Origin of the sequence: Rhodoferax sp. (assembly GCF_023700745.1) — a bacterium.
In the GTDB taxonomy this organism is placed as follows: Bacteria; Pseudomonadota; Gammaproteobacteria; order Burkholderiales; family Burkholderiaceae_C; genus Rhodoferax.
Window position 1 is genome coordinate 224,626 of the sequence record NZ_JAMPYG010000001.1, and the last position, 194,263, is coordinate 418,888.

The window sequence follows — 194,263 nt, forward strand, 5'->3', positions numbered from 1 at the left end:
CCTCAAGTTTTCCCGCGAGTTCAATCGCCAGTGCCCGGGCTTCGAAACCGACATCCACGGTCTGGTGGAAGAGCAGGGCGCCGACGGCCAGGTGCATTACTATGCGGATTGTGTGAAAACCTGAGGGGCATTCGCGGCGAGGGCGCCGCTCCCATAGAGTGCATATCCCACAGAGTGCAGATCTCGCAGGGTGCGGGTATCTTGTAGGAGGCCCGCCCTCGGGCCGAAGGCTGTCCAGGGTCCAATGTGCAACCCAAGGGTTATCCCTGATTTTAATGGGTTGTACCTTTAATAGAATTGGTGCAACCAATCCTAAAATGAGTTGCACCCATGGCTACAGTCACACTTGGCATCAAGGTCGATGAATCTCTCCGAACACGCATCAAGGAAGCCGCCAGCGTGCAGGGAAAAACTCCGCACTGGCTCATCAAGCAGGCGGTCATGCAGTACGTGGAGAGCGTCGAGCGGGGCCCGTTGCCAGCGCTTGCAGGTTTAGGTGCAACCCACCCTGCTGATGCCCCTGAGCCGGATGAAACCGACGAGCCGACCACACCCGTCGCAACCCCATTTTCTGCGCCGCAACCCTTTCTGGACTGGGCACAAAACGTGCTGCCGCAGACCGACATGCGCGCCGCCATCACCGCTGCCTGGCACCGCCCCGAACCCGAGTGTTTGCCGATGCTGGTGCAACTGGCCCATGTGTCCGACCCGGTCCAGCGCAAAGCCATAGAAACCGTGGCGGCCCGGCTGGTGGAAGGCCTGCGCAGCAACAAGGACAGCGGCGGGGTGGAGGCGCTGGTGCAGGAGTTTTCACTCTCCAGCCAGGAAGGCGTGGCGCTGATGTGCATGGCCGAAGCGCTGTTGCGCATCCCGGACAACGCCACCCGCGACGCGCTGATTCGCGACAAGATCAGCCATGGCGACTGGCATTCGCATCTGGGCAACTCACCCTCGATGTTCGTCAATGCTGCCGTCTGGGGCCTGATGTTGACTGGCAAACTCACCGCCACCGCCAGCGAAAAAAGCATGGCCAGCGCACTGACGCGTCTGATCGGCAAGGGTGGCGAGCCGTTGATCCGCCAGGGTGTGCACCGTGCCATGAAGCTCATGGGCGAGCAATTTGTCACCGGACAAACCATCTCCGAAGCGCTGGCCAACAGCCGACCGCTGGAGAAAAAGGGCTTTCGCTACTCCTACGACATGTTGGGCGAAGCGGCCACCACCGAGCTGGACGCCGAGCGCTATGTGGCGTCCTACGAGCAGTCGATTCGCGCCATTGGCATGGCCTCGAACGGCCGCGGTATTTTTGAAGGGCCGGGTATTTCGGTCAAACTCTCCGCCTTGCATACACGCTACAGCCGCGCCCAGCGCGACCGCGTCATGGGCGAATTGCTGCCGCGCCTGACCAAACTGGCCCTGCTGGCGCGCCAGTACGACATTGCCATCAACATCGACGCTGAAGAATCCGACCGGCTGGAGCTGTCGCTGGACCTGCTGGAAAGCCTGTGTTTTGACCCCCGGCTCAAAGGCTGGAACGGCATTGGCTTTGTGGTGCAGGCTTACCTCAAGCGTTGCCCCTTCGTGATCGACCATGTGATCGATCTGGCCCGGCGTAGCGGCCATCGGCTGATGATCCGGCTGGTCAAGGGTGCGTATTGGGATGCCGAAATCAAACGTGCGCAACTCGATGGCCTGGACGGCTATCCGGTGTACACGCGCAAGGCCCATACCGACGTGGCTTACCTGGCCTGCGCGCGTAAATTGCTGGCCGTTCCGGATGCGGTGTACCCGCAATTTGCCACCCACAATGCGCAGACCGTGGCCTCCATCTACCAAATGGCAGGTCAAAACTATTACGCCGGTCAGTACGAGTTCCAGTGCCTGCACGGCATGGGCGAGCCGCTCTACGAACAGGTGACAGGTACCGTGGCAAACGGCAAACTGGGCCGCCCGTGCCGCATTTATGCGCCGGTGGGAACGCATGAGACGCTGCTTGCCTACCTGGTGCGCCGATTGCTGGAAAACGGTTCCAACTCTTCCTTTGTCAACCGCATTGGCGACCCCAAGATCAAAGTCGATGAACTGGTGGCCGACCCGGTGGGTGAAGCGCAGGCCATCGAGGCGCAGACCGGCCAGCTTGGCGCACCGCATCCCAAAATTGCCCTGCCACGGCAGATGTTTGCCGAGTTGGGTGCCCAGTCACGGCTGAACTCTTCCGGTCTGAACCTGGCCAATGAACAGCAACTGGCCTCACTGGCTGCTGGCTTGCTGCGCAGCACGCAAACCAGCTACGCCGCTGCGGCCACCGTGGCTGAGGTGGCGCCCGTGAATCCGCAAACGGCTGAGACTGACGGCTGGCAAGCCGTGCTCAACCCGGCAGACACGCGCGATGTGGTGGGCTGGGTGCGCCCGGCCAGCGCCAGCGAGGTGAACCTGGCAGCGAGCCGGGCAGACCATGCCACGCAAATCTGGCAGGTCACACCGCCGCAGGAGCGCGCCGCCTGTCTGAAGCGTGCGGCTGACTTGCTTGCGCAACGCATGCAAAGCATTCTGGGCCTGATCGTGCGCGAGGCGGGCAAATCTTTGCCCAACGCGGTGTCCGAAGTGCGCGAGGCAGTGGACTTCCTGCGTTATTACGCGGCCCAGGCTGAAGCCACATTTGACAACCAGACGCATCGGCCCCTGGGCGTGGTACTGTGCATCAGTCCGTGGAATTTTCCGCTGGCCATTTTTGCCGGTCAGGTGGCGGCAGCGCTGGCCAGCGGCAACTGCGTGCTGGCCAAACCGGCCGAACAAACGCCGCTGGTGGCTGATGTGATGGTCAAGCTGCTGCACGAAGCCGGCGTGCCACAGGATGCGGTGCAACTGGTGCCCGGCACCGGCGATGTGGTGGGCGCCGCGCTGGTGGCGCACCCGCTGGTGGCGGGTGTGATGTTTACCGGCTCGACCGAGGTGGCGCGCCTGATTGCGCAAACTCTGTCACAGCGTCTGAGCCTGCAGGGCCGCAACATTCCGCTGATTGCCGAGACCGGTGGCCAGAATGCCATGGTGGTCGATTCATCGGCGCTGGCCGAGCAGGTGGTGGGCGACGTGTTGTCGTCGGCCTTTGATTCGGCCGGCCAGCGCTGCTCGGCCTTGCGCCTGTTGTGCGTTCAGGAAGACGTGGCCGAGCGGGTGCTGGACATGATCAAACAGGCCATGCGCGAGTGGGTGATGGGTAACCCGGACCGCATGCACACCGACATCGGACCAGTGATCAACGAAGACGCACGGGTACAAATTGAACGGCATATTGCCCGCATGCAGGCCGACGGCCAGGTCGTGACACGCATGGCGCGCGACGAAAGCGCCGGTCAAGGCCATTTTGTGATGCCCACGTTGATTGAAATTGACGGTATTGAACGCCTGCAGCGCGAGGTGTTCGGCCCGGTACTGCATGTGCTGCGCTACCAGCGTGACGAGCTTGACAAGGTGCTCGATGCCATCAACGCCACCGGCTACGGCCTGACCTTTGGCGTGCACAGCCGCATTGATGAAACCATTGCCCAGGTGACCAAAAAGGTGCTGGCTGGCAATATTTACGTGAACCGCAACGTCATCGGGGCCGTGGTGGGCGTGCAGCCGTTTGGCGGCATGGGCCTGTCTGGCACCGGACCCAAGGCGGGTGGACCGCTGTATTTGTACCGTTTGTTGCAGGCCGACGAGGCGCAGAACAACCCGGCGCTCACCGCACTGGCAGACTCGCCCGCTTGCCGCCTGCTGGTCCCCGCAAGCACCGAGCGCCAACAAGCCGAGCCCGCCAGCCTGCAAGCCCTGGCGTTTTTATTGGAAAGCCTGCAGGGACTGGCCCTGGTGGCGCCTTTGGGCGAGTTAGGCCATTTTGAAGCGGTGCAAGCTACCGCCGCCTGTGAAGCCTACCTGGCCTGCACCGTGCTGGGTCAATCTTTCCGGCTGCCAGGTCCGACGGGTGAATCAAACCGTTACCAACTGCAGCCGCGCGGCGCGGTCTGGGTCGTCCCGCGCACCGCGCTTGGATTTGTCAATCAATTGGCGGCGACCCTGGCCAGCGGCAACACCTGCTGGCTTGAGACCCCGGCCGCGGACAGCGCTGTGGCGCGTTTGCTCAACACACTGCCTGCTGAGGTCAAATCGTTTGTGCGGTTATGCAGCGCCGGGCAATTGCACGGTGAAGTCCATTTGAGTGCCTTGTTGTTCGAAGGTGATGGCGATGCCTTGCAGGCCCTGTCGCTTCAGGTGGCGCAACGGGTAGGCGCCATCGTGCGCATTGAAAGCCTGTCATCCGCGCAATTGGCTGCGGGTGCAAACTATGATCTGAGTGCCTTGATGCACGAACAAAGCATCAGTACCAACACGGCGGCGGCCGGCGGTAATGCGCAGCTGATGACCATGGGCTGATTTTTATAAAAAAGGAGACATTGATGACTTTCAAGACACCGCCATGAGGCATGGGTTTAACCGCAAGCTGGCTCACAAACATTCACCTTTTCAGGAAACCCCTATGAAACTTACCTCCACCCTTTTGCCCTTGATGGGCGCGCTGACCCTGGCCTTTGCCAGCCAGGCTTATGCCCAGGAACAAACCGTCGTGATCGGCCTGACCGGTCCCTTGTCGGGCTCCAACGCCTTTGCCGGCAAGGACAACGAGAACGGCGTGCGCCTGGCCGTTGATGACCTCAACAGCAAGAAGATCACGGTCGGCGGCAAAACGCTTAAATTTGTACTGCAATCCGAAGATGACCAATGCGACCCCAAAGCCGGTGTGCAGGTTGCGCAAAAATTTGTCGATGGCGGCGTCAAGTTCGTCATGGGCCCCTATTGCTCGGGTGTGGCGGTTCCGGCCTCGCGGATTTATAACGAGGGTGGCGCCATGATGTCCACCGTTGGCACCAACCCCAAAGTCACCCTGGGTGGCTACAAAAATCTGTTTCGAATCATTGCCAGCGACAACCAGATTGGCACCGGCATGGCCAGCTATGCAGCCAATGTGCTGAAGGTCAAATCAGTGGCGGTGATTGACGACCGCACCGCTTTTGGCCAGGGCGTGGCTCAGGAGTTCACCAAGGAAGCCAAGCGCTTGGGACTCAATGTCGTCGGACAGGAGTTCACCACGGACAAGGCGACGGACTTCACCTCCATCCTGACCACCCTCAAGGCCAAAAATCCGGACGCCATTTTCTTTGGCGGCTACGCCCCTCAAGCTGCACCCATGACACGGCAGATGAAGCAACTCGCTGTCAAAGCCAAGTTGCTCGGCGGTGACACCCTGTGCAGCCCCGAAATGGGCAAGCTCGCGGGCGATGCAGTCAATGACGTGGTGTTCTGTGCGCAGGGCGGCTCCATCCTGGAAAAGACGGCCGCTGGCCCGGCTTTCAAAGCCAAGTACAAGCAACGTTACAACCAGGATGCCGACGTGTATGCCGCGCCGTTTTATGACCAGACCATGTTCATCGGGGAGTCGATCCAGAAAGCCGGCTCACTGGACCCGGACAAAGTGGGCGCCGTCATCTACAAAGGCAGTTACAAGGGCATCATGGGCACCTATGCCTATGACGACAAAGGCAATATGAAGCAGGCCCCGATCACGGTCTACACCTTCAAAAACGCAACTTTGGTGCCGCTGGCAAGTTATTGAACGGGCTCCTCTGTAGGAGTCGCGCCCTCGCGAAGATGGCTGTTTGAATTCATTCGCGGCGAAGGCCCCGCTCCCACAGGGAGGGCTGATCAGATGACACGGTCAACTCATCAGCCCAGCATGACCGGTATGCGGTGGCGGCCAAAATGGCCGCCTTTCGCATCAAAACGGCCGGCCACTGCGCTACCGCAGTCCGGGCAGTGGCCTGAGACGGTGAGCCGGTAGTCATTGATCTGGTACCAGTCGCGCACGATCAGCGGCGCCTTGCAGTTGGGGCAGAAGGTGGTGTCGCCCTCAATGTTGTGCACGTTGCCGGTATAGACGTAATGCAAGCCCTGCTTGAGTGCAATGTTGCGGGCACGCACCAGCGTGGCCACAGGCGTGGCTGGCACGTCCGCCATTTTGTAGTCGGGGTGGAACGCCAAAAAATGCAGCGGTACGTCGGCTCCGAGTTCCTTTTTGATCCAGGCGCACATGGCCGTCAATTCTTCGTCAGAGTCGTTGCGTCCCGGAATCAGCAAGGTGGTGAGCTCTAGCCAGACCCTGGTTTCGTGCTTGAGGTAGCGCAGGGTGTCAAGCACCGGCTGCAGGTGCGCACTGGTGAGCTTGAAGTAAAAATCTTCGGTGAACGCCTTCAGGTCCACATTGGCGGCGTCCATCCTGGCGAAAAACTCACGCCGCGGCTGCTCGTGGATGTAGCCCGCCGTCACCGCCACGGTATGGATGCCGAGCGCGTGGCAGGCGTCGGCCGTGTCCATCGCGTACTCGGCAAAAATGACCGGGTCGTTGTAGGTGAAGGCCACGCTCTTGCAGCCATGATCGCGCGCGGCCTTGGCGATGGCCTCGGGTGAGGCCTGGTCCATCAGGCTGTCCATGTCGTGCGACTTGCTGATGTCCCAATTCTGGCAGAACTTGCAGGCCAGGTTGCAGCCCGCCGTGCCAAACGAAAACACGCTGCTGCCCGGGTAGAAGTTGTTGAGCGGCTTCTTCTCGATCGGGTCAATACAAAAGCCCGACGAGCGCCCGTAAGTGGTCAAAATCATCTGCTCGCCCTGGCGCATGCGCACAAAACAGGCGCCGCGCTGGCCCTCGTGCAGTTTGCAGTCGCGCGGACACAGGTCGCATTGCAGGCGACCGTCGTCAATCCGGTGCCAATAGCGGGCAGGGTAGTCGGAGGCACGCACTTTCATGATGTTGGCTCGCTTTCCTTGAACTTGCTTACCGTGTAGCGCTGCAGCCGGACCTCGGCTGCCCAGAAATCGGGCGCCAGCCCGGCCTTGTGTTTGAGGTGGGCCATGAATTGGCGGGTGTCGGGCAATTGCTTCCAGACCTGTGGCAAAAACGTGCTGCGGTAACGTCCGAACTCAAACACCAAGCCATCCACGCCCGGTCGCAGCTGCGCCAGCGCATCGGATTCGGAGGCAAACGGCAGGGGCTGCATCTCAGACAGCACCGAGACATCCACAGTGGTGATCTCAAGCTCCATCCGGGTCAGCGGGGCAAAGCGCGGATCATGCAGGGCGGCGGCAATGGCGTTGGCCTGGATGTCGGCCATGAGCGGCCGGTGCGCCTGCAGCGAGCCGATACAGCCGCGCAGTTGCCCCTGCTGGTTCAGGGTGACAAAACTGGCCCCTGGGGCTTGCAGCACATCGGTCGCCTGGCCGGCTGGCTCAGGCTGTGCCACCGCTTGCCCCAGCTCGTTTGCGATGGCCGCGCGGGCGATCTGCAGCAGCAATTGGCCGGGCAGACTTGCTAACGCGGGTTCAGTGCGCATGTCGTTCTGCCGGAGTGAAGGCCAGCGCCGCATAACCCACCACGCGCCCCTTGTCACCCGCGGTGTCACCCGAATTGCACAGCCCCAGCAGATGCGGCTGCAAGTGATGGTGTCGGGCTGCCAGCAGCAGGCCATTGACCGGAGTGGCGCCACAAGCCTGCTGGTGGTTCAGTGTGGGCACCAGCTGCAGCACGGCCTGCACCGTCGAGCTATCCATCGCCTGCGCTGTGGCGTAAGGCAAGAAGTGCGACAGGTCGGAGCTGATCACGATCACTGTCTCGTCGCCGCCCCAGAGCGCCTCCAGCACCTGGGCCACCTCTGCTGGCGTGGCGTCGCCCACCGCCAGCGGCAGCAGTTTGAAGTCATCCAGCGCCAATTGCAAAAAAGGCAATTGCACCTCCAGCGAGTGTTCCTGCGCGTGGGCAGCCGGGCTCACCACCACCTGGGACAGCGGGCGGATGGCCGCTACCGCGTCCTGGTCGATTTCTATCTCACCCAAAGGCGTGGCAAAAAAATCGGCGCCAGGCAAAGCCAGACCGCGTACCGGCACCCGGTGTACCGGCCCCAGCAAGACCACACGCCGGATTTTCTGACGCATGCTGGCAAGTTGGGCATAGGCCTGCGCCGCGGTGGCACCGGAGTAGATGTAGCCCGCGTGGGGCACGATCAGGGCTTTGGGGGCGGACGCGGCAGCGTCAGCACTTGCAGCGCCCGGTTTGGCAGCAGCCAGCATGGCCAGCACGTCGTGCAACAGGGTCTGGCTGCGGCCCGGGTAAAAGGCCACGGCGACGGCGGGGGGACGGACTTGGTGCATTTGAATTTCCTTTGGCCAAAGATGACTTTCTTGCTTCGTCATATTGGGTTGGCTGAGCACAAAACAATACAAATTCTGTGGTAAAGAACTCGTCACTTGCCTGATTATTCGCAGCGCCTTGCTCAAATGCCCTGAACGACCCTCGTCCAAAGCGAGGGGCATTCAGAGAGGGGCTGTCTCAGAAAACGGAAAATAAAGCACGCCAAGCCCAAAAAACCGTTGCTCTTGAACAGCGTCAGACCAGGCCGGCCATCAAACCAACACCGATCAGCAGCATTGCCACAGCCACCACGATCTGCACCGTGCGCAGGGTCACTTTTTGAAGCATGCGCTTGCCCATGAAGGAACCAATGAAAGCGCAGATTGTGCCCACCGCAACTGGCACAAGTAGTTCCTGTGACTGGGCCAAGTTGCTCGCCATGAAACTAGCGCTATAAACCACCAGTCGCGCAGCATCAACGATGACAGCTGAAACCACGCCTGTAGCGACGAACGCCTCTTTCGATAGGCCACTTTTCAACAGGAAGGCTGAGCGCAGTGCACCTTGGTTCCCTGACAGGCCGCCGAAGAAACCGGACAGCGCGCCTCCCAGCGGCAGCCAACTCGGCGGGAACGCCAGCGCTTGAAAGCGGGGTGACAACTCCAGGAGGGCGAATGCCACGATCAGGGCGCCTATGACGGCCTTGATCATGGTGATCTCGAACGTCGATCCGTCAACGGTGTAACTCGCAATGACCGGCATCTTGTCAAACAGAGGAATGAGACTTGCCCCCGCCAAGGCGGCGATAGCGGCAGGCCCACTGAAGCGGGCTACGACCCGCCAGTCAGCCTGCTTGGCCATCAAGCCGAACTTGAAAATGTTGTTGGCGAAATGCACGACAGCGGTGGCTGCGATAGCCAGTGACAAGGGGAAGAACAGCGCGAAAACCGGCATCAGAACTGTCCCAAGGCCAAAGCCTGAAAAAAGTGTCAGGCCAGAGACCAATAGGGCCGAGACGCCAATCAAGACAAGTTCCATTTGTGATCCTTCATCAAATAATCGAATTTCAGTATCGACATTCGATTATTATCAACCGATCCCAATTGAAATCAAAAAAAACCATGACCAACCCGCACACTGGCAACTGCAGCCCCTGGTCTGTTTTTTTCATCTTTCTGCGCCTCGGGCTGACCTCTTTCGGCGGCCCCATCGCGCACTTGGGCTACTTTCGCGATGAGTTCGTCACCCGGCGGCGCTGGTTGTCCGAGCGCAGCTATGCGGATTTGGTCGCGCTGTGCCAATTCCTGCCGGGGCCTGCAAGCAGCCAGGTCGGCATCGCCTTGGGTCTGTCCCGGTCGGGCTACGCCGGGGCACTGGCTGCCTGGGCAGGCTTCACACTGCCTTCAGCGGTTGTCCTGATCCTGTTCGCGCTGGGCATTTCCAATTTCGGCGATGCCATATCGCCCGGAGCGCTGTACGGTCTGAAAGTGGTGGCCGTCGCAGTCGTCGTCCAAGCGGTATGGGGCATGGCACGCAACCTCTGTACTGACGTGCCGCGTGTCACCATCATGGCGATTACGGCCTGTGTCGTTCTGCTTGTGCCATCTGCATGGGGGCAGGTCGGCATCATTGCTGCCGCTGGGATCGCTGGACTGCTGTTGTTCAAGCCGATTCAGAACGGCGCACACGATCAACTGCCGCTGACGGTGAGTCATCGTGCCGGTGTGATCTGGTTGACACTGTTTTTTGCTCTGCTGATCGGTCTGCCGGTTTGGGTGCAACTGATGCCGAGTCAAACCATGGCCATGGTGGACGCCTTCTTCCGTGCCGGGTCACTGGTTTTTGGCGGGGGCCACGTCGTGCTGCCCTTGCTGCAAGCTGAGGTCGTGCCCTCTGGTTGGGTCAGCAATGAAGCCTTCCTTACCGGGTACGGTGCTGTGCAGGCGGTGCCCGGCCCTTTGTTCACTTTCGCCTCGTTCCTCGGTGCTTCCATGAGCACCACGCCTTCGGGCTGGCTCGGCGGACTGATCTGCCTTTTGGCGATCTTTGCGCCGTCATTTCTGCTGGTCGTCGGTGCCTTGCCGTTTTGGGAGCGGCTGCGCCATAGCATGCGCACGCAAGCGGCGCTAGCCGGGGTCAATGCTGCCGTGGTCGGTCTTCTGCTGGCTGCGCTCTATCAGCCAGTATGGACGAGCGCCATTCACCAGCCGCAAGACTTCGGGCTGGCTCTGGTGGCCCTTGTCGCACTGATGTTCTGGAAACTCCCGCCCTGGTTGGTCGTCATCGGTAGCGGCGTGGTGGGCTGGCTGTTGAGTGCCGTTCTGTGAGGCTGTAGCAATGACCGATAAAGACCTCTATGGTGGCCTGATCCGCCTGCACATCCTGCACCATGCCGCCGAGGAACCGATCTTCGGACTTGGCATCATTGAAGAGCTACGGCATCACGGATACGAGATAAGCGCCGGAACCCTGTATCCGATGCTGCATGGGCTCGAAAAAAAAGGCTATCTGACTTCGCGTCACGAGCGTACTGGACGGCGGGCGCGGCGCGTCTACGAGATCACCGAGCAAGGCCGGGTTGCGCTTGCACAGGCGCGGACGAAGGTCAAAGAATTGTTCGGGGAACTGATTGAGGGTCACTGAGCTTGGCGCATGAGCGTCAGTTTGAGCTATTTCAACTCGGGGGTGAACAATTCAGGGCCGGTATTCGAATTGCGGTGAAAAGGTGGGGGGTGAAATGGATTCTTCGAGGTCCAGGGTTTGAAGCGTTTCATGGTCAACGACCTGGATGACGGGGCCCACGTGGCGCGCGTAGTTCCGGCCTTCCAGCATGTCGACCGCCTGTGCAATGGACAGACGGCCTTGCAGCACGGGTAAATCGGTGGGAGCGGCCAGAATTTTGCGTCGCACAATGCCGCGGTACACCCCTGGCGTGAAATAGGTCGAGAGAATGCCTTTTTTCTGTTCAAGCCCTTTTTCACGCAGGATACTGACCGCCGCTTCGGCCATCATGGCATTACCTACCAGGTAACGAATATGGGGGTAGTCGCCCAGGGCCACCTGAACCAGATTGCGCTGCACAGACTTGTCGGTGTCGCCCCATCCGGTGGTGACGATGCGTATGGGTGTGTTACGGATGGCATCGCGAAAGCCACGGTCGACAAAGGGTACCCAGCCGGCGGCGTGGGGTCCGGGAAACCAGGCAATCGGGACCGGCGTGTCCGAGTTTTGGTGCAACTTGACCAGGTGGCGACCAATCAGATTCCCCATGTCATACCAAGGCACGCCCACCTTGCCGCTCAGGCCGTCATTGGCGATGTCGTTGACGGTGGCAAAGACCGGCTTTTTCCGGCTGACAGACTTGATGGTCTCGGTAAGTCCGGCAAAGGAAACACTGCCAAGAATGATGGCGTCCACATCCGCCATGGCGGCACAGTCCTGCAACAGGCTGCGCTGGCGTTGCAGGTTGGCATAGCCCCAGGCTTCGAGAATGCGCAGTTTGACACCGAGTCGGCGGGCTTCGTCAACCATTCCATAATCCACCGCCAGCCAATAGGCGTCCTTGACATGGGGGAAGACGATACACAAACTCCATGGCTTGCTGGCCAAGGCCGCGGGCTGATAGGGCAGCGGTATGGCACGGCCGGTGTAGGCGTAGGGTGGTTCCCATCGGTACAGCTCGGTGGCTGTCAGATGAGCGCTGGCACACAAAAACACCAGGCTGGCAACCAACTGCGCAAAGCAACTCGGGAAAGGCTTGCAGTATGCTTTCGGCATCATCATTTTTCATCAGGCAGTGAGGACAGTCTTGCACATCTTACGTCGTTACGACGGTTTTTTCCGCTGGTGGTCGCAGGTCAAAGCGAACGATCCGGGCCTGCGCACGGGATTGGTTGGCAAGCTGATGGCAGTGTTTGGCGTGGCGGCTGTGCTGGTGCTGGTGCTGGCCACGCTGGCCTGGCTCAGTTTCCAGCAGGTCATCTCCAGTCACGAAAGAATTGTCAATGAAGCCATTCCGGCCATGGAGGCGGTGCAGGGTCTGGTCAACAGCAATTCCCGCATTTCCGCCTGGGTTGAACAATTACCGCGGGTGCAAAGTTCGCCAGAGACCCAACGGATTGCGGCCGGCATCGATGTGCAACTCCAGGACATGGGGCAGATTTTGGACCGCTTGAAGCAGCAAAATTTCGCCCACACCCAAAGTACCGAGGTGCGTCTGACCGTGGCGGCAATGGCAGAAAATTTCAGACGCCAGATTGAGCAGACCCAGGCGCGGGTCGAGACCGAACAGGCCGAACACGCGGCCTTGTCCCGTCAGCACCTGGCGCTGGACGCCTTGCTGGGCCTGTCCGAGTTTTTGGTTGCCAACGCATCGACCACCACCACGGCCAATATTGCCAACCTTTACCGACTGGTGGACGGTAACAGCCAGCGCGAGCAACTGTTTCGCACGCTCGACCGATTGATTGAGGTCGACGTGGACGCCATAGAGCGCATGTCCGAGCTCCAGCTTTTGTGCGCCAACCTGAAAACCTTGCTCGACCAACTGCAAAATGCGCAACAAGTCGATCAGATTACGCAGCTTCAAGCAGGCTTTGTGGCGGGCTTGGCGACCTTGAAGCGGCGCATTGACGACTTGCGAGACCCGAGCCTGCAGCAAAATAGCCTGACGCATTACAAGGTGCTGGCCGGGCCTGAAACCATGGGACCTTTTGCCATTCGCCGCCAGCGCCTGGCGCAGGTCCTTGAGATGCAGCAGCTGGGCAGTCAGGGCAGTGCGCTGATTTCCCAACTCAACGAACAAGCCAGCGCCCTGGCCACTTCGGGCGGCAAGGCAATTGACAGCGCCCGCATACAAAACAAGAGCGCAGTCGACCGTGTGCTGGTGGGCTTTTTGCTGGTCGCCGCTTTGTTCGGTATCGCCTTCTTCGCAAGCCTGTGGGCCGTCTTCAGACACCATGTTCTGACGCGTCTCAAGGGCATGGAAACCGCCGTGCGCGCGCTCAGCACCGGCAATTACGACGTCAACTTGACCACTTCTGATCAGGATCCACTGGCGCCACTGGGACGCGCGCTGGAGCAGGTCCGGGACAACGTACGCGCGCGCGAAAACCTGGAGCGCCAACTGCGCCTGCATCAGGAAGCCCTGGAGAGCCAGGTGGCCGAACGCACGGCGGAGCTGAAAGAGACCAATACCTTGCTGGAGCGTGAGGTGGCCGAGCATGCCGTGGCACGCCAGGCGGCGGAAGATGCCAACAAGGCCAAGAACGTTTTTCTGGGCAGCTTGAGTCATGAACTGCGCACACCCCTGAGCGGTGTGAGCGGTGCCGTGCGCCTGCTGGAGGAAACTGCGCCCGACGCACGGCAACTTGAATACATCCACATGATTGGCTACGCCAACCGGACCTTGCTGGAAATTCTGGAGGACATGCTTAGTTTTTCCCGCATCGAGGCGGGCAAGCTTGACCTTCAGCTGGAGCCTTTCAGCTTACGCAAAAGCGTCGAAGCCATGTTGTCCCTGCAATCGGTTCCGGCGCAGCACAAGGGGATTGCCCTGCGTCTGGAGGTGGGACCCGAGGTGCCAGAGGTGGTGTTTGGTGACCGACCAAAAATCAACCAGTTGCTGCTCAACATCATCGGCAACGCCATTAAATTCACCGATCTGGGCAGCGTGACGGTGTCGATCCGGGCGCAGGCTGCGGCGCAAGCAAACCGTCAACGAATCCGTTTCGCCATTACCGACACCGGTATCGGCATACCACCATCCAAATGCACCGAGGTTTTCAAGCCTTTCGTTCAGGTGGAAGACACGGCGCACCGGCGCCACGGCGGAACCGGTCTGGGCCTGGCAATTTGCCAGCGCCTGGTGCTGGCCATGGGTGGCGAGATTGGCCTGGAATCCGAGGAGAACCGCGGCACCTGTGTCCACTTCAGTCTCGAACTTGAGACGGCCGATGCGCTGGCTGCCGATCTCGGGCCTCAGCCGCCGCGTACGCTTGCGGCCCCGCGGCCATTGACCGTGCTCGTCGTTGAGGACGATGACATCAACCGGCTGGTTTGTGTCCGGTACCTTGAACTGCTGGGGCACCACGCCCTGGTGGCCGCACACGGCGCAGCGGCCATGGCCCTGCTGGCGCAACATCAGGGGCTGATTGATGCCATCCTGATGGACATCAGTCTGCCGGGCAAGTCGGGCCTCGAGGTGGTCAAGGACATTCGTGTCCTGGCGCAGGGGCGCTGGGCCAAGGTGCCGGTCATCGTGATGTCCGCCCATCTGGCCGCCCAGACCCAGGACGCGCAAGCGGCGGCTGGTTTGGCGGGTTTTTTGAGCAAGCCGTTCAGCCTGGACGCCCTGGCCGGCGCCTTAGGTGTGGCCGTTCCCTCGGGGGCGGTGGTCGATGAGGGCTGGCTCGATGAGGTCTTTCTGGCCAAAGAAACCGAGACACTGGGCGTCACCATGCTGACCGAGCTGTTGGAGCTTTTCAGTGCCAGCTTGCCCGACGTTTTTGCGCCGATGGAAACCGCCTTGCAAGATTGTCAATGGCAGCAGCTCGGCAAACTGGCGCACCGCTTGCGCGGCTCGGCCGCCAATTTGGGCTTGCGCCAGCTGATGGCCGGGACGCGCGAACTTGAATTGGCTGCTGCCAGCGAGACACCAGATCACGGGAAACTACAAGAGCAGTTGACCCGACTCAAGGCGCATGCCCTGCACAGTTGCCAACGCCTGCGCCAGCACTTGCAGCCCGGGCCGACTTAAGTTGCGCTGACCTCGTTCATCAGAACATAACCTTCGCTGCGCACGGTCACGATCAGTCGGGGTTTTTTGGGATCTTCTTCGAGCTTGTCGCGTAGCCTCGAAATCAGCACATCGATGGTGCGGTCGCTCGGGTCCCAACTGCGGTGACTGACATTCTGCATCAGCCTTTCCCGGCTGAGTACCTCGCCCGCATGGGTGGCCAGGGCAGCGAGGACTTCAAGTTCGCCGCGCGTCAGCACCTCCTGCTGGCCCTGCTGGTCCGACAAGCGGCGGTGGTTGATGTCAAACTTCCAGCGGCCAAAACTCACGCCTTGGTGCACGTGCCTGTGCGCTTGTCGGCGCGCGCCACGCAGCACGATTTTGACCCGGGCCAGCAATTCGCGTGCGTTGAACGGTTTTGTGACGTAATCATCGGCGCCCGACTCCAGGCCGACGATCTTGTCGACATCGTCGTCGCGTCCGCTGACCAAAATAATGCCCAGCACATCGTCCCGGGCGCGCAGCTCGCGCGCGAGTTCCAGACCATCCTTACCAGGCAGGCCGACGTCGAGCAACAGCACCGCAATGTCTTGCTGGTTCAGCACCTTCCACATCTCCTGCCCGTTGTGAGCTAGGAACACGACGTAGCCTTCGGCCATGAAATAGGCTTCCAGGCGCTTGCAGGTGATGGGGTCGTCGTCGACGACCAGAAGTTTGATCGGGCTATTTTCCACGGGCTTGACCGAGGTGAGGGCGTTGGAGCGTTGGGGTGGGCGTCATCAGGGGGAGATTTTGCCGGATAAAGCGCGCGTTTCAGCGCGCGGGGTCCAGCACGTGCGAAGGTGTCGGACGGCTGCACTTCCTGCGCCATGAGGGCGTTCTGTGTGTTAACGCGGTTAACACAAAAGCACGGACTGTTGACAATTTTCTGCACCCAGTTAATTCCCGCTTATCAAAATCAGTCATGGCAGGAAGATGCTTTTGCTGGTCAGGCAACACCAGAACTTGACGTGATCGCATCCCTTGAATTCAACTTTTTAGCCAAGGTATCAGCATGAACAACAAGCCGGATGATTTTTCAGGCACCACTGCAAGCACGCTTGCTTCGCAATCCGAATGGAGAAAGTTTTTACTGCTCGCGTGCGTCGGACTGCCCGCCACGATGGGCGCCTTGATGGTTGTTTACGGATTTCTTGTTTGGTTCTCGCAGTTGCTGTTTTTTGGACCACCGGCCTGAAGCGATCGAAGCCGCACCAACCTGTGTTTTTGATTCGAAAGCAAAAGACCATGAAAAAAATATTTGGATTTATCGCCCAGCTGTTCCTGCGACCTTCGGTGCGGATCGGTCTGGGTGCGCTCGTCACCGGCGGCTTTATCGCCGGTGCTCTGGCTTGGCAGGGTTTCAATACCGCCATGGACTTGACCAACAAGGAAGAGTTCTGTCTGAACTGCCACACCATGCATGACAACTTGTTGCCGGAGCTGCAGAAAACCGTGCACTGGAGCAACCGATCTGGTGTGCGGGCAACCTGCCCGGACTGCCATGTACCGCACAATTTCACCGACAAGCTGGCGCGCAAAATGCAGGCCAGCCGTGAAGTGCTGGCGCAGTTCACAGGTCAGATCGGCACCCGCGAAAAGTTCAAGGAACACCGCATTGTGCTGGCCCAGCGTGAGTGGGCGCGCTTTGCCGCCAATGGGTCGCGCGAATGCCGCAGCTGCCATGATTACAAGGACATGGATTTCAACAAGATGCGCCCGACCTCGCAAGTGGCCATGCGCAATGCCGCCGCACGCGACCAGAGCTGCATGGATTGCCACAAGGGCATTGCCCACCAGCTGCCCGACATGAAAGGCGCGCGCAATCCGGCCTTTGATACCTTGGTATCCAGCGCTTCCGGCCAAAGCGTGTCGGGTGGCAAGGACTATTTCACGGTCCTGCCGCAGGACATGTTCACCGATGCCGGCTTGAAAAACAAGATCGGCAAGCTGGAAGTGGCCACCAAGGTCAAGGTGCTTGAGGTCAAGGGTGATGCGCAACGGGTCGAGTTGGCGCTGTGGCGCAAAAACAAAGGCTACGGCCGGGTTTGGTACAGCCAGTTTGGCCTGAACATCACCAACGCCGTGTTCAGCAAGGAAGTGGCGCAAGACAAGGCGCTGGTGCAGGTGCTCGCGGCCAAGGAAGATCCCGTCACGGGTCTGGAGTGGCAGCAGGTTCAAGCCAAGGTCTGGATCAAGAAGGGCGGCCTGATCGACAGCGTCGAACCGATCTGGACGGTGGCACGCGCCTCTTACACCCAGAGCTGCAGCGTCTGCCATCGTCAGCCACAAGAGTCGCACTTTGACGCCAACGCCTGGCCCGGCTTGTTTGGCGGCATGGTGGGCTTCACCAGCATGGACACCGACACCGCCCAGGTGGTGCTGAAATACCTGCAGTCCAATTCGTCCGATTTCAGCAAGACGCCGCATGGTGCAGATGCTGCCGACACTTCGTTGCAAACGGCCCGGCCTTAAATCCAGGTTTAACAGGATGATTAACATGACTTATTCACGTCGCAATTTTTTAAAAGGGCTGGCGGCCTTCTCCGGCACCACGCTGGTGGCCCCCACCTTATTGACCGCACGCCCAGCCGAAGCGGCCGTTGCCGAGGGCGGCGCGGCTTCAGTTACAGGCTTGGCCGGTGCAGCCGGTAACGCGTTGACAGGCTGGAAGATCACGGGTTCCCATTTCGGGGCCATCCGCGCCAAGGTGGTCAATGACCGGGTGATGGAAGTGCGTCCGTTCGAGTACGACAAACACCCGACCGAGATGATCAAAGGCATTCCCGGCCTGATCTACAGCTCATCGCGGATCCGTTACCCCATGGTTCGGCTGGACTGGTACAAAAAACGGCACAACAGCGACACCACACAACGCGGTGACAACCGTTTTGTGCGCGTCAGCTGGGACGAAGCCATCGACTTGTTCTACGAAGAACTCGAGCGTGTCCAGAAGACCTACGGCCCCTGGGCCTTGCACACGGCCGGCGTCGGTTGGCGCACGGTGGGCCAGATGCACAGTTGCGGTAACCACATGATCCGCGCCATCGGCATGCATGGCCGCAGCGTCGGCACGGTGGGCGATTACTCCACCGGCGCCGGTCAGACTATCCTGCCCTATGTGCTGGGTTCGACCGAGGTCTACTCGCAAGGCACCTCCTGGGAGCTGATCCTGAAGGAAAGCAAAACCATCATCTTCTGGGCCAACGACCCGATCAAAAACCTGCAGGTCGGCTGGAACACCGAGACCCACGAGTCTTATGCCTACTTTGAGCAACTGAAAAAAAAGGTCGCCGCCAAGGAAATCGAGGTCATTTGCCTGGACCCGGTCAAGAGCAAAACGCAAAATTACCTGGGCTGCGCGCACCAGTACATCAACCCGATGACTGACGTGGCCATGATGCTGGCCATGGCTCATGTGCTGGTCAAGGAAGACCTCTACGACAAGGCCTTCCTCAAGACCCATACCCTGGGCTTCGATCGTTTCCTGCCCTACCTGCAAGGCAAGACCGAAGACAAGATTGAGAAAACCCCGGAATGGGCAGCGGCCATTTGCGGCGTGCCGGCACAGCGCATTCGCCAGTTGGCGCGCCTGATGGCCAAAAACCGCACCCAGCTGATCTTTGGCTGGTCTATCCAGCGCCAGCAGCACGGTGAACAGCCCTACTGGATGGGTGCCGTGCTGGCGGCCATGTTGGGCCAGATCGGCCTGCCGGGTGGCGGCATCAGCTACGCGCACCATTACAGCTCGGTCGGCGTGTCGTCGTCGGGGGCGGCCATGCCAGGCGCTTTCCCGCTCAACCTCGACCCAGGGCGCAAACCAAAATACGACAACACCGATTTCAAGGGCTACAGCCCGACCATGCCGATTGCCCGTGTCATTGACGCACTGCTGGAGCCTGGCAAGGAGATCGACTTCAATGGCAGCAAGGTCAAGCTGGCCCCCTACAAGATGGCGATCTTCAGCGGCTGCAACCAATGGCACCGCCAACCACAGCGCAACCGCATGAAGCTGGCCTACCGCAAGCTGGAAACCGTGGTGGCGATCGACTACAACTGGACGGCCACCTGCCGTTTCGCCGACATCGTGCTGCCCGCCTGCACGCATTTCGAGCGCAATGACATCGACGCCTACGGCTCCTACAGCAACCGCGGTGTGCTGGCGATGCACAAGCTGGTGGATCCGCTGTTCCATTCACGGCCAGACTTTGAGATTTTCAAGGGCCTGTGCCGTCGCTTTGACCGTGAGGAGGAGTACACCCGCGGCATGAACGAAATGCAATGGGTTGAAAAGCTCTACGAAGACTGCCGCAAGGAAAACGGCCTGAAAGAATTCCCGATGCCGCCGTTTGCCGAATTCTGGAAAAAAGGTTACGTGCTGTTCCCCGAAGGCAAACCCTGGGTGCGCCACGCCGACTTCCGCGACGATGCTGAAGTCAACGCGCTGGGCACACCGTCGGGCTTCATCGAGATCTTCAGTCGCAAGATCGAACGTTTTGGCTACAAGGACTGCAAGGGCCATCCGGTGTGGATGGAAAAAACCGAGCGTTCGCACGGCGGCCCCAACTCCAAGCGCTTTCCGCTGTGGCTGCAGTCGGTACACCCGGACAAGCGCCTGCACTCGCAGCTGTGCGAATCGGAACCGCTGCGCTCCAGCTACGCCATCAAGGGCCGCGAGCCGGTGTTCCTGAGCCCCGCCGATGCCCAGGCACGCGGTATTGCCCATGGTGACCTGGTGCGCGTCTTCAATGACCGCGGCCAGTTGCTGGCGGGCGCCCATGTGTCGGACAATTTCCCCAGCGGCGTGGTGCGTATTCAAGAAGGTGCGTGGTACGGCCCTACCGGCCCCGAAATTGGTGCGATCGACACCTACGGTGACCCGAACACCCTGACGCTGGACATCGGCACATCCAGCCTGGCCCAGGCCACCAGTGCCAACACCTGTCTGGTGCAGATGGAAAAATACACTGGTACGGTGCCCGCGGTGACGGCCTTTGGCGGTCCGACCGAAGTCGACAGCAGCGGCAAACTGGTGCGCCAGTCATGATGGCCGCTGACCGAGGCGAGCTCACGGCCGCCGAGTGGCAGCAGGCCTGCCAGCAGCGCGCCGCGGTGTACGGCTGGTTCTCAAGCCTTTACGCCAAAGAGTTACCAGCCGCTACGCTGGCCGCCTATGAAGCCGGCGAGTTGGTGACCTTGCTGGAGGGCCTGTGCAGTATTGGCCTGGAGAGCCCGAGCCAGCGCCTGCAACAGGCCTTTGACAGTTTACGCGAGGTGCCGCATGCCCACCTGGAACTGGCCGCCGACTTTGCCCACGTCTTTCTGCTCGACGCCAAGGCCGGCGCCTTGCCTTACGCGTCCTGCTACACCGGCAAAACGCAGGAGTTCTTTGGTGAAGCGGAACAACGCATGCGCTCGTTTTTGGAACAGTCCGCCCTGGCGCTGCAAGAGGAGTTCAAGGAGCCCGCCGACCATTTGGCGATCTACCTGGCCGTGATGGTCAAGCTGATCGAACAAGCCGACACCAGCGGCATGCCCACCCCGGTCCAGGCCCTCGACCAGGCCGCGTTTTTGCAGGATGGTTTGATGAGCTGGCTGGCGCTATTTGTTGACAAATGTCAGCAGGTCGAAACCCGTTTCGACGTCTATCCCGCCCTGGCCACCTTGCTGTTGGCTTTTGTGCAACAGGACCAGTCGTTCCTGCAGGACATGGCACAAGGTGATGCGGTGGCGTGAGAATCTAGCGCGGCAAACCGCGCGGTTGCAGCGCCAGCAAAACCAGCGCCACGGCGGCAAAGCCTATGCCTGCCATGAAGGTGAACGAGGCGCCAAAAAATTGCCATAGGCCGCCGGCCAAACCGCTGGCCAGCAAGAGCGCCACGCCGCTGAGCAGGTTGAAAAAACCATAGGCGGTGCCGCGCAAGTCAGCCGGCGCGGTGTCGGCCACCATGGCCGCCAGCAGGCCCTGCGTCATGGCCATGTGCAGACCCCACAGCGCCACACCGGCCCAAAAAAACAAACCACTGTTACTGTAGGCCAGCAGGGCATCGGCACCGATCAACAGCAACAAGCCCCAAGCAAGTAATTTGGTATGGCTCAATGTGTCGGCGAGTTTGCCAAATGGATAGGCGCAAGCAGCATAAATGATGTTCATGCCGATCAGCACCACCGGCGTCCAGGCCAGCGCCAGGCCGCCTTGCTGTGCCCGCAGCACCAGAAAGGCTTCGCTGAACCGTGCCAGCGTGAAAACCGCACCGACACTCACCACCCACCAATAGGCAGGACTCAATCGCGCCAGGTTGGCGCGGCTGATCGGGTTGACACGCTTGTGGGCGTGGGGCCGATCGGGTTCCTGCACGCCCCACACCAGCAGCGCCACACACAGGACAGCCGGCACCGTGGCCACCCAGAACACGGCGCGAAAGTCGTTTTGCCACAGCAGCATGAAACCAATGGCCAGCAGCGGCCCCAAAAAGGCGCCCACGGTGTCGAGCGACTGGCGCAGGCCAAAGGCGGCGCCGCGCAGTTCGGGCGGCGCGATGTCAGCCACCAGCGCATCACGCGGTGCGCCACGGATGCCTTTGCCAACCCGGTCCGCCATCCGGGCGGTGATGATCCAGCCGCTGGACGTAGCCAGTGCAAACAGCGGTTTGGAAAGAGCGCCCAGGCCGTAGCCCAGCACGGCGAGTGGTTTGCGCTTGCCCCAGTAGTCGCTCAAGGCGCCGGAGAACACCTTGACGATGAGCGCCGTGGCCTCGGCCGCGCCTTCGATCAGTCCGACCACAAAAACGCTGATGCCCAAGGTGGTCACCATGAACACCGGCAACAGGCTGTGAATCAGCTCGCTCGACACATCCATCAGCAGGCTGACGAAGCCCAGCGCCCAGATGCTTGCGGGCAGTTTGCGCAAGGGCTGGGTCGGTGGGGGCATGGTTAATCAGCGCACCAGCACGGCGGCGCTGTCGCCGCGTGGGGCAATCGTGCCAATCTCAAACACCGTTTCACCCGCAGCACGCAGCGTGGCGGCACAAGCGGTGGCGTTGGCGGCGTCGATGACCACCACCATGCCAATGCCGTTGTTGAAAGTGCGGTTCATCTCGATGTCGTCAATGCCGGCGGTGGCCTGCAGCCAGGCAAAGAGTTCGGTCTGCGGCCAGCTGCCCTTGGTCAGATGGGCGGCTGTACCTTCGGGCAGCACGCGCGGGATGTTTTCCAGCAAGCCACCACCGGTGATGTGGGCCAGCGCCTTGATGGGGTGGGCCGCCAGCGCCGCCAGCACATTCTTGACATAAAGGCGGGTGGGCTCCATCAACGCTTGCCTGAAGGGCTTGCCATCCAGTGTGGCAGGTACGGTGCCAGCGCCCTCAGAACGTTCGATGCACTTGCGCACCAAGCTGAAACCGTTGGAATGGACGCCGCTGGAGGCCAGGCCCAGCACCACGTCGCCGGGCTGGACCGTTGCACCCGTCAAAATTTTGGACTTTTCAACCGCGCCCACGGCAAAACCGGCCAGGTCGTATTCACCGGCCGGGTACATGCCGGGCATTTCAGCGGTTTCGCCGCCGATCAACGCGCAGCCGGACAACTCGCAACCCCTGGCAATGCCACCGACCACGGCGGCGGCGGTATCGACGTCGAGCTTGCCGCAGGCAAAGTAGTCCAGGAAGAACAGCGGCTCGGCGCCCTGCACCAGCACGTCGTTGACGCTCATGGCCACCAGATCAATGCCCACAGTGTCGTGCATGTTCCACTCGAACGCCAGTTTCAGCTTGGTGCCGACGCCGTCGGTGCCGCTCACCAGTACCGGTTCCTGGTAGCGCTTGGGCACTTCAAACAGTGCGCCAAAGCCGCCAATACCGGCCAGCACGCCTTCGCGCATGGTTTTCTTGGCCAGTGGCTTGATGCGTTCCACCAGCGCGTCACCCGCGTCAATATCAACGCCGGCGGCTTTGTAGGAAAGAGGGGTGGAGGATTGGGTCATGGCAGTGTGCAGGTAAGGCAAAGGGGTGGCTCAGGCGGCAAGCCGTAAGCCGATAGAATTTGGCCTGATTTTAAGGGGTTGGCCCGTTGGCCATTTCAATGCAATTTACTTCCACACAAAAAAGAGCTTCTGCCTGGTTTGCGCTGCTGCTGGGCACGCTGGCCGTGCTTTGGCTGCTGGCACCGGTGTTGACACCGTTTGTGGTGGCGGCCATTCTGGCCTACGCGCTGACGCCCGTGGTGGATTGGCTGGACCGGCTGGGCCGCGGCCGCATGCCCCGTTTGCTGGCGGTGGTGGCGGTGGAAATTGTTTTCCTGCTGTTGCTGTTGGCGTTGATGCTGCTGGTGGTGCCCATCCTGATCAAGCAGCTGCCGCTGTTGCGCGAGCAGGTGCCGCCGATGCTGGACCGTTTCAATACGTTTCTGCAACCTTTTTTGTCGCAATTTGGTCTGCATGTGTCGTTTGACGTGGCCGGGCTCAAGGCTTTTGCCATGGAGCACCTGAACGCCAATTTTGAAGACTTGCTGGGTCGCTTGCTGGCTTCAGCCAAACTGGGCGGCAGCGTCGCCTTGTCACTGGTGGGCAATGCGGTGCTGATTCCGGTGGTGCTGTTTTACCTGCTGATGGAGTGGCGTCGTTTTGTCGATCTGCTGCTGGTGTTGGTACCACCCCGGCTGCGCACTGCGGTCGACAGTTTCACGGGTGAGGCGGATGCCGTGCTGGGCCAGTACCTGCGCGGCCAGATGCTGGTGATGGTGGTGCTGGCGGTGTATTACAGCGCCGGGCTGGCGTTGTTTGGCCTGGATCTGGCGCTGCCCATTGGCGTTTTTACCGGCCTGGCGGTGGCGATTCCTTACCTGGGTTTCGGGCTGGGACTAATTCTGGCCACACTGGCGAGTTTTCTGGAATTCTCGGCACAGGCAGGTCACGTCAGCGCCCTAGTGATGGTGGCCGTGGTGTATGGTCTGGGCCAGTTGGTGGAGAGTTTCTTTTTGACACCGCGCCTGGTGGGGGAGCGCGTCGGGCTGCATCCGCTGGCAGTTATCTTTGCCTTGTTGGCGTTTGGCCATTTGCTGGGTTTTGTCGGCGTGTTGATCGCCCTGCCGCTGAGCGCGGTGATGCTGGTCGCGATCCGCCGGCTGCGCATGGCTTATCTGGACAGCGCGCTTTACCAGGACCGTCACGACGCATGATGCAACAACTGGTGCTGGACATGGGCTTGCCTACGGGGCCGAGCCTGAAGAATTTTTGCGTTGGCTCGAATCAAGCCGTCGTGGCGCATCTCAAACTTTGGTTGGGTCAAGACGGTACCACCCGGCGTTCACCCGTTCCCACTTACCTTTGGGGCGGTAACGCCTGTGGCAAAACCCATTTGCTGCAAGCCATGCGGGTGGCGCTGCATGCGCAGGGCGCCAGCGTTGGCTGGCTTGATGCCGGCAGCCAGATGGCCCCGGAATTTGACGAGTCCTGGGCCTGCGTGCTGATGGATGACGTGCATGCCTTCAGCACGGCACAACAGCAACTGGCCTTCAACTGGTTTGTCCACGCCCAGACCCTGCAAATTGCGGTGCTGGCCAGCGGCAGCCTGCCGCCCGCTGATCTGAAGTTGCGCGATGACCTGCGTACCCGACTGGGGGGCGGCCATGTTTTTGCGCTGCACGCCTTGAGCGAGCCAGAGCGGCGCGCCGTGTTGCGTCTGGCCGCCGATGAACGCGGTATCGTGCTGAGCAACGAGGTCATGGATTTCATGCTGACGCGGTTTTCCCGCGATCTGGGGTCACTGATGGAGTTGCTCGACCTGATGGACGGCTACGCCTTGCAAACCCAGCGCGCCATCACGATTCCCCTGATCAAAGCCATGATGGACAACACATGACCCAAAAATTGACCCTGTTTGACCTGGATCACACCCTGATCCCGATGGATTCCGACTACGAGTGGAATGCCTTTACCACCACGCTGGGCTGGCACGACCCGGTTGAATTCAACCGGCGCAACGACGCTTTTTACGAACAGTACAAGGCGGGCACACTCGATATTTCTGAGTATGTGCACTTTGCCACGCAAGCCCTGCGCGCACAAGGTGCGGTAAAAGCAGAAGCTGCGCATGCCAAGTTCATGGCGTCGGTGGTGCAACAAGCCATTCAGCCCCAGGCTCTGGCGTTGGTGCAACAGCACCAGGCCGCCGGCGATGCGGTGCTGATCGTGACCGCCACCAATGAATTTGTCACGCGCCCCATTGCGCAGGCCTTTGGCGTGCCCGAGCTGATTGCCATTGAGCTGGCACGCGACCCGCAAAGTGGCTGGTTCAATGGCGAGATTGCCGGCATACCGTCGTTTCGCGAAGGCAAGGTGACGCGGGTGGAACAGTGGCTGACGGAACGCGGCTTGCGCTGGGACCAGGTGGAAAGCACCTTTTACAGCGACTCCATAAACGACTTGCCATTGCTGGAGAAAGTGACCCATCCGGTAGCCACCAACCCCGAAGACCGGCTGCGTGCGATTGCCCAGGAACGTGGCTGGCGCATACTTGAGCTTTTTTAAAAACTCCAATAACAATGATCAAAAAATTAATCAACAGGCTTTTGGGCAAATCCGCCCCAGACAACAAACACCCATTTGGCAAGCGTGCAGAAATTGGCCCGCAAGCGCACGGTATCAATCCCAAACTGGTGGATGAGCGCGCGCTCAACGTGGTGCGCACCCTGAAACAGGCCGGTTTTGAGGCTTACATCGTCGGTGGCGCCGTGCGCGACCTGATGCTGGGCCTGGCGCCGAAAGACTTCGACGTAGCCACCAACGCCACGCCAGAGCAGGTCAAGGGCCTGTTCCGGCGCGCTTTCATCATTGGCCGGCGCTTTCGCATTGTGCATGTGGTGTATGGCCGGGGCCGCGAGCATGAAGTGATCGAGGTCTCCACCTTCCGGGCCTACCTTGACAATGTGGCCGCCGAGCAGGTGGCAGGTAACGAAAAAACCAGCAAGAGTGAGCTGGCGGGCATGACCCATGCCGTGGACAGCTCCGGCCGGGTGTTGCGCGACAACGTCTGGGGTCCGCAGGAAGAAGACGCGGTGCGCCGCGACTTCACCATCAACGCCATGTACTACGATCCCGAGACGCAGATCGTGGTCGACTACCACCACGGCATCAAAGATTCCAAAAACCGCGTCATCCGCATGATTGGCGACCCAGTGGCACGCTACCGGGAGGACCCGGTGCGCATCATCCGCGCCATCCGCTTTGCCGCCAAGCTCAATGGGCTGGGCTTCAAGCTGGAGCCCAAAACGGCGTCACCGCTGGTCAAGTCGAAGACGCTGTTGGCCGAGGTGCCGCAAAGCCGTCTGTTCGACGAAATGCTCAAATTGCTGCAAACTGGTCACGCGTTGGCTTCCATTGAGCAGCTCAAGGCGTTGGGCATGGCGCACGGCATTTACCCGCTGCTCGACGTGGTGGTGGAGCGTGCCGAGTCACCCTTTGTCAAGTCCGCACTGCAGGACACCGATCGCCGGGTCGGCGAGGGCAAACCCGTGGCCCCCAGCTTTTTGCTGGCCTGCGTGTTGTGGGCCGATGTGCGCGATGGCTGGGCGGCACGCATCAGAAATCAGCAGCATTCCCACCCGGCTTTGCAGGATGCCATCGAAGACGTGTTCAGTGCCCGCATTGGCGATGTTTCAGGGCGCGGCAAGCTGGCCGGTGACATGCGTGAAATCTGGCTGATGCAACCGCGTTTCGAGAAGCGCGTGGGCAGCGCCCCCTTTGGTCTGGTCGAGCAGCCGCGCTTTCGGGCAGCCTTTGACTTCATGCGCCTGCGCGCTGAAATCGGCGAACTCGACATGGTGCTGTCCGATTGGTGGGAAGCCTTCAGCATGGCCAATGACGACTTGCGCAACGACATGGTCGATGAAGTCAAGCTGGAACAGCAACAACAGCGCGCTAAAACCGCCCGTGCACCCCGCGCACCCCGGGTGCATTCGGTGCCCGGTCGCGCCAACCCGGATGCAGCATTGCCAACCGCCTCCGCACCTGCGCGGTCAGACTTGCCGCCTGACGCGGTACCGGGTGATGGTTCCGAGGCCCCCAAAAAACGCCGCCGTCGCCGGCGCCCATCGGGTCGCGGCGCAGGCGATGCACCGGCGCAAGAGCCGCAGGCCTGAGCACTGTTGTGAGTCAATCGGGACGGCCTGAGGTCTTGGCCTACATCGCCCTGGGCGCCAATCTGGGCAATGCGCAGGCAAGTGTGCTGGTGGCGATACAACGCGTTGCCAGTCTGCCTGGCACCCGACTCATCCGTTCTTCGAGCCTGTACCGCACGGCGCCGGTTGCGGCCACCGGGCCAGACTTCATCAATGCCGTGGTCGCTGTGGCAACCCGGCTCAGTGCGCCTGAATTGCTGCAAGGCCTGCAGAACATTGAAAACCAGGCAGGGCGCTTGCGTCCCTACCGCAACGCACCGCGCACGCTGGATCTGGATATCTTGCTGTATGGCGATGCCAGCATGAACAGCCCCGCGCTACGGCTACCACATCCGCGCATGCATGAGCGGGCCTTTGTGCTGGTGCCGCTGGCCGAAATTGCTCCGGACAAAGTACGTCCGGAGCAGCTCGGCGCGCTGGCCTTCCAGGCGATTGAACGCCTGGCTGCAACAGCGCCCTGAACCGGCTCAAGCCAGTTCGGCAACCAGCTCGATTTCGACGCAGGCACCCAGCGGGATTTGTGCTACGCCAAATGCGCTGCGGGCGTGGGCGCCTTGGGCACCAAAGACTTCGCCCAACAATTCGCTGGCGCCGTTGGTGACCAGATGCTGCTCGGTGAAGTCACCGGTGGAGTTGACGAGGGACATCAGCTTGACGATGCGTTTGATGCGGTTCAGGTCGCCCACTGCAGCGTGCAGCGTACCCATCAGGTCAATGGCTACCGCGCGGGCCGCGGCCTTGCCTTCTTCGACACTCATGTTCTTGCCGAATTGACCGACCCAAACCTTGCCGTCTTTCTTGGCCAGGTGACCGCTTAAAAAGACCAGGTTGCCGGTCTGGACAAAGGGCACGTAGGCGGCCGCTGGGGCTGCCACCGGGGGCAGGGTGATGCTGAGTTCAGAGAGTTTGGTGTAAATGTCCATGGTTTTTCCTGTGTTTTTAGGGGTTGTCATAACTTGAATTTTGACTTTGTCCAAAGCCCTGGCCTTGGTTCTGTGTCTGACGCGCTTGAACCTGGGACTCCGTCACCGGCTCGACGGTGACGCCGACCTGCAGCGTGTGGCTGGTACCGCCGTGGATGACGCCGCGTATCGGCGACACGTCGGAAAAGTCACGGCCAATGGCCAGCGTCACATAGTCTTCACCTGGCGATGGCCAGCCGGCGCGGTCATTGGTGGGGTCCAGATCGACCCAACGCGCACCGTCGGGTAAATCGGGCAGGTACACCGCGGCCCAGGCGTGCGAGGCATCGCTGCCTTTGAGCTTGACGCTACCCGATGCCGGCTCGGTGAGCAAATAACCGCTGACATAACGCGCGGGCAGCCCCATGCTGCGCAGGCAGGCAATCAGAATATGGGCAAAGTCCTGGCACACACCCTTGCGCTGCGCCAGCGCTTCGAGCGCCGGTGTATTGACATGGGTGCTTTGGCTCTCGTAGGTGAAGTCGTTGTGAATCCGGTACATCAGGTCGATGGCAGCCGCCAGCAGTCCTGTCCCGGCACTGAAGCTGGGGCGTGCATAGGCGGTAAATTCAGCATGGCGCGGCACCATGGGCGAAACAAAAATGAATTCGTTGGCCGCATCAAAGGGAACGCCGGCCTGGTACCGAAAGCGTTCGCGCACGGCCTCCCAGGCCAGCTCACTGCGAGGCAGGCGCACCGCCTGCGTGATCACCTGGCTGGTCGCCAGCACCTGCAACTCGGTATGCGCCATCTGCAACGAGAAAAAACTGCGGCTGTTGCCAAACACGTCCAGGGTGCTGTCGATTTGCGCCGGCCTGGGGTTTACCTGCAGGCTGTGCTCCAGCAAGGTCTGGTTGGCGTTGTCCCGCGGTGTCAGGTAAGCCATGTGTTGCGCCGTTTCAACCGCTGGCACGTAGTGGTAAACCGTCTCGTGGGTAATCTGCAGCCTCATGCAGCCCCCAGGCTTTGGTTGGCCAGGCCACTGTGGGTGAAATAAGTGGCACTGATTTCATCCGACACCTGAAAACTGGCGTTGCTGCACTGGATCAGAACGTCCTTGAGCAGCGCATACCGTGCTGTAGGTGCGATAGGGTCAGCGACGCTGTTAGAGCCGTGCGCCGGTGTCACCAGATCGGGGGCCTCATCACACAATTGGGCCAGTCCCCAAGTCCTCGGGTTGGGTACCTTGAGCGACAGGGGACAGAGCTGGTTGGGCTCGCTGCCAGCGAGTCGGGCCAGGCGACCCCGCAGTGTGTGGGCGATCCAGGAAATGGAACGCGGGTTGTCCCGGTCAATCACGAGCAGGTCCACCAGCGCGGCCATGTCACGGCTTTGCTGAAACTGGGCGTGAAAGGTGAGGGCGCTGTCAAACAGTTCAATCATGGCATCAAAACCGCCATCGGTGTGCAGGCTGCCGGTGTTGATGCCACGCATCAGGGCCGACGACAAAAAGGCCAGCCGCTCAATATGACGGCCAATGCTGAGCAGGCGCCAACCGTCATCACGCGTCATGCGGTCGGTTTGGGCACCGGTGATGGCGGCCATCTGGTCGCTGCTGTCCTTGAGGATCTGCAGGGCTTGCAGGGCAGAAAAATCGGCACGTTGGCGCTGCGCCGCGCAGCGCTCAAACAACTCTTCTTCGCAGCGGATGATGATGCGCCAGTGCTCCGGAGAGAGCCGCTCACGCACACTGGATCCTGCCATTTTGATGGCGCGCAGGTAGTAGCCCACGCTGGTGGCGCCGCTGCTGCTGCCCAGGCTGTCGATCAGGCTGCGCTCAAACACACGCGGTGCCTGTAGTGCTGACGGCACGCCGGGAAGCACCAGGGTGTTGGCCACCGCCATCTGGCTGAGCCAGGTCAGCAGAGGCACAGACGATTGCTCTTCGCCATGCAGGCACTCCAGCGTCAGGCGCGCCAGCCGGATGGCATTTTCAGCGCGCTCGGTGTAGCGGCCCAGCCAGAACAGGTTTTCGGCTGCGCGGCTGGTGATGAGCCGCTTGCGTTGCATCAACGATTCGGGCGTCATGTGCGGCGCCAGCAGGGTGGCGTGATCGACCTCGCCACCGGTCAGCGCCCACACGTCAGCGCTGCTGCCGCCGCGCTGCATCGAGGTGATCTCCTGACCGGCACCGGCCACCCGTGCGAGGCCGCCGGGCAACACACGCCAACCCTGGGCGCCGTCAGATACCACAAACACCCGCAGCATCACCGAACGCGCCAACAACTTGCCGGATTCGCCCGGGGCCATTGCTCCCGAAGCTTGCCAAGTGGGCATTTGCGACAGCGGGGTGTAGCCTTGCACGGTGTGCTCTTCGGCTTGCCGCACAATGCGCCCGGCCCATTCATCGAGCGCCCGGGCATCCAACTTGCCACCCAGCACTGGATCGAAACTGCCATGGTCAAGGGAGCCGGGGGCGGTGGGTTTGATGGCACAGTCTGCCAGGCGCGGCAGAGCTTCTTCCATGGCACTGCGCTCGCCACACCACCAGGTGGGCAGGGCTGGCAGGCTGAGTTCTTCACCCAACAACTGACGCGACAGGGCCGGCAAAAAGCCCAGCAGGGCCGGCGATTCCAGAAACGCCGAACCCGGTGCATTGGCCACCAGCACGTTGCCGGCACGAATGGCTTGCAAGAGCCCGGGCACCCCCAGCGTGGAGTCGGCGCGCAGCTCCAGCGGGTCAAGGTACTGGTCATCCACGCGCTTGAGCAGTCCGTGCACCGGTACCAGGCCCTTGAGCGTTTTCAGGAACAGACACTCGTCGCGCACCAGCAGGTCACTGCCTTCGACCAGGGTGAGCCCCAAGTAACGCGCCAGATAGGCATGCTCAAAGTAGGTTTCGTTGTAGGGCCCAGGGGTGAGCAGTGCCAGGTGCGCATCGGGTCCGGCCGGACTCATGGCCTTGAGGCTATCCATCAGGGCGCGGTAGGTACTGGCCAGGCGCTGCACGCCAAGGGTTTGGAAGGCTTTCGGGAATTGCGCCGAGATGGCCAGGCGGTTTTCCAGCAGGTAACCCAGTCCCGAGGGGGCCTGACTGCGCTGCGCCTCCAGCCACCAGTTACCGTTCGGTCCGCGCGCCAAGTCAAAAGCGGCAATGTGCAGGTAGCGCCCGCCTACCGGCTCCACGCCGTGCATGGCGCGCAGGTAGCCGGGGTGGGCATGCACCAGGGCCGATGGCAACAAACCGTCATGCAATAAGGTTTGAGGCCCATACACATCGGCCATCACCCGCTCCAGCAGGCGCATGCGTTGCAGCACGCCGGCTTCGATATGTTGCCAATTTTGCGGGTCGACAATTAGCGGAAACAGGTCGAGCGACCAGGGACGTTGCGGCCCGTTTTCATCGGCATAGACGTTGTAGGTGATGCCGTTGTCGCGGACCTGACGCGCCAGATTGGCAGCACGTTGGTCCATGTCGGCTGCGGAATCGTTCTCCAACATGGCAAAGAATTGACGCCAGATGTCGGTCATCTCGGCCTGGTTCGCTGTCGATTCAGGTGCATTGGAGGGCCGTAAGTGGGTGTTTCCCGATACTGCCGCACGCAATTCATCAAAGTGCCCTACCGATGCCTGGGCTGCCCGAGCCAGTGCCGCCACACTGAGTGACTCTGATTTGGTGGAATGGGGCTGCGCTGGCATGGCTTCGTTCATTTATCAGAGTATGCCAGTGAAGCGGCGCTTTGGTTGACAATCACGGGTTGTTCAATTTGATTCATGCCATGACCGATATCCTTCAAGAGCCAGCCGAGCCTGCCAACCAATTGCCGCAGGATGCGCATGTGCCTGTCACACCTGAAAGTACGCAGGCACCCGCTGCCGTTGATGCTTCCACCAAATCCAAAAACCGGTTTGCCTCGGTGCAGCCGGTGCTGGAAAAACTGTTTGAGTTGTACCCGCAGCTCTTTGGCGAGCGTTTTCTGCCGCTCAAGCTGGGTATTTTCCAGGAGCTGCTGGCGGCCCATCCTGATGTCTTCAAGCGCGAGTCGCTGAAGGCAGCTTTGGGTGTGCACACCCGGTCCACGCGCTATCTGCAAAGCGTGGCCACCGGCCAAAAGCGCCATGACCTGCAGGGCAAGCCCGTTGATGAGGTGGCGCCAGAGCACATTTTCCTGTCCATCGTTGAGCTGTTTCAGCGCCGCCAGGCGCGCAGCAGCGAGGACCTGCGTCCCAAGTTGCGCAAGCAGTTACTGACGGCGTTTGAAAAGTCGGGGCTGACCCGACAGGACTATCTGGCCCGCATCGGTACGCCGACCGAGGCCATTCAGGCCTTGCTTGACGAGGTACTGACCGAGGTTGAACAGCAACGCGCCCGCCAGGCAGCCTTGAAAAAAGCCTTTGACGCCAGCGGCCAAACGGTGGAAGCCTTTGCCGACGCGCTGGGCATGCGCGTGGGCGAGGTGCAGGCCGCGCTCAAATAAGGCGACCCGCACCGACGCCCGGGGATTCGTCCGGGAAGCGTGTGCGTTAGGATGCCTTGATCAAGCCCGCCGCAGATCCAGGGTGAACGGAAACTCGCGGCTGGCAGGCACGTTGATGGTGGCAGGCGGTACCTGCATCACACCCGGAGTGTGACCCATGGCGGCAAAGCGTGACAGGCGTCGGCTCTCGGCCTCAAAGGCGTTGACCGGCAGCGACTCATAACTCAGGCCGCCTGGGTGCGATACGTGGTACTGGCACCCCCCCAGCGAGCGCTTCATCCAGGTGTCAACGATGTCAAAGGTCAAGGGCGCATGCACGCCAATGCTGGGGTGCAGGCTGCTTGGCGGGTTCCAGGCCTTGTAGCGCACACCGGCGACAAACTCGCCCACCACGCCGGTGGGTTGCAAGGACAGGGCGCGGCCGTTGCAGGTGACCACGTAACGGCTCTCGTTGAGGCCGGTCACGCGCACCTCGATGCGCTCCAGCGATGAATCGACATAACGTGCCGTGCCACCCGGCGCGCCTTCTTCTCCCATCACATGCCAGGGCTCCAGGGCATTGCGCAGCGTGAGTTCAACGCCGGCCGAGCAGACCGAGCCGATCCGCGGGAAGCGGAACTCGATGTGTGGCGCAAACCAGCTCTCGTCAAAGGCATAACCAGCCTGGCGCATTTCAGCCATGACATCGTCAAAGTCGAGCTGGATGAATTTGGGCAGCATGAAACGGTCGTGCAGCTCAGTACCCCAGCGTGTAGCGGGTGCGCGGTAGGGCGTTTTCCAGAAGCGGGCAATCAGCGCACGCAGCAGCAGCTGCTGCACGCTGCTCATGTGCGGGTGCGGCGGCATCTCGAAGGCGCGCAGCTCCAGCAAACCCAGCCGACCGGTGGCCGAGTCAGGCGAGTACATCTTGTCGATCGAGATTTCGCTGCGGTGGGTGTTGCCGGTGGCGTCGATCAGGATGTTGCGCAGCGTGCGGTCCACCAGCCACGGCGGCATGGACTGGCCATGGATTTCGCGATTTTTGTAAATTTGCTCAATGGCAATTTCAAGCTCGTAGAGCTGGTCGTTGCGCGCTTCGTCAACCCGCGGTGCCTGGCTGGTGGGGCCGACAAACATGCCGCTGAACAAATAGCTCAAAGACGGGTGGTTGTGCCAGTACAGCAGCAGGCTGGCCAGTAACTCAGGTCTACGCAAAAACGGGCTATCGGCCGGTGTGGCGCCGCCCATCACAAAGTGGTTGCCACCGCCGGTGCCGGTGTGGCGGCCGTCAGTCATGAATTTTTCAGCGCTCAGGCGCGACTCGAAGGCGGCGTTGTACAGGAACTCGGTATTGGCAACGAGCTCTTTCCAATGGCTCGCCGGGTGGATGTTGACCTCGATCACACCCGGGTCGGGCGTGACGCTGAGCAGCTTCAGACGCGGGTCGCGTGGCGGTGGGTAGCCCTCCAGCACCAGTTGCATGCCGAGTTCTTCGGCGCTGGCCTCGATGGCAGCCAGCAAGTCGAGGTAGTGCTCGAGTTTTTCCAATGGCGGCATGAAAACATACAGCACCCCCGATTTTTCACCCACCGCCTCGGCCCTGGGTCCGCTGGCGCGACGCGGGTCACGCACCTCGACGCACAGCGCGGTGCGGGTGATCCAGTGGGCAGACTCCTGCGCGTGTGGTGCCCGGGCAAAGTCGGCGGGCTCGGTTTGTGCCGCACTTTGGGCACTGGCAGACGACGTTGATTGCGGACCCGTGGTGGATTGCCATTTACGCGCCGCTTCGGGTTGCGGGTTGCCGCCTGCCAGGTAGCTGTTGCCTGCAGATGCCTTGCCCGTGGCGACAACGGCTGCTGCGCGTGCCGCAGCACCCGGGGCCAGACCCGTCGTGCCCGGCGCATATTTGGTAGCCACCGTGCCATAACCGGGCAGGGCGGCCACCAGAATCGACGGGTCCTGTTCGATCAGGTAAGGAAAATCGGCCTCGCTGACCCAGGGGAGCGAGTCCAGCGGCAGGCGCAAGCCCATGGGCGAGTCACCGGGCATCAGGTACATGCGTTCGTCGCGCAGAAACCAGGGGCCGGTGGTCCAGGCGGCGCCAAACTGTGCGTCGTAACCCGCGACCCTGACCGGCAGCACATAACCGACCGGTGTGTCGAGCTTTTGTTCGAAAACTCGGCGCAGGCGAGCGCGCTCCATTTCGTCGTCAAGTCTGGAGTTGAAGGGGTCGACATTGACCGGCAGGCGGCGTTCACGCCACAGGTAATACCAACTGTCTTCATAGGCAGTCTGAATGTATTTCCCGGTGACACCCAGCTTGCTGGCGAGCAGCGCAGTGAAGCGTTGGGCATCGGCGCTGGTGTAGTGCGTGGGCGTGCGTTCGTCGGTGAACAGGGCCGGGTTGCACCAGACGGGCTCGTGGTCGGTACGCCAGTAAATGTTGAGCGCCCAGCGCGGCAGTTGCTCACCCGGGTACCACTTGCCCTGGCCATAATGCAAAAAGCCGCCCTGGCCGTATTCATGGCGCAGTTTGTGCACCAATTCGGTGGCAAACCCACGCTTGGTCGGGCCCAGTGCATCGGTGTTCCACTCTGGTGCATCGCGGTCACTGTTGGCTACAAAGGTGGGTTCTCCGCCCATGGTCAGGCGCACATCACCTGCCACCAGTTCGGCGTCCACGGCATCGCCCAGCGCCATGATGGCTGCCCACTGGTCTTCCGTGTAGGGCTTGGTGACGCGAGGCGACTCGTAAATGCGGGTCACCTGCATGTGGTGGGCAAAGGTAACTTCAGACTCGTCAACACCCCCCTCGATCGGCGCGGCCCCGGAGGGTTGGGGCGTGCAGGCCAGCGGAATATGGCCCTCGCCGGCGAGCAGGCCCGAGGTGGCATCGAGTCCGACCCAACCGGCACCAGGCAAATAGACCTCGCACCAGGCGTGCAGGTCGGTAAAGTCGACTTCGGTACCGCTGGGGCCGTCAAGTGCTTTCACGTCGGGCTTGAGCTGAATCAGATAGCCCGACACAAAACGTGCCGCCAGACCGCAGTGGCGCAGCAGGTTGACCATCAGCCATGCGGAGTCGCGGCACGAACCGGAGCCCAGCGTGAGCGTTTCTTCGGGGGTTTGCACCCCCGGCTCCATACGGATGGTGTAGCTGACGGCGTGGTGCACCATCTGGTTGACATCGACCAAAAAATCGATGGTGCGGCGTTTTTTGCGATCAATGCTATCCAGGCAGGCTTTGAACTTTTCGGTCAAAGGCTCGGTGATCAGGTAGGGCGCAAGCTCTTGTTTGAGCAGGTCTGCGTAGTCAAAGGGAAACTCTTCCGCCGTGGGCTCCAGGAAAAAATCAAACGGGTTGTAGACCGCCATGTCCATCACCAGATCGACGGTGACCTTGAATTCCCTGGTTTTTCCGGGGAACACCAGGCGTGCCTGGTAATTGGCAAACGGGTCCTGCTGCCAATTGATGAAATGGCCCTCGGGTTCGATCCTGAGCGAATACGAAATGATTTTGCTGCGGCAATGCGGGGCTGGTCGCAGGCGAACCACTTGCGGCCCCAGGGCAACCAACCGATCATAGGTGTAGTGGGTAACGTGGTTCAGTGCAGCGTGGATGGACATGCGGGGACTCTGAAATTTAAAAGTGGGGCGTCGTGTGAACGGACAGGAGCAAGCAATGTTGGTGCCAGTTGCATCCGGAAAAAGGGGTGGGTTGAGGTGCCATGGCTGACTCCTGCTTGTTAGCATCAGCGCCTGCACTGTAACAAGATCACATCGCACTATGAGTCACCGCAACCCGCGCGCCATGCTAACCCCTGCCATGCATGGCGTGCTCGAACGCATGGCACGTGCCGGCCAGGTTCCCTTGCACGCCCTGACGCCACTGCAGGCGCGTGCCGCCTATGAGGTCAACGCCGGCGTGCTCGACCTGGCGCCGGTGAAACTGCATCGGGTAGAAAACTTCACGTTGCCCACGCGCGACGGCTTTGATTTGCCGGTGCGCCTGGTGGCACCTAGTGACGAACCGCTGCCGGTGCTGGTGTACTTTCACGGCGGCGGCTTTACCATTGGCAGTATTGCCACCCACGATGTACTGTGCCGCCATTTAAGCCACCTGGCCCACTGTGCGGTGCTGTCGGTGGCTTACCGCCTGGCCCCCGAACATCGTTTTCCGGTGGCGTTTGAAGATACCTGGGATGCCTTGACCTGGGTGGCAGAACACGGGCGGAACAAGGGTCTGGACACCACGCGCATGGCGGTGGGTGGTGACAGCGCTGGCGGCACACTGGCTGCCGCCTGTGCCCTGCAGGCGCGAGACGCCGGGCTCGCCCTGAAACTGCAACTGCTGATTTATCCGGGTTGCTGCGCGCACCAGGACACGCCGTCGCACAAGACTTTCGCCCATGGCTTTGTGCTGGAGAATGCGCACATTGATTATTTTTTCGACCACTACATTCCCAACCGGAAAGACCGCGAAGACTGGCGTTTTGCCCCGTTGCTTGCCGACGACGTGGAAGGCGCGGCACCGGCCTGGCTGGGTCTGGCCGAATGTGACCCGCTGGTCGATGAAGGTCTTCAGTACGCCGACAAGCTGCGTGCGGCCGGAGTACCGGTCGACCTCGACATTTACCGCGGTGTGACCCATGAATTCATCAAGATGGGTCGCGCCATTCCCGAGGCTCGCCGGGCCCACATGGACGCAGCACGGGCTTTGAAACACGCGTTTAGCTGAACAGTATGACGCCACCGATCCCGTTTGAAACCAACCACCTTCACTGATGCGGAAGGCAACTGCCTCAATCACTCAATCAATCCCACATCCAAATCAATACTAGGGTAAACCCTTATAATTTGCTGACGTTAACTTTACAAGGACGCTACATGTCCAGATTGATTGAGATTTTCAAATCTTTTTTCCCGGACTTCAAAAGTCAACACGACATTGAGGAAGCATTTTTATCAGAATCAACCGATGTATACGACCTTGAGCGTCGCATGCGCTTGATTGACAACGCCGCACGCGATGGCGCACGTGGCTTGGTTTATGGCACCATGATGCATTAAGGTAGGGCTTGAAATGCACAACTCTCAAAACCTGAGTGCGACCACCGACAGTTTCAAGCGCACTCTGGCTCTGTGGCAAGGCTTGCCTTTTGACATGGCACGTGAGCAATATGCCAAAGCCGTGCAGGTGGGACTGATCGAACGCTCCATGCTGCGCTGGGCCAGATTTGAGCGTCAGCTTGACCTGTTGGAAAAACTGACCCTGGGCCCTTGGGCGCGCCGGGTCTGAAGATTAAATATCCGCCAGCAAAGGGTAGGGTGCCGGCTGCAGGCTTAACAATGGGCCATCGGCACCCAGCGCACGCACACCTCCCGCCTCAAAGGCGCTGATCTGCATCGACACGATGGCATCGAAACCACCCTCTGGCGCCGCTGCCGCCTGCACCACCAGGCCACAGGGCTGGCTGGCATCTTCCGGAGCAAACAATTCATCCCCCGCTTTCAGTGCAGCATCTGCATGCGCCAGGTAGGCTCGCCGTTTGAGCGTGCCGCGGAACTGGCTGCGTGCCACCACTTCCTGACCCGGGTAGCAGCCTTTTTTGAAATTGACACCACCTACTGACTCGTAATTGAGCATTTGCGGCACAAAAGCTTCAAAAATGGGCTGCGTGACGGTGGCAATGCCACTGCGCACCTCGCCCCAGGCCCAAAGTTCGGGCGTCAAGACTGGACCGGCAGGAGCAGGGGTGCCAGCCGGGGCCACCCACAGCGCACGGGGTACGCCATCGGCGGGGTAGAGATGGATCACAGAAATAGCATCGAGATCGGTTTTGTGCCAGACCTTACCTTGGTCATCAGCAATGCTTTTGGTCGCCTCTGAAACGGCTGAACCAGCCAGCCCGTAAATAACAAAGTCAGCACTGGCATCGACCAACTTCACTTGGGAACGCAGCACAAACATGGCCAGACGTTTCATGGTCGTGGCGAGCAGATCCGGGCTGCATAACAACAAAATATCAGTATGGCTGCGTTTGAAGCCAATGAAACTGGCCTGCAGGCGCCCTTTGGCATTGCAAAAACCAGCCAGCCGGGCCTCCGACAGACCCAGCAGCGAAAAATCGCTGGTCAGTTGGTTGTGCAGAAATTTGGCGGCATCGGTGCCTTGTGCGCGGATCAGCCCTGTATGTGTCAGCGGGGCGACGCCTTGGAATGGTGTGTGCATGGGTGAATTATCATGCGCACTCAATTTTGTAGAAGGTAATAGGGTTGTGCGCGTAATCATTAAATTTTTGCTGGTGTTCGCGCTGGCCCTGGGCGGCTGGGCCTTGTGGTGGGTCAGCCACAGCTTGCCGCTGACGGCGCCAACGCTGGACCTCTCGGTTGAGCCGGGCATGACGCCGCGGGGCGTGGCGCAGGCTGCCGTAGACAGCGGGGTGCAAACCTCCGCTGATATGCTTTACTGGTGGTTTCGCCTGTCGGGTCAGGCTCGCGTGATCAAGGCCGGAAGTTACGAGCTTGAAACAGGCCTGACGCCCTACAGCCTGCTGGCCAAGCTGACACGCGGTGAAGAAGCGTTGCGTTCGGTCACCTTGGTGGAAGGCTGGACATTCAAACAGTTTCGAGCTGCTCTGCTCAAGGAAGAGCATTTGAAGCCGGATTCAAAAGGCCTCGAAGACACCGTGATCATGGAAAAGCTGGGGCAGCCCGGGCGCCAGCCCGAAGGCCGTTTTTACCCGGATACTTACACCTATGCCAAAGGCAGCAGCGATCTCAAGCTGCTGTTGCGTGCCATGCACGCCATGGACAAGCATCTCTTGGTGGCATGGCAAGCACGGGCCACTGATACCCCCCTTAAAAGCGCTGATGAATTGCTGATTCTGGCCAGCATTGTCGAAAAGGAAACCGGCCAGGCCAGTGACAGGTCGATGGTGGCCTCTGTTTTCAGCAACCGTTTGCGCCTGGGCATGTTGCTGCAAACCGACCCCACGGTGATTTATGGCCTGGGCGAGCGTTTTGACGGCAATTTGCGGCGGCGAGATTTGCTCGCCGATACGCCCTGGAATACCTACACCCGAGCCGGCCTGCCACCAACGCCCATTGCTATGCCCGGCAAAGCCTCGCTCATGGCCGCGGCGCAACCTGCAAACAGCCGGGCGTTGTACTTTGTGGCGCGGGGTGATGGCAGCAGCCAGTTCAGTGACAGCCTGGACGCGCACAATCGTGCGGTAAACAAATTCCAACGTGGACAATAACAAACATGGCAAGCGGACTTTTCATCAGTTTTGAAGGCATTGATGGCGCCGGAAAATCGACCCATATCGACGGTCTGGCGCAAGCTTTCAAGGCGCAGGGCAGGGCGGTCACGTTGACCCGTGAACCGGGCGGCACGCCATTGGCGGAAAAGCTGCGCACACTGGTACTCAATGAGGCAATGGACGCCATGACCGAAGCCTTGCTGGTTTTTGCGGCCCGGCGTGATCACTTGCAGCAGGTTATCGAGCCGGCGCTGGCGCGCGGTGAGGTGGTGCTGTGTGACCGCTTTACCGATGCCACCTTTGCTTACCAGGGCGGTGGACGTGGTTTTGACCTGACCATACTCACATTTTTAGAGCAGTTGGTGCAGACTGTTAAGCTGCAGGAGGCCGATTTTTTGCGTCAACCGGATCTGACGGTATGGTTTGATCTGGGTCCCGAGATTGCCGCCGCGCGGCTGGCGGGTGTGCGCGTGCCCGACAAGTTTGAAGCGCAGCCTGTGGCGTTTTTTGCGCGTGTCCGGGCTGGTTACCAGGCACGTTTTGATGCTGCCCCGCAACGTTTTGTCCGCGTTGCCGCAGAACAAAGCCGTGACACCGTGTGGCAAGACGTGCTCGCCAGCGTCACGCAACGGGGTTGGCTGATATGAGCGATCTATCGGTCACGGTGGCTCCAGCGGCGCCCTGGATTGCCGCTCAAACGCAAGCACTGCTGGCACAACGCGGTCACGCCTGGTTGCTGTCCGGGCCATCTGGTCTGGGTCAGTACGAGCTGGCGCTGGCGCTGGTGCGTGCCTGGCTGTGTGAACGTCCCGCAGCGCAGGGGGCCTGTGGTACCTGTGGCAGTTGTCATGCGATTGGCGTGCGCGCTCATGCAGACCTGTGTGTGCTCATGCCCGAGACGGTGATGCTGGCCCTGAGCTGGCCACTCAGTGAAAAGGCACAAGACGAGATTGACAGCAAGAAACGCAAGCCCAGCAAGGAAATCCGGGTCGATGCGATGCGCGACGCGGTGGAGTTTGCCCAGCGCACCAGCGCCCGCGACCGCGGCAAGGCGGTACTGGTATTTCCGGCCGAACGCATGAATGTCTACACCGCGAACGCCTTGCTCAAAACCCTGGAAGAGCCCGCCGGCGACGTCAAATTCGTACTGGCTTCTGATGCCGCCCACCAGTTGCTGCCCACCATCCGTAGCCGATGCTTGGGTCACGCCATGACCTGGCCCGATCAGGCAAGCGCCATGGCCTGGTTGCAAGGGCAGGGCGTGCCAGCAACTCAGGCCAACGTCATGCTGCGCGCCGCAGGGGGGCGACCGCAGGACGCGCTGCAATATGCCCCGATTGCGACATTGTGGCCGCGCTTGCCGCGCGCAGTGCAGGCGGGTGATGTCAGTGTCTTCAAGGACTGGACACCGGCACAAACCGTGGACGCCTTGCACAAGTTGTGTCACGATTTGCTGGCAGTTCACAGTGGCGCAGTGCCCCGATTTTTTGAACAGGCCGATTTGCCAAAAGCAGGAAGCTGGCAAAGCCTGAGTCATTGGGCCAAAAGTTTGTCTGACACCATGCGCGCTGTGGAACATCCGTTCAATCCAGGCTTGATGCAGGAGGCCTTGATCAGCGAGGCCCAGTTGGCCCTTAACGCCCATACATGATGTTCACAGATTCCCATTGCCATTTGAATTTTCCCGAATTGATCTCCGAATTGCCGGCGATACGCCAGGCGATGGCCGATGCGCAGGTCGATCGTGCCTTGTGCATCAGCACCACACTGGAAGAATTTGGCCTTGTGCACCAGCTTGCGCTGGAGTTCGATAATTTTTGGGCCACGGTGGGCGTCCATCCTGATAACGAAGGAGTCAGGGAACCCACGCTGGATGATTTACTGACCCTGGGCATGTTGCCGCGGGTGGTCGGCATTGGCGAGACCGGGCTGGACTACTATCGGCTCAATGGCCGCTCAGTGGCTGACATGGCCTGGCAACGCTCGCGTTTTCGCACCCACATCCGGGCTGCGCGGCAGTTGCAAAAACCGCTGGTGATTCACACCCGGCAGGCCTCGGAAGACACCTTGGCGATTTTGCGCGATGAGGGTGAGGATGGGTCTTCGGGCAGTGCCGGAGGCGTATTTCACTGCTTTACCGAAGACGAAAGTACGGCCCGCCAGGCGCTCGACCTCGGGTTCTATATTTCTTTTTCCGGCATCCTGACGTTCAAAAGTGCCAAAAGTCTGCGCGAGGTGGCGGCCATGGTGCCGCTGGAGCGGCTCCTGATCGAAACCGACAGCCCCTATCTGGCCCCGATGCCGCACCGGGGGAAAACCAACAACCCATCCTATGTGCCCTGGGTAGCCAGGCAGCTGGCAGAGATCAAGCAATTGCCCATGGAAGAGATCGGCAGGATCACCAGTGACAACTTTGACGCCCTTTTCAAAGGAGTAAGGGCATGAAATATCCATTTTTAAGTTTAATAAATTACTTTAAAAAGTTTGTTTATCTATTTGTTTTAATTGGTTTAAATGTTGTTAATGCAGGTTCTTATGACGATTTTTTCAAAGCCATCAAACAAGACAATCCGGATGCTCTCAGCGCGCTCCTGAATCGCGGTTTTGACCCCAACACCCTGGACGCCACAGGTCTCCCGGGCTTGATACTGGCTTTGAAAAATGACGCTTTAAAAGTAGCGAGTGTCCTGGTCAGTCACCCCCGGATCAAGGTTGAGGTTCGCAATACGGCCGACGAAAGTCCATTGATGTTGGCTGCGCTCAAAGGCGAACTCCAATTGTGTCGGTTGATGATCCAAAAAGGTGGCGATATCAACAAACCCGGTTGGACACCTTTGCATTACGCCGCGACCCATGGGCACCTGGAGGTGCTGAGCCTGCTCCTGGAAGAACACGCTTACATTGACGCCGCATCACCCAACAACACAACGCCATTGATGATGGCCGCTCATTACGGCACACCGGCAGCTGTCCAACTGCTGCTGGAAGCTGGGGCAGACCCCATGCTTAGAAACGATTTGGGGTTAAGTGCCTTCGATTTTGCAGTTCGTGCGCAACGTATGGATTCCGCTGAAATCATCTCTGCGTTTGTACGCGGAAAGCAAACCAAGGGACATTGATGAGATCGAATCGTACTTTATACGATGTATATTATGTTAAATTTATATGTTGTATAGCAACAAATTAGCGAACTACAAAGGAAATGACAGGTGCACTCGGATCGATAAAAGATGTACCCAAAGCAATTTGGCCATGACCATGCAAAACGCATTCATCGCGTCTGAGCATCAGATCCGTACCGCTGCCAGCAAAACGGACCCAGCTCCCATAAGAGCTTTCATCGACCATCATGAAACTTCCGTTACGCCATTCGATTTTTGCATGCGTGCGCGAGACACGCGGGTCATTGACAATAAAGTCGACTTTGCGAAAGCGTCCGATGTGAATCGGTAATTCAAATGCCTGGAAGGTCTGTTGGCTTTCGTGGTGGGTCAATTCAATCTGGCCGCCCAATGCATCAACAAAGGGGGTTGTGGAGATCACATTGACAGGTGCTTGAACCGTAAAGTATTCTGAATTCTGGTCTTCTTGCCATTCAATCTGATAGACGTTACAAGGTTCCGTGCGACCACGTATGGCAATCGGGCCCAAAAATCGGAAATGGACATCATTTAACTTCGGACTGTTTTCAATGGTCTTGTCATTGACCCATATCTGATGCGGGCCTGCTAGCTCGCTTAAACGGGAAGCCGTGTTGACAGCATCGCCATAACAATCATCGTCCACCACGACCACGCTGCCCCGGACCACACCGATTCGTAAGGGCATGTAAAGTTGTGGAGACAAGCTTGCCAGACGGTGCTGGTAACTGCGCTGTATCTCGACCACCGCTGCGATTGCATCCGGGCTTTTTTTGAAGGTAGCCAAAACGCCGTCACCCAATAACTTGACGACCTTCCCACCCTTGGCGGCAAATTTTTCAGCAACCCAATTGGTCGCCTGTGTCACAGCATCTGTGGCTTTAGCATTGCCAAGCGTTTCAAACACTCCTGTGCTTCCAAACAGATCGGCAAAAACAACAGTTGTGTGAACACCCATTAATGGTCAATCCTTCGTCCTATGGCTTGAGTTTAGGTGAATCTGCACGCGTTGCCATCATTGATGACCCCAAAACAACAGGGCATCACGCCCTTCGATTGTCAGGTTAGTACTGGCACCAACAGGGAGCAGTACCTTGGTGGCAACATGCCCATACGGCATATTGGTCAAAACCGGGACCTTGATTTGTGTTCGCAACCAATCCACGACGCTTTGCAACTTGAATCCCCGGTCATGGGACACCAGTTTGAATTCAGTGAATTGTCCCAAGACAATGGCTTTTTGACGTGCCAAAACCCCAGAATACAAGAGTTGTGTGAGCATGCGCTCGATGCGGTACGGATGTTCCGCCACATCTTCCAAGAACAGAATGCCACCCTTGATGTCCGGAAAATAAGGGGTACCCAAAAGGGAACTCAGGACCGTCAGATTGCCGCCCCATAATTTGGCATTTGTCACATTCTTCAGGGCTTTGACTCGAACATCTGCCGTTTTAGCGGCCAGAGAATCCGTGTGCAAAGCGTTCTCACGGTGCTGGCGCCAGCCTGCACCCTCCCCTTGCCCCAGTAGCAAATCATCAAAACAGGCTGTCATGATGTCATCGGGTTCGTCAGCAACACCAAAACCTTCACACAGCGCCGGGCCAGCCCAGGTGATGGCCCCGGTGCGCGCCAGCACCGCACTTTGAAAGGCGGTGAAGTCGCTGATACCGACAAACAGCATGCCCTGGTCAATGGCCTTGGCAATTTTTTTGTACTGAATGCCGGGCAGGATCCGCGTCAAACCATAGCCGCCACGAGAGATCAACGCGACATCCGCCTTGCTGGCGGCAGCACGGTGGATGGCGGCAAGGCGGGTCTCATCATCGCCAGCAAAGCGCTGGTGACTGGTCAGCGCCGTCGGGTCAAGCTCGACGTCGTGCCCCATGGCTTGTAGTCGGGCAACACCGCGTTTGAAGGCTGCCTTGTCACGCACTGCTCCGGAAGGAGAATAAATATAAATGTGCTTTGTCATGACAACTGGAAAGTGGTTTTTTGCGTGCGCCGCTGTTTGAAGAAATCCTGCAGAACAGCAGCGCATGATTGCGCCAGAACACCGCCCTGCACTGCTGTTTGGTGGTTAAGTCTGGCTTGTGCAAATAGATCGACCACAGAGCCAGCAGCACCTGTTTTGGGGTCGGAGGCACCAAAAACCACCCGCTTGAGACGCGCATGCAGCATGGCGCCCGCGCACATGGCGCAGGGCTCCAGGGTTACAAAGAGCTCACATTCAGGCAGTCGATAGTTGCCCAGAATCCGGGCTGCGGCGCGCAGCGCCTGCATTTCTGCATGGGCACTGGGGTCATGATTGGCGATAGGGGCGTTGTGGCCACAAGCAATGACCACGCCGTCCCTGATCACCACGGCACCCACGGGCACCTCACCTGCAGCCCCGGCCAGGGCGGCTTGTGCCAATGCCAGTTGCATGGCTTGCTCGTCAGTCATTGGAATCGGCAGTTATTCCCACTCAATGGTGGCGGGTGGCTTGGAGCTCACATCATAGGTGACCCGGTTGATGCCGCGGACTTCATTGATGATCCGGCTCGACACCTTTTTCAACAAGGCATAGGGCAGCTCAGCCCAGTCGGCGGTCATGAAGTCGCTGGTTTGCACTGCGCGTAGTGCCACCACGTAGTCGTAGGTACGCCCGTCGCCCATCACGCCCACACTTTTCACCGGCAAAAATACGGTGAAGGCCTGACTGGTCAATTCGTACCAGCTCTTGCCAGTGGCTTCATCGATAAAGTTGTTCAGCTCTTCAATAAAGATCGCATCGGCGCGGCGCAGCAGATCGGCGTAGTCTTTTTTGACCTCACCGAGGATCCGCACGCCCAGCCCCGGTCCAGGGAACGGGTGGCGATAGACCATGTGGTAGGGCAAACCCAGCGCCACGCCGAGTTCGCGCACCTCGTCCTTGAACAATTCACGCAGAGGCTCCAGCAATTTCAGACCCAATTGCTCAGGCAGGCCACCCACGTTGTGGTGGCTCTTGATGACCACTGCTTTTTTGTTTTTGGCACCGCCGGACTCGATCACATCGGGATAAATGGTGCCTTGCGCCAGCCACTTGGCTCCATTTTTGCTTGCATCAGAGGCTGTCAGTGCGGCAGCTTGCGCCTTAAAGACTTCAACAAATTCACGGCCAATGATTTTGCGTTTGGCTTCCGGATCGCTCACGCCCGCCAGATGCCCCAAGAATTGGTCGGCTGCATCGACGCGAATGACCTTGGCGTGCAGCTTGCCAACAAACATGTCCATCACCATGTCGCCTTCGTGCAGGCGCAACAAGCCATGGTCGACAAAAACACAGGTGAGCTGGTCACCGATGGCGCGGTGAATCAGGGCAGCGGCTACCGATGAATCGACGCCACCGGACAACCCCAGGATGACTTCATCATCGCCCACTTGTGCGCGAATGGCTTCAACAGCCTCACTGATGTAGTCGCCCATGATCCAGTCGGCTCGGGCGCCACAAATATCGAGCACAAAGCGCTCCAGAATGGCTGCACCACGCTTGGTATGGGTCACCTCCGGATGAAACTGCACGGCATAAAAGCGGCGCGCTTCATCAGCCATGCCGGCAATGGGGCAACTGTCGGTACTTGCCATGAGCTTGAAGCCGGGCGGCAGCTCGGTGACCTTGTCGCCATGGCTCATCCACACCTGCAACATGCCATGGCCTTCGGGCGTGGTGAAGTCCTGTATACCATTGAGCAATGCAGTATGGCCGTGTGCGCGCACGTTGGCATGACCAAACTCGCGCTGGTGACCACTGGTAACGATACCGCCCAACTGATGCGCCATGGTCTGCATGCCATAGCAGATCCCCAGCACCGGGATGCCCAGTTCAAATACCACTTGCGGCGCCTTGTCGGTGCTGTCTTCGTACACACTGGCGTGGCTGCCTGACAGGATGATGCCCTTGAGCTTGCCGTCGCGCGCGTAGGCACGAATCCACTCGTCGGACACATCACAGGGATGGACTTCACAAAAGACATGCGCCTCACGGATGCGCCGGGCAATGAGTTGGGTGACTTGTGAACCAAAGTCAAGAATGAGGATTTTTTGATGCATGAAAATCCTTATTCCGCCCGGTAATTCGGCGCTTCTTTGGTGATTTGCACATCGTGCACATGGCTTTCGCGGATGCCGGCGGTGGTAATTTCGACAAACTCCGCTTTATCCTGCATTTCTTCAATGGTGGCGCAGCCGCAATAGCCCATGCTGGCGCGCAAGCCGCCCGACATTTGATAGATGATGGCAACCATCGATCCCTTGTAGGGTACGCGGCCTTCAATGCCTTCGGGCACCAGTTTGTCGGCATTCGGATTGCCGGTGCTGGACTCCTGAAAATAACGGTCCGCACTGCCCTGCTGCATGGCACCAATGCTGCCCATGCCACGGTAACTCTTGTAGCTGCGGCCCTGGAAAAGGATCACTTCACCCGGTGCTTCTTCGGTGCCGGCAAACATGCCGCCCATCATGACCGTACTGGCGCCAGCGGCAATCGCCTTGGAGATGTCGCCGCTAAACCGGATGCCGCCATCGGCGATCAAGGGTACACCGGTTCCCTTGAGTGCAGTGGCCACGCTGTCAATGGCCATGATCTGAGGCACGCCGACTCCGGCGACGATGCGGGTGGTACAAATGGAGCCAGGACCAATACCCACTTTCACAGCATCAGCGCCGGCTTCTACCAAAGCCAGTGCAGCCGCCCCCGTGGCAATGTTGCCGCCAATCACCTCGACATTCGGAAAATTCTGCTTGACCCAGCGTACCCGCTCCAGTACGCCCTTGCTATGACCGTGCGCGGTATCAACCACGATGGCATCGACCCCTGCACGGGCCAGCAACTCCACACGTTCTTCAGTGCCCTCACCCACGCCCACCGCCGCACCCACGCGCAATTTACCCTGGGCGTCGCGCGCCGCATTGGGAAAGCTGGTCTGCTTGGTGATGTCCTTGACGGTGATCAACCCCTTGAGCTCAAAAGCGTCATTGACCACCAGTAAACGTTCGATCTTGTACTGGTTCAACAACACTTTGGCCTGGGTGATGGTGGTGCCATCGGGCACGGTAACCAGCTTGTCACGCGGTGTCATGATGTGACTCACGGGTAGGTCCAGACGGGTTTCGAAGCGCAAATCGCGCCCTGTCACCAGGCCAACCACCTTGCCACCATCGCATACCGGAAAACCAGACACGCCCAATTGCGCAGACAAATCCATCACCTGGCGCACGGTGTGTTGCGGCGTGATCACCACCGGATCGCGCAACACGCCGGACTCGTAGCGTTTGACTTTGGCGACCTTGGCTGCCTGCTGCTGTGCCGTCATGTTTTTGTGCACAATACCAATGCCGCCTTCCTGGGCGATGGCGATGGCCAGACGGGATTCTGTCACTGTGTCCATGGCCGCTGAGACCAGGGGCAGATTGAGTGCAATGTTGCGGGTGAAACGGGTGGCGAGGGAGGTGTCCTTGGGCAGGACTTGGGAATAGGCTGGCACCAATAAGACATCGTCAAAGGTGAGTGCTTTACCGATCAGGCGCATGTTCAAAGCTCCAAATCGTCAATTGTATCTGGCGATGAATATGTCAGCTGGCATAAACTCACGCGTTATGAAACAAAGCCAACGTGTCTTTTTAGTTGTTTTCAGTTTGCTGTCTTGCAGTGCGATAGCGCAGTGGGCCTGGACGGACGAGGAGGGCCGCGCAATTTTCAGTGACCTCCCCCCATCCACCAACGTGCCGGACAAGCGTATTTTCAAGCGCCCCAGCCCTGCCAGGTTGACTCCGAACCAGGAACAGACGCCAAACACGGGCGCTGACGCGGCAAACGCCAGAACGGCGAATTCTGCCCAAGCGGCGGCAAGCACGCCTCAATCCACAGGACTGGACAAAGAGTTGGCAGAACGCAAGAAAAAAACCGAGCAAGCACAGGCGGAACAACGCAAGTTTGAAGAAGAGCGCATCAGCAAACTGAAGGCTGACAACTGCGAACGTGCCAGATTAGCTCAAAAAACGCTGGATTCAGGGGTTCGCATTGCGCACACCAATGCCCAGGGAGAGCGGGAAATATTGGATGACGCAGCCCGGGCTGCCGAAGCCAAACGCCTTCAGTCCATCATGGCCAGTGACTGCAATCAATAACCAGCTTTTGCGCCTGCCCGTTTCTTGACAAACAAGCCAGCACCCCGACTTCCCTGTCGGGCAAAACGTTCACGACGCGCTACCTTTGGATCAACTCGCAAAGGCCGATAAATTTCTACACGATCAAGTTCTCGCAGGCGCTGGTCGAGTTTGACCCGCCGACCCCACACCCCGACGAGCACGTGCTGGAGATCGATGTCGGTGAATTGCAGCAACAATCCGCTTTGTTGCAAAGCCTGCAAGACCGTACAAGGCTGCGCCAGCAGCAGCTTGACTTCGACAAGCTCGCGCGCTTTCGCCGCGTAAACGACAGTCAGGTGCAGCAGGGACTCACTCACCATAAGTCTGTTTGGCACGATTGACAAAAGCATCGACCATACTGGTCGCAATCTTGTCAAACACCGGGCTGACCAATCTTCCGATGGCACTCTCGAAACTGTAGGTCAGGATCAATTCGACTTTACAGGCGCGCTCGCTGGCATCGCCAAGAGGCAAAAAATTCCATTCGCCCTCAAGCTTGGAAAATGGCCCGTTCACCAGATTAATGGTGACCTGGCGATCAACAACGTGCACATTGCGGGTGCTGAAGCTTTGATGGATTCCAGAAAAGGCGATCCCAATTTCAGCCAGCATGCCGTTTTCCTCATGCGCCACGACACGCGCTTTGTCGCACCAGGGTAAAAACTGTGGGTACTGGTCCACATCGGTAACAAGCCGGTACATCTCGGCCGGGCTGTACCAAATTAAAACGGATTTTTTGACAGTTTTCATAGAATGCGATTATGAACAGGATTTCAGTCAAGCCTGACTGGCCTCTTTCAATCTTCAAACTCAGCTCATGGCCAAAAAACCCGACACTTCTTCACGCATCGCAGACAACAAAAAAGCGGCATTCAACTATTTTTTCGAGGATCGCTTCGAGGCCGGCATCGTATTGGAGGGCTGGGAGGTCAAGTCGCTGCGTGAAGGCAAAGTCCAACTCACTGACGGCTATGTGGTGGTGCGCAACGGTGAACTGTTCATCATTGGCCTACAGATCAACCCACTGGGCACAGCGTCCACCCATATCAGTCCGGACAAACAGCGCACCAAAAAACTGCTGATGCACAAGGAAGAAATCAAACGACTCATCGGCAAGGTGGAGCAAAAGGGCTACACCCTGGTGCCCATCAATCTGCACTGGAAAAATGGCAAGGTCAAGTGTGAAATTGCCCTGGCCAAGGGAAAGGCCGAACACGACAAGCGGGACACCATCAAGGACCGTGAAGGTAAACGCGAGGTGGAACGGGCCATGAAAGACCGGCATCGGTGATATGACGACACGGCACAGCGCTGTTACAATCTGCGGTTTGCTGACAACATCCACAGACTCAAGGAACACATATCATGGCATCTGGAAAACCAAAGAAAAAGAACCCGCGCCTGGCGTCGGGCCGTAAACGCGTCCGCCAGGACGTCAAAATCAACGCAGCCAATACCTCGCTGCGTTCCAAATACCGCACTGCGGTGAAAAACGTGGAAAAAGCTGTTCTGGGTGGTGACAAAGCCAAAGCCACAGAACTATTTGCCAAAATGCAAGCTGTGGTTGATACCGTGGCCGACAAGGGCATCTTCCACAAGAACAAGGCCGCTCGTGACAAGAGCCGTCTGTCTGCCAAGGTGAAAGCCCTAGCAATCGCCGCCTAAACTTTAGGCAATTCGCACGAGTTTGCCAAACCTGTAAGGAAAGCAAACTCGCCGTTTGTAACGGGTGCGCTGTCAGCAAAAGCAAAAAAGCCGTCTTCGTGACGGCTTTTTTGCTTTTGTCCTATTTGCGCCAGGAACTGGGCCCGCGTCCACGCTAATTTTCAGTGTTTTGGGTGATGATCGTGATGCGACTGGTGCGCGCTGTGGGGTGGTGCACCATGGTGCACCTGCAGTTCATTGTCCTTGGCAAAACCCATCACGAAGTCCCAGGCCATGACATTGTGCGCACGCAAGTCCTCGTGCACCACAACACAGCGCACATTGTTGACGCTGCTGGGAACACACCAGGGCGAATAGGCCAGATGGCGACCGGTTGGCACACCGCCCGGGCGAAATTGACTCATCACGCCAGCCAGACGTTCAGCCCAGTCACTGGGACGAAAAGCGCGTCCAGTACCTGTGATGCCCAAAATATAGACTTTTTTTGAACTGTGAGAAACCATCGGGTAGAGGTCTTAATGAGGTTGTGTGCGGTTTGCTACAACGCTTGTCGATTCTAGCTGAATCTTATGTCTTATACAAGACTTGAATGTCGACGTCGGTTGACACAACACAAGCTTCAGAAAGATTGGACAGTCGGACTTGGTCGCCTGTTTGATCGGTCTAAAATCACTTTCCAATGGCCCAATCTGCATTGGGCCGTTTTGTTTATTGCCATACCCTGGAGACCTGCCTCATGACCGATGCCAGCCCAAAAATAGAAGCCAGCTCACCACATGTGATGAATACCTATGGTCGTCTACCCATTGCGCTCAGTCACGGACAGGGTTGCCATGTTTGGGATGTGAATGGCAAGCGTTATCTGGATGCATTGGGTGGCATTGCCGTGAATACGCTGGGTCATAACCACGCCAAACTGGTGCCGGCGCTGCAAGACCAGATCAGCAAAATCATCCACAGCTGCAACTACTACCATGTCCTGAACCAGGAAATTCTGGCAAAAAAACTGGTGGAACTGTCGGGTATGAGCAATGTGTTTTTCTGCTCCACAGGGCTCGAAGCAAATGAAGCGGCACTCAAGCTGGCGCGCAAGTTTGGTCATGACAAGGGCATTGAACGCCCGGAAATCGTGGTTTATGAAAAGGCCTTTCACGGGCGCTCCATTGCGACGCTGAGTGCCACCGGGAATCCCAAGGTGCAAGTGGGTTTTGGCCCGCTGGTGGAAGGATTCATCCGAGTGCCGATCAATGACATCGACAGCCTGAAACAAGCCACTGCAGGCAATTCCAATGTGGTGGCAGTCTTTCTTGAGGCCATACAGGGTGAAGGCGGTGTGAATCCCATGCACCTGGATTATTTGCGTGAGGTGCGCGCCCTGTGTGACGCCAATGACTGGTTGATGATGGTCGATGAGGTCCAATGCGGCATGGGCCGCACCGGCAAGTGGTTTGCCCACCAATGGGCCGGCATTGTGCCGGACGTGATGCCGCTGGCCAAGGGTTTGGGCTCGGGTGTACCAGTGGGGGCCGTGGTGGCTGGCCCTAAAGCCGCGCATATCTTTCAACCCGGCAACCATGGTACGACCTTTGGTGGCAACCCGCTGGCCATGCGCGCGGGGGTTGAAACCATCCGCATCATGGAACAGGATGGCTTGTTGGAAAACGCTTCACGGGTCGGCACCCACCTGAGTCAGGGCCTGGCGAACGCGCTCTCGGCCGAATTGACCAGCGGCGCGGTACGCCAGATCCGTGGGCAGGGATTGATGATTGGGGTGGAATTGGCAAAGCCCTGTGGCGCACTGGTACAGCAGTGTGCCGATCACGGGTTACTGATCAGCGTGACCGCCGACACCGTGATCAGATTGGTGCCGCCCTTGATCATGACGGAAGTCGAAGCCGATGATGTGGTCCGCATCTTGTGTCCGCTGATCAAACAACTGTTGCAAGCGCATTGAGCCGCCCCACCCTACTCTTGAATGCTGACAAAATGACTGCAATCAACCACTACCTGCAATTCACCGACCTCAACGCCAGCCAGTATGCCTACCTGTTTGACCGCGCCTCGCTGATCAAAAAGAAGTTCAAGGCTTACGAAAAACACCAACCGCTGGTGGACCGCACCCTGGCCATGATTTTCGAGAAGGCATCCACCCGCACGCGCGTCAGTTTTGAAGCCGGCATGTACCAATTGGGCGGCAGCGTGGTGCATTTGACCACTGGCGACAGCCAGTTGGGTCGTGCCGAGCCAATTGAAGACAGCGCCAGAGTCATCAGCCGCATGGTGGATCTGGTGATGATCCGCACCTTTGAACAAGCCAAGATTGCGCGTTTTGCCAAGTATTCACGTGTGCCGGTGATCAACGGCTTGACCAATGAATTTCACCCCTGCCAGATCCTGGCAGATATTTTCACATTCATTGAACACCGTGGCTTGATCCAGGGCAAAACCGTGGCCTGGGTCGGTGACGGCAACAACATGGCCAACACCTGGCTGCAGGCAGCGGAGGTGCTGGACTTCAAGGTCAACGTGAGCACCCCAAGCGGTTATGAAGTCGATGAAAAAATAGCATCCATCACGGGCAAGATCAGTCCGAGACACTACCAGACTTACAACAACCCAATGGATGCTTGCCGGGGCGCAGACCTGGTCACCACCGATGTCTGGACCAGCATGGGCTACGAGGCTGAAAACGAAATCCGCAAAGAAGCCTTTGCAGCCTGGCGGGTCAGCGCCGACATGATGGCAGTGGCGCAAGCCAACGCCCTGTTCATGCATTGCCTGCCTGCCCACCGCGGCGAGGAAGTTGATGCAGACGTGATCGATGGCGGGCAGAGCGTGGTCTGGGACGAGGCCGAAAACCGCATGCACGTACAAAAAGCGCTGATGGAATTCCTGTTGCTGGGTCGTTTGTCCTGAAGGTTTGACTCCCGCCCTGCGTTCAAGGTGTTGTCGTACACCAGGGCGCAGTGTTGTGCGCCAAGGCCATCCAGAGCGCCCAGGAAGAGCTCAACGCCAACGCCAGCCCGGCCAGACGAACCCCCCAGTCGCCATTGCGGTTGCCACGCAAGCGCAGCAAGAGCCAGGGCCCGAGCATCATCGAAACACTGGTGCCCAAGGCAAACAAGGCCATCACCAAAGCCCCGTCGAGCACACTGCCTGCCAGTGCGGCCACCAGCAAAGCTGAATACAACAAACCACATGGCAGAAACGTCCAGACAGCGCCAATCAGCAAGGGGGCACTGGCACCTTTTCTGGACACCAAGCCTCTGACGTTCCCCCATATTTTTCTGCCCGCCTGCTCCATCCAGACCGGTTGCCGTGCTTGCCAAAGTAGCAACAGGCCCAGCACGATCATTGCAACATGAAACATCGACCAGACCGGTCGCAGCGCGCTGGACTGGACCGTTAGCCAACCCAGTCCCTGCATGGAGGCCGCCCCAAGGGCTCCCAGGCTGGCGTAACCAAGTACCCTGCCAAACTGAAAGGTCCACATGGCTGATGTGGATCGTGCGCCTGCCGCACTGCCAATGCCCGCACAAGCTGCGCCGCACATGGCAATGCAATGCGGCCCACCGGCCAAACCCATGAGTAGCGCTGTTGTCGCGAGCGTGGTTTGCATCCCGCCAATTTAGAGGATTTTGGAAAACTTGGCGCGGGTACGGTCAGTTTGAAGGTAACGATCAAAAACCATGGCGACAGCCCGGACAAAAAACCACCCCTTCGCTGTCACTTGAATGCCGGTATCGTCCAGGGTCACCAAGCCCTGCTCTACTTGGGTTTGGAGCGTTTCAAGTTCCTTGTGGAAGTATTGCCTGAAATCAATCAGGTGCCCCAGTTCTATCGATTCGAAAGACAGGCGACCCTGGCACATCAGGGCCATGATCACGGCGCGGCGGACCAAATCATCGCGCGTCAAGGCCAAACCACGTACGACCGGAAATTGACCTTGATCGAGGAAGTCGTAATACTCCTCCAGCGTTTTGGCATTCTGGCTGTAAGTTGCACCCACGCGTCCAATGGACGATACGCCCAGGCCAACCATATCGCAGTCGGGTTGCGTGCTGTAACCCTGGAAATTTCGGTGCAAACGCCCCTGCCGTTTGGCCACAGCGAGCGAATCTTCAGGCAAAGCGAAATGATCCATGCCAATGTAGACATAGCCAGCCGCCAAAAATGCGGCCATGGATTGCGCCAGCATGGATACTTTGGCAGCGCCTGTTGGAATTTCAACCGAAGAGATTCGCCTTTGGGGCTTGAAGCGTTCTGGCAAATGCGCATAGGCATACAAGGCAATACGATCAGGCCTGAGTTCAATGATTTGACGGATCGTTCGCTCAAACGACTCAGGCGTTTGCTCCGGCAGTCCATAGATCAGATCGGCATTGACAGACTCGAAACCCTTTTGGCGGGCAGCCGCCACCAGCGCAAAAACCTGCTCAGCGGGTTGAATACGGTGGACCGCTTTTTGCACTGCCGGATCAAAGTCCTGAACACCAAAACTCAAACGGTTGAAACCGAGTTCGGCCAGGGTGTCGAGCCGCTTTTCGTCGATGGTCCGAGGGTCGATCTCGATGGAATATTCACCCCCAGGTACCAGTGAAAAATTGCGCCCAAGCATATGCATCAGTTCGCGCAACTCGTTGTCTGAGAGGAAAGTTGGCGAGCCGCCGCCCAGGTGCAATTGGGAAACAGCCTGTCCCTGGCCCATGTGCTTGACGTGCAGATCGACCTCGCGATTCAGGTACCTCAGATAGGCCGTTGCCCGATCATGGTGTTTTGTAATGATCTTGTTGCAGGCGCAGTAATAGCAGAGCGACTCACAGAATGGAATATGCACGTAAAGCGACAATGGCAACACCAGTGCAGCCGCACCGGAGCGCCTTTGCTCCAGAGCCTGGATGTAGTCCTGCGATGTAAAGGCCTCTACAAAGCGATCAGCCGTTGGATAGGACGTGTACCGTGGACCAGACACATCATATTGGCGAATCAGGCTTTCAGAGATTGGCTCAGCGACACTTTCACTCATTCTTTATCCTTATGGGGTTGTTTAGAATATGCCTGCAAAAATTGGTTTTTTTCTTGATCTTGGTCAAATAATTTAAAAATAACTGGAACTCGCGCCAGCTGCTTAAAATTGATGTACATCACAGATCAAAGCGAAAGAGTGTCAAAATCAGTCCAATGAATCATCAGACCATCAAAATCGCCTGTTCCAATTGCAACATGCGTGAATTGTGCATGCCCATCAGCTTGAGTGATGGAGACCTTGATCGCATTGATGCCATTATTGGTGTCCGGAAAAAAATCAAGCGTGGTGAATCGCTGTACCACAACGGCGATAGATTCAATAACCTCTACGCCATTCGAACCGGTTTTTTCAAAACCTGCATTACCTCCGAAGATGGCCGCGATCAGGTAACCGGATTTCAAATGGCGGGGGAAGTCATCGGCCTGGATGGCATCGTCAATGACCACCACACCTGTGATGCAGTGGCGCTGGAAGACGCTGAAATCTGTGCCATGCCTTTTGCACAAATTGAAGACCTGTCGCGTGAAGTGAACGCTTTGCAGCACCATGTCCACAAAATCATGAGCCGTGAGATCGTACGAGAGCATGGTGTCATGCTGTTGCTCGGTAGCATGCGCGCCGAAGAACGTCTTGCAGCCTTTTTACTGAATTTGGCGCAACGTCTGCACGCGCGCGGCTTCTCGAAGTCTGAATTGATCCTGCGGATGACCAGGGAAGAAATCGGCAGTTATCTGGGGCTGAAACTGGAAACGATCAGCCGTACTTTCTCAAGATTCGCTGAAGATGGCATCGTCGACGTCAAACAACGTCACGTTCACATTCTCGATACGCAAGCACTCCAGGACATCGTGAATCCCAAATAGCCTGGTCTTTCGCGCCATTACTTGGCAGGTGGCACGATCCCCGTTGCCGCATGGTTGCGTCCCAGCATAGCCGGGGCCTGACTGCTTTCCTTGCGGCGTGCCTCTATCGACTGATCTGACTGCCGGGATGGCTGGTAACTGTCATCACTGACAATTTCATTGGGGCGACTCATCGCCAGATAGAGTGTGACAAATCCGGCGACCACCACGATGGCTGGGCCGGCGATGATCATCCAGACAAAACCATGTTTCCACCAAGGTGCACTTGAAATTTCGGCTGGTTCATTCATGAGTGAAATCAGTATCCCGGGAATAAAAATATTTGACAGACCAAAAACAAAAGACCCGGTCACCTCTATGCGGATGACCAGGTCTTGAAACGTTCGTTCAGCGCTTACTTGTTCGACAAGCCCCAAATGTAAGAAGTCAGGACATGAATCTGTGCTTCAGTCAACTTTTCCTTTTGGGCTGGCATCACGTTAACCTTGCCATTGTTGATCATCTCGACAATGGCTTTTTCACCAAAACCGTGCAACCAGATGTTGTCAGTGAGGTTGGCCGAGCCAAGGGCCTGCATACCCTTGCCGTCAGGGCCATGACAGGCTGCACAGACACCAAACTTGTCTTTGCCCAAAGCGGCGCGGGCCGAGTCATGCGGGCTGCCTGACAAGCTCAGAACGTATTGGGCCAGGTTCTTGATATCGTCGGAAGAACCCACGGCAGCAGCCATGGGTGGCATGTTGCCGTTTCGGCCACCGGTCAGGGTTTCCTTGATTTTTTCTGGTGTACCACCATGCAACCAGTCACCATCTGTCAAATTGGGGAAACCCTTGTTGCCACGGGCATCCGACGCGTGACATTGGGCGCAATTATTGCCGTACAGACGTTCGCCAATGGCCATGGCTTGTGCGTCCTTGGCTACCTCTTCAGGGGGCATTGACATAAACTTCGCGTAGATCGGTGCGGTTTCGGCATTGCCCTTGGCCACCTCATCGGCGTGCAACTTGGCAGAGGTCCAGCCCAGGGTCCCCGGATAGCTTCCCAGCCCCGGATAAAGGACCAGGTAAGCCAGTGAAAACACGACAGTGATCACAAACATGTAACTCCACCAGCGCGGCAGCGGATTGTTCATCTCCCGCAAATCGCCGTCCCAGACATGGCCGGTGGTGTTGTCACTGGCCGTAGATGCTTTCATTTTTCCAGTGATGATCAACAAAACCAGGCAGGCAATGATGCCGACCAAGGTAATGCCAGCAATATATATTTCCCAAAAATTACTTGTGAAATCGCTCATTTTTTTTCCAATCAGGTGAACGGGTCAGTCCTGCTCAAAAGGCAGGTTGGCAGCTTTGTCAAAGTCAGCAGAATTTTTGCGTGAGTAAGCCCAGACAATGATCCCGATGAAAGTCAAAAAACTGACCACGGTGATCAATGAGCGCAGTGTGTTGACATCAAGCTCCATGCAGTGCTCCTCTTTACTTCGAAGTCGTGCCAAGAATCTGGAGGTAGGCCACGATGGCATCCATCTCGGTCTTGCCCTTGAGTTCTTCGACTGAAGCAGCGATTTCGGCATCGGTGTAGGGCACGCCCAATTTACGCAGCGCCGTCATATGCGATGGCATGCTGGCCGCATCGACCGGTGTGTTCATCAACCAGGGATAAGCGGGCATGATGGACTCCGGAACCAGGTCACGCGGATTGTTCAGGTGAGTAATCTGCCATTGGTCGCTGTACTTGCCGCCCACCCGATGCAGGTCTGGACCGGTGCGTTTGCTGCCCCACTGGAACGGATGGTCATAGACAAACTCATTCGCCTTGGAATAAGGACCATAGCGCAGTGTCTCGGCGCGGAACGGCCTGATCATCTGTGAATGGCAGTTGTAGCAGCCCTCACGGGTATAGATATCACGACCGGCCAACTGAAGCGCGTTGTAAGGCTTGAGACCCGGCGCGGCAACGGTGGTTGATTTCTGGAAGAACAGGGGCACAATTTCAACCAGACCGCCAAACAACAACACGATCAGGATCAAAACGATCATCAATCCGTTGTTGGTTTCAATCGTTGAGTGCGACAGGCCGCCGCTTTGATTTGAATTAGACATAGTTTTTATACCTCAAGCGTGTGCAGCAGCAGCCGGAATGTTGACCGTGACAGAACGGCCTGCAGTGGCTGTCTTGATCGTGTTCCACAACATGATGACCATACCCGTCAGGTAGAGCAGGCCACCTGCCAAACGAAGCACATAGAACGGATAACTGGCCTTGACTGATTCCACGAAGGTGTAAGTCAGGGTGCCGTCCGGATTGATGGAGCGCCACATCAGGCCTTGCATCACGCCGGCAATCCAGAGCGCCGCAATGTAAAGCACAATGCCGATGGTGGCCATGTAGAAGTGCACCTCAATGGCCTTCGCACTGAACATCTGTTTTTGGCCAAACAGGCGCGGAATCAGGTAGTACATGGAACCCATGGTGACCAGACCCACCCAGCCCAGAGCGCCAGAGTGCACATGGCCCACGGTCCAGTCGGTGTAATGCGACAAGGCATTCACGGTCTTGATCGCCATCATCGGGCCTTCGAACGTGGACATGCCGTAAAACGACAGTGACACGATCAGGAAACGCAGGATCGGGTCATCGCGCAGCTTGTGCCAGGCACCGGACAGGGTCATGATCCCGTTGATCATGCCACCCCAGCTCGGCGCCAGCAAAATCAGGGAAAACACCATGCCGACAGACTGCGTCCAGTCAGGCAGGGCGGTGTAATGCAGATGGTGCGGACCCGCCCACATGTAAGTAAAAATCAGTGCCCAGAAGTGAACGATCGAAAGGCGATAAGAATAAACCGGGCGACCGGCCTGCTTGGGAATAAAGTAGTACATCATCCCCAGGAAGCCCGCGGTCAGGAAGAAGCCCACCGCGTTGTGGCCGTACCACCATTGCACCATGGCATCCTGCACACCCGCATAGGCCGAGTAAGACTTCATGCCCAGGAACGCTACCGGAATCGCCGCGCTGTTGACCAGGTGCAGAAGCGCAACGGCCAGAATAAATGCACCAAAGAACCAGTTGGCCACATAAATGTGTTTGACCTTACGGGTTCCCACCGTGCCGAAGAAAACCAGGGCATAGGTCACCCATACCAGCGTGATCAGAATGTCAATGGGCCATTCCAGCTCTGCATACTCCTTACCCGAGGTGTAACCCAGAGGCAGCGAAATCGCGGCGAGCAAAATGACCAGCTGCCAGCCCCAAAAGGTAAAAGCTGCCAATTTGTCACTGAAGAGGCGCACCTGGCAGGTCCGCTGTACCACATAGTAGGATGTAGCAAAGAGGCCACAACCGCCAAATGCAAAAATGACCGCATTGGTGTGCAAAGGACGCAATCGTCCAAATGACAAGAACGAAATACCCATGTTGAGCTCGGGCCAAGCCAGTTGGGCGGCAATGATCACGCCAACCAGCATACCCACCACCCCCCACACCACCGTCATGATGGCAAACTGCCTTACAACTTTGTCGTTGTATGTTGTTGCCTGCGAATTTGCATATTCCATGTTCACCTCTTTTCAATTTTAGCGATTGCAGTATGCATGAAGCATGACTGGCACTATTTGACTCATATCAAGTTGTTACAGAAATTCTTAACCATCCTTAAGAATCCGTTCACCTTCTTTCTCCATATCATCAAATTGTCCACTGTAGATGGCCCACCAGATGCCGCCGATGATAAAAAACACCAAGACAACCGACAGAGGCACCAAAAAATAGAGAATATCCATCAAAATCCCCGTCCAAACTGTGCGTCTTTGGACAAACGCAAGGCATTGATAACCACCAACAGGGAACTGCTGGCCATACCCAGGCCAGCCAGCCATGCCGGAAGCAGACCCAAAACAGCCAGTGGCACGCAAACCGCGTTATAGAGGGCTGCCCAGCTTAAATTTTGCCTCACAATGGCCAGCGTACGCCGAGACAGTAAAAGTGCATCGGCCACATTCGTCAGGCGGCCGCCTGAAACCAAAAAATCTGCCTGGGCTTGTGCCAGAGGTACGGCCTGACCAAAGGCAAAAGAAACATGCGCACCCGCCAGCACCGGACCGTCGTTTAAACCATCGCCGACGACAGCGACTTTATGGCCCTGCACTTGGGATTCACGTAAGAAATCAAGCTTGTCCTGTGGCGAACAGTTCCCCCGAACTTCACTGATGCCTACTTTTTCAGCCACCCGCAGGGCTGCGTCACTGGCATCGCCAGACAACAAATACACGCTGATACCCGCGCGCTGCAAGGCCGCCACGGTTGCCTGGGCATCTTGACGGATATCCTCCTGAAACTCAAAGCTGGCCAGCCAGCCCGCATCGTCACTCAGGTGAACCTGCAAGGCCTTGGTATTGACCGGTACGACATCACAAAAAGTGGCGGACCCAAGGCGCAGGACAACCGGCGCCCCAGCCCCATGCGCCGCACACACCTCGGCGCGCACCCCCTGTCCCGCCTGTTCTGTCACCTGGGTCGCGAGCCAGTGTTCTGTGGCATCAGCCTGGCTGGCAGCGGCAACCAAAGCCCTGGAGAGCGGATGCAATGAATGCTGCGCCAGCACAGCCGCCTGAGCCAGCGCTTGTTGCTGCGTCATTCCTTGACGCACATGGATTTGATTCACCACCATCGCATCGCGCGTCAGGGTGCCGGTTTTGTCAAACATCACGGTATCCACTGCCGCCAAAGACTCGAAGGCATCCAAGCGTCGCACCAACACGCCACGCCTGGCCAGAGCCCCTGCAGCTGAGAGCATGGCGGCGGGCGTTGCCAAAGACAGCGCACAAGGGCAAGTGACAATCAGCACGGAGACGGCCACCATCAACGCACGCTCGGGATCAGACTGCCACCAGTAGGCGCAGGCCAGGCCGGCAGCCACCAACACTCCGATCAAAAAAGGCTTGGCGATGGTATCGGCCAGCCGTGCCAAAGCGGGTTTGCTGGTAGAGGCACTTTCCATCAAATTGACGATTTGGGCAAAACGCGTTTGCTCACCCACCCGATCAACCCGCATCTGCACCATGGCAGACAGGTTATGACTGCCTGAGATGACCTCATCGCCGACCTGGCGTGTCAACGGTCGCGATTCACCGGTCAACAAGGCCTCATCGACCGAGGTATGTCCTTGCAACAACACGCCATCAGCAGGAAAAGCTTCACCAGGCAAGACACGCACCACATCACCGGCTTGCAGCCGTCTCACAGGCACGCGTTCATACTGCCCATCGGACTTGAACCGCAGCACACTGTCCGGCAAACGGTTCATCAGGGTTTCAAGTGCGCCTGCCGTCCTGTCACGCAGGCGCAATTCAAGCCAGCGCCCCGCCAGCAGGAAAAACACAAACATGGTCAGCGAATCAAAGAACACCTCGTGGCCAAAAATGCCGGCGGGGTCAAAGGTCCCGGCACTGCTGACCAAAAAAGTAATCAACATGCCCAGCGCCACTGGCAGGTCCATGCTGACGCGTCGATGCAGCACATCCTGCCAGGCATTGCTGAAAAAAGGCCCGCATGAGAAAAGAATCACCGGCAAGGTCAGCACCCAGGAGGCCCAGCGCAACAATTGCTCCATTTCCGGGGTCAAATCACCGGGCTGGGCCACATAGGCCGGATAGGCATACATCATGACCTGCATCATGCACAAGCCGGCGACCATCATGCGCCACAGTGCTTTGCGCGACCCGGCCAGTCGGCGCTCGCGGGCAAAGGCATCATTGGCAGGCAGCGCACGGTAACCAGCTTGGTGCACCGCCTGCATCCAGCCTGAGGGAGACACTGCCTGCGACTCCCAGACCACCTTGGCGCGGTGACTGCCTGCGCTGACCTCGACATTGCGCACGCCCGGCACTTTCTGCAGGGCATCTTCTATGGTCAGGGCACAGGCAGCGCAGTGCATGCCTTCAATCATGACATTGGACTCCCAGCAGCCGGGCTGCTGCGCCACAGGTCGACTAAAGGCAGTCCATTCCTGTTCGTCATCAAGCAGCGCCAGCGCGGCATCTGCTTTTGTTATTTCCAACTTGGGTTGATCAAAAGCAGGGAGACTGGACATCAAAAGAGGCATGAGAGTGAGGGTAACTGACGAAGCTGTAATTTACCTGACATTTATCAATTTCAAGGGATCGTGAGAGGGTGTATGCTGGCGCTTTCAACTTGCTGGAGAGACCATCATGTACGACAAAATTCTTCTGGCCACCGACGGCTCGACCTTGTCCAAGAAAGCTGTCACCAGTGCCATATCGCTCGCGGCCCTCACTGGCGCGAGCCTGGTTGCGTTGAAAGTGGTTCCCCGTTATCCCCAGAGTTATTTTGAAGGGGGACTGGCATTGCAGGCAGCAGAAGTTGGTCGCATTGAAAAACAGTGGTCTGAAGAGGGCCAGGCCGTGGTGGACGAGGTCAAGAAAATTGCAGAATCACAAGGCGTCAAAACACGCGCCCTGACTATCAAGTCCGATGTGGTGTCAGATGCCATCATTGCCACGGCACGCAAGCACAAATGCGACCTGATCGTGATGGCGTCACATGGCCGCAAAGGCGTCAAGCGCCTGCTGCTGGGCAGCGAGACCCAACAGGTACTGACCCATTCGCACATCCCTGTACTGGTATTGCGATAAGCGCCGGCCCGATCCATGCCATCGAGCTGGCCGGATGGCATGGCGGCTTCAGCTGTATTGCGCGCGTAACAGATTCTTCTGCACCTTGCCCATGGCATTGCGCGGCAAATCCGCCACCACATGGCACTGCTTGGGAACTTTGTAATTGGCCAGACGTGCTTTGAGCGTGGCCAGAATCTGTCCTGCATCCAGCTGTGCCCCGGGTTCTGGCACCACCACGGCGACACCCACCTCACCAAAATCAGCATGCGGCACGCCCACCACCGCACTCTCGGAGACACCGGGCAAGTCGTTGATGAAACCTTCCAGCTCTGCCGGATAAACGTTGTAGCCGCCGCTGATGATCAGGTCCTTGCTGCGACCCACAATGGTCACATAACCCGCCGCATCCATTTGACCCACATCCCCGGTTTTAAAAAATCCGTCGGCCGTGAACTCTTCTGCCGTTTTCTCCGGCATGCGCCAATAACCGGCAAACACATTGAGCCCCTTCACCTGGATATCGCCGATCTCACCGGCGCCCAGCGCGGCACCCTGCCCGTCCACCACCCGCAAACTCACTCCCGGCAGCGCTAAGCCAACCGTACCACCACGGCGCTCGCCCAGGTAGGGATTGGAGGTCAGCATGATGGTCTCACTTATGCCGTAGCGCTCCAGGATGGTGTGGCCGGTACGTTCCTGCCAGGCCTTGAAAGTGTCCAGCAGCAAAGGTGCCGAGCCCGAAATGAACAGCCGCATGTGCCGCGCTGCACTAGGGTTCAACTTCGGTTCAGCCAGCAGGCGCACATACAAAGTAGGCACACCCATGAACACCGTGGCGTGCGGCAGATGCTGCAACACCACTTTGGGGTCGAATTTGGCCAGCCAGATCATCTTGCTGCCGTTGATGAGCGCACCATGAATCGCCACAAACAAGCCATGTACATGAAAAATGGGCAGGGCGTGGATCAGCACATCGCCGCCTTGCTGCGGACTACGCCAGCCCCAGAAATCCTTCAACACCAGGGCATTGCTGAGCATATTGCCGTGCGTCAGCATGGCGCCTTTGGAGCGACCCGTGGTGCCACTGGTGTAAATGATGACGGCCAAGTCATCGGATTTTCTGGCTACCACGGCATGCTGCTCCGAGGCATGGGCAGCGCGCTCCAGCAGGGAGCCCGAGCGGTCGTCGTTCAGGGTGAAAACCCAAGGCGTGCCGGTCTTGAACGCCAAGGTACTGACCCAGCCGAAATTGCGGGCATCACATACCACCACGGCAGGTTCGGCGTTGCCAAGAAAATAGTCAATTTCAGCGCTCTGGTAAGCGGTATTGAGCGGCAAAAAAACATAACCGGCGCGCAGCGTGGCCAGGTAGAGCATCAGCGCCTCCACCGACTTTTCAACCTGCACCGCAATGCGGGAACCCGCTGGCAAATCCAGCGACTGCAGAAAATTGGCCAGCATGGCGGTGCTGCGGTCCAGATCACGCCAGCTGTAGCACTGACCCGCATCGGTTTCAATGGCGGTTGCGTCAAGGTCAGCAGGAAAGGCCTGGCGCAAATGCGCATAAAGATTGGCAGAAGCTTCAGACACGTTGATTTCTTCCTGGGTAGCGGTCAATCGGGATGGGTTGCACAAGGGCGTCAAAACATCGGCGGTCTTTTTTCCAGAAAAGCGCTGATCCCCTCGCGCTGCTCGGCACTGTCAGCATAGTCATAGGCCGTGGCCAGCAAGCTTGATGGCGGCTCCGGAACAAGGGCACGAAGGGTCTGCTTGTTCAGGCGTGCGGCCTGCGGCGCCAACTCGCAAATACGCCCCACTGTCGCTTGCGCGACTGCGCTGACATCCGCATCAGCGACGACACCACTCAAAAAACCGCGCTGCAGCATGTCTGTTGCACTGAAAACCGATGCTTCGAGCAGCATCTGACGGGCCGTTGCCAGACCCGTTTCACGGGCGACCAGAGCCGCTTCACGCGGTGCCATTGGAAACCCCAACCTGGCAATGGGCGCCCCAAAACGGGCTGATTGTGCCGCCAGACGGATATCACAACAACTGGCAATCTCGACCCCGGCACCCATGCAGTTGCCTTCGATTTGCGCCACCATCGGCACATCACAAGCCAGCATCGCACCCAATGCGCCCCACACTTCGACCTCATGGAACTCACGCAAAGAGGTTTCCTGGAACCTGAAGCTGGCGTATTCCGAAATATCGCCGCCCGCACAAAAATGGGCACCCGCCCCTGTAACCAGCACACAGCGTACGCTGGCCATGCCCTGGATACGCTCAAACACGACTTTTAAATCGCGCCACATGGCGCGTGACATGGCATTGAAACGCTTCGGATTGCAGAGTGTGACGTGCACCACGCCATCACATTGTTCAAGCCTGATTTTTGCCGGCATGCTGGTTGTTGCGTGAATCGCTACGCGTTGTTCAGCGTAAAACGCTGCTTTTGCCTTATTCACGAGACCGCGCGCCAGCCCACCACCACAGGCCCAGACCGCCGACGATCATCGGCACGCACAGCCACTGTCCCATACTCATCCCGAGTGACAACAAGCCCAGATGGGCGTCTGGTTCGCGGAAAAATTCGGCAATAAACCTGAACACGCCATACCCCAACAGGAACATGGCGGCCACCTGCCCCTGGACACGCTCTTTACGGGCATACAACCAAAGCAAAACAAACAGCAGCAGGCCTTCCAGCAAAAACTGGTACACCTGCGACGGATGGCGCGGCAGATCACCAGCGCCCCTGAACACCATGCCCCAAGGCAAATCCGGGCTGGCCACCCTGCCCCATAATTCACCATTGATGAAATTGCCCACGCGCCCTGCTGCCAGTCCCGTGGGAACACAGGGGGCCACAAAATCAGCCACCTGCAACCAGGGCCGGCTACGTGAACGCGCAAACCAGAGCATGGCCACAACCACACCCAGCATGCCGCCATGAAAACTCATACCTCCTTGCCACACCGCAAAAATTTCCAGCGGATGGGCGGCGTAATACAGCGGCTTGTAAAAAAGGCAATAACCGAGGCGACCGCCCAGAACGACGCCAACCACGCCAAGAAACAGTATGTCTTCCACATCCTGAGTTTTCCAGGCATGTGCGCCCCTGATGGAAGCAAAGGGCGGATGGTGCAACCGCAACCGACCCAGCCACACGAACAAGCCAAAGGCGGCCAGGTAGGTCAGGCCATACCAGTGAACGGCCAGCGGGCCGAGTTGCAGGGCAACAGGATTTATTTCAGGATGAATCAGCATGGGTTGCAGTGGCGCAAGCTGTCGCGACTGAATCAGTCTTCGAGCAGCGACAGATCGCGCACGGCACCCTTGTCAGCCGACATCACCAGCTTGGCGTAGGCCTTGAGAGCGGCCGACACCTTGCGCTTGCGGGGCAATGCGGGTTTCCATCCCTTGGCATCCTGTTCCGCACGGCGTTTTGCCAATTCCTCGTCGGAGAGCAGCACATTGATGCTGCGCTTGGGAATGTCAATGTGGATGCGGTCGCCATTGCGCACCAGTCCGATGGCGCCACCCGCCGCCGCTTCGGGCGAGGCGTGGCCAATGGACAGACCTGACGTGCCGCCCGAAAAACGGCCATCGGTGAGCAAGGCACAGGCTTTGCCGAGCCCCTTGGACTTGATGTAAGAGGTGGGATACAGCATCTCCTGCATGCCCGGACCACCCTTGGGACCTTCGTAGCGGATGATGACCACATCACCAGCATGGACCTGATCGCCCAGGATCTGTTCCACCGCTTCGTCCTGCGACTCAAACACCCGTGCCGGTCCTTCGAATACCAGCAGGCTGTCGTCCACACCGGCCGTTTTGACCACGCAGCCATCCAGCGCAATATTGCCCACCAGCACCGCCAGCCCGCCTTCTTGCGAGAACGCGTGCGCACTGGAGCGGATGCAGCCTTCGGCCCGGTCGGTATCCAGGCTCGGCCAGCGTGTCGCCTGGCTGAAAGCGACCTGGCTCGGCTTGCCGGCAGGGCCCGCCATGTAAAACTTGTGCACCTCGGGCGACTGGGTACGCATGATGTCCCACTGGTCCAGCGCATCCCTCAGGGTCGGGGTGTGGATGGTCGGAACATCAGTGTGCAGTTTTCCGGCGCGGTCCAGTTCGCCCAGAATGGCCATGATGCCACCGGCGCGATGCACGTCTTCAATATGGTATTTGGGCGTGTTGGGCGCCACTTTGCACAACTGCGGCACCAGCCGAGAGAGACGGTCAATATCCTTCATGGTGAAGTCGATCCCGGCCTCTTGGGCAATCGCCAGCAGATGCAGGATGGTGTTGGTCGAACCACCCATGGCAATGTCCAGCGTGATGGCGTTCTCAAAGGCCTTCAGGCCAATCGCGCGCGGCAATACCGAAGCATCGTCCTGTTCATAGTAGCGTTTGGCAAGGTTCACGATCACATGGCCGGCGCGTTTGAAAAGTTGTTCACGGTCGGCATGGGTCGCAACCACAGTGCCATTGCCTGGGAGCGACAGGCCAAGCGCCTCGGTCAAACAATTCATGGAGTTGGCCGTGAACATGCCCGAGCAGGAACCACAGGTCGGGCAGGCGGAGCGCTCCACTTCGGCCACTTCTTCGTCTGACACATTGGGGTCGGCCGCCATCACCATGGCATCAATCAGGTCGAGCTTGATCACACCAAGCTTGGTTTTCCCCGCCTCCATCGGGCCGCCAGAAACAAATACCACCGGAATGTTCAGCCGCATGGCAGCCATCAGCATGCCGGGAGTGATCTTGTCGCAATTGGAGATGCACACCATGGCGTCGGCACAATGCGCGTTCACCATGTACTCGACCGAGTCGGCAATGATCTCCCGGCTCGGCAACGAATACAGCATGCCGTCGTGGCCCATGGCAATACCATCATCAACGGCGATGGTATTGAACTCCTTGGCGACGCCGCCAGCAGCCTCGATCTCGCGCGCCACCAGCTGCCCCAAATCTTTCAGGTGCACATGGCCCGGTACAAATTGCGTGAACGAGTTGACCACGGCGATGATGGGCTTGCTGAAATCATCGTCCTTCATGCCGGTGGCACGCCAGAGCGAGCGCGCTCCAGCCATGTTGCGACCAGCGGTGGATGTTTTGGAAAGGTATGCAGGCATGGTGTTCGGTGTCGGTGAATGAATGGAGGCAATGCAATAACAGGCTGGGAATTATCTACCACCGTTACGCCAGGCATCAAGGAGGGGGTGTATACCCGCAATAGCCGAAATGTTGCGATCAACTCGCGATGTCACAAGATTTCAACGGTGTCTTTTTTGCGAGTGTGAGTTCAGCGCGTCCTTGGTACGCTGACGGCGCTCGGCGACTCTTTTGTCTTCTATCTCCATCGCCTTGCGTTTGGTGTAGCCTGTGGCATCGGCCCAGGCCCACCAGGCAACAGCCAAGGCAAACGGCGACAGCACCCACCACCAGGACCAATCGGCAACCGGCCCGATGGCCAGATACTTCAGCAGCATTAAAACGATACCCAAACCCAGCAAATACATAGTCGCCTTTCGTACCGAGAGATTAAACCCATTGCAGCACGGTCTAACCATGCTAACTACAATGGCACGCATCAGACTCTAACCCATCTTTTCAAAGGACTTCTGCATGAAGCGCACTCTTTTTGCCTTACTTGCCACCGCCGTTGTAGCGCTACCCGCTTTGGCAGATCAGGCCCTGGCACAAAAGAAAAACTGCATGGCTTGCCACGCGATTGAAAAAAAGGTCGTCGGCCCCGCTTACAAGGATGTCGCCAAAAAATATTCCGGCCAGGACGTGTCAGCCAAACTGGCAACCAAGATCAAACAGGGCGGCTCAGGTGTCTGGGGCGCCATTCCCATGCCAGCCAATCCTCAGGTCAGCGACGCCGAGGCAAAACAATTGGCATCCTGGGTCTTGTCGCTCAAATAAACCCCATCTTCCATCATTGAAAAAGCCCGCCATGGCGGGCTTTTTTCATGCAAGCCTGGCTGGCTCAGTAAGCTTGACCCAACTGACCCAGGATGGCCGGATTTTCCAGGGTCGACGTATCCTGGGTGATGTCTTCCCCCTTGGCCAGTGAGCGCAGCAGACGGCGCATGATCTTGCCAGAACGGGTCTTGGGCAGGTTCTCGCCAAAACGGATGTCCTTGGGCTTGGCAATCGGGCCAATTTCCTTGGCAACCCAGTCACGCAGTTCCTTGGCGATTTGCTTGGCTTCATCTCCCGTCGGCACACCGCGCTTGAGCACCACAAAGGCACAGATGGCTTCGCCCGTCAGGTCGTCGGGGCGTCCCACCACGGCGGCTTCAGCCACCAGGTCGGTCTTGGCCACCAGTGCCGATTCGATTTCCATCGTGCCCATGCGGTGGCCCGAGACGTTGAGCACGTCGTCGATCCGGCCGGTGATTCGGAAGTAGCCACGGTCGGCGCTGCGCACGGCCCCGTCGCCGGCCAGGTAATAACCTTTGAGCTCATCGGGGAAGTAGCTCTTCTTGAAACGCTCGGGGTCGTTCCAGATGGTGCGGATCATGCTCGGCCACGGGCGCTTGACCACCAGGATGCCGCCCGAACCGTTGGGCATGTCGTTGCCGGCTTCGTCCACGATGGCGGCCATGATGCCGGGCAGTGGCAGCGTGCAGCTGCCGGGCACCAGCGGTGTCGCGCCAGGCAGCGGGGTGATCATGTGGCCACCGGTTTCGGTCTGCCAGAAGGTGTCGACAATCGGGCAACGCTCCTTGCCGACGTTCTTGTAGTACCACATCCAGGCTTCCGGGTTGATCGGCTCACCCACGGTGCCAAGAATCCGCAGGCTTGACAGATCCGAGCGGTCAGGATGCACTTTTTCATCACTCTCGGCCGACTTGATCAGTGATCGGATGGCCGTGGGTGCGGTGTAGAAAATGCTGCACTTGTGGCGCTCGATCATTTGCCAGAAACGGCCGGCATTCGGGTAGGTCGGGATGCCTTCAAAGATGATCTGGGTGGCACCTGCCGCCAGCGGGCCGTAAGCCACATAGGCGTGGCCGGTGATCCAGCCAATGTCGGCGGTGCACCAGAAAATGTCGTCGGCGCGCAAGTCAAAGGTCCAGTCCATGGTGAGCTTGGACCACAGCACAAAGCCACCGGTGGCGTGCTGCACGCCCTTGGGTTTGCCAGTGGAACCCGAAGTAAACAAGATGAACAAGGGGTGCTCGGCACCCACCATGACCGGTGCGCACTCGGTGCTTTGCCCTGCCAGCGCCTCAGTGAAGGTGATGTCACGGCCAGCCACCATGTTGCAGGGGCTGGTGGTGCGCTCGAACACCAGCACGGTCTTGATCGACTCGCAGCCACCCAGGGCCAGACCCTCGTCCACAATGCCCTTGAGCGGCAACTGCTTGCCACCACGCATCTGGAAATTGGCGGTCACCACGGCCACTGCGCCGGCATCCATGATGCGCTCCTGCAGGGCCTTGGCGGAAAAACCGCCGAACACCACGCTGTGGGTTGCGCCAATACGGGCGCAGGCCTGCATGGCAATCACGCCTTCCAGGGTCATGGGCATGTAGATCAGGACACGGTCACCCTTCTGGATGCCACGGGCCTTGAGCGCATTGGCGAACTGGGAGACTTTGGCCAGCAGTTCCTTGTAGGTGGTCTTGGTGACTGTGCCATCATCTGCCTCAAAAATCACGGCAACCTTGTTTTCGTTGGGCGTCCCCATGTGCTTGTCAAGGCAATTGGCCGAGGCATTGAGCTCACCATCTTCAAACCACTTGTAGAAAGGCGCATTGGATTCATCCAGCGTTTTTGTAAAAGGCTTGTTCCAGACCACGTTTTCACGTGCCAAACGGGCCCAAAAGCCCTCAAAGTCTTTTTCAGCTTCAGCGCACAAGGCGTTGTACCCTTCCATGCCCGAAATACGGGCCGCCTTGACGGTGGCCTCGCTGGGCGGGAAAACACGGTTTTCAACCAACATGGATTCAACAGCAGTTGCGGGTGTAGTCACGGATAAGTCTCCTCTAGTTAAACAAAGTTCGCCCGATAATGTCATGGCTGGCACTTACAGGCCACTGACTTACGCGACCTTGACATATTGCCCTCCTAAAATCAAGCCGATCAAACTTTAATTCAATCAAAATGTCCCTGCCCGAGATTCGGCCCTTGCGCCCCATTCCCCGCCTCATTTTTGCCAGTCGCTGGCTGCAGTTGCCACTTTACCTGGGGCTGATCGCCGCGCAGGGCGTCTACGTGTTCCACTTCTGGGTGGAACTGGTGCACCTGCTTGAAGCCGCTTTCGGTAGCGAGACGGCATTGCAGGCACTCATCAGCGGCATTGGTTACAAATCCGACGCGCCCATCACCCAGCTCAATGAAACCGTCATCATGCTGGTGGTGCTGGCGCTGATCGATGTGGTCATGATCTCCAACCTGCTGATCATGGTGATCGTGGGCGGTTATGAGACCTTTGTGAGCCGATTGAACCTCGAAGGCCATCAGGACCAGCCCGAGTGGCTCGACCATGTGAATGCTTCGGTGCTCAAGGTCAAGCTGGCCACCGCCATCATCGGCATCAGCTCGATCCACCTGCTCAAGACCTTCATCAACGCCGCCAATTACGACGACAAGGTGCTGATCGCCCAGACCGTCATTCACATCACGTTTTTACTGTCGGCCATTGCCATCGCCTTCACTGACCGGCTGATGTCGCACGCGCCCGCCTCCTCTTCCCACTGAGCCAGGTCCTCAGGCACGGGCTTCCTGCTGGTGTGCCAGAGCCATCACCTGCTCAGGCGGCAGTGCCTTGAGCTTGTGGTCGCTCCAGACCTGACGCCAACGCCGGGCACCGGGCAACCCATGACGCAAGCCCAGCATGTGCCGGGCAATGGCTTGCCAAGGCGTGCCGAAGCGGGCCGCCTGCTGGTTCATGTAGGCCACCATCCGCAGTTCGATGGCTTCGCGCGTCTGGCCGACCTGACCGGCATCGGCAAAAAACAGCTGGTCCCACTCGGCGAGCCACCACGGGTTGTGGTAGGCCTCCCGGCCCAGCATGACGCCATCCACCTGCTGCAGGTGCTCCTCGATCTGGGCAGTCCGGGTGATACCGCCATTGATGACAAATTCAAGCGCCGGAAAGTCCTGTTTGAGCCGGTACACCGCTGCATAGCGCAGCGGCGGTATCTCGCGGTTGTCTTTCGGACTCAAGCCCTGCAGCCAGGCGTTGCGCGCATGGACGATGAAGGTGCGGCATCCAGCCAGGCTGAGCATTCCGACAAAGTCGCGCACAAACTCATAACTTTCCGTTTTGTCAATGCCAATGCGGTGCTTCACCGTGACCGGAATCGACACCGCGTCCAGCATGGCCTTCACGCCGTCAGCCACCAAAGCCGGCTCGCGCATCAGACAGGCACCGAAGGCGCCGCGCTGCACCCGCTCGCTGGGACAACCGCAATTCAGGTTCACCTCGCTGTAGCCCCATTCCTGGGCCATTCGTGCGCACTGCGCCAGGTCGGCAGGCTCACTGCCGCCCAGCTGCAGCGCCAGCGGCAACTCAGCCGCGTTGAAATCCAGGTGGCGCGCCCGGTCGCCGTGAATCAGGGCGCCGGTGGTCACCATCTCGCTGTACAGCAGGGCATGACGCGACAGCAGGCGATGCAGGTAACGACAATGCCTGTCGGTCCAGTCGAGCATGGGGGCAACGCAGATTTTGTGGCTGATCACAGAAGTTTCAATGGTTGGGTTCAGGGGGCACGATTTTCCCCTGCTTGCGGCCAGCAAAGCACGGCATCGGCCTGAAACACTTATAAAAAACGGTTCTTGTTCGCAATGGGATAATTTGCACCATGACGATCACCATCAAAGACCCCGAAGGCATTGCCGGCATGCGCGTCGCCGGCCGCCTGGCCGCCGAACTGCTGGACTATCTGGCCTCATTTGTGAAACCCGGTGTCACCACCAACGAACTCGACCGTCTGGCCGAAGACTACACCACGCAAGTGCTGGGGGCCATTTCAGCACCCCTGAACTATGCGCCAGGCGGCCACAACCCCTACCCCAAATCCATCTGTACCTCGATCAATCACCAGGTCTGCCACGGCATTCCCAACGACAAGCCGCTCAAAAAAGGCGACATCATCAACATCGATGTCACCGTCATCAAGAACGGCTGGCACGGCGACTCCAGCCGCATGTACATGGTGGGTGAGGTGTCGGTGGCAGCCCGGCGACTCTGCAAACTGACCTATGAAGCCATGTGGAAGGGCATCATGAAAGTGCGCGATGGCGCCTACCTGGGCGACATCGGCCATGCCATCCAGAGTTTTGCCGAGGGGCAAGGCCTGAGTGTCGTGCGCGAATATTGCGGCCACGGCATTGGCCAGAACTTTCACGAAGATCCGCAGATCCTGCACTACGGCAAGCCAGGTACCCTGGAGCAACTCAAGGCCGGCATGACCATCACCATCGAGCCCATGCTCAATGTCGGTCGCAAGGAGATCAAGGCACTCGGTGACGGCTGGACCATCGTCACCAAAGACCACTCGCTGTCGGCACAATGGGAGCACACGGTGCTGGTCACCGCCACGGGTTATGAGGTCCTGACCCTGTCTGCCAACAGCCCGGCGATTCCGGAATTTGTCAAACCCACAGTACCCGCGGTCATATTATCCGCCGCCTGATTGGCGCGCTCCAGGGCCTACCCATGACGGACTTCAAAGCGCTGCGTGAAGAATTCCGTGCCAAAAAAGCGGCGCTGTTGCAACCGTTGGCAGAAGGCAGTCGCAGCGCGCGCGGGGTCGGCAGCACACTGGGCAAGCTGACAAAACTGGCCGATCAGACCCTGGTCAGCCTTTGGCAGCGCGCGGCATTTCCGCCGTCGCTGACCCTGGCCGCCGTGGGCGGCTACGGTCGCGGCGAATTGTTCCCGCATTCGGATGTGGATGTGCTGGTCCTGCTGCCTGATGCCATCGTGCTGGAGCATGACGCTGACCTCAAGACCCGCCTTGAGGGTTTCATTGGCAGTTGCTGGGACACCGGCCTTGAGATCGGCTCCAGTGTGCGCTCGGTGGCCGACTGCCTGCGTGAGGCGCGTCAGGATGTCACCGTCCAAACGTCCTTGCTGGAGTCGCGCCTGATCACCGGCAATGGAAGCGTCTATGAGCAGTTCAGACAGCAATTTGTCGCAGCCATCGACCCGCAGGCTTTTTTTGTCGCCAAAACCCTGGAACTGCACCAGCGCCACAGCAAGTTTGACAACACCCCTTACGCGCTGGAACCCAACTGCAAGGAGTCGCCCGGCGGCCTGCGTGATCTGCAAGTAATTCTGTGGGTGGCCAAAGCGGCGGGTTTTGGCAACAACTGGAACGAACTCGCCCAAAATGGCCTGGCCACGGCCTTTGAAGTCCAGCAGATCAAACGCAATGAAGCCCTGCTCTGGCTCATTCGTACCCGTTTGCACCTGATCGCCAAACGGCGCGAAGACCGGCTGATTTTCGACATGCAAAACGCCGTGGCGCAAGCCTTTGGCTTTCAAGCGCCGCCTATGACAACTGACAAGCGTTCATTTGTTCGCCCCAGCGAGGCGCTCATGAAACGCTACTACTGGGCTGCCAAGGCCGTGACCCAGCTCAACCAGATCTTGTTGCTCAACATTGAAGAGCGCCTGAGCCCCAGCACCCATGCGCCGCGCCCCATCAATGCCCGTTTTTCCGACAAGGCGGGCATGGTCGAAGTGGTCAGCGACGACCTTTACCGGCGTGAACCACAGGCCATTCTCGAAACGTTCCTGGTGTTCCAGACCGCCGGCATGAATGGTTTGTCGGCGCGGACGCTGCGGGCGCTGTACAACGCCCGCGACCTGATGAATGGCCAGTTCCGCAATGACCCGGTCAACCACGCCACCTTCATGCAGATTCTGCAGCAGCGCAGCGGCATTACCCACGCCATGCGGCTGATGAACCAGACCTCGGTCCTGGGGCGCTATTTATGGGCCTTCCGCAAAATCGTCGGGCAGATGCAGCACGACCTGTTCCATGTCTACACGGTAGACCAGCATGTGCTGATGGTGCTGCGCAACGTTCGGCGTTTTTTCATTGTCGAACACGCCCACGAGTACCCGTTTTGCTCGCAACTGGCCAGCGGCTGGGACCGACCCTGGGTGCTGTATGTGGCGGCCCTGTTCCACGATATTGCCAAAGGCCGCGGCGGTGACCACTCCCAACTGGGCGAAATTGAGGCACGGCGCTTTTGCAAACAGCACAACGTGAACCGGGAAAGCACCGACCTGATCGCGTTTATCGTGCGTGAACACCTGACCATGAGCCGCGTGGCCCAGAAAACCGACCTCAGCGACCCCGATGTGATTGCAACCTTTGCGCAACGGGTTGGCAACGAGCGCCACCTGACTGCGCTTTACCTGTTCACCGTGGCCGACATTCGTGGTACCTCGCCCAAGGTCTGGAACGCCTGGAAAGGCAAGTTGCTTGAAGACCTCTACCGTCTGACGTTGCGCGTGCTCGGCGGGCACACGGCCGACCCGCATGTCGAAGTCGAAACCCGCAAGCGCGAGGCCCTGATCCAGCTGGCCTTGCACGCCCAACCCTTCGAGGGGCACAAGGCCTTGTGGGACACCATGGATGTGGGCTATTTCATGCGCCACGACGCCTCCGACATTGCCTGGCACACGCGCCAACTCTCGCGCCATGTCAATTCCGGCAAGTCGATTGTGCGGGCCCGCCTGTCGCCGCTGGGCGAAGGCCTGCAAGTGCTGGTCTACACCCCCGACCAGGCCGATCTGTTTGCCCGCATCTGCGGCTACTTCGAACACCGGGGCTTCAGCATTCTGGACGCGCGCGTGCATACCGCCAACAACCGCTACGCGCTCGACACCTTTCAGGTTACTGCCCAGACCATGCCCGAGCTCTACCATGAGCTTGCCAGCATGATGGAGGCCGAACTGGCCCGTGCCATCATGCAAACCGGGCCGCTGCCTGCGCCTGGCAAGGGACGGGTTTCGCGACGTGTCAAGAGTTTTCCGATTGCACCCCGTGTGAGTTTGCAACCCGATGAAAAAGGCCAGCGCTGGCTGCTCAACATCTCGGCCAGCGACCGCGTCGGCCTGCTGTACAGCGTGGCCCGGGTGCTGGCCGGGCACAAGGTCAACGTGCAGCTGGCCAAGATCAACACCCTGGGTGAGCGCGTTGACGACACCTTTTTGATCGATGGGCCGGAGTTGCAGGAAAACAAGGCCCAGATCGCCATCGAAACCGAGCTGCTCGAAGCCCTGGCCTAATCGTCTGCGATGCTGTCCAGCCCCGGGAACAGCACCGACGTAAAACCGAACTGTGTGAAGTCACGCATCCGCATCGGGTACAGCTTGCCGATCAGGTGGTCGCATTCGTGCTGTACCACGCGGGCATGAAAACCTTCCACGGTGCGCTCGATGGGGTCACCGTACGGGTCAAAACCGGCGTAGCGAATCCGCTCAAACCGCGGCACCATGCCGCGCAATCCGGGCACCGACAGGCAACCTTCCCAGTCTGCCACTTCGTTGGCCGCCAGCGGCGTGATGACCGGGTTGATCAGCACCGTGCGGGGCACCACAGGGGCCTGCGGGTAGCGCGGATTGGCGCGGTCGGTGCCAAAAATCACCACTTGCAAGTCCACCCCAATCTGCGGTGCGGCCAGCCCGGCGCCCTCAAAGGCGCGCATGGTGTCGAGCAGGTCGGTGATCAGCAAGTGGAGTTCATCGGTATCAAATGCCGTCACGGCCTGCGCCACGCGCAGCAGGCGCGTGTCGCCCATTTTCAGGATCTCACGCACCGCCATCGAGCAACTCCTTCAACTGGGTTTCATCGAGCACGGCCACACCCAGTTCGCGTGCCTTGTCGAGCTTGCTGCCGGCCTCGGCGCCGGCCACGACAAAACTGGTTTTCTTGCTGACCGAGCCCGCTACCTTGCCGCCGGCAGCCTCGATCAGGGCTTTCGCCTCTTCCCGGCCCAGCGTCGGCAGGGTGCCTGTCAGCACAAAGATCTGGCCGCTCAGGGGCTGTGCCGCCACCGGCGCGGGTTCACCTTCCGGCCAGGTGACGCCACAGGCGCGCAGTTGCTCGACCACCTCGCGGTTGTGCGCCTGGTCAAAAAAGGTGCGAATGCTTTTGGCCACGATCGGGCCGACGTCAGCCACCGCCAGCAAGGCTTCTTCGCTGGCGTCCATGATGGCGTCGAGCTTGCCGAAGTGTCTTGCCAGTGCCTTGGCCGTGGCCTCGCCCACATGGCGGATGCCCAGGCCGAACAAAAACCGCGGCAGCGTGGTCTGTTTGGATTTTTCCAGCGCGTCCAGAATGTTCTGTGCCGACTTGTCGGCCATGCGCGCCAGATTGGCCAGCGCCGTGAAGCCCAGCCGGTACAGGTCTGCCAGGGTGTTGATAATGCCCGCGTCCACTAGCTGGTCCACCAGCTTGTCGCCCAGACCCTCGACCTCCACCGCACGGCGCTGGGCAAAGTGCAATATGGCCTGCTTGCGCTGGGCGCTGCAAAACAGGCCGCCGGTGCAGCGGTAGTCGGCCTCGCCCTCCTCGCGCACCGCGGCACTGCCGCATACCGGGCACTGGCGCGGCATGGTAAACATGGCCGGGTCGCCGACACGCTTGTCCAGCAGCACACTCACCACTTCGGGAATCACGTCACCGGCGCGGCGCACGACCACCGTGTCGCCGACCCGCACGTCCTTGCGGCGGGCCTCGTCCTCGTTGTGCAGGGTGGCGTTGGTCACGGTGACGCCGCCGACAAACACTGGCGCCAGCTTGGCCACCGGCGTCAACTTGCCGGTGCGCCCCACCTGCACATCAATGGCCAGCACGGTGGTCAGCATCTCCTGCGCCGGAAACTTGTGCGCCACCGCCCAGCGCGGCTCGCGCGTGACAAAGCCCAGTTGGCGCTGCAGCGCCAGACTGTTGACCTTGTAAACCACGCCATCGATATCGAAGCCCAGGGCATCACGCTGCCGGCCAATGGTGTCGTAATAGGCCACCAGTTCGGCCGCCCCCTGGGCGCGTCCGGCCAGTTCAGACACCGGGAAACCCCAGCTTTTCAGGGTCTGCATCATCTCGAAATGGGTTTGCCAGACCGGCCCGCCAGCGTCTGGCGGCGTCACCGCACCGAGACCATAGGCGTAAAAGCTCAAGGGCCGTTGCGCCGCAATGGCCGAGTCCAGCTGACGCACCGCGCCAGCCGCCGCATTGCGCGGGTTGACAAAGGTTTTTTGCCCGGCGGCGCGCTGCTTGTCATTGAGCACCTCGAAGTCGTCGCGGCGCATGTAGACCTCGCCGCGCACCTCCAGCACCGCAGGGGCCGCAGCGGGCAGGCGTAATGGAATCTGGCCGATGGTGCGGATATTTTGCGTCACGTCCTCACCCACCTCGCCATCACCGCGGGTCGCGGCCTGCACCAGCACCCCCTGCTCATAGCGCAGGTTCATGGCCAGACCGTCAAACTTGGGCTCGGCCACATAGTCGATGGCCGGGTCGTCCGGACCCAGCCCCAGTTCACGGCGGATGCGCGCATCAAACAGTTCGGCGCCACTGGACTGGGTGTCGGTTTCGGTGCGAATGCTGAGCATCGGCACCGCATGGCGCACGGCGGCAAACTGCTCCAGCGGCTTGCCGCCCACACGCCGGGTGGGCGAATCTGGCGTGATCAGCTCGGGGTGGCGCGCCTCCAGTGCCTGCAATTCGCGGAACAAGCGGTCGTATTCGGCATCCGGCAGGGTGGGCGCATCCAGCACGTAATAGCGGTGCCCATGTTCATGCAGGGTCTGGCGCAGTTGCGCCATCAGCGCGGCGTCGTCGGGCCCGGAGGCAAATAAATCAGCGGTGGTCATGCACGACCAGGGTCAGGAAAAAAGCCGGCGCGCCAGCGGCGAACCCGCCGCCAGCTCACGCTGGGCCAGCATGTCATAGAGCTGTTCCAGCTCAGATGCGATCACAGCCATGCCCTCGGGCGACAAGGCGGCGCCCTGGTCGTCGGTGACCATGCCGTCCATCTCTTGCGCCAGCGCATCGGCCACTTCACGCATGCGCTCAAACGGGTTTTCAGTGCGGTCCACCTGCGCCACATCCAGCCCCAGCGTGATCTGGCGCAAGGCCGACTGGGTGGGGTCGTCAGCCAGGGCGGTGAGCGTGTCAAAGTTCAGGCTCACCACCGGCGGCAGGCCGCTCGTTCTGGCCGGAATCACCATCCGGCCAGCGATGGAACCCATGACAAAACCGAATTTTGCCGCTGTTTGCTGGATATAGCTGGGGCTCCAGGCCGCCCGGCGCGCCTGCACCACCAGCACCAGCTGGGCATCGTGGCCGCTGGCGAACTGGTCCAGCTCGCGCGCCCGGTTGACCTCATTGCGCATCACGGGCAAATCGGGCGTGCCATTGATGGCATCGCAGAAATCCTGGGTTTTCATGACAAATTCGGAAAACTCGATGTCGTTGAGCGGGCCGGAGCGGTTGGCCAGTTGCACACCGGCTTGCAACTGGACGTATGTTTGGCCTGCCATCGGTGGCTCCCAGCGCTGGCTCAGGGCATTCAGGCCCTCGATGGCAAAAGGTTTGCTGCCCACCCGTCGCGTCAATGGCAATGCTGCCAGCACGGCTTCGCCAGACACTGGCGCCTCCAGTGCAATCGGCGCCACGGCATCAATCAGCAAATCGAGCGCCGGCTTTTTTTCCGGGGCTGGCGCGGCAAACGTGTCGCCGTCAAGCGGGTGGTCGCTCAAATGGGGCTCAATGCGCCCTTCCAGGGATTCCGGCAACCGCGACGCTACCGGTTCCGCCTGGCGCGGTTTGTTTTTTCTGGCCAGCCAGGCGTAATAAGCCGCCATGGCCAGCAACACCAGTACCCCCAATACCAGCAAACCCAATTGCAAAGACATCATTCACTCCATTCTGTCATCGACAGCGCCACGTCCATGTCCACCGCCACAATGCGTGACACGCCTTGTTCCTGCATGGTGACACCGATCAGCTGTCTGGCCATTTCCATGGCGATCTTGTTGTGGCTGATGAACAAAAACTGGGTGTCTTTGCTCATGCTGGTCACGAGTTTGGCATAACGCTCTGTGTTGGCATCGTCCAGCGGCGCATCGACTTCGTCAAGCAGGCAGAAAGGCGCCGGATTGAGCTGGAAAATGGCAAACACCAGCGCAATCGCGGTCAGTGCCTTTTCCCCCCCCGAAAGCAGGGCAATGCTCTGGTTTTTCTTGCCCGGCGGTTGTGCCACCACCTGCACCCCCGAGTCCAGGATTTCGTCGCCGGTGATCACCAGGCGCGCATTGCCCCCGCCAAACAGCTCCGGAAACATCTTGCCAAAGTGTTCATTGACCTTGTTGAAGGTACCCGACAACAGCTCACGGGTTTCGCCATCGATTTTCCTGATGGCGTCTTCGAGCGTGGTCATGGCCGCCATCAGGTCAGCCATCTGGGCATCCAGAAACTGCTTGCGTTCGCGCGCAGCGACCAGCTCATCCAGGGCCGCCAGATTGACCGCGCCAAGGGTGGCAATGTCGCGGTTGATGCGGTCTATCTCGCCCTGCAAACCAGCCAGGCGCACGTTGTCCTGAGCAATCGACAGTGCCACCGCCTGCAGGTCGGCCTGGGCGTCGCTCAGGAGCTGGCTGTATTGCTCAAAACCCAGCCGGGCCGCTTGTTCCTTGAGCTGGAATTCGGTGATGCGGGCGCGCAAAGGGTCCAGGTCACGCTCAAATTGCAGCCTGCGCTCGTCGCTGGCGCGCAGTTTGGCCGTCAGGTCGTCGTACTGGCTGCGCTGGGCGCCCAGCGCTTGTTCACGTTCCAGCTTGACGGCCAGGGCCTGCTGCAGTCCGCCCTGCGCGGCGGCGTCGTTGAGGCGCGCCAGTTCATCCTGTGCCCGTTGCGTTTCCGACGCCACCGCTGCCGCTTGCGCCACCGCGGTCTCGATGCCGCGCGACAACTCGGCCTTGCGCGCGTCCAGGCTGCGCAAGCTGAAAGTGGCCTCCTGTTTTTCACGCTCCAGGCTGCGCAACTGCTCGCGGCTGGCGCCCAGTTTGCGCTCGGCCGCCATCACCTGGTCATCAAGCTCAGCATGGCGCTGCTGGGCGTCGGCAAGCTGCATGTCGAGTTCCTCGAAGCGCGCCTCGGCGGTAACACGGCGCTCCTGCAATTCGTCAAGCTGGCCCTCCACCTCCGCCAGGTCACTGGCAAGCTGGGCACTGCGACTGCGGGCCTGCTCGGCCTGCTGGCTCAACTGCAACGTCTGCACCTGCAGCGTGTGGGTGTTCTGCTGTGTCTCGGCCGCTTCCTTTCGGGTCATGGCCAGGCGCTGTGCGACATCGGCATAGGCGGCCTCGGCACGCACCAGCAAGGCACGCGCCTCGTCGCTGATCAGCACCTGGGCGCGCAGCTCCTTTTCCAGGTTTTCAATTTCCTGGGCGCGCGCCAGCAGGCCCGCCTGCTCGGAGTCGGGCGCGTAAAAGCCGACGCTGTGGCGGCCGACCGCATGGCCGGTCCTGACGTAAATGAACTCACCCGCTTGCAACTTGTCGCGGCTGCCCAAGGCGTCTTCAAGACTGTTCGCGGTAAAGCAGCCCTGCAACCAGTCGTCCAGTACCGCTTTTTGACCGGCATCGTGCAGCCGCAGCAAGTCAGACAGCCTGGGCATCGCGCCGTGGGCCGGCGCCGGGGCAGCGGGCGGCGGGCTGTAAAACGCCAGCTTGGCCGGTGGCGCGTCCTGCGCAAAGGCGCGCACCAGTTCCAGCCGGCTCACCTCCAGGGCACCCAGGCGTTCACGCAAAGCGCCTTCCAGGGCGTTCTCCCAACCTTGCTCAATATGCAAGCGACTCCACAGGCCCTGCAAGTGGTCAAGGCCGTGTTTTTGCAGCCAGGGCTGCAACTTGCCGTCGGTCCTGACCTTTTCCTGCAGCGCCTTGAGCGCTTCGAGCCGGGCTGACAGCTCGGCCAGCTGCGCCGACTCGCGGTTCACGCTCTGCTGCTGGTTGCGGCGCCGCTCGTCCAGCTCCGGGGCGCTGTCGCTCAACGTCTCGAGCCGGGCCTGCGCCACACTGGAGGCCTCCTGCGCCAGATCCAGCTGGCGCTGCAGTTCGGTTAATTTAAGCTCATCCGGCGCCACCAGGCTGTTGCGGTCGGCCAGCAGGCGCTCACGGCGTGAGCCCAGCTGGCGCGACTGTTCTTCAATGCTGCGCTGCTCGGCGGCCAGCACGCCAATCTGTTGCTGCACCTGACCCACGCTGGCACGCTGGTCGCCGGCAGCGCGCTGGGCCTGGCGCAGCGCCTCTTCCAGCGTCGGCAGGTGTTGCGCTTGCTCCTCCAATTGGGCGGCCAGCACCTCGTTTTTGTCCTCGCCCAGCAGTTCGAGTTCTGCCAAATCTTCCAGGGCAGCCTCGGCGTCCTGGCGGCGTGTGGCCCATTCGGTGCCCTGCTCAGCCAGGGTGCGCATCCGCAGTTCAACGCGCTGGCGCCCTTCCACCACAAAACGGATTTCAGCTTCCAGTCGCCCCACTTCGGCACTGGCTTCATACAAGCGGCCCTGCGCCTGGTTGACCTGGTCGCCAGCGGCGTAATGGGCCTGGCGCACGGTTTCCAGCTCGGCCTCGACGTGACGCAGGTCCGCCATGCGAGCCTCCAGCGCATTCACCGCAGCCAGGCCTTCTGTCTGGATCCGGTCCTGCTCGGCCTGTGATTCGCCGCGCTTCAAATACCAGAGCTGGTGCTGTTTGAGCGTGCCGGCAGCCGTCAGGGCGTTGAATTTTTGCGCTACCTCGGCCTGTTTTTCCAGCTTGTCGAGGTTGGCGTTGAGTTCGCGCAGGATATCTTCAACGCGGGTCAGGTTTTCCCGCGTATCGCCCAGGCGGTTTTCGGTCTCACGGCGGCGTTCCTTGTACTTCGATACGCCCGCCGCCTCTTCCAGGAACAGCCGAAGCTCCTCGGGCTTGCTCTCGATGATGCGGCTGATGGTGCCCTGGCCAATGATGGCGTAGGCGCGCGGCCCCAGCCCGGTGCCCAGAAACACATCCTGCACATCGCGCCGGCGCACCACCTGGTTGTTGATCAGGTAGCTGCTGTTGCCGTCGCGCGTCAGCACCCGCTTGACGGCGATCTCGCCAAACTGGTTCCACTGACCGCCGGCGCGGTGGTCGTCGTTGTCAAACACCAGCTCCACGCTGGCGCGGCTGGCCGGCTTGCGTGTGGTGGTGCCGTTGAAAATCACGTCCTGCATCGACTCGCCACGCAACTCCGAGGCCTTGCTCTCGCCCAGCACCCAGCGCACCGCGTCCATGATGTTCGATTTGCCGCAGCCATTGGGCCCGACCACCCCCACCAGTTGCCCTGGAAGCAAAAAATTGGTCGGCTCGGCGAATGACTTGAAGCCTGATAACTTGATGGAATTGAGGCGCACAGGAATCGGTAAAAACGGCAAATGGGAGGAAGCAACCCGGCCCACAGCCGGGTCAAAGAAAACGAGGTGCCATGATAACTTGCTGCCAGCCTGCCCAATCACTCGCAAAATCAGCCGGGCAATGCGCTTTGCGAAGGTAAAGAAGGAGCCCGCGCAGCGGGCGGGTGACACGCAGCAAGGCGCATTGCCCGGCTGATTCGCCCCAGACGGTAGTTGTCAAGACAGATGTCCCGGTTTGCGCCGTGCTTCATCCGGGCCAGCACGGATAATTGCCTCATGCCCAAAACAAGCCAACTCCACCCCAGGCAAGAACCTTTGCCTCCCGCTTCACCGTCCCCCGGCCCCAACTCATTGGGCGCGCTCTTCTGGGCCTTCACGGGTTTGGCACTGCAAGGCTTTGGCGGCGTGGTCGCCATTGCCCAACGCGAACTGGTGGACAAGAAGCAATGGCTCACCCAGGCCCAGTTTGTCGAAGACTGGGCGGTGGCCCAGGTGCTGCCCGGTCCCAATGTGGTGAACCTGTCGCTGATGATTGGCGACCGCTACTTTGGCGTGCGCGGCGGCATGGTGGCGCTGGCGGGCATGTTGAGCTTTCCGCTGGTCATTGTGTTGATCCTGGCGGCCTTGTTCTCGGGTGTCTCCGATTCGCCTATGGTGCAGGGCGCGTTGCGCGGCATGGGTGCGGTGGCGGCCGGCATGATCGTGGCCACCGGCCTGCGGCTGTTGTCTGCCCTGAAAGACAACGTGCTCGGAACCACCATCAGCTGGACGCTGGCGGCGGCCACTTTTGTCGCCATTGCCCTGCTCAAGCTGCCGCTGATCTGGGTGTTGCTGGGCTTGGGCGGCCTGGCCGCGCTGTGGGCTTACCACCAGTTGGGGCGGCTCGGGAAAGGCGCGCCATGAACCACACCCTGATCACCCTGGGCGCGGCCGACTGGCTGGCACTGCTGACGCATTTTTTGTCGCTGTCGCTGCTGGCGGTGGGGGGGGCCATCACCACCGTACCCGACATGCACCGCACCCTGGTGTACCAGAACCATTGGCTCACCGACGGGCAATTCAACGCCTCGATTGCCATCGCCCAGGCGGCGCCCGGCCCCAACGTGCTGTTTGTTGCCCTGATGGGCTGGCATGTGGGCCTGAACGCGGGCGGCGGTCTGACGGCAGGCTGGATCGGCTGGGGCAGCGCCTTGCTGGGCATGCTGCTGGCCATGCTGGGTATTTTGCTGCCCAGCACCACGCTCACTTTTGTGGCTTCGCGCTGGGGCCATCAAAACCGCGAACTGCGTGCCGTGCGGGCCTTCAAACAGGGCATGGCGCCGGTGGTGGTCGCCCTGTTGATCGCCACTGGCTGGATTCTCACTGCCGCCCACGGCGCCGACCTGGCACATTGGCCGTTGTGGCTGCTGACCGCCGTGGTGGCGGTGCTGGTGTGGCGCACCCGGCTGCATTTGTTGTGGTTGCTCGGCGCCGGCGCATTGCTCGGGGCTATGGGCTGGGTTTGAACAAATCCATCATATTCTTTCTACATATATGGTAATCATCAAAATGTAGTTTGAAATATATGGGTTGGCCCGTACAGTCCACCCCCATGCATGACATTGCTTTCATTTTTGCCGGGTTTTTTGTCGGGATCGTGGTCGGTTTGACCGGCGTCGGCGGCGGCTCGCTGATGACGCCCATCCTGATCTTTGTCTTCGGCGTCAAACCCTATATGGCGGTCGGCACCGACCTGCTGTTTGCCGCCTTCACCAAAATGGGCGGCACGGTCAAGATGGCGCGCTCCGGCCTGGTGCCCTGGCGCGTGGTGCTGCACCTGAGCGCGGGCAGCATTCCGGCGGCCCTCATCACACTGTGGATGCTGAAAACCGTGGGTCCGGCTGATGCGGCCATTCAACACCTGATGACCTCGACACTGGGCGTAGCCCTGCTGCTCACGGCAGCCGCCACCCTGTACAAGGCACTGCGCGGCAAGGCCGCCCCGACACGCATCGCCGCTGGCCAGGAGGCACAAGCCACCACGCCGCGCCACTGGAGCCTGCCCCTGCTGCTGGGCGCCCTGATCGGTACCCTGGTGTCGCTGACTTCGGTGGGCGCCGGTGCCATTGGCGTCACCGCGCTGATGTTGCTCTACCCCATGCTGCCGCTGCCACGCATCGTGGCCGCCGACATCGCCTACGCCGTGCCACTCACCCTGGTGGCGGGTGCCGGCCACGCCACGCTGGGCTCGGTCGACTGGTCCATGCTGAGCCTGCTGCTGGCAGGCTCGCTGCCTGGCATCTGGCTCGGTTCGCACTTCATGACCCGTGTGTCCGAGCGCGTGATCCGCTCGCTGTTGTCGGTGCTGCTGGCCTATGCCGGCACCAAACTGATCGCGCTCTGATTCCTTCGTATTCCAAACCCATCGGCTTCGCTTTAGTATCCAAGAAACATGTACCAATACACAGATTTTGACCGTCAATTCATCCGTCAACGTGCGGCCCAGCATCGTGACCAGCTGGAGCGCAACCTGAAGGGTGAACTCAGCGACGACGAATTTCGTCCGTTGCGATTGCAAAACGGCTGGTACATCCAGCGCTACGCGCCCATGCTGCGTGTGGCCGTGCCTTACGGCGAACTGGCCAGCCGGCAATTGCGGGTACTGGCACAAATTGCCCGCCAATACGACCAACCCAGCGCAGCCGTCTACCAACACGCCAGCAAAATCCAGGCCGAACTGGGTACGCCGCACCTGCCGGTGGGTTATGGTCACTTCACCACCCGCCAAAACGTGCAGTTCAACTGGATCCCGCTGGACAAGAGCGCCGATGTCATGGACCTGCTGGCCACGGTCGACATGCACGGCATCCAGACCAGCGGCAACTGCATCCGCAACATCACCAGCGACGCTCTGGCCGGCATCGCCCCCGACGAGCTTATTGATCCCCGGCCCTATGCCGAAATCATGCGCCAGTGGAGCACGCTGCACCCTGAATTTGCCTTCCTGCCGCGCAAATTCAAGATCGCCATCAACGGTGCACGCGAAGACCGCGCCGCCGTTTCCTGGCATGACGTGGGCCTGCACCTGGTGCGCAACGCCGCCGGCGAGATCGGCTTCAAGGTGCTGGTCGGTGGCGGCATGGGCCGCACCCCGATGATCGCCAGCACCCTGCGCGAGTTCCTGCCCTGGAACCAGATCCTGAACTACCTCGAAGCCGTGGTGCGCGTCTACAACCGTTTTGGCCGGCGCGACAACCTCTTCAAGGCCCGCATCAAGATCCTGGTGAAAGCCGAAGGCCAGCGCTTCATCGACGAAGTGGACGCCGAGTACGAGCAGATTTTGTCGCACGATGGCGCGGCACACGCCATACCCCAGGCCGAGCTGGACCGCGTGACCGCCTCGTTCGTGGCGCCCGCGCTGACAAAACCGGCCGCCCAGCCCGAGGCGATACAGTTCACTGACAAGGAAAGCGCCGAATACCAGCGCTGGCTTAACCAAAACGTGCGCGCGCACAAAAACCCGGCGCTGCGCGCGGTCACGCTGTCCTTCAAACGCCTCGGTTTTGCGCCCGGTGATGCCACGGCAGAACAGCTCGATGCCGCCGCCGATCTGGCAGACCGCTTCAGCGCCGGCGAAGTGCGCGTCACACACGAACAAAACCTGCTGCTGCCCTGGGTCGCTGCCGCCGAACTGCCCGCCCTGTGGCAAGCCGCCCGCGCTCTGGGCGTGGCCAAAGCCAACATTGGCCTGCTCACCGACATGATCACCTGCCCCGGCGGCGACCTGTGCGCGCTGGCCAATGCCCGCTCCATTCCACTGGCGCAAGCCATCACCGAGCGCTACCAGGACCTGGACGAACTGCTCGACCTGGGCGCCGTTGACCTGCACATCAGCGGCTGCATGAACTCCTGCGGCCACCACCACACCGGCCACATCGGCATCCTGGGCGTGGACAAGGATGGTCGCGAGTGGTACCAGATCTCGCTGGGCGGCTCCGACGGCAGCACGCTCAGCGGCCTGCCCGTGGCCGGCAAGGTCATCGGCCCATCCTTTGCCGCCTCGGAAGTGACCGACGTGGTGGAAGCGCTGCTCGACACCTACAGCGCCCAGCGCCTGACCGGTGAAACCTTCATTGCCTGCGTGCGCCGCCTCGGCCTGGAGCCGTTCAAGCTGGCAGCCAACGCCGTCCGCCACGAAACCCGCGACGGTGGCAAAGTGCTGCACATCCACCTCGCCACGGCCGATGCCGCAACCGACTGAAACCTGGAAGCTCCTGAACATGAACACGCTTGAACTGATTTCTTCAGCCGCCCATGCCGAGGCGCCGACTGACGGCCAGGTGATCGACCTGGCCAATGACGTCGATCCCCGCACCCTGACGCTCGATGGCGTCACACGCATCAACCTGCATTTCCCCAAGTTCACCGACGGGCGCGCCTTCAGCCAGGCCTACCTGCTGCGCCGACGCCTCGATTTCAAGGGCGACATCCGCGCCACCGGCGACGTCCTGGTGGACCAGGTGCTGCAAATGCAGCGCAGCGGTTTCAGCTCGGCCGTGTTGCGCGCCGACCAGAATCTGGCGCATGCCGAGCGTCAATTGCAGCGTTACCCGGAGTTTTACCAGGGTGATTCCGCCAGCCCGCAGGCCCTGTTCACCCGCCAGAAAGCCACCCCATGAGTGCGATCGACCTCAACGCCCGCGCCTCCAGCACCTTCGCGCAAAAGCTCGCCGACACCCAGGCACTGCTGCAGCAGGCCGCGCAAGATTACACCCCGCGACAGAGCGGCGACGCGCCGCGCATCACGCTGGCCTGCAGTCTGGGCGCCGAAGACATGGTGCTGGCGCACCTGATCAACAACCTGCAGCTCAACATCGGCATCTTTGTGCTGGAAACCGGCCAACTTCACGCCGAAACACTGGCGCTGCTGGAGCGGCTGCAGGCCAGCTCGCGGGCACCAGTGCAGGTGTTCAAGCCGGTCCAGGAAGTCGCCATCCAATTCGTGGAACGCGAAGGCAAAGACGCCATGTACAAGAGCATTGCCCTGCGCAAGGCCTGCTGCGGCATTCGCAAGATGGAGCCGCTGGGCCGCGCCCTGGCTGGCAAGGACGCCTGGATCACCGGCCTGCGCCGTGAGCAATCAGGTGCCCGCGCCGAAGTGCCCTCAATCGACCGCAGCGATGCAGCCAAAGTCAAATATAACCCGCTGGCCGACTGGACCTGGGGCGACGTGTGGTTTTACATCGCCCAAAACAAGGTCGACTACAACCCGCTGCACGACCAGTTCTACCCCAGCATCGGCTGTGCCCCCTGCACCCGTGCCATCAGCCTGGGCGAAGACTTCCGCGCCGGACGCTGGTGGTGGGAAGACGAAACTGCCAAGGAATGCGGCCTGCACGTCAAAGCCAGCCCGCTGCCGAACATAAAAAGCTGAAAAATGAACGCACCTACCCCATCAGAACTGCTGCAAACCATGACGCACCACCCTCGCCCCGACCATTTAAGCAACGCCCACCTTGACGCACTCGAAGAAGAAACCATCTTCATCCTGCGCGAAGTGGCCGCCGCCTTTGAGCGACCGACCCTGCTGTTTTCAGGCGGCAAAGACTCGCTGGTGATGCTCAAGTGCGCCGAGAAAGCCTTTGGCACGCCGGCCACCGGCGGCCGGATTCCCTACCCGCTGCTGATGATCGACACCGGCCACAACTTCCACGAGGTCACTGACTTCCGCGACGCCCGCGCCAAGGAACTGGGCGCCGAACTGATCGTGCGCAGCGTTGAAGACTCGATGGCGCGCGGCACCGTGCGCCTGGCGCATCCGGGTGAGTCACGCAACGTGCACCAATCGGTCACGCTGCTCGAAGCGATCGAAGAATTTCGTTTTGACGCACTCATTGGCGGCGCCCGCCGCGACGAAGAAAAAGCCCGCGCCAAGGAGCGCATCTTCAGCCACCGCGACAGCTTTGGCCAGTGGCAACCCAAAGACCAACGGCCCGAGCTGTGGACGCTGTTCAACACCAAACTGCAGCCCGGCGAGCACTTCCGCGTGTTCCCGATCAGCAACTGGACCGAGCTCGACGTCTGGCAATACATTGCGCGCGAAGCCATTGCCCTGCCCGCGCTCTACTACAGCCACCAGCGCGAAGTGGTCGAACGCAAGGGCCTGCTGGTGCCGGTGACCGAACTCACGCCCCTGAAACCCGGCGAAGTGGCAGAAATGCGCGACGTGCGTTTTCGCACCGTGGGCGACATCACCTGCACCTGCCCAGTCGAAAGCTTGGCCGCCACGCCGGAACAAATCGTCATGGAGACCCTGGCCGCCGACGTGAGCGAACGCGGCGCCACCCGCATGGACGACAAAACCTCGGAAGCTTCGATGGAGAAGCGCAAAAAAGATGGCTATTTCTAGCAGCCTTCGGCCCGAGGGCGGGCCTCCCACAAAGGCAGGGCCAGCACCCTGTGGGAGCGGCGCCCTCGCCGCGAATGCCCCCGAACAGCCATTGACCCGTTAACTCAATCACCCTCACCATGATGACCACGAATAATTCCGCTGCGCCAACTGCACAGACCGCGACGCCAGGCCAGTCCGACACCAGCACGGCCCTCAAATTCATCACTTGCGGCAGCGTGGATGACGGCAAAAGCACCTTGATCGGCCGCCTGCTCGTTGACAGCCGCTCGGTGCTGCAAGACCAGTTGGCCAACGTCTCCAAAAGCGGCGAAGCCGACCTGGCGCAATTCACCGACGGCCTCTCCGCCGAGCGCGAGCAAGGCATTACCATCGACGTCGCCTACCGCTACTTCAACACCGCCAACCGCAAGTTCATCATTGGCGACGCGCCCGGCCACGAGCAATACACCCGCAACATGGTCACCGCCGCCAGCAGCGCCGATGCCGCCGTGGTGCTGGTCGATGCCACCAAGCTGCAATGGCAGGACGCGGATTTGAATCTGCTGCCACAGACCCGCCGCCATTCGCTGCTGTGCCACTTGCTGCGCGTGCCCAGCATCGTCTTTGCCGTCAACAAGCTCGACGCTCTGGGTGCCGATGCCGAAAAGGCATTTGTCCATATCCGCGCAGCACTGGAAAAGTTCTCAGCCGAGGCTGGCATTGAAGTCACCGCCATCGTGCCGATCTCGGCGCTCAAGGGCCACAACGTGGTCGAATCGACCGACGACGGCTGGTGCGGCTACAACGGCCTGAGCCTGCTCGACATTCTGGAAGAACTGCCGGTGACCCCCGCCGATACGGCGTTGCCACTGGCATTTCCGGTGCAATGGGTCGAAAAATTTTCTGCCAGCGCCGACACCTCGCAAGGTCGCCGGGTGTTCTGGGGCCGGGTCGGTGCGGGCGTTGCCCAGGTCGGCCAGACCGTCAAGGTGCTGCCCAGCGGACAAACCGCCACCATCGCCCAGGTGCTGGGCCACACCCGCCAGCCGCGCACGGTACCAGCCGGTCACAGCGCCGGTATCGTGCTCGACCGCGAAGTGGACGTGTCGCGCGGCGACTGGCTGCTGGCCACTGATGCCGCGCCCGCCAGCCGTGAAATCACGGTCACGGTGGCCTGGATGGATGACGAACCGCTGGTCGCCGGGCGCACCTACTGGGCGCTGCACGGCCACCGCTGGGTGAAAGCGCGCGTCAAACGCGTGGTGCACCGGCTCGACATCAACACGCTGGCCGAGGAGGACGCAAGCGCGCTCCCAGCCAACAGCATCGGCCACGTCGAACTGCTGTTGCAGGAGCCCCTTGCCGTGCAGTCGTTCAACACCTCGCGCGTGCTGGGCGCTTTGGTGCTGGTCGATACCGCCAGCCACAGAACCGCAGGGGCGGCCCTGGTGAATTGACACGATACCGCAGCCCTTGAACCCGAGCCTTTAAAATCTCTCTTTTGCTTACAACCGAAGAAATACCAACATGACCCATACCGTCACCGAAGCCTGCATCAAGTGCAAGTACACCGATTGTGTCGATGTCTGCCCCGTGGACTGTTTTCGCGAAGGTCCCAACTTCTTGACCATCGACCCCGATGAATGTATTGACTGCGCAGTCTGCATCCCCGAATGCCCGGTCAACGCCATTTACGCCGAAGAAGATGTGCCCAAGGACCAGCGCCACATGACCAAGCTCAACGCCGAGCTGGCCAAGCTGCCCACCTGGAAAAGCATCACCAAGCGCAAACCAGCGCTGCCCGAAGCCGAAGAATGGAAAGACAAGACCGGCAAACTGTCCGAGTTGATCCGCTGAACCCGAAATCGATTCCCATGTCGGCACCCTGTGGGAGCAGCATCCTGTGGGAACACTGCTCTGTAGGAGCGGCGCCCTCGCCGCGAAGGTCTTTGACCCCCGCACCCCATGACTGACCCCACCCCCATCCCCACCGACGCCCTGGTCATCGGGGCCGGGCCGGTGGGCTTGTTCCAGGTGTTTCAACTGGGTCTGCAGGGCATCCACGCCCAGGTGGTCGATGTGCTGGAGCAGGCTGGCGGCCAGTGCATCGAACTCTACCCCGACAAGCCCCTCTACGACATTCCCGGCCTGCCTTACAGCACCGGCCGCGAGTTGACACAGCGGCTGCTGCAACAAGTGGCCCCCTTCAAACCCACGTTTCATTTCAACCAGCAGGTCAGCCAGCTCAAGCGTCAGGCCGATGGCCGCTGGCTTGTTGCCACGCCGGAACAGCAATTTCTGACCCGTACCGTGTTCATTGCCGCAGGTGTAGGCGCCTTTGTGCCCAAGGAACTCAAAATTGACGGGCTGGCAACTTTTGCCGGCAGCCAGTTGTTTTACCGCCTGCCCCGCCCTGAACAACGCAAGGGCCGGCATGTGGTGGTGGTCGGCGGCGAAGAAAACGCGGTGGACAACGCCATCGCCCTGGTCGCTGAAGGACCCCACCAGGCCGCCAGCGTGACCCTGATGCACCGGCGCGACGTGCTGCAAGCCAGCCCGCAGGCGCTGGAAAAGCTGGCCGAATTGCGTACCAATGGCCGCATCCAATTTATCACCGGGCAAATCACCAGCATCGCAACGCAGGGCGACCGGCTCACGTCGGTGGCGGTAAACACCCCCGAAGACCAGACCCTGAACCTGCCACTGGATGCGCTGCTGGTGTGCCAGGGCATCAGCCCCAAACTGGGGCCAATCTCCGAATGGGGCCTGACCATGGAGCGCAAACAACTCAGCGTGGACCCGGCCACGTTTGCCACCAGCGAAGCCGGGATTTATGCCGTGGGCGATGTCAACAGCTACCCCGGCAAAAAGAAACTGATCGTCTGCGGTTTTCACGAAGCCACGCTGGCCGCCTTTGCCGCGGCCAGTTACCTCAACCCGCAAGCCTCGGGCGTGCTGCAATACACCACCAGCAGTGCGCTGTTGCAGCAGCGGCTGGGCGTTGAAACCAACGCGGCTTCAGCCTGATTACTTCCCCACTAGCTGATTGAGCTTGTCGGCCTGGAAATGCTCCTGCATGGCAGCGTCGCCCGGCACCACGGTGCTTTCGTTGCGCTGGCAGCTCAGCTTTTCCAGGGCTTGCCACAGCATGGAAATCTGGTGCTCCTGCGTGGCCGCGTTGTCGATCAGGCCGCGCATGGCCTGGCTCAGGGGATCGTCGCTTTGCGTGACACCATAGGCTGAAAAGCCCATTTTGGAAGCCGCCTCCTCGCGCTTCGCATCCTGCTCGGCCTGGATGATGCGCGCCGGGTTGCCCACGGCGGTGGCGCCTGCGGGCACCGGCTTGGTGACCACCGCGTTCGAGCCTACCTTGGCGCCATCGCCCACGGTAAAGCCGCCCAGCACCTGCGCGCCTGCCCCCACCACCACGCCACGGCCCAGCGTGGGGTGACGCTTGGTGCCTTTGTAAAGCGAGGTGCCGCCCAGCGTCACACCTTGGTAAATGGTGCAGCCGTCGCCAATTTCAGCGGTCTCGCCCACCACCACGCCCATGGCATGGTCAAAAAACACGCGCTCGCCAATTTTGGCGCCGGGGTGAATCTCGATGCCGGTGAAAAAGCGCGCCAGATGCGAAATAAACCGCCCCAGCCATTTGAAGTCATGCGTCCAGCAGGCGTGCGCCAGCCGGTGCAGCAACACGGCGTGCACGCCGGGGTAACAGGTGAGCACTTCCCAGGCAGTGCGGGCCGCCGGGTCGCGCTCCAGAATGCATTGAACGTCGGATTTGAGTCTTGAATACATGGGGTGAGTTTATTCGCTCGCAAAGGCGTCTGCTAATGTGGCATCGGCGCCCTGCAGGAGCGGCGCCCTCGCCGCGAATGCCCCCAGAACAGCCTTCGGCCCGAGGGCGGGCCTCCTACAAAGGCAAGGCCTCCCACAAAGGCAGGGCCGCCCTCTTTATGGGTTGTCCGGCTTCACTGCTGCTTCAGCATCATCTTGGCAATGCCGCGCAGGATGTGGATTTCTTCCTGGGTCACCGCAGCGCGGTTGAACAACTGGTTCAGGCGCGGCATGAGTTTCTTGGGCGATTGCGGGTCCAGAAACCCGATGCTGGTGAGCCCCTGCTCCAGGTGCGCCAGCATGCCGGCCACCTGCGCCGCGTCCGCCAGCACCGGCTCTGTGGTGGCCGGCTGCACTGGGTAGCCGCCCAGCGCCTCACGCCAGTCATAAGCAATCACCTGCAGCGCCGCCGCCAGATTGAGCGAGCCAAACCTGGGGTTGCTCGGAATGCTCAGGCAGGCATGGCAGCGGTAAACGTCTTCGTTGGCCATGCCGAAACGCTCGGAACCAAACAAAAAAGCCACGCCGGTCTGGCTGACATCGGGGGCTTTCAGCAGCGCCTCAAAGTGCGCCCGCGGTGCCACCGTGGGCGGGCCGAAGTCGCGCGGTGTCATGGCGGTAGCACACAGGTGCGTCATGCCATCCAGCGCTTCATCGAGCGTGGCCACAATGCGGGCGTTCTTGAGCACGTCAAGGGCACCGCTGGCGCGCTGGATGGTTTCTTCGCGGTTGAGCACATTGGCCCAGCGCGGCGCCACCAGCACCAGATCGTCAAAACCCATGGTTTTCATGGCGCGTGCGGCAGCGCCGACATTGCCGGCATGACTGGTATGGATCAGAATAAAACGCGTCTGCATGGTGGCCCGTTAAAATAACGCTATTGTCGCTGTCCGCATCGCCGTTCAGCGCTCCGCTCTTTCATCATACAGACCCAGGCCCGATCCGTCCGTCTTACACAATTCATATGACAACTTCAAACTTGCACCCCATGGTCAACGTGGCCGTCAAAGCTGCCCGCGCTGCCGGCGCCATCATCAACCGCGCCGCGCTCGACGTCGAATCGGTCCGCGTGTCCCAAAAGCAGGTCAATGACTTTGTCACCGAGGTGGACCACGCATCCGAAGCCATCATCATCGAAACCCTGCTGGGCGCCTACCCCGGCCACGCCATCTGGGCCGAAGAATCAGGCCGCATGCATGGCGCGCAAGACTCCGAATTTGTCTGGATCATCGACCCGCTCGACGGCACCACCAACTTCATCCACGGCCTGCCGATTTATTGCGTCAGCATTGCGCTGGCAGTCAAGGGCAAGGTCGAGCAGGCGGTCATTTACGACCCCAGCCGCAACGACCTGTTTACCGCCACCAAAGGCCGCGGCGCCTACCTCAACAACCGCCGCATCCGCGTCGCCAAACGCACCCGCCTGCAGGAATGCCTGCTCTCCACCGGCTTCCCCTACCGCCCGGAAGACGACCTCAACACCTACCTGCGCCTGATGGGCGACATGATGCAACGCACCGCCGGCCTGCGCCGCCCCGGTGCCGCCGCGCTCGATCTGGCCTACGTGGCAGCCGGCTTTACCGACGGCTTTTTTGAACTCGGCCTGCAACCCTGGGACATGGCCGCTGGCTCGCTGCTGATCACCGAGGCCGGCGGCCTGGTCGGCAATTTCTCGGGCGACGCCAATTTTCTGGAACAAAAAGAATGCATGGCCGCCAACCCGCGCATCTACGGCCAGATGGTGGCCATTCTTGGCAAATACAGCAAATTTGCCGGCGCCGGCGACAAAGCCGCCGTGCGCGAAGCCGTGGCCGAGTTGGCCAAGACGCAATAACACCCCCCGCCCCCTGTAGGAGCGGCGCCCTCGCCGCGAATGCCCCCAGTTGAATTGACTTACCTTCGCCTGGCCGAGCGCACGCCGGAGAGTTCGGCGACCAGGCCGAGTACTTTGTGCAGGCGGCCAGTGTCGGCGACCTCGACCGTGAAGGTCATCCACGCGGTGCCTTTGATGGACTGGGTCTGCACGCCGATGACATTCATTTTTTCCTTGGTGAAGACCTCGGAAATGTCACGCAGCAGACCTTGCCGGTCTTGCGCTTGCACCGCCACGTCGACCGGGAACACCGAGCCGCCGCCGGCTTGGCTCAGACCCCATTCGACGTCGATCAGGCGTTCGCCATTTTTGGCGACCATTTCCTTCAGGTTGGGGCAGTCGGTGCGGTGCACGCTGACGCCCTTGCCGCGGGTGACAAAACCGCAGATGGCGTCGGGCGGCGCCGGTTTGCAGCATTTGGCCATTTGGGTCATGAGCGAGTCCACGCCAACCACCAGCAAGCCGCCTTTGCTCGGGTTGCTGTCGCTGCGGGGTTTGCGGATGAGCGGCGCCTCCAGGTCGTGCTGAGGGGGTTCGTCCGGGCGCAGCAGCTGCTCGATGGTGCGCAATGAAAACTCTTCCTTGCCGACCACTTCAAACAGGGCGTCGGCCGAGGTGAAGCCGAGCTGGGAGGCCAGGTCGTCGAGCTTGAGGGCGGTTTTGCCCTCGCGCTGCAGCAGTTTTTCGACGGCTTCGCGGCCTTTGGCGGTGGTTTCGGCCAAAGCCAGGGCGTTGAACCAGGCCCGTACCTTGGTGCGCGCGCGGTGGCTGACCAGGTAGCCCTGCTCGGGGTTGAGCCAGTCGCGCGAGGGGCCGCCCTCTTTGACCGTGATGATCTCGACGGTCTGGCCGTTCTTGAGCGGCGTGTTGAGCGGCACCATGGCGCCGTCAACGCGCGCGCCCCGGCAGCGGTGGCCCAGGCTGGTGTGCACGCTGTAGGCGAAGTCCACCGCGGTGGCGCCCTGCGGCAACTCGACGATGGCGGCCTCGGGGGTGAGCACGTAGATGAGGTCGTCAAAAGCGCCTTGCGTCTGGATGCCCGAGAGGTCGCGTTCCCATTCCAGCAGCTGGCGCAGCACGGCAATTTTGGCGTCGTAGGCGCCGCTGGCCGAGACGCCGGCATAGCCTTTGGCACCGGCTTCCTTGTAGGCCCAGTGGGCGGCAACGCCGTTTTCGGCGTGGTCGTGCATGGCCTGGGTGCGGATCTGGATCTCGCAGACCTGGCCGCCGCTGTCGCGCACCACGGTGTGCAGCGACTGGTAGCCGTTGACCTTGGGCTTGGCGATGTAGTCGTCGAATTCTTCGGCGATGGGTGTGAAGTGGCTGTGCACCCAGCTCAGGGCGGCGTAGCACTCGGGCACGCTGGCGACCACGATGCGCAGCGCGCGCACGTCGTACACATGCTCGAAGTCCAGCCCCTTGCCGCGCATTTTCTTGACGATGCTGTAGATGTGCTTGGGTCGGCCCGAAACGCTGGCATTGATGCCGTTGGCATTCAGGTCGGCCTCGAGCCGGGCGCGCAGGCGTTCGACGTAGGCCTCGCGCTCGGCGCGCTTTTCATCGAGCCATTTGGCCACCTGGCGGTAGGTGTCGGGCTCCTGGAAGCGAAACGCCAGGTCTTCCATTTCCCACTTGATTTCCCAGATGCCCAGGCGGTTGGCCAGCGGCGCAAAAACCTGCAGGGCCTCGGCGGCGATGCCTTCGGGGATAGGTAATTTGGAGGCGGCAAAAAAGCGCAGGGTTTGCAAACGCGACGCCAGGCGCAGCATGACCACGCGCAGGTCGCGCGAAAACGCCAGCAGCATCTTGCGCACGTTTTCGGTTTGCATGGCAGCGGGCTGCAGGCCGGCGCTGTGGCCGCGCGCGCGCACCAGCCGGGCCTGGCGCTGTACCCGAACCAGCTTGGTGGTTTCCATGGCGAGCGCGGCAAAATTGTCGCCAAAGGCCTTGGCGATCACCTCTTGCGGACGGTTCAGGTGGTCGCAGGTATAGACCAGGTAACTGGCGGCCTGCATGGCTTCGGAGCCGCCAATGCTGCGCAGGATGGCCGCCACGGCGTCGGCGTGGGCCAGAATGTTTTCACCGGTGTCGAGCAGTTCGGTGACCAGCAGGGGTTCGGCAAAAGCACGCGCGCGCGCCAACGCATGGGCCTGCTCCGGCAAGCTGTCAGCAGTGGCGGCCACCACCGGCAGGACCGGTTTGGCGGCGGGATCAGGGTTGGCTGTGGCTTGGCTTTTCATCAATATAGTTGGTGTTGATCGTCATGGCGAATTGTGTGGGAGGCCCTGCAGTTGTAGGAGGCCCGCCCTCGGGCCGAAGGCTGTCCTGGGGGCATTCGCGGCGAGGGCGCCGCTCCCACAAAGCCCTGCTCCCACAAGTGCAACTCCCACAGTGGCCACGGATTTCATGGGTGATCCAGCAAAAATGAGACCACGGCTTGTACCTGGTCGGCGGCGATAAACGTGGGCGCGTGGCCGACGCCGACAAATTCGAGCAATTGGGCCCTGGGGCCGCGCTGGGTCATGGCCTGCGCGGTCTGGCGCGACAGCAGATCGGAGTCGGCGCCACGAACCAGCAGCGTGGGGGCGCTGATGTGGTCATAGGCTTGCCACAACAAGGCCTCGCCCTGGGCCGCGGATTCGGGTGTGACGGCGGCAAAGGGCTGGGCCAGTGCCGGGTCGTAGTGCAGCGTGAGGCGGCCGCTGCCGTCGCCCAGCGGTTTGAGCATGGGCCGGCACAGCGCCAACCATTCGGCCGGTGTGTGCGGGCCGAAGGTGCTGGAAACGGTCCACATCGCGTCAGCGGCCTGCTGTTCGGTGGCAAAGGCGCCGGTGTTGCCCAGATACTGGCCAATGCGTTGCAAGGCCTGCCACTCGATGGCCGGACCGACATCGTTGAGCACCAAACGGCGCACTTTGGCAAAGGCCGGGGCATTGGGCAGGCCCGCCACCGCCATGCCGATCAGGCCGCCCATGCTGGTGCCGACCCAGTCGAGGGTGGCGGGTTGCAGTTGCTGCAACAGCGCCAGCATGTCGGCCGCGTAGCAGGGAATCTGGTAGCCGCTGGGGTCTTTGAGCCAGTCGCTTTTGCCACGCCCGACCACGTCCGGGCAGACCACACGCAGGCTGTGGCCGGTGCTGGCAGCATGCGCGCACAGGGCTTGCGCCAGCACGTCGAAATCGCGCCCCTGGCGTGTCAGACCATGCACACACAACACCACATGGCCGCTGTCGGGCTGGCCCCACTGCCAATAGGCCATGCGGTGGCCGCCCTGGGCATCGGGGCAGGTGACAAATTGGAGGGTGGGTTCCGGCATGGCGATGTCTGCAATCTAAAAGGAGGCTGGATAATGACCGTGTAGCATCCTAATTCAAACTCGGTGCCATCACGTTTGGTGCGGCACTATTCAATTATTTTTTTCGGAGAAATACACCATGCTCAAAGGTAAAACAGCGCTTGTCACCGGGTCCACCAGCGGCATCGGCCTGGGCATTGCCAAAGCACTGGCGGCCCAGGGTGCCAACATCGTCATGAACGGCTTTGGCGATGTGGCAGGCGCCCAGGCCGAGGTGGCTGCGCTGGGCGTGCAGGTGGCCTACCACGGCGCCGATATGAGCAAGCCGGATGAAATTGCCGCCATGATGACCTATGCCGCCGAACGGTTTGGCCGGGTTGACATTCTGGTGAACAACGCCGGCATCCAGCATGTGGCGCGGGTCGAAAACTTTCCGCCCGAGCGCTGGGACGCCATCATCGCCATCAATCTGAGCAGTGCGTTCCATGCCACGCGGCTGGCGCTGCCGGCCATGCAGGCGGCGGGCTGGGGCCGCATCATCAACGTGGCGTCGGTGCATGGCTTGGTGGCTTCAGCAGAAAAATCGGCCTATGTCACGGCCAAGCACGGCGTGGTCGGCCTGACCAAGGTGACCGCGCTGGAAAACGCCACCAGCGGCATCACCTGCAACGCGATTTGCCCCGGCTGGGTGCTGACGCCGCTGGTGCAGAAACAGGTGGATGCCAAGGCCGCCGCACTGGGCTTGTCAAATGATGACGCCAAAAAGCTGCTGCTGGGCGAAAAAGAGCCGTCCATGCAATTCACCACCCCCGAAGAACTGGGCGCGCTGGCCGTGTTTTTCTGCTCCCCCGCCGGCAACAACGTGCGCGGCGTAGCCTGGAACATGGACGGCGGCTGGGCCGCGCAGTAGCAGCAATAATTGGGGTCAGATTCCAATTAATTTCAATACCAATAGCCTTCGCGGCGAGGGCGCCGCTCCCACAGAGGCAGAGCTCCCACAGAGGCAGGATCACCACAGAGGCTGGGCTTCCTCAAAGTCAGGGCCACTGAATAGGGATGTGCTTTTGTAGGAGCGGCGCCCTCGCCGCGAATGACCCCTAGTGCAAAGGCTGCTTGCCAGCGCTTCCAAAGCTGATTAATGGCTTGACAAGCGTTTGCTTATTATCTAATATGACCCCATAAATAATTTAACGGGTCATATATGGCTCAAAAAAATACAGAACAACTTCCACGCGAAGTTCTCAGGCACCTTGAGGAGCTTGGGCAGCGCGTGCGCACTGCGCGCGTGCGCCGCCGCATGAGCACAGAGGACCTGGCACAGGCCTGCGGCATTGGGCGGCGCACCCTGTACCGCATCGAAAGCGGCGAGCCCGGCATCGCCCTGGGAACATTCATGAGCGTGCTCTGGAAACTCGGACTCCTGGACAGCATTGCCGGTATCGCCAACCCAGATACCGACGACCACGGCAAGATTCTCGAAGCAGCCTCCCGCCCGCAGCGTGTGCGCGCGCATGTTCCGGACAACGACTTTTAAAGTATCCCATGACCGGCAAAGAAAACCTCTGCTACGTTTACACCCAGTTGCCAGGCACCTTCGAATGGGTGCCCTGCGCGTCGCTGAAAGTCCGGCAAGTGGGTGCTGGCGCATTCCAGGGCACATTCACCTACGGCAAGCGCTATCTGGCGCGAACAAACGTCGTCGAGCTTGACCCGTACCATCTCAAGCTGACCGACAAACCCATACTGTTCACCAAGCTCAAGGGCATCCCCAGTGCCTTGCGCGACGCCAGCCCGGACGCATGGGGCCGCCGCGTCATCCAGGCTCGTCTTGCGCGCGAAGAGGCAGACCTGTCTGAAATGGACTACTTGCTCAACGGCCCTGATGACGGGGCAGGCAACTTGCGCTTTGGCCTCTCGGCACAGCCACCGGGCCCGAGCAAGCCATTCAACCGCACCCACCAGCTCCAGGCCTTGTCCAGGGCGGCTCAGCAGCTCGAAGAAACAGGCAAGCTGCCTTTCGAGGTGCTGGAAAGCTTGGAGCCCGGCACCAGCATGGGTGGCGCACGCCCCAAGGTCACGGTTGAAGACAACCACCGCATCTACCTCGCAAAGCTTCCCGAGAAGCAGGACAAGCACAACATGCAACGCATCGAGTACGCCACACTCGAACTCGCCCGCGCGGCAGGACTGCAGGTGTGCGGCACACGGCTGGAGTCGATTGGCCAGACAGACGTGTTGATGCTGCAGCGCTTTGACCGTGAATGGAATCCGGATGCCAACGCCTATGCACGCCATGCACTGGTGTCGGGGCTCACCGTGCTGGATGCCGAAGATGGCTACACCGGCCGTGGCCGTTGGTCGTACCTGCTGCTGGCCGACGAAATCCGTCGCTGGTCCATCAAGCCCGACGCTGACAGGATGGAGTTATTTCGCCGGATGGTCTTCAACGCCATGGTCACCAATAACGATGACCACCCACGCAACCACGCCATGCTCCGCACTCCAGGCGGCTGGCGCCTGTCACCTGCCTACGACATCGTGCCGGTTGCGCTCCTGTCCCAGGAGCGTCGGGACCTGGCGCTGGAGGCTGGGCGCTATGGCCGCGTGGCGAGCGTCTACAACCTCTTGTCGGGCTGCGCCAGCTTTGGCCTCAAGCTTGAGGAGGCTCAGGTAATCATCGACAAGATGGTGGAGGTGGTCAAAGACTGGCGCGAGTTGTTCGCAAGGCACCAAGTGGAGGAGCGCTCCATAGAACACGTCTCGGGTGCCATCCTGCCCGAATGCTTCTTCCGCAAGGACCCGACCCCGGCCCCCTGACAAGCATCAGCCCCACCGTCATTGCTTTGCTCGCAGTAACAAGCGACTCAAATCATTTCAACTGCACCGAGCCCGATACGTTGACGTTGACTTGGCTGACACCGGCTTCGAGCGGCACCGGTGATGCCTCGTCAGCCGTGGTCCGGATGCTGGCTGCCATCATGTAGGGTCGCACCGGGCCCGGCTGGTTGGCGTTGACCTGGATGTCACCGAGTGTGTAGCCGCCAAAGCCGAAGCTTTTGGCAATCTCCAAGGCGCTTTTTTGGAACTGCGCGATGGCCTGGCTCTGGGCTTGTGCCTGCGCGTCCTGGCGCTGCTGCGCACTCAGACCAAAGACGACGCTGGCCACGCTCAGGGTCTGGAGTTGCGCCGCGGTCTGACTGATGCGCACGAAATCGCTGCCCTGTAGCACCAGTTCGGCGGTGCCTTGCCAGCCGACCAGTTTGCCGTTGCGGTCGTGCCGCGGCGAGAGCCCGAAACGCCCGGTGCTGACGCTCATCTGGGGGCTTTGGGCCTGGCGCCGGGCCAGGCCCAGCGCGGTATCGAGTGCGGACTTGAGCTGGTTTTGCACTTCTGGCGCGTTGCTGCCTTCGCGCTGGGTGCTCAGGGTCAGGGTCAGCTCGTCCTGCGGCACCTGGACCGTGGCACTGGCCGATAGGCTGACGCGTTGTGTCGGCAGGGCTTGTGCCTGGTTTTGTGAAAAAACGGCTTGGGATGCGGCGAGCATGACGCCTGCAGCCAGCCATTGGCTATGAATTTTCATTTTTGACTCCTGGTGAATGGGTGCCCATGACAGGCAAGAATTTTGTAACATCATGTCAACGCGCTCAAAAAAATCACAAAACCTGCTTTCAAACACGCAAAATCGCGTTTGTTACAAATAGCCCTGGAACGAAGTATGTCCCCAAATTCTGACCGTGTTGACAAAATTTTGGTGGTTGACGACGACGCCCGTATTCGCGACCTGTTGCGCCGCTACCTGACACAAGAAGGCTTCGATGTGCTGCAGGCCGAAGACGGCAAGGCGCTGACGCGGGTGCTTTTGCGCGAGCCGGTCGATCTGATCGTGCTCGACCTGATGATGCCCGGCGAGGACGGTTTGTCGGTGTGCCGGCGCCTGCGCGCTGCCAATGACCGCACGCCCATCATCATGCTCACAGCCAAGGGCGAGGATATTGACCGCATCGTGGGGCTGGAAGTGGGTGCCGACGACTACCTTGGCAAGCCGTTCAATCCGCGCGAACTGCTGGCCCGCATTCATGCGGTCCTGCGCCGGCGACCGCAGGTTGAAGCGCCGGGTTCGCCGTCGGCGGACAATGAAACGGTGACTTTTGGCCCTTTCAGTTTCGACCTGGGGGTGCGCATTTTGCGCAAAGGGGATGAGGAAATCAACCTGACCACCGGCGAATTTGCCATGCTCAAGGCGCTGGTTCGGCACCCGCGACAACCCTTGTCGCGTGAAAAACTGGCGCATCTGGCCAGAGGCCGCGATTTTGAACCGTTCGACCGCAGTCTGGATGTGCAGGTGTCGCGCCTGCGCAAGCTGGTGGAGGTTGATGCCACCGTGCCGCGGTACATCCAGACCGTGTGGGGTGTCGGCTATGTTTTTGTCCCCGATGGCAACTAGACACGGCTTGAGCCTGTTCTGGCGAACTTTTGTACTGCTGGTGCTGCTGCTGCTGGGTAGCGTGTTCGCCTGGACCAGAACCCTGAACGAACTCGAATCGGAACCGCGTGCCATCCAGACCGCGCGGCAAATTGCTTCACTGGTCAACCTGAGCCGTGCCGCGGTGATGCACACCGACAGCATTACCCAGGTGTCGTTGTTCAAAACGATGAAAGACCAGGAGCATGTGGTGATCATGCCGCGCGAGCCCAATGACCAAGTTCAGGCGCTGAAAAATGATGAGCTGAACGGCTACATCGAAACAGAACTGAAGTTGCGGCTGGGTCCGAACACGCCGGTGGCGGAACGCGTCAACGGGGTGGACGGTTTGTGGATTGGTTTTGACATCAACAAGGACCATTTCTGGCTGCAAACGGATCTGTCCCGCTTTGACAAACCCGAAGCCAAGACCTGGCTGGTCTGGCTGACCACTGCGGCCGTACTGTCGCTGCTGGGCGCGGCCTGGATTGCCGGGCTGATCAACCGCCCGCTGAAAGACCTGTCGTTTGCCGCCAAACGGGTGCGCGATGGTGATTTTGAAGCCAGCCAGCTCGATGAGTCTGTGAGCACCAGCGAGATCCGGGCGGTCAATATCGGCTTTAACAGCATGACCCAGAAACTGGCCAAGATCGAAGAAGAACGCGCCGTGATGCTGGCCGGCATTTCGCACGACCTGCGCACACCACTGGCGCGCCTGCGGCTGGAAACCGAGCTCAGCGTGAATGATGGCACGGCCCGCGAGAACATGGTCAATGACATTGCACAGCTCGATGCCATCATCAACAAGTTTCTGGATTACGCCCGGCCAAGCCAGATCAAATTCAGCCCGGTGGCACTGAACCCGCTGATGGAGCAGTGCCTGAGCAACCTGCGCAGCCGCCCTGAGCTTGAGCTCAATGTGGCGCTGGAACCCAATCTGATGGTGCAGGCCGACGCGGTGGAGCTGCAGCGCGTGATCACCAACTTGATAGAAAACGCGGCGCGCTACGGCAAATCGGTGGATACCGGGATGGCGCAGGTGGAGGTGTCAGCCCGCAGGATGGACAGCACGGTGCTGCTGCGCATTCGCGATCATGGCCTGGGCGTGCCCGCTGACCAGCTCAAGCAATTGACGACACCATTTTTTCGGGGCGAGGCGGCACGTACTGCCGCCAACGGCACCGGACTGGGGCTGTCGATTGTGCAAAAAATCGTCTCGCACATGGGCGGCACGCTGGAACTCAGCAATGCCAGCAGCGGCGGCCTGTGCGTCAACATTCGCCTGCAGCGCGCTGACGCAGGTTAATAGCCAGCCTTCGGCCCGAGGCGGGCCTCCCACAAAGGCAGGCCTCCCTCAAAGTCAGCGATTGCCTTTGTCGCGCGGCGGCAGGCCGGTGTGCTGGGTCAGCAGCTGGCCTGGCTTGGGCGTTTTGCTTGCCACGGTGGTGGAGTTTTTGCGTCGGGCGCTGGTGTAGCTGCCGTCGGTCATGGGCTGGAACGTGGGAATCAGATGGTGCTTGCCGTTGCCGATCAGGTCGGCGCGGCCCATGGCCTTGAGCGCGTCGCGCAGCAAGGGCCAGTTGTTGGGGTCGTGGTAGCGCAAAAAGGCCTTGTGCAGGCGGCGGCGTTTTTCACCGCGCACCACGTCAACGCGCTCGCCCCGGTCATCGCGGTGAATGCCCTTGAGCGGGTTCAGGTCGGTGTGGTACATGGCGGTGGCGGTGGCCATGGGGCTGGGGTAGAAGGTTTGCACCTGGTCGGCGCGGAAGCCGTTTTTCTTGAGCCAGACCGCCAGGTTCATCATGTCTTCGTCGCTGGTGCCGGGGTGGGCGGCGATGAAGTACGGGATCAAAAACTGCTTTTTGCCGGCCTCCAGCGTGAACTTGTCAAACAGGGTCTTGAACTTTTCGTAGGTGCCGATGCCAGGCTTCATCATCTTGGACAAGGGCCCTTGTTCGGTGTGCTCGGGCGCAATCTTGAGGTAGCCGCCCACGTGGTGCTGCACCAGTTCCTTGACGTATTCGGGGCTTTGCACCGCCAGGTCGTAACGCACGCCGGAGCCGATCAAAATCTTCTTAACGCCTTTGAGGGCGCGGCCGCGGCGGTAGATGTTGACGAGCGGCTGGTGGTCGGTGCCCAGGTTTTGGCAGATGCCCGGAAAGACGCAACTGGGCTTGCGGCAGGCGGCTTCGATCTCGGGGCTTGTGCAGCCCAGCCGGTACATGTTGGCGGTGGGGCCACCAAGGTCGGAGATGGTGCCGGTGAAGCCCTTGACCTTGTCGCGGACGTCCTCGATTTCCTTGATGATCGATTCTTCGGAGCGGCTCTGGATGATGCGGCCCTCGTGCTCGGTGATCGAGCAAAAGGTGCAGCCGCCAAAGCAGCCGCGCATGATGTTGATGGAAAAGCGGATCATTTCCCAGGCCGGGATTTTGGTGGCGTGGTCATGGCTGCCGTTCTCATCCGCGTAACTGGGGTGCGGGCTGCGCGCGTAAGGCAGGCCAAAGACGAAGTCCATCTCGGCGGTGGTGAGCGGAATGGGCGGCGGGTTCAGCCAGACGTCTCGTGCGGTAGCGCCCTCGCCGTGCGCCTGCACCAGGGCGCGAGCGTTGCCGGGGTTGGTTTCCAGGTGCAGCACGCGGTTGGCGTGGGCGTACAGCACGGCGTCGGACCGGACCTGCTCGTAGCTCGGCAGGCGGATGACGGTGCGCTCGCGCGGCGGCAGGGTGTGTTTGCCGTTGCGCTGGGGCAGCGCCGGGTTGGGCATGAAGCTGAGGGGCTTGACGCCTTCTTCGACGGGGGTCGCATTTTCCTTGGCGCAGCTGCTGCCCTGCCCGGCTGCCTGTTCGCTGGTGGTCTGGTAGGGGTTGATGTGGGATTCGACCGGGCCTGGCACATCGACTTCGGTGGAATCGAGTTCGAACCAGCCCAGGCGGGTGTCGTCGTCGGTGCGGCGCACAAAGGCGGTGCCGCGCACATCGGTGATCTGTTCCACTGGCTCGCGCCGGCTCAGGCGGTGGGCAATTTCTACCAGCGCGCGCTCGGCGTTGCCGTACAGCAGCAGGTCGCATTTGGCGTCCACCACGATGCTGCGACGCACCTTGTCACTCCAGTAGTCGTAGTGCGCGATGCGGCGCAGGCTGCCTTCGATGCCGCCCAGAATGATGGGCACGTCCTTGAACGCTTCGCGGCAGCGCTGGCTATAAACAATGGCCGCGCGGTCGGGCCGCTTGCCGCCGATGTCGCCGGGGGTGTAGGCGTCGTCGGTGCGGATCTTGCGGTCGGCGGTGTAGCGGTTGATCATGCTGTCCATGTTGCCCGCCGTGACGCCCCAGAACAGGTTGGGTTTGCCCAGCGCCTTGAAGGGTTCGGCGCTTTGCCAGTCGGGTTGGGCGATGATGCCGACGCGAAAGCCCTGCGCCTCCAGCATGCGGCCAATCACCGCCATGCCGAAGCTCGGGTGATCGACATAAGCGTCACCCGTGACCAGCACCACGTCGCAGCTGTCCCAGCCCAGTTGCTCCATCTCGGCGCGGCTCATCGGCAAAAACGGCGCCGTGCCGAAACGGGCCGCCCAGAACTTGCGGTAGCTCGACAGCGGCTTGGCGGCGCGCGGGAAAAAGGAGACGTCAACAGGGGCGTTCATGGGCACTCAGGATCAGGGGAAGGCGCCGAGTGTAAGGTTTAGGCGCTTTAAACGTTGCCATCAAGGTCATTGCCAACATGACTTGTGCCCGCGTGGCGATAGAATCCGGCCTGCGTTTCACGACGCATTCGCTAGGGGTGTTGTGCTGTCAGCGGGGCTGGCAGGACGACTGAGAAAGTCCCTTTGAACCTGATTGAGGTAATCCTCGCGCAGGGAAGCAGGTTAAAAACCGGTGCTCGCAGCCTTCTCTGGCGAGATTCAAAACCCGGTCGATACCGCCGACCTGCCAACTTTTGCATGGAGCAAACGGATGGCAACTACAGCTACTTCTGATTCCAGCCAGACCGCCGCGCCGAACACGGCACTGTCAGCCGTGCCCGCGTCCGAGCGGGTTTTCAACTGGCACAACCACGCCTCACTGTGGTTCAGCCTGGGCGTGGGTCTGCTGGTGATGCAGGTGGGCGCCTACCTGGTGCCGGCCGTGGGCAGCCGCGATGCGGCCATTGCGATTGTGCTGGGCTCGCTGGTTGGCGCCGGCCTGCTGGCCTGGACCGCGCGGCTGGGCTGCCAGACCGGCTTGTCGAGCGCGGCGCTGATGCATGCCACCTATGGCAGCGCTTTTGCCAGGTTGCCGGTGCTGCTGAACATGGCGCAACTGATTGGCTGGACCACCTTTGAGCTGGTCATCATGCGCGACGGCACGGCGGCCATTGGCCAGCAATCGTTTGGCCTGGGGCTTGACGGCACCTGGGGCCGGGTGCTGACCACGCTGCTGTGGGGCGGCGTGCTGGTGTGGTTGCTGTCGCGCCCGATGACGCAACTGGTGCGCAAGATTGTCAGCCGGGTGGCGCTGCCGCTGGTGATTGCCTCGCTGCTGTGGCTGACCTGGCAGTTTGGTGGCCAGGTGCAGGCGCTGGGGCTGGCCGCGTTCTGGGCGCGCCCGGGCGACGGCAGCATGGGAATGCTGTCGGCCATGGACCTGGTGATGGCGATGCCGGTGTCGTGGCTGCCGCTGGTGGCCGACTATGCGCGTTATGGCACCTCCGGCAAAAGCGCCTTGCGCGGCACCTGGCTCGGCTATGCGCTGGCCAATATCTGGTGTTACGGCCTGGGCGTGATGGTGGTCACGGTGGCCGCCCCGGGCACCGACCTGGTCAGTGCGCTGCTGTTGGCGCAGGGCGGCCTGCTGGCCCTGACGCTGATTCTGGTGGACGAGGTGGACAACGCTTATGGTGACGTGTACTCGGGCGCGGTGTCGGGCCACAGCATCAAGCCGGGCTGGAGCGTGCGCCAGTGGGGCCTGGGCCTGGCGGTGTTGTGCACCGGTCTGGCGCTGGTGTTGCCGATGCACAGTCTGGAGCCGTTTTTGCTGATGCTGAGTTCGGTGTTTGTGCCGCTGTACGGTGTGATTCTGGGCCGACTGGCGCTGTCGGGTGGGGCCGTGGTCAGCCACGGCAAAGCGGTTGACTGGTCAGCGGCGCTGCTGTGGCTGGGCGGCATTGGCTGCTACCACGCGCTGGCGCAATGGGCGCCGCAGTGGGGGGCGGCGCTGCCCACGCTGGCCGCCACTTTTGTGCTGGCCTGGCTCACGCGCCCCGGCGTTGTCCGTGTGCAGGAGGTGCGCGCATGAACATCGTCATTTTGGGCGCCGGCCTGATGGGGCGGCTGCTGGCGTGTTCGCTGGCGCGCGCCGGGCACACCGTCACCGTCCATGAAGCCGCCGAGGCCACGGACCGTCGCGCCGCCGCCTTTGCCGCTGCGGCCATGCTGGCACCGCTGGCCGAGTCGGCGGTGGCTGAAGACCCAGTGGTGCGCATGGGGCAGTATGGCCTGACACGCTGGCCCGAGCTGATTGCGGCCCTCGACACGCCGGTTTTTTTTCAGCAACAAGGCACCCTGGTGGTATGGCACCGCCAGGACACGGCTGATGCACAGCGCTTTGCACACCTGCTGAGCGCCACCGGCCAACGACAGCCTGACCTGCCCGCGCCAAAAACGCTGGATGCGGCTGGCCTGGACCAACTGGAACCCGGCATGGGCGCGCGTTTTGCACAGGGCCTGTACCTGCCCGGCGAAGGCCAGCTGGACAACCACCAGCTGATGGATGCCCTGCTGGCGCAATTGCAGCGTCTGCAGGTCACCCTGCACTGGGGCAGCCCGCGCAGCCCGGACGACTTTGCACCGGGTCAGGCCGGCCAGCCTGACTGGCTGCTGGACTGTCGTGGCCTGGGCGCAAAACCCCAATGGCCAGGCGTGCGCGGTGTGCGCGGCGAGATCATTACCCTGCACGCCCCGAACGTGACGCTGTCGCGCCCGACCCGGCTGATTCACCCGCGTTATCCGATCTACATCGCGCCCAAACAGGACGGCTATTTTCTGGTGGGTGCCACCGAAATCGAGTCTGAAGACCGCTCGCCGATGAGTGTGCGCTCGGCGCTGGAGTTACTCAGTGCTGCCTACACCGTGGACAGCGGCTTTGGCGAGGCACGCATCCTGGACCTGGTGGCCCAATGCCGCCCCACCCTGCCCGACAACCTGCCGGCGGTGCGCCGCCTGGGCGCGCGCTGCCTGCAAGTCAACGGCCTGTACCGCCACGGCTACCTGATCGCCCCGGCCATGCTGGATGTGGTCTTGCAATTGATAGATAAGGGACATTCGGCACTGGCCGCTGAGTTTGACCTGGCCGTGATGGCGGCTGACCCTGTGGGAGCGGCGCCCTCGCCGCGAATGAATTCCAACAGCCTTCGGCCCGAGGCGGGCCTCCTACAAAATCCAGACATCCCTCTGACCCCGGCTGGTGACCCTGTGGGAGCGGCGCCCTCGCCGCGAATGAATTCCGGCTTCCGGGAGCCTGCAAGATGACGACACGCATCAAGGTGCTGATCAACGGCCAGGCCCTTGAGTTGCCAGCCCCCGCCACGCTGGCCGATGCCGTGGCGCAGCTGGAGCTGAAGCCGCCTTTCGCCGCCGCCATCAACCTGCAATTCATCCCCAATACCCAATACCACCACACCCCATTGAACGACGCCGATCAGATCGACCTGATTGCGCCGGTGACCGGGGGCTGAGGATTGACCACCATGAACATGTTCCCGGACACCACCACTGCCGACACCCTGGTGCTTTACGGCCAGGCCTTTGCCAGCCGCCTGCTGCTGGGCACCTCGCGCTACCCGTCGCCCGGCGTGCTGCAGGCGGCCGTCAGGCTGGCGCAGCCGGCCATGCTGACCGCGTCCCTGCGCCGGCAAAATCTGCAGGCCGCCGAGACTGCGCCGAACACCTTCTGGGCCATGCTGGCCGAGCTGAAGGTGCCGGTGCTGCCCAACACCGCGGGTTGCCACAGCGTGCAGGAAGTCATTACCACGGCGCAGATGGCGCGCGAGGTGTTTGGCACGCCCTGGCTCAAGCTGGAACTGATTGGCGACGACTACACGCTGCAGCCCGACACCCTGAACCTGGTCGACGCCGCCAGCCGGCTGATCAAGGATGGTTTTCAGGTGCTGCCCTATTGCACCGAAGACCTGGTGCTGTGCCAGCGTCTGGTCGATGTGGGCTGCCAGGCCATCATGCCGTGGGCCGCGCCGATCGGCACCGGCAAGGGCCCGCTCAACCCTTACGCGCTGCGCACCCTGCGCGAACGCCTGGACGTGCCCATGCTGGTGGACGCCGGCTTGGGTTTGCCCTCGCACGCTGCCCAAGTGATGGAGTGGGGCTTTGACGGCGTGCTGCTCAACACCGCCGTGGCGCTGGCGCAAGACCCGGTGCGCATGGCCGGCGCCTTTGCCAGCGCCACCCAGGCGGGTCGCGCTGCGTTTTTGTCGGGGGTCATGCCCGAGCACGACAGCGCACAACCCAGCACGCCGGTGCTGGGCACGCCGTTCTGGCACCAGGCCTGAACGCCGGACCAGGCACCACCCACACCACGTTTCAGATGAACGCTTTCAACGAACTTGACACCCTGGCCCATGAGATCGTGCGCCAGCACGGCCCGTTGGCACTGCAAGCCGATGCACTGGAGCGGCTGCCGACCTACCTGGCAGCACTGCCCACCACCGTGACCGGACTGGTCCCGCAAGCGGTCTATGCCGCTTGTCGCGCACTCGATTTCATCGATGCCGATGCCCGCTGTTTGACCGCTGCCTGGCAACGCCAGACCAGGCGTACCGGCCAATTCGATCCCGGCGCCTGGCCCACCGACCCGCAAGATTTTGATTTGAATGTCAAGGTCCATGAATCAAACGCCATCGCGGCGAGGGCGCCGCTCCCACAAGCAAGCTTTGCCCCCTGCCCGCATCGGTTGGGGCTTTACGCGGTGTTGCCCGATGCGGCCTGGGTCGGACGCATGGCGCGGGCCGGGGTGCCGACGGTACAGTTGCGCTTCAAGTCGGACGACCAAGGCGCCATCATGCGTGAGGTACACGCCGCTGTGCAGGCGGTGCAAGGCACGGGCGCGCTGCTGTTCATCAACGACCACTGGCAGGCGGCCATCGCGGCCGGCGCCTATGGCGTGCATTTGGGGCAGGAAGACCTTGAGGCGCTGGGCGGTGCTGACCTGAACGCCATTCGCGCGGCGGGTCTGCGCCTGGGACTGAGCAGCCACGGTTATGCCGAGATGCTGCGCGCGGCAAGCGTGCGGCCCAGCTACATCGCCATGGGGGCTGTATATGCCACCACGCTCAAGCGCATGGCGACACCGCCGCAAGGGCTGGCGCGTCTCACCATGTATGCCGCATTGCTGCGTGACACACCGACGGTCGCAATTGGCGGTATTGACGCCGCGCGGCTGCCCGAGGTGCTGGCCTGCGGCGTGGGTTCCGTGGCGGTGGTGCGGGCGCTGGTAGCCGCCGATCAGCCCGAGGCACAGGTGGCCGCGTTGCAGGCCATGTTTTAAAGGTCGCGCAGTTGCATGGGCAGCGGTGCAAAACCGTGGTTGAGCGGGCCCTCGCCCTGACCGGTTTTGACCGAGGCCCCGGCCTGCAGCGCGTGGCGCACAAATTCGCGGGCCTGTTGCACGGCTTGCGTGAGCGTGGCACCCAGCGCCAGATGCGCCGCAATGGCGCTTGACAGCGTGCAGCCGGTGCCGTGGGTGTTGCCGGTGTCGATGCGCGAGGCTTCCATCCAGAGCGGATCGCCTGACGCTTGCAGCAGCAGGTCGGTGACCACGTCCCCCGCCAGATGCCCGCCCTTGAGCAGCACGGCGCGGGCGCCGCGCGCCAGCAGTTCAGCCGCCGCCTGTGCCATGTCGTGCACACTGGTCAGCGGTCGCCCGACCAGCAGCGCGGCTTCGTCGAGGTTGGGCGTGATCAGCGCAGCGCGCGGGAACAACTCGGCCACCAGCACGGCGATGGCCGGGTCGTCGATCAGCTTGGCGCCGCTGGTGGCGACCATCACCGGGTCGAACACCACGCGGCTGAGCTGGTGGCGGTCGATGGCCTGCGCCACGGTGCGCACGATTTCGGGGGAATGCAGCATGCCGACCTTGACGGCGTCGGCACCGATGTCTTCGAGCACCGCGTCGATCTGGGCGCGCAGCATGTCGGGCGGCACGGCATGGATGGCGCGCACGCCGCAGGTGTTTTGGGCGGTCAGCGCGGTGATGGCCGTCATGCCGAAGCAGCCCAGCGCGGCAAAGGTTTTGAGGTCGGCCTGGATGCCGGCGCCGCCACCGCTGTCCGAGCCGGCGATCGACAGGACGCGGGGGTACTGGTGAATGCATTCCGTGTTCATGGGAGCCTTTGTGATTTGAAAATTTCTGTGAAAGATTGGGCGGCCTGGCCAGGATCCGGCGCTGAACAGATGGCGCTGACCACGGCCAGGCCGTCGGCACCAGCCTGCAGCAGCTCCGCCGCGTTGCCGTGGTGGATGCCGCCAATGGCGACCAGCGGCAGCGCGGTCAAGGCGCGCACTTGGCGGACGCCCGCCAGGCCCCAGGGCGGGGCAGTATCGGTTTTGGTGGGCGTGGCATAGACCGGGCTGATGCCCAGGTAATCCACCGGCTGACCGGCGGCACGCGCCACATCGTCGAGGTTTTCCACCGACAGGCCGATGAACACCTCGGGCGGCAGCAGTTGCCGTGCCAGCGCCACCGGCATGTCGGACTGGCCCAGGTGCACGCCCTGGGCGCCACAGGCCAGCGCCACATCCAGGCGGTCGTTGATGACCAGGGGCACGCCCAACGGGGCCAGCAGGTTCCTGACGGTCAGCGCCAGTGCCACAAAGTCGCGCGTGGCCAGGGCTTTTTCGCGCAACTGGACACAGCTCACACCGCCCTGCACCGCCGACAGCAGCACGTCGGTGAGGGTGCGGCCGCGCAGGCTGGCCTGATCGGTAACCAGATAGAGGTGCAGCGCCCCGGTCAATGCCTGGTGCATCGTTTATGGGCTGACGGTGAGCTTGAGGCGGCTCAAAAACGTGGTCTCGTCGAGCAACTGCAAATGGTCGAGCAGTGCCATTTGCAAGCTGCCCACGCCCTGGCCTTGTGCCTGCACCGCCTGGGTGGCCACTTCGCCGACCACGCCCAGGTAGGCCATGGCCGCGACGGTGGCGCGCCAGGCGTCGGGCTGGACCGCACAGAACGCCCCCACCAACGCCGTGGCCGAGCAACCCACGCCGGTGATGCGCGTCATCCATTCATGGCCGTTGGCCAGGCTGGCATGGCGACCATGGGCATCCAGCACGTGGTCGAGTGGGCCGCTGACGCAGACCACACCGCCACTGCGCTCAGACAGCGCACGCGCGCCCTGCAGCGCATCGGCCACGGCCGCGCTGCTGTCCACACCACGCGTTTGCGCGGCCATGCCCGCCACGCTCATGATTTCCGAGGCGTTGCCACGAATGACCGTTGGCATGGCCTGGCGCAGGATAGCCTTAATGCTGTCGTTCCGATAAGGGGTGGCGCCAGCACCCACCGGGTCGAGCACGGTGGGAATGGCGCGCGCCGAGGCCACGTCCAGCGCCTGGCACATGCTGTTGATCCAGTAGGGCTCCAGCGTGCCGATGTTGAGCACCAGCGCCTGGGCGATGGCGGCCATGTCGGCCACCTCTTCGTGGGCGTGCGCCATCACCGGTGAGGCGCCCATGGCCAGCAGCACATTGGCGTTGAAGTTCATCACCACCAGGTTGGTGATGGAGTGCACCAGCGGGCGCTGCGCGCGCACCGCCAGCACATCGGCCCAGAGATCGGAAGGTAAAAGTGGCTTGGCCATGACAGATTCCAGCAAGTGATCCGGGGCCGTTCAGCGCAACGCCTGGGGTGAACGCTTTCCTACGCTGGCACGACCCAGATCAGGTTCAAAGAGTTTTTCTCAGCCACCCGACCGGGCGGCACCTCTAGCGCTGCGAATTATGACGGATACACAGGGAAGCCCGGACAAGCAGGCCAGGGTTTACGGCGTGCGCCTGGCGATATGTGCACGCAACCAGTCAGCAAAGGCGTCTTCAGACAAGTCGTCCGAAGCGACGGCGAGCATGGTGAGTACACAGTCAGCATCATCAGCCACCAATTGGTAGCCATTGAGCCGCAAAAATAGCTCGGCAGCGACAAAACCCGTTCGCTTGTTGCCATCGATAAAAGCGTCATTGCGAGAAAGCCCGTAGCCATAGACAGCGGCCAGAGCGGCTGCATCGGGGTTACCGTAAGCCGCCAAATTGATAGGGCGTGCCATTGCAGACTCCAACAAGTTGTCATCCCGGACACCACTGCCTCCGCCGTGCTCGGCCAGTTGCATATCGTGAATCGCCAGAATGACGGCACGCTCAATCCAGATCCAGGCGTTCATTTTGCCAACTCGTGCAAGACATTGCGTCGCTCTTTCATCACCTCACGCGCCAAACGCATTTAAGCCTCGAAGACCGGGTCGTTTGGAGTTATGCGCAGCCCATCTGGTGACTCTGTGACATAAAACGTGTCCCCTTTTTCCAATTTGAGCTGGGCCAACAATTCTTTGGGGAAAACCGCGCCCACCGAGTTCCCGATTTGTGTGAGTTTGAGCGTGTACATAAAAAATCTCCTAAAAGTTATAACGCTTGTAATACCAAGCAAAGGCATTCAAGCTGTCAATCATTCAAGGCTTGGCCGGAGGCACCACCACAAACCGGCCCGATGCCGCGCTTTGTTCGCCCAGCGTCAGGAGTTGCATCACCGCATGCACCTGCGCCGGTGTCACACCGGGCTCGGGCTGCAGTCCCCACAGGTGGTCGCGCAGCTGGGCGTAATAGGCCAGGTAGTTGCCCGCCGGATTGGGGGCCGCCATGCGCACCGACACCGGGGTCGTCACGCCGGGGATGTTTTCCATGCGCAGCAATTGACCCGGTTGCGGGTCTTGACCCCAGTTATCAAGTGCATCCAGTTGCGGCCGCTGACCTGTCTTGAGGGCGTCTTCCTGCACGTCCAGCCCGAACTTGGTCAAGCTGCCCCGGGTGCCATGGACCACCCAGCGCGGCCCCGGCTCAGCCACCAGTGTGCTGGCATGCAGGATCACGCGCAGACTGCCATGCCGGGTGTCGTAACGCAGCACGGCATGAAACCAGTCGTTCACCAGGGCGTCGTCGCGCACGCTGGCCTGCTCCAGCAGCAGGGCATCCGGCCGGCCAAACAAGACCAGCGACTGGTCCACCAGGTGCGGCCCAAGGTCGAACCAGAGGCCGGAGCCGGGCAGGTTTTGCTCGCGCCAGCGCGTCGGCACAGTGGGGCGGTAGCGGTCAAAGTGCGAATCAAGCTGCACCACTCGGCCCAACTGGCCGCTTTGGATCACTTGCTGCAGCGCCAGAAAATCACTGTCGAAGCGCCGGTTCTGAAATACCGTGAGCACCCTGCCCTGCTGGCACGCCAGATCAAGCAGCGTTTCAGTTTCGGTCAGGGTCACGGTGCAGGGTTTGTCCATCACCACATGTTTGCCCGCTTGCAGCGCAGCTTGTGCCAATTCGAAATGGCTGGCGTTGGGGGTGGCGATCACCACCAGATCAATGGCGGGGTCAGCCAGGGCAGCGCTGACGGAAGCCACGCAGGACACGGCCGGCCAGTCGCGTTGCACCGCGTCCGTCTGGCGCGTGACAATGCAGGCCAGTTGCAGACCGGGCACGCCGGCGATGAGCGGCGCATGAAAGATGCGACCGGCACCGCCATAACCGATCAGGGCAACTTGCAGTGGCGGGTATTGGGCAGGAGGTGGGGCTGATGGCGCAGGTTTCATACCCGGATCATCACCGAAAATGCAGCCAGGGGAAGACCCACACGTGACCAAGACTTAAATCGCGCACAATTTGGCCATGCTTCAATTTTTGCCAGCGCCGATCAACGGTGCCATTGCCAGCACACTGATGTTGCTCAACATTTTGTTTTGGGTACCTGTTTTGCTGCTCGCCGCCACCGTCAAGCTGCTGCTGCCGTTCAGGCGGGTGCGTCTGGCCATTGACCCGCTGCTGCTGCAGATTGCCGAAGCCTGGATTGCAGGCAACAGTGCCTGGATGCGGCTGACGCAGCCGCTGCAATGGCAAGTGACGGGCATTCAGGATCTGGACCGACGCCAGTGGTACCTGGTCATTTGCAACCACCAGTCATGGGTCGATATTCTGGTGTTGCAGCATGTGCTGAACCGGCGTATTCCGCTGCTCAAGTTTTTTCTCAAAAAACAATTGATCTGGGTGCCCATCATGGGACTGGCCTGGTGGGCACTGGAGTTCCCGTTCATGCGTCGGCACAGCGAAGCTTTTCTGCAAAAGCACCCCGAAGAGCGTGGCAAGGACGCCGCGACCACGCGTGCGGCCTGCGAAAAATACGCGCTGGTACCGACCAGTGTGATGAATTTTGTCGAGGGCACCCGCTTCACCCGCGCCAAACAGCAACGCCAGCAGTCGCCCTACCGGCACCTGCTCAAGCCCAAGGCGGGCGGCATCAGCCTGGCGCTGGATGCCATGGGCGAAAAATTTGGCGCGGTGCTCGACATCACCATCGCCTACCCGGATGGTACGCCCAATTTCTGGCAATTTTTGCAGGGTCGCGTGCCTCGGGTGATTGTGCAGGCCCGCACCCTGGCAGTGCCACGGCTTGCCGCCAATGCAGCGGGTGACCTCTCGCAGGCCTGGCGGGAACTGTGTCAGGCCTGGATCAACCAGTTGTGGACTGACAAGGATGCCCTGCTGGACAGGCTTCAGGCCCATAAAAACCAATAAATTACTTTAACAATCACTAATAAAATATTGATTTAGTTCAATAAACAAAGAAGGCTTCATGCTTGCAAGATTACTGCGTTGCATTTACCTGATTCAGCTGTTCTGCGGTGCTTTGCTGGGCGCCTATGCCGCCACCCAACTCGGCCAAAGCGGTGTCAATGCGCTACCGCTGGTGTTGTTGTGCACCCTGTTGTTGCCCCTGTTGCTGCAATTTGGTGTCATCTGCGTGAGCATGGTGCAATCACGCCCCAAGCTGGCCGGCGCCCTCTGGTGGCGGGCTTTTGGCGGTGAATTTTTAGCTGCCTTGCGTATTTTCTGGTTGCAATTGCCATGGGCTGCAACAAAAACAGAGGTCCGATTCCCGGATCTGCCCCGGCAAACACAGCCCTGGCGAATGCCGGTGCTGCTGGTGCATGGCTACATCTGTAACTACCGGGTATGGGACAAGACCGTCAAGGCGCTACACCAGGCAGGCCACCCGGTACTTGCGATCACGCTGGAGCCTCTCTTTACCTTGATTGATGATTACGCCCCTCAAATCGAGCAGGCCGTGCGGCAGTTGCAACAGGCCACCGGTGCCGGGCAGGTGGCGCTGGTCGGACACAGCATGGGCGGCCTGATCATTCGGGCCTGGCTACGTCAATATGGCAGTGCCAATGCGGCCCGGATCATCACGCTGGGAACCCCACATCAGGGGACCAAAATGGCCAGTTGGTCGCCAACTACCAACGCAGCCCAAATGGCATGGCACAGCCCGTGGCTGCAGAACCTGCAAGCCGAGGAAACGCCGGCAAGCCGGCAACTGATGCACATCGCCCTGACGCAGCACGACAATATCGTCTACCCGCAGCGCGAACAGGTGCTGACGGATGCCAAGGTCACCGAATTCAGCGGGCTGGGTCATCTGGAGCTGTGTCTGGATGGTCGGGTGATCCGGTGGTTGCTGGAAAAACTACACTGATCCCGGCCAATCTTTCATGTCAATGCTGCAAAGCAGAAACTTGCTCGCTATAATCCTAGGCTTTGCTGGCAAAACTCCGCTGCCTGATCAACTTTTAAGCGGAGAAAATCGTAAACAGTCAGGTTTTAGGCCCGATCTTCCCGAAACTGGACGTTTACACATTTAGGATCTCTTGACGTAATGACAACCATCCGTGTTAAAGACAACGAACCCTTTGACGTCGCACTGCGCCGCTTCAAACGCACCATTGAAAAACTGGGCCTTTTGACCGACTTGCGTGCACGCGAGTTCTACGAAAAGCCCACCTCTGAGCGTAAGCGCAAGAAGGCTGCTGCCGTCAAACGCAATTACAAGCGCATCCGCGCCATGCAATTGCCCAAGAAACTGTATTGAGCCTGTCGTTCTGACAGGGCTGCTGCAGCCTCTTGAACAAGCTCGCCGGGGACGCTCAGGCGGGCTTTTTTTATGCCCAATCCAATCACAGGAGCCACCAAAATGTCCCTCAAAGACCAAATTACCGAAGACATGAAAACCGCCATGCGGGCCAAGGACAGCGCGCGTCTGGGGACCATCCGCCTGCTGCTTGCCGCGGCCAAGCAAAAGGAAGTGGACGAGCGTGTGGTGCTGGACGATGCCGCCATGATCGCGATTGTGGACAAGCTCATCAAGCAGCGCAAGGATTCGGTGGCCGCCTACACCCAGGCCAGCCGGATGGATCTGGCAGACAAGGAAAGTGCCGAGATCGTGGTACTGCAAGCCTATTTGCCGCAGCGCCTCAGCGCTGAAGAAGTCAGCGCGGCGGTACAGGCCATTGTGGCCGGCCTGGGCGCCAAGGGCCCGGGTGACATGGGCAAGGTCATGGCCGCCGTCAAAACACAACTGGCCGGCAAGGCGGACATGGCCATGGTGTCACAAGCCGTCAAGGCGGCACTGGCCAACTGAGTCAGGTCTGGCCTCTTTCGAGGCTGTTGCGCATGGCGGTGTGTACCACCTCGTCGAGTGCGCTGTCGACCATGGAGTGCTCGGACACCAGGCGCAGCGCCTGGGTATGCACAAGATGTTCAAGCGAGGGCCGTGTCATGGACTGGGTCTGGCCTTGCACGCCGGTAAACAGGTACATGGTGCGTTGCGGACTGATCCAGCTGAGCTGGCTACGCTGCCAGTTTCCCTGGATGGCAATTTCCACCCAGGAACCGACCACCAATTTTTCAAGCGACGGCAATGACGGTGCAGAAGCACCCTGGGTTGGTGGCGGCACTGGCCGATTTACCGGAAAATCGTCAGGCATTTCCATGAATCCTGAAACCTTGGCTTCTTCAGGTGCCAGCCAGTGCCTGTGGTTGCCCGGCAAATTGGTCTTGTCAATTCTGGGCGCAACAGTGGATGCATCGGGCGCAGGCCGGAAAGCCTGCTGATGCAGTTTCATGAGAGCGTCGAAAAACAGGCTTGTTTTCACGGCCGGATAATCAATCAGGCCCAGCCCTTCACGTAATTTCGCCAGGAGCTTGGATACCAGTTTGGTGAGCTGGCCCAGATCCTTTCGGGTCAACTCAGGCTGGGCGCTCCACAACAGGAGATTGACCAGATTTTTATACCCGCCGGGATCTTCGGTGCCCCCGGTTTTGTTGTTGAGTTCTGCGGTTGCAATCACTTGAGCCCATGGTCCGCAAAGAAATTCGGCGACCGAGGCGGGCACCTGCCGCATCTCGGGGATAAGGTCGAGGTTGGCACTGATCTTTTCGGCCAGCAGGTTTCGTTCTTCCACGCGGTTGAGGACGCGCATGGCCTGTTGCACGGTCTGCTGTGACTGGATCACTTGCTCCGACCACATGTTGTTGAGGTTGAAAAGCGCCAGATCGAAAGGCTCGGCGCTGTCGATCTGGATGCGCGACAGGGGATTCACGTAGCGGTGCAATGAGCGGATGAAGCGTGCGCATTCAGGTGTATCTGCCGAACCAAAAACCAGGCCACGCTGGGTGATTTCCTGCAACATGCGTCGCGCCGGATGTTGCTTGTTATTGAAAAACCGGGGATCGACCAATACCAGCCGCAACAGGGCGGGTTCAAGGTTGGCGATGACATCGCGAATGGGCTTGAGCAACCGGGTGTCTTTGACCAGGTTGTCAATCATCTGCACCATCACCTCAAAACTGAGAACCTGGGCAGAACTTTGACAGCTTTTGCGCAACATCTGCCGTGTGGATTCGGCTTGCCCGGCCTTGTCCATCAAGGTGTCCTGGCGCTGCGACAAAGGTACCACTTCTTCGTCTGCCTGGTTCATGTTTTGCAGCGCCTCAAAGGCGGCTGGGACCGTCGAGGCGAAATCAGTGGTCGCCTGCGCGAAGTCTGGCGTTGGCGAAGCATCCGCGGTGTCCGCCACGTTCCAGTCCAATGCTCCCGCGAACTGGGTCACCGCTTCATCAGGGGCAACCTCTTGTTGAGAGTCGGTCTGATCTGCCAATAATTCACGCAAGCGGTTCAGGGTCAACACACTGGGCTGCTGTGATGTTTCGTCAGCCCCATTTTTCCAGTGCACAGCTGCTTGGCCGCGGGCCGCCACAAGCGGCTTCTCCGGTTCGCCTGCTGGCAGCGGCAGCACACCATAAGATTTGATTTTCTGCGCCAACGCACTGTAGGAGGATTTCAAGGCATCCCCCAAACCAGAGGCCAGGTGCTGGGTCCAGGTGATTCGCACTTGGATCGGCACTGCCGCCTGCAGCAGCACCTCCTGCAAAACAGTCAGGTAAGTTTGCGGTCGCAAGGGATTGCGCTCGGGTTGGACATGTGCCAGGCCCAACAAGGTTCCGATGCATCCGTTGAGTTCACTCAAGCTTTGTTGTGCGATGCTTTGGACCAACTGCAATGCACGGGCGAATTCAACGCGCTCCTGCACCTGGCTTTCATCCATGTTCTCCAGCTGCCTATGGCTTAGCTCACCCAGGGTCAGCTCGCCAAACTGGGAGCTGACCGCTTGTTTGTCCTCAAATGCCTGACGCAACAAGACTGGAAAGCGGGCACACAAAGCTGCAGCTTTTTCATCCAGCAGCTTGATGCACAGACCGAGTTGGGCGTGCTCGTGTTGCCCGGTGGCACGGTTGAATTCCTGCGCAAGCGATCGACGCGTCACCAGAAACACATGGCTCAGCAAAGCCTCGCCATGGCGTGCCGACTGTGCCAATGCGGCACGAAACAGCGTGAGGTATTGCTCGGATCGACTGGCTGAATTCACTGGGGTACTCGCTTACCGGTCCGTTAACGCAGCGCCTTGAAACGCATGCGGTGCGGCCGTGCGCCCTCCTCGCCCAACCGTTTTTTCTTGTCGGCTTCGTATTCCTGATAGTTGCCATCAAAAAAGCACCATTGGCTGTCGCCTTCGCAAGCCAGGATGTGGGTGGCAATGCGGTCCAGAAACCAGCGGTCATGGCTGATGACCATGACCGAGCCGGCAAATTCGAGCAAGGCGTCTTCGAGGGCGCGCAGGGTTTCCACGTCGAGGTCGTTGGAGGGTTCGTCGAGCATCAGCACGTTGCCGCCGGCAATCAGCGTCTTGGCCAGGTGCAGGCGCCCGCGCTCACCGCCAGAAAGCGTGCCGACACGTTTTTGCTGGTCGGCACCATTGAAATTGAAGCGCCCGCAATAGGCACGGCTGGCCATGGTGAACTTGCCGATGTTGAGCATGTCGAGCCCGCCCGAAACGTCTTCCCAGACGGTCTTGTCATTGCTCAGGTCGTCGCGGCTCTGGTCGACAAAGGCCATCTTGACGGTGGCGCCGACCTTGACCTCGCCGCTGTCGGGTTTTTCCTTGCCCGCGATCATGCGAAACAGCGTCGACTTACCGGCGCCATTGGGGCCGATGATACCGACGATGGCACCCGCAGGCACCTTGAAGCTCAGGTTGTCGATGAGCAGGCGGTCGCCAAAGGATTTGCTGACGTTGACGAATTCGATGACTTCGTTGCCCAGGCGGTCGGCCACGGGAATGAAGATCTCGTTGGTTTCGTTGCGCTTCTGGTACTCGAAGTCGGACAGTTCCTCGAAGCGGGCCAGGCGGGCCTTGCTCTTGGCCTGGCGCGCCTTGGGGTTCTGGCGCGACCATTCAAGCTCTTTTTTGAGCGCCTTGGCGCGGGACTCTTCGCCCTTTTGCTCCTGCTCCAGACGGGCCTGCTTTTGTTCCATCCAGGAGCTGTAATTACCCTTGTACGGGATGCCGTTGCCACGGTCGAGCTCCAGAATCCACTCGGCGGCGTTGTCCAGGAAGTAGCGGTCGTGGGTGATGGCGACCACGGTGCCGCTGTAGCGCTGCAGGAATTGCTCCAGCCAGTCCACCGATTCAGCGTCAAGGTGGTTGGTCGGCTCGTCCAGCAGGAGCATGTCGGGGTGCTCCAGCAGCAGGCGGCACAAGGCCACGCGGCGCTTCTCACCGCCCGACAACACGCCTACCCGGGCCTCCCACGGCGGCAGGCGCAGGGCGTCGGCGGCAATTTCGAGCTGGTGTTCGGAGTCGGTGCCGGCAGTAGCAATGATGGCTTCCAGCTCGGCCTGCTCGGCAGCCAGCTTGTCAAAGTCGGCGTCTTCGTCGCCATAGGCGATGTAGACCTCTTCAAGGCGAGCCTTGGCTTTCAACACCTTGCCCATGGCCTCTTCCACGGTTTCGCGCACGGTCTTGTCGGGATCGAGTTGCGGTTCCTGCGGCAGGTAGCCGATGTTCAGGCCCGGCATCGGGATGGCTTCGCCCTCAATTTCCTTGTCGAGCCCGGCCATGATCTTGAGCAGGGTGGATTTGCCGGAGCCGTTGGTGCCGAGCACGCCAATCTTGGCACCGGGGAAGAAGCTGAGAGAAATGTCTTTCAGAATGTGCCGCTTGGGCGGCACGATCTTGCCGACGCGGTTCATTGAAAATACGTATTGAGCCATGGGTCTATTGCATTCACATAAGAGATAAAGACAGCATTATCGGTGTACTCAAGCTAAAAAAAACGGGGGGGTGCCAGAGCATGCGACAATACGCGGGCTTGTGGGGCTTCAGTTGCCTGCAAGACCAGCACCTTGCTGGGAACCCAGGTACAGCACCGCGGTTCCATTTTTGATCCCATCTGCCTTTGACTGAACTGCTGCTACCCGCACAGAACAGGCCGATGCCCTGGCGCCCTGGATGGGGTGCACCTCTAAATGAAATTTGAAGAACTAAATCTGGCTCCGGCCATCATCAAGGCCGTGCTTGAGCAAGGCTACGAAACTCCCACGCCAATTCAGGCACAGGCCATTCCGGTCGTGCTCGAAGGCCATGATCTGCTTGGTGGTGCCCAGACCGGCACCGGCAAAACGGCCGCCTTTGTGCTGCCCATGCTCAACAAGCTGAGTGCCACCGAAGCCCCGCGTAACAAATTTGGTGGCGTCGCCACCCGCGCCCTGGTGCTGACCCCGACCCGCGAGCTGGCGGCACAGGTGGAAGAATCGGTGCAAACCTACGGCAAGTACCTGGCATTGACCTCGGTCGCGATTTTTGGCGGCGTCGGCATGAACCCGCAGATCAGCCGCCTGAAAAAAGGCGTCGACATCCTGGTGGCCACACCCGGGCGCCTGCTCGACCTGATGCAGCAAGGCATGGTTGACCTGAGCCAGGTGCAGATCCTGGTGCTCGACGAGGCCGACCGCATGCTTGACATGGGGTTTATCCACGACGTGAAAAAAGTGCTGGCTGCGGTGCCCAGGGAAAAGCAGAGCCTGCTGTTTTCGGCCACCTTCAGCGATGAGATCCGCGAACTCGCCGCCACACTGCTGAAAAATCCGCAAAGCGTGCAAGTGACGCCGCGTAACACCACGGTGCAACGCATCACGCAATTGATTCACCCGGTGGGTCGCGGCAAGAAAAAAGCACTGCTGGCACACATCATCCAGGAAAAAAACTGGAGCCAGGTGCTGGTGTTCACCCGAACCAAGTTTGGTGCCAACAACGTGGCCGAGTTCCTGGAAAAAAATGGCATCACGGCCATGGCCCTGCACGGCAACAAGAGCCAGTCGGCCCGCACCCAGGCGCTGGCGGGCTTCAAGAGCGGCGAGATGCGCGCGCTGGTGGCCACCGACATTGCCGCCCGCGGCATTGACATCGACGACCTGCCGCATGTGGTCAATTACGACATTCCCAATGTGACCGAAGACTACGTGCACCGCATTGGCCGCACAGGCCGCGCCGGTGCCGACGGTACGGCGGTGAACCTGGTGAGTCTGGACGAAGAAGGCTTCATGCAAGCCATTGAGCGCTTTACCAAACAAGACATCCCGGTGCAAATCATCCCTGAGTTCATGCCCGAGCCTGGTGAAAAAGCCGAGCCCATTGCCATGGGGCGCCAGACGATCTGGGGCGGTGCCGGCAAGCCGCCAAGCCGTGATGTGATGCAGGCTGCGGCCAAGGCGGCTCGCACCGAAATGCTGACCCGGGTGCGCGAGAGCAGGGGCCCGGGCGCGGCCCGAAGTGGCAATGGCGGTGGCGGCAGAGGCCCGGCCCCCGGTGGTCGCGGCGGCAGCCGTGGCGGCCGCGGCAACGCAGCAGGCACCGGTTTTGCCGGCGAAGGCCGTGAGGCGGAGCCACGCAGCCACCTGAGCGCAGCCGAGCAAGCGGCGCGTGGCCCTGGTCAACGCCAGGCCCGCGGCTACGGCGGCGGCAATGGCGGTGGTTACGGTGGTCCGGTCGATGCCGGCGCGGGCACCTCGCGCTCCGGCGCCGGTGGTCAGCCCGACCCGATGCGCACCAGCGTTGACATGATGACCGACCGCGGTCCACGTCGCGGTGGTTTCGGTGGCGGTAACCGCAACGCCGGTGGCGGCGGTGGTTTTGGGGGCGGCGGTCGCCCCAGCGGTGGAGCCGGCCGGCCGGGCGGCAACCGCCCGCGCAATGCCAGCGGCACCCGCGGTCAGTCAGGCCGCTAGGCTAGCCGCGCACAAACAGCGTTTGCAGGGGCTCCGGCCCCACCTGGCGACTCCAGTGGCCGTGGCGCTTGGCATCAAAAACCTGACCTGCCGGCAACAGGTCGGCCGAGTAGAAATGCTCGCCCGGCTTGAAGATGCGTGAGCTGCCGTCCTGCAGGCCGATTTCCATCTGACCGCCCAAAATGAAGACCCATTGCGGGTCGGTGGTGCAGTGGAAGCTGCTGCGAAAACCCACCGGACTGGCGCGCAACTGGTACCCTCCCGACGGCATCAGGGCCGACAAGGCCGAAAGCGGTGAACCCTGGTCGAGAGCCACCGGTTCTTCCCTGAAGCGCGCATAACCGTCGCTGTCGGTAAATAAAATAACTTTCGTGAACTGGGTCATGTTGACTCCGTGATGAACAATGGCCTTGATTATTGCCTGCCAAGTCAAGGCGCACCCAACTTGAAGGAACCCAAACCATGCGACTGCTGCACACCATGCTGCGCGTTGGCAACTTGCAACGTGCCATCGATTTTTACACCCAGGTGCTGGGTATGACACTGCTGCGTACCTCGGAAAATCCTGAGTACAAGTACACGCTGGCCTTTGTCGGTTACGGCAGCAACCCGGAACATGCCGAACTGGAACTCACCTACAACTGGGGCGTGGACCACTATGAGCTGGGTACCGCTTACGGCCATATTGCGCTGGCCGTACCCGACGCTGTAGCCGCCTGCGACAGGATTCGCCTGGCGGGCGGCAACGTGACGCGCGAGGCCGGCCCGGTCAAGGGCGGCAGCACGGTGATTGCCTTTGTCACCGACCCGGATGGCTACAAAATAGAGTTGATCCAGCGACCAGAGTCCGCTTGAGCGCCCCGCGGGCCCAAGCTTAGCGCGCCAGATTCCTCAGATTTGCCGTTTCACCAGCCAGACGGGTCACACGACCCCAGTCACCCTGTTCAGCGGTGCTCGCTGGCACCAGCCAGGAGCCGCCGACACACACGACGTTGCCCAAGGCTAAAAAGTCGGGGGCGTTTTGCAGGGTGACACCGCCCGTGGGGCAAAACCTGACGTCAAAAAATGGGCCCGCCCAGGCCTTGAGCATGGCCACGCCGCCGGCTTGCACTGCCGGGAAAAACTTGAGTTCGGTGAAGCCGTCTTCGCAGGCGGCCATGATCTCGCCACCCGTCGCCACGCCAGGCAAGAGTGCCAGACCCATGTCGCGGCAGGCCTGCCCCACCGTGGAGGTGTAGCCCGGACTGACCGCAAAACGCGCTCCGGCATTGGCGGCGGCCTGGGCGTCAGCCCGGCTGCGCACCGTGCCGGCACCCACTACTGCCTCGGGGACTTCGCGGGCGATGGCCTCGATGCAGGCCAGCGCCTGGGGCGTGCGCAGTGTGACTTCGAGCATGCGAATGCCGCCCGCCAGCAGAGCGCGCGCCATCGGCACTGCGTGCGCCACGTCGTTGAGAACAATCACCGGGATCACCGGGGCATCTTGCATGACCTGCAAGGCGGTCAAGGGCGTTTGATTTGTCATGGGATCTTTCAATAAAAGGAGTAACAGTCATTTCGATTGCTGCGTCGCTGCGTTCCTCGCAATGACGACCAGCGCGGCAATCCATGCGCCTGGTCAGAGCCAGCTGCAAGCGCCCTCTTCGGCGCTCAGGGCATTTCTGCGCATGCTGGCAAACAGCTCGCGACCCATGCCCTGGCCATTGGCCTGGCGTAGCGTCTCCGGCATGGGCAAAACGTCGCGTGCGCTCCATTCAGCATCCGTCAGCAACACCTGCAGTGTGCCCGCATTGGCGTCCAGCCGGATCATATCGCCGTCGCGCACTCGCGCCAGCGGGCCCCCGGCAGCAGCCTCGGGCGAGACATGAATGGCAGCAGGCACCTTGCCCGAGGCACCGCTCATGCGGCCGTCAGTGACCAGCGCAACCCGGTAGCCCTTGCCTTGCAGCACGGCCAGCGGCGGCGTCAGCTTGTGCAGTTCGGGCATGCCATTGGCCTGCGGACCCTGCCAGCGCACCACGCAGATCACATCGCGGTTGAGTTCATCAGCAGCAAAGGCTTGGTGCAAGGCGTCCTGCGAGTCAAAGACGCGGCAGGGTGCCTCGATCACATGGCGGTCATCGGGGACGGCCGAAATCTTGATCACGCTGCGACCCAGGTTGCCCTGCAGCAGTTTCAGACCGCCGCTGGGGCTGAACGGGCTGCTTGCCGGGCGCACCACCGATTCGTCCAGGCTGGCCGCTGCGATATCCCATTGCAGGCGGCCGTCTTCGGCAGCGCGCGGGATACCGGTGTACTCACGCAGGCCACCAGGCCGGTTGGTCAGCACATCAGCGTGCATGAAGCCGCCATCGAGCAGTTCGCGGATGATGAAGCCGGGACCACCGGCCGCCTGGAATTGGTTGACGTCGGCGCTGCCGTTGGGATAGACGCGACTCAGCAGCGGCACGACATCGGACAGCGCCGAGAAGTCATCCCAGTCGATCACGATACCGGCGGCGCGCGCCACTGCCACCCAGTGGATCAGGTGGTTGGTGGAGCCCCCGGTGGCCAGCAAGGCGACCATGGCGTTGACGATGCAGCGTTCATCGACCACACGGCCAATGGGTGGGCATTTGTAATTGGCGCTGCCCAGCACGGTGCGCAGCGCCTCGCGGGTGAGTTCGTTGCGCACGTCAGCGCCGGGGTTGATGAAGGCGGTGCCCGGTACATGCAGGCCCATGGCTTCAAGCAGCATCTGGTTGCTGTTGGCGGTACCATAAAAGGTGCAGGTGCCGGCGCCATGGTAGGCCGCAGATTCAGCCGCCAGCAATTCTGTGCGCCCGACCAGGCCCTGGGCGGCTCGTTCACGTATCTTGGATTTTTCATTGTTGGACAAGCCGGAAGTCATGGGTCCGGCCGGCACAAAGACGGTGGGCAAATGACCAAATTGCAGCGCGCCAATCAGCAGGCCAGGCACGATCTTGTCGCACACGCCCAGCATCAGCGCACCGGCAAAGACGTCGTGGCTCAGCGAAACGGCCGTGGCCATGGCAATCACGTCGCGCGAAAACAGGCTCAGCTCCATGCCCGGCGTGCCCTGCGTGACGCCGTCGCACATGGCAGGCACGCCGCCGGCCACCTGTGCCGTGGCACCGTGTCTGCGCGCCTCGGCCTTGATCAGGTCGGGGTAATGCTGCAGCGGCGCATGGGCCGACAGCATGTCGTTGTAAGCGGTGACGATGCCGATGTTGGGCGCTTTTTCTGCGACCACGCGCAATTTGTCGTTACCAGGTAACGCAGCAAACGCGTGTGCCACGTTGGCGCAACCCAGGCGTTGGGCACCCGGTGGCCGCTGCAGCGCAGTCTCAAGCCGGGCCAGATACGCCGTGCGTGTGGGCAAACTGCGCTGGGCGATGCGTTCGGTGACCAAAGCCACGGTGTCGTTGAGTTTCATGGTTTTCATAAAAGTTGGTAACTAAGTTACATACGCAATCTTACCCGCTAAATTGAATCCAGCAGGACTGCATAGTTACCAATGGGTTACCAATTCCGCAACCGATCCCGCCAGAACGAATTCCCTATACTTCCGGCATGACCCATATTGCCAATCTCCGAAAAAGTTACGAACGCGCCGAACTCAGCGAAGACGCCTCGCATGCCGATCCCCTGAAACAGTTTGAACAATGGCTCAAAGAGGCCATGGCAGCCGAAGTGCCCGAGCCCAACGCCATGACCGTGGCCACGGTGGCCAGCAACCTGCGTCCCAGCACGCGCGTGGTGCTGATCAAGGATTATGACGAACGCGGCATTGTCTGGTACACCAACTATGACAGCCGCAAGGGCCAGGAACTGGCCGGCAACCCCTATGCGGCCCTGCAGTTCCATTGGGTCGAACTGGAACGCGTGGTGCGCATCGAGGGCATCGTGGAAAAGGTCAGTGCCGAAGAGAGCGACACCTACTTTCACAGCCGTCCGCTGGATTCGCGCATTGGCGCCTGGGCCAGTCCACAAAGCCAGGTGATCAGTGGGCGTGGTGTGCTGGTAGCCAATGCGGCACGTTATGGTGCCCAGTTTTTATTGAACCCGCCACGGCCGCCGCACTGGGGCGGCTACCGGCTCAAGCCTGACAACTGGCAGTTCTGGCAGGGGCGCAAAAGCCGCTTGCATGACCGGCTGCAATACCGTTTGGTGCATCCGTCAGACAGCGCCGACCTGTCCTGGGTCCGGGAGCGGCTGGCACCTTAGGGCAGCAGCGCCACCAACGGCATCACCAGAGTGGTGGTCGCCAACCCGATGACAGTGGACACCGTCATGCTGGCGGTTACAAGATCCTGCGCCACTTCGTAGCGCTGCGCAAACAAAAACACATTGGCGCCCATGGGCAGCGAGGCAGTGACGATCATCACGGTCAACGGCAAACCCGACATGCCCAAGGCCAGTCCCAACGCCGCCACCAGGCTGGGCAGCACCAGGTTTTTGAGCAAACTGATGCCCAAAGCACTCTTCAGATACGGGCCCACCTGGACCTGTGTCAACGTCACGCCAACCAACACCAAAGCCACAGGACCAAAGGCACTGCCAAGCAGGTGCAGGGGCTTGTCCACTACCTCTGGCAGCACCAAGCCAGTCTGGGCAAATAACAGGCCCACGATGATGGGCAATGGCACCGGGTGAATGACGCCGCTTTTCACGGCCGCCAGCACCGTGAGCGCCATGTGCCTTTGACCACCCTGCCCGGTGGCGCGCTCCTCCCGGGCGGACACCAGCTCAAGCACCACGGTGGCCAGCGTCAGCAGCACCAGGGAGTGCACGGAGATCAGGGTAAAGAGTGTCACCAGACCGGCTTGGCCGTAAGCCAGGCCAATCAGCGGGATGCCGATCATCACGGTGTTGCTGAAGGTGGCGGCCAGCGCCAGTACGGCCGTGCGCCGGCTCCAGCCCCGCCACGCCAGCATGCCGGCAAACAGCAGCAGGGCAGCCACAAAATACATGGCCACCGGCTTGAAATTGAGCTGCTCCACATGCACCGTGCTCATGGTACGAAACAGCAGTGCTGGCGTGAGCACCATGAACACCAGGTTGGACAAGTCCTTGATGGCTTCCGCCCTGATCCAGCCGGCACGACCCGCAATGAACCCAATGGCGATCAATAAAACGACAGGCAGCAGGGCAGAAAAAACCGGGTGATTCACGTCAGGCAATCAGATTGAGTGGGGTCTGATTGTCCCTGATCGTGCGCTACTTGCCAGCGCTCTTGGCACTTTCAGCCATTTTTGACCTCAACACACCGTAAGCAATTCCCAAGCCAACGACGATCGCGGCGATCACCACAAAGCTCATGATGCCGTAGTCGGTGGAAAAAAGGTCTTGTAGAGCTTTCATGGTGCGCGTCCTTAAAAATATCAATCACCGAGCCCAAACGGGCGTCGCTGAACTATGCGACGTCGCATGCCTTGAAAATCTGACCTACATCAAATTTCAGGAAAATAAGTCGTGACCGCGCCCGGGTTATGGCGTCTGGTTGGTGGTCTGGGCCGCCGTGGCGCAGTCGGCACAGACACCTCGTACCGCCAGATCCAGACTCAAACCCTGATAGCCCAGCGCCTTGAGCGCTTGCAAGGCGTTTTGCGCAGCCACTTCCAGATCAAGCGCATTGCCCTGCAAGGCACCCTGCAAAGGTTGGTCGCGATGGCAGTTCTGGCATTCGAAGTGCGGCAAGGCATGCACGCTGGCGGGCATGGCCTGGTAGCGCCGCACCCGCCTGGCATCAACCCGGCACAGCAGCAGGCCCACTTGCGTCAGGCGATCAATCAGGCGATAAAGGGTGACGCGGTCGAGCGTGCTGCCTGTTTCGCCCTGGGCTTCTGTGGCGGTGTCGTTTTGCAGCGCCGTTTGCAACTGGGCGTGGGTATAGCTGGTGTCCGGGTGCGCCAGCAGCCAGCCCAGCACACGCCGGGCCGCATCGGTGCGCCGCAAGCCATGGGCAGACAGCAAGGCATCGATGGGATCGACGAGAGATAAAGGGGACGCGACAGGCATCGGACGGAATTTGTGGCTATGAATTTGCTTCGGAAGCATTTTATTGCAATTGAGTTGCGATAAACTATATTGCAATTCAGTTGCATTATTGCAGCAATTTACCGATTTTCATCATGCCATGACGCATCCAGCTCCCATACACCTGCACGATCACGCGCGTGCACCCACCCATGCCAGCCTCCCCCAGGCCAGAATCAGCAGGCGCCTGAGCGTACTGGCCTGGCCTGCATGGCGAAGAATCCTGGTCATCCTGCCGCTGGTGATCACGCTCTGGCTGGCTGTTTGGTGGGCCAACATGGGAGCGGTCCCGTGGTAAGGATTGACAACCTGACGGTGAGCTACCGCCAGCACCCTGCCCTGCACCACGTCAGCGGCGAATTTGCCAATGGCTCCCTCACCGCCGTGATCGGTCCCAATGGCTCGGGCAAGAGTACGCTGCTCAAAAGCATCATGGGCCTGCTGACAAGCTCTGGTGGACGTGTTCAGGTGAATACGCCGCGTGCACGCATCGCCTACCTGCCGCAAATGACCGAGATCGACCGCAGCTTTCCGATGCCGGTGCGCGATTGCGTGCTGCTGGGTTGCTGGAGCGCCTTGGGAGCCTGGGGCGGCGTCACTGCCGACATGCTGGCCTGTGCCGATGCCGCCATTCACAACGTCGGGCTGGAGGGTTTTGAGGAGCGCACGGTGGGCTCGCTGTCGAGCGGACAGTTTCAGCGCGTGCTGTTTGCCCGTCTGCTGATGCAGGACGCCGATCTGATTCTGCTCGACGAACCCTTCAACGCGATGGACTCGCGCACCACGGCCACGCTGCTCGACCTGATCAAACAGTGGCACGCCCAGGGCCGCACCGTGATTGCCGTGCTGCATGACGACGCCCAGGTGCGCGCCCACTTTGATCAGACGGTGCTGCTGGCGCGCGAACTGGTGGCCTGGGGCGATACAGCGGCGGTGCTGACAGATGCCAATTTGCTGCGTGCCCGCGCCCTGGCCGAAGCCTGGGACGATAGCGCCGACATTTGCCACACCGACGAGGTCACCGCATGATGGCGCTGTGGGACTTTGTGGTCGGCCCGTTTGCCGAATTCGCCTTCATGCGCCGTGCGCTGGTGGCCACGCTGGCGCTCGCCGTGAGCGCCGCCCCGCTTGGTGTCTTCCTGACGCTGCGCCGCATGAGTCTGCTGGGTGATGCCATCAGCCACGCTGTGCTGCCCGGTGTGGCGATTGGTTTCATGTTTTCTGGCCTGTCACTGACCGCCATGGCCGCCGGTGGCGTGATCTCGGGCATGCTGGCCGCCGGCCTGGCCGGCTTCATCAGCCGCTTCACCACGCTGAAAGAAGACGCCAGCCTGGCCGCAATTTACCTGGTGGCGCTGGCCCTGGGGGTGACCCTGTTATCGCGGCAAGGTACACAGCTCGACCTGCTGCACATTTTGTTCGGCAGTGCCCTGGGGGTGGATGGCTCCGGATTGCTGCTGGTGGTCAGCGTCGCCAGTGTCAGCGTGATCGCCCTGGCGGCGCTGTACCGCGGACTGGTACTGGAGAGCTTTGACCCGGTATTTCTGGCTGCCGCGGGCTGCGGCTGGGGCCGTCGCGGCTGGATCTGGCAGCAGGCTTTTCTGATGCTGGTCGTGGTCAACCTGGTGGCCGGCTTTCAGACCCTGGGCACGCTGATGGCGGTGGGTCTGATGATGCTGCCAGCGGTATCGGCCCGGCTCTGGCACGATTCCTTGAGCGCTCAACTGGTCAACGCCAGCGTCCAGGCCGCCTTAGCCGGCAGCGTCGGGCTGCTGCTGTCCTACCACCTCGACACACCCAGCGGGCCGACCATCATTGGCTGCGCCGGGCTGCTTTACGGCCTGTCCCTGGCGGTATCGCCCGGCGGCTGGCTGCCCCGCGCGCTCAAGCGCCCGCACCGGGTCGGCTGAATTTACCCCCAATAGACAAGAAAACCACACCATGATCAACATCCTCGCGATCCCGGCACTGCTTTTTGGCGTGCTCTTCATGCCAGTCGGCCATGCCACAGAGCCGGTTCCGGTGGTGGCCTCGTTCAGCATCCTCGGCGACCTGGTGCAGGTGGTGGGTGGCGAGCGTGTGCAGGTCACGACCCTGGTGGGGCCCGATGCCGACGCCCACAGCTTCGAGCCCAGACCCGCCGACGCGAGGACCATTTTGAAAGCACGGCTGTTTGTGATCAATGGGCTCAACTTTGAACCCTGGGCCGAAAAACTGGCCAAATCGGCCGCTTACCAGGGCAGCATGGTGGTGGCCTCGCGTGGCGTCAAGCCGCTTCAGCTGGAAGCCGCTGGCCACGGTCACGGCCACCATGATGCCGACCCGCACGCCTGGCAAAACCCCAACAACGTGGTGCTGTACGTACAAAATATTGCTGCCAGCCTGTCCAAAGTGGACCCTGCGGGTGCGAGCAGCTACCAGGCCAATGCAGCGCGTTATGCCCAACAGCTGCAAGAGTTTGATGCGCAAGCCAGGGCGCAAATTGCCGCCCTGCCCGCAGCCAAACGCAAGGTGATCACCTCACACGATGCTTTTGGCTACTTTGCGGCGCATTACCAGATCAAGTTTCTGTCGCCTGAGGGTGTCAACGCCGATGCCACGCCCAGCGCGAAACATGTGGCCGGGTTGATCCGGCAAATGAAGCGCGAAAAAATCAGGGCCGTCTTTGTCGAGAACATGAGCAACCCCAAATTGATCGCGCAACTCAGCAAAGACGCTGGCGCCACGCTGGGCGGCACCCTGTACTCCGACGCGCTGTCCGGGCCGGCTGAGCCGGGTTCAAGTTACCTCAAAATGATGCAGCACAACCTGACGCAACTGCTTGCCGGCATGCTACTTAATTAGTTGGGGTCAGAGCACATCACTGCGTGAGTGGTCTGACCCGCAAAGTCTCAGGATGGGTTGGCTGGTGCCATCGCATCCCAGGCCGCCAGCGCCTCGGCCACCAGCATCAGGCCGGGGCCGCCGCCCATGTAGACACAGACCGCCAGCGCCTCTTCGAGCTCGCCGCGGGTGCAACCCAGGCGGTGCAAAGCCTTGACGTGAAACGCAATGCAGCCAGCGCAGTGCTGGGTGATGCCGATGGCCAGGGCAATCAGCTCCTTGTGTTTGGCGCTGACCAGCCCCTCGGCCATCGAGGCCTTGGCCAACTGGGCAAAACCCTGCATGGCTTCGCCTTGCGATTTGCGAAAGGGACCGAGCTTGTCATTGATGCTCTTCATCAGGCCAATGGAATCAAAGGTACTCATCACACTCCTTGCTTTTGAAAATCTACCAACTTCAGCAATCAGTTGCCGTATGCCGTCACGATGGCAAGCCTTGTGTTGTTGAACCCAGGGCCTGTTTGCATCACGCCATGATTACATAAGTCATGCTGGAATTATTGTAAATGCAAGTCACTGGGTCACCCAAAACCGGGTGCGATTCAAAGTGATGTGGCACCCTGAAGAAATCATGGCATCACGTGATACCCGGCCCGGCGACTGGGCCATGCGCATGCGGTTTTGGGGTGAAAACACACGCGAAATTGAAGCGGCTGTATGCAAGCGCTCGTCGTCGCGCGCCTTCCACCCCAAAGCCCGGTCGCATAGCCCAATCACCGTGCCTGACGCTGTCGAAGTTAGCATTTTTGTGGCAACCCCACCGCTCGCAAAATCAGTCGGGCGATACGTTTTGCGAAGGTCAAGGAGGAGCCCGCGTAGCGGGCGGGGGACACGTAGCAAAGCGTATTGCCCGGCTGATTCGCCCATGACCGTGTTTTCTGCCCCGACCCGATAGACCTACCTGCGTGCTTCGGAAAAGAAGAATTCATCTGAAGCCCGCACATCATTTTGAATCGCACCCCCAAAAACACCGGACTCCAACCTACAAAAGCAACATGAATTGGCATCCGACCCTCAATTGGTCAGCGCTGCATGGCCCAGCGGGCAAAGTAACTCAAAGCGTCGACCACGGCCACCAGCAGCATCATGGCGATCAGTACCGAACTGGTTTCCATCATCTGGAACAAGCCCATGTGAAAGGCCAGCATCTGCCCCAGACCACCGGCGCCAACGACACCCAGCACGGCCGCCGCACGGATGTTGTTTTCCCAGCGGTACAGGGTGTAGCTCACCAGTTGCGGCAAGGCCTGGGGGAAATCGGCGTACCAGAACACCTTGGCCTTGGATAGACCACGCACGCGCAGGGCCTCGGCCGGACCCTGCGGCTGGTTCTCGAAACTCTCGGCAAACAGGCGACCCAGCACCCCCGTGGTGTGCAGCGCCAGCGCCAGCGTGCCTGCCAATGGACCCAGCCCGGCCGAGATCAGCAGCAGCGCGGCCCAGACCAGTTCGGGAATACTGCGCAGTGCATTGAGCAGCAGCCGGGTCGGGCCACGCCAGCGTGCCGCGTCACCGGCGTGGGTTCGGGCCGCAGGCAGGGCCAGCGCCAAACCGGCCACAGCCGCCAGCGCCGTACCCAGCGCCGACATGGCCAGGGTCTCCAGGCTGGCCCACAGCACTTTGTGCAGAAACGCCGGGGCGGTTTGCGGCACCAGCAACTCACTGACAAAACGCCCCATGGAAGCCAGCGCGTCCAGCGACCAAAACCTGCCCCACTGCAAGTCCAGCGACATGAAGCTGGCCAGCACCAGGACCAGCAGCCCAAGGTTGAGCCAGCAGGCCTTGCAGCGCCAGTGCCACAGCGGCGGTGGACGCACGGGGCTCATGCCAGCGCCTTCCTCAGCAGGCCACTGGCCCGGTCGGCCAGCCAGACCAGCGCCATGAACACCAGCAACATGGTGGCCACTTCGCTGCCATTAAACATCTTCATCGAGGCGTCCATCTGCTGACCCAGACCGCCGGCACCGACAAAGCCCAGCACCGTCGACGAGCGGATGGCGCACTCCCAGCGGTAGACCGTGTAGCTGGTGAGCTCAGTAGCGCTTTGCGGCAGCAAGCCGTAGCAAAAGGCCTGCAAGCGGCCACTGCCGTTACGCAACAGGGTTTGTGTGGGTTGTCCATCGCTGGATTCCAGAATCTCGGCGTAGACCTTGCCCAGCATGCCGGCGTAAGTGAGCGCAATGGCCAACACGCCCGAGGTCGGGCCCAAGCCGACGACGCGGACAAAAATCAGCGCCCAAATCAGCTCGGGCACACTTCTGAGCAACATCAGCAGCCAGCGCACCGCCTGGCGGACGGTAGCGGGCAACAAGGCCATGCGACCCGACAGGGCAGACACCGAGAGGGGGCGCGCCGCGATCAACGCCAGCGGGATGGCCCAGCCCAGCGCCAGCACGATGCCCGCCGTGGCGATGGCCACGGTGCGCCAGGTCTCGCGCGCCACCAGTAGCAAAAACTCCGGTTCCAGCTTGGGTGGGAAAAAGTCCCCCAGAAAGCTCAATGTGGGGCGCAGGCTCTCGGGGCTAAAGAGCGTCCAGGGCTTGAATTCAGCCAGCACCAGCAGCGGCCAGGCCACCACGCCCGTGACGAGCAGCGCAAACAGCCGGCCGATCCAGGCGGGGTCGCGTCGTGCCGCAGCCGGTGTGCGCAGGATTCCCATGTCAGCGGCAGGTCAAGGCCACGGCCGGGACAGCGGCTGGCGACAGCTCAAGCGGCGTGGCCGGCCCGGTCAACTCGTCCAGGTGGCGCGCGTACAGATCGGTCAGGCGCTCAGGGGTCACATCAGAGGTCGGCAGGTCAAACACCACTTCGCCATCACGCAAACCCACGATGCGCGGGAAGTGCTGCAGCGCCATGTCGACATGGTGCAAGGTAGCGACCAGCGTGGCCTGCTGGTCACGCGCCACTGCGGTGATCGACGCACAGGCCTGGCGGGCGCGCTCGGGGTCGAGCGCCGACAGCGGCTCATCGACCAGCAACAGGCGCGCGTTGGCCACGGCCAGCCGCGCCAGCCCGACCCGCTGGCGCTCGCCGCCTGAGAGTCGGTCGACGCGCTCGAACAATTTTTCAGCCAGGTCAAAGCGCGCCAGTGCCGCTTCGGCCAGTTCGATCTGCCGTGGGTAGAGCAAGTTGCCCAGGCTGGCCCACAACCCCATGCCCGGCAGCAGGCCGGCCAGTACGGCCGTGATGACCCGCTGGCGCGGCGGCAACGGTGGCACCTGCGGGGCAAGACAGAGTTGACCGCGCAGGCGCTGCAAGTCTGCCGTGCGCAAGGCCCACGGATCGCGCCCATCGAGCAGCAATTGGCCTGCGCTCGGCTTGAGGGCGCAGGCCATCACCTGCAGCAGCGTGGTTTTGCCCGCACCCGAGGGGCCGATGATGGCCACCTGCTCGCCCTGCGCCAGGCTCAGGTCCATGGCCTTGAGCGCTGGCGCAGCTGATGCGGGTGCCGACGGGTGCTGCGCCGAGCAGCCCTGCAAGGCTATGTGCATCGCAACAAGCCGCCTGGCTTACTTGAGCAGGCCGGCACTGCGGGCTGCCGCCTCGATGCCCTGGTAATTGGCGGCCTGGGTCGGGATGAAACGGCTGGCACGTTGCAACTCCAGCAAGGCCTTGCCTTCGGGCGTGCTGTTGTTCAGGTCCAGAAAGGCTTGCGTGAGCTTGGTGCGCAAGGCCGGTGCCATGTCGGCGTGCACGGTCCAGTTGTAGTCAAAATAAGCCGGCGTGGTGTAAAACACCCGGACCTTGGCGGTGTCGACTTTTTTGTCGGCCACAAACTTGTCCCAAACCGAAATATTGAGCGCACCGGCGTCGACCTTGCCTGCCGCCACGGCGGCAATGGTGGCGTCATGGGCACCCGAGAACGCCACGCGCTTGAGGTCGGTGTCGGGGTTGATCCTGGCCTCCAACAGATAGTTGCGCGGCATCAGGTGGCCGGAGGTGCTCGACGCCGAGCCAAAGCTCAGGGTTTTGCCTTTCAGGTCGGCCAGCGCCAAGATGCCCGGCTGCGAGGTGATGAAAACCGATTTGAAGTTAGCGTCTTCGGCGCGTTGCACCAGCGGCAGTACCTTGCCGCCCGAACGCACGTTGGCCTGAACAAAAGTGAAGCCGCCAAACCAGGCCATGTCGACCTGTTTGTTCACCAGTGTTTCCACGGCGGCAGCGTAATCGGACACCGGGGTGAATTCCACCTTCATACCCAGTTTTTGCGACAGGTAGCTCACCAGCGGGGCCGCCTTGCGCGCCAGTTCGGTGGGCGATTCGTCGGGGATGGCGGTGATCTTGAAAACCTGTTGCGCGACGCTTTGGCCACTGATGCCAAGGACGGCGCAAGCCAGCAGGGTGTTGAGGGTGAAACGGCGTGAGGTCATGAGCTTAAAGTGCTTTCTGTGAATGAATAAATGCGGTTGACGCATGTCAAGGTGCGCCAAAGCCGGGGGGCAATGGTAATCAAAAATGTCGATGGCTGTCAGGAGCGCTACGATCAGGCCCCAGCCACTCACAGCAAGCCATGAAAACGCCTGACTTTGTCCAACTGCACCACGACAGCGCCGAGCACATTCGCCACGAGCTTGTGCAGGGCCTGACGGCCAACCCGCAGCCCGGCGGCGCCACGGTGAGCCCGAAGTTTTTGTACGACGCGCTGGGCTCGCGCCTGTTCGAAGCCATCACCGAGCTGCCCGAGTACTACCCGACGCGCACCGAGGCGGCGATCTTCAAGACGCATGCCCAGGCCATGGCCCGGGCCATGCCGCCAGGGGCCACGCTGATTGACCTGGGCGCGGGCAACTGCGGCAAGGCTACCGGGCTCTTTGACGTGCTGCGCCCCAGTCGCTATGTGGCGGTGGACATCTCGGTCGATTTTTTGCGCGCCACCCTGAACCTGTTGCAGCGTCAGTACCCGGCCATGGACCTGGTCGGCATCGGGCTCGATTTTTCTCAAACGCTGGAGTTGCCACCTCAGGCCGGTGAACCTGGCGCGGGCCCAAGGCTGCTGTTTTACCCGGGCTCGAGCATTGGCAACTTCACCCCGACCCAGGCCCTGGTCTTCTTGCGCCAGGTGCGCGCGGCCTGTGGTCCGGTGGCGGGCAGCGGGCTGCTGATCGGGGTGGATCTGGTGAAAGACGCCACTGAACTGGAAGCCGCCTATGACGATGCCCTGGGTGTCACCGCCGCTTTCAACCGCAACCTGATCTCCAACGTGAACCGACTGGTGGGCACCGACATGCGGCTGCCCGACTGGGCGCACCACGCCTTGTTCAACCCCATGGCGTCGCGCATTGAAATGCATCTGGTGGCACAGCGCGACCTGATGGTGCAGTGGCCGGGCGGCCAGCGCGCCTTCAGCCAGGGTGAGCGCATCCATACTGAAAATTCTTACAAATGGACAGTGGCTGGTTTTTCGCAGTTGCTGCGCGAGGCGGGTTTTGCCGAGCCGCTGGTGTGGACCGATGCGCCGAGCGCCGATGCGGGTCGCTTTGCCGTGATGTGGGCGGGTGCCTGAGCCATGACTTTTTTACCCGGTGCAGCTTCTGAACCCCGCATGCATGTCGTTGCGCTCGGGCGTGAAGTAATTGCGGTAGCGCGGGTGCACCATGCGCTCGGCGCTGGCCCAACTGGCACCGCGCAGCACCGGCCGGTCGCCAAACCAGGGGGCCGAGTAGTCAAGGTAAGGGTGTGCCACAAAACCGGGGTACGGGCTAAACCTGCTGGCGGTCCATTCCCAGACCTCGCCCCAGTGAAAATCAGCCTGGGTCATGGCGGCCTGTTCCCACTGTGCTTCGGTGGGCAACTGGCGGCCGGCCCAACGGCACCAGGCCTCGGCCTCGAAATAACTCAGGTGACAGGCGGGGGCTTCCAGGTCCAGCGCGTGCCACTGACCAAAGCGGCATTGTTCCCACAGCGGCGCGCCCTGGCCCAGGCTGACCTGGCGCAAATAACGCGGACTGGCCACAACCGCAGCGCCCTGCCCGGCTTGCAGCCACTGCCAGCCCGGCCCGGACCACCACTGGGCGTCGGTATAGCCACCTGCCTCGACAAAGGGCAAATAGCGCCGCCACGACACCGGTCGGTCGTCGATGGCATAGGCGTCCAGCGGCACGCTGTGCGGCCCCAGTTCGTTGTCAAAGGCAAAGCCCTGGCCTGTGTAGCCCAGCGTCCAGTCACCCGCCGCCAGTTTGAGCAACTGCGCCGAGCCACGGGTTCGCGGGGTCTGGTCGTGGATAAGCGCTGGCGGCAGCGCCAAGGCCAGGGACTGCGCCATATAGACGGCCGCCTCGCCGTGCATGTCTTCATGGAACAAGGCCAGGCGGTAGAAATACAGCGCGGCATCGTCGGTGGGTTCAGCCGCCAGCAAGGCCAGGGTCTGCGCCAGCGTGGCCTGCAGATACGCCCGGGTGGCCTGCAAGTCAGGCAGCGGCAAATGCCAACGGCTGTCGTGCGCCACCACACTGGAGTTGTACAGTGCATCGGCTTGCGGCAACAACGCGGGCACGCGTGCCACCAGCGGATCCGCCTGCACCCCCAAACGGCGCTGCGGGTTGCGCGCCAGCCAGAATTCCTGAAACCAGGCGATGTGACCTGCTTCCCACAGCGGCGGGTTAAGTTGTGGGCTGCACGGCACGGCCAGCCCCGGCCCCAGCGCTGCCTCGTAGGCATTCAGCAAGGCCAGCGTGCGGGCGCGGCTGGCCTGCAGCAGCTGCGCCAACGCCTGCGGGTCTGCGCTGCGCGCCGCCTGGGCGGGTTGCCAGCGGTGCCAGGGTGGAGTCGACTCGGGGAGCATGGCTGATGACCTCCATCAAAAAACAAGTGGTGATTGTGAGCCCGGCGCTGGCCGATGCCAACAACGGCAATTGGCAAACCGCCAGGCGTTGGCAAAAATTTCTGCAGACACCCACAGCCAGCCACCCCGGATTCCAGGTGCGCATCGTGACCCAGTGGCCTGATGGCCCGGCTGCCGCACACGACAGCGCCATGATCGCCTTGCACGCGCGGCGCTCGGCGGCGTCGGTCAACGCCTGGGCGCAAAGCCAGTGGTGTGACACAGACTTGCAGCCGGTGGCCGGCCTGGCCGTGGTGCTGACCGGCACCGACCTGTACCGCGACATCCAGACGGATGTGCAGGCCCAGCGTTCGCTGCAGTTGGCACAGCGCCTGGTGGTGTTGCAAGACCTGGGCTTGGCGCGCTTGCCGACGGCGCTACACCCCCGCACCCAAGTGATTTATCAGTCCACGTCGGCGCGCCAGAGCCTGGCCAAATCGGCGCGCTTGCTCAGGGCGGTGATGGTCGGCCACCTGCGCGACGAGAAGTCGCCACAGACCCTGTTTGCCGCCGCCCGACTGCTAGAGCCCTTTGATGCCATTCACATCGACCACATTGGCGCGCCACTGGACGCCGCCCTGGCGGCCCAGGCGCAGGCCACGGCCACCGCCTGCCCTGGCTACCGCTGGCTGGGCGCCTTGCCGCACGAGGCCACGCGCCGGCGCATCCAGCGCGCCCATGTGCTGGTGCACACCAGCCGCATGGAAGGCGGCGCCCATGTGGTGATGGAGGCGGTGCGCTGCGGCACACCGGTGCTGGCCTCGCGCATTGACGGCAATGTGGGCATGCTGGGGACCGATTACGCGGGCTACTTTGACTGGGACAATGCACACCAGCTGGTCGATCTGCTGCGGCGCTGCCGCCACGAACCAGCTTTTTTGGCGCTTTTGCAAGCCCAGTGCGCAGCGCGTGCACCGCTGTTTGCGCCAGAGGCCGAGCAATTGGCGCTGCAACAGCTGGTGACCGGACTCACCGCACCGCCCGCCTGCCGCTGACAGCCACCGCTCTTTTTTGTTTTTTCTGAAGCTTTTCTCCTGATGCAACACCCCAGTCAACCCATTGCCAGAGACATCGTGCTGATTGGCGGCGGCCACAGCCATGTGGGCGTGCTCAAACGCTTTGGCATGCAGCCCGAAACCGGCGTGCGCCTGACCGTGATCTGCACCGATGTCCATACGCCCTACTCTGGCATGTTGCCAGGCTACGTGTCGGGCCACTACGCTTATGACGAGGTGCATATCGACCTAGCAGGGCTGGCCGTGTTTGCCGGTGCCCGGCTTTACCGCGACGAGGTGGTGGGCATTGACCGCGCGGCCCAAAAAGTGCTGTGCCGCCATCGCCCGCCGGTGCCTTACGACTGCTTGTCGATCAACATCGGCTCGACGCCGCGCCTGAACGGTGTCACCGGGGCCGATGCCTTCAGCACGCCGGTCAAGCCCATCACCCGCTTCAACCAGCGCTGGCTGGCGCTGCTGGCCAGGGTGCAAGAGCACACCCAGGGGCTACTGCGCATTGCGGTGGTTGGCGCCGGGGCTGGCGGGGTTGAGCTGCTGTTGTCAATGCAGTATCGCCTGCGCCAGGAACTGATGTCTCGCGGGCACGACCCCGCACTGCTGCAGTTTCACCTGCTCACAGCGACAGACAGCATCCTGCCGACCCACAACACGCGGGTGCGCCGCAAGTTTGCCAGCGTGCTGGCCGAGCGTGGTGTGCAGGTGCTCCTGAATGCGGAGGTCACGCGGGTCGAACCCGGTCGGCTGCTCTGTGCTGGCGGCCAGGTGGTCGAGGCCGACGAGATCATGTGGGTCACGCAAGCGGGCGGTGCGCCCTGGCTGCAAGATACCGGCCTGGCGCTCGATGCCGGCGGCTTTGTGCGGGTGAACGACCAGCTGCAAACCGTCACCGATCCGACCATTTTTGCCGCCGGCGACATTGCCGCCATGGACAATTTCCCGCTGGAAAAGGCCGGCGTGTTTGCCGTTCGCATGGGCCGGCCGCTGGCCGACAACCTGCGCCTGAGCGTGCAGGGTCGCGCCTTGCGGAGCTACCGGCCGCAATCGCGCTGGCTCGCCCTGATCAGCACCGGCGACCGTTATGCCGTGGCCTCGCGCGGCGCTTTGGGTTTCTGGGGTGACTGGGTGTGGCGCTGGAAAGACGGGATCGACCGGCGTTTCATGCGCAATTTTTCCGAATTTCCCGACATGCAAGCCAAAACGGAGGCACCGGCGCGCAGCACAACGTCACAACTGGCGCTGAACCCGGACGAAGCCCTGCAGGCGATTTCGGCCATCGCCATGCGCTGCGGTGGCTGTGGTGCCAAGGTGGGAGCCACAGTACTGTCAAGGGCGCTCGCGTCCTTGCAAGTGGTGCAGCGCGACGATGTACTCATCGGCCTCAAAGACCCCGACGACGCGGCGGTGGTGCGCGTGCCGCCCGGCATGGCACTGGTGCATTCAGTGGACTTTTTCCGCGCCTTTGTCGACGACCCCTACCTGTTCGGCAAGGTTGCCGCCAACCACGCCCTGGGTGACATTTTTGCCATGGGCGCCGAGCCGCAGTCGGCCACCGCCATTGCCACCGTGCCCCCGGGGCTGGAGGCCAAGGTCGAAGACCTGCTGTTCCAGATGATGAGCGGCGCGGTCGAGGTGCTCAACGACGCCGGCTGTGCGCTGGTGGGCGGTCACACCGGGGAAGGGTCTGAACTGGCACTGGGCTTTGCGGTGAACGGCCTGATGGACGAGCAGCTGGCAGGTGTCACGCGCAAAGGTGGCATGCAGCCCGGCGATGTGCTGATTCTGACCAAGCCGATTGGCACCGGCACACTGTTTGCCGCCCACGCCCGGCTGGCGGCCAAGGGGCGCTGGATCGACGCCGCGCTGCAGTCCATGGTGCTGTCCAACCGGCAAGGTGCCCAGTGCCTGCGCGACTTTGGCGCCACCGCCTGCACCGACCTGACCGGCTTTGGCCTGCTGGGCCACCTCGTCGAGATGACCCGGGCCTCAGAGGTAGATGCCGAACTGGTGTTGTCAGCGCTGCCGCTGCTGGAAGGTGCGCAGGAAACCGTAGCGGCGGGCATCGTGAGCTCGCTGCAACCCGCCAATGTGCGCCTGCGCCGGGCGCTGCGCAATCAGGAAGAATTTGTCATTCACCCGCGTTACCCGCTGCTGTTCGACCCACAAACTGCCGGTGGCCTGCTGGCCAGCGTACCGGCTGACCGGGCTCAAGGCTGTGTGGCGGCATTGCAGGCAGCTGGTTATAGCAACACAGCCATCATTGGGCGCATCCTGGCGCAGGGCGAGGCGCTGGAGCCTGTGGTGTTATTACCGTGATTCGTTTGGAAAACTTCTGACCTTGACGAATTTTTGGCTTAGGCGCTGCCTCTGATACTTTAAAGATATTGTTAACGCTAAACCGCGCAGTGGCTGGCTTTGGCGGCTTCCTCATACTGGAGTACCAGAAATCGTCAGCCCCCAAAGCCAGCCACTGCACTGACGCTGGTGAAAAAATAAAGATTGGTAACTCGGTTTTTTTACCACCTTTGCATATCCACCGCCTCGCGTGGCAACCGGCAGGGGTGGTCACCGATTTCTGGTACCCCAGTTGAGAGGTGGCCGCCCCTACCGGTTGCCGCGCGCAGCACAAAACAAGCTACCCCAAGCAGTGCAGCACAGAGCGACCAACCCCGTCGTTTGCCCCTCGCAGCACAAAAAACTTTACCCAGCCTTCACACCCCATTTCAGCTTCAAGCCCTAGAATAGGTAATTGATTAATTACTTCAGGCAACATGCAAGTTCTGGACAAGACAGCCAAACAGCGCACCGAGGTGCGTCAAGCCGGGTTGGTGGACGCCGCACTGATGCTGGCTGCGCAACGCAGCCCGGCAGACATCACCACAGCTGACCTGGCGCATGCGGTCGGCATATCGCAAGGTGCAGTGTTCAAGCACTTCGCCAGCAAGGAAGCCATCTGGCTGGCCGTGCTCGACTGGATGGCCGACACCTTGATGGCGCGTCTGCAACTGGCGGCCAAGGGTGCAGAAAACGTCGCCTTGCCGGCCCTGCGAGCGGTCTTTCTGGCCCATGTGGACTTCGTCATGCACTACCCCGGCGTGCCCCGGCTGATCTTTCAGGAGCTACAGCGTCCGGGCGACACCGCGCTGAAAAACCGGGTGCGTGAGTTGCTGCTGCACTATCGACAGTTGCTGCTGGGCGTCTTGCAGCAGGCCCAAACACAGCAGGCACTGCGCCCAGGCATCGACCTTTCCGCCGCCGCCGTGCTGTTCATCGGTTCAATCCAGGGCCTGGTGATGCAAGCCATGCTGGCTGACGATGTGCCCGCCATTGCCAGACAGGCTCCTGGCGTTTTTGCCATTCTCCAACAGGGGCTGCAATGCCCGCCCAATGACCTTGAAGGAAGACCATGAACGCCACAGCCTTACTCAAACGCCGCCTGATGCTGGGTGCCATTGCCCTGGCCCTCGTCGCCGGCATGGCCTATGTGTCGCTGCGCACCGGCCCGCTGGCGCCCATCAAGGTCACAGTGGCCAGCCCCGTCGAGGGCAGTCTGAACCCGTCCATTTTTGGCATCGGCACGGTCGAAGCGCGGCGCAGCTGGATGGTCGGTCCGACCGTGGCCGGGCGCGTGTTGAGCGTCAAGGTAGATGTGGGCGACCAGGTCAAGGCCGGGCAACTGCTGGCCGAAATGGACCCGGTGGACTTGAGTGAGCGCCTGGCCGCATTGGATGCCTCATTGGCGCGGGCTGGCAGTGCCCAGGCTGCCGCGCAGGCACAGTTGCTGGACTCCAAAGCACGCAGCGCGTTAGCTGCCAGCACGACCCAACGCAACCAGGACCTGGCACGGCAAAACTTCATCAGCCCCGGCGCGCTGGATGCCGTCCTGCAGAGCCAGGCTTCGGCCAGCGCGGCAGTACAGGCGGCGCAAGCCAATCTGGCAGGCACCGGCCAGGACCTGACGCGCCTCAAAGCAGAGCGCGCAGCATTGGCACAGCAGCATGACAACTTACGCCTGTTCGCCCCGGCCGACGCGGTGGTGACCACGCGTGACGCCGAGGCGGGCAGCACGGTGGTGGCGGGACAACCCGTGCTGCGCCTGATGGACCCGGCCAGCCTGTGGATCAGGCTGCGTGTTGACCAGGGCCGCTCGGCCGGTCTGGCCAACGGTGTCAAGGCCAGCATCGTGCTGCGTTCCCGACCACAAACGCCCTTGAGCGGCCAGGTGGCACGGCTGGAACTGTTGGCCGACAGCGTGACCGAAGAGCGCCTGGCCCAGGTGGCGTTTGATGCGCCGCCGACTGCCGTGTCGGTGGGGGAAATGGCCGAAGTCACCTTGCAACTGCCCACCACCACGCCGGCACTGCTGTTACCCAACGCCGCCATCCAGTATCAACAAGGCCAGAGCGGTGTCTGGCGCGTGACCAGTGGCAAGCCTGAATTCACTTCGGTGGAGCTCGGCATCCAGAGCCTGGACGGCCAGGTGCAGGTGCTCAAGGGACTGGATAAAAGCGACCAGGTGGTGGTCTACAGCCAGAAAGCCCTGAGCAGCGGCTCGCGCATCTCGGTGGTAGACGCCTTGGTGAAGCCCGAGGCATCCCAATGATCAGCCTGGCCGGCCGCGACATCCTGCATGGTTGGGGCAAGTTTGCCCTCACCGGCCTGGGGCTGGGCTTGCTGATTGGCGTGACGCTTTCGATGGCTGGTATCTACCGCGGCATGGTGGATGATGCGCAGGCCCTGCTGAGCAACAGCCAGGCTGAGCTGTGGGTGGTGCAAAAAGACACCCAGGGCCCGTATGCGGAGTCGTCCAGCATCAAGGACGACGTGGTGCGCAGCGTGCGCGGCATGCCAGGCGTAGCGCAAGCCGCCAACGTGACCTACCTCACCATGCAGGTGCAGCGCCCCGGTGGCGAGGAAGCCCGCACCATGGTGGTGGGCGTGGAGCCCGGCAAACCCGGTGCGCCGGCTTACCTGGTGGCCGGGCGCCAGCTTACCCGCAACCACTATGAAGCCGTGGCCGATGTCAAGACCGGCCTCAAGCTGGGCGACGCGGTGCGCGTGCGCCGCCACAACTACACCGTGGTCGGGCTCACCGCACGCATGGTGTCCTCGGGCGGTGACCCGATGCTGTTTGTGCCGCTCAAGGACGCGCAGGAAGCGCAGTTTTTAAAGGACAACGACAGCATCGTCAATGACCGCACCCGCACCGCGGCCAACCCGGCTTTCAACCGCCCCGGCGTGCCGGGATTGCTCGATGCGGTACAAAACCTGCAAACCAGCAGCCACAACGTCAACGCCGTGCTGGTGCAGTTGCAACCGGGCTGGCAGGCCGATGAGGTGGCCGATGCCCTGAAGCGCTGGAAGCATGTGCAGGTTTACACCCGCGCTGGTATGGAAGACATCCTGGTGGCCAAGTTGATTGCCACCTCGGCCCGCCAAATCGGCATGTTTCTGGCGATCCTGGCGGTGGTGAGCGCGGCCATTGTGGCCTTCATCATTTACACCATGACGCTGGGCAAAATCCGCGAAATTGCGGTGCTCAAGCTGATTGGCACGCGCAACACGACGATTGCCAGCATGATCCTGCAACAGGCCATGGGGCTCGGGCTGATCGGCTTCATGGTGGGCAAGATCTCGGCCACGGTCTGGGCGCCGATTTTCCCCAAATACGTGCTGCTGATGCCGCGCGATGCGGTCATCGGCCTGCTCGCCACCCTGCTCATTTGCGCCCTGGCCAGCACACTGGCGATTCGCGTGGCGCTCAAGGTCGACCCCGCCGAGGCGATTGGATGAGCACCATGAACACACAACAAACAAGCACGGGCGGCATCCGCATTGAAGGCCTGCGCAAGGTCTACGGCAAGGGTGACAGCGCCGTCGAGGCCCTGAAAAACGTCAACCTGGTGGTGGCGCCTGGCGAGGTGGTGGGACTGGTTGGACCCTCTGGTTCGGGCAAGAGCACACTGCTTAAATGCCTGGGCGCCATCATCGAACCAACCTCGGGGCGCATGACCCTGGGCAGCGACGTGATTTACGACAACGGCTGGAAGGTGCCCGACCTGCGCGCGCTGCGGCGGGACCGCATTGGCTTCATTTTTCAGGCGCCCTATCTGATCCCGTTTCTGGATGTGACCGACAACGTGGCGCTGCTGCCCATGCTGGCCGGTCAGGCCAACCCGCAAGCCCGAGCCCGGGCGCTGGAATTGCTCACCGCGCTCGATGTGCAGCACCGCGCCAAAGCCGAACCCTCACAACTCTCGGGGGGCGAGCAGCAACGGGTTTCCATAGCACGGGCATTGGCCAACCGTCCGCCGGTGATCCTGGCCGACGAACCCACTGCGCCGCTCGACAGCGAACGTGCCCTGGGCGTGATGCGCATCCTGAACCAGATGGCGGTGCAGGCCCATACCGCGATCATCGTGGTGACGCACGACGAAAAAATCATTCCCACCTTCAAGCGGATCTACCATATCCGCGACGGCCAAACCGTTGAAGAAGCCGGCGAAGGCCGCTCGCTGGCTTAGTGGCGTTTTACTCGAACGAGGGTATCTCGGGCTTGGCCACGGGTTTGCCCGCAGCCACCCAGGCATCAAAACCACCGGCGATGGAGCGCACATTCAGGTAGCCCATGTCGTGCAGGGCTGTCGCAGCCAGCGCGGCACGGCCGCTGGTTTTGCAATACAGCAAAAGGTTCAGGTCACGCGCCTGCAGTGCCGGGTTGGCGCTGAATTTGAATTCGAGCATGCCGCGCGAAATATGCACGGCACCCGCCAGATGACCGGCGGCAAATTCATCAGCTTCGCGCACATCCACCAGCACATCGGCTTCACGGATGGCTTGCTCGGCATCAGCCACAGTGATTTCGTCTACGCGGGTTTTGGCAGCAGCAACCAGGTCGTGGGCAGTTTTCATCAGGCAGTTTCCAGTCGGGAGTTGAGAGACTCCGAATAGTATCCGTAGTTTCTTAAGTATCTACGGGTACAGGGGTTCTGAAATAGCCGCTGCGTGGACAAGCTCAGCGGATCCCCTTCAGGTCCTACCCCAACATCTTCTTGGTGACCAGCGTGATGCCCGAGTCGGTGACCCGAAAGCGTTTTTTGTCCTGCACCGGGTCCATGCCAATCACGGTGCCCTCGGGCAGCACGCAATTTTTGTCAATGATGCATTTCTTCAGAATGCAATGCCGACCGATCTGAACATTAGGCAGCACCATCGAGTCTTCGATGACGGCGTAACTGTGCACATGCACCCCGGAGAACAGCATGGACCGGCGTACTGTGGCACCGCTGACAATGCTGCCGCCCGAAACCATCGAGTCGACCGCATAACCGCGCCGGGCGTCGTCGTCAAAAACGAACTTGGCCGGTGGCGTTTGCGGCTGCCAGGTCCAGATCGGCCAGTGGTCGGAATACAGATTGAGGTCGGGTGTGACCTGCACCAGGTCCATATTGGCCGCCCAGTACGCGTCGAGTGTGCCGACATCACGCCAATACGCAGGCTTGCCTGGCTCGCTGACACAGCTCTCGGCAAAGTTCTGGGCGAAGGTGCGGTAGCGTTTGACACAGTGCGGAATGACGTCCTTGCCGAAATCGTGGGTCGACCTGGGGTCGTCCGCATCGCGCACCAGTTGCTCAATCAAAAAGTGGGTGTTGAAGACATAAATGCCCATGCTGGCCAGCGCTCGGGATGGATCACCCGGCATGGCTTGCGGCAGGGCGGGCTTTTCGGTGAACTCAAGCACCCGCCCTGCCTCATCCACCGACATCACGCCTAAGCTGCTGGCTTCGACCAGCGGCACCTCAATGCAAGCCACGGTCAAGTCCGCCTTGCGTGCCACGTGGGCGGCGAGCACCCGGCCATAATCCATGTGGTAAATATGATCGCCGGACAGGACCAGCACGTACTCGGGCCGGGCATGGCGAATTTCCCGCAGGTTCTGAAACACCGCATCGGCCGTACCCTGGTACCAGTGCACTTCGTCAGACTGCTGTTGCGCCGGCATGATCTCGATGAACTCGTTGAGGCGCCCGTCCAGAAAACTCCAGCCCAGTTGCAAATGCCGGATCAGGCTTTGCGCCTTGTACTGCGTGGCCACGCCAACCCGGCGCACACCTGAATTGACGCAGTTGGACAGGGTAAAGTCGATGATGCGGAACTTGCCACCAAACGGCACCGCCGGCTTGGCGCGAAAATCGGTCAACTCATGCAACCGGCTGCCACGGCCACCCGCCAGAATCAGCGCGAAGGTATTACGTGTCAGCTGGCTGACAAAACGCGGGTCCTGCGCTTTGCACTCACTCACCTCCATATCTTGATCGCTTGCCATGATGGCACTCACACGTTGTCATGAACACACAAAACGGTGGTGCTCAGGCTGCAGCCACGCCAAAGTTCTCGGGCATCTGGATCGCCACCACCTCGCCACGCGCGGTGGCAATACCGCCGGCATAGACGGTGGACTCGATGACGACCTTGCGACCTTTTATCTCCTTCACCCGGCCGCGAATTTCCAGTGTCTCTGAAATCGGGGTGGGTTTCAAATAATCGACATGCAGCGAACCGGTGACAAACCGAAACGCGGGTAGCGTGTCCATGGCACGCCCTTCCTGCCGGTACATGGCCGCCGCAGCGGTGCCGGTGCTGTGACAATCGATCAGCGACGCCAGCAGGCCACCATAGGTGAATCCTGGTATCGCAGTGTGAAACGGCTCGGGTGTGAAACGGGTCACGGTGTCATCGCCGTCCCAATACGTTTTGATGCGATGGCCGTGGTCATTTTTAGCGCCGCAGCCATAACAGTGCGACAGGTTCTCGGGGTAATAGTCCTGAAAGGCTTTCACGCATGTCTCCTAGTCAGTGAATCAAGTCTTGTTAAAGCTTCTTATTACGCATCAGTCCCAGACCAAGAAGGCTGACATTTGTCAATTTTCAGACTTTTAGTGGCCTACCTGCAGCTTGGCATGGATACGCCGCGTGGTGCGCCAGACTGCCCACAACACCACCGGCACCAGGGCGCCGGCGGCCATTTCCGGATGGATCGGCAGTCCCGCCGCCTTGAGCGCCTTGCCGCCGTACAACAGCAGGCTGATCACGTAATAAGAGATGGCGGCAATCGACAGGCCTTCAACCGTGCTTTGCAGGCGCAGTTGCAGTTCCTGGCCCCGCGTGAGCTTTTCCAGCAGCTGCTGGTTTTGCACCTCGGTGGCAATGTCAACCCGGGTGCGCAGCAAGTCACTGGCACGCGCCACCCGCTCCGACAACGAAACCAGCCTTTGCCCGGTGGCCGCCACGGTGGCCATGGCCGGCGACAAGCGGCGTTGCATGAACTCACCAATGGTTTGCGTGCCGGGAATGGCTTTCTCGCGCAACTCTTTGATGCGCTGATTGACCAGCGCGTAATAAGCCTGTGTGGCGGCAAAACGGTAACTGTGGGCGGCAGTGGCACGCTCCACACTGGCGGCCAATGACACCAGAGTGTCGAGCAGTTCCTGGTCGGAGGCCGATTTGTCTTCAAGCTGGGCGGTGATGCGCACCAGGTCACTTTCGGCCTGCGCCAGCATCGGCCCGAGGGTCTTGGCCACCGGCAGGCCACGCAGCGCCATCAGCCGGTAGGTTTCCAGCTCCAGCAGGCGCGCGGCAATGCGACCAGCACGGGTCTGGCTGGTGCCTTCGGGTGCGATCACCAGCATGCGCTCGAAGCCGTCTGGCTGCAGGCGGAACTGCGTCAACGCCCAGGAATGGCCCAAGGGGTGTTCATAACCGTGGCGGTTGGCAGGCTCTGTCCCCTGTCCCGCCCCGTTGGCGGCATTGCTGCCCAGCAAGGAGGCCACCACGGTGTGCCCACCCAGCCAGTTCACCGCTTCCGTCATCAAGGCGGTGGCATCATCGAGCGGGGCATTCAGCATGGCCAACTGCACTGCGGCCACGGTACGACCGGGAATCTGCGCCAGCCATTGCGGCGGCACCGCCAGACTGTGCAGCAAGGGAGGCTCGGAGGCGCCCAGCAAAGCTTCGGTTGGCAGCGGCTGAACGATGGAATAGCGGGTAAATTCAGTGTGGCGCTCCCACCTGACGGTCAAACCGTCCAGTCGCAAACGCAAAAAATTATTCTGCAAACTGTCAGGCAGCAGTTCGGCCAGGCCGGGCAAGCGGTTCAAATGGGCGCATTCGGCCTCGCGGCTCACGCCCTCGTTGAGCACCGCCACATAAACAATCAGCGCCGGCAAGCGGATGCGCGCCGACGGTCGGGCATGCACCTCATTGTGCAAGGCCGTGCGCTGCCAGTCATTGGGCGGCAAACATTGAAGCACGGGAGGCACTGAATCAGCTGGGGTGGCGATTTGCATGAGTGCTATTTTGCCGGGGTTCTGTTGATCAAAATATCACAGGCTGCTGACAAACGCCGCGACGTCCGGGCGCAAACGCGCCGGTTTGCCCTTGGCCACGGTGCCGATGTTGATGCAGCAAACGGCCTGCTCATGCGCATGCATGCCAAACAGGGCGCGCAACCTGGGCGACGCCAGTGCCTGGCCACTGGTGAGCCCCGAGCCAAAGCCCATGGCATGCGCTGCCAACAGCACGTTTTGAATGGCACAGCCCAGCGACACCAGGCGCTCGGCATCGCTGACCGCCAGTTCACCCGACTCCTGACGCAGGGCGTCGCGCTCAGGTGTGCTGCCGGCCAGTCTGGCAATGGCCAGCATCAGAAATGGCGCACGGTGGGCCTTGTCACGCGCGTTGTCGATTTGTTCGGGCGTGGCCGTGGGGTCTCGGTCTTGCAGCGCCAGGCCGAACACCTCGGCCAGCAGCGCGCGTCTGTCCGCAGGCACCAGCACAAAACGCCAGGGCAGCATCTGACCGTGGTCGGGGGCCGCCGCCGCCGTGCCGAGAATCTCCAGCACTTGCGGCCCGGACGGCCCCGGATCGACCAGGCGGCGCGGCGCCACGTGCTGGCGCGAATGAATCAGTGCCTTGGCAAATTCCGAAAATTCAAAGCTGGTGGGTAAATCCATGGGGTAATTCCTGAGTGCTCGCCCGCAAGTGTGCCTTATTCCGGGAAAGGTTCAAGCAATGAGCCACTTCTGTACTTCAGCCAAGGTAGGAATGCGCCCGCTGCTGACCAGTTTGTCATTGACGACCAGTCCCGGCGTCGACAGCAGGTCGTATTGCATGATTTGCTTCATGTCGGATACCTTGACGATTTCAGCCGGCACATGGGCGACCGCGGCGGCCTCCCGGGCGATCGCTTCGAGCTTTCTGCAGTTCGCACATCCCGGACCGAGAATTTTGATGATGACCATGCGTTTCTCCTTGGAGTGATTTGAAAATAAACCTGCCTCAGACTGGCACCTGGGTCGTCTGGCGGCGCCCAAGCCAGCACATCGTGCCCGCCAGCACAGTCACAAACCCACCCAGTCCCATGAGCGACGGCAGCCAGCCCAGCCCATCCACCCAGGCGCCATAGAGCAAACCCGCACAGACGCTGAACACGGCCACCAGGCCCACATAGGCCAGGGTTTTGGTCCAGGCGATCACGGCGGCCACCATCAGCATGCTTTGCAGGCTGAGCTCGGGGTCGGCCATCAGGTAGGCCAGCAGCGGGCCGGGGTGCATGCCGAGGTCAAGAAACATGCGCGCCACCGGCACCTCAACCAGGGTGGGGAAATACATGAAGACGCCAAAGCCCACGGCCACGGCATTCGCCGGCACGGTGTTGCGGCCCGCCAGGCTCTCAACCCATTCCGGTCGAATGACCTGGCGCACCATGCCCACGATAAAAACGCCCACCACCAGCAGGACAAAGATTTGCTTCACAAAACGCCAGGCTTCCCAGAGCCAGGCGCGCCAGTCGTCAGCGTCGAGCCGGTGCGCGAAATGCCATACAGCCCACAAGGCCAGCGCCACACCGAAGACACGCCCGGTGAAAGCGACTTGGAGCGTGCCCGGACCCGGCGTCAGCCGCATGGCAGCCACGGCCAGCGTGGTGGCTGACAGCCCGAGTGCTACCCAGGTCCAGCGGTTGGCACCTTCGACGATATTTTCCAGCCCCTGCCAGGCGGTGGCCGCAATCAGCAGCAGCAAGCCAATCAACACCGAACCCTGAAAGCTCACCCCCTCTTCTCCTTTGGCTGCGTCAAATGGCACCCAGGAAAACAGCGTGCTCTGCCACGCTTGCGCCCACGGCAAGGGCAAGTCCAGGCTGAAAACAGTGGCCGTTAGCGGCCACAGCTTCAGGGTACCGGCAATCAACAACGCCACCAGCGACAACAGCAACCCCAGCGCAGCGGGTGCCACGCTGGCTTGCGCGGCAAACAGGGTGTCTGTTGCGGCGTCATGGCTGGCATCGTCGCGCCAGAAAATCAGGGCCAGCAGCATGCCGATGCCGACACCGAACAGCAGGCACAGCAGCAGTCGTGCAATGGCAAATTCCGGGCCCAGGATGCTGCCGGTGTAAGCCAGTGCCATGATGTTGCCCGCCGGCGCAAAAAACAGAAAAGTGGTGGCCGGACCGATGCCCGCGCCCTTGCGGTAAATGCCGGCAAAAAGCGGCACGATGGTGCACGAACAAACGGCAATCAGCGAACCCGCTGCGGCGGCGGCCGGGTAAGACACATAAACGGGGGTGTTGCGCCCGAGCCAGCGCGTGATGCTGGCCTTGGGAATCAGCGCGGCCATGGCACCGGCAATGAAAAAAGCCGGCAACAGGCACAGCAGCACATGCGCCGCCAGATAGGCTGCCAAGCTACCGGCGCCGCCGTTGAGCAATTTCAGTGCGAATTCCATTGAGAACGCTCCTGTTGTCTTTGCGTGATAATTTTGAGCATTCGCTGATGGGCGTTATTGATAAAACCGGGGTCCAACCCTATTTTTTCTTCAAGAAAACCTTTGTTCAAGAGTCAATGATCCGTTCTTGTCACCCTTCATGAACTGCCTCACCACCGCCTGGACCCTGCATGCCGCTGAACTGCGTGGCTGGCTGCGCCACCGCGTGGGCGACCCGGCGCTGGCCGATGATCTGTTGCAAGACCTGTTTTTGAAAGCTCTGCGCCAGGGCGAGCGGTTTTGTGACCTGCACAACGCGCGTGCCTGGCTGTTTGAAGTGGCGCGCAACCTGCTGGCTGACTACCTGCGCGTGGCACACCACATGGTGGAGCTCCCCGAAGACTTGACCGCACCAACGGACGATACCGACACCGTCGATACCCTGACCGCCTGCCTGCCGCGGGTGCTCTCGGAACTTAGCCCAGAAGATCGCGAAGCCATCACCCTGTGCGACCTGCAGGGCATGGCACAAGCTGACTTTGCCCAACTCAAGGGGATGAGCTCGAGCGCCGCCAAGTCGCGCGTGCAGCGCGCCCGGGTCCGGTTGCGCGCGCACATGAGCCAGGCCTGCCAGGTGCAAATGGACGAGGGTGGGCGCGTGAACGACTTCGTGCCGCGCCCTTAACCCGGAATTTTCGACCCTTATCCTACCGTTCAGTCGCGTCGAGGGTCTTTTGTAGAAGCTGCTTGAGTTCGGTGATATTGAACACACCTGGTGCCAGCGGGGGCAAACTCTGACTGGCGGCAATGATCAGCGGCAACTTGAAGTCTTCCGGATGAAGGGTGCCATGCTGTCGCTCGTGTCCGGCGTGGTCGCTGGTGACCAGCACCAAGTAACGGCCACGTTTGGCAACATCGTCCAGTAGCGGGGCCAGCATCGTGTCGATGTAGGTCAGTTCATCCAGATAGTCTTCCGACAGCCAGCCGGCGTCTGCACCTTCGTCTTCGAGCCCGCTGATGTGAAGAAAGACAAACCGCCTGCCAGGCTTGCCAAAAAAAGTCCGTGCCCGGTCAATGCCGTCATCCCTGGCCAGCGCGTGCTCGTCCACCGCAGCACTGATCAGATAGCCCAGTTTCGGCTTGGCATAAAAATAAGCGGTGCGAAAACCGCGCTGTTTGGCAAGGTCAAACAAGGTTTCCCGAGCAACCTGCACCTGGCCCAGCTTCCAGTCGTTGTCCTGCTTGCCACTTTGCTCAGGCGTCAGCCCGGTCATCATGGCGGTGTGCGCAATCAACGTCTGCGGCGGCGTGACGCTTTGACCTTGCAATGTAAAACGGCCCGAGCGCATCAATCGGTCAAGGGTGGGAGAGGTCTTTTCACCCAGTGCGGCAGGATGCAAAGCATCAATCGAAACCATCAGCACGGTCTCGACCTCGCTGGCAAAGACAGGTGCAGCAAAAAGAAAGAAGAACAGCAACAAAACACGCTTCATCACCTGGTGGCTCCTCAAAAGTCTGATTGTCTGCAAGCTGGACGAGATGGATGAATAAATTTTCGTTCAATCTTCAAATGTCCTGCGTCTTTTTGCACCGTCTGCCGTCTCCACTGGCATGAACACCCTGACCATCTCCCGCAAATCCTGGCCCACGCGCCAGCCCGTGACGTTTCTGGTCATGGCCGCCATCGCTTGGTTGGCACTCTACAACACGCTGATTCCAGCCTCCGAGGCGCTGGTTGCCATGTTGCCGGTGGACCGAACCAGCCATCTGGGTGGCGCGCTGCAGTTTTTCTTTTACGACACGCCCAAGGTGCTGCTGCTGCTGACCGCCGTGGTCTTTGTCATGGGCATGGTTAACAGTTACTTCTCGCCGGAGCGCACCCGCGCGTTGCTGGCTGGGCGTAGTGAAGGCGCTGCCAATGTGATGGCTGCGTCATTGGGCATCGTGACACCGTTCTGCTCCTGCTCGGCGGTACCGCTGTTCATTGGTTTTGTACAAGCCGGTGTCCCGCTGGGAGTCACGTTCTCGTTCCTGATTTCGGCACCAATGGTCAATGAGGTGGCGCTGACGCTGTTGTTTGGCATGTTTGGCTGGAAAGTCGCCCTGCTCTATTTGGGCCTGGGGTTGGGTGTGGCCATTATTGCCGGCTGGATCATTGGCCGCCTGAAGATGGAAGCGTACCTGGAAGACTGGGTGCGCGACATGCCCAAAACGTCCGCCGAATTTGAAGTCACCGGCATGACGCTGGGTGAACGCATTGAAGGTGGTTTTCAGGCCGTGAAGGAAATAGTCGGCAAAGTCTGGCCCTACATCCTGATCGGGATCGCGCTGGGCGCGCTGATTCACGGTTATGTGCCCGAAGACTTCATGGCCAGCTTCATGGGAAAAGAGGTCTGGTGGAGCGTGCCATTAGCCGTGATCATGGGGGTACCGATGTACACCAACGCGGCCGGAGTGATCCCGATCGTGCAGGCCCTGCTGGCCAAGGGTGCGGCGCTGGGTACCGTGCTGGCTTTCATGATGAGCGTGATTGCCCTGTCACTGCCCGAGATGATCATTCTGCGCAAGGTGCTCAAGCTTCGGCTGATCGCCACCTTTGCCGCGGTTGTGGCCGGCGGCATCCTGCTGGTCGGTTGTGTCTTTAACGCGGTGCTGTAGCCGAACATTTTTAAACTCAAATTTCAAGGAAATCTCATGAACATCAAGATTCTCGGCACCGGTTGTGCCAACTGCAAAGCCACCGTGACGCTCATCGACCAGATCGCCCAAGCCAAAGGCGTGGCGATCAAACTTGAAAAAGTGGAAGAACTGCGCGATATCATGAACTTTGGCGTGATGAGCACGCCCGGCGTGGTCATCAATGGCAAAGTGGTTCATGCCGGTGGCATTCCCACCCGCGACAAGATTGAGCAGTGGCTGGCAGCAGCCTGATCAAACACAAGGAACAACGACATGCATCCGCAAAAAAAATTCCACCTGATTTTTTCATTGATCATGGGCGCCATGATGATTTTCCTGATGACGCTGGTCATCACTTTCATCAATGTCGGACTGACGGATAACTTTTTCAGGCTGTGGATGAAAGCTTTTGGCATTGCCTATGTGGTGGGCGTGCCGGTGATCTTTTTCCTGGCACCGGTGGCGCGCAAATTGACAGGCCGGCTGTTGGGCGTCTCTCCCGCTTGACGCGCAGGCAAACCATGGCCGGCATTCAGTCTGAATACCATCGAACGCAGCACATCGGCTGGCTGCGTGCCGCCGTGCTGGGCGCCAATGACGGCATCGTCTCCACCGCCAGCCTGATCCTGGGCGTAGCAGCTGCCAGCGTCACCCAGAGTGCCGTTCTGGTAGCCGGCGTGGCGGGTCTGGTGGCCGGGGCCATGTCGATGGCGGCAGGCGAATATGTGTCGGTCAGTTCGCAGTCGGATACCGAACAGGCCGACATTGCCCGCGAGCGACACGAATTGGCCACCGATGGTGCGCGTGAACTGGCCGAACTGGCGGCTATTTACGAGCGGCGTGGGCTGGACGCCAACCTTGCGCAACAGGTGGCAACACAATTGACAGCCAAAGATGCACTGCAAGCCCACACCCGCGACGAACTCGGTATTTCTGACACCACCAGTGCCAACCCGTTGCAAGCCGCGCTTGTGTCGGCATTGTCGTTTGTCGTCGGCGCTGGCTTGCCCCTGCTGACCGCCTGGCTCGCGCCCTATCTCTATCTGACACCCGTGGTAGCAGCCACCTCGCTGCTGTTTTTGGTGATTCTGGGTGGCCTGGCAGCCCACATGGGTGGTGCCGGCATCGGCAAAGGCATTTTGCGTGTGACATTCTGGGGCGCGCTGGCAATGGCCTGTACAGCAGGCGTCGGCTGGTTGTTTGGTGTTGCGCTGTGACCTCTCTGCCAATATTTCCATCGCTCTGATTTTCCAGCAGGGCTCATGCCAATGCCAAATCAAGTTGAAATTATTTATTCAACTATTCAATAATAGTTGTATGATTAAACCTATGGATAAATTATTGGCTTCCTCCGTTTTTGAATCTCTCGCCTCAGGCTTACGTCTGGATGTTTACCGCTTGCTGGTCAAAGCCGGGCCGCAAGGGTTGGTGGCAGGAGAAATAGGCACTGCACTGGATGTGCCGCCGACCAATCTGTCATTCCATTTAAAAGCCTTGACGCATGCACAGCTTGTGTCAGTGGTGCAAGAAGGTCGCTACCAGCGCTACCGCGCCAATCTGGCGCTGATGCAGGACCTGATTGTTTACTTGACCGCCGAGTGCTGCGCGGGTCACCCTGAGCAGTGTATTGAAACCTGCCCGGCACCTGTTTGCGCTTGAATCTGGCGCCGTGAGAGCTGTTTAAGTTCACTGATTATCTGAAGAAATCAGCATGAAAAAATTCAATCCATCGCCACGCGTCACGCGCCGCGAACCTGTTTCACCACGCACTTCAAGCTTCCCCTCCAAAGACCTCTGACATGACGCATCAACCACTCAATGTGCTTTTTTTGTGCACCCACAACTCGGCGCGCAGCATACTTGCCGAGGCCATCCTGAACCACATTGGCCGTGGGCGCTTCAAGGCGTACTCGGCCGGCAGCAGCCCGCGTGACAACCAGCAACCCAACCCGCTGGGCCTGCAGGTCTTGCAAAACGCAGGCATTGCCACTGCGGGGCTGTACAGCAAAAGCTGGGATGAATTTGGCCGTGCGGATGCGCCGCACATGGACCTGGTGATCACCGTTTGCGACAACGCTGCCGGTGAGGTCTGCCCCTATTGGCCTGGCCAGCCGGCCACGGCGCACTGGGGCTACCCTGACCCGTCTGCAGGCGATGCTGACGATGCCCACAAGCTCGAAGCCTTCCGGCAAACGATGCTGGCCCTGAAGCGCCGGCTGGAGCTGATGGTGAGCCTGCCCGCCACCAAACTGGAAAAAACCATGTTGCAAAGTACCGTCCGCGACATGACCAAGGAACAATGACATGGGCTTATTTGAACGTTATCTGACAGTTTGGGTGGCACTGGGTATCGCTGCAGGAGTGGGCCTTGGGCTGCTGATGCCTGGCACCTTTGAGGTCATTGCTGCGCTGGAAATCGCCCATGTCAACCTGGTGGTGGCGGTACTCATCTGGGTCATGATTTACCCGATGATGATCCAGATCGACTGGTCGGCGATGAAAGACGTAGGCAAAAAACCGCGCGGCCTGGCGTTGACGCTGGTGGTGAACTGGCTCATCAAGCCTTTCACGATGGCCGCTCTGGGCGTGCTGTTCTTCCACTACCTGTTTGCGCCCTGGGTCGATCCGCAGTCGGCCAGCGAATACATTGCCGGCATGATTTTGCTGGGCGTGGCTCCGTGCACCGCCATGGTGTTTGTCTGGAGCCAGCTGGTCAGGGGCGATGCCAACTACACCCTGGTGCAGGTCTCGGTCAACGACCTGATCATGGTCTTTGCCTTTGCGCCCATCGCCGCTTTTTTGCTGGGCGTGACCGACCTCACCGTGCCTTGGCAAACGCTGCTGCTTTCGACCGTGCTCTACGTGGTGCTGCCGCTGGCGGCGGGCATGGCCACGCGCAGCATGTTGACGCATCGCTCTGACCACGCCCTGGGTGAATTCGTGGCGCGACTGAAACCCTGGTCGGTCGTTGGCCTGATTGCCACCGTGGTGCTGCTGTTTGGTTTCCAGGCACAAACCATCGTGGCCAAGCCACTCATCATCGGCCTGATTGCGATCCCGCTGATTCTGCAAACCTATGGCATTTTCTTTATCAGCTGGTGGGGCGCGCGGCTGCTCAAGCTGCCGCACCAGATCGCCGGACCGGCCTGCCTGATCGGCACCTCCAACTTTTTTGAGCTGGCCGTGGCTGTGGCCATTTCCCTCTTTGGACTCAATTCCGGTGCCGCTCTGGCCACCGTGGTGGGTGTTCTGGTAGAAGTGCCAGTCATGCTGTCATTGGTGTGGCTGGTGAACCGGGCCGGGGATCGGCTTGAACGTACCTGAGCCAATGCCAGCCTCAATCTGCATCCCGGCAAAAGCAATCACCCAATTCAGGCTTGAGAATTGACAACACCTGTGATGCCAACCACAATGACCGTCCGGCGAGTTAGCTCCCCTTAATCTAGATATCTGCTCGTCAGCATGCCATACAACAAACATGGTGTGTATTCATCTGGTTGTTCAAGGAGTAACGCAATGACAGCAAGTCAAAGTCTGATCTACACCCCGATGCACACTGGGGTTGCTGTAGCGCTGGACATACGGTGAGCGCAACCATGGACAATACCATCCACCATTTCCATGATCTCTTCGCCCAATTGGGTCTGCCGTACGATAACGTGAGCATTGAACAGTTCATCGGATCGCATTCGCCGCTGGCACCAGAAGTCAAGCTACCCGAAGCCTCCTTCTGGACGTCTGCACAAGCGACCTTCCTGCGTGAAGCCTGCGTGCAGGATGCTGACTGGGCTGGACTGGCCGACCAGTTGAACGTGGCATTGCGAAAGCCGACGCATCCGTAAATCAGGTGACTTCAGCCAACGCCACAGCGCGTTAGCTTCAGACTTGCGCAAGAGCGACAGGCACTATTGCCGAAATGAACCGTAATGATGTTTTGATGACGCTGTCAGATCCGTGACGATATCTGACAACTTGCTGCCGTTTCAGGTGTCAAGAGCTTCGCCTAAGTCAATTGAAATGGCCCTGCCGGAAATTCCGGCAGGGCCATTTAGTTTCATAGAACCCTGATAACGATCAGACTTGCGTGAAGAACCCGATCCCTACCAGTGTCAACAGTGTCAAGCCACAGGCGATCAACACGAAGGCGAGCGCCTTGGCCGCAGTCAACTTGGCGGGTGATGGGGCATCCACCAAGTACTTCTCCAATTCTCCACTCTTGACCAGGCGTTCATATTCCAGCGCATGTTCATGCTTGAACTCTTCGAGTGAGAACGTGCCGGTGAACATCACCACCTCGACCGGGAACTTGTCGGGCCGGAAATGGTTGTTGAAGAAATGCACGGTGAACAAGAACACCACCGCCAGGAAGGCTTCCTCGGCATGGAAGATGGCCGCCACGTTGAAAACCCAGCCCGGCAGGAAGGCACCAAAGACATTGGGCAGCCACATGATCAGACCACTGACACCAATGATGGTCACCCCCCAGAACGGAGCCCAGTAGTCAAACTTCTCCCAGTAGGTCCAGCGGTCGAACTTGGGACGCGGACCCATGCCAAAGAACCACTTGAACATGGCAATCATGTCTTTGCCGTCCTGCAGGTTGGGCACCAGAGAATCCGGCCCAAAGAACTTGAAGGTGCTCCAGTTCTTCGCAATGCGCCAGGTGATGTAGAACAGGTGCCAGAAGAATACGCCGGCAAACAGCACCGCAGCGGTACGGTGAATGATGCCTGCTGTGTGCGGGCCACCAAGCGCTGTCATGAGCGGCACCGCCCACGGTGAACTCGGATAGAACAGCGGAATACCTGTCAGGGTCAACACCATCAGACTCAAGGCAAAGGTGATGTGGGCCAGGCGCCAGATCGGGCTGAAGCGACGCACATGTTTGCCTTTGTACTTCTCAGGAACATTGTCCATTTTGATATGGGGCTGCCCTGCTTTTTCCCGCCGTTCTTTGAATTCACGATAGAACCACAACAAGGTGTGCAGCCAGAAGAAGGCAAAAGTACCTACCAGCAGTTGCAGCATGATTTGCCAAGCCACCCAGATCTGGGGGTACTTGTCGAAATCATCCGCGTGACCGTGGGGTTGGTAAGTAGCAAAACCTTCCGGCGCCAAAGCCAGCTCTTTCTTGCCGCTGTGGCAGGACTGGCAGGTTTTCAGGCGATTGTTGATATGCACCATGGATTTCGGGTTGTCGGCCTTCAAAATCGTGTGGCTGCCATGGCAGTCATAGCACTTGGCTGTGTAGGTATAACCCAGCGTGCTGATCTGTCCATGGTAGGTGCCCATGTAGGATTTCAGATTTTTTTCATGGCAAGTACCGCATTGTTCAGTGACTGCCAGTTTGAAAGGATCGGCACTCGAACTGGTAATGGCGTGTGTGGAATGGCAGTCGGTGCAAACAGCAGCCTTGACATTTTTCTTTTCCAAAACTTCCTGACCGTGAATCGAGCCGGCATAGGAATCAAGCTGATCCTCATGGCAACTGCCGCAACTGTTAGAGATACTCAAGCGCCATTGGTCATACTGCGGCGTGTTCTTGGCAGGCACATTGAAGCTGTGCGTGTCATGGCAGTTGTCGCATGAGGCATTGGGTTTGGTTTTGTCGTCCGCATTGGGTCGGGCATGGAACGAGGCTTTGTAGGCCTCAATGTTTTTTGCCACCAATTCAAGCCGTGGCTTGTCTTTGGCGTTGCCGGATTTCTGGGCTTCGTCCCATAAATTTTGGTGGCAACCAGCGCAATCCACCTTGGCGAGTTTGAGCGCCGGGTCTTTGGTATGGGCGTTGGCTTTTTCTGCGTTGTCCTTGATATCGGCGTGACATGACACGCAAGTCAAGTTGGCGTGCACGCTCTTGCCAAATTGGTCCGGCATGACGGCATGCAACTCACGTGCCTTGCCTTCGGCACCCGCAATTTCCAGCTTGCCCTTTTTGCCATCGTGGCAACTCAGGCAGGTGGCGTTGTCGAGCTTGGGCGGCGCAGCTTCAGCCGCAGTGCTGGCCGCGAGCGCCGGCAAGCTCAGGCAAGCGCCCAGCAGCCAGGCTAGACCACCTAAAAGTAATGAAGATTTGAGTCGCATGTTTCAATACAGATTAACAAATGAAAATGGCCACGGTCTTTCAGGACGGTGGCCACGAGCTTGTCGAAATACGTGCTGGAATTACTGAGCCAGGATCCAGTCGGCGAGATTTTTCAGCTCTTTTTGGTCTTTGGTATCGATGATTTTGTGCTTTTCTTCGGTTCCGTCAGCCAGCTTGACCGTCGGGCCAGTGGTGATGCTGGTCAAGATCTTGGACTGTGCATCGGCCTTGCCCTTATATTTTTCAGCAATCTTCTTCAAGGCCGGGCCTTTCTTGGTCTTGTCAACAGCGTGGCATTTGGTGCAGTCGTTGGCTTTCATCAAGGCTTTCGCAGCTTCTTCATCGGGCGCAGCGTGCGCGGGGCTCAAAAAGGCAAGCGCCAATACAGCGGATGCACTGGCGAGGGCGATAGAGGATTTGAACATTGCTTAACTCCTGAAGTGAAAGGGAAAACACGAAAACAGTGTATTCAAGATGAAACACACAATAATTTTGTGTTTATTCTAGCCCCCGGGGCATTCCGAAACGATTGATCTAAATCAAATGAAACAGATTCCCTGGGCCAGCAGGAAGCCCTCCACTCACTCGACGAATTCATGACTCAAGTGGACGGTACCATACTCACCTTTGTTCATATGACTGCGCACACCCCAGGAAACCCATGAGTCACGACCACGCGCCAGCCAACTTCAACCATGCCTTTGCCATTGGCATCGTCCTCAACCTCGCATTTGTCGGCATCGAGGCATTTTATGGATGGCGCGTCAACTCGCTGGCCTTGCTGGCCGATGCCGGGCATAACCTGAGTGACGTGGCCGGCCTGGTGCTGGCCTGGGGCGGTGCCCTGGCCATCAAACTGACCCCTGACGCACGTCACACCTACGGCTGGAAACGCGCCACCATTCTGGCAGCCTTCGCCAATGCCTTGCTGCTGCTGGTGGCCATGGGCGGTCTGGCCTGGGAGGCCATCGGGCGGCTTATGTCCAAAGAAGTGGCGCTGCAGGAGCAAGGCATGACCATCATGGTGGTAGCCGGTATCGGCATCGTTGTCAACACTGCCACCGCGCTGCTGTTCATGCGCGGAAGGGAACATGATTTGAATATACGCGGCGCCTTTTTGCACATGGCAGCCGACGCACTGGTGTCAGCCGGTGTGGTGGTCGCAGGTGCCCTGACCCTGTGGCAGGGCTGGACCTGGCTGGATCCGGTGGTAAGTCTGGCTATTGCTGCGGTGATTTTCTGGGGTACCTGGGATCTGTTCAAACAGTCCCTGCACATGCTGTTTGACGGCGTACCCGCGCGCATCGACCCAGCTGCGGTGCACGACTGCCTGGCCGCTCTGCCCGGCGTGGCCCAAGTGCACGACCTGCACATCTGGGCCACGGGCACCTCGCAGGTGGCGCTCACCGCCCATCTGGTCATGCCGCAAAGCCAGGCCGACGATGCCTTTTTGAATGAGGCTACCGAACAACTTCATGACCGCTTTGAAATTACCCATGTGACCTTGCAGGTGGTCAAAATACCCTTCACACCGAGTTGCGTTCCTGTGCCAGAAAAGAGCAAGCTGACTGAGGCAGAATTCCGGTCTGTATGAATCCTAACCCTGCCATTGCCACCGTCCGGTCTTGTGCCGAGTCCTTGAACCGCGACTGTTTTTGCCGCACCTTGAACTTGGCGCGTTTGCGTGAGCAGCTGGAAAGCGAGCCCAGCCTGAGGGGCATGATGACCAACATCACACAGACCCGGCCCAATCTGTTTTCATCGACGGTAGTGTTTATCTCGCAAGAGGTGCAGCAGCAAATCAGTGCCACCATTGCGACCATCGAGCGTGTCGCCGCCCTGCCCGGCTACCAGATACAGGCGCTTTCAAGAGCAGATGCCTCGGCGCAACATGACTTCGGTCCGCTAGGCGCCTGCATGGGCTACGACTTTCACTTGAGCGCCAATGGCCCCCAACTCATCGAGATCAACACCAATGCCGGTGGCCTGCTGCTCAACGTGGCACTGGCGCGTGCACAAGAGGCCTGTTGCATTGAGCTGGACTGGGCTTTCCCGTCCAGCGCAAGGCGCGACACCTTGAAAAAGAACATTTTTGACATGTTTGCCGCCGAATGGCAATTGCAGCGCGGTACTGAACCCTGGCGCACCATGGTAATTGTGGATGATGCCCCGCAGGCGCAATATCTGGCACCCGAATTTGAGTTGTTTCGTCAGTTGTTCAACCAATATGGCATCCACGCCACCATCGCCGACCCGTCAGAGCTGCTCTGGCAAAACGGCCGTCTGATGCACCAGAACATGGCCGTCGACATGGTCTATAACCGTCTGACCGACTTTTACCTGACTGAACCAATCCACCAGCCCCTGCGCCAGGCGCATGAAGCCGATGCCGTGGTGCTGACACCGCACCCACGTGCCCACGCGCTGCTGGCCGACAAGCGCAACCTGATTGCACTGAGCCAGAACGAACTCTTGCTGGCCTGGGGTGCTTCTGCCACCGACAGAAAAATACTGTCCGACAGCGTTCCCGTCACGCGCCTGGTCACACCGGAGCGCGCCGAGGAACTCTGGGCACAACGGCGCCAACTGTTCTTCAAACCAGTGGCGGGTTATGGTGCCAAAGCCGCATACCGCGGCGACAAACTGACCCGCCGCGTCTGGTCCGAGATTCTGAAAAGCGACTTTGTCGCGCAAGCGCTGGTGCCGCCGAGCGGACGCATGATCGAGGTTGACGGGGTCCAGACCGACCTCAAATTTGACATCCGCGCCTACAGCTATGCCGGCCAGGTGCAACTGCTGGCAGCGCGCATGTATGCCGGTCAAACCACCAACTTCCGCACCCAGGGCGGTGGTTTTGCCCCAGTGATTGTGGTGCCGTCCGCAACGCTTGCCACAGGAAGCTGTTGATGTGCGGAATTTGCGGTGAGTTGCGATTTGACGGCGCCGCGCCCGACATGGCGGTCATCAGCCGGATGTCGGACCAACTGGCACGCCGCGGCCCGGATCACGCGGGCACCTACCAGGACGGTCCGCTGGCTTTCGGCCACCGACGCCTCTCCATCATTGACCTGTCTGCCCATGCCCACCAACCCATGGTTGATGCGGTGCTGCAACTCAGCCTGGTTTTCAACGGCACGATCTACAACTACCGCGAGTTGCGCGCCGAGTTGCAAGCCAAGGGGTACCAATTTTTCTCTGAAGGCGACAGCGAAGTCATTCTTAAAAGCTACCATGCCTGGGGCGACCAGTGCGTCACCCGCTTCCATGGCATGTTTGCCTTTGCCATCTGGGACCAGCGCAGCAAGCAGTTGTTTCTGGCACGGGACCGCTTTGGCATCAAACCGCTGTACCTGAACCAGACCAGCCACCGGCTTCGCTTTGCTTCGACTCTGCCAGCATTGCTGGCCGGTGGCGGCGTCGACACCGCGCTGGATGCGGTGGCGCTGCACCACCACTTCACCCTGCATACCGTGGTACCGGCACCGCGCACCGTGCTCAAGGGCGTGCGCAAACTGCCCCCCGCTACCACCCTGCGTTTTGACCCGGATGGCAGGGTGGCCGAACAGGTGTACTGGACACTGGACGCCACACGACCGGAAACCACCCTATCCGAGGCCGAATGGCTGGAGGCGACCCGCGAGCAACTGACACAGAGCGTCAAGCGCCGCCTGCTGGCAGCCGACGTGCCAGTTGGCGTGTTGCTGTCAGGCGGGCTCGACTCGAGTTTGCTGGTGGGCTTGCTGGCGGACGAGATTCCGGATTTGCGCACCTTTTCCATCGGTTTCGAAGACCTGGGCGCGGGCGCCGAGAAGGCCGACGAATTTGAGTTCTCCGACCAGATTGCCGCCCACTTCAACACGCGCCACCACAAGTACAGCATCCCCAACAGCGAGGTCATGGCCCGCTTGCCGGAGGCCGTCGCACAAATGACCGAGCCCATGGTCAGCCATGACGTGATCGCGTTCTACCTGCTGGCCGAGCGGGTGTCAAAGGATGTCAAGGTGGTGATGTCGGGCCAGGGTGCTGACGAGGTGTTTGGCGGCTATTTCTGGTACCCCAACATGGATGCCGCCAGTGGCACGCCACTGGAGCGCTTCAGCCAGCATTACTTTGACCGCGACCACGCGGAATACCTGCAGATGATCGCCCCGGCGTTTCAGGTGGGTGATGTCACCTCGGCGCTGATTGCGGATGCGCTCAATCAGCCGCAAGCCGATGAATTTCTGGACCAGGTCTGGCGGCTTGATGTCACCACGCTGATCGTCGATGATCCGGTCAAGCGCGTTGACAACATGCCGATGGCCTGGGGTCTGGAGGTGCGCACGCCGTTTCTGGATCACGAACTGGTCGAACTGGCCGCGCGCATGCCGCCGGAACTCAAGCTCAAGGCAGGCGGCAAGTTTCCACTCAAGGCAATTTCACGCGGATTGATTCCCGACTCGGTCATCGACCGGCCCAAGGGTTACTTTCCCGTGCCGGCACTCAAGTATGTCCGTGGCCCGTTCCTGGAAATGATGCGCAGCATTTTGACCTCAGAGGCCTGTATCCGACGTGGCTTGTACCAGCGCGACTACGTCAATCAACTGTTGGCAGCCCCCGAGGCACCCGAGCATTTCACCCGCATCAACGGCAGCAAGCTATGGCACCTGGCTTTGCTGGAATGGTGGCTGCAAGTGCATGTGGACCCACATGAATGACGAGCTGAACACCCATCACTCCCTGGTGCCCTTGCTGCGCTACATGGTCGCCGCCTTGCTGCTGGGCTCGCCCATCACCCTGCTGGTTTTGCGCTCGGTGCTCACTGATTCACCGGCCAATTTATTGGGACCACCCGCTTTTTTCACGATGGGCCTGGCCAGCTGGTACCTGATTTCAGTCGGCAAAATCAGCGCCGCCATCAAGTTGATGACAGCCGGCGTCTGGATCACGATCACAGGTATCGCCATTTTTTCTGGCGGCTTGCGTTCGCCCGTGATGGTGATCTATCCCATTTTGGTAGTGCTGACAGGATGGCTCGACAGCGCCCGTTCCGCAAAATTGATAACCGGACTGTCGATCACCGTCACGCTCGGTTTGTGGCTGGCTGAACAGCTGCAATGGTTACCGGTTCAGCTTGCGCCGCCCACCGCCGTGTATGCGATCAATCAAATCATCATGACCTTGTTATCAGCTGTTTTGATCGTTTTTGTGATGCAGACCTTCAAGCTCCGGCTGGAACAACTTCAGGAAACCAAAAACAATCTGAAGCAGCATGCGCTGGCCCTTGAAAAAAGTGAGGACCGTTACCGAACCCTGATTGAATGGTCGCCAGAAGCCATTCTGGTGCATCGCCAGGGAAAAATTGTTTACGCCAATCCGGCTGTCATCAAGCTGTTTGGCGCACCGGATGCGGCAACACTGCTGGCCACACAAACAACCGACCTGATCCATCCGGACAACCGGGCCACGCAAGCAGCGCGCATGAAAAGCATCATCAACCGGGAAGCCATTCCCCCTGCCACCGAATCCAGGTTTCTCAAATTCGACGGCACGGTGATCGACGTCCAGGTTCAAGGCACAGCCATCGACTACGACGGCGAACCGGCCATTCAGGTCTCCATTCACGACATCACCGAGCGTAAAAAACTGGAAAACGAAATCCGGCAACTGGCGTTTTACGATGTTTTGACGCATCTGCCCAACCGGCGCCTGCTGGATGACCGTCTGCACCAGGTTCTGTCAACCAGCAAACGCCACGGCGGCTACAGCGCCCTGATGTTTCTTGATCTCGACAATTTCAAATCCCTGAATGACTCCTATGGCCACGCTCTGGGCGATGCCTTGCTGGTCGATGCCGCCGCCCGACTCAAGAAGTGCGTTCGTGAGATGGACACCGTGGCCCGCTTTGGTGGCGATGAGTTTGTCATCCTGATATCAGAACTCGGCAACACACAGACTGAATCGACAGAACAGGCCCTAGCTATTGCTGAAAAAATCCGTCAGGCGCTGTCACGTCCCTACGTACTTCAGGCGCAGCAAGCTGCCAACGCTGGATCCAGCATCACACACCAATCGACGGTCAGCATGGGTGTGGCGGTTTTTTCCAGCGAGCAGGCCCACCAGGAAGATATTTTCAAGTGGGCCGATGTCGCCATGTACCAAGCCAAGGACGAGGGACGAAACCGGGTGCGTCTGTTCCATCATTAATTAAACTGAAAACTTTGAACTACAGGGCACGACCCAGGCGACCAATGCCCTCTTCGATCCTGGCCACATCGGCGGTGGCAAAGCTCAGGCGCAGCGTGGCCATATCCGGGTCATGGGCATAAAACGGTGCACCTGGCACAAAGGCGACCAGTTTGTCGATGGCGCGTTTGGCAAACTCCGGCGCGCTGGGGTTGCTGCCGTTGGCTCCGGTGAGCCTGGCCCAGAAGAACATGCCCCCCTTGGGCTGGTTGAACGTGATCGCATCACCGAGCTCACGACGCAATGACTCGGCCATGACCCGGGCGCGCTCGGCGTAGGTGCGGCGCACCAGGCCAAGCGTGTCGTTCAAGCGGTTCAGCGTCAGGTAATGGGCACAAATGGCCTGCGTCAGATTGCTGGTATGGGCGTCGCTGAACTGCTTGCACATGGTCGCCTTGGCCAGCAGTTCGGGCGGGGCAATCATCCAGCCCACCCGCAAACCGGGGCTCAGTATCTTGCTGAAACTGCCGCAATGCGCAAGCCAGTCGCGGCTGCCGGGCACACTGTCGCTGAGGGCCAGCAGGCTGGCTGGCGGCGGCGTATCAAAGTACAGCTCGCCATAAGGGTCGTCCTCGACAATCAGCGTCTGCGTGCGCGCCGCAATTTCCAGAATGCGCTGGCGCCGCGCCAGGCTCAGGGTGGCACCACTCGGGTTGCCAAAGGTGGGGATCAGGTAAACCAGTTTAGGCTGGTGTTCTTCAATCAGGGCTTGGAGCTTGTCCACATCGACGCCATCGGCATCAATCGGCGCGCCGATGATGTGCGCGCCGTAAAGCCGGAAACACTGGATGGTGGCCAGGAAAGTGGGCGCCTCGACAATGACCTTGTCACCGGGCGAGATCATGGTTTTGCCGATCAGGTCAAGCGCCTGCTGGCTGCCGGTGGTGACGATCAGGCCCTCGGGTGTCACCGTGCTGCCCTTGCCTGCCATGAATTGGCTGATGCCTTCGCGCAGTGGCTGAAAGCCTTCGGTAGCGCCGTATTGCAGCACCGGGCCGGGGTTCTGCGTCAGCACCGCGTGGCTGGACTGCGCAATGCCCTCGGCATCAAACAGTGCCGGATCGGGAAAGCCACCGGCAAAGCTGATGATGCCGGGCTTGCCCAGCAACTTGAAGAGCTCACGGATGGCAGAGGTTTCAATGGCGTCGAGTCGGGAGGCAAATTGCATGGGATAAGCTCGGATAAGTGGAGGCCAAATTGTCACCGATGATTGGCCCCTGCCCAAGCTTTGTTGACCGCACCTCTTGATGGAACCCATGAACACCAACGCCGTTGAAAAATTCTTTGCCACTTTGGCCGCCGCCAACCCGCAGCCACAAACCGAGCTGAAATACAGCAGCGTGTTCGAACTGCTGGCTGCCGTGCTGCTGTCGGCCCAGGCCACTGACGTGGGTGTTAACAAAGCCACCGAACGCCTGTTCCTGGTGGCCAACACACCGCAAAAAATGCTGGCGTTGGGCCTGGACGGGCTGGAGGACTACATCAAGACCATTGGCCTGTACCACAGCAAAGCTAGACACCTGCTGCAAACCTGCCAGATCCTGGTGGAACGCTACAACGGTGAGGTACCGCGCACGCGTGAGACACTTGAAACGCTGCCCGGCGTGGGCCGCAAAACGGCCAATGTGGTGCTCAACGTGGCCTTTGGCGAGCCCACCATGGCGGTCGACACACACATCTTTCGGGTCAGCAACCGCACCGGTCTGGCGCCGGGCAAAACGCCGCTGGCCGTGGAGCTCAAACTGCTCAAACGCATCCCAAAGGCCTACCAGGTACACGCCCACCACTGGCTGATCTTGCTGGGACGCTACGTGTGCCAGGCACGCAAGCCGCAATGCTGGCACTGTGCGGTGGCGCCGTATTGCGACTTCAAAGACAAAACGCCGCAGCCAAAGAACTGATCGGTGATGGGCCATGCGGGCCAAGGCAGGCGGCCTCAGACGCGCTTCGCTTTGCGACATCGGCCACCTGCCTTGGCCCGCATGACCTGGCAGCATAATCCAATACCCTCACAAGCCCCTGGCGCCACCAACCGAGCAGCGTGCGTTGGGTGTCTGACGGAGCGAAGTCAAGGAGGAGGTTCGGGCCTCAGCCCGAACCGGGGGACATGAGCGCAGTCAGATACCCAATGCGCGCTGCGGCCCCGGCAACAAGCGCCTCACCCTGCGTCAAAGAGCATCTTCCAGCCAGCCAGACGACGCCTGGTAACGCCAACACTGCCCGAAACCAGGCGCAGCCGTTGGCCAATCCCCCGCCGAACGCAGCTCGCGTTGGCCCGACGCGATCAAGCGCGCGGCACGCATCACGCCGGCATGGGTCAGCCACACCTGCGGCCTGTATGCCAGACCAGCCGCCATGGCGCCATCCCAGACCTCGGCAACACGGCCCATGAAGTCGGCCACACATTCCCCACCACCTGCACGGTGGCGCCAAAAATCGCTGGTCCAGGCCGCCAAGGCAGCAGGCGGCAACGCGTCCCAGCGCTGGCCCTCCCAGCTGCCAAAGTTCATCTCAGCCAACCGCACCTCGGTGTGGAGGCACACATCAGGCCGCAAAACCTGCAGGGCCTGGGCCAGTTGCTGGCAGCGCAGCAGCGGCGACGCTTGCACCCGAACCCCGGGCGGCAGGCGCTGGGCCAGGCCTTGGGCCGCTTGCTGCGTGGCTTGCGCGTCGGCCGGGACATCCAGCGCGCCGTAACAAACGCCGGGCGCAATCAGGGGCTGCGCATGGCGCACCAGCCAGATCACAGGCTCAACCCCAGCCCCAGGTAAAACGCGACTTCGCAGACCTGCTGCGTGGCCCCCAGGCAGTCGCCGGTGAAACCGCCCAGACGCCGCCAAAACCAGCGCGTCATCACGGCCCAGGCGAGGCCAGAGGCCAGCATCGCGTTGAACAAAGCCTGCAGCAAACCCTCGTCGGCAACATCGATGGCAATGTAAGCTGTTTCTGACTGCACATAGACCACCCAGGCCAGCGCCAGACCGCACCAGAGCAAGCCGGCGCACAAAGCCAAGATACTGATCTGATCGGCCAAGGGCTTTGATTTGGAACCTGCCGCATCACCCACATGCGGCAGCAAACGAATGGTCAGCAGCGGCCAGGTGCGCGACACCACATGGGCGACAAACAGCGCAGCCACCATCAGCGGCGCACCAATGTCACCCAGCAGCGCCAGCAAGGCCACTTTGCACAGCAACACCAGCACCACGGCGATGGCGCCAAAAGCACCCACCCGCGAGTCTTTCATGATGACCAAAGCCCGGTCGCGGTCGGCACTGCCGCCCAGCCCATCGGCCACATCTGCCAAGCCGTCTTCGTGAAACGCGCCGGTCAGCAACACCCCCAGGGCCGTGCCCAGCGCCGCCGCCACCAGCGGTGCTGAGCCGGTGGGCGGCAACCAGGCCAGCAAGCCAGCAGTCAACAGTGCCAGCAGGCCACCGATCAACACGCCCACCCCCGGAAAATGGCCGGCGCTGGCGCGCAACATGGCCGGACTGAAACCCACCCAATCAGCCAGCCGCCCGCTAACCGGTATGCGGGTGAAAAATTGCAGGCTCAGCAAATAGTGGCGAATGAATTGAAGAAAAAAGAAGGGCATGGTTTTCAATAGCAGCGTCAGCGCCGAACATTACACCGATTCGACTGGCTCCGAGGCCTTTTCTGATACCCCCGCCGACGCAAAACTGGCCATCTCGCGCAGCATGGCGCAGGCCGATTGCAACAGCGGCCAGGCCAGCGCCGCACCCGAACCTTCGCCGAGACGCAAGCCCAGGTCCAGCAATGCCTGCACGCCCAGATGTTGCAGCATGAACTCATGGCCGCGCTCGCCCGAACGGTGGGCAAACACGCATCGCTGCAGCACCAGCGGTTGCAGCGCGTGGGCCACCAGCACGGCACTGCTGGCGATGAAACCATCGACCACAATCACCCGGCGCTCATGGGCCGCCTGCAGTACCGCACCCACCATGGTGGCAATCTCGAAACCGCCAAAAGCGGCCAAGGCCTCCAGCGGTGCCTGTGCCTGCGGGTGGCGTGCCAGCACGTCGCGCAGGACGGCGGTCTTGCGCTGCACGGCAGGCGCATCCAGACCCGTTCCCGCCCCGGTGCACAGTTCAACATCGAGTCCGCCCAGGCGCGCCAGCAGCAGCGATGCCGCCGAGGTGTTGCCAATGCCCATTTCACCCAGCAGCAGCGCATTGCCGGGCAGCGCCTTGACCAGCTCGATGCCGTTTTGTAGGGCCTGCTGGCATTGCAGCGGGGTCATCGCCGCCTGTTCAGACGCGTCGGCCGTACCCTGTTCAGCGCCGGGAACCTTGCGCACCTGCAGGCCCGGACGCCCGGCACCGGCAGGCAAACCAGCCAGAAAATCGTGGTTGACACCACAGTCCACTACCGTCAGGGCAATCTGGTTGAGCCGCGCAAACACACTCACCGCCGCACCACCAGCCAGAAAGTTTTCCACCATCTGCCAGCTCACGTCCTGCGGAAAAGCCGAGACACCGCGCCGCACCAACCCGTGGTCACCGGCAAACACCACCAGTTGCGGGTCTTTCAACTCGGGACAATGAGAGCCCAGAATTTCGCCCAACTGCAGGGCCAGGGTTTCCAGTCGGCCCAGCGCGCCCAGCGGCTTGGTCTTGGTGTCAATTTTGTGCTGCAGCGCCTGGGTGAAGGTGGGGCTGCGGATGTCGGTCAGTTGGGGGAAATGGGTGTTCATAAGGTCTCTGGATCAATGGTTCTGTCAACAATGAAGGGGAATACAGGTTCATGAAGCGCCAGCGCCGGGCGGCGCATGGGCCAGCAAGCCATTGAGCACGCCTGGTTCGAAATGGCTTTCAACAAAGTCGGCCATGCGCTCAAACACGGTTTCCAGCGTCGGCACCGGGCCGCTCAGGCGCGTGCCAAACAGCGCCTGCAGAGCCGCAGGGTCTTCAAACAGGCCGTGGAGGTAAATGCCCAGCACGTTGCCAGAGGCATTGAGCCAGCCCAAACCACCCGGCAACACGGCACGCGCCACGTCACCGGCTTGGGCCATGGCAGCGTGCTGCGCGGTCTGACCCTGGTGGATTTCGTAGCCACTGAGCGGCACGCCAGCCAGCGCGGCCCAGGGTGAGGCTAACGCCGTCGCAGCACCGGCCGGGGGCAGGCCGGCGCCCTCCGCCATCGCGGTATCAAAGCAAGTCTGCGTGCGGCATACTGTTTTAACCGCCTCAAACACGGTCACCAGCGGCAGCAGACCCAGGCCCGGGGCATTGCCTTCGATGTTGTGCGGGTCAATCAGCGCCTCGCCCAGCATTTGCAGACCACCACACACGCCCAGCACCGCCCCACCCCGCGCCGCGTGGCGCGCCACTGCGGCATCCAGCCCCTGCGCGCGCAGCCAGGCCAGATCGGCGCTGGTGGCTTTGGAGCCGGGCAAGACCACCCAATCCCTTGCCGTCAGCGCCGCCAGATCGGCGGGTGAGCGCACCCACATCAGCCGCACACCGGGGATGTTTTTCAGCGGCTGGAACTCGTCCAGGTTGCTGATGCGCGGATAAGCCACCACCGCCACGGTCAGATTGACAGCGCCCTGGCTGGTGCTTCTGTCATCGAAAACGCCATCCTCCTCGGGCAGCCCATGCTGCCACCACATTGGCAAGGTCGCCACGGTGGGGATGCCCGTCAAATCCTGCAGCCTCTGCGGCGCGGGGGCCAGCAGGCTGGCATCGCCGCGAAACTTGTTCAGCACAAAACCCTTGATCAGCGCACGCTCATCCGCGGGCAGCAGCGCCCAGGTACCGTACAGATGGGCAAACGCGCCGCCCCGGTCAATGTCGGTCACCAGCAGACAGGCGGCGGCGCAGTGGCGCGCCACGCGCATGTTGACGATGTCGCTGCCCGACAAATTGATCTCGGCGGGCGAGCCCGCGCCTTCGATCACCACCACGTCGTTGGCGGCTCGCAGTTCATCGAGCGCCGCGGCGACCTGGGGCCAGACGTGGTTGCTGCGGGTGCGCCAGGGCATGACCGTCAGCGCGTCACTGACCTGCCCCATCAGCACCACCTGGCTGTGGGTGTCGGCCTCGGGTTTCAACAGCAGCGGGTTCATGCGTACCTCGGGCTCGGCCTTGGCGGCCAAGGCCTGAAAGTATTGGGCGCTGCCGATTTCGCCCTGGCCATCTTGAGAGGCAACAACCCTGGCGTTGTTGCTCATGTTTTGCGCCTTGAACGGCGCCACTTTCAGGCCCTGACGCGCAAAGTAACGGCACAGCGCAGTGGTCAGCCAGCTCTTGCCCGCGCCGCTGGTGGTGCCCAGCACCATGATGCAGGTAGCGGTCATTGAAAATGCTCCACATGTGCTGGGATCAACTTGTTTTCTTGCAGTCCGCAGGCCAGCAGCGCTTGCGCCTGCGGTCCCAACACCCCCAGCCGCACCCAGCCTGGCAGGCCAAACGAGGCACAGTCGCGCAGCTTGATGCCGTGCGCTGCGCGCAGCGCTGCCAAATCGAGCGGCTGCGGCGGCTGGGCGCAGAAAAAATTCGCCTCGCTGGGCAGGCAGGTCCAGCCCAAGTTTTGCAGCATGTCGATCTGGCGCGCTTTCCAATCGCGCAGCGTCGGCAGGTACGCAAACAGCCAGGCTTGCACCTCTGGCATCACCCAGGCTTGCAACAGCGCCACCCCATGCGCGCCCAGCGGCCACGACGGGGCGATCAGGTTGAGGCCTGCCACCGCAGCATCAATTTGACCTTGCTGGCTTGTGGATGCCCCGGCTGGCGCGATCACATACGCCGCACGCACACCTGTCAAACCGAGCGCTTTGTTGGGTGTGAACAGCTGCCAGACGAGGTCGAGTTGAGCGTCACTCAGGGACGGCGCGCCGCTCAGGCGCAAGGGTGCGTAGGCGCGGTCCAACACCACGGTATGCGCAGCATCCAGGCACCACGGCTGGTGGGCCTGCCCCAGCGGACTTGACGGCTCGCAGCCCCAGACCAGCGCACCAGCGCCATCGGCAGCACGCTGCAGCCCCCAAGCCTGCGCGGCGCGGGCATTGTCGCCGTAGTGGTGGGCGGGCAACTGCACGCGGCGCACGCCCTGCTGCCAAGCCCAGGCGGTGATGCGAAAGATGAATTCGCTGGCACTGCCCGCCAACAGCACGCGCTCTGGCCTGACCCGGTGGAACGCAGCCAGACGCTGGCGCAACGCGCTGTACAACGGATCGGGGTAAAGCGTGGCATCAGCCGCTTGCACGGCAGCCAAGGCTGGCGGGCAGGGGCCACAGGCATTGCTGTTGGTGGAAAAATCCACGCGCGCTGCACCCAGTGCATCGACACCGCCATGGACCCAGCTTGAGAGCGCTTGCGCGGTCATGACACCACCACCGATCTCAAAACAAGCGCCATCAATGCCATGGCTGTGAGGGTAACAATCACTTTTTCTGCATACATCAGGGCACGTGCCGTATCCATCCGGGTGGGCTGGCGACCTGCCGGGTTGAGCACATACACACCGGGCTTGCCGAGCCGGATGTCCAGCGCCAACGCCATCGTCGCCATCGGCCAGCCACTGTTGGGCGACGGGGTTTTGGCCGCCTCGCGGCACACCGGCTTCCAGTGCGTCCGACTGACCAACGCCAGCAGCAGCGCCGTCAAGCGCGCGGGCAGCCAGGAAAGCACGTCGTCCGCACGCGCCGCCCACTTGCCGGCCCATTGCCAATTTTGCCCCTTGTAAACACCCTGGTAGCCCCACATGGCATCGGCCGTGTTGGCAAAGCGGTACAAGGCCGCGCCGGGCAGACCCAGCAGCACAAACCAAAAAATGGGCGCAACCACCGAGTCGTTGAGGTTTTCGGCCAGCGACTCGATGGCGCTTTCCCGCACCTGCGCTTCACTCAGGACTGACACGTCACGGCTCACCAGCCAGCCCAGCCGTTCCCGACCCACTTCGAGCGATTGCCCGAGCGCAACGTCCACCGCCCGCACCTCGCTTTTGAGCATGGTCCAGGCCAATAAAGGTTTGAGCAACAACCCCAACAACAGCGCCGCCAGCCACGCAGGCAGTTGCATCACCAAGCGTTGCAACGCGTCAAGCGCCAGCAAACAACCCACGGCTCCCACCATCCAATAGATGGCTGCAAGCCAAAACACCTTGACGTCTTTGGGGGTCGGCACGGCCGCCGCTCCGGTCTCCATGGAAGACGGCTGCCAGGCCACGCGTTGCACCCTGCGCCCTGCCCAGCTCAGGTAATTACCCATCCACACCACAGGGTGCAGACGCGCGGGCGGCTCACCCAGGACATGGTCAATCAGCAAGGCGACCAACAGGGCCGCAGCCAACGCCTGCGCGCTGGCCTGCCCGGGGAGCAGGGTCAATGCGTCAAACAAGAGGCATCCTTCAAGGCCGCGCCACCGGCTGCCCGGTGCGCAGGCCCAAACGCGCCAGCAGCGCCAGGTCGTCGTTGCCTTGCGGATTGGGGGTGGTGAGCAGTTTCTCGCCATAAAAAATGGAATTGGCACCGGCTACAAAGCACAGCGCCTGTACCGCATCACTCATGCTCTGGCGCCCGGCTGACAGGCGCACGCGCGCCAGTGGCATGGTGATGCGCGCGACCGCAATGGTGCGCACAAATTCCAGCGGGTCCAGGTCGGGCTGCTCGGCCAACGGGGTGCCAGCCACTTTGACCAGATGGTTGATGGGCACCGACTCCGGGTACGGCGCCAGATTCGCCAGCTCGGCAATCAGCCCGGCGCGCTGCAGGCGCGACTCGCCCAGGCCCACAATGCCGCCGCAGCACACGCTGACCCCGGCGTTGCGCACGCGCGCCAAGGTATCGAGCCGGTCCTGGTAATCGCGCGTGGTGATGATGTCGCCATAAAAGTCGGGCGCACTGTCCAGGTTGTGGTTGTAGTAGTCCAGTCCGGCGTCGCGCAGGGTTTCGGCGTGGCCGTCGGCGAGCATGCCCAGCGTGGCACAGGCTTGCAGCCCGGTGTCCTTCACGGCCCTGACCAGTTCGGCCACGGCTTCGATATCACGGTCCTTGGGCGCGCGCCAGGCAGCGCCCATGCAAAAGCGCGTGGCGCCGGCGGCTTTGGCTTGCAGCGCGGCGTCGCGCACCGCAGCCACCGCCATGAGCTTGCCGGCGTCAACACCGGTGTCAAAGTGCACGCTTTGCGGGCAGTAACCGCAGTCCTCCGGGCAGCCACCGGTCTTCACCGACAAGAGCGTGGCCAGCTCCACCAGATTCGGGTCAAAGTGGCTGCGGTGCACGGTCTGCGCCTGGAACATCAGGTCTGAAAAAGGCAGCTCCAGCAGGGCCAGAACCGCTTCAACCAACCAGACGCGCTGACCCGCAGCGGGGCGTTTGGTGTGCGTATCGAGGCAGGCATGAAAGTGCAAGGGATGGGTAGTCGATGGATCGACAGTGTGTTCAGTCATCATTGGTTTTTCGTACAAAAAAAGGTCAACAAAACGGTGGTGCAAGACCCTGTCTCAATCTTCAATGCCGCGCTGGGCCGGAATGCCGGCCTTGAAGGCGTGCTTGATCAGCGTCATCTCGGTCACCGTGTCGGCGAGTTCGATGATTTCGGATGGACAACGCCGCCCGGTGAGCACCACATGCACGTGGCTGGGGCGGCCTTTGAGGGTTTCCAGCACGTCGTCGAGCGGCATCCAGCCGTAGATCAGCGGGTAGGTGATTTCGTCCAGCGTCACCATGAAGTGGTCGCCACCCAGAATGGCCGCTTTGGCCTTTTGCCAACCCTCACGCGCCAGTTGGGCAGAATGCTCCAGGTCCTGGCTTTTCCAGCTGAAGCCATCTCCCAGACCTTCAATGGGAATGCCGAGTTGCTCAAACATGCGGTGTTCGCCAAAGCGTGCGCTGGGCACTTTCATGAACTGGAAAATCTTGACCGCTTTGCCACGCCCGTGCGCACGCAGCGCCAGGCCAAAGGCCGCGGTGCTTTTGCCTTTGCCGTCGCCGGTGTTGACGATAACGAGGCCGCGGCGCTCGCCTTCGGGTTTGTCATAAGGTTTGTCAGTGGGGGGTGTTTCGATTTGCATGGGTTGAATAAAAAAAATTTAATTGGGCAGGGCGATCCATTGATCGGCAATCGGGTAAATGCTGATGCGCTGGTCAAACACGTCTTCCAGCGCCCGGTGGGTCACGGGGTCGGCACACGGGCCTTGATGGGTGACTCGGCCTGCGGCCATGATGACCAACTCGTCCGAGTGCAGCGCCATCGAGATTTCATGCAACACGCTGACCACGGTGACCCCGCTCTCCAGCAGGCAACGCACCACGCCCAGCCAGTCGGCCTGGTGCGGCGGGTCCAGATTGGCCAGCGGCTCGTCCATCAGCAGCACCTGCGCCTGCACCGCCAGCGCTCGGGCCAGCAGCACGCGCTGACGCTCGCCGCCCGAGAGCTGACCCAGGGCTCGTTGCCGCCAGTCCCAGGCGCCGGTGGATTTGAGGGCGATTTCCACCGCCGCGCGATCGGCCTCGCTGGGCGCGGCCAACCAGGCCTGGTGCGGCAGGCGACCGAGCATGGCCACATCCCACACCGTCAGATCGTCGCCAGCGGCTTCGTTCTGGCCCAGCCAGGCCAGCTGGCGCGCACGGACCCGGCCTGGCAAGCGTTGCAAGGGCTGACCCAGCAACGTGACGCTGCCTGTGTGCGCCAGCAAGCCCGCCAACACCTTGAGCAGGGTCGACTTGCCCGCCCCGTTGGGCCCGACGATGCTGGTCCAGCGGCCTTGCGGCAAGCCCAGCGTGATCCCGTGCAGTATCCGGGTATCGCCGATACTGGCCCTGATGTTTTCTGCCTGAATAGCGATTGAAGGTGTCACGTTTTTCACAGACCACCTCCGGCTGTGATGCGGCTGTTGCGGCGCATCAGCCACAGCAGGTAACCGCCGCCCAGCACCGCGGTCAATACCCCGACCGGCAGTTCTTGCGGGGCCAGCAGGCCGCGCGCCAGAATGTCTGCGCTCGTCAGCAACACGCCGCCCACGAGGCTGGACAAGCCCATCAGCCGGCCATGCGTGGTTTTGATGACCGAGCGCACCAGGTGCGGCGCGGCCAAGCCAACAAAGGCGATCAGCCCCGTTTGCGCCACCGCCGTGCCGGTGGCCAGCGCCAGCACCGCCACCAGGGCCAGGCGCAACGGGGCCAGCGGCAGGCCCAGGCTGTGCGCGGTGGCCTCGCCCAGGCTCAGTCCATCCAGCACCCGCCCCAGCAAGCCGGCGCAGAGCACACACAAGCCCAGCACCCCCAGCATCAGCGCGCAGGCCGTCCAGCCGACAAAGGCGGTGGAACCCAGCATGAAGGCCTGCATGGCCTGCAGCGAATCGGGCGAGGCCAGCAGCACCAATTGGGTGGTCGCACCCAGCACCACGCCCACCACCACGCCGGCCAGCAACAGGCGCAGCGTATGCTGCACCCCGCGTGACAAGGCCAGCGTCAACAGCACCGCCAACACCGCACCGGCAAAGGCCGCACCGGTCAGGCCCAGGCGCACCAGCACGCTGCCGGAAAACACGCTGACCACCGCGCCGCCATTCATCATGTTGCCACCCAGCATGCCCACGCCGCCGCCCAGCACAGCCAGGGCCAGCGCCACGCCCAGCGACGCGCCGGAAGCGCTACCAAGCAAATACGGGTCGGCCAGCGGATTGCGAAACAGCCCCTGCGCCACCGCCCCGGCCAACCCCAGCAAGGCGCCCGCGGTCCACGCCCCGAGGGTGCGCGGCAGGCGGATCTGACCCACAATTTGTTGCGCCATGGCGGTGGCGGACGGGTCAATCTCCGTATGCCAAAGGGGCGCCAGCAGATTCTCAAAGCCGGTGCTGCCCACGCACACGCCCAGTGCCAGCAGCCCCAGGCTCAGGGCCAGCAAAGCCCCCACCAGCGGTGACAGACGCTGTAAGGTCACGGCATCCCCTTGCTGGCCGCCGGCGGCGCTTTGTCTGCCAGGCACTGCGCCATCAGCCGCGCACCTTCAGCCATGCGCGGACCCGGACGCACCAGCGCGTTGGCCTGCTCGGTGGAGAAAATGCACAGCCGGTTCTCGCGCACGGCGCGCATGCTGTGCCAGCCGGGGCGCTGCGTCAGGCCGCCCGCGCTGCGCTCGCCGATCATGATCACGTCCGGATTGGCGCGCACGATGAATTCGGGGTTGAGCTTGGGAAACGGCCCGAGCGCGGCGGGCACGATGTTTTTCACCCCTAGGCGCGCCAGGGTTTCACCAATGAAGGACGACTCGCCCGCCGCGTAGGGGCCCTGGTTGACCTCAAAGTAGACCCGCGTCGCACGAGCGCTGGCTGACAGCGACTGCGCCGCCGCCGACACCGCCGCGTCGATGGTGCGCCAGATGCTGGCGGCGTCCGCCACAGCCAGCACCTGACCAATTTTGAGCATCACCCGCTGCACGTCGGCATGGGTTTTGGGCTCCAGCGACAGCACCCGGATGCCCAGCGTGCGCAGCCGCTCGCTGGCACGCGAAGAGGTGGCCATCAACACCACGTCGGGGCGCAGGGCGACAATGGCCTCGATGTTCGGGTCGAGTCCGCCGCCCACTTGCGGCAGCTTCTTAAGGCTGACCGGGTAATCCGAATAACGATCCACCCCCACCAGCCTGGCACACTGGCCCAGCGCGCACACGGTCTCGGCCAAGGAGGGCAACAGGCTGACGATGCGTTGCGGCGGCTGCTCAAAATGCACCACCACCCCGGCGTCATCGGTGACCTCGTACGCGTGGGCCAGTGCGGCAAAAAACGTCAGGGTCAGGCATATCAAACGCTTCATGACAAGTCCTTCAACGTCAGGGGCAGGCCTGCAGCCATCAGCGTGGCGCGCGCGCAGGCGGCGGCCACCTGCTGGTTGAGCAGGCCCAGCGCATCGACAAACACGCGCACCTCGCGCCCCAGCGGGATCACGCCCAGGCCAATCTCGTTGCCCACCAGCACCAGTGGCCCGGGGGCGTCGGTGATCGACTGCAACAGCTGCCCCGTTTCAATGGACAACGCTTGTGCGCGATCCGCCGCATTGGCATGCACCGGCATGAGCCAGTTGGTCAGCCACAGCGTCAGGCAATCGACCACGATCAGGGTGTCAGGGCTGCTGTGGCGCTGGATGGCCTGTGCCAAGTGCAAGGGCGCTTCCACCGTCGTCATGTCTGGCACGCGCTGCGCACGATCTGCCTGGTGGCGTGCAATCCGCTGCGTCATCTCGTCGTCCCAGGCTTGCGCGGTGGCAATCATCACCGCGCGGTGGCTGCCAGATTGCGCCAGCCAGCTTTGCGCCAGATTTTCGGCACGGCGCGATTTGCCGCTTTTCTGGCCACCCAGAATGAGTTCGCTGCGGGCGATGTCCATCTGCTTACCCATGGGCCTGATGCCAGGCCATCACGATGCGGTGCAAGGCCGCGACGCCGTCAGTCAGTGCAGCCGGGCCGGGCTGCAGGATGTCAGCCGACTTGATCTCAAAAATCTGCCCTGTTTTCACCGCCGTGACATCGCCCCAGCCGGGCCGCGCCGCAACCGACTCGGGACGAAACTTCTTGCCGCACCACGAACCAATGATGATGTCGGGGTTGCGCCGCACGATCTCGGCGCCCTCTGCGATGATGCGGTTCTTGCCCAACGACTGTGCCGCCAGCTCAGGAAAAATATCGTCGCCCCCGGCGATGCCAATGAGTTCCGACACCCACTGGATGGCGCTGATGTGCGGCACATCCCACTCTTCAAAGTAAATTTTTGGGCGGCGCGGCAAAGCAGTGGCCGCCTCAGCAAGCGCTGCCAACTGCTGCTGCATGTTCGCAATCAGCGCCAGGCCCTGTGCGCCCTGCCCGACCATGGCTGCCACCTGAAGGAGCATATCAAAAATCTGCGCCACGCTGCGCTGGTTGAACACCGTGACCGGCACCCCGGCACGGATCAGCGCGGCAGCAATATCGGCCTGCATGTCGGAAAAGCCCAGCACGCAGTCAGGCTCCAGCGCCAGGATCTTGTCGATCTTGGCGCTGGTGAACGCGCTCACCCGCGGCTTTTCATCGCGCGCCCGCCGCGGCCGCACGGTGTAGCCCGAGATGCCCACAATGCGGCTTTCCTGCCCCAGCAGGTAGAGCCACTCGGTGGTTTCCTCGGTCAGGCAGACGATGCGCTTCGGGCCTTGGGGCATGAACAACAGACTCATACCCGCACCTGCGCAGTAACAGACACAGCGGGCGGCGAAAACAGTTCCACCACGGCATCCGGACAGGAGTCAAACCACGCATGGAAGTAGCTGGCGCGCACACTGCCATGCTGCCATAGCGGCTCACCCGCATCGGGCAACGGATCGGTGTCCGGGCGCGCGGTGCGGACCACGTTGTGCAACGTCGTCTCGGTGGTGGAGTAATGAAAAGTGTGGCCGCGCAGCGTGCCACTGGCAAGCGCGAGCTGCTGCGGCCCCAGGGCAGCCAGGCGCTTGTGCATGGTGACCACTCCGGGCAACAAGCCCCACAACGGGTACGATTCACAGCCGGAAGTGACCAAGGTGTCAAACAGCGTCATCATGCCGCCGCACTCGGCCCACACCGGTTTGTGTTGCGCCACATGCGCCGCCAGGCTGTCACGCAGCGCCGTGTTCGCGGCCAGTTGCGCCGCGTGCAATTCTGGATAACCGCCGGGCAACCAAACCGCGTCGCAGGGTGGCAAGGCAGAGTCGTTCAAGGGCGAGAAAAACACCACGTCAGCGCCCAGGTCGCGCAAGCAATCCAGGTTGGCCGCGTAAATGAAGCAAAACGCCGCATCGCGCGCCACGGCGATGGTTTGGCCTTGCAACAACGGCTGGATCCGCTGCACGGGCGGCGCGGCGGTGAAATCCACCCGCCACCGTTGCCAATCGTCCAGCGTCATCTTCCCTAGCGGCGTTGCGGCCAGCGCATCTGCCGCTGCATCGAGTCGATCCAGGGCGTCCACCACCTCGCTGGCCACCGTCAGGCCCAAATGCCGCTCGGGCAGGACCATGGCCGGATTGCGTATGACGGCGCCCAGCCACTGTTCTGGCTCCCGCACACTTGAGCGCAACATCTCCGCGTGACGCTCACTGGCGACCCGGTTGGCCAGCACGCCAGCCCAAGGTACATCTGGCTGGTAATGCTGCAAGCCAAACGCCAGCGCGCCAAACGTGCCCGCCATGGCCCCGGCATCAATCACCGCCAGCACCGGCAAGCCAAAACGCTGTGCCAGATCGGCCGCGCTGGGTGTTCCGTCAAACAGGCCCATGACCCCTTCGACCAGGATCAGGTCCGCCTCACGTGCTGCCGCGGCCAGCCGCGCGCGGCAGTCGGCCTCGCCATTGATCCACAAATCAAGCTGATAGACCGGTGCGCCGCTGGCGAGTTCATGCCAGACCGGATCCAGAAAATCAGGCCCGCACTTGAACACCCGCACTTTTCTGCCTTGGCGGGCATGCAACCGTGCCAGGGCAGAAACGATCGTGGTTTTGCCCTGGCCTGAGGCGGGTGCTGCGACGAGAAGGGCGGGGCAGGTGCGGTGGTTCATCAAGACGCTCGTTTACTTGGGTGACCAGGTCAAGCCCAGATACACGGTACGTCCGGCTGTGGCATAACCATTGGCCAGCACATAGTCCTTGTCGGCCAGGTTGCTCACCCGGGCCAGCAGTTGCCAGTCTCGCGCGATCGATCGGGTTGCGGTCAGGTTAAGCAGCGAATAGGGCGCTAGGCGAATAGAGTTGGAGGCGTTGTCGAAGCGTTCACCAGCATATTGCCACTCTGCTCCCAGTCGCCATTCACGCATGGGCATGTCCACGGTCAGAGTCGCTTGTTTGCGGGCACGCCGGGCCAGCACCTTGTCGGTCTGCGTGTTGATCGGGTTCATCCAGTCAATGGAAGCACCCCAATTGATCCCTGCCCATTGCGTTGATCCTGTGAGGGTGGTACCAGACAGGCGCGCCTGGCCGGTGTTGCCGTAACAACCCGCATACGTGCCCGTACCGTTCACACATGAACCCGGTCCGGTCACGTAGTTGATCAGGTTTTCCACATCGTTGCGGTAAACCACCAACGCGGCTTGGTTGTAGCCGGCTTGCCAACGGATGGCAGCCTCGGTGTTGTCCGATGTTTCCGCTTTCAAAGCGGGCACGCCGTAGATGCTGAACCGCTGGAAAAGCGTAGGAACCCGAAAACCAGTGCTCTTCGAAACCATTACCCTGAGGCCCGGAACCAACTCATACCCATAAGCCAATGATCCGGTCGACTTGTCGCCAAACTCGCTGTCGTCGTCCTGGCGGGCGTTCACTTGCAGGGTGTGGGCACCGCTGCGAAAACCATAGCCTAAGGCCACGGCATTCTGGCTGCGCTGGGTGGTTTTGGGGGAGGTACTGGCGTTTTCCAGCTCGTCTTCGCGCCGCTCCAGGGCAGCGGTCAACAAGCCTGGCCCAACGCGCCACTCGTTGTGCAGCAAATAACTGTTGACCTGCGTGTCCGTCACATAAACAGAAGGGGTCGTCTCGTAGTGATCGGTTCCACGGGTCAATGACAAGCGGGAACTCCAGACATCACTCCAGCGGGCGGTCCAGTTCAACCCAATGGTCTGCAAGTGCCGCTGCGTTTGATCATCTGCTGCACTCACGGGGTTGGCGTCGTAACCAGCCTTCAGGTCGTTGTCTAACGCGGTCAGCTCTAGCTTGTGGCCGGGTTGCAGCTTCCAGCCCAAACGCCCGGAAAAAGACCGGCTGCGGGCGCCATCACGGTCCGGATTGCCGGATGTCTTGGCGTTAAAGCCATCGGTTTCGCTGTGCCCCAAACCCAGGGCATAGTCCACGTCATCAGAGCCACCCAGCAGCGAGGCGTTAACTTCCCGGGTGTTGTTGCTGCCAAGGCCCACACTCACTGACGGTGCAAACCCTTTGACGCCCTGCTTGGTAAATATCTGCACCACTCCGGCAACGGCGTCAGACCCGTAAATAGCTGCGGCCGGGCCACGCAACACCTCGATGCGCTCCACCTGCAGCAGCGGGATGCTTTCCCAGGGTGCGCCACCTGTTGACTGCGAATCCACCCGCACGCCGTCTATAAAAACTGCTGTGAAGCGGCTTTCCGCACCCCTGATGTAAACACTGGTCGGTGTGGCAGCACCACCCGTCTGTGTGATGGTCATGCCAGGCAGGCGACTCAACACGTCGGCAACACCTGCTGCGCCGCTGCGCTCGATCACATCGCGGTCAATGATGCTGACGTCGGCCAAAACATCGGTCAACGGCTGCTCGGTTCGCGTCGCCGTCACCACCACCTCCCCCAGCGTTCCAGAGGCCTGGCCCTGCGCCAGAACCGGAAAAGCCGCAAAGACAGCCAAAACAGACGCGCACAAACGCACGGGTGTGCAACCGCGCTTGGAAAATACAAAAGTTTTCATAGTTGAGAAAAAGGACCATCAAAAGCTCTCACCGTCGTCCCCGACAGTGCCTGAGCGTCACGGTTGCACGCTTGCGCGCGCAGCCACCGTGTTGGCCGGTATCCGGGCTGGTGGAACAACCTCCATCGCCTTCCCAAGCGCGTGTTCAAAACGCTCAGTGGCTGTGATGGGAGCTGCGTCTTGCGACGCGTCCACTTACCGTTGCGGGGGCAGCGCAGGTTAGGTTTGGCATGAATGCCGCACCCTCCTGCTTCCCGTTGAACTGCGGTATGTGAACCACGCCGCGAGCACCAACGGACGGATTCTACAACTTCACCATTCATAATGGCGGCCTTCAGGTGCCCGTCGCTGCAAGGCGACAGGAGAATCGGGAAGGCGGTGTGATTCCGCCACGTGCCCAACGCTGTAAGGAGGATGACCCAGGCTTGATGCCACTGGCGTATGCCGGGAAGGCGCCTGGTTCAGATGAATCCGAGTCAGAAGACCGGCCTGAAAAACCATCAAGCTGCACGGCCAGGCAGCGCATTTATTTTTCACATGAGGGGAATGTCATGAAAACAATGTCGGCGCAAGCCATCCAGGAAACACACGCATTCACACAAGAAGCACGTGATGCGGTTTATCGAGCCATTTTTTCCCGCCGCGATGTACGTGGCCAGTTCTTGCCAACACCGGTTCCCGATGAGGTACTGAGTCGCGTTCTGACGGCCGCACACCACGCGCCATCGGTTGGCTTCATGCAACCCTGGAATTTTCTGGTTGTCCAGTCGGACCAAGTCAAGCGCCGGGTGCATGATGCGTTTGCCGTCGCCCATGCCGAGGCAGGAGAGATGTTTAAAGGTGAAAAACGCGATGTCTATCGGTCATTGAAACTCGAAGGCATTCTGGAGTCACCCGTTGGCATCTGCATCACCTGCGACCGCGAACGCAGCGGTCCGGTGGTGGTCGGACGTACCCACATGAAGACCATGGACCTGTACAGCAGCGTGTGTGCCGTCCAAAACCTGTGGCTGGCAGCGCGGGCCGAAGGCCTGGGGGTTGGCTGGGTGAGCATTTTCAACCAGGCCGAACTGCAGCAAGCACTGGGAATTCCGAACCGCATCACCCCCATCGCCTACCTGTGCGTCGGCTACGTCAGCCATTTCTATGCCAAACCGGAACTGGAAAGTGCGGGCTGGCTGCCCCGGCTGCCCATGGAAAATCTGGTGTATTTCAACCAATGGGGCAATCGTGATGACCAGCAACCCCTGATCGGGCACTTGCGCCGCGACCAGGCAGCCGCGCAGAAAACAGCATGACGCGTTGCCCCGGTTCAGGGAGAAACCGGCAATGCCAAGCTGATGGTCGGCAGTTTCACTAACATCGTGCGCCTGACCGCCGAAGGCAAGGCCAACGACTACCCATGGGATGGGTGGGACAAAACTGGTTTGAATAAAAATTTTCGCAGTACGATTAGTACCCATGCGCGTTAAAGACACAAAGACACAATACAAAAGCTTGCCTTTCAGCTTGCAAGCGTGCCCATGGTTTGCAAAATCCAGAGGTGTGGCATGAAAGTCAAATTTTGGGGAGTTCGTGGTTCCATTGCCTCGCCAGGCCCCAAAACCGTGCGTTATGGCGGCAACACCACCTGTATTGAAATTCGCACCGACAACAACGAACTCATCATCATTGATGCCGGTACCGGTATTTTCCCGCTATCGCAAACTTTATTGAATGAATTGCCCGTCACAGCACATGTCCTGATCACCCATTCGCATTGGGACCACATTCAGGGTTTGCCGTTCTTCCTGCCCAACTTTATTGCCGGCAACACCATGCGTTTGCATGGTGCTTTTGATTCGGTTTCAGGCAAGGGCATTGAACAGGTCATGGCGGTGCAGCTTCAGTACAGTTACTTTCCCGTGCGCGAAGAAGAAATGAAAGCGCGCATCGAGTACATCACTTTGGCGCCAGAGCAAAGCATCCGGATCGGCAGCGCCACCATCACGCCTTACGTGATGAGTCATCCGGTGGTTGACTTTGGCTACCGGATTGAAGAAAACGGGAAGTCTGTTTTTTTCACAGGTGACCATGAGCCTCCCTACAACATTTATGCGCCGGATGAAGCCGGTTTTGCGCAATGCCAAGCTGAGATAGAGGCCAAAAATGACTACCTGATTCGCGCCATGCAAGGGGTCGATGTGCTGATTGCAGATTGTTCCTACACCAGCGCCGAATACCCGGCCAAACAAGGCTGGGGGCATGGCACCTACCATACCAGTATCGAGTACGCCAAAAAAGCGGGGGCCAAAACGCTGTTTTGCACCCATCATGAACCCACCCGCAGCGACGATGCCCTGGAGGCTGCTTTTGCCGAGGCCCTGGCAGATCACCCGCGCCACGCCGGAGACCCCGTCTATCGCCTGGCCCGCGAAGGTGACTGCTTTGAGTTCTGATCTTTGAGTTGTGCCGTGCAACAGGTCACATTTAGCAATCGGCAAGCGCTGCATGACGTGACAGCAACGCGGCAACTCGAACAACAAGCACAGCAAGCCCTGCCCCCGCATACCCTGATGGCACGCGCCGGTCTGGCTGTGGCCAAACTGGCGCTGGCCATTGCCCCCCATGCCCAACGCATCTGGATAGCGGCCGGCCCGGGCAACAACGGCGGCGACGGATTGGAAGCGGCCATGCATTTGCAGCGCTGGGGCAAACACCCTCAAGTGAGCTGGCTGGGAAATCCCGAGCAGGCCCCCGCCGACACAAAAATTTCGCATCAAAACGCCATCGACGCTGGCGTGCAATTTGTAGATCAGCTCCCGCAACAGATTGACTTGTGCATCGATGCACTGCTGGGCATTGGCTCCCAATTACGGGAGCCTGCGGGACTCATGGCCGATTGGATTGCGCACATCAACAATCTGGGCACCCCTGTGCTGGCCGTTGACGTGCCAACCGGTTTGCAGGCAGACACCGGCGCCGCCGGCGCGAGCCACGTCAAGGCCAGTCACACCCTGAGCCTGCTAACCCTCAAGCCCGGGCTTTTTACCGCCCATGGCCGCGATCTGGCGGGCAGCGTCTGGCTGGACGATTTGCAGCACAGACAAGCAGATGCCGTATCGGTGGCTCCCAGTGCCTGGCTGGCGGGCCAAATGACAACAGCAACCCGAACGCACGCCAGCCACAAAGGCAGTTATGGCGATGTGGTCGTGATCGGCGGCGCCCAAGGCATGACGGGTGCCACGCTGTTGGCCGGTTCCGCAGCATTGCACGGGGGGGCGGGCCGGGTGTTTGCCAGCCTGCTTGACGCGCAAGCTTTGCCATTTGATACAACCCAACCTGAACTGATGTTCCGGCATTGGGACACCTTGGCGTTGGACAACATGAGCGTGGTGTGTGGCTGCGGTGGCGGCACCGCCATAGCCAAGCATCTGCCGCTGCTATTCAAGTCTGCCAAACACCTGGTCATGGATGCCGATGCGCTCAATGCCATTGCCCAATCAACCCCGCTCCAGGAGCTGCTCTGCGCACGTAGCCAACAGCAACGCGCCACCATCCTGACGCCGCACCCGCTGGAAGCCGCCAGGCTGCTGGCATGCAGCACGGCGGAGGTTCAAGCCAACCGGCTCGAAGCGGCGCAGCAACTGGCCCGGCGTTTTGCCTGCACTGTCGTGCTCAAAGGCTCCGGCACGCTGATTACCCAACCCGATACAACGCCTGTCATCAACCCAACCGGCAACGCCAGATTGGCCACCGGCGGCACCGGTGACGTGCTGGCGGGTTTGATCGGCGCGCGTTTGGCTGGTGGTCTGAATGGCTTCGATGCCGCCTGCCAGGCCGTCTATCAGCATGGCCAGCTCGCAGACTTCTGGCCGCGGGATCAGGCGCTGACGGCTTCGCAACTGGCCAAAGCGCTGACTGCGTAAGTCAAGTTTTAACCGCGCCCGGCAAAAGGCATGTTGGTGGCCATCACGGTATGAAACATGACGTTGGCCTGCAAGGGCAAATTGGCCATGTACAGCACCGACTGGCCTACTATCGCCACGTCCATCACCGGCTCAATGGCCGTGGTGCCGTTGGCTTGCAAAATGCCGGTCTGCATGCGCTGTGTCATATCGGTGGCCGCATTGCCAATGTCAATTTGACCTACCGCAATGCTGTACTTGCGACCATCAAGCGAAGCGGTTTTGGTCAGGCCCGACACGCCGTGCTTGGTGGCGGTGTAAGCCACCGAATTGGGGCGCGGTGTGGTGGCCGAGATGGAACCGTTGTTGATGATGCGCCCGCCCATCGGGCTTTGTGCCTTCATGACCCGAAAGGCCTGGCGCAGGCATAAAAACATGCCGGTCAAGTTGATGTCCACCACTTTTTGCCAGTCGGCCAATGCCAGGTCTTCCAACAGCACACCGGGCGGTGCATTGGTGCCGGCGTTATTGAACAGCACATCGACCCGGCCAAATTTTTCGACGGCCGCATCGAACAAGGCCACCACCGAAGCCTCCTGAGCGACATCGGCAGCCACCGCCAGGGCGCGCTCAGGCGCGCCAGACAAGGCTGCCACATCCAGCAAAGGCTGCAGCCGTCGCCCCGCCAGCACCACCTGCCAGCCACCGGCCAGCAAGGCCAGCGCGGCTGCTTTGCCAATACCCGAACCCGCCCCGGTGACCAGGGCAACTTTGTTTGTTTCTGTCATGATTTTCAATTGGTTTAAGTTTTTTTAACTGCGGCGACGTGGTTTACGCGTCTTGTCTTTGGCTTTGCCTGGGGCTGGTGTCTTGATACCACCGGCGCGCTTGGGGGCTCCTGCGCGCGGCAATGGCTCCGCCATGTTACGGCTGCGCAGCCCTGCCTTGGTCTGGCTGGCATCGTCATCGAACACTTTCCGATCCGTGCCCTCATGTGCCAAATCCCTGTCTTTCGACAAACGGGGCAGCAGACCATCGGTCTCGGTCAACAACCGGAAATCAATGCGCCGCCCATCGAGGTCGACCCGGCTCACCTGTACCCGCACCCGGGTACCCAGCACGTAACGCATGCCGGTGCGCTCACCGCGCAGTTCCTGCCGCGCTTCATCAAAGCGGTAATACTCGCCACCCAGCTCGGTAATATGGACCAGGCCCTCGACGAACATGGCATCGAGCGTGACAAAAATACCGAAACTGGTCACGGCACTGACCACACCGCTGAACTCCTCGCCCAAATGCTCGCGCATGTACTTGCATTTGAGCCAAGCCTCGACGTCCCGGCTGGCCTCGTCGGCACGCCGTTCGTTGGCACTGCAATGCAGGCCGGCAGCCTGCCAGGCCTGCATGTCGACACTGGGCTTGCGGGGCTTTTGACCAGGTTCCTTGACCCGTGAAGCCAGGTTTTTCTCCAGCCGCTTGGACAACTTGGCGTGCGCTTCACCCGGTGTCGGCAAGTTCGGCAACTGGTATTTGCTCTTGAGCAAAATCGCCTTGATAACCCGGTGCACCAGCAAATCGGGGTAACGCCGGATCGGGCTGGTGAAGTGGGTATAGGCATCGAACGCCAGGCCAAAATGGCCACTGTTTTCGGGCGTATAGATGGCTTGCTGCATGGAGCGCAACAGCATGGTGTGAATCTGCTGCGCGTCCGGACGGTCCTTGGTGGCGTTGGCAATGGCCTGGAACTCACCCGGTGCCGGGTCGTCGCTGATGCTCATGCCAATGCCGGTGATTTTCAGGAAATTACGCAGAATTTCAATTTTTTCGGGCGTAGGGCCTTCATGCACCCGGTACAAACCGACGTGTTTGCCTTGCGCAATGAAATCGGCGCTGCAGACATTGGCTGCCAGCATGGCTTCTTCAATGAGCTTGTGAGCGTCGTTGCGGGTACGCGGCACAATTTTTTCAATGTGGCCCGCGTCGTCGCAAACGATCTGGGTTTCCACCGTTTCAAAATCAACAGCGCCACGGCGCGCGCGCGACTTCAGCAGTGCGCGGTACACATCGTGCAGATTCATCAAATCTGGGATGCGCTCCTTGCGCCTGGAGGCCTCGGGGCCGCGGGTATTGGCCAGAATCGCAGCCACCTCGGTATAAGTAAAACGCGCGTGGCTCCACATCAGCGCCGGATAAAACTGGTAAGCCGTCACCTCGCCGTCGGGGCTCACCATCATGTCGCAGACCATGCACAGGCGCTCGACCTCGGGGTTCAGGGAACAGAGTCCGTTGGACAATTTTTCCGGCAGCATCGGAATGACACGGCGTGGGAAATAGACACTGGTGGCCCGGTCGTAGGCATCAATGTCAATGGCCGAGCCGTTTTCCACATAATGGCTGACATCGGCAATGGCCACCAGCAAGCGCCAGCCGGACACGGCCGCCTTGCCCCGGCCGATCTTGACGGGCTCACAATAGACCGCATCGTCAAAGTCGCGCGCATCTTCGCCATCGATGGTGACCAGCGGCACATCGGTCAGGTCCACGCGATGGTTTTTGTCCTGGTCGCGCACCGCATCCGGCAAGGCCCGCGCCTGCGCAATGCAGGCATCCGAAAACTCATGCGGCACGTCGTACTTGCGCACGGCGATTTCAATCTCCATGCCGGGGTCATCCATTTCACCCAGCACTTCCTTGATGCGACCAACGGGCTGCCCAAACAGCGCCGGTGGCTCGGTCAATTCGACCACCACCACCTGGCCCACCTTGGCCAGGCCGGTGGCGGCTTTCGGAATCATCACATCCTGGCCGTAACGCTTGTCTTCGGGCGCCACAATCCAAATGCCGCTCTCGCACAACAAACGCCCGATGATGACCTGGGTGCTGCGCTCCATGATCTCGACGACACGCCCTTCGGGCCGACCTTTGCGGTCGCTGCGCACAATACGCACCTTGACGCGGTCCTTGTGCAGAACAGCGCGCATCTCGTTGGGCGGCAGGTAAATGTCGGACTCGCCGTCATCCCGGATGACAAAACCGTGACCATCACGGTGCCCTTGAACTATTCCCTCAACTTCTTCCAACAATGCGCTGGTTTGCTTAATATTTTTGATACAATGCCTTTCTTTCCTGAAATGCCCAGGTGGCGGAATTGGTAGACGCACTAGTTTCAGGTACTAGCGAGTAACTTCGTGGGGGTTCGAGTCCCTTCCTGGGCA

At 60.8% G+C, this 194,263-nt stretch carries 185 protein-coding genes, 1 tRNA gene, 1 pseudogene and 4 riboswitches (1 of these 191 cut by a window edge); of the genes and pseudogenes, 91 read left to right on the forward strand and 96 right to left on the reverse strand.

Annotation, left to right across the window (positions count from 1 at the left end; genetic code table 11):
• The 3 genes from NDJ10_RS01135 to NDJ10_RS01145 all read left to right on the forward strand — a co-directional run.
• Positions 1 to 124: the 3' end of an arginine/lysine/ornithine decarboxylase gene (locus tag NDJ10_RS01135; protein ID WP_296159209.1), read on the forward strand. The gene continues 2,165 nt to the left of window position 1, outside the view; 124 of the gene's 2,289 nt are visible here — the last part of the coding sequence; its start codon lies off the left edge, out of view; its stop codon occupies positions 122 to 124.
• Positions 125 to 330: 206 nt separating this feature from the next.
• Positions 331 to 4,416, forward strand: a complete 4,086-nt coding sequence (putA, locus tag NDJ10_RS01140) for a trifunctional transcriptional regulator/proline dehydrogenase/L-glutamate gamma-semialdehyde dehydrogenase (protein WP_296159210.1) — start codon at positions 331 to 333, stop codon at positions 4,414 to 4,416.
• Positions 4,417 to 4,519: 103 nt separating this feature from the next.
• The gene (locus tag NDJ10_RS01145; RefSeq protein ID WP_296159211.1) at positions 4,520 to 5,653 is read left to right on the forward strand and encodes a branched-chain amino acid ABC transporter substrate-binding protein; all 1,134 of its coding nucleotides are present in this window, start codon (positions 4,520 to 4,522) and stop codon (positions 5,651 to 5,653) included.
• A 110-nt stretch (positions 5,654 to 5,763) separates the two neighbouring features.
• Here NDJ10_RS01145 and amrS read toward each other — a convergent pair whose 3' ends face one another.
• From amrS to NDJ10_RS01165, 4 genes are all read right to left on the reverse strand, one after another.
• On the reverse strand, positions 5,764 to 6,843 hold the full coding sequence (gene amrS, locus NDJ10_RS01150) for an AmmeMemoRadiSam system radical SAM enzyme (RefSeq protein ID WP_296159212.1): 1,080 nt from the start codon (positions 6,841 to 6,843) through the stop codon (positions 5,764 to 5,766).
• A complete protein-coding gene (gene amrA / locus NDJ10_RS01155) occupies positions 6,840 to 7,427 on the reverse strand; it encodes an AmmeMemoRadiSam system protein A (protein ID WP_296159213.1) in 588 nt (195 codons plus the stop codon). Before amrA ends, amrS begins: the two co-directional genes overlap by 4 nt.
• Entirely contained in the window at positions 7,417 to 8,241 is an 825-nt protein-coding gene (amrB, locus tag NDJ10_RS01160; RefSeq protein ID WP_296159214.1) for an AmmeMemoRadiSam system protein B, read from the reverse strand. Before amrB ends, amrA begins: the two co-directional genes overlap by 11 nt.
• Before the next feature lie 235 nt (positions 8,242 to 8,476).
• A complete protein-coding gene (locus tag NDJ10_RS01165) occupies positions 8,477 to 9,259 on the reverse strand; it encodes a TSUP family transporter (protein ID WP_296159216.1) in 783 nt (260 codons plus the stop codon).
• Positions 9,260 to 9,342: 83 nt separating this feature from the next.
• On the opposite strand from NDJ10_RS01165, the gene chrA reads away from it, so the two are divergent.
• Together chrA and NDJ10_RS01175 are read left to right on the forward strand one after the other, a co-directional pair.
• Positions 9,343 to 10,548: a chromate efflux transporter gene (gene chrA, locus NDJ10_RS01170; RefSeq protein ID WP_296159420.1), complete on the forward strand. Its 1,206-nt coding sequence runs from the start codon at positions 9,343 to 9,345 to the stop codon at positions 10,546 to 10,548.
• A gap of 10 nt (positions 10,549 to 10,558) precedes the next feature.
• Positions 10,559 to 10,864 carry a PadR family transcriptional regulator gene (locus NDJ10_RS01175; RefSeq protein ID WP_296159217.1) on the forward strand — a complete coding sequence of 102 codons (306 nt, stop codon included), beginning with the start codon at positions 10,559 to 10,561 and terminating at the stop codon, positions 10,862 to 10,864.
• Between the two features lie 51 nt (positions 10,865 to 10,915).
• On the opposite strand, the gene torT is transcribed toward NDJ10_RS01175, so the two are convergent.
• Positions 10,916 to 12,001: a TMAO reductase system periplasmic protein TorT gene (gene torT / locus NDJ10_RS01180; protein ID WP_296159218.1), complete on the reverse strand. Its 1,086-nt coding sequence runs from the start codon at positions 11,999 to 12,001 to the stop codon at positions 10,916 to 10,918.
• Positions 12,002 to 12,029: 28 nt separating this feature from the next.
• Here torT and NDJ10_RS01185 point away from each other — a divergent pair, with 28 nt between their 5' ends.
• Positions 12,030 to 14,978, forward strand: a complete 2,949-nt coding sequence (locus NDJ10_RS01185; protein ID WP_296159219.1) for an ATP-binding protein — start codon at positions 12,030 to 12,032, stop codon at positions 14,976 to 14,978.
• On the opposite strand, the gene NDJ10_RS01190 is transcribed toward NDJ10_RS01185, so the two are convergent.
• On the reverse strand, positions 14,975 to 15,691 hold the full coding sequence (locus NDJ10_RS01190; RefSeq protein WP_296159220.1) for a response regulator: 717 nt from the start codon (positions 15,689 to 15,691) through the stop codon (positions 14,975 to 14,977). The two genes, NDJ10_RS01185 and NDJ10_RS01190, sit on opposite strands and share 4 nt — an antisense overlap.
• Positions 15,692 to 16,011: 320 nt before the next feature.
• Here NDJ10_RS01190 and NDJ10_RS01195 point away from each other — a divergent pair, with 320 nt between their 5' ends.
• From NDJ10_RS01195 to torD, 4 genes are read left to right on the forward strand one after another with little or no spacing between them, the layout of a single operon-like run.
• On the forward strand, positions 16,012 to 16,194 hold the full coding sequence (locus NDJ10_RS01195) for a nitrate reductase (RefSeq protein WP_296159221.1): 183 nt from the start codon (positions 16,012 to 16,014) through the stop codon (positions 16,192 to 16,194).
• Positions 16,195 to 16,244: 50 nt separating this feature from the next.
• The gene (gene torC / locus NDJ10_RS01200) at positions 16,245 to 17,471 is read left to right on the forward strand and encodes a pentaheme c-type cytochrome TorC (protein ID WP_296159222.1); all 1,227 of its coding nucleotides are present in this window, start codon (positions 16,245 to 16,247) and stop codon (positions 17,469 to 17,471) included.
• Between the two features lie 25 nt (positions 17,472 to 17,496).
• Entirely contained in the window at positions 17,497 to 20,043 is a 2,547-nt protein-coding gene (gene torA, locus NDJ10_RS01205; protein ID WP_296159223.1) for a trimethylamine-N-oxide reductase TorA, read from the forward strand.
• A complete protein-coding gene (torD, locus tag NDJ10_RS01210) occupies positions 20,040 to 20,732 on the forward strand; it encodes a molecular chaperone TorD (RefSeq protein ID WP_296159224.1) in 693 nt (230 codons plus the stop codon). The genes torA and torD overlap by 4 nt, the downstream gene beginning before the upstream one ends.
• Positions 20,733 to 20,736: 4 nt before the next feature.
• On the opposite strand, the gene NDJ10_RS01215 is transcribed toward torD, so the two are convergent.
• A complete protein-coding gene (locus NDJ10_RS01215; protein WP_296159225.1) occupies positions 20,737 to 21,927 on the reverse strand; it encodes an MFS transporter in 1,191 nt (396 codons plus the stop codon).
• Positions 21,928 to 21,933: 6 nt separating this feature from the next.
• Complete coding sequence (gene purM / locus NDJ10_RS01220; RefSeq protein WP_296159226.1) at positions 21,934 to 22,977, reverse strand: phosphoribosylformylglycinamidine cyclo-ligase; 1,044 nt, start codon at positions 22,975 to 22,977, stop codon at positions 21,934 to 21,936.
• Between the two features lie 98 nt (positions 22,978 to 23,075).
• Here purM and NDJ10_RS01225 point away from each other — a divergent pair, with 98 nt between their 5' ends.
• The 5 genes from NDJ10_RS01225 to folK are packed head-to-tail and all read left to right on the forward strand — an operon-like array spanning position 23,076 to position 27,631.
• Positions 23,076 to 24,170, forward strand: a complete 1,095-nt coding sequence (locus tag NDJ10_RS01225) for an AI-2E family transporter (RefSeq protein ID WP_296159227.1) — start codon at positions 23,076 to 23,078, stop codon at positions 24,168 to 24,170.
• Positions 24,170 to 24,853, forward strand: a complete 684-nt coding sequence (hda, locus tag NDJ10_RS01230; RefSeq protein ID WP_296159421.1) for a DnaA regulatory inactivator Hda — start codon at positions 24,170 to 24,172, stop codon at positions 24,851 to 24,853. The genes NDJ10_RS01225 and hda overlap by 1 nt, the downstream gene beginning before the upstream one ends.
• Positions 24,850 to 25,521, forward strand: coding sequence for an HAD family hydrolase (locus NDJ10_RS01235; protein ID WP_296159228.1), 672 nt, complete (start codon positions 24,850 to 24,852; stop codon positions 25,519 to 25,521). Before hda ends, NDJ10_RS01235 begins: the two co-directional genes overlap by 4 nt.
• A 14-nt stretch (positions 25,522 to 25,535) precedes the next feature.
• Entirely contained in the window at positions 25,536 to 27,131 is a 1,596-nt protein-coding gene (gene pcnB / locus NDJ10_RS01240; RefSeq protein ID WP_296159229.1) for a polynucleotide adenylyltransferase PcnB, read from the forward strand.
• Between the two features lie 35 nt (positions 27,132 to 27,166).
• Positions 27,167 to 27,631 carry a 2-amino-4-hydroxy-6-hydroxymethyldihydropteridine diphosphokinase gene (gene folK, locus NDJ10_RS01245; protein ID WP_296159230.1) on the forward strand — a complete coding sequence of 155 codons (465 nt, stop codon included), beginning with the start codon at positions 27,167 to 27,169 and terminating at the stop codon, positions 27,629 to 27,631.
• 6 nt (positions 27,632 to 27,637) lie between these two features.
• Here folK and NDJ10_RS01250 read toward each other — a convergent pair whose 3' ends face one another.
• Genes NDJ10_RS01250 through NDJ10_RS01260 form a run of 3 tightly spaced genes read right to left on the reverse strand, consistent with a single transcriptional unit; the run spans position 27,638 to position 31,783 of the window.
• Positions 27,638 to 28,093 (reverse strand): RidA family protein, encoded by a 456-nt coding sequence (locus NDJ10_RS01250; protein ID WP_296159231.1) that lies wholly within the window; start codon positions 28,091 to 28,093, stop codon positions 27,638 to 27,640.
• 16 nt (positions 28,094 to 28,109) lie between these two features.
• Positions 28,110 to 29,084, reverse strand: a complete 975-nt coding sequence (locus NDJ10_RS01255) for a transglutaminase family protein (RefSeq protein WP_296159232.1) — start codon at positions 29,082 to 29,084, stop codon at positions 28,110 to 28,112.
• Positions 29,081 to 31,783 carry a circularly permuted type 2 ATP-grasp protein gene (locus NDJ10_RS01260; protein ID WP_296159233.1) on the reverse strand — a complete coding sequence of 901 codons (2,703 nt, stop codon included), beginning with the start codon at positions 31,781 to 31,783 and terminating at the stop codon, positions 29,081 to 29,083. The genes NDJ10_RS01255 and NDJ10_RS01260 overlap by 4 nt, the downstream gene beginning before the upstream one ends.
• A gap of 68 nt (positions 31,784 to 31,851) precedes the next feature.
• On the opposite strand from NDJ10_RS01260, the gene NDJ10_RS01265 reads away from it, so the two are divergent.
• The gene (locus NDJ10_RS01265) at positions 31,852 to 32,550 is read left to right on the forward strand and encodes a ProQ/FINO family protein (RefSeq protein ID WP_296159234.1); all 699 of its coding nucleotides are present in this window, start codon (positions 31,852 to 31,854) and stop codon (positions 32,548 to 32,550) included.
• Between the two features lie 60 nt (positions 32,551 to 32,610).
• Here the strand turns inward: NDJ10_RS01265 and NDJ10_RS01270 are convergent, their stop codons facing one another.
• A complete protein-coding gene (locus tag NDJ10_RS01270; RefSeq protein ID WP_296159235.1) occupies positions 32,611 to 36,156 on the reverse strand; it encodes a transglutaminase family protein in 3,546 nt (1,181 codons plus the stop codon).
• Between the two features lie 160 nt (positions 36,157 to 36,316).
• Between NDJ10_RS01270 and NDJ10_RS01275 the strand changes: the two genes are divergently transcribed.
• The 3 genes from NDJ10_RS01275 to NDJ10_RS01285 all read left to right on the forward strand — a co-directional run bounded on the left by NDJ10_RS01275 (position 36,317) and on the right by NDJ10_RS01285 (position 37,828).
• Positions 36,317 to 37,267, forward strand: coding sequence for an alpha/beta hydrolase (locus tag NDJ10_RS01275; RefSeq protein WP_296159236.1), 951 nt, complete (start codon positions 36,317 to 36,319; stop codon positions 37,265 to 37,267).
• Between the two features lie 149 nt (positions 37,268 to 37,416).
• Entirely contained in the window at positions 37,417 to 37,599 is a 183-nt protein-coding gene (locus NDJ10_RS01280; protein ID WP_296159238.1) for a DUF3563 family protein, read from the forward strand.
• 13 nt (positions 37,600 to 37,612) lie between these two features.
• The gene (locus NDJ10_RS01285) at positions 37,613 to 37,828 is read left to right on the forward strand and encodes a hypothetical protein (RefSeq protein WP_296159239.1); all 216 of its coding nucleotides are present in this window, start codon (positions 37,613 to 37,615) and stop codon (positions 37,826 to 37,828) included.
• Positions 37,829 to 37,831: 3 nt separating this feature from the next.
• On the opposite strand, the gene NDJ10_RS01290 is transcribed toward NDJ10_RS01285, so the two are convergent.
• The gene (locus NDJ10_RS01290; protein WP_296159240.1) at positions 37,832 to 38,761 is read right to left on the reverse strand and encodes a folate-binding protein; all 930 of its coding nucleotides are present in this window, start codon (positions 38,759 to 38,761) and stop codon (positions 37,832 to 37,834) included.
• On the opposite strand from NDJ10_RS01290, the gene mltG reads away from it, so the two are divergent.
• From mltG to NDJ10_RS01315, 5 genes are read left to right on the forward strand one after another with little or no spacing between them, the layout of a single operon-like run.
• Positions 38,760 to 39,791: an endolytic transglycosylase MltG gene (gene mltG / locus NDJ10_RS01295; protein ID WP_296159241.1), complete on the forward strand. Its 1,032-nt coding sequence runs from the start codon at positions 38,760 to 38,762 to the stop codon at positions 39,789 to 39,791. The two genes, NDJ10_RS01290 and mltG, sit on opposite strands and share 2 nt — an antisense overlap.
• A 5-nt stretch (positions 39,792 to 39,796) precedes the next feature.
• A complete protein-coding gene (gene tmk, locus NDJ10_RS01300) occupies positions 39,797 to 40,441 on the forward strand; it encodes a dTMP kinase (protein ID WP_296159242.1) in 645 nt (214 codons plus the stop codon).
• Complete coding sequence (locus NDJ10_RS01305; protein WP_296159243.1) at positions 40,438 to 41,445, forward strand: DNA polymerase III subunit delta'; 1,008 nt, start codon at positions 40,438 to 40,440, stop codon at positions 41,443 to 41,445. The genes tmk and NDJ10_RS01305 overlap by 4 nt, the downstream gene beginning before the upstream one ends.
• Positions 41,445 to 42,239 carry a TatD family hydrolase gene (locus NDJ10_RS01310; RefSeq protein ID WP_296159244.1) on the forward strand — a complete coding sequence of 265 codons (795 nt, stop codon included), beginning with the start codon at positions 41,445 to 41,447 and terminating at the stop codon, positions 42,237 to 42,239. Before NDJ10_RS01305 ends, NDJ10_RS01310 begins: the two co-directional genes overlap by 1 nt.
• A complete protein-coding gene (locus tag NDJ10_RS01315; protein WP_296159245.1) occupies positions 42,236 to 42,913 on the forward strand; it encodes an ankyrin repeat domain-containing protein in 678 nt (225 codons plus the stop codon). The genes NDJ10_RS01310 and NDJ10_RS01315 overlap by 4 nt, the downstream gene beginning before the upstream one ends.
• 64 nt (positions 42,914 to 42,977) lie before the next feature.
• Here NDJ10_RS01315 and NDJ10_RS01320 read toward each other — a convergent pair whose 3' ends face one another.
• The 5 genes and pseudogenes from NDJ10_RS01320 to guaB form a co-directional block, all read right to left on the reverse strand.
• Positions 42,978 to 43,892: an adenylate/guanylate cyclase domain-containing protein gene (locus NDJ10_RS01320; protein ID WP_296159247.1), complete on the reverse strand. Its 915-nt coding sequence runs from the start codon at positions 43,890 to 43,892 to the stop codon at positions 42,978 to 42,980.
• Positions 43,893 to 43,949: 57 nt separating this feature from the next.
• Positions 43,950 to 44,906, reverse strand: coding sequence for an LD-carboxypeptidase (locus NDJ10_RS01325; protein WP_296159422.1), 957 nt, complete (start codon positions 44,904 to 44,906; stop codon positions 43,950 to 43,952).
• Positions 44,907 to 44,932: 26 nt separating this feature from the next.
• Positions 44,933 to 45,376: pseudogene (gene tadA, locus NDJ10_RS01330) on the reverse strand (tRNA adenosine(34) deaminase TadA); the annotation flags it as partial.
• Between the two features lie 12 nt (positions 45,377 to 45,388).
• A complete protein-coding gene (gene guaA / locus NDJ10_RS01335) occupies positions 45,389 to 47,005 on the reverse strand; it encodes a glutamine-hydrolyzing GMP synthase (RefSeq protein ID WP_296159248.1) in 1,617 nt (538 codons plus the stop codon).
• Positions 47,006 to 47,013: 8 nt separating this feature from the next.
• Entirely contained in the window at positions 47,014 to 48,483 is a 1,470-nt protein-coding gene (gene guaB, locus NDJ10_RS01340; RefSeq protein ID WP_296159249.1) for an IMP dehydrogenase, read from the reverse strand.
• Between guaB and NDJ10_RS01345 the strand changes: the two genes are divergently transcribed.
• On the forward strand, positions 48,482 to 49,081 hold the full coding sequence (locus NDJ10_RS01345; RefSeq protein WP_296159250.1) for a DUF4124 domain-containing protein: 600 nt from the start codon (positions 48,482 to 48,484) through the stop codon (positions 49,079 to 49,081). The two genes, guaB and NDJ10_RS01345, sit on opposite strands and share 2 nt — an antisense overlap.
• Here NDJ10_RS01345 and NDJ10_RS01350 read toward each other — a convergent pair.
• Positions 49,075 to 49,452: an RnfH family protein gene (locus NDJ10_RS01350; RefSeq protein WP_296159251.1), complete on the reverse strand. Its 378-nt coding sequence runs from the start codon at positions 49,450 to 49,452 to the stop codon at positions 49,075 to 49,077. The two genes, NDJ10_RS01345 and NDJ10_RS01350, sit on opposite strands and share 7 nt — an antisense overlap.
• Positions 49,412 to 49,852: a type II toxin-antitoxin system RatA family toxin gene (locus NDJ10_RS01355; protein WP_296159252.1), complete on the reverse strand. Its 441-nt coding sequence runs from the start codon at positions 49,850 to 49,852 to the stop codon at positions 49,412 to 49,414. The genes NDJ10_RS01350 and NDJ10_RS01355 overlap by 41 nt, the downstream gene beginning before the upstream one ends.
• Positions 49,853 to 49,919: 67 nt before the next feature.
• Between NDJ10_RS01355 and smpB the strand changes: the two genes are divergently transcribed.
• Together smpB and rpsT are read left to right on the forward strand one after the other, a co-directional pair.
• Complete coding sequence (gene smpB, locus NDJ10_RS01360) at positions 49,920 to 50,393, forward strand: SsrA-binding protein SmpB (RefSeq protein ID WP_296159253.1); 474 nt, start codon at positions 49,920 to 49,922, stop codon at positions 50,391 to 50,393.
• A gap of 74 nt (positions 50,394 to 50,467) precedes the next feature.
• On the forward strand, positions 50,468 to 50,767 hold the full coding sequence (rpsT, locus tag NDJ10_RS01365; RefSeq protein WP_296159255.1) for a 30S ribosomal protein S20: 300 nt from the start codon (positions 50,468 to 50,470) through the stop codon (positions 50,765 to 50,767).
• Between the two features lie 161 nt (positions 50,768 to 50,928).
• Here rpsT and NDJ10_RS01370 read toward each other — a convergent pair whose 3' ends face one another.
• A complete protein-coding gene (locus NDJ10_RS01370) occupies positions 50,929 to 51,270 on the reverse strand; it encodes a DUF3579 domain-containing protein (protein ID WP_296159256.1) in 342 nt (113 codons plus the stop codon).
• A 233-nt stretch (positions 51,271 to 51,503) separates the two neighbouring features.
• Here NDJ10_RS01370 and NDJ10_RS01375 point away from each other — a divergent pair, with 233 nt between their 5' ends.
• Positions 51,504 to 52,721, forward strand: coding sequence for an aspartate aminotransferase family protein (locus NDJ10_RS01375; RefSeq protein ID WP_296159423.1), 1,218 nt, complete (start codon positions 51,504 to 51,506; stop codon positions 52,719 to 52,721).
• Positions 52,722 to 52,753: 32 nt separating this feature from the next.
• Positions 52,754 to 53,683 (forward strand): ornithine carbamoyltransferase, encoded by a 930-nt coding sequence (argF, locus tag NDJ10_RS01380; RefSeq protein WP_296159257.1) that lies wholly within the window; start codon positions 52,754 to 52,756, stop codon positions 53,681 to 53,683.
• A gap of 22 nt (positions 53,684 to 53,705) precedes the next feature.
• On the opposite strand, the gene NDJ10_RS01385 is transcribed toward argF, so the two are convergent.
• Entirely contained in the window at positions 53,706 to 54,386 is a 681-nt protein-coding gene (locus tag NDJ10_RS01385) for a sulfite exporter TauE/SafE family protein (RefSeq protein ID WP_296159258.1), read from the reverse strand.
• A 9-nt stretch (positions 54,387 to 54,395) separates the two neighbouring features.
• Positions 54,396 to 55,793, reverse strand: a complete 1,398-nt coding sequence (gene hemN, locus NDJ10_RS01390) for an oxygen-independent coproporphyrinogen III oxidase (protein WP_296159259.1) — start codon at positions 55,791 to 55,793, stop codon at positions 54,396 to 54,398.
• 155 nt (positions 55,794 to 55,948) lie between these two features.
• Between hemN and fnr the strand changes: the two genes are divergently transcribed.
• On the forward strand, positions 55,949 to 56,659 hold the full coding sequence (gene fnr / locus NDJ10_RS01395) for a fumarate/nitrate reduction transcriptional regulator Fnr (RefSeq protein WP_296159261.1): 711 nt from the start codon (positions 55,949 to 55,951) through the stop codon (positions 56,657 to 56,659).
• A gap of 17 nt (positions 56,660 to 56,676) precedes the next feature.
• Here fnr and NDJ10_RS01400 read toward each other — a convergent pair whose 3' ends face one another.
• The 7 genes from NDJ10_RS01400 to NDJ10_RS01430 form a co-directional block, all read right to left on the reverse strand.
• Positions 56,677 to 57,075, reverse strand: a complete 399-nt coding sequence (locus NDJ10_RS01400) for a FixH family protein (protein ID WP_296159262.1) — start codon at positions 57,073 to 57,075, stop codon at positions 56,677 to 56,679.
• Entirely contained in the window at positions 57,054 to 57,953 is a 900-nt protein-coding gene (gene ccoP, locus NDJ10_RS01405) for a cytochrome-c oxidase, cbb3-type subunit III (RefSeq protein ID WP_296159263.1), read from the reverse strand. Before ccoP ends, NDJ10_RS01400 begins: the two co-directional genes overlap by 22 nt.
• Positions 57,954 to 57,977: 24 nt before the next feature.
• On the reverse strand, positions 57,978 to 58,121 hold the full coding sequence (locus NDJ10_RS01410; protein ID WP_296159264.1) for a cbb3-type cytochrome c oxidase subunit 3: 144 nt from the start codon (positions 58,119 to 58,121) through the stop codon (positions 57,978 to 57,980).
• 13 nt (positions 58,122 to 58,134) lie between these two features.
• Positions 58,135 to 58,761 (reverse strand): cytochrome-c oxidase, cbb3-type subunit II, encoded by a 627-nt coding sequence (gene ccoO / locus NDJ10_RS01415; protein WP_296159265.1) that lies wholly within the window; start codon positions 58,759 to 58,761, stop codon positions 58,135 to 58,137.
• A gap of 12 nt (positions 58,762 to 58,773) precedes the next feature.
• Positions 58,774 to 60,216 carry a cytochrome-c oxidase, cbb3-type subunit I gene (ccoN, locus tag NDJ10_RS01420; protein ID WP_296159266.1) on the reverse strand — a complete coding sequence of 481 codons (1,443 nt, stop codon included), beginning with the start codon at positions 60,214 to 60,216 and terminating at the stop codon, positions 58,774 to 58,776.
• An 87-nt stretch (positions 60,217 to 60,303) separates the two neighbouring features.
• Positions 60,304 to 60,441 carry a cbb3-type cytochrome oxidase assembly protein CcoS gene (ccoS, locus tag NDJ10_RS01425; RefSeq protein ID WP_296159267.1) on the reverse strand — a complete coding sequence of 46 codons (138 nt, stop codon included), beginning with the start codon at positions 60,439 to 60,441 and terminating at the stop codon, positions 60,304 to 60,306.
• Positions 60,441 to 62,750: a cation-translocating P-type ATPase gene (locus tag NDJ10_RS01430; RefSeq protein ID WP_296159424.1), complete on the reverse strand. Its 2,310-nt coding sequence runs from the start codon at positions 62,748 to 62,750 to the stop codon at positions 60,441 to 60,443. Before NDJ10_RS01430 ends, ccoS begins: the two co-directional genes overlap by 1 nt.
• A gap of 118 nt (positions 62,751 to 62,868) precedes the next feature.
• Between NDJ10_RS01430 and NDJ10_RS01435 the strand changes: the two genes are divergently transcribed.
• Positions 62,869 to 63,312 carry a universal stress protein gene (locus NDJ10_RS01435; RefSeq protein WP_296159269.1) on the forward strand — a complete coding sequence of 148 codons (444 nt, stop codon included), beginning with the start codon at positions 62,869 to 62,871 and terminating at the stop codon, positions 63,310 to 63,312.
• Positions 63,313 to 63,360: 48 nt separating this feature from the next.
• Here NDJ10_RS01435 and NDJ10_RS01440 read toward each other — a convergent pair whose 3' ends face one another.
• The 5 genes from NDJ10_RS01440 to NDJ10_RS01460 all read right to left on the reverse strand — a co-directional run bounded on the left by NDJ10_RS01440 (position 63,361) and on the right by NDJ10_RS01460 (position 68,819).
• Positions 63,361 to 64,884 carry a malonyl-CoA synthase gene (locus tag NDJ10_RS01440; protein ID WP_296159270.1) on the reverse strand — a complete coding sequence of 508 codons (1,524 nt, stop codon included), beginning with the start codon at positions 64,882 to 64,884 and terminating at the stop codon, positions 63,361 to 63,363.
• Positions 64,885 to 64,934: 50 nt separating this feature from the next.
• Complete coding sequence (locus tag NDJ10_RS01445) at positions 64,935 to 65,699, reverse strand: enoyl-CoA hydratase/isomerase family protein (RefSeq protein WP_296159271.1); 765 nt, start codon at positions 65,697 to 65,699, stop codon at positions 64,935 to 64,937.
• A gap of 55 nt (positions 65,700 to 65,754) precedes the next feature.
• Entirely contained in the window at positions 65,755 to 66,564 is an 810-nt protein-coding gene (gene lgt / locus NDJ10_RS01450; RefSeq protein ID WP_296159272.1) for a prolipoprotein diacylglyceryl transferase, read from the reverse strand.
• Between the two features lie 32 nt (positions 66,565 to 66,596).
• Positions 66,597 to 68,432, reverse strand: a complete 1,836-nt coding sequence (gene ilvD / locus NDJ10_RS01455) for a dihydroxy-acid dehydratase (RefSeq protein WP_296159273.1) — start codon at positions 68,430 to 68,432, stop codon at positions 66,597 to 66,599.
• Positions 68,433 to 68,573: 141 nt separating this feature from the next.
• Positions 68,574 to 68,819: a TIGR04438 family Trp-rich protein gene (locus NDJ10_RS01460; protein WP_296159274.1), complete on the reverse strand. Its 246-nt coding sequence runs from the start codon at positions 68,817 to 68,819 to the stop codon at positions 68,574 to 68,576.
• 106 nt (positions 68,820 to 68,925) lie between these two features.
• Between NDJ10_RS01460 and NDJ10_RS01465 the strand changes: the two genes are divergently transcribed.
• Positions 68,926 to 69,228 carry a c-type cytochrome gene (locus NDJ10_RS01465; protein ID WP_296159276.1) on the forward strand — a complete coding sequence of 101 codons (303 nt, stop codon included), beginning with the start codon at positions 68,926 to 68,928 and terminating at the stop codon, positions 69,226 to 69,228.
• Between the two features lie 64 nt (positions 69,229 to 69,292).
• On the opposite strand, the gene acs is transcribed toward NDJ10_RS01465, so the two are convergent.
• Positions 69,293 to 71,287: an acetate--CoA ligase gene (gene acs, locus NDJ10_RS01470; protein WP_296159277.1), complete on the reverse strand. Its 1,995-nt coding sequence runs from the start codon at positions 71,285 to 71,287 to the stop codon at positions 69,293 to 69,295.
• A 131-nt stretch (positions 71,288 to 71,418) separates the two neighbouring features.
• Here acs and NDJ10_RS01475 point away from each other — a divergent pair, with 131 nt between their 5' ends.
• On the forward strand, positions 71,419 to 72,015 hold the full coding sequence (locus NDJ10_RS01475; protein ID WP_296159278.1) for a YqhA family protein: 597 nt from the start codon (positions 71,419 to 71,421) through the stop codon (positions 72,013 to 72,015).
• A gap of 9 nt (positions 72,016 to 72,024) precedes the next feature.
• Here the strand turns inward: NDJ10_RS01475 and dusA are convergent, their stop codons facing one another.
• A complete protein-coding gene (gene dusA, locus NDJ10_RS01480) occupies positions 72,025 to 72,999 on the reverse strand; it encodes a tRNA dihydrouridine(20/20a) synthase DusA (protein ID WP_296159279.1) in 975 nt (324 codons plus the stop codon).
• 122 nt (positions 73,000 to 73,121) lie between these two features.
• On the opposite strand from dusA, the gene map reads away from it, so the two are divergent.
• Complete coding sequence (gene map, locus NDJ10_RS01485; protein ID WP_296159280.1) at positions 73,122 to 73,955, forward strand: type I methionyl aminopeptidase; 834 nt, start codon at positions 73,122 to 73,124, stop codon at positions 73,953 to 73,955.
• Positions 73,956 to 73,978: 23 nt separating this feature from the next.
• On the forward strand, positions 73,979 to 76,567 hold the full coding sequence (locus NDJ10_RS01490) for a [protein-PII] uridylyltransferase (protein WP_296159281.1): 2,589 nt from the start codon (positions 73,979 to 73,981) through the stop codon (positions 76,565 to 76,567).
• Here NDJ10_RS01490 and def read toward each other — a convergent pair.
• From def to smc, 4 genes are read right to left on the reverse strand one after another with little or no spacing between them, the layout of a single operon-like run.
• The gene (def, locus tag NDJ10_RS01495) at positions 76,564 to 77,103 is read right to left on the reverse strand and encodes a peptide deformylase (RefSeq protein ID WP_296159282.1); all 540 of its coding nucleotides are present in this window, start codon (positions 77,101 to 77,103) and stop codon (positions 76,564 to 76,566) included. The genes NDJ10_RS01490 and def overlap by 4 nt on opposite strands.
• Positions 77,090 to 79,156: an NAD-dependent DNA ligase LigA gene (gene ligA, locus NDJ10_RS01500; protein WP_296159283.1), complete on the reverse strand. Its 2,067-nt coding sequence runs from the start codon at positions 79,154 to 79,156 to the stop codon at positions 77,090 to 77,092. Before ligA ends, def begins: the two co-directional genes overlap by 14 nt.
• Positions 79,157 to 79,168: 12 nt before the next feature.
• Entirely contained in the window at positions 79,169 to 80,203 is a 1,035-nt protein-coding gene (locus tag NDJ10_RS01505) for a cell division protein ZipA C-terminal FtsZ-binding domain-containing protein (RefSeq protein ID WP_296159285.1), read from the reverse strand.
• Complete coding sequence (smc, locus tag NDJ10_RS01510) at positions 80,200 to 83,718, reverse strand: chromosome segregation protein SMC (protein ID WP_296159286.1); 3,519 nt, start codon at positions 83,716 to 83,718, stop codon at positions 80,200 to 80,202. The genes NDJ10_RS01505 and smc overlap by 4 nt, the downstream gene beginning before the upstream one ends.
• A gap of 276 nt (positions 83,719 to 83,994) precedes the next feature.
• Here smc and NDJ10_RS01515 point away from each other — a divergent pair, with 276 nt between their 5' ends.
• From NDJ10_RS01515 to NDJ10_RS01560, 10 genes are all read left to right on the forward strand, one after another.
• Complete coding sequence (locus tag NDJ10_RS01515; protein WP_296159287.1) at positions 83,995 to 84,621, forward strand: chromate transporter; 627 nt, start codon at positions 83,995 to 83,997, stop codon at positions 84,619 to 84,621.
• Positions 84,618 to 85,223, forward strand: coding sequence for a chromate transporter (locus NDJ10_RS01520; protein WP_296159288.1), 606 nt, complete (start codon positions 84,618 to 84,620; stop codon positions 85,221 to 85,223). Before NDJ10_RS01515 ends, NDJ10_RS01520 begins: the two co-directional genes overlap by 4 nt.
• Positions 85,224 to 85,309: 86 nt before the next feature.
• Positions 85,310 to 86,101, forward strand: coding sequence for a sulfite exporter TauE/SafE family protein (locus NDJ10_RS01525; protein WP_296159289.1), 792 nt, complete (start codon positions 85,310 to 85,312; stop codon positions 86,099 to 86,101).
• Between the two features lie 48 nt (positions 86,102 to 86,149).
• Entirely contained in the window at positions 86,150 to 87,958 is a 1,809-nt protein-coding gene (locus NDJ10_RS01530; protein ID WP_296159290.1) for a nitrite/sulfite reductase, read from the forward strand.
• A gap of 19 nt (positions 87,959 to 87,977) precedes the next feature.
• Positions 87,978 to 88,376 carry a DUF934 domain-containing protein gene (locus NDJ10_RS01535; protein WP_296159291.1) on the forward strand — a complete coding sequence of 133 codons (399 nt, stop codon included), beginning with the start codon at positions 87,978 to 87,980 and terminating at the stop codon, positions 88,374 to 88,376.
• The gene (locus NDJ10_RS01540; protein WP_296159293.1) at positions 88,373 to 89,131 is read left to right on the forward strand and encodes a phosphoadenylyl-sulfate reductase; all 759 of its coding nucleotides are present in this window, start codon (positions 88,373 to 88,375) and stop codon (positions 89,129 to 89,131) included. Before NDJ10_RS01535 ends, NDJ10_RS01540 begins: the two co-directional genes overlap by 4 nt.
• 3 nt (positions 89,132 to 89,134) lie before the next feature.
• A complete protein-coding gene (gene cysD / locus NDJ10_RS01545) occupies positions 89,135 to 90,106 on the forward strand; it encodes a sulfate adenylyltransferase subunit CysD (protein WP_296159294.1) in 972 nt (323 codons plus the stop codon).
• A gap of 122 nt (positions 90,107 to 90,228) precedes the next feature.
• On the forward strand, positions 90,229 to 91,545 hold the full coding sequence (locus tag NDJ10_RS01550; RefSeq protein ID WP_296159295.1) for a GTP-binding protein: 1,317 nt from the start codon (positions 90,229 to 90,231) through the stop codon (positions 91,543 to 91,545).
• A 70-nt stretch (positions 91,546 to 91,615) separates the two neighbouring features.
• Positions 91,616 to 91,945 (forward strand): ferredoxin FdxA, encoded by a 330-nt coding sequence (gene fdxA, locus NDJ10_RS01555; RefSeq protein WP_296159296.1) that lies wholly within the window; start codon positions 91,616 to 91,618, stop codon positions 91,943 to 91,945.
• Between the two features lie 108 nt (positions 91,946 to 92,053).
• The gene (locus NDJ10_RS01560) at positions 92,054 to 93,115 is read left to right on the forward strand and encodes an NAD(P)/FAD-dependent oxidoreductase (protein ID WP_296159297.1); all 1,062 of its coding nucleotides are present in this window, start codon (positions 92,054 to 92,056) and stop codon (positions 93,113 to 93,115) included.
• Here the strand turns inward: NDJ10_RS01560 and cysE are convergent, their stop codons facing one another.
• Complete coding sequence (gene cysE, locus NDJ10_RS01565; protein ID WP_296159299.1) at positions 93,116 to 93,889, reverse strand: serine O-acetyltransferase; 774 nt, start codon at positions 93,887 to 93,889, stop codon at positions 93,116 to 93,118.
• Between the two features lie 173 nt (positions 93,890 to 94,062).
• The gene (locus NDJ10_RS01570; protein WP_296159300.1) at positions 94,063 to 94,785 is read right to left on the reverse strand and encodes an RNA methyltransferase; all 723 of its coding nucleotides are present in this window, start codon (positions 94,783 to 94,785) and stop codon (positions 94,063 to 94,065) included.
• A gap of 107 nt (positions 94,786 to 94,892) precedes the next feature.
• Between NDJ10_RS01570 and NDJ10_RS01575 the strand changes: the two genes are divergently transcribed.
• Positions 94,893 to 95,762 carry an inositol monophosphatase family protein gene (locus NDJ10_RS01575; RefSeq protein WP_296159301.1) on the forward strand — a complete coding sequence of 290 codons (870 nt, stop codon included), beginning with the start codon at positions 94,893 to 94,895 and terminating at the stop codon, positions 95,760 to 95,762.
• Positions 95,763 to 95,821: 59 nt separating this feature from the next.
• On the opposite strand, the gene NDJ10_RS01580 is transcribed toward NDJ10_RS01575, so the two are convergent.
• Together NDJ10_RS01580 and NDJ10_RS01585 are read right to left on the reverse strand one after the other, a co-directional pair.
• Positions 95,822 to 98,041 (reverse strand): bifunctional (p)ppGpp synthetase/guanosine-3',5'-bis(diphosphate) 3'-pyrophosphohydrolase, encoded by a 2,220-nt coding sequence (locus NDJ10_RS01580; protein WP_296159302.1) that lies wholly within the window; start codon positions 98,039 to 98,041, stop codon positions 95,822 to 95,824.
• A gap of 164 nt (positions 98,042 to 98,205) precedes the next feature.
• On the reverse strand, positions 98,206 to 99,117 hold the full coding sequence (locus NDJ10_RS01585; RefSeq protein WP_296159303.1) for an alpha/beta hydrolase: 912 nt from the start codon (positions 99,115 to 99,117) through the stop codon (positions 98,206 to 98,208).
• Between the two features lie 118 nt (positions 99,118 to 99,235).
• Here NDJ10_RS01585 and NDJ10_RS01590 point away from each other — a divergent pair, with 118 nt between their 5' ends.
• From NDJ10_RS01590 to NDJ10_RS01600, 3 genes are all read left to right on the forward strand, one after another.
• Positions 99,236 to 100,006, forward strand: a complete 771-nt coding sequence (locus NDJ10_RS01590) for a 3-hydroxybutyrate dehydrogenase (protein WP_296159304.1) — start codon at positions 99,236 to 99,238, stop codon at positions 100,004 to 100,006.
• A gap of 291 nt (positions 100,007 to 100,297) precedes the next feature.
• Positions 100,298 to 100,630 (forward strand): helix-turn-helix transcriptional regulator, encoded by a 333-nt coding sequence (locus NDJ10_RS01595; RefSeq protein WP_296159305.1) that lies wholly within the window; start codon positions 100,298 to 100,300, stop codon positions 100,628 to 100,630.
• Between the two features lie 8 nt (positions 100,631 to 100,638).
• A complete protein-coding gene (locus tag NDJ10_RS01600) occupies positions 100,639 to 101,913 on the forward strand; it encodes a HipA domain-containing protein (protein WP_296159306.1) in 1,275 nt (424 codons plus the stop codon).
• A 52-nt stretch (positions 101,914 to 101,965) separates the two neighbouring features.
• On the opposite strand, the gene NDJ10_RS01605 is transcribed toward NDJ10_RS01600, so the two are convergent.
• Positions 101,966 to 102,676 carry an SIMPL domain-containing protein gene (locus tag NDJ10_RS01605; protein WP_296159307.1) on the reverse strand — a complete coding sequence of 237 codons (711 nt, stop codon included), beginning with the start codon at positions 102,674 to 102,676 and terminating at the stop codon, positions 101,966 to 101,968.
• A gap of 135 nt (positions 102,677 to 102,811) precedes the next feature.
• Here NDJ10_RS01605 and ompR point away from each other — a divergent pair, with 135 nt between their 5' ends.
• Both ompR and NDJ10_RS01615 read left to right on the forward strand, forming a co-directional pair.
• Positions 102,812 to 103,540, forward strand: a complete 729-nt coding sequence (gene ompR, locus NDJ10_RS01610; protein WP_296159308.1) for a two-component system response regulator OmpR — start codon at positions 102,812 to 102,814, stop codon at positions 103,538 to 103,540.
• Positions 103,530 to 104,864: an ATP-binding protein gene (locus tag NDJ10_RS01615; RefSeq protein WP_296159309.1), complete on the forward strand. Its 1,335-nt coding sequence runs from the start codon at positions 103,530 to 103,532 to the stop codon at positions 104,862 to 104,864. Before ompR ends, NDJ10_RS01615 begins: the two co-directional genes overlap by 11 nt.
• Before the next feature lie 54 nt (positions 104,865 to 104,918).
• Here NDJ10_RS01615 and NDJ10_RS01620 read toward each other — a convergent pair whose 3' ends face one another.
• Positions 104,919 to 107,204 carry a YgiQ family radical SAM protein gene (locus tag NDJ10_RS01620; RefSeq protein ID WP_296159310.1) on the reverse strand — a complete coding sequence of 762 codons (2,286 nt, stop codon included), beginning with the start codon at positions 107,202 to 107,204 and terminating at the stop codon, positions 104,919 to 104,921.
• 123 nt (positions 107,205 to 107,327) lie between these two features.
• Positions 107,328 to 107,437, forward strand: a riboswitch (TPP riboswitch).
• A 77-nt stretch (positions 107,438 to 107,514) separates the two neighbouring features.
• Between NDJ10_RS01620 and NDJ10_RS01625 the strand changes: the two genes are divergently transcribed.
• From NDJ10_RS01625 to NDJ10_RS01645, 5 genes are read left to right on the forward strand one after another with little or no spacing between them, the layout of a single operon-like run.
• Positions 107,515 to 108,834 (forward strand): cytosine permease, encoded by a 1,320-nt coding sequence (locus tag NDJ10_RS01625; RefSeq protein WP_296159311.1) that lies wholly within the window; start codon positions 107,515 to 107,517, stop codon positions 108,832 to 108,834.
• On the forward strand, positions 108,831 to 110,066 hold the full coding sequence (locus NDJ10_RS01630) for an FAD-dependent oxidoreductase (protein WP_296159312.1): 1,236 nt from the start codon (positions 108,831 to 108,833) through the stop codon (positions 110,064 to 110,066). The genes NDJ10_RS01625 and NDJ10_RS01630 overlap by 4 nt, the downstream gene beginning before the upstream one ends.
• 8 nt (positions 110,067 to 110,074) lie before the next feature.
• A complete protein-coding gene (gene thiS, locus NDJ10_RS01635) occupies positions 110,075 to 110,272 on the forward strand; it encodes a sulfur carrier protein ThiS (RefSeq protein ID WP_296159425.1) in 198 nt (65 codons plus the stop codon).
• A gap of 18 nt (positions 110,273 to 110,290) precedes the next feature.
• A complete protein-coding gene (locus NDJ10_RS01640; RefSeq protein WP_296159426.1) occupies positions 110,291 to 111,100 on the forward strand; it encodes a thiazole synthase in 810 nt (269 codons plus the stop codon).
• A gap of 35 nt (positions 111,101 to 111,135) precedes the next feature.
• A complete protein-coding gene (locus NDJ10_RS01645; protein WP_296159313.1) occupies positions 111,136 to 112,095 on the forward strand; it encodes a thiamine phosphate synthase in 960 nt (319 codons plus the stop codon).
• Here the strand turns inward: NDJ10_RS01645 and thiD are convergent.
• The 6 genes from thiD to NDJ10_RS01675 all read right to left on the reverse strand — a co-directional run bounded on the left by thiD (position 112,092) and on the right by NDJ10_RS01675 (position 116,395).
• On the reverse strand, positions 112,092 to 112,931 hold the full coding sequence (gene thiD, locus NDJ10_RS01650) for a bifunctional hydroxymethylpyrimidine kinase/phosphomethylpyrimidine kinase (RefSeq protein WP_296159314.1): 840 nt from the start codon (positions 112,929 to 112,931) through the stop codon (positions 112,092 to 112,094). The genes NDJ10_RS01645 and thiD overlap by 4 nt on opposite strands.
• Positions 112,928 to 113,575: a thiamine phosphate synthase gene (gene thiE, locus NDJ10_RS01655; RefSeq protein ID WP_296159315.1), complete on the reverse strand. Its 648-nt coding sequence runs from the start codon at positions 113,573 to 113,575 to the stop codon at positions 112,928 to 112,930. The genes thiD and thiE overlap by 4 nt, the downstream gene beginning before the upstream one ends.
• Positions 113,576 to 113,578: 3 nt before the next feature.
• Positions 113,579 to 114,409 (reverse strand): hydroxyethylthiazole kinase, encoded by an 831-nt coding sequence (gene thiM / locus NDJ10_RS01660; RefSeq protein ID WP_296159316.1) that lies wholly within the window; start codon positions 114,407 to 114,409, stop codon positions 113,579 to 113,581.
• A 39-nt stretch (positions 114,410 to 114,448) separates the two neighbouring features.
• Positions 114,449 to 114,545, reverse strand: a riboswitch (TPP riboswitch).
• 44 nt (positions 114,546 to 114,589) lie between these two features.
• Entirely contained in the window at positions 114,590 to 114,982 is a 393-nt protein-coding gene (locus tag NDJ10_RS01665) for a type II toxin-antitoxin system death-on-curing family toxin (RefSeq protein WP_296159317.1), read from the reverse strand.
• Positions 114,983 to 115,041: 59 nt separating this feature from the next.
• Positions 115,042 to 115,203 (reverse strand): AbrB/MazE/SpoVT family DNA-binding domain-containing protein, encoded by a 162-nt coding sequence (locus NDJ10_RS01670; protein ID WP_363318679.1) that lies wholly within the window; start codon positions 115,201 to 115,203, stop codon positions 115,042 to 115,044.
• A 64-nt stretch (positions 115,204 to 115,267) separates the two neighbouring features.
• The gene (locus NDJ10_RS01675; RefSeq protein ID WP_296159319.1) at positions 115,268 to 116,395 is read right to left on the reverse strand and encodes an oxidoreductase; all 1,128 of its coding nucleotides are present in this window, start codon (positions 116,393 to 116,395) and stop codon (positions 115,268 to 115,270) included.
• A gap of 76 nt (positions 116,396 to 116,471) precedes the next feature.
• Here NDJ10_RS01675 and NDJ10_RS01680 point away from each other — a divergent pair, with 76 nt between their 5' ends.
• The 4 genes from NDJ10_RS01680 (at position 116,472) to NDJ10_RS01695 (ending at position 119,277) form a co-directional block, all read left to right on the forward strand.
• Entirely contained in the window at positions 116,472 to 117,374 is a 903-nt protein-coding gene (locus tag NDJ10_RS01680) for an acyltransferase (RefSeq protein WP_296159320.1), read from the forward strand.
• A 58-nt stretch (positions 117,375 to 117,432) separates the two neighbouring features.
• Positions 117,433 to 118,335, forward strand: coding sequence for an alpha/beta fold hydrolase (locus NDJ10_RS01685; RefSeq protein ID WP_296159321.1), 903 nt, complete (start codon positions 117,433 to 117,435; stop codon positions 118,333 to 118,335).
• A 180-nt stretch (positions 118,336 to 118,515) separates the two neighbouring features.
• Entirely contained in the window at positions 118,516 to 118,728 is a 213-nt protein-coding gene (gene rpsU, locus NDJ10_RS01690; RefSeq protein WP_296159322.1) for a 30S ribosomal protein S21, read from the forward strand.
• Between the two features lie 102 nt (positions 118,729 to 118,830).
• Positions 118,831 to 119,277: a GatB/YqeY domain-containing protein gene (locus NDJ10_RS01695; RefSeq protein WP_296159323.1), complete on the forward strand. Its 447-nt coding sequence runs from the start codon at positions 118,831 to 118,833 to the stop codon at positions 119,275 to 119,277.
• A gap of 1 nt (position 119,278) precedes the next feature.
• Here NDJ10_RS01695 and NDJ10_RS01700 read toward each other — a convergent pair whose 3' ends face one another.
• Positions 119,279 to 121,564: a DUF1631 family protein gene (locus tag NDJ10_RS01700; RefSeq protein WP_296159324.1), complete on the reverse strand. Its 2,286-nt coding sequence runs from the start codon at positions 121,562 to 121,564 to the stop codon at positions 119,279 to 119,281.
• A gap of 23 nt (positions 121,565 to 121,587) precedes the next feature.
• Positions 121,588 to 123,249, reverse strand: a complete 1,662-nt coding sequence (gene ettA / locus NDJ10_RS01705; RefSeq protein ID WP_296159325.1) for an energy-dependent translational throttle protein EttA — start codon at positions 123,247 to 123,249, stop codon at positions 121,588 to 121,590.
• A 255-nt stretch (positions 123,250 to 123,504) separates the two neighbouring features.
• On the opposite strand from ettA, the gene NDJ10_RS01710 reads away from it, so the two are divergent.
• Entirely contained in the window at positions 123,505 to 125,262 is a 1,758-nt protein-coding gene (locus NDJ10_RS01710) for a DEAD/DEAH box helicase (RefSeq protein WP_296159326.1), read from the forward strand.
• Between the two features lies 1 nt (position 125,263).
• On the opposite strand, the gene NDJ10_RS01715 is transcribed toward NDJ10_RS01710, so the two are convergent.
• Positions 125,264 to 125,647 (reverse strand): hypothetical protein, encoded by a 384-nt coding sequence (locus NDJ10_RS01715; protein WP_296159327.1) that lies wholly within the window; start codon positions 125,645 to 125,647, stop codon positions 125,264 to 125,266.
• A 77-nt stretch (positions 125,648 to 125,724) separates the two neighbouring features.
• On the opposite strand from NDJ10_RS01715, the gene gloA reads away from it, so the two are divergent.
• Positions 125,725 to 126,117, forward strand: coding sequence for a lactoylglutathione lyase (gene gloA / locus NDJ10_RS01720; protein ID WP_296159328.1), 393 nt, complete (start codon positions 125,725 to 125,727; stop codon positions 126,115 to 126,117).
• A 19-nt stretch (positions 126,118 to 126,136) separates the two neighbouring features.
• Here gloA and eda read toward each other — a convergent pair whose 3' ends face one another.
• Both eda and edd read right to left on the reverse strand, forming a co-directional pair.
• Positions 126,137 to 126,787 (reverse strand): bifunctional 4-hydroxy-2-oxoglutarate aldolase/2-dehydro-3-deoxy-phosphogluconate aldolase, encoded by a 651-nt coding sequence (gene eda, locus NDJ10_RS01725; protein WP_296159329.1) that lies wholly within the window; start codon positions 126,785 to 126,787, stop codon positions 126,137 to 126,139.
• A 93-nt stretch (positions 126,788 to 126,880) separates the two neighbouring features.
• Positions 126,881 to 128,698 (reverse strand): phosphogluconate dehydratase, encoded by a 1,818-nt coding sequence (gene edd / locus NDJ10_RS01730; protein ID WP_296159330.1) that lies wholly within the window; start codon positions 128,696 to 128,698, stop codon positions 126,881 to 126,883.
• Positions 128,699 to 128,835: 137 nt separating this feature from the next.
• Between edd and pdxH the strand changes: the two genes are divergently transcribed.
• Positions 128,836 to 129,489 carry a pyridoxamine 5'-phosphate oxidase gene (pdxH, locus tag NDJ10_RS01735; RefSeq protein ID WP_296159331.1) on the forward strand — a complete coding sequence of 218 codons (654 nt, stop codon included), beginning with the start codon at positions 128,836 to 128,838 and terminating at the stop codon, positions 129,487 to 129,489.
• Here pdxH and NDJ10_RS01740 read toward each other — a convergent pair.
• From NDJ10_RS01740 to NDJ10_RS01755, 4 genes are all read right to left on the reverse strand, one after another.
• Positions 129,486 to 130,436: an AEC family transporter gene (locus tag NDJ10_RS01740; RefSeq protein ID WP_296159332.1), complete on the reverse strand. Its 951-nt coding sequence runs from the start codon at positions 130,434 to 130,436 to the stop codon at positions 129,486 to 129,488. The genes pdxH and NDJ10_RS01740 overlap by 4 nt on opposite strands.
• A gap of 46 nt (positions 130,437 to 130,482) precedes the next feature.
• The gene (locus NDJ10_RS01745) at positions 130,483 to 130,626 is read right to left on the reverse strand and encodes a DUF3149 domain-containing protein (RefSeq protein ID WP_296159333.1); all 144 of its coding nucleotides are present in this window, start codon (positions 130,624 to 130,626) and stop codon (positions 130,483 to 130,485) included.
• Positions 130,627 to 130,752: 126 nt separating this feature from the next.
• Positions 130,753 to 131,283: a Fur family transcriptional regulator gene (locus tag NDJ10_RS01750; RefSeq protein ID WP_296159334.1), complete on the reverse strand. Its 531-nt coding sequence runs from the start codon at positions 131,281 to 131,283 to the stop codon at positions 130,753 to 130,755.
• 150 nt (positions 131,284 to 131,433) lie between these two features.
• Positions 131,434 to 131,580, reverse strand: a complete 147-nt coding sequence (locus NDJ10_RS01755) for a hypothetical protein (RefSeq protein ID WP_296159335.1) — start codon at positions 131,578 to 131,580, stop codon at positions 131,434 to 131,436.
• A 12-nt stretch (positions 131,581 to 131,592) separates the two neighbouring features.
• Between NDJ10_RS01755 and NDJ10_RS01760 the strand changes: the two genes are divergently transcribed.
• From NDJ10_RS01760 to NDJ10_RS01770, 3 genes are read left to right on the forward strand one after another with little or no spacing between them, the layout of a single operon-like run.
• Positions 131,593 to 132,330, forward strand: a complete 738-nt coding sequence (locus tag NDJ10_RS01760; protein WP_296159336.1) for a metal ABC transporter ATP-binding protein — start codon at positions 131,593 to 131,595, stop codon at positions 132,328 to 132,330.
• Positions 132,327 to 133,211, forward strand: a complete 885-nt coding sequence (locus NDJ10_RS01765) for a metal ABC transporter permease (protein WP_296159337.1) — start codon at positions 132,327 to 132,329, stop codon at positions 133,209 to 133,211. Before NDJ10_RS01760 ends, NDJ10_RS01765 begins: the two co-directional genes overlap by 4 nt.
• Before the next feature lie 31 nt (positions 133,212 to 133,242).
• A complete protein-coding gene (locus NDJ10_RS01770) occupies positions 133,243 to 134,145 on the forward strand; it encodes a metal ABC transporter substrate-binding protein (protein ID WP_296159338.1) in 903 nt (300 codons plus the stop codon).
• 47 nt (positions 134,146 to 134,192) lie between these two features.
• Here the strand turns inward: NDJ10_RS01770 and NDJ10_RS01775 are convergent, their stop codons facing one another.
• The 5 genes from NDJ10_RS01775 to NDJ10_RS01795 form a co-directional block, all read right to left on the reverse strand.
• Positions 134,193 to 134,549 (reverse strand): carboxymuconolactone decarboxylase family protein, encoded by a 357-nt coding sequence (locus NDJ10_RS01775; RefSeq protein WP_296159339.1) that lies wholly within the window; start codon positions 134,547 to 134,549, stop codon positions 134,193 to 134,195.
• Positions 134,550 to 135,205: 656 nt separating this feature from the next.
• A complete protein-coding gene (phnE, locus tag NDJ10_RS01780) occupies positions 135,206 to 136,009 on the reverse strand; it encodes a phosphonate ABC transporter, permease protein PhnE (RefSeq protein ID WP_296159340.1) in 804 nt (267 codons plus the stop codon).
• Positions 136,006 to 136,842 (reverse strand): ABC transporter permease, encoded by an 837-nt coding sequence (locus NDJ10_RS01785; protein ID WP_296159341.1) that lies wholly within the window; start codon positions 136,840 to 136,842, stop codon positions 136,006 to 136,008. The genes phnE and NDJ10_RS01785 overlap by 4 nt, the downstream gene beginning before the upstream one ends.
• A 1-nt stretch (position 136,843) precedes the next feature.
• Positions 136,844 to 137,674, reverse strand: a complete 831-nt coding sequence (locus NDJ10_RS01790; RefSeq protein ID WP_296159343.1) for an ATP-binding cassette domain-containing protein — start codon at positions 137,672 to 137,674, stop codon at positions 136,844 to 136,846.
• Positions 137,675 to 137,692: 18 nt separating this feature from the next.
• Positions 137,693 to 138,553 carry a putative selenate ABC transporter substrate-binding protein gene (locus NDJ10_RS01795; RefSeq protein WP_296159344.1) on the reverse strand — a complete coding sequence of 287 codons (861 nt, stop codon included), beginning with the start codon at positions 138,551 to 138,553 and terminating at the stop codon, positions 137,693 to 137,695.
• Between the two features lie 140 nt (positions 138,554 to 138,693).
• Here NDJ10_RS01795 and egtD point away from each other — a divergent pair, with 140 nt between their 5' ends.
• Positions 138,694 to 139,686 (forward strand): L-histidine N(alpha)-methyltransferase, encoded by a 993-nt coding sequence (egtD, locus tag NDJ10_RS01800; RefSeq protein WP_296159345.1) that lies wholly within the window; start codon positions 138,694 to 138,696, stop codon positions 139,684 to 139,686.
• Positions 139,687 to 139,698: 12 nt separating this feature from the next.
• Here the strand turns inward: egtD and senA are convergent, their stop codons facing one another.
• Complete coding sequence (senA, locus tag NDJ10_RS01805; protein WP_296159346.1) at positions 139,699 to 140,964, reverse strand: selenoneine synthase SenA; 1,266 nt, start codon at positions 140,962 to 140,964, stop codon at positions 139,699 to 139,701.
• Positions 140,965 to 140,969: 5 nt separating this feature from the next.
• Between senA and senB the strand changes: the two genes are divergently transcribed.
• From senB to NDJ10_RS01835, 6 genes are all read left to right on the forward strand, one after another.
• Entirely contained in the window at positions 140,970 to 141,998 is a 1,029-nt protein-coding gene (gene senB, locus NDJ10_RS01810; protein WP_296159347.1) for a selenoneine biosynthesis selenosugar synthase SenB, read from the forward strand.
• Between the two features lie 42 nt (positions 141,999 to 142,040).
• The gene (selD, locus tag NDJ10_RS01815; RefSeq protein ID WP_296159348.1) at positions 142,041 to 144,332 is read left to right on the forward strand and encodes a selenide, water dikinase SelD; all 2,292 of its coding nucleotides are present in this window, start codon (positions 142,041 to 142,043) and stop codon (positions 144,330 to 144,332) included.
• 455 nt (positions 144,333 to 144,787) lie between these two features.
• Entirely contained in the window at positions 144,788 to 145,426 is a 639-nt protein-coding gene (locus tag NDJ10_RS01820) for a TetR/AcrR family transcriptional regulator (protein WP_296159349.1), read from the forward strand.
• Entirely contained in the window at positions 145,423 to 146,619 is a 1,197-nt protein-coding gene (locus tag NDJ10_RS01825) for an efflux RND transporter periplasmic adaptor subunit (RefSeq protein WP_296159351.1), read from the forward strand. The genes NDJ10_RS01820 and NDJ10_RS01825 overlap by 4 nt, the downstream gene beginning before the upstream one ends.
• Positions 146,616 to 147,809 carry an ABC transporter permease gene (locus NDJ10_RS01830; protein ID WP_296159352.1) on the forward strand — a complete coding sequence of 398 codons (1,194 nt, stop codon included), beginning with the start codon at positions 146,616 to 146,618 and terminating at the stop codon, positions 147,807 to 147,809. The genes NDJ10_RS01825 and NDJ10_RS01830 overlap by 4 nt, the downstream gene beginning before the upstream one ends.
• Positions 147,806 to 148,540, forward strand: coding sequence for an ABC transporter ATP-binding protein (locus NDJ10_RS01835; RefSeq protein ID WP_296159353.1), 735 nt, complete (start codon positions 147,806 to 147,808; stop codon positions 148,538 to 148,540). Before NDJ10_RS01830 ends, NDJ10_RS01835 begins: the two co-directional genes overlap by 4 nt.
• A 7-nt stretch (positions 148,541 to 148,547) precedes the next feature.
• Here the strand turns inward: NDJ10_RS01835 and NDJ10_RS01840 are convergent, their stop codons facing one another.
• The 7 genes from NDJ10_RS01840 to NDJ10_RS01870 all read right to left on the reverse strand — a co-directional run bounded on the left by NDJ10_RS01840 (position 148,548) and on the right by NDJ10_RS01870 (position 154,799).
• Positions 148,548 to 148,928: a rhodanese-like domain-containing protein gene (locus NDJ10_RS01840; RefSeq protein ID WP_296159354.1), complete on the reverse strand. Its 381-nt coding sequence runs from the start codon at positions 148,926 to 148,928 to the stop codon at positions 148,548 to 148,550.
• A gap of 124 nt (positions 148,929 to 149,052) precedes the next feature.
• Positions 149,053 to 150,342, reverse strand: coding sequence for a glucose-1-phosphate adenylyltransferase (glgC, locus tag NDJ10_RS01845; RefSeq protein ID WP_296159355.1), 1,290 nt, complete (start codon positions 150,340 to 150,342; stop codon positions 149,053 to 149,055).
• A gap of 43 nt (positions 150,343 to 150,385) precedes the next feature.
• Positions 150,386 to 150,856, reverse strand: a complete 471-nt coding sequence (locus NDJ10_RS01850) for a PaaI family thioesterase (RefSeq protein WP_296159356.1) — start codon at positions 150,854 to 150,856, stop codon at positions 150,386 to 150,388.
• A gap of 96 nt (positions 150,857 to 150,952) precedes the next feature.
• Positions 150,953 to 152,326 (reverse strand): DUF3422 domain-containing protein, encoded by a 1,374-nt coding sequence (locus tag NDJ10_RS01855; protein ID WP_296159357.1) that lies wholly within the window; start codon positions 152,324 to 152,326, stop codon positions 150,953 to 150,955.
• A gap of 72 nt (positions 152,327 to 152,398) precedes the next feature.
• Complete coding sequence (locus tag NDJ10_RS01860; protein WP_296159359.1) at positions 152,399 to 153,028, reverse strand: nitroreductase family protein; 630 nt, start codon at positions 153,026 to 153,028, stop codon at positions 152,399 to 152,401.
• Positions 153,029 to 153,079: 51 nt separating this feature from the next.
• Entirely contained in the window at positions 153,080 to 153,316 is a 237-nt protein-coding gene (locus tag NDJ10_RS01865) for a thioredoxin family protein (protein ID WP_296159360.1), read from the reverse strand.
• 37 nt (positions 153,317 to 153,353) lie between these two features.
• Positions 153,354 to 154,799, reverse strand: coding sequence for a permease (locus tag NDJ10_RS01870; RefSeq protein ID WP_296159361.1), 1,446 nt, complete (start codon positions 154,797 to 154,799; stop codon positions 153,354 to 153,356).
• A gap of 139 nt (positions 154,800 to 154,938) precedes the next feature.
• Between NDJ10_RS01870 and NDJ10_RS01875 the strand changes: the two genes are divergently transcribed.
• Positions 154,939 to 155,463, forward strand: coding sequence for a sigma-70 family RNA polymerase sigma factor (locus NDJ10_RS01875; protein ID WP_296159362.1), 525 nt, complete (start codon positions 154,939 to 154,941; stop codon positions 155,461 to 155,463).
• A 22-nt stretch (positions 155,464 to 155,485) separates the two neighbouring features.
• Here the strand turns inward: NDJ10_RS01875 and NDJ10_RS01880 are convergent, their stop codons facing one another.
• Positions 155,486 to 156,271: an alkaline phosphatase family protein gene (locus tag NDJ10_RS01880; RefSeq protein ID WP_296159427.1), complete on the reverse strand. Its 786-nt coding sequence runs from the start codon at positions 156,269 to 156,271 to the stop codon at positions 155,486 to 155,488.
• 118 nt (positions 156,272 to 156,389) lie between these two features.
• Between NDJ10_RS01880 and NDJ10_RS01885 the strand changes: the two genes are divergently transcribed.
• From NDJ10_RS01885 to NDJ10_RS01920, 8 genes are all read left to right on the forward strand, one after another.
• A complete protein-coding gene (locus NDJ10_RS01885; protein WP_296159363.1) occupies positions 156,390 to 157,436 on the forward strand; it encodes a permease in 1,047 nt (348 codons plus the stop codon).
• Between the two features lie 36 nt (positions 157,437 to 157,472).
• Complete coding sequence (locus NDJ10_RS01890; RefSeq protein WP_296159364.1) at positions 157,473 to 157,709, forward strand: thioredoxin family protein; 237 nt, start codon at positions 157,473 to 157,475, stop codon at positions 157,707 to 157,709.
• Positions 157,710 to 157,730: 21 nt separating this feature from the next.
• Positions 157,731 to 157,964 carry a DUF2798 domain-containing protein gene (locus NDJ10_RS01895; RefSeq protein WP_296159365.1) on the forward strand — a complete coding sequence of 78 codons (234 nt, stop codon included), beginning with the start codon at positions 157,731 to 157,733 and terminating at the stop codon, positions 157,962 to 157,964.
• A 14-nt stretch (positions 157,965 to 157,978) separates the two neighbouring features.
• Entirely contained in the window at positions 157,979 to 158,674 is a 696-nt protein-coding gene (locus NDJ10_RS01900; protein WP_296159366.1) for a VIT family protein, read from the forward strand.
• 112 nt (positions 158,675 to 158,786) lie between these two features.
• Positions 158,787 to 159,116 (forward strand): helix-turn-helix transcriptional regulator, encoded by a 330-nt coding sequence (locus tag NDJ10_RS01905; RefSeq protein ID WP_296159428.1) that lies wholly within the window; start codon positions 158,787 to 158,789, stop codon positions 159,114 to 159,116.
• Between the two features lie 140 nt (positions 159,117 to 159,256).
• Positions 159,257 to 159,760 carry an arsenate reductase ArsC gene (locus NDJ10_RS01910; RefSeq protein WP_296159368.1) on the forward strand — a complete coding sequence of 168 codons (504 nt, stop codon included), beginning with the start codon at positions 159,257 to 159,259 and terminating at the stop codon, positions 159,758 to 159,760.
• Position 159,761: 1 nt separating this feature from the next.
• Entirely contained in the window at positions 159,762 to 160,781 is a 1,020-nt protein-coding gene (gene arsB / locus NDJ10_RS01915; RefSeq protein ID WP_296159369.1) for an ACR3 family arsenite efflux transporter, read from the forward strand.
• 272 nt (positions 160,782 to 161,053) lie between these two features.
• A complete protein-coding gene (locus NDJ10_RS01920; RefSeq protein ID WP_296159370.1) occupies positions 161,054 to 161,299 on the forward strand; it encodes a DUF2789 domain-containing protein in 246 nt (81 codons plus the stop codon).
• Between the two features lie 232 nt (positions 161,300 to 161,531).
• Here NDJ10_RS01920 and NDJ10_RS01925 read toward each other — a convergent pair whose 3' ends face one another.
• Positions 161,532 to 163,541: a cytochrome C gene (locus NDJ10_RS01925; protein WP_296159371.1), complete on the reverse strand. Its 2,010-nt coding sequence runs from the start codon at positions 163,539 to 163,541 to the stop codon at positions 161,532 to 161,534.
• 81 nt (positions 163,542 to 163,622) lie between these two features.
• On the reverse strand, positions 163,623 to 163,967 hold the full coding sequence (locus tag NDJ10_RS01930; RefSeq protein WP_363318680.1) for a c-type cytochrome: 345 nt from the start codon (positions 163,965 to 163,967) through the stop codon (positions 163,623 to 163,625).
• Between the two features lie 236 nt (positions 163,968 to 164,203).
• Here NDJ10_RS01930 and NDJ10_RS01935 point away from each other — a divergent pair, with 236 nt between their 5' ends.
• From NDJ10_RS01935 to NDJ10_RS01950, 4 genes are read left to right on the forward strand one after another with little or no spacing between them, the layout of a single operon-like run.
• Positions 164,204 to 165,136, forward strand: a complete 933-nt coding sequence (locus NDJ10_RS01935) for a cation diffusion facilitator family transporter (RefSeq protein ID WP_296159372.1) — start codon at positions 164,204 to 164,206, stop codon at positions 165,134 to 165,136.
• On the forward strand, positions 165,133 to 166,449 hold the full coding sequence (locus NDJ10_RS01940) for a hypothetical protein (protein ID WP_296159373.1): 1,317 nt from the start codon (positions 165,133 to 165,135) through the stop codon (positions 166,447 to 166,449). The genes NDJ10_RS01935 and NDJ10_RS01940 overlap by 4 nt, the downstream gene beginning before the upstream one ends.
• Positions 166,449 to 168,239, forward strand: a complete 1,791-nt coding sequence (locus NDJ10_RS01945; protein ID WP_296159375.1) for an N-acetylglutaminylglutamine amidotransferase — start codon at positions 166,449 to 166,451, stop codon at positions 168,237 to 168,239. Before NDJ10_RS01940 ends, NDJ10_RS01945 begins: the two co-directional genes overlap by 1 nt.
• The gene (locus NDJ10_RS01950; RefSeq protein WP_296159376.1) at positions 168,232 to 169,728 is read left to right on the forward strand and encodes a diguanylate cyclase; all 1,497 of its coding nucleotides are present in this window, start codon (positions 168,232 to 168,234) and stop codon (positions 169,726 to 169,728) included. The genes NDJ10_RS01945 and NDJ10_RS01950 overlap by 8 nt, the downstream gene beginning before the upstream one ends.
• Positions 169,729 to 169,747: 19 nt before the next feature.
• On the opposite strand, the gene NDJ10_RS01955 is transcribed toward NDJ10_RS01950, so the two are convergent.
• Positions 169,748 to 170,935, reverse strand: a complete 1,188-nt coding sequence (locus tag NDJ10_RS01955) for a PLP-dependent aminotransferase family protein (RefSeq protein ID WP_296159377.1) — start codon at positions 170,933 to 170,935, stop codon at positions 169,748 to 169,750.
• Positions 170,936 to 171,023: 88 nt separating this feature from the next.
• On the opposite strand from NDJ10_RS01955, the gene nth reads away from it, so the two are divergent.
• Positions 171,024 to 171,668 (forward strand): endonuclease III, encoded by a 645-nt coding sequence (gene nth, locus NDJ10_RS01960; protein ID WP_296159378.1) that lies wholly within the window; start codon positions 171,024 to 171,026, stop codon positions 171,666 to 171,668.
• Positions 171,669 to 171,935: 267 nt separating this feature from the next.
• Here the strand turns inward: nth and NDJ10_RS01965 are convergent, their stop codons facing one another.
• From NDJ10_RS01965 to NDJ10_RS02035, 15 genes are all read right to left on the reverse strand, one after another.
• The gene (locus NDJ10_RS01965; protein ID WP_296159379.1) at positions 171,936 to 172,514 is read right to left on the reverse strand and encodes a histidine phosphatase family protein; all 579 of its coding nucleotides are present in this window, start codon (positions 172,512 to 172,514) and stop codon (positions 171,936 to 171,938) included.
• Positions 172,511 to 173,365 carry an adenosylcobinamide-GDP ribazoletransferase gene (locus NDJ10_RS01970; protein WP_296159380.1) on the reverse strand — a complete coding sequence of 285 codons (855 nt, stop codon included), beginning with the start codon at positions 173,363 to 173,365 and terminating at the stop codon, positions 172,511 to 172,513. Before NDJ10_RS01970 ends, NDJ10_RS01965 begins: the two co-directional genes overlap by 4 nt.
• A gap of 30 nt (positions 173,366 to 173,395) precedes the next feature.
• A complete protein-coding gene (gene cobT / locus NDJ10_RS01975; RefSeq protein ID WP_296159381.1) occupies positions 173,396 to 174,484 on the reverse strand; it encodes a nicotinate-nucleotide--dimethylbenzimidazole phosphoribosyltransferase in 1,089 nt (362 codons plus the stop codon).
• Positions 174,485 to 174,532: 48 nt separating this feature from the next.
• Positions 174,533 to 176,089, reverse strand: coding sequence for a cobyric acid synthase (locus NDJ10_RS01980; RefSeq protein WP_296159382.1), 1,557 nt, complete (start codon positions 176,087 to 176,089; stop codon positions 174,533 to 174,535).
• A complete protein-coding gene (locus NDJ10_RS01985; RefSeq protein WP_296159384.1) occupies positions 176,086 to 177,117 on the reverse strand; it encodes an aminotransferase class I/II-fold pyridoxal phosphate-dependent enzyme in 1,032 nt (343 codons plus the stop codon). The genes NDJ10_RS01980 and NDJ10_RS01985 overlap by 4 nt, the downstream gene beginning before the upstream one ends.
• Positions 177,114 to 178,130 (reverse strand): adenosylcobinamide-phosphate synthase CbiB, encoded by a 1,017-nt coding sequence (gene cbiB / locus NDJ10_RS01990; RefSeq protein WP_296159385.1) that lies wholly within the window; start codon positions 178,128 to 178,130, stop codon positions 177,114 to 177,116. Before cbiB ends, NDJ10_RS01985 begins: the two co-directional genes overlap by 4 nt.
• A 10-nt stretch (positions 178,131 to 178,140) precedes the next feature.
• Positions 178,141 to 179,142: a biotin synthase BioB gene (gene bioB, locus NDJ10_RS01995; RefSeq protein WP_363318682.1), complete on the reverse strand. Its 1,002-nt coding sequence runs from the start codon at positions 179,140 to 179,142 to the stop codon at positions 178,141 to 178,143.
• A 93-nt stretch (positions 179,143 to 179,235) separates the two neighbouring features.
• Positions 179,236 to 179,805: a cob(I)yrinic acid a,c-diamide adenosyltransferase gene (gene cobO, locus NDJ10_RS02000; RefSeq protein WP_296159387.1), complete on the reverse strand. Its 570-nt coding sequence runs from the start codon at positions 179,803 to 179,805 to the stop codon at positions 179,236 to 179,238.
• Positions 179,806 to 179,823: 18 nt separating this feature from the next.
• Positions 179,824 to 180,591, reverse strand: a complete 768-nt coding sequence (locus NDJ10_RS02005; RefSeq protein WP_296159388.1) for an ABC transporter ATP-binding protein — start codon at positions 180,589 to 180,591, stop codon at positions 179,824 to 179,826.
• A gap of 5 nt (positions 180,592 to 180,596) precedes the next feature.
• The gene (locus NDJ10_RS02010) at positions 180,597 to 181,676 is read right to left on the reverse strand and encodes an iron ABC transporter permease (protein WP_296159389.1); all 1,080 of its coding nucleotides are present in this window, start codon (positions 181,674 to 181,676) and stop codon (positions 180,597 to 180,599) included.
• On the reverse strand, positions 181,673 to 182,548 hold the full coding sequence (locus NDJ10_RS02015; protein WP_296159390.1) for a helical backbone metal receptor: 876 nt from the start codon (positions 182,546 to 182,548) through the stop codon (positions 181,673 to 181,675). The genes NDJ10_RS02010 and NDJ10_RS02015 overlap by 4 nt, the downstream gene beginning before the upstream one ends.
• Entirely contained in the window at positions 182,545 to 183,129 is a 585-nt protein-coding gene (gene cobU / locus NDJ10_RS02020; protein ID WP_296159392.1) for a bifunctional adenosylcobinamide kinase/adenosylcobinamide-phosphate guanylyltransferase, read from the reverse strand. The genes NDJ10_RS02015 and cobU overlap by 4 nt, the downstream gene beginning before the upstream one ends.
• Positions 183,122 to 183,937 carry an ABC transporter substrate-binding protein gene (locus NDJ10_RS02025; protein ID WP_296159393.1) on the reverse strand — a complete coding sequence of 272 codons (816 nt, stop codon included), beginning with the start codon at positions 183,935 to 183,937 and terminating at the stop codon, positions 183,122 to 183,124. Before NDJ10_RS02025 ends, cobU begins: the two co-directional genes overlap by 8 nt.
• Positions 183,934 to 185,289, reverse strand: coding sequence for a cobyrinate a,c-diamide synthase (locus tag NDJ10_RS02030; RefSeq protein WP_296159394.1), 1,356 nt, complete (start codon positions 185,287 to 185,289; stop codon positions 183,934 to 183,936). Before NDJ10_RS02030 ends, NDJ10_RS02025 begins: the two co-directional genes overlap by 4 nt.
• 12 nt (positions 185,290 to 185,301) lie before the next feature.
• Positions 185,302 to 187,161, reverse strand: coding sequence for a TonB-dependent receptor (locus NDJ10_RS02035; RefSeq protein ID WP_296159395.1), 1,860 nt, complete (start codon positions 187,159 to 187,161; stop codon positions 185,302 to 185,304).
• A gap of 75 nt (positions 187,162 to 187,236) precedes the next feature.
• Positions 187,237 to 187,471: riboswitch (cobalamin riboswitch) on the reverse strand.
• A gap of 9 nt (positions 187,472 to 187,480) precedes the next feature.
• Positions 187,481 to 187,669, forward strand: a riboswitch (cobalamin riboswitch).
• 52 nt (positions 187,670 to 187,721) lie between these two features.
• Between NDJ10_RS02035 and bluB the strand changes: the two genes are divergently transcribed.
• From bluB to NDJ10_RS02050, 3 genes are all read left to right on the forward strand, one after another.
• Positions 187,722 to 188,459 (forward strand): 5,6-dimethylbenzimidazole synthase, encoded by a 738-nt coding sequence (gene bluB, locus NDJ10_RS02040; RefSeq protein ID WP_363318683.1) that lies wholly within the window; start codon positions 187,722 to 187,724, stop codon positions 188,457 to 188,459.
• 252 nt (positions 188,460 to 188,711) lie between these two features.
• Positions 188,712 to 189,599, forward strand: coding sequence for an MBL fold metallo-hydrolase (locus NDJ10_RS02045; RefSeq protein ID WP_296159397.1), 888 nt, complete (start codon positions 188,712 to 188,714; stop codon positions 189,597 to 189,599).
• 15 nt (positions 189,600 to 189,614) lie between these two features.
• Positions 189,615 to 191,069: an NAD(P)H-hydrate dehydratase gene (locus NDJ10_RS02050; RefSeq protein ID WP_296159399.1), complete on the forward strand. Its 1,455-nt coding sequence runs from the start codon at positions 189,615 to 189,617 to the stop codon at positions 191,067 to 191,069.
• 8 nt (positions 191,070 to 191,077) lie between these two features.
• Here NDJ10_RS02050 and NDJ10_RS02055 read toward each other — a convergent pair whose 3' ends face one another.
• Together NDJ10_RS02055 and rnr are read right to left on the reverse strand one after the other, a co-directional pair.
• The gene (locus NDJ10_RS02055) at positions 191,078 to 191,836 is read right to left on the reverse strand and encodes an SDR family oxidoreductase (RefSeq protein ID WP_296159400.1); all 759 of its coding nucleotides are present in this window, start codon (positions 191,834 to 191,836) and stop codon (positions 191,078 to 191,080) included.
• 24 nt (positions 191,837 to 191,860) lie between these two features.
• The gene (gene rnr / locus NDJ10_RS02060) at positions 191,861 to 194,158 is read right to left on the reverse strand and encodes a ribonuclease R (RefSeq protein WP_296159430.1); all 2,298 of its coding nucleotides are present in this window, start codon (positions 194,156 to 194,158) and stop codon (positions 191,861 to 191,863) included.
• Positions 194,159 to 194,181: 23 nt separating this feature from the next.
• On the opposite strand from rnr, the gene NDJ10_RS02065 reads away from it, so the two are divergent.
• A tRNA-Leu gene (locus NDJ10_RS02065) sits at positions 194,182 to 194,263 on the forward strand.

Excerpts from the sequence above, each read along its gene's own strand:
- putA (WP_296159210.1), top strand. The coding sequence starts at position 331 with ATGGCTACAGTCACACTTGGCATCAAGGTCGATGAATCTCTCCGAACA.
- NDJ10_RS01145 (WP_296159211.1), top strand. The coding sequence starts at position 4,520 with ATGAAACTTACCTCCACCCTTTTGCCCTTGATGGGCGCGCTGACCCTG.
- amrS (WP_296159212.1), bottom strand. The coding sequence starts at position 6,843 with ATGAAAGTGCGTGCCTCCGACTACCCTGCCCGCTATTGGCACCGGATT.
- amrA (WP_296159213.1), bottom strand. The coding sequence starts at position 7,427 with ATGCGCACTGAACCCGCGTTAGCAAGTCTGCCCGGCCAATTGCTGCTG.
- amrB (WP_296159214.1), bottom strand. The coding sequence starts at position 8,241 with ATGCACCAAGTCCGTCCCCCCGCCGTCGCCGTGGCCTTTTACCCGGGC.
- NDJ10_RS01165 (WP_296159216.1), bottom strand. The coding sequence starts at position 9,259 with ATGGAACTTGTCTTGATTGGCGTCTCGGCCCTATTGGTCTCTGGCCTG.
- chrA (WP_296159420.1), top strand. The coding sequence starts at position 9,343 with ATGACCAACCCGCACACTGGCAACTGCAGCCCCTGGTCTGTTTTTTTC.
- NDJ10_RS01175 (WP_296159217.1), top strand. The coding sequence starts at position 10,559 with ATGACCGATAAAGACCTCTATGGTGGCCTGATCCGCCTGCACATCCTG.
- torT (WP_296159218.1), bottom strand. The coding sequence starts at position 12,001 with ATGATGCCGAAAGCATACTGCAAGCCTTTCCCGAGTTGCTTTGCGCAG.
- NDJ10_RS01195 (WP_296159221.1), top strand. The coding sequence starts at position 16,012 with ATGAACAACAAGCCGGATGATTTTTCAGGCACCACTGCAAGCACGCTT.
- torC (WP_296159222.1), top strand. The coding sequence starts at position 16,245 with ATGAAAAAAATATTTGGATTTATCGCCCAGCTGTTCCTGCGACCTTCG.
- torA (WP_296159223.1), top strand. The coding sequence starts at position 17,497 with ATGACTTATTCACGTCGCAATTTTTTAAAAGGGCTGGCGGCCTTCTCC.
- torD (WP_296159224.1), top strand. The coding sequence starts at position 20,040 with ATGATGGCCGCTGACCGAGGCGAGCTCACGGCCGCCGAGTGGCAGCAG.
- NDJ10_RS01215 (WP_296159225.1), bottom strand. The coding sequence starts at position 21,927 with ATGCCCCCACCGACCCAGCCCTTGCGCAAACTGCCCGCAAGCATCTGG.
- purM (WP_296159226.1), bottom strand. The coding sequence starts at position 22,977 with ATGACCCAATCCTCCACCCCTCTTTCCTACAAAGCCGCCGGCGTTGAT.
- NDJ10_RS01225 (WP_296159227.1), top strand. The coding sequence starts at position 23,076 with ATGCAATTTACTTCCACACAAAAAAGAGCTTCTGCCTGGTTTGCGCTG.
- hda (WP_296159421.1), top strand. The coding sequence starts at position 24,170 with ATGCAACAACTGGTGCTGGACATGGGCTTGCCTACGGGGCCGAGCCTG.
- NDJ10_RS01235 (WP_296159228.1), top strand. The coding sequence starts at position 24,850 with ATGACCCAAAAATTGACCCTGTTTGACCTGGATCACACCCTGATCCCG.
- pcnB (WP_296159229.1), top strand. The coding sequence starts at position 25,536 with ATGATCAAAAAATTAATCAACAGGCTTTTGGGCAAATCCGCCCCAGAC.
- NDJ10_RS01250 (WP_296159231.1), bottom strand. The coding sequence starts at position 28,093 with ATGGACATTTACACCAAACTCTCTGAACTCAGCATCACCCTGCCCCCG.
- NDJ10_RS01255 (WP_296159232.1), bottom strand. The coding sequence starts at position 29,084 with ATGAGGCTGCAGATTACCCACGAGACGGTTTACCACTACGTGCCAGCG.
- NDJ10_RS01260 (WP_296159233.1), bottom strand. The coding sequence starts at position 31,783 with ATGAACGAAGCCATGCCAGCGCAGCCCCATTCCACCAAATCAGAGTCA.
- NDJ10_RS01265 (WP_296159234.1), top strand. The coding sequence starts at position 31,852 with ATGACCGATATCCTTCAAGAGCCAGCCGAGCCTGCCAACCAATTGCCG.
- NDJ10_RS01270 (WP_296159235.1), bottom strand. The coding sequence starts at position 36,156 with ATGTCCATCCACGCTGCACTGAACCACGTTACCCACTACACCTATGAT.
- NDJ10_RS01275 (WP_296159236.1), top strand. The coding sequence starts at position 36,317 with ATGAGTCACCGCAACCCGCGCGCCATGCTAACCCCTGCCATGCATGGC.
- NDJ10_RS01280 (WP_296159238.1), top strand. The coding sequence starts at position 37,417 with ATGTCCAGATTGATTGAGATTTTCAAATCTTTTTTCCCGGACTTCAAA.
- NDJ10_RS01285 (WP_296159239.1), top strand. The coding sequence starts at position 37,613 with ATGCACAACTCTCAAAACCTGAGTGCGACCACCGACAGTTTCAAGCGC.
- mltG (WP_296159241.1), top strand. The coding sequence starts at position 38,760 with ATGGGTGAATTATCATGCGCACTCAATTTTGTAGAAGGTAATAGGGTT.
- NDJ10_RS01290 (WP_296159240.1), bottom strand. The coding sequence starts at position 38,761 with ATGCACACACCATTCCAAGGCGTCGCCCCGCTGACACATACAGGGCTG.
- tmk (WP_296159242.1), top strand. The coding sequence starts at position 39,797 with ATGGCAAGCGGACTTTTCATCAGTTTTGAAGGCATTGATGGCGCCGGA.
- NDJ10_RS01305 (WP_296159243.1), top strand. The coding sequence starts at position 40,438 with ATGAGCGATCTATCGGTCACGGTGGCTCCAGCGGCGCCCTGGATTGCC.
- NDJ10_RS01310 (WP_296159244.1), top strand. The coding sequence starts at position 41,445 with ATGTTCACAGATTCCCATTGCCATTTGAATTTTCCCGAATTGATCTCC.
- NDJ10_RS01315 (WP_296159245.1), top strand. The coding sequence starts at position 42,236 with ATGAAATATCCATTTTTAAGTTTAATAAATTACTTTAAAAAGTTTGTT.
- NDJ10_RS01320 (WP_296159247.1), bottom strand. The coding sequence starts at position 43,892 with ATGGGTGTTCACACAACTGTTGTTTTTGCCGATCTGTTTGGAAGCACA.
- NDJ10_RS01325 (WP_296159422.1), bottom strand. The coding sequence starts at position 44,906 with ATGACAAAGCACATTTATATTTATTCTCCTTCCGGAGCAGTGCGTGAC.
- guaA (WP_296159248.1), bottom strand. The coding sequence starts at position 47,005 with ATGCATCAAAAAATCCTCATTCTTGACTTTGGTTCACAAGTCACCCAA.
- NDJ10_RS01345 (WP_296159250.1), top strand. The coding sequence starts at position 48,482 with ATGTTCAAAGCTCCAAATCGTCAATTGTATCTGGCGATGAATATGTCA.
- guaB (WP_296159249.1), bottom strand. The coding sequence starts at position 48,483 with ATGCGCCTGATCGGTAAAGCACTCACCTTTGACGATGTCTTATTGGTG.
- NDJ10_RS01350 (WP_296159251.1), bottom strand. The coding sequence starts at position 49,452 with ATGCTTTTGTCAATCGTGCCAAACAGACTTATGGTGAGTGAGTCCCTG.
- NDJ10_RS01355 (WP_296159252.1), bottom strand. The coding sequence starts at position 49,852 with ATGAAAACTGTCAAAAAATCCGTTTTAATTTGGTACAGCCCGGCCGAG.
- smpB (WP_296159253.1), top strand. The coding sequence starts at position 49,920 with ATGGCCAAAAAACCCGACACTTCTTCACGCATCGCAGACAACAAAAAA.
- rpsT (WP_296159255.1), top strand. The coding sequence starts at position 50,468 with ATGGCATCTGGAAAACCAAAGAAAAAGAACCCGCGCCTGGCGTCGGGC.
- NDJ10_RS01370 (WP_296159256.1), bottom strand. The coding sequence starts at position 51,270 with ATGGTTTCTCACAGTTCAAAAAAAGTCTATATTTTGGGCATCACAGGT.
- NDJ10_RS01375 (WP_296159423.1), top strand. The coding sequence starts at position 51,504 with ATGACCGATGCCAGCCCAAAAATAGAAGCCAGCTCACCACATGTGATG.
- argF (WP_296159257.1), top strand. The coding sequence starts at position 52,754 with ATGACTGCAATCAACCACTACCTGCAATTCACCGACCTCAACGCCAGC.
- NDJ10_RS01385 (WP_296159258.1), bottom strand. The coding sequence starts at position 54,386 with ATGCAAACCACGCTCGCGACAACAGCGCTACTCATGGGTTTGGCCGGT.
- hemN (WP_296159259.1), bottom strand. The coding sequence starts at position 55,793 with ATGAGTGAAAGTGTCGCTGAGCCAATCTCTGAAAGCCTGATTCGCCAA.
- fnr (WP_296159261.1), top strand. The coding sequence starts at position 55,949 with ATGAATCATCAGACCATCAAAATCGCCTGTTCCAATTGCAACATGCGT.
- ccoP (WP_296159263.1), bottom strand. The coding sequence starts at position 57,953 with ATGAGCGATTTCACAAGTAATTTTTGGGAAATATATATTGCTGGCATT.
- NDJ10_RS01410 (WP_296159264.1), bottom strand. The coding sequence starts at position 58,121 with ATGGAGCTTGATGTCAACACACTGCGCTCATTGATCACCGTGGTCAGT.
- ccoO (WP_296159265.1), bottom strand. The coding sequence starts at position 58,761 with ATGTCTAATTCAAATCAAAGCGGCGGCCTGTCGCACTCAACGATTGAA.
- ccoN (WP_296159266.1), bottom strand. The coding sequence starts at position 60,216 with ATGGAATATGCAAATTCGCAGGCAACAACATACAACGACAAAGTTGTA.
- ccoS (WP_296159267.1), bottom strand. The coding sequence starts at position 60,441 with ATGGATATTCTCTATTTTTTGGTGCCTCTGTCGGTTGTCTTGGTGTTT.
- NDJ10_RS01430 (WP_296159424.1), bottom strand. The coding sequence starts at position 62,750 with ATGTCCAGTCTCCCTGCTTTTGATCAACCCAAGTTGGAAATAACAAAA.
- NDJ10_RS01435 (WP_296159269.1), top strand. The coding sequence starts at position 62,869 with ATGTACGACAAAATTCTTCTGGCCACCGACGGCTCGACCTTGTCCAAG.
- NDJ10_RS01445 (WP_296159271.1), bottom strand. The coding sequence starts at position 65,699 with ATGCCGGCAAAAATCAGGCTTGAACAATGTGATGGCGTGGTGCACGTC.
- lgt (WP_296159272.1), bottom strand. The coding sequence starts at position 66,564 with ATGCTGATTCATCCTGAAATAAATCCTGTTGCCCTGCAACTCGGCCCG.
- ilvD (WP_296159273.1), bottom strand. The coding sequence starts at position 68,432 with ATGCCTGCATACCTTTCCAAAACATCCACCGCTGGTCGCAACATGGCT.
- NDJ10_RS01460 (WP_296159274.1), bottom strand. The coding sequence starts at position 68,819 with ATGTATTTGCTGGGTTTGGGTATCGTTTTAATGCTGCTGAAGTATCTG.
- NDJ10_RS01465 (WP_296159276.1), top strand. The coding sequence starts at position 68,926 with ATGAAGCGCACTCTTTTTGCCTTACTTGCCACCGCCGTTGTAGCGCTA.
- NDJ10_RS01475 (WP_296159278.1), top strand. The coding sequence starts at position 71,419 with ATGTCCCTGCCCGAGATTCGGCCCTTGCGCCCCATTCCCCGCCTCATT.
- map (WP_296159280.1), top strand. The coding sequence starts at position 73,122 with ATGACGATCACCATCAAAGACCCCGAAGGCATTGCCGGCATGCGCGTC.
- NDJ10_RS01490 (WP_296159281.1), top strand. The coding sequence starts at position 73,979 with ATGACGGACTTCAAAGCGCTGCGTGAAGAATTCCGTGCCAAAAAAGCG.
- def (WP_296159282.1), bottom strand. The coding sequence starts at position 77,103 with ATGGCGGTGCGTGAGATCCTGAAAATGGGCGACACGCGCCTGCTGCGC.
- ligA (WP_296159283.1), bottom strand. The coding sequence starts at position 79,156 with ATGACCACCGCTGATTTATTTGCCTCCGGGCCCGACGACGCCGCGCTG.
- NDJ10_RS01505 (WP_296159285.1), bottom strand. The coding sequence starts at position 80,203 with ATGATGTCTTTGCAATTGGGTTTGCTGGTATTGGGGGTACTGGTGTTG.
- NDJ10_RS01515 (WP_296159287.1), top strand. The coding sequence starts at position 83,995 with ATGCCCAAAACAAGCCAACTCCACCCCAGGCAAGAACCTTTGCCTCCC.
- NDJ10_RS01520 (WP_296159288.1), top strand. The coding sequence starts at position 84,618 with ATGAACCACACCCTGATCACCCTGGGCGCGGCCGACTGGCTGGCACTG.
- NDJ10_RS01525 (WP_296159289.1), top strand. The coding sequence starts at position 85,310 with ATGCATGACATTGCTTTCATTTTTGCCGGGTTTTTTGTCGGGATCGTG.
- NDJ10_RS01530 (WP_296159290.1), top strand. The coding sequence starts at position 86,150 with ATGTACCAATACACAGATTTTGACCGTCAATTCATCCGTCAACGTGCG.
- NDJ10_RS01535 (WP_296159291.1), top strand. The coding sequence starts at position 87,978 with ATGAACACGCTTGAACTGATTTCTTCAGCCGCCCATGCCGAGGCGCCG.
- NDJ10_RS01540 (WP_296159293.1), top strand. The coding sequence starts at position 88,373 with ATGAGTGCGATCGACCTCAACGCCCGCGCCTCCAGCACCTTCGCGCAA.
- cysD (WP_296159294.1), top strand. The coding sequence starts at position 89,135 with ATGAACGCACCTACCCCATCAGAACTGCTGCAAACCATGACGCACCAC.
- NDJ10_RS01550 (WP_296159295.1), top strand. The coding sequence starts at position 90,229 with ATGACCACGAATAATTCCGCTGCGCCAACTGCACAGACCGCGACGCCA.
- fdxA (WP_296159296.1), top strand. The coding sequence starts at position 91,616 with ATGACCCATACCGTCACCGAAGCCTGCATCAAGTGCAAGTACACCGAT.
- NDJ10_RS01560 (WP_296159297.1), top strand. The coding sequence starts at position 92,054 with ATGACTGACCCCACCCCCATCCCCACCGACGCCCTGGTCATCGGGGCC.
- cysE (WP_296159299.1), bottom strand. The coding sequence starts at position 93,889 with ATGTATTCAAGACTCAAATCCGACGTTCAATGCATTCTGGAGCGCGAC.
- NDJ10_RS01570 (WP_296159300.1), bottom strand. The coding sequence starts at position 94,785 with ATGCAGACGCGTTTTATTCTGATCCATACCAGTCATGCCGGCAATGTC.
- NDJ10_RS01575 (WP_296159301.1), top strand. The coding sequence starts at position 94,893 with ATGACAACTTCAAACTTGCACCCCATGGTCAACGTGGCCGTCAAAGCT.
- NDJ10_RS01580 (WP_296159302.1), bottom strand. The coding sequence starts at position 98,041 with ATGAAAAGCCAAGCCACAGCCAACCCTGATCCCGCCGCCAAACCGGTC.
- NDJ10_RS01585 (WP_296159303.1), bottom strand. The coding sequence starts at position 99,117 with ATGCCGGAACCCACCCTCCAATTTGTCACCTGCCCCGATGCCCAGGGC.
- NDJ10_RS01590 (WP_296159304.1), top strand. The coding sequence starts at position 99,236 with ATGCTCAAAGGTAAAACAGCGCTTGTCACCGGGTCCACCAGCGGCATC.
- NDJ10_RS01595 (WP_296159305.1), top strand. The coding sequence starts at position 100,298 with ATGGCTCAAAAAAATACAGAACAACTTCCACGCGAAGTTCTCAGGCAC.
- NDJ10_RS01600 (WP_296159306.1), top strand. The coding sequence starts at position 100,639 with ATGACCGGCAAAGAAAACCTCTGCTACGTTTACACCCAGTTGCCAGGC.
- NDJ10_RS01605 (WP_296159307.1), bottom strand. The coding sequence starts at position 102,676 with ATGAAAATTCATAGCCAATGGCTGGCTGCAGGCGTCATGCTCGCCGCA.
- ompR (WP_296159308.1), top strand. The coding sequence starts at position 102,812 with ATGTCCCCAAATTCTGACCGTGTTGACAAAATTTTGGTGGTTGACGAC.
- NDJ10_RS01615 (WP_296159309.1), top strand. The coding sequence starts at position 103,530 with ATGGCAACTAGACACGGCTTGAGCCTGTTCTGGCGAACTTTTGTACTG.
- NDJ10_RS01620 (WP_296159310.1), bottom strand. The coding sequence starts at position 107,204 with ATGAACGCCCCTGTTGACGTCTCCTTTTTCCCGCGCGCCGCCAAGCCG.
- NDJ10_RS01625 (WP_296159311.1), top strand. The coding sequence starts at position 107,515 with ATGGCAACTACAGCTACTTCTGATTCCAGCCAGACCGCCGCGCCGAAC.
- NDJ10_RS01630 (WP_296159312.1), top strand. The coding sequence starts at position 108,831 with ATGAACATCGTCATTTTGGGCGCCGGCCTGATGGGGCGGCTGCTGGCG.
- NDJ10_RS01640 (WP_296159426.1), top strand. The coding sequence starts at position 110,291 with ATGTTCCCGGACACCACCACTGCCGACACCCTGGTGCTTTACGGCCAG.
- NDJ10_RS01645 (WP_296159313.1), top strand. The coding sequence starts at position 111,136 with ATGAACGCTTTCAACGAACTTGACACCCTGGCCCATGAGATCGTGCGC.
- thiD (WP_296159314.1), bottom strand. The coding sequence starts at position 112,931 with ATGAACACGGAATGCATTCACCAGTACCCCCGCGTCCTGTCGATCGCC.
- thiE (WP_296159315.1), bottom strand. The coding sequence starts at position 113,575 with ATGCACCAGGCATTGACCGGGGCGCTGCACCTCTATCTGGTTACCGAT.
- thiM (WP_296159316.1), bottom strand. The coding sequence starts at position 114,409 with ATGGCCAAGCCACTTTTACCTTCCGATCTCTGGGCCGATGTGCTGGCG.
- NDJ10_RS01665 (WP_296159317.1), bottom strand. The coding sequence starts at position 114,982 with ATGAACGCCTGGATCTGGATTGAGCGTGCCGTCATTCTGGCGATTCAC.
- NDJ10_RS01670 (WP_363318679.1), bottom strand. The coding sequence starts at position 115,203 with ATGTACACGCTCAAACTCACACAAATCGGGAACTCGGTGGGCGCGGTT.
- NDJ10_RS01675 (WP_296159319.1), bottom strand. The coding sequence starts at position 116,395 with ATGAAACCTGCGCCATCAGCCCCACCTCCTGCCCAATACCCGCCACTG.
- NDJ10_RS01680 (WP_296159320.1), top strand. The coding sequence starts at position 116,472 with ATGCTTCAATTTTTGCCAGCGCCGATCAACGGTGCCATTGCCAGCACA.
- NDJ10_RS01685 (WP_296159321.1), top strand. The coding sequence starts at position 117,433 with ATGCTTGCAAGATTACTGCGTTGCATTTACCTGATTCAGCTGTTCTGC.
- rpsU (WP_296159322.1), top strand. The coding sequence starts at position 118,516 with ATGACAACCATCCGTGTTAAAGACAACGAACCCTTTGACGTCGCACTG.
- NDJ10_RS01695 (WP_296159323.1), top strand. The coding sequence starts at position 118,831 with ATGTCCCTCAAAGACCAAATTACCGAAGACATGAAAACCGCCATGCGG.
- ettA (WP_296159325.1), bottom strand. The coding sequence starts at position 123,249 with ATGGCTCAATACGTATTTTCAATGAACCGCGTCGGCAAGATCGTGCCG.
- NDJ10_RS01710 (WP_296159326.1), top strand. The coding sequence starts at position 123,505 with ATGAAATTTGAAGAACTAAATCTGGCTCCGGCCATCATCAAGGCCGTG.
- NDJ10_RS01715 (WP_296159327.1), bottom strand. The coding sequence starts at position 125,647 with ATGACCCAGTTCACGAAAGTTATTTTATTTACCGACAGCGACGGTTAT.
- gloA (WP_296159328.1), top strand. The coding sequence starts at position 125,725 with ATGCGACTGCTGCACACCATGCTGCGCGTTGGCAACTTGCAACGTGCC.
- eda (WP_296159329.1), bottom strand. The coding sequence starts at position 126,787 with ATGACAAATCAAACGCCCTTGACCGCCTTGCAGGTCATGCAAGATGCC.
- edd (WP_296159330.1), bottom strand. The coding sequence starts at position 128,698 with ATGAAACTCAACGACACCGTGGCTTTGGTCACCGAACGCATCGCCCAG.
- pdxH (WP_296159331.1), top strand. The coding sequence starts at position 128,836 with ATGACCCATATTGCCAATCTCCGAAAAAGTTACGAACGCGCCGAACTC.
- NDJ10_RS01745 (WP_296159333.1), bottom strand. The coding sequence starts at position 130,626 with ATGAAAGCTCTACAAGACCTTTTTTCCACCGACTACGGCATCATGAGC.
- NDJ10_RS01750 (WP_296159334.1), bottom strand. The coding sequence starts at position 131,283 with ATGCCTGTCGCGTCCCCTTTATCTCTCGTCGATCCCATCGATGCCTTG.
- NDJ10_RS01755 (WP_296159335.1), bottom strand. The coding sequence starts at position 131,580 with ATGTTGGCCCACCAAACAGCCAGCCAGAGCGTGATCACCAGCGGCAGG.
- NDJ10_RS01765 (WP_296159337.1), top strand. The coding sequence starts at position 132,327 with ATGATGGCGCTGTGGGACTTTGTGGTCGGCCCGTTTGCCGAATTCGCC.
- NDJ10_RS01770 (WP_296159338.1), top strand. The coding sequence starts at position 133,243 with ATGATCAACATCCTCGCGATCCCGGCACTGCTTTTTGGCGTGCTCTTC.
- NDJ10_RS01775 (WP_296159339.1), bottom strand. The coding sequence starts at position 134,549 with ATGAGTACCTTTGATTCCATTGGCCTGATGAAGAGCATCAATGACAAG.
- phnE (WP_296159340.1), bottom strand. The coding sequence starts at position 136,009 with ATGAGCCCCGTGCGTCCACCGCCGCTGTGGCACTGGCGCTGCAAGGCC.
- NDJ10_RS01785 (WP_296159341.1), bottom strand. The coding sequence starts at position 136,842 with ATGGGAATCCTGCGCACACCGGCTGCGGCACGACGCGACCCCGCCTGG.
- NDJ10_RS01790 (WP_296159343.1), bottom strand. The coding sequence starts at position 137,674 with ATGCACATAGCCTTGCAGGGCTGCTCGGCGCAGCACCCGTCGGCACCC.
- NDJ10_RS01795 (WP_296159344.1), bottom strand. The coding sequence starts at position 138,553 with ATGACCTCACGCCGTTTCACCCTCAACACCCTGCTGGCTTGCGCCGTC.
- egtD (WP_296159345.1), top strand. The coding sequence starts at position 138,694 with ATGAAAACGCCTGACTTTGTCCAACTGCACCACGACAGCGCCGAGCAC.
- senA (WP_296159346.1), bottom strand. The coding sequence starts at position 140,964 with ATGCTCCCCGAGTCGACTCCACCCTGGCACCGCTGGCAACCCGCCCAG.
- senB (WP_296159347.1), top strand. The coding sequence starts at position 140,970 with ATGACCTCCATCAAAAAACAAGTGGTGATTGTGAGCCCGGCGCTGGCC.
- selD (WP_296159348.1), top strand. The coding sequence starts at position 142,041 with ATGCAACACCCCAGTCAACCCATTGCCAGAGACATCGTGCTGATTGGC.
- NDJ10_RS01820 (WP_296159349.1), top strand. The coding sequence starts at position 144,788 with ATGCAAGTTCTGGACAAGACAGCCAAACAGCGCACCGAGGTGCGTCAA.
- NDJ10_RS01825 (WP_296159351.1), top strand. The coding sequence starts at position 145,423 with ATGAACGCCACAGCCTTACTCAAACGCCGCCTGATGCTGGGTGCCATT.
- NDJ10_RS01830 (WP_296159352.1), top strand. The coding sequence starts at position 146,616 with ATGATCAGCCTGGCCGGCCGCGACATCCTGCATGGTTGGGGCAAGTTT.
- NDJ10_RS01835 (WP_296159353.1), top strand. The coding sequence starts at position 147,806 with ATGAGCACCATGAACACACAACAAACAAGCACGGGCGGCATCCGCATT.
- NDJ10_RS01840 (WP_296159354.1), bottom strand. The coding sequence starts at position 148,928 with ATGAAAACTGCCCACGACCTGGTTGCTGCTGCCAAAACCCGCGTAGAC.
- glgC (WP_296159355.1), bottom strand. The coding sequence starts at position 150,342 with ATGGCAAGCGATCAAGATATGGAGGTGAGTGAGTGCAAAGCGCAGGAC.
- NDJ10_RS01860 (WP_296159359.1), bottom strand. The coding sequence starts at position 153,028 with ATGGATTTACCCACCAGCTTTGAATTTTCGGAATTTGCCAAGGCACTG.
- NDJ10_RS01865 (WP_296159360.1), bottom strand. The coding sequence starts at position 153,316 with ATGGTCATCATCAAAATTCTCGGTCCGGGATGTGCGAACTGCAGAAAG.
- NDJ10_RS01870 (WP_296159361.1), bottom strand. The coding sequence starts at position 154,799 with ATGGAATTCGCACTGAAATTGCTCAACGGCGGCGCCGGTAGCTTGGCA.
- NDJ10_RS01875 (WP_296159362.1), top strand. The coding sequence starts at position 154,939 with ATGAACTGCCTCACCACCGCCTGGACCCTGCATGCCGCTGAACTGCGT.
- NDJ10_RS01880 (WP_296159427.1), bottom strand. The coding sequence starts at position 156,271 with ATGAAGCGTGTTTTGTTGCTGTTCTTCTTTCTTTTTGCTGCACCTGTC.
- NDJ10_RS01885 (WP_296159363.1), top strand. The coding sequence starts at position 156,390 with ATGAACACCCTGACCATCTCCCGCAAATCCTGGCCCACGCGCCAGCCC.
- NDJ10_RS01890 (WP_296159364.1), top strand. The coding sequence starts at position 157,473 with ATGAACATCAAGATTCTCGGCACCGGTTGTGCCAACTGCAAAGCCACC.
- NDJ10_RS01895 (WP_296159365.1), top strand. The coding sequence starts at position 157,731 with ATGCATCCGCAAAAAAAATTCCACCTGATTTTTTCATTGATCATGGGC.
- NDJ10_RS01900 (WP_296159366.1), top strand. The coding sequence starts at position 157,979 with ATGGCCGGCATTCAGTCTGAATACCATCGAACGCAGCACATCGGCTGG.
- NDJ10_RS01905 (WP_296159428.1), top strand. The coding sequence starts at position 158,787 with ATGGATAAATTATTGGCTTCCTCCGTTTTTGAATCTCTCGCCTCAGGC.
- NDJ10_RS01910 (WP_296159368.1), top strand. The coding sequence starts at position 159,257 with ATGACGCATCAACCACTCAATGTGCTTTTTTTGTGCACCCACAACTCG.
- arsB (WP_296159369.1), top strand. The coding sequence starts at position 159,762 with ATGGGCTTATTTGAACGTTATCTGACAGTTTGGGTGGCACTGGGTATC.
- NDJ10_RS01920 (WP_296159370.1), top strand. The coding sequence starts at position 161,054 with ATGGACAATACCATCCACCATTTCCATGATCTCTTCGCCCAATTGGGT.
- NDJ10_RS01925 (WP_296159371.1), bottom strand. The coding sequence starts at position 163,541 with ATGCGACTCAAATCTTCATTACTTTTAGGTGGTCTAGCCTGGCTGCTG.
- NDJ10_RS01930 (WP_363318680.1), bottom strand. The coding sequence starts at position 163,967 with ATGTTCAAATCCTCTATCGCCCTCGCCAGTGCATCCGCTGTATTGGCG.
- NDJ10_RS01935 (WP_296159372.1), top strand. The coding sequence starts at position 164,204 with ATGAGTCACGACCACGCGCCAGCCAACTTCAACCATGCCTTTGCCATT.
- NDJ10_RS01940 (WP_296159373.1), top strand. The coding sequence starts at position 165,133 with ATGAATCCTAACCCTGCCATTGCCACCGTCCGGTCTTGTGCCGAGTCC.
- NDJ10_RS01945 (WP_296159375.1), top strand. The coding sequence starts at position 166,449 with ATGTGCGGAATTTGCGGTGAGTTGCGATTTGACGGCGCCGCGCCCGAC.
- NDJ10_RS01950 (WP_296159376.1), top strand. The coding sequence starts at position 168,232 with ATGAATGACGAGCTGAACACCCATCACTCCCTGGTGCCCTTGCTGCGC.
- NDJ10_RS01955 (WP_296159377.1), bottom strand. The coding sequence starts at position 170,935 with ATGCAATTTGCCTCCCGACTCGACGCCATTGAAACCTCTGCCATCCGT.
- nth (WP_296159378.1), top strand. The coding sequence starts at position 171,024 with ATGAACACCAACGCCGTTGAAAAATTCTTTGCCACTTTGGCCGCCGCC.
- NDJ10_RS01970 (WP_296159380.1), bottom strand. The coding sequence starts at position 173,365 with ATGCCCTTCTTTTTTCTTCAATTCATTCGCCACTATTTGCTGAGCCTG.
- cobT (WP_296159381.1), bottom strand. The coding sequence starts at position 174,484 with ATGAACACCCATTTCCCCCAACTGACCGACATCCGCAGCCCCACCTTC.
- NDJ10_RS01980 (WP_296159382.1), bottom strand. The coding sequence starts at position 176,089 with ATGACCGCTACCTGCATCATGGTGCTGGGCACCACCAGCGGCGCGGGC.
- NDJ10_RS01985 (WP_296159384.1), bottom strand. The coding sequence starts at position 177,117 with ATGACCGCGCAAGCGCTCTCAAGCTGGGTCCATGGCGGTGTCGATGCA.
- cobO (WP_296159387.1), bottom strand. The coding sequence starts at position 179,805 with ATGCAAATCGAAACACCCCCCACTGACAAACCTTATGACAAACCCGAA.
- NDJ10_RS02015 (WP_296159390.1), bottom strand. The coding sequence starts at position 182,548 with ATGAAGCGTTTGATATGCCTGACCCTGACGTTTTTTGCCGCACTGGCC.
- cobU (WP_296159392.1), bottom strand. The coding sequence starts at position 183,129 with ATGGGTAAGCAGATGGACATCGCCCGCAGCGAACTCATTCTGGGTGGC.
- NDJ10_RS02025 (WP_296159393.1), bottom strand. The coding sequence starts at position 183,937 with ATGAGTCTGTTGTTCATGCCCCAAGGCCCGAAGCGCATCGTCTGCCTG.
- NDJ10_RS02030 (WP_296159394.1), bottom strand. The coding sequence starts at position 185,289 with ATGAACCACCGCACCTGCCCCGCCCTTCTCGTCGCAGCACCCGCCTCA.
- NDJ10_RS02035 (WP_296159395.1), bottom strand. The coding sequence starts at position 187,161 with ATGAAAACTTTTGTATTTTCCAAGCGCGGTTGCACACCCGTGCGTTTG.
- bluB (WP_363318683.1), top strand. The coding sequence starts at position 187,722 with ATGTCGGCGCAAGCCATCCAGGAAACACACGCATTCACACAAGAAGCA.
- NDJ10_RS02045 (WP_296159397.1), top strand. The coding sequence starts at position 188,712 with ATGAAAGTCAAATTTTGGGGAGTTCGTGGTTCCATTGCCTCGCCAGGC.
- NDJ10_RS02055 (WP_296159400.1), bottom strand. The coding sequence starts at position 191,836 with ATGACAGAAACAAACAAAGTTGCCCTGGTCACCGGGGCGGGTTCGGGT.